This is a genomic window from Streptomyces sp. NPDC026589 (genome assembly GCF_040638385.1).
In the GTDB taxonomy this organism is placed as follows: Bacteria; Actinomycetota; Actinomycetes; order Streptomycetales; family Streptomycetaceae; genus Streptomyces.
Genome location: NZ_JBEZYG010000016.1, coordinates 1 through 213,724, shown reverse-complemented (window position 1 = coordinate 213,724; position 213,724 = coordinate 1). Strand labels below are relative to the sequence as shown.

Annotated in this window: 172 protein-coding genes, 9 tRNA genes, 1 other RNA gene, 2 pseudogenes and 1 riboswitch; of the genes and pseudogenes, 98 read left to right on the top strand and 86 right to left on the bottom strand. The window is 72.1% G+C overall.

Annotated elements, in window-relative coordinates:
* The 5 genes from AB0F29_RS26930 to AB0F29_RS26910 all read right to left on the bottom strand — a co-directional run.
* Window positions 1-2,025, bottom strand: a 2,025-nt coding sequence (locus tag AB0F29_RS26930; protein WP_361876821.1) for a DEAD/DEAH box helicase, incomplete at its 3' end; no start/stop codon positions are given.
* Between the two features lie 239 nt (window positions 2,026-2,264).
* Window positions 2,265-2,849 (bottom strand): hypothetical protein, encoded by a 585-nt coding sequence (locus AB0F29_RS26925; protein ID WP_361876818.1) that lies wholly within the window; start codon window positions 2,847-2,849, stop codon window positions 2,265-2,267.
* A 309-nt stretch (window positions 2,850-3,158) separates the two neighbouring features.
* A complete protein-coding gene (locus tag AB0F29_RS26920; RefSeq protein ID WP_361876815.1) occupies window positions 3,159-3,545 on the bottom strand; it encodes a CrcB family protein in 387 nt (128 codons plus the stop codon).
* On the bottom strand, window positions 3,542-4,060 hold the full coding sequence (locus AB0F29_RS26915) for a CrcB family protein (protein ID WP_361876812.1): 519 nt from the start codon (window positions 4,058-4,060) through the stop codon (window positions 3,542-3,544). Before AB0F29_RS26915 ends, AB0F29_RS26920 begins: the two co-directional genes overlap by 4 nt.
* Entirely contained in the window at window positions 4,057-4,407 is a 351-nt protein-coding gene (locus AB0F29_RS26910) for a metallopeptidase family protein (protein ID WP_012380216.1), read from the bottom strand. The genes AB0F29_RS26915 and AB0F29_RS26910 overlap by 4 nt, the downstream gene beginning before the upstream one ends.
* Before the next feature lie 112 nt (window positions 4,408-4,519).
* Between AB0F29_RS26910 and AB0F29_RS26905 the strand changes: the two genes are divergently transcribed.
* The 4 genes from AB0F29_RS26905 to AB0F29_RS26890 all read left to right on the top strand — a co-directional run bounded on the left by AB0F29_RS26905 (window position 4,520) and on the right by AB0F29_RS26890 (window position 6,527).
* Entirely contained in the window at window positions 4,520-6,163 is a 1,644-nt protein-coding gene (locus tag AB0F29_RS26905) for a metallophosphoesterase (RefSeq protein WP_361876809.1), read from the top strand.
* Window positions 6,164-6,243: 80 nt separating this feature from the next.
* Window positions 6,244-6,316: transfer RNA gene (locus AB0F29_RS26900), tRNA-Glu, on the top strand.
* A 38-nt stretch (window positions 6,317-6,354) separates the two neighbouring features.
* Window positions 6,355-6,429: transfer RNA gene (locus AB0F29_RS26895), tRNA-Asp, on the top strand.
* A 21-nt stretch (window positions 6,430-6,450) separates the two neighbouring features.
* Window positions 6,451-6,527: transfer RNA gene (locus AB0F29_RS26890), tRNA-Phe, on the top strand.
* 121 nt (window positions 6,528-6,648) lie between these two features.
* Here the strand turns inward: AB0F29_RS26890 and AB0F29_RS26885 are convergent.
* Window positions 6,649-7,506, bottom strand: a complete 858-nt coding sequence (locus AB0F29_RS26885; protein ID WP_361876806.1) for an NmrA family NAD(P)-binding protein — start codon at window positions 7,504-7,506, stop codon at window positions 6,649-6,651.
* A 198-nt stretch (window positions 7,507-7,704) separates the two neighbouring features.
* On the opposite strand from AB0F29_RS26885, the gene AB0F29_RS26880 reads away from it, so the two are divergent.
* On the top strand, window positions 7,705-8,292 hold the full coding sequence (locus tag AB0F29_RS26880; protein WP_361876804.1) for a TetR family transcriptional regulator: 588 nt from the start codon (window positions 7,705-7,707) through the stop codon (window positions 8,290-8,292).
* Window positions 8,293-8,420: 128 nt separating this feature from the next.
* On the opposite strand, the gene AB0F29_RS26875 is transcribed toward AB0F29_RS26880, so the two are convergent.
* The 3 genes from AB0F29_RS26875 to AB0F29_RS26865 all read right to left on the bottom strand — a co-directional run bounded on the left by AB0F29_RS26875 (window position 8,421) and on the right by AB0F29_RS26865 (window position 10,442).
* Window positions 8,421-9,311 carry a cytochrome c biogenesis CcdA family protein gene (locus tag AB0F29_RS26875; RefSeq protein ID WP_361876801.1) on the bottom strand — a complete coding sequence of 297 codons (891 nt, stop codon included), beginning with the start codon at window positions 9,309-9,311 and terminating at the stop codon, window positions 8,421-8,423.
* On the bottom strand, window positions 9,308-10,117 hold the full coding sequence (locus AB0F29_RS26870) for a thioredoxin domain-containing protein (RefSeq protein WP_361876798.1): 810 nt from the start codon (window positions 10,115-10,117) through the stop codon (window positions 9,308-9,310). Before AB0F29_RS26870 ends, AB0F29_RS26875 begins: the two co-directional genes overlap by 4 nt.
* A gap of 64 nt (window positions 10,118-10,181) precedes the next feature.
* Window positions 10,182-10,442 (bottom strand): hypothetical protein, encoded by a 261-nt coding sequence (locus tag AB0F29_RS26865; RefSeq protein WP_361876795.1) that lies wholly within the window; start codon window positions 10,440-10,442, stop codon window positions 10,182-10,184.
* 408 nt (window positions 10,443-10,850) lie between these two features.
* On the opposite strand from AB0F29_RS26865, the gene hrpA reads away from it, so the two are divergent.
* The 3 genes from hrpA to AB0F29_RS26850 all read left to right on the top strand — a co-directional run bounded on the left by hrpA (window position 10,851) and on the right by AB0F29_RS26850 (window position 15,498).
* Window positions 10,851-14,819: an ATP-dependent RNA helicase HrpA gene (gene hrpA / locus AB0F29_RS26860; protein WP_361876792.1), complete on the top strand. Its 3,969-nt coding sequence runs from the start codon at window positions 10,851-10,853 to the stop codon at window positions 14,817-14,819.
* A 127-nt stretch (window positions 14,820-14,946) separates the two neighbouring features.
* Window positions 14,947-15,021, top strand: a tRNA-Asp gene (locus tag AB0F29_RS26855).
* A gap of 174 nt (window positions 15,022-15,195) precedes the next feature.
* Window positions 15,196-15,498, top strand: coding sequence for a DUF6274 family protein (locus tag AB0F29_RS26850; protein ID WP_361876789.1), 303 nt, complete (start codon window positions 15,196-15,198; stop codon window positions 15,496-15,498).
* 564 nt (window positions 15,499-16,062) lie between these two features.
* Here the strand turns inward: AB0F29_RS26850 and bldC are convergent.
* Window positions 16,063-16,269 (bottom strand): developmental transcriptional regulator BldC, encoded by a 207-nt coding sequence (gene bldC / locus AB0F29_RS26845; protein WP_003949541.1) that lies wholly within the window; start codon window positions 16,267-16,269, stop codon window positions 16,063-16,065.
* A 677-nt stretch (window positions 16,270-16,946) separates the two neighbouring features.
* Window positions 16,947-17,792: a hypothetical protein gene (locus AB0F29_RS26840; protein ID WP_361876786.1), complete on the bottom strand. Its 846-nt coding sequence runs from the start codon at window positions 17,790-17,792 to the stop codon at window positions 16,947-16,949.
* 174 nt (window positions 17,793-17,966) lie between these two features.
* On the opposite strand from AB0F29_RS26840, the gene AB0F29_RS26835 reads away from it, so the two are divergent.
* On the top strand, window positions 17,967-19,049 hold the full coding sequence (locus AB0F29_RS26835; RefSeq protein WP_361876783.1) for a Glu/Leu/Phe/Val dehydrogenase dimerization domain-containing protein: 1,083 nt from the start codon (window positions 17,967-17,969) through the stop codon (window positions 19,047-19,049).
* A gap of 290 nt (window positions 19,050-19,339) precedes the next feature.
* Entirely contained in the window at window positions 19,340-19,597 is a 258-nt protein-coding gene (locus AB0F29_RS26830) for a DUF3073 domain-containing protein (protein ID WP_007447468.1), read from the top strand.
* A gap of 183 nt (window positions 19,598-19,780) precedes the next feature.
* On the opposite strand, the gene purM is transcribed toward AB0F29_RS26830, so the two are convergent.
* Together purM and purF are read right to left on the bottom strand one after the other, a co-directional pair.
* Window positions 19,781-20,854, bottom strand: coding sequence for a phosphoribosylformylglycinamidine cyclo-ligase (gene purM, locus AB0F29_RS26825; RefSeq protein WP_361876780.1), 1,074 nt, complete (start codon window positions 20,852-20,854; stop codon window positions 19,781-19,783).
* A gap of 60 nt (window positions 20,855-20,914) precedes the next feature.
* Entirely contained in the window at window positions 20,915-22,441 is a 1,527-nt protein-coding gene (gene purF, locus AB0F29_RS26820; RefSeq protein ID WP_361876777.1) for an amidophosphoribosyltransferase, read from the bottom strand.
* A gap of 573 nt (window positions 22,442-23,014) precedes the next feature.
* Here purF and AB0F29_RS26815 point away from each other — a divergent pair.
* Complete coding sequence (locus AB0F29_RS26815; protein ID WP_350797605.1) at window positions 23,015-23,107, top strand: putative leader peptide; 93 nt, start codon at window positions 23,015-23,017, stop codon at window positions 23,105-23,107.
* A 192-nt stretch (window positions 23,108-23,299) separates the two neighbouring features.
* Complete coding sequence (locus tag AB0F29_RS26810) at window positions 23,300-24,763, top strand: sulfatase-like hydrolase/transferase (RefSeq protein WP_361876774.1); 1,464 nt, start codon at window positions 23,300-23,302, stop codon at window positions 24,761-24,763.
* Window positions 24,764-24,987: 224 nt separating this feature from the next.
* Here AB0F29_RS26810 and AB0F29_RS26805 read toward each other — a convergent pair whose 3' ends face one another.
* The 7 genes from AB0F29_RS26805 to purS all read right to left on the bottom strand — a co-directional run bounded on the left by AB0F29_RS26805 (window position 24,988) and on the right by purS (window position 31,472).
* Window positions 24,988-25,842, bottom strand: coding sequence for an META domain-containing protein (locus tag AB0F29_RS26805; protein WP_361876771.1), 855 nt, complete (start codon window positions 25,840-25,842; stop codon window positions 24,988-24,990).
* 62 nt (window positions 25,843-25,904) lie between these two features.
* On the bottom strand, window positions 25,905-26,708 hold the full coding sequence (locus AB0F29_RS26800; protein WP_361876768.1) for a sterol carrier family protein: 804 nt from the start codon (window positions 26,706-26,708) through the stop codon (window positions 25,905-25,907).
* A 37-nt stretch (window positions 26,709-26,745) separates the two neighbouring features.
* Window positions 26,746-27,645: a M23 family metallopeptidase gene (locus AB0F29_RS26795; RefSeq protein ID WP_361876765.1), complete on the bottom strand. Its 900-nt coding sequence runs from the start codon at window positions 27,643-27,645 to the stop codon at window positions 26,746-26,748.
* A 32-nt stretch (window positions 27,646-27,677) separates the two neighbouring features.
* Complete coding sequence (locus tag AB0F29_RS26790; RefSeq protein ID WP_361876762.1) at window positions 27,678-28,184, bottom strand: helix-turn-helix domain-containing protein; 507 nt, start codon at window positions 28,182-28,184, stop codon at window positions 27,678-27,680.
* Between the two features lie 113 nt (window positions 28,185-28,297).
* Window positions 28,298-30,547, bottom strand: a complete 2,250-nt coding sequence (purL, locus tag AB0F29_RS26785) for a phosphoribosylformylglycinamidine synthase subunit PurL (protein ID WP_361876759.1) — start codon at window positions 30,545-30,547, stop codon at window positions 28,298-28,300.
* The gene (gene purQ, locus AB0F29_RS26780) at window positions 30,544-31,224 is read right to left on the bottom strand and encodes a phosphoribosylformylglycinamidine synthase subunit PurQ (RefSeq protein ID WP_361876756.1); all 681 of its coding nucleotides are present in this window, start codon (window positions 31,222-31,224) and stop codon (window positions 30,544-30,546) included. Before purQ ends, purL begins: the two co-directional genes overlap by 4 nt.
* Window positions 31,221-31,472 carry a phosphoribosylformylglycinamidine synthase subunit PurS gene (gene purS, locus AB0F29_RS26775; protein WP_003968034.1) on the bottom strand — a complete coding sequence of 84 codons (252 nt, stop codon included), beginning with the start codon at window positions 31,470-31,472 and terminating at the stop codon, window positions 31,221-31,223. Before purS ends, purQ begins: the two co-directional genes overlap by 4 nt.
* Window positions 31,473-31,892: 420 nt before the next feature.
* Here purS and AB0F29_RS26770 point away from each other — a divergent pair, with 420 nt between their 5' ends.
* The 8 genes from AB0F29_RS26770 to AB0F29_RS26735 all read left to right on the top strand — a co-directional run bounded on the left by AB0F29_RS26770 (window position 31,893) and on the right by AB0F29_RS26735 (window position 36,882).
* Window positions 31,893-32,228, top strand: a complete 336-nt coding sequence (locus AB0F29_RS26770; RefSeq protein ID WP_026290384.1) for an Lsr2 family protein — start codon at window positions 31,893-31,895, stop codon at window positions 32,226-32,228.
* 363 nt (window positions 32,229-32,591) lie between these two features.
* Window positions 32,592-32,663: transfer RNA gene (locus tag AB0F29_RS26765), tRNA-Gly, on the top strand.
* 79 nt (window positions 32,664-32,742) lie between these two features.
* Window positions 32,743-32,815, top strand: a tRNA-Gly gene (locus AB0F29_RS26760).
* Window positions 32,816-32,959: 144 nt separating this feature from the next.
* Window positions 32,960-33,985, top strand: coding sequence for an ABC transporter ATP-binding protein (locus AB0F29_RS26755; protein WP_361876751.1), 1,026 nt, complete (start codon window positions 32,960-32,962; stop codon window positions 33,983-33,985).
* Entirely contained in the window at window positions 33,982-34,803 is an 822-nt protein-coding gene (locus tag AB0F29_RS26750; RefSeq protein ID WP_361876749.1) for an ABC transporter permease, read from the top strand. Before AB0F29_RS26755 ends, AB0F29_RS26750 begins: the two co-directional genes overlap by 4 nt.
* A gap of 1 nt (window position 34,804) precedes the next feature.
* On the top strand, window positions 34,805-36,169 hold the full coding sequence (locus AB0F29_RS26745) for a histidine kinase (RefSeq protein ID WP_361876746.1): 1,365 nt from the start codon (window positions 34,805-34,807) through the stop codon (window positions 36,167-36,169).
* Window positions 36,166-36,786, top strand: coding sequence for a response regulator transcription factor (locus tag AB0F29_RS26740; RefSeq protein WP_003968028.1), 621 nt, complete (start codon window positions 36,166-36,168; stop codon window positions 36,784-36,786). The genes AB0F29_RS26745 and AB0F29_RS26740 overlap by 4 nt, the downstream gene beginning before the upstream one ends.
* A 23-nt stretch (window positions 36,787-36,809) precedes the next feature.
* Window positions 36,810-36,882, top strand: a tRNA-Gly gene (locus tag AB0F29_RS26735).
* Window positions 36,883-36,991: 109 nt separating this feature from the next.
* Here AB0F29_RS26735 and AB0F29_RS26730 read toward each other — a convergent pair.
* From AB0F29_RS26730 to ffs, 6 genes are all read right to left on the bottom strand, one after another.
* Window positions 36,992-37,906, bottom strand: a complete 915-nt coding sequence (locus AB0F29_RS26730; protein ID WP_018957152.1) for a phosphoribosylaminoimidazolesuccinocarboxamide synthase — start codon at window positions 37,904-37,906, stop codon at window positions 36,992-36,994.
* 204 nt (window positions 37,907-38,110) lie between these two features.
* Window positions 38,111-39,565: a N,N-dimethylformamidase beta subunit family domain-containing protein gene (locus AB0F29_RS26725; protein WP_361876742.1), complete on the bottom strand. Its 1,455-nt coding sequence runs from the start codon at window positions 39,563-39,565 to the stop codon at window positions 38,111-38,113.
* Between the two features lie 425 nt (window positions 39,566-39,990).
* Window positions 39,991-41,682: a hypothetical protein gene (locus AB0F29_RS26720; RefSeq protein WP_361876739.1), complete on the bottom strand. Its 1,692-nt coding sequence runs from the start codon at window positions 41,680-41,682 to the stop codon at window positions 39,991-39,993.
* A gap of 340 nt (window positions 41,683-42,022) precedes the next feature.
* Window positions 42,023-43,273 (bottom strand): phosphoribosylamine--glycine ligase, encoded by a 1,251-nt coding sequence (gene purD, locus AB0F29_RS26715; protein WP_361876736.1) that lies wholly within the window; start codon window positions 43,271-43,273, stop codon window positions 42,023-42,025.
* A gap of 185 nt (window positions 43,274-43,458) precedes the next feature.
* A complete protein-coding gene (locus AB0F29_RS26710; RefSeq protein WP_361876733.1) occupies window positions 43,459-45,690 on the bottom strand; it encodes a DNA polymerase III subunit gamma and tau in 2,232 nt (743 codons plus the stop codon).
* 134 nt (window positions 45,691-45,824) lie between these two features.
* An RNA gene (gene ffs / locus AB0F29_RS26705) (signal recognition particle sRNA small type) lies at window positions 45,825-45,919 on the bottom strand.
* 145 nt (window positions 45,920-46,064) lie between these two features.
* Here ffs and AB0F29_RS26700 point away from each other — a divergent pair.
* A tRNA-Ser gene (locus AB0F29_RS26700) sits at window positions 46,065-46,152 on the top strand.
* Between the two features lie 81 nt (window positions 46,153-46,233).
* Here the strand turns inward: AB0F29_RS26700 and AB0F29_RS26695 are convergent.
* Window positions 46,234-46,455: a hypothetical protein gene (locus AB0F29_RS26695; protein ID WP_361876730.1), complete on the bottom strand. Its 222-nt coding sequence runs from the start codon at window positions 46,453-46,455 to the stop codon at window positions 46,234-46,236.
* A gap of 466 nt (window positions 46,456-46,921) precedes the next feature.
* On the opposite strand from AB0F29_RS26695, the gene AB0F29_RS26690 reads away from it, so the two are divergent.
* From AB0F29_RS26690 to AB0F29_RS26620, 15 genes and pseudogenes are all read left to right on the top strand, one after another.
* Window positions 46,922-47,815, top strand: a complete 894-nt coding sequence (locus AB0F29_RS26690) for a phosphorothioated DNA-binding restriction endonuclease (protein ID WP_361876727.1) — start codon at window positions 46,922-46,924, stop codon at window positions 47,813-47,815.
* A gap of 143 nt (window positions 47,816-47,958) precedes the next feature.
* Entirely contained in the window at window positions 47,959-48,159 is a 201-nt protein-coding gene (locus AB0F29_RS26685) for a CopG family transcriptional regulator (RefSeq protein WP_361876724.1), read from the top strand.
* The gene (locus AB0F29_RS26680) at window positions 48,156-48,581 is read left to right on the top strand and encodes a hypothetical protein (protein ID WP_361876721.1); all 426 of its coding nucleotides are present in this window, start codon (window positions 48,156-48,158) and stop codon (window positions 48,579-48,581) included. The genes AB0F29_RS26685 and AB0F29_RS26680 overlap by 4 nt, the downstream gene beginning before the upstream one ends.
* Window positions 48,582-48,774: 193 nt before the next feature.
* A pseudogene (locus AB0F29_RS26675) lies at window positions 48,775-49,032 on the top strand (DUF2867 domain-containing protein); the annotation flags it as partial.
* Between the two features lie 349 nt (window positions 49,033-49,381).
* Complete coding sequence (locus tag AB0F29_RS26670) at window positions 49,382-51,166, top strand: lysyl oxidase family protein (protein ID WP_361876718.1); 1,785 nt, start codon at window positions 49,382-49,384, stop codon at window positions 51,164-51,166.
* Between the two features lie 417 nt (window positions 51,167-51,583).
* Window positions 51,584-52,294, top strand: a complete 711-nt coding sequence (locus tag AB0F29_RS26665) for a Crp/Fnr family transcriptional regulator (RefSeq protein WP_361876715.1) — start codon at window positions 51,584-51,586, stop codon at window positions 52,292-52,294.
* A 92-nt stretch (window positions 52,295-52,386) separates the two neighbouring features.
* The gene (locus AB0F29_RS26660) at window positions 52,387-53,277 is read left to right on the top strand and encodes a hypothetical protein (RefSeq protein ID WP_361876712.1); all 891 of its coding nucleotides are present in this window, start codon (window positions 52,387-52,389) and stop codon (window positions 53,275-53,277) included.
* 2 nt (window positions 53,278-53,279) lie between these two features.
* Window positions 53,280-56,027 (top strand): hypothetical protein, encoded by a 2,748-nt coding sequence (locus AB0F29_RS26655; protein ID WP_361876709.1) that lies wholly within the window; start codon window positions 53,280-53,282, stop codon window positions 56,025-56,027.
* Window positions 56,020-57,069, top strand: coding sequence for a hypothetical protein (locus AB0F29_RS26650; RefSeq protein WP_361876706.1), 1,050 nt, complete (start codon window positions 56,020-56,022; stop codon window positions 57,067-57,069). Before AB0F29_RS26655 ends, AB0F29_RS26650 begins: the two co-directional genes overlap by 8 nt.
* Entirely contained in the window at window positions 57,066-57,617 is a 552-nt protein-coding gene (locus AB0F29_RS26645; RefSeq protein WP_361876703.1) for a Pycsar system effector family protein, read from the top strand. Before AB0F29_RS26650 ends, AB0F29_RS26645 begins: the two co-directional genes overlap by 4 nt.
* A 152-nt stretch (window positions 57,618-57,769) precedes the next feature.
* Complete coding sequence (locus tag AB0F29_RS26640) at window positions 57,770-60,046, top strand: VWA domain-containing protein (RefSeq protein ID WP_361876700.1); 2,277 nt, start codon at window positions 57,770-57,772, stop codon at window positions 60,044-60,046.
* A gap of 132 nt (window positions 60,047-60,178) precedes the next feature.
* The gene (locus AB0F29_RS26635; RefSeq protein WP_361876697.1) at window positions 60,179-64,036 is read left to right on the top strand and encodes a tubulin-like doman-containing protein; all 3,858 of its coding nucleotides are present in this window, start codon (window positions 60,179-60,181) and stop codon (window positions 64,034-64,036) included.
* Window positions 64,033-66,711, top strand: a complete 2,679-nt coding sequence (locus AB0F29_RS26630; RefSeq protein ID WP_361876695.1) for a hypothetical protein — start codon at window positions 64,033-64,035, stop codon at window positions 66,709-66,711. The genes AB0F29_RS26635 and AB0F29_RS26630 overlap by 4 nt, the downstream gene beginning before the upstream one ends.
* A complete protein-coding gene (locus AB0F29_RS26625; RefSeq protein ID WP_361876692.1) occupies window positions 66,705-68,762 on the top strand; it encodes a hypothetical protein in 2,058 nt (685 codons plus the stop codon). The genes AB0F29_RS26630 and AB0F29_RS26625 overlap by 7 nt, the downstream gene beginning before the upstream one ends.
* Complete coding sequence (locus AB0F29_RS26620) at window positions 68,759-70,909, top strand: hypothetical protein (protein ID WP_361876689.1); 2,151 nt, start codon at window positions 68,759-68,761, stop codon at window positions 70,907-70,909. Before AB0F29_RS26625 ends, AB0F29_RS26620 begins: the two co-directional genes overlap by 4 nt.
* A 25-nt stretch (window positions 70,910-70,934) precedes the next feature.
* Here the strand turns inward: AB0F29_RS26620 and AB0F29_RS26615 are convergent, their stop codons facing one another.
* On the bottom strand, window positions 70,935-72,050 hold the full coding sequence (locus tag AB0F29_RS26615; protein ID WP_361876687.1) for a DUF4037 domain-containing protein: 1,116 nt from the start codon (window positions 72,048-72,050) through the stop codon (window positions 70,935-70,937).
* A 380-nt stretch (window positions 72,051-72,430) separates the two neighbouring features.
* On the opposite strand from AB0F29_RS26615, the gene AB0F29_RS26610 reads away from it, so the two are divergent.
* Both AB0F29_RS26610 and AB0F29_RS26605 read left to right on the top strand, forming a co-directional pair.
* Entirely contained in the window at window positions 72,431-73,630 is a 1,200-nt protein-coding gene (locus AB0F29_RS26610) for an ATP-binding protein (RefSeq protein WP_361876684.1), read from the top strand.
* Window positions 73,627-74,664: an AAA family ATPase gene (locus AB0F29_RS26605; protein ID WP_361876682.1), complete on the top strand. Its 1,038-nt coding sequence runs from the start codon at window positions 73,627-73,629 to the stop codon at window positions 74,662-74,664. The genes AB0F29_RS26610 and AB0F29_RS26605 overlap by 4 nt, the downstream gene beginning before the upstream one ends.
* A gap of 157 nt (window positions 74,665-74,821) precedes the next feature.
* Here AB0F29_RS26605 and AB0F29_RS26600 read toward each other — a convergent pair whose 3' ends face one another.
* Both AB0F29_RS26600 and cobN read right to left on the bottom strand, forming a co-directional pair.
* Window positions 74,822-75,994, bottom strand: coding sequence for a hypothetical protein (locus AB0F29_RS26600; protein ID WP_361876679.1), 1,173 nt, complete (start codon window positions 75,992-75,994; stop codon window positions 74,822-74,824).
* 63 nt (window positions 75,995-76,057) lie between these two features.
* The gene (gene cobN / locus AB0F29_RS26595; RefSeq protein ID WP_361876676.1) at window positions 76,058-79,663 is read right to left on the bottom strand and encodes a cobaltochelatase subunit CobN; all 3,606 of its coding nucleotides are present in this window, start codon (window positions 79,661-79,663) and stop codon (window positions 76,058-76,060) included.
* A gap of 117 nt (window positions 79,664-79,780) precedes the next feature.
* Window positions 79,781-79,860, bottom strand: a riboswitch (cobalamin riboswitch).
* Window positions 79,861-80,223: 363 nt separating this feature from the next.
* Here cobN and AB0F29_RS26590 point away from each other — a divergent pair.
* Genes AB0F29_RS26590 through AB0F29_RS26580 form a run of 3 tightly spaced genes read left to right on the top strand, consistent with a single transcriptional unit; the run spans window position 80,224 to window position 83,821 of the window.
* Complete coding sequence (locus AB0F29_RS26590; RefSeq protein WP_361876673.1) at window positions 80,224-81,618, top strand: cobalamin biosynthesis protein CobG; 1,395 nt, start codon at window positions 80,224-80,226, stop codon at window positions 81,616-81,618.
* A 53-nt stretch (window positions 81,619-81,671) separates the two neighbouring features.
* The gene (locus AB0F29_RS26585) at window positions 81,672-82,298 is read left to right on the top strand and encodes a precorrin-8X methylmutase (RefSeq protein WP_361876670.1); all 627 of its coding nucleotides are present in this window, start codon (window positions 81,672-81,674) and stop codon (window positions 82,296-82,298) included.
* A gap of 11 nt (window positions 82,299-82,309) precedes the next feature.
* Complete coding sequence (locus AB0F29_RS26580) at window positions 82,310-83,821, top strand: precorrin-2 C(20)-methyltransferase (protein WP_361876667.1); 1,512 nt, start codon at window positions 82,310-82,312, stop codon at window positions 83,819-83,821.
* Window positions 83,822-83,836: 15 nt separating this feature from the next.
* Here the strand turns inward: AB0F29_RS26580 and AB0F29_RS26575 are convergent, their stop codons facing one another.
* Window positions 83,837-84,598, bottom strand: coding sequence for a cobalt-precorrin-6A reductase (locus AB0F29_RS26575; protein ID WP_361876665.1), 762 nt, complete (start codon window positions 84,596-84,598; stop codon window positions 83,837-83,839).
* A 16-nt stretch (window positions 84,599-84,614) separates the two neighbouring features.
* Between AB0F29_RS26575 and AB0F29_RS26570 the strand changes: the two genes are divergently transcribed.
* Window positions 84,615-85,736, top strand: a complete 1,122-nt coding sequence (locus AB0F29_RS26570; protein ID WP_361876662.1) for a cobalt-precorrin-5B (C(1))-methyltransferase — start codon at window positions 84,615-84,617, stop codon at window positions 85,734-85,736.
* Between the two features lie 61 nt (window positions 85,737-85,797).
* Here the strand turns inward: AB0F29_RS26570 and AB0F29_RS26565 are convergent, their stop codons facing one another.
* Window positions 85,798-86,157, bottom strand: a complete 360-nt coding sequence (locus AB0F29_RS26565) for a hypothetical protein (protein ID WP_361876659.1) — start codon at window positions 86,155-86,157, stop codon at window positions 85,798-85,800.
* 188 nt (window positions 86,158-86,345) lie between these two features.
* The gene (locus tag AB0F29_RS26560) at window positions 86,346-87,428 is read right to left on the bottom strand and encodes a hypothetical protein (RefSeq protein WP_361876656.1); all 1,083 of its coding nucleotides are present in this window, start codon (window positions 87,426-87,428) and stop codon (window positions 86,346-86,348) included.
* 354 nt (window positions 87,429-87,782) lie between these two features.
* On the opposite strand from AB0F29_RS26560, the gene AB0F29_RS26555 reads away from it, so the two are divergent.
* On the top strand, window positions 87,783-88,769 hold the full coding sequence (locus AB0F29_RS26555) for a VOC family protein (protein ID WP_361876653.1): 987 nt from the start codon (window positions 87,783-87,785) through the stop codon (window positions 88,767-88,769).
* Window positions 88,770-88,925: 156 nt separating this feature from the next.
* Here AB0F29_RS26555 and AB0F29_RS26550 read toward each other — a convergent pair whose 3' ends face one another.
* Together AB0F29_RS26550 and AB0F29_RS26545 are read right to left on the bottom strand one after the other, a co-directional pair.
* Entirely contained in the window at window positions 88,926-89,465 is a 540-nt protein-coding gene (locus AB0F29_RS26550; RefSeq protein WP_361876650.1) for a hypothetical protein, read from the bottom strand.
* Between the two features lie 183 nt (window positions 89,466-89,648).
* Window positions 89,649-90,293, bottom strand: a complete 645-nt coding sequence (locus AB0F29_RS26545; RefSeq protein ID WP_361876647.1) for a dihydrofolate reductase family protein — start codon at window positions 90,291-90,293, stop codon at window positions 89,649-89,651.
* A 164-nt stretch (window positions 90,294-90,457) separates the two neighbouring features.
* Here AB0F29_RS26545 and AB0F29_RS26540 point away from each other — a divergent pair, with 164 nt between their 5' ends.
* From AB0F29_RS26540 to AB0F29_RS26515, 6 genes are all read left to right on the top strand, one after another.
* Window positions 90,458-91,012, top strand: a complete 555-nt coding sequence (locus AB0F29_RS26540; RefSeq protein WP_361876644.1) for a flavoprotein — start codon at window positions 90,458-90,460, stop codon at window positions 91,010-91,012.
* A 126-nt stretch (window positions 91,013-91,138) separates the two neighbouring features.
* Complete coding sequence (locus tag AB0F29_RS26535) at window positions 91,139-91,693, top strand: hypothetical protein (protein WP_361876641.1); 555 nt, start codon at window positions 91,139-91,141, stop codon at window positions 91,691-91,693.
* 131 nt (window positions 91,694-91,824) lie between these two features.
* Window positions 91,825-92,157, top strand: a complete 333-nt coding sequence (locus AB0F29_RS26530; protein WP_361876909.1) for a transcriptional regulator — start codon at window positions 91,825-91,827, stop codon at window positions 92,155-92,157.
* Window positions 92,158-92,375: 218 nt separating this feature from the next.
* Window positions 92,376-92,846: a TrkA C-terminal domain-containing protein gene (locus tag AB0F29_RS26525; protein ID WP_026290397.1), complete on the top strand. Its 471-nt coding sequence runs from the start codon at window positions 92,376-92,378 to the stop codon at window positions 92,844-92,846.
* Between the two features lie 2 nt (window positions 92,847-92,848).
* Window positions 92,849-94,153 (top strand): cation:proton antiporter, encoded by a 1,305-nt coding sequence (locus tag AB0F29_RS26520; RefSeq protein ID WP_361876637.1) that lies wholly within the window; start codon window positions 92,849-92,851, stop codon window positions 94,151-94,153.
* A gap of 219 nt (window positions 94,154-94,372) precedes the next feature.
* Complete coding sequence (locus tag AB0F29_RS26515; RefSeq protein ID WP_018957199.1) at window positions 94,373-94,828, top strand: TerB family tellurite resistance protein; 456 nt, start codon at window positions 94,373-94,375, stop codon at window positions 94,826-94,828.
* 148 nt (window positions 94,829-94,976) lie between these two features.
* Here AB0F29_RS26515 and AB0F29_RS26510 read toward each other — a convergent pair whose 3' ends face one another.
* Entirely contained in the window at window positions 94,977-96,050 is a 1,074-nt protein-coding gene (locus AB0F29_RS26510; protein ID WP_361876634.1) for a helix-turn-helix domain-containing protein, read from the bottom strand.
* A gap of 377 nt (window positions 96,051-96,427) precedes the next feature.
* Here AB0F29_RS26510 and AB0F29_RS26505 point away from each other — a divergent pair, with 377 nt between their 5' ends.
* From AB0F29_RS26505 to AB0F29_RS26490, 4 genes are all read left to right on the top strand, one after another.
* Entirely contained in the window at window positions 96,428-97,114 is a 687-nt protein-coding gene (locus AB0F29_RS26505) for a hypothetical protein (protein WP_361876906.1), read from the top strand.
* A gap of 186 nt (window positions 97,115-97,300) precedes the next feature.
* Window positions 97,301-99,442, top strand: a complete 2,142-nt coding sequence (locus tag AB0F29_RS26500) for a flotillin family protein (protein WP_361876631.1) — start codon at window positions 97,301-97,303, stop codon at window positions 99,440-99,442.
* 522 nt (window positions 99,443-99,964) lie between these two features.
* Entirely contained in the window at window positions 99,965-105,205 is a 5,241-nt protein-coding gene (locus AB0F29_RS26495) for a DNA repair ATPase (RefSeq protein WP_361876628.1), read from the top strand.
* 30 nt (window positions 105,206-105,235) lie between these two features.
* The gene (locus AB0F29_RS26490) at window positions 105,236-107,263 is read left to right on the top strand and encodes an NAD-binding protein (protein ID WP_361876625.1); all 2,028 of its coding nucleotides are present in this window, start codon (window positions 105,236-105,238) and stop codon (window positions 107,261-107,263) included.
* A 128-nt stretch (window positions 107,264-107,391) separates the two neighbouring features.
* Here the strand turns inward: AB0F29_RS26490 and trpS are convergent, their stop codons facing one another.
* On the bottom strand, window positions 107,392-108,462 hold the full coding sequence (trpS, locus tag AB0F29_RS26485) for a tryptophan--tRNA ligase (protein ID WP_361876622.1): 1,071 nt from the start codon (window positions 108,460-108,462) through the stop codon (window positions 107,392-107,394).
* A 410-nt stretch (window positions 108,463-108,872) separates the two neighbouring features.
* Between trpS and AB0F29_RS26480 the strand changes: the two genes are divergently transcribed.
* The 4 genes from AB0F29_RS26480 (at window position 108,873) to AB0F29_RS26465 (ending at window position 114,954) form a co-directional block, all read left to right on the top strand.
* Complete coding sequence (locus AB0F29_RS26480) at window positions 108,873-109,964, top strand: LLM class flavin-dependent oxidoreductase (RefSeq protein ID WP_361876619.1); 1,092 nt, start codon at window positions 108,873-108,875, stop codon at window positions 109,962-109,964.
* Window positions 109,965-109,969: 5 nt separating this feature from the next.
* Window positions 109,970-110,629, top strand: a complete 660-nt coding sequence (locus AB0F29_RS26475) for an FMN reductase (RefSeq protein WP_361876616.1) — start codon at window positions 109,970-109,972, stop codon at window positions 110,627-110,629.
* Window positions 110,630-110,810: 181 nt separating this feature from the next.
* Window positions 110,811-111,233, top strand: coding sequence for a universal stress protein (locus AB0F29_RS26470; RefSeq protein WP_018957208.1), 423 nt, complete (start codon window positions 110,811-110,813; stop codon window positions 111,231-111,233).
* Window positions 111,234-111,402: 169 nt separating this feature from the next.
* Window positions 111,403-114,954 (top strand): AAA family ATPase, encoded by a 3,552-nt coding sequence (locus AB0F29_RS26465; RefSeq protein ID WP_361876612.1) that lies wholly within the window; start codon window positions 111,403-111,405, stop codon window positions 114,952-114,954.
* Between the two features lie 9 nt (window positions 114,955-114,963).
* Here AB0F29_RS26465 and AB0F29_RS26460 read toward each other — a convergent pair whose 3' ends face one another.
* The 5 genes from AB0F29_RS26460 to AB0F29_RS26440 form a co-directional block, all read right to left on the bottom strand.
* Window positions 114,964-116,220, bottom strand: a complete 1,257-nt coding sequence (locus tag AB0F29_RS26460) for a MerR family DNA-binding transcriptional regulator (protein WP_361876609.1) — start codon at window positions 116,218-116,220, stop codon at window positions 114,964-114,966.
* Window positions 116,221-116,367: 147 nt separating this feature from the next.
* Window positions 116,368-117,225: an ABC transporter permease gene (locus tag AB0F29_RS26455; RefSeq protein WP_361876606.1), complete on the bottom strand. Its 858-nt coding sequence runs from the start codon at window positions 117,223-117,225 to the stop codon at window positions 116,368-116,370.
* Complete coding sequence (locus AB0F29_RS26450; protein ID WP_361876603.1) at window positions 117,222-118,193, bottom strand: ATP-binding cassette domain-containing protein; 972 nt, start codon at window positions 118,191-118,193, stop codon at window positions 117,222-117,224. The genes AB0F29_RS26455 and AB0F29_RS26450 overlap by 4 nt, the downstream gene beginning before the upstream one ends.
* Window positions 118,194-118,251: 58 nt before the next feature.
* On the bottom strand, window positions 118,252-118,878 hold the full coding sequence (locus AB0F29_RS26445; protein WP_361876600.1) for an NAD(P)H-dependent oxidoreductase: 627 nt from the start codon (window positions 118,876-118,878) through the stop codon (window positions 118,252-118,254).
* 188 nt (window positions 118,879-119,066) lie between these two features.
* The gene (locus AB0F29_RS26440) at window positions 119,067-119,474 is read right to left on the bottom strand and encodes a hypothetical protein (protein ID WP_361876597.1); all 408 of its coding nucleotides are present in this window, start codon (window positions 119,472-119,474) and stop codon (window positions 119,067-119,069) included.
* Window positions 119,475-119,605: 131 nt separating this feature from the next.
* On the opposite strand from AB0F29_RS26440, the gene AB0F29_RS26435 reads away from it, so the two are divergent.
* Complete coding sequence (locus AB0F29_RS26435; RefSeq protein ID WP_361876594.1) at window positions 119,606-120,499, top strand: hypothetical protein; 894 nt, start codon at window positions 119,606-119,608, stop codon at window positions 120,497-120,499.
* Window positions 120,500-120,601: 102 nt separating this feature from the next.
* Here AB0F29_RS26435 and AB0F29_RS26430 read toward each other — a convergent pair whose 3' ends face one another.
* Both AB0F29_RS26430 and AB0F29_RS26425 read right to left on the bottom strand, forming a co-directional pair.
* On the bottom strand, window positions 120,602-121,003 hold the full coding sequence (locus tag AB0F29_RS26430; RefSeq protein ID WP_361876591.1) for a S4 domain-containing protein: 402 nt from the start codon (window positions 121,001-121,003) through the stop codon (window positions 120,602-120,604).
* A gap of 64 nt (window positions 121,004-121,067) precedes the next feature.
* The gene (locus AB0F29_RS26425) at window positions 121,068-123,137 is read right to left on the bottom strand and encodes a PhoX family protein (RefSeq protein ID WP_361876588.1); all 2,070 of its coding nucleotides are present in this window, start codon (window positions 123,135-123,137) and stop codon (window positions 121,068-121,070) included.
* A 293-nt stretch (window positions 123,138-123,430) separates the two neighbouring features.
* Between AB0F29_RS26425 and AB0F29_RS26420 the strand changes: the two genes are divergently transcribed.
* Entirely contained in the window at window positions 123,431-125,074 is a 1,644-nt protein-coding gene (locus AB0F29_RS26420; protein ID WP_361876585.1) for a VWA domain-containing protein, read from the top strand.
* On the opposite strand, the gene AB0F29_RS26415 is transcribed toward AB0F29_RS26420, so the two are convergent.
* Window positions 125,008-126,321 carry an ATP-binding protein gene (locus AB0F29_RS26415; protein ID WP_361876583.1) on the bottom strand — a complete coding sequence of 438 codons (1,314 nt, stop codon included), beginning with the start codon at window positions 126,319-126,321 and terminating at the stop codon, window positions 125,008-125,010. The genes AB0F29_RS26420 and AB0F29_RS26415 overlap by 67 nt on opposite strands.
* The gene (locus AB0F29_RS26410) at window positions 126,318-126,971 is read right to left on the bottom strand and encodes a response regulator transcription factor (RefSeq protein WP_032752670.1); all 654 of its coding nucleotides are present in this window, start codon (window positions 126,969-126,971) and stop codon (window positions 126,318-126,320) included. Before AB0F29_RS26410 ends, AB0F29_RS26415 begins: the two co-directional genes overlap by 4 nt.
* Window positions 126,972-127,173: 202 nt before the next feature.
* Here AB0F29_RS26410 and metG point away from each other — a divergent pair, with 202 nt between their 5' ends.
* Window positions 127,174-128,787, top strand: a complete 1,614-nt coding sequence (gene metG, locus AB0F29_RS26405) for a methionine--tRNA ligase (protein ID WP_361876580.1) — start codon at window positions 127,174-127,176, stop codon at window positions 128,785-128,787.
* Window positions 128,788-128,857: 70 nt separating this feature from the next.
* Here metG and AB0F29_RS26400 read toward each other — a convergent pair whose 3' ends face one another.
* The 3 genes from AB0F29_RS26400 to aspS all read right to left on the bottom strand — a co-directional run bounded on the left by AB0F29_RS26400 (window position 128,858) and on the right by aspS (window position 132,371).
* On the bottom strand, window positions 128,858-129,433 hold the full coding sequence (locus tag AB0F29_RS26400; protein WP_361876904.1) for a Uma2 family endonuclease: 576 nt from the start codon (window positions 129,431-129,433) through the stop codon (window positions 128,858-128,860).
* Between the two features lie 97 nt (window positions 129,434-129,530).
* The gene (locus AB0F29_RS26395) at window positions 129,531-130,322 is read right to left on the bottom strand and encodes a L,D-transpeptidase family protein (protein ID WP_361876577.1); all 792 of its coding nucleotides are present in this window, start codon (window positions 130,320-130,322) and stop codon (window positions 129,531-129,533) included.
* 249 nt (window positions 130,323-130,571) lie between these two features.
* Window positions 130,572-132,371 carry an aspartate--tRNA ligase gene (gene aspS / locus AB0F29_RS26390; protein WP_361876574.1) on the bottom strand — a complete coding sequence of 600 codons (1,800 nt, stop codon included), beginning with the start codon at window positions 132,369-132,371 and terminating at the stop codon, window positions 130,572-130,574.
* A gap of 166 nt (window positions 132,372-132,537) precedes the next feature.
* Here aspS and AB0F29_RS26385 point away from each other — a divergent pair, with 166 nt between their 5' ends.
* Together AB0F29_RS26385 and AB0F29_RS26380 are read left to right on the top strand one after the other, a co-directional pair.
* On the top strand, window positions 132,538-134,652 hold the full coding sequence (locus AB0F29_RS26385) for a SpoIIE family protein phosphatase (protein WP_361876571.1): 2,115 nt from the start codon (window positions 132,538-132,540) through the stop codon (window positions 134,650-134,652).
* A gap of 175 nt (window positions 134,653-134,827) precedes the next feature.
* A complete protein-coding gene (locus tag AB0F29_RS26380; RefSeq protein WP_361876568.1) occupies window positions 134,828-135,031 on the top strand; it encodes a DUF5708 family protein in 204 nt (67 codons plus the stop codon).
* A gap of 124 nt (window positions 135,032-135,155) precedes the next feature.
* On the opposite strand, the gene AB0F29_RS26375 is transcribed toward AB0F29_RS26380, so the two are convergent.
* The 3 genes from AB0F29_RS26375 to AB0F29_RS26365 form a co-directional block, all read right to left on the bottom strand.
* Window positions 135,156-136,271, bottom strand: coding sequence for an AI-2E family transporter (locus AB0F29_RS26375; RefSeq protein ID WP_361876565.1), 1,116 nt, complete (start codon window positions 136,269-136,271; stop codon window positions 135,156-135,158).
* A gap of 91 nt (window positions 136,272-136,362) precedes the next feature.
* Window positions 136,363-137,319, bottom strand: coding sequence for a pirin family protein (locus tag AB0F29_RS26370; protein WP_361876562.1), 957 nt, complete (start codon window positions 137,317-137,319; stop codon window positions 136,363-136,365).
* 230 nt (window positions 137,320-137,549) lie between these two features.
* Entirely contained in the window at window positions 137,550-138,017 is a 468-nt protein-coding gene (locus tag AB0F29_RS26365) for an SseB family protein (RefSeq protein WP_007447855.1), read from the bottom strand.
* A gap of 167 nt (window positions 138,018-138,184) precedes the next feature.
* Here AB0F29_RS26365 and AB0F29_RS26360 point away from each other — a divergent pair, with 167 nt between their 5' ends.
* The 6 genes from AB0F29_RS26360 (at window position 138,185) to AB0F29_RS26335 (ending at window position 146,303) form a co-directional block, all read left to right on the top strand.
* Window positions 138,185-140,011: an acyl-CoA dehydrogenase gene (locus tag AB0F29_RS26360; protein WP_018957230.1), complete on the top strand. Its 1,827-nt coding sequence runs from the start codon at window positions 138,185-138,187 to the stop codon at window positions 140,009-140,011.
* 109 nt (window positions 140,012-140,120) lie between these two features.
* Entirely contained in the window at window positions 140,121-140,747 is a 627-nt protein-coding gene (locus tag AB0F29_RS26355) for a Uma2 family endonuclease (protein ID WP_361876557.1), read from the top strand.
* Between the two features lie 60 nt (window positions 140,748-140,807).
* Window positions 140,808-142,106 (top strand): M18 family aminopeptidase, encoded by a 1,299-nt coding sequence (locus tag AB0F29_RS26350; RefSeq protein WP_361876556.1) that lies wholly within the window; start codon window positions 140,808-140,810, stop codon window positions 142,104-142,106.
* Between the two features lie 101 nt (window positions 142,107-142,207).
* Window positions 142,208-142,429, top strand: coding sequence for a DUF6458 family protein (locus AB0F29_RS26345; RefSeq protein ID WP_361876553.1), 222 nt, complete (start codon window positions 142,208-142,210; stop codon window positions 142,427-142,429).
* A 206-nt stretch (window positions 142,430-142,635) separates the two neighbouring features.
* Window positions 142,636-145,389, top strand: a complete 2,754-nt coding sequence (locus tag AB0F29_RS26340; RefSeq protein ID WP_361876550.1) for a BTAD domain-containing putative transcriptional regulator — start codon at window positions 142,636-142,638, stop codon at window positions 145,387-145,389.
* A gap of 179 nt (window positions 145,390-145,568) precedes the next feature.
* A complete protein-coding gene (locus tag AB0F29_RS26335; RefSeq protein WP_361876548.1) occupies window positions 145,569-146,303 on the top strand; it encodes a DUF4232 domain-containing protein in 735 nt (244 codons plus the stop codon).
* A 64-nt stretch (window positions 146,304-146,367) separates the two neighbouring features.
* On the opposite strand, the gene AB0F29_RS26330 is transcribed toward AB0F29_RS26335, so the two are convergent.
* Complete coding sequence (locus AB0F29_RS26330; protein ID WP_361876545.1) at window positions 146,368-148,185, bottom strand: thioredoxin-like domain-containing protein; 1,818 nt, start codon at window positions 148,183-148,185, stop codon at window positions 146,368-146,370.
* A gap of 64 nt (window positions 148,186-148,249) precedes the next feature.
* On the opposite strand from AB0F29_RS26330, the gene AB0F29_RS26325 reads away from it, so the two are divergent.
* On the top strand, window positions 148,250-148,741 hold the full coding sequence (locus AB0F29_RS26325; protein WP_361876542.1) for an LURP-one-related family protein: 492 nt from the start codon (window positions 148,250-148,252) through the stop codon (window positions 148,739-148,741).
* A gap of 88 nt (window positions 148,742-148,829) precedes the next feature.
* On the opposite strand, the gene AB0F29_RS26320 is transcribed toward AB0F29_RS26325, so the two are convergent.
* Both AB0F29_RS26320 and AB0F29_RS26315 read right to left on the bottom strand, forming a co-directional pair.
* Window positions 148,830-149,216, bottom strand: coding sequence for a hypothetical protein (locus AB0F29_RS26320; protein ID WP_361876539.1), 387 nt, complete (start codon window positions 149,214-149,216; stop codon window positions 148,830-148,832).
* A gap of 104 nt (window positions 149,217-149,320) precedes the next feature.
* Window positions 149,321-150,112, bottom strand: a complete 792-nt coding sequence (locus AB0F29_RS26315; RefSeq protein ID WP_361876536.1) for a carbon-nitrogen family hydrolase — start codon at window positions 150,110-150,112, stop codon at window positions 149,321-149,323.
* Between the two features lie 219 nt (window positions 150,113-150,331).
* Here AB0F29_RS26315 and AB0F29_RS26310 point away from each other — a divergent pair, with 219 nt between their 5' ends.
* Window positions 150,332-151,156 (top strand): maleylpyruvate isomerase family mycothiol-dependent enzyme, encoded by an 825-nt coding sequence (locus AB0F29_RS26310; RefSeq protein WP_361876533.1) that lies wholly within the window; start codon window positions 150,332-150,334, stop codon window positions 151,154-151,156.
* A 140-nt stretch (window positions 151,157-151,296) separates the two neighbouring features.
* On the opposite strand, the gene AB0F29_RS26305 is transcribed toward AB0F29_RS26310, so the two are convergent.
* Both AB0F29_RS26305 and AB0F29_RS26300 read right to left on the bottom strand, forming a co-directional pair.
* Window positions 151,297-152,604 (bottom strand): MFS transporter, encoded by a 1,308-nt coding sequence (locus AB0F29_RS26305; RefSeq protein WP_361876531.1) that lies wholly within the window; start codon window positions 152,602-152,604, stop codon window positions 151,297-151,299.
* The gene (locus AB0F29_RS26300) at window positions 152,601-153,284 is read right to left on the bottom strand and encodes a GntR family transcriptional regulator (protein ID WP_361876528.1); all 684 of its coding nucleotides are present in this window, start codon (window positions 153,282-153,284) and stop codon (window positions 152,601-152,603) included. Before AB0F29_RS26300 ends, AB0F29_RS26305 begins: the two co-directional genes overlap by 4 nt.
* Before the next feature lie 101 nt (window positions 153,285-153,385).
* Here AB0F29_RS26300 and AB0F29_RS26295 point away from each other — a divergent pair, with 101 nt between their 5' ends.
* From AB0F29_RS26295 to AB0F29_RS26285, 3 genes are all read left to right on the top strand, one after another.
* Window positions 153,386-154,696, top strand: coding sequence for an AAA family ATPase (locus AB0F29_RS26295; RefSeq protein ID WP_361876526.1), 1,311 nt, complete (start codon window positions 153,386-153,388; stop codon window positions 154,694-154,696).
* A gap of 4 nt (window positions 154,697-154,700) precedes the next feature.
* A complete protein-coding gene (locus AB0F29_RS26290) occupies window positions 154,701-155,174 on the top strand; it encodes a hypothetical protein (protein ID WP_361876523.1) in 474 nt (157 codons plus the stop codon).
* Window positions 155,175-155,323: 149 nt separating this feature from the next.
* Window positions 155,324-156,223, top strand: a complete 900-nt coding sequence (locus AB0F29_RS26285) for a D-alanyl-D-alanine carboxypeptidase (RefSeq protein ID WP_018957246.1) — start codon at window positions 155,324-155,326, stop codon at window positions 156,221-156,223.
* 81 nt (window positions 156,224-156,304) lie between these two features.
* Here the strand turns inward: AB0F29_RS26285 and AB0F29_RS26280 are convergent, their stop codons facing one another.
* The gene (locus tag AB0F29_RS26280) at window positions 156,305-156,490 is read right to left on the bottom strand and encodes a DUF397 domain-containing protein (RefSeq protein ID WP_361876520.1); all 186 of its coding nucleotides are present in this window, start codon (window positions 156,488-156,490) and stop codon (window positions 156,305-156,307) included.
* Window positions 156,487-157,371 (bottom strand): helix-turn-helix transcriptional regulator, encoded by an 885-nt coding sequence (locus tag AB0F29_RS26275; protein WP_361876517.1) that lies wholly within the window; start codon window positions 157,369-157,371, stop codon window positions 156,487-156,489. Before AB0F29_RS26275 ends, AB0F29_RS26280 begins: the two co-directional genes overlap by 4 nt.
* Before the next feature lie 211 nt (window positions 157,372-157,582).
* Between AB0F29_RS26275 and AB0F29_RS26270 the strand changes: the two genes are divergently transcribed.
* On the top strand, window positions 157,583-158,026 hold the full coding sequence (locus AB0F29_RS26270; protein ID WP_361876514.1) for an ATP-binding protein: 444 nt from the start codon (window positions 157,583-157,585) through the stop codon (window positions 158,024-158,026).
* 59 nt (window positions 158,027-158,085) lie between these two features.
* Here AB0F29_RS26270 and AB0F29_RS26265 read toward each other — a convergent pair whose 3' ends face one another.
* The 3 genes from AB0F29_RS26265 to pdhA (AB0F29_RS26255) are packed head-to-tail and all read right to left on the bottom strand — an operon-like array spanning window position 158,086 to window position 161,710.
* On the bottom strand, window positions 158,086-159,555 hold the full coding sequence (locus AB0F29_RS26265) for a dihydrolipoamide acetyltransferase family protein (protein ID WP_361876511.1): 1,470 nt from the start codon (window positions 159,553-159,555) through the stop codon (window positions 158,086-158,088).
* An 11-nt stretch (window positions 159,556-159,566) separates the two neighbouring features.
* The gene (locus AB0F29_RS26260) at window positions 159,567-160,547 is read right to left on the bottom strand and encodes an alpha-ketoacid dehydrogenase subunit beta (RefSeq protein ID WP_361876509.1); all 981 of its coding nucleotides are present in this window, start codon (window positions 160,545-160,547) and stop codon (window positions 159,567-159,569) included.
* 2 nt (window positions 160,548-160,549) lie between these two features.
* Window positions 160,550-161,710: a pyruvate dehydrogenase (acetyl-transferring) E1 component subunit alpha gene (pdhA, locus tag AB0F29_RS26255; RefSeq protein ID WP_361876506.1), complete on the bottom strand. Its 1,161-nt coding sequence runs from the start codon at window positions 161,708-161,710 to the stop codon at window positions 160,550-160,552.
* 347 nt (window positions 161,711-162,057) lie between these two features.
* On the opposite strand from pdhA (AB0F29_RS26255), the gene AB0F29_RS26250 reads away from it, so the two are divergent.
* From AB0F29_RS26250 to AB0F29_RS26240, 3 genes are all read left to right on the top strand, one after another.
* Window positions 162,058-162,717, top strand: a complete 660-nt coding sequence (locus AB0F29_RS26250; RefSeq protein ID WP_007447175.1) for a response regulator transcription factor — start codon at window positions 162,058-162,060, stop codon at window positions 162,715-162,717.
* 108 nt (window positions 162,718-162,825) lie between these two features.
* Complete coding sequence (locus AB0F29_RS26245; RefSeq protein ID WP_361876503.1) at window positions 162,826-163,317, top strand: pyridoxamine 5'-phosphate oxidase family protein; 492 nt, start codon at window positions 162,826-162,828, stop codon at window positions 163,315-163,317.
* A gap of 139 nt (window positions 163,318-163,456) precedes the next feature.
* Window positions 163,457-164,488 carry a phosphotransferase gene (locus AB0F29_RS26240; RefSeq protein WP_361876901.1) on the top strand — a complete coding sequence of 344 codons (1,032 nt, stop codon included), beginning with the start codon at window positions 163,457-163,459 and terminating at the stop codon, window positions 164,486-164,488.
* A gap of 77 nt (window positions 164,489-164,565) precedes the next feature.
* On the opposite strand, the gene AB0F29_RS26235 is transcribed toward AB0F29_RS26240, so the two are convergent.
* Window positions 164,566-166,164 (bottom strand): protein kinase, encoded by a 1,599-nt coding sequence (locus AB0F29_RS26235; protein ID WP_361876500.1) that lies wholly within the window; start codon window positions 166,162-166,164, stop codon window positions 164,566-164,568.
* Between the two features lie 360 nt (window positions 166,165-166,524).
* Here AB0F29_RS26235 and AB0F29_RS26230 point away from each other — a divergent pair, with 360 nt between their 5' ends.
* From AB0F29_RS26230 to AB0F29_RS26205, 6 genes are all read left to right on the top strand, one after another.
* Window positions 166,525-168,168, top strand: coding sequence for a protein kinase (locus tag AB0F29_RS26230; RefSeq protein ID WP_361876497.1), 1,644 nt, complete (start codon window positions 166,525-166,527; stop codon window positions 168,166-168,168).
* Window positions 168,169-168,361: 193 nt separating this feature from the next.
* Window positions 168,362-169,093 carry a hypothetical protein gene (locus tag AB0F29_RS26225; protein WP_361876494.1) on the top strand — a complete coding sequence of 244 codons (732 nt, stop codon included), beginning with the start codon at window positions 168,362-168,364 and terminating at the stop codon, window positions 169,091-169,093.
* Window positions 169,094-169,175: 82 nt separating this feature from the next.
* Window positions 169,176-169,799, top strand: coding sequence for a PadR family transcriptional regulator (locus AB0F29_RS26220; RefSeq protein ID WP_361876491.1), 624 nt, complete (start codon window positions 169,176-169,178; stop codon window positions 169,797-169,799).
* 139 nt (window positions 169,800-169,938) lie between these two features.
* Window positions 169,939-170,721: an ABC transporter ATP-binding protein gene (locus tag AB0F29_RS26215; protein ID WP_359626885.1), complete on the top strand. Its 783-nt coding sequence runs from the start codon at window positions 169,939-169,941 to the stop codon at window positions 170,719-170,721.
* Window positions 170,718-173,579, top strand: coding sequence for an FtsX-like permease family protein (locus tag AB0F29_RS26210; RefSeq protein ID WP_361876487.1), 2,862 nt, complete (start codon window positions 170,718-170,720; stop codon window positions 173,577-173,579). The genes AB0F29_RS26215 and AB0F29_RS26210 overlap by 4 nt, the downstream gene beginning before the upstream one ends.
* 204 nt (window positions 173,580-173,783) lie before the next feature.
* Window positions 173,784-174,332, top strand: a complete 549-nt coding sequence (locus AB0F29_RS26205) for a bacterial proteasome activator family protein (protein ID WP_361876484.1) — start codon at window positions 173,784-173,786, stop codon at window positions 174,330-174,332.
* 247 nt (window positions 174,333-174,579) lie between these two features.
* Here AB0F29_RS26205 and AB0F29_RS26200 read toward each other — a convergent pair whose 3' ends face one another.
* The 7 genes from AB0F29_RS26200 to pdhA (AB0F29_RS26170) form a co-directional block, all read right to left on the bottom strand.
* Window positions 174,580-175,572 carry an NAD(P)H-quinone oxidoreductase gene (locus AB0F29_RS26200; protein ID WP_361876482.1) on the bottom strand — a complete coding sequence of 331 codons (993 nt, stop codon included), beginning with the start codon at window positions 175,570-175,572 and terminating at the stop codon, window positions 174,580-174,582.
* A gap of 31 nt (window positions 175,573-175,603) precedes the next feature.
* Window positions 175,604-176,740 (bottom strand): potassium channel family protein, encoded by a 1,137-nt coding sequence (locus AB0F29_RS26195; RefSeq protein WP_361876479.1) that lies wholly within the window; start codon window positions 176,738-176,740, stop codon window positions 175,604-175,606.
* Window positions 176,698-178,341 (bottom strand): molybdopterin molybdotransferase MoeA, encoded by a 1,644-nt coding sequence (locus AB0F29_RS26190; protein ID WP_361876477.1) that lies wholly within the window; start codon window positions 178,339-178,341, stop codon window positions 176,698-176,700. The genes AB0F29_RS26195 and AB0F29_RS26190 overlap by 43 nt, the downstream gene beginning before the upstream one ends.
* Complete coding sequence (locus tag AB0F29_RS26185; RefSeq protein ID WP_361876474.1) at window positions 178,338-179,270, bottom strand: DUF6457 domain-containing protein; 933 nt, start codon at window positions 179,268-179,270, stop codon at window positions 178,338-178,340. The genes AB0F29_RS26190 and AB0F29_RS26185 overlap by 4 nt, the downstream gene beginning before the upstream one ends.
* A gap of 99 nt (window positions 179,271-179,369) precedes the next feature.
* A complete protein-coding gene (locus AB0F29_RS26180) occupies window positions 179,370-180,947 on the bottom strand; it encodes a dihydrolipoamide acetyltransferase family protein (RefSeq protein ID WP_361876471.1) in 1,578 nt (525 codons plus the stop codon).
* A complete protein-coding gene (locus AB0F29_RS26175) occupies window positions 180,947-181,978 on the bottom strand; it encodes an alpha-ketoacid dehydrogenase subunit beta (protein WP_018957268.1) in 1,032 nt (343 codons plus the stop codon). The genes AB0F29_RS26180 and AB0F29_RS26175 overlap by 1 nt, the downstream gene beginning before the upstream one ends.
* Window positions 181,975-183,135, bottom strand: coding sequence for a pyruvate dehydrogenase (acetyl-transferring) E1 component subunit alpha (pdhA, locus tag AB0F29_RS26170; RefSeq protein WP_361876468.1), 1,161 nt, complete (start codon window positions 183,133-183,135; stop codon window positions 181,975-181,977). Before pdhA (AB0F29_RS26170) ends, AB0F29_RS26175 begins: the two co-directional genes overlap by 4 nt.
* 238 nt (window positions 183,136-183,373) lie before the next feature.
* On the opposite strand from pdhA (AB0F29_RS26170), the gene AB0F29_RS26165 reads away from it, so the two are divergent.
* Window positions 183,374-184,009 carry an Lrp/AsnC family transcriptional regulator gene (locus tag AB0F29_RS26165; RefSeq protein WP_361876898.1) on the top strand — a complete coding sequence of 212 codons (636 nt, stop codon included), beginning with the start codon at window positions 183,374-183,376 and terminating at the stop codon, window positions 184,007-184,009.
* A 40-nt stretch (window positions 184,010-184,049) separates the two neighbouring features.
* Here AB0F29_RS26165 and AB0F29_RS26160 read toward each other — a convergent pair whose 3' ends face one another.
* Window positions 184,050-184,646: a TetR/AcrR family transcriptional regulator gene (locus AB0F29_RS26160; protein WP_215105760.1), complete on the bottom strand. Its 597-nt coding sequence runs from the start codon at window positions 184,644-184,646 to the stop codon at window positions 184,050-184,052.
* Between the two features lie 156 nt (window positions 184,647-184,802).
* Here AB0F29_RS26160 and paaN point away from each other — a divergent pair, with 156 nt between their 5' ends.
* On the top strand, window positions 184,803-186,503 hold the full coding sequence (gene paaN, locus AB0F29_RS26155; protein WP_361876465.1) for a phenylacetic acid degradation protein PaaN: 1,701 nt from the start codon (window positions 184,803-184,805) through the stop codon (window positions 186,501-186,503).
* Here paaN and AB0F29_RS26150 read toward each other — a convergent pair whose 3' ends face one another.
* Genes AB0F29_RS26150 through AB0F29_RS26140 form a run of 3 tightly spaced genes read right to left on the bottom strand, consistent with a single transcriptional unit; the run spans window position 186,504 to window position 189,579 of the window.
* Complete coding sequence (locus AB0F29_RS26150; protein WP_361876462.1) at window positions 186,504-187,244, bottom strand: TrmH family RNA methyltransferase; 741 nt, start codon at window positions 187,242-187,244, stop codon at window positions 186,504-186,506.
* Window positions 187,241-188,695, bottom strand: a complete 1,455-nt coding sequence (locus tag AB0F29_RS26145; protein ID WP_361876459.1) for an HTTM domain-containing protein — start codon at window positions 188,693-188,695, stop codon at window positions 187,241-187,243. The genes AB0F29_RS26150 and AB0F29_RS26145 overlap by 4 nt, the downstream gene beginning before the upstream one ends.
* The gene (locus AB0F29_RS26140) at window positions 188,692-189,579 is read right to left on the bottom strand and encodes a DUF5819 family protein (protein ID WP_361876456.1); all 888 of its coding nucleotides are present in this window, start codon (window positions 189,577-189,579) and stop codon (window positions 188,692-188,694) included. Before AB0F29_RS26140 ends, AB0F29_RS26145 begins: the two co-directional genes overlap by 4 nt.
* A gap of 88 nt (window positions 189,580-189,667) precedes the next feature.
* Between AB0F29_RS26140 and paaA the strand changes: the two genes are divergently transcribed.
* From paaA to AB0F29_RS26110, 6 genes are all read left to right on the top strand, one after another.
* Entirely contained in the window at window positions 189,668-190,714 is a 1,047-nt protein-coding gene (gene paaA / locus AB0F29_RS26135) for a 1,2-phenylacetyl-CoA epoxidase subunit PaaA (protein WP_361876453.1), read from the top strand.
* A complete protein-coding gene (gene paaB / locus AB0F29_RS26130) occupies window positions 190,711-191,001 on the top strand; it encodes a 1,2-phenylacetyl-CoA epoxidase subunit PaaB (protein ID WP_007447213.1) in 291 nt (96 codons plus the stop codon). The genes paaA and paaB overlap by 4 nt, the downstream gene beginning before the upstream one ends.
* Window positions 190,998-191,714 carry a 1,2-phenylacetyl-CoA epoxidase subunit PaaC gene (paaC, locus tag AB0F29_RS26125; RefSeq protein WP_361876448.1) on the top strand — a complete coding sequence of 239 codons (717 nt, stop codon included), beginning with the start codon at window positions 190,998-191,000 and terminating at the stop codon, window positions 191,712-191,714. The genes paaB and paaC overlap by 4 nt, the downstream gene beginning before the upstream one ends.
* Window positions 191,708-192,202, top strand: coding sequence for a 1,2-phenylacetyl-CoA epoxidase subunit PaaD (gene paaD / locus AB0F29_RS26120; RefSeq protein ID WP_361876445.1), 495 nt, complete (start codon window positions 191,708-191,710; stop codon window positions 192,200-192,202). The genes paaC and paaD overlap by 7 nt, the downstream gene beginning before the upstream one ends.
* On the top strand, window positions 192,203-193,261 hold the full coding sequence (locus tag AB0F29_RS26115; protein WP_361876442.1) for a 2Fe-2S iron-sulfur cluster-binding protein: 1,059 nt from the start codon (window positions 192,203-192,205) through the stop codon (window positions 193,259-193,261). It begins immediately after the preceding gene.
* Between the two features lie 265 nt (window positions 193,262-193,526).
* A complete protein-coding gene (locus AB0F29_RS26110; RefSeq protein WP_361876439.1) occupies window positions 193,527-194,711 on the top strand; it encodes an acyl-CoA dehydrogenase family protein in 1,185 nt (394 codons plus the stop codon).
* Between the two features lie 48 nt (window positions 194,712-194,759).
* Here the strand turns inward: AB0F29_RS26110 and AB0F29_RS26105 are convergent, their stop codons facing one another.
* The 7 genes from AB0F29_RS26105 to AB0F29_RS26075 form a co-directional block, all read right to left on the bottom strand.
* Window positions 194,760-195,104: a rhodanese-like domain-containing protein gene (locus AB0F29_RS26105; RefSeq protein ID WP_215105740.1), complete on the bottom strand. Its 345-nt coding sequence runs from the start codon at window positions 195,102-195,104 to the stop codon at window positions 194,760-194,762.
* A 90-nt stretch (window positions 195,105-195,194) separates the two neighbouring features.
* Window positions 195,195-196,163, bottom strand: a complete 969-nt coding sequence (locus tag AB0F29_RS26100) for a J domain-containing protein (RefSeq protein WP_361876436.1) — start codon at window positions 196,161-196,163, stop codon at window positions 195,195-195,197.
* 145 nt (window positions 196,164-196,308) lie between these two features.
* Window positions 196,309-197,607: a DUF2252 domain-containing protein gene (locus AB0F29_RS26095; protein WP_361876895.1), complete on the bottom strand. Its 1,299-nt coding sequence runs from the start codon at window positions 197,605-197,607 to the stop codon at window positions 196,309-196,311.
* 375 nt (window positions 197,608-197,982) lie between these two features.
* Window positions 197,983-198,363 carry a helix-turn-helix domain-containing protein gene (locus AB0F29_RS26090; RefSeq protein ID WP_361876434.1) on the bottom strand — a complete coding sequence of 127 codons (381 nt, stop codon included), beginning with the start codon at window positions 198,361-198,363 and terminating at the stop codon, window positions 197,983-197,985.
* A 162-nt stretch (window positions 198,364-198,525) separates the two neighbouring features.
* A complete protein-coding gene (locus tag AB0F29_RS26085; protein ID WP_361876432.1) occupies window positions 198,526-199,356 on the bottom strand; it encodes a ScbR family autoregulator-binding transcription factor in 831 nt (276 codons plus the stop codon).
* A 1,007-nt stretch (window positions 199,357-200,363) separates the two neighbouring features.
* Window positions 200,364-200,585, bottom strand: coding sequence for a hypothetical protein (locus tag AB0F29_RS26080; RefSeq protein ID WP_361876429.1), 222 nt, complete (start codon window positions 200,583-200,585; stop codon window positions 200,364-200,366).
* An 81-nt stretch (window positions 200,586-200,666) separates the two neighbouring features.
* Entirely contained in the window at window positions 200,667-201,377 is a 711-nt protein-coding gene (locus AB0F29_RS26075; protein WP_361876892.1) for an alpha/beta fold hydrolase, read from the bottom strand.
* A gap of 630 nt (window positions 201,378-202,007) precedes the next feature.
* Between AB0F29_RS26075 and AB0F29_RS26070 the strand changes: the two genes are divergently transcribed.
* Entirely contained in the window at window positions 202,008-202,610 is a 603-nt protein-coding gene (locus tag AB0F29_RS26070; RefSeq protein WP_361876427.1) for a hypothetical protein, read from the top strand.
* A 237-nt stretch (window positions 202,611-202,847) separates the two neighbouring features.
* Here the strand turns inward: AB0F29_RS26070 and AB0F29_RS26065 are convergent, their stop codons facing one another.
* The 5 genes and pseudogenes from AB0F29_RS26065 to AB0F29_RS26045 all read right to left on the bottom strand — a co-directional run bounded on the left by AB0F29_RS26065 (window position 202,848) and on the right by AB0F29_RS26045 (window position 205,195).
* On the bottom strand, window positions 202,848-203,504 hold the full coding sequence (locus tag AB0F29_RS26065; protein WP_361876424.1) for a TetR/AcrR family transcriptional regulator: 657 nt from the start codon (window positions 203,502-203,504) through the stop codon (window positions 202,848-202,850).
* A gap of 302 nt (window positions 203,505-203,806) precedes the next feature.
* A complete protein-coding gene (locus tag AB0F29_RS26060; protein WP_361876421.1) occupies window positions 203,807-204,043 on the bottom strand; it encodes a DUF1272 domain-containing protein in 237 nt (78 codons plus the stop codon).
* A gap of 191 nt (window positions 204,044-204,234) precedes the next feature.
* The gene (locus AB0F29_RS26055) at window positions 204,235-204,435 is read right to left on the bottom strand and encodes a hypothetical protein (RefSeq protein ID WP_361876916.1); all 201 of its coding nucleotides are present in this window, start codon (window positions 204,433-204,435) and stop codon (window positions 204,235-204,237) included.
* Between the two features lie 56 nt (window positions 204,436-204,491).
* Window positions 204,492-204,731: pseudogene (locus AB0F29_RS26050) on the bottom strand (aldehyde dehydrogenase family protein); the annotation flags it as partial.
* A 381-nt stretch (window positions 204,732-205,112) separates the two neighbouring features.
* Window positions 205,113-205,195, bottom strand: a tRNA-Leu gene (locus AB0F29_RS26045).
* Between the two features lie 315 nt (window positions 205,196-205,510).
* Here AB0F29_RS26045 and AB0F29_RS26040 point away from each other — a divergent pair.
* From AB0F29_RS26040 to pknB, 6 genes are all read left to right on the top strand, one after another.
* A complete protein-coding gene (locus AB0F29_RS26040; RefSeq protein WP_361876418.1) occupies window positions 205,511-206,368 on the top strand; it encodes a DUF3662 and FHA domain-containing protein in 858 nt (285 codons plus the stop codon).
* A gap of 10 nt (window positions 206,369-206,378) precedes the next feature.
* Window positions 206,379-206,897, top strand: a complete 519-nt coding sequence (locus AB0F29_RS26035) for an FHA domain-containing protein (RefSeq protein ID WP_003967913.1) — start codon at window positions 206,379-206,381, stop codon at window positions 206,895-206,897.
* Between the two features lie 129 nt (window positions 206,898-207,026).
* Window positions 207,027-208,526: a PP2C family serine/threonine-protein phosphatase gene (locus AB0F29_RS26030; protein ID WP_361876889.1), complete on the top strand. Its 1,500-nt coding sequence runs from the start codon at window positions 207,027-207,029 to the stop codon at window positions 208,524-208,526.
* Window positions 208,527-208,548: 22 nt separating this feature from the next.
* A complete protein-coding gene (locus AB0F29_RS26025) occupies window positions 208,549-209,949 on the top strand; it encodes an FtsW/RodA/SpoVE family cell cycle protein (RefSeq protein ID WP_018957292.1) in 1,401 nt (466 codons plus the stop codon).
* Window positions 209,946-211,403 carry a penicillin-binding transpeptidase domain-containing protein gene (locus AB0F29_RS26020; protein WP_361876414.1) on the top strand — a complete coding sequence of 486 codons (1,458 nt, stop codon included), beginning with the start codon at window positions 209,946-209,948 and terminating at the stop codon, window positions 211,401-211,403. The genes AB0F29_RS26025 and AB0F29_RS26020 overlap by 4 nt, the downstream gene beginning before the upstream one ends.
* Before the next feature lie 169 nt (window positions 211,404-211,572).
* Window positions 211,573-213,582: a Stk1 family PASTA domain-containing Ser/Thr kinase gene (pknB, locus tag AB0F29_RS26015; protein WP_361876411.1), complete on the top strand. Its 2,010-nt coding sequence runs from the start codon at window positions 211,573-211,575 to the stop codon at window positions 213,580-213,582.
* Window positions 213,583-213,724: the final 142 nt, after the last annotated feature.

The following is a 213,724-nucleotide window of genomic DNA, read 5'->3' as shown; positions in this document are numbered from 1 at the left end:
ACGGTTGAACGCGGGACGGTCGTTGTCCCGACGCTCGAACGAACGGCCACCACGGTCATCACGACGGTCGCCGCCGCCACCAGAGCGGAAACCACCCGACGGACGCTCGTCACGACGGTCACGGTTGAACGCGGGACGGTCGTTGTCCCGACGCTCGAACGAACGGCCACCACGGTCATCACGACGGTCGCCGCCGCCACCAGAGCGGAAACCACCCGAGGGGCGCTCGTCACGACGGTCGTTGCCGCCGCGGTAGCCGCCACGGTCGCCACCGCGGTTGTCGCGGCGCTCGTAGTTGCCCCGATCGTCGCGGCGCTGATCGTCGCGGGCGGCCGGCTGCTCCGGCACGGAGACGGCTGCCACGAGGGCGGCCTCGGCCTCGGCGGCGACCTCGGCCACCGCGGCCTCGGGGTCGTCGCCCCGCTCGCGCGCGGCGCGGGCGACCAGGCGGTCGGCCTCCTCGCGCAGCTCGACGGCGCGGCGCTGGACGCGCTCCAGCTGCTTCGTCAGGTCGGCGGCCTCGCGCTCGGCCTGCTTGGCGGCGTTGTTCGCGGAGTCGGCCTGGACCTCGGTGAGCGAACGGGCGCCGGTGATCTCGGCGACCTCGGGCTCGAAGACACCCGCGCCCTGGACGATGTGGCGCGAGGCGTCGACGCCCGCGTCCTCCATCAGGCGGAAGATCTGGCGGCGCTGGTGCGGAAGCGCCAGCGAGACGACGACACCGGACTTGCCGGCGCGGGCGGTACGGCCCGAGCGGTGCAGGTAGTCCTTGTGGTCACCGGCCGGGTCCACGTTCAGGACCAGGTCGATGCCGTCGACGTGGATACCGCGGGCGGCGACGTCGGTCGCGACGAGCGCGTTGACGTAACCCTTCTTGAAGTCCTCCAGGACCCGCGTACGGGCGCCCTGGGTCATGCCGCCGTGCAGCGCGTCGGCCTTCACGCCGGACTCGATGAGCTGCTCGGCGATGCGGTCGGCGCCCAGCTGGGTGCGGACGAAGATGATCGTGCGGCCCTTGCGGGCGGCGATGGCGGCCGTGACCGGCGCCTTGTCCTTCGGCTTCACGACGAGGACGTGGTGCGACATGGTCGTGACGTTGCCCTGGGCGCTGTCGACCTCGTGCGTCACCGGGTTGGAGAGGTAGCGCTTGACCAGCGTGCCGATCTCGTTCTCCATGGTGGCGGAGAAGAGCATCCGCTGCCCCCCACCGGGGATCTGGTCGAGCAGCTCGGTGACCTCGGGCAGGAAGCCCAGGTCGGACATCTGGTCGGCCTCGTCGAGGACGGCCACCTGGACGCTCGCCAGGGAGCAGGCGCCGCGGTTGATGATGTCGCGCAGCCGGCCCGGGGTGGCGACGAGGACGTCGACACCGCGCTCCAGCGCGTAGATCTGGTTGCCCATCGACGTACCGCCGCAGACGACCTTCATCTTGAGGCCGAGCACGTCGCCGTACGGCTGCAGCGCGTCCGCGACCTGCATCGCGAGCTCACGGGTCGGGGTGAGGATGATGCCGCGCGGCTTCTTCTTCTCGGTGGTGCCACCGGAGAGCGAGGCCAGCAGCGGCAGACCGAAGGAGAGCGTCTTGCCGGAGCCCGTACGGCCGCGGCCGAGGATGTCCTTGCCGGCCAGGGCGTCCGGGATGGTCGCCGCCTGGATCGGGAAGGGGGCCGTCACACCGTTCTGCGCGAGCTTGCGGACGATGCCCTCGGGCAGACCCAGGGAGCCGAAGGTGATGGTCGGCTCGGCGTCGGCCTCGTCGGCGGTCTCCTCGGCGGAGTCCGCGATCTCGGCCGCGGGAGCGGCGATCTCCTCGGCGGGGGCGTCGGCCTGCTCCTTGGCGGGGGCGTCGGCCTGCGTGTCGGCAGTTACGTCGGTGATGAAGTCGGCGACGGACTTCTCGGCGACGACGGTCTTCTCCGCGACGACGGTCTTCTCGGCGGCCGGGGCGGTCGCGCCGGCCGGGGCCTCGGTCACAGCGGCCTCGACGAGCTCGATGAGCTCGGCGTTGTCGACGTTCTCGGGCATGACGGTGTGGTCAGAACTGGAAATTGACATGCGAAATGCGAAACCTTCCGGAGTCTCGGCACGCGCCCATAACTCCGTGATTCGCAATTTCGACCGCCTCAATGCGGTCCAGCCACGGCAAGGGAGAGTACGCGCCACACGGCGCTCTTCTGTGTCGGCGCCGGGCAATGGGATCAAACGATCTACTACCATACGCACTCTCACCCACATTGCGCAAACCAGCCTCCGAAGACCCCCGGCTAAACCGGCCCCACCTGCGGCGATGCCTCCGGGGTCCGCAGCGGCCGGGCGGCCTCCGGTCCGCTCATCGCATGGGCCCGCAGCTGCGCGGCGGGCGAGGCCGAGGGAGCCGGCTCCGGTGGATCGGTGGGCTCCGGCTCGGGCTCCGGGTCCGGGTCCGGCGTCGGCGAGGACGGCGGCTCCGGGGTGGTCGGCGGCGGCTCCCCCGGCCCCGGCGCCGAGGGCGTCGGCGAGGGCGGGGGGCCGCCCCGGGTGGGCACGGGCGCGGCCGGTTCGGGGCGCGGGTCCTCGGGGGTGACCGACGACACGGCACCGGAGGCGTCCGGGCTCGGGCCGCTCCCGGGAACGGCCCGGTCCGAGTGGGGATGGACGCCTCCGACGCGGCCCCCGACCCGCCCTCCGGTCCGTCCGGAGCCGGGAACCGTGTCCCCGGCCGGGTCGGCGGCGGAGCCCTTCGGGCCGGCGGACCGTGAGGGCTCCGGCGCCCCGGCACCGTCCTCGCCGACGCTCATACAGCCGGTGGACGCGGCGATCGTCAGCGCGGTGACGGCTGCCCAGCGGACAGGGGCGGACAACTGGCGCACGAGTGGCACCTCCGGGGCGAGGGGGCGGAGAGCGGGGGCGCAGGGCGGTAGCAGAGAGCCCGGCGCGGGGGCGGAGCGGGTACAGGAGCGAGGAACGGAAACAGGAGCGAGCGGTACGGCGTCGCACCGTGTCCAACTCCCCCGACCCCGCCGGAGACACGCCCGAAACTCCACCCGCCCGCGCGACGGCCGGCGAAGCGCCCCCGGAACACCACGCCCGGCACCGCCGGACGAGCGCGCTCGACGGCTGTCGAACGGCCCGGACACCAGGCCCGAGCACCCCGCCCGCCGGGAACAGCGGGACAGCCCTCAGGGCGTGTCCCGGCCCCCGAACCCACCGGTCAGTTCCGCCCCCAGGAACACCGCGCCCAGGCCCGCCAGCAGCGATGCCAGGACATGGGCCGCGGCCAGGAAGGTCCGGCCCGTCTCGGCCAGGCGGAGGGTCTCGTACGAGAACGTCGAGTACGTCGTCAGCGCCCCGCACAGGCCCGTCGCCAGCAGGGCGTGCGCCGGGGAGGACACCGCGGCGCCGGTCAGCAGCCCGAGCAGCAGACTGCCCGCCGTGTTCGCGGTGAAGGTGCCCCACGGGAAGACGTACGGGACGCCCGGCCCCTGGTGCGCCTGCACCGCACGGTCCGTCAGATAGCGCAGCGGCGCGCCCACCGCCCCGCCGATCGCCACCAGCAGCCAGTTCACGCGGCCCGCCCCTCGCCCCGGGAACCACGGGAACCACGGGAACCACGAGAGCCCCCGAAGCCACGGGGGCCCCGAGGCCCCCGGTCCAGCCAGGTCCTCGTCCCCGCGGCCGCCGCCCACACCGCCCCGAGCGCGGCCACCGCCGTCGCCGCCGCGTACGCCAGGGCGGTCAGGGCCTCCTGACGCACGAGGAGGTCCGAGACGCCGGCCGCGTACGTCGAGAAGGTCGTGAAGCCGCCGAGCACGCCGACGCCGAGGAAGGGCCGCACCAGGGGGTGGGTCACCCGGCCCCGCTCGACGGTCAGCACCATCAGCACGCCGATCAGGGCGCAGCCGCTCACGTTGACGGCGAACACCGTCCACGGGAAGCCGCCCGCGCCGGGCCACAGCACCAGGGCCCCGTAGCGGGCGAGCGCGCCGAGCGCGCCGCCGGCCGCGACCGCCGCCAGCGCGCGGCCGTGCGGGGCGGCGGGCGGGCCGGGCTCGGGCAGCTCCCGCGGGGCCCGCTCGTTCACCCGTAGCCCAGGGCGTGCAGCCGCTCGTCGTCGATGCCGAAGTGGTGGGCGATCTCGTGGACCACGGTGATCTCGGTCTCCGCGACGACGTCCTCCTGCGTCTCGCACATCCGCAGCGTCGGCCCCCGGTAGATGGTGATCCTGTCGGGCAGCACCCCGGCGTACCACTCGCCCCGGTCGGTGAGGGGGGTGCCCTCGTAGAGCCCGAGCAGATCGGGGTCGCCGGGCTCCGGTTCGTCCTCGACGAACACCGCCACGTTGTCCATCAGCCGTGTCAGCTCCGGCGGGATCCGGTCCAGAGCCTGGCTCACCAGCTCCTCGAACTGTTCGCGCGTCATCTCCAGCACCCGGCCATTGTCCCGTACGGGGGCGGGGTGCGGGCAGATGGCGACCGAACCGGACTCATGACCGGGCGGGCCGCCCGGCATGGTGGAGGCCGTACCGGGGCATACGGGCCCAATGGTCCGCGTCCCGTTCCGTGCCGCAGCCGACCGCGTCCGGCACCGCCTCAGCCAGCTCGTCGGCCCGAAGTCCCGGGGCCGCGACACCGCCGACACCCGGCCCCGTACCCCCGCCGGCACCGGCGCGGCGGCCTCCGGCGACCTGACGGGCCCCGCCCGCCACCCGTACCTCCGCGCCCTCGGCATGCTCGCCGTCGTCGTGCTGGGGGCCTGGCTGGGCCTGCTCGCCGTGGGCTCGATCCGTACTCCGGTCGGCCCCATGGACACCAACATGACGCTGCGCCCCTCCCTGACCGGCGGCAGCAAGATCAACGTGTCCCCGCTCGGCGCCCTGGAGCTGGACTCCCACACCGCGCCGCTCCGGCTCGACGTGGACGTGGACCGCCTCGACCCCGAACGCTCCCAGGCCCTGGTCGACCAGCCGGAACGGTTCGCCGGACTCCAGGACGAGGTCACCCGGGACGTCGCCGCCGGCACCCGGGAGCTGGCCGTACGCTCCTGTGTCGCCGTCGTCTCCGGCGCGACCGCGCTCGGCCTCGTCGTCTACCGCCGCCCCCGTCGCGCCCTGGCCGCCGGCGGGCTCGCCCTCACCCTGCTGGCGGCGTCCGGTGTCAGCGCGTACGCCACCTGGAACCCGAAGTCCGTCCTGGAGCCGAAGTTCTCCGGGCTGCTCTCCAGCGCCCCGTCCCTGGTCGGCGACGCCCGCTCCATCGTCACCGAGTTCGACATCTACCAGCAGGAACTGGCCCGCCTGGTCACCAACGTCACCAAGCTCTACGACGCGACCTCCACACTCCCCGTCTACCAGCCCGACCCGGGCACGATCCGGGTCCTGCACGTCTCCGACATCCACCTCAACCCGGCGGCCTGGCACATCATCGCCTCGCTGGTGGAGCAGTACGAGATCGACGTCATCGTCGACTCGGGCGACACGATGGACCACGGCTCCGCCCCCGAGAACGGCTTCCTCGACCCGATCCGCGACCTCGGCGCGCCCTACGTCTGGGTGCGCGGCAACCATGACTCCCCCATCACCCAGGCCTATCTGAAGAAGTTCAAGAACGTGAGCGTCCTCGACGACGGCAACGCCGTGAACGTCGGCGGGCTGCGGATCGCCGGCACCGGCGACGCCTCCTTCACCCCGGACCGGACCGCCCCGGTCGGCGGCAAGGAGGCGGCCCAGCTCGAAGGCGCGCGGCTGGCCTCCGCGCTGCGCGACCAGGAACGCGCGGGCACCCCGGTCGACATCGCCGTCGCCCACGACCCGAACACCGCCCGGGAGACCGACGGCACGGTCCCCCTGGTGCTCTCGGGCCACCTGCACCGCCGGATCAACGAGCAGCTGAAGCTCGGCACGCGGCTGAAGGTCGAGGGCTCCACGGGCGGCGGCGGGCTGCGCGCCGTGCAGAACGACAAGCCGGAGAAGGTGCACGCCTCGGTGCTCTACATGGACCGCTCGACCCGTCGGCTCCAGGCCTGGGACGAGATCACGCTGGGCGGTCTCGGACTGACGACCGCCGAGGTCAGCCGCCACCTTCCGGAGGAGAACCTGAAGAAGGACGCCCCCGGCTCGCCCACCCCGTCGCCGCCCTCCTCGCCCTCCGACACCCGCTCCCCGGCGCGTCCCGCCCCCTCGCCGTAAACCGTTTTGGCGATAGCTCCGCCCATCCCATATGCTTCTCACGTCCCCGACGCGCTGCGAAGCGAACAGGCGGGCCAATAGCCCTCATCGTCTAGTGGCCCAGGACGCCGCCCTTTCAAGGCGGTAGCACGGGTTCGAATCCCGTTGGGGGCACGTTTCACCGTGTGCGAGACTTGTTTCGCACACCGCTTGGTCCTGTGGAGCAGTTTGGAGTGCTCGCCACCCTGTCAAGGTGGAGGCCGCGGGTTCAAATCCCGTCAGGACCGCTGCAGCCCCAGTGGCTGCGTGGCTGGGTAGCTCAGTTGGTACGAGCGATCGCCTGAAAAGCGATAGGTCGCCGGTTCGATCCCGGCCCCAGCCACCACAGAAGCGCCTCGGACGGAAGTCTCGTCCGAGGCGCTTCTCATGTGCTGGGGAGAGTCGGGGCGTCGCCGGCGACGAGTCCCCGATCCAGGGCGCGGAGCTGATGCCCCTGCCCAGCCGCTTCATTCCGTCTCTCGTTCGAGGAGAGCGTGGAATCCACGCGGGGGCTGCCCCGTGAGGCGCTGGACGGTGTCGGTGACGCGGTCCTCCGCCCCCTCGGCGATGGCACGGTCCATGCCGGCCAGCAGCAAGGCGAACTCCAGCGGCACGTGCGCCGCGAGGCGGTCGCGCATCTGCTCGTAGGAGAGACGGCGGTGGTCCACGGGCCGGCCGGTGACCCGGGTGATGGTGGTGGCGATGTCGTCGTAGCTGAGCGCCTCCGGCCCGGTGAGGACGAGATCGGCGTTGGGGGCGTGTTCGTCGGTCAGAGCACGGACGGCGACGGCCGCGATGTCCTCGGCGTCGACGAAGCCGACCCGGCCACTCCCGGCCGCGGTCCAGATGGCGCCTTCTTCGCGGATGCTCACGGCGTGCGCGTGCGTGCCGGTGAAGTTCTGCATGAACCACGAGGGCCTCAGCACCGCCCACTGCTCGAACAGACCGGGCAGGGCCCGGTGCACGGTTCCCGCCGCCGGGCCGCCCTCGGGGATGGCCGAGGAGCTGAGGAGCACCGCACGTCGCAGGCCGGCGGCGCGGGCCCGCCGGAGAAAGGGCATCATGACCGCCCCCGGGTCGGCGTCGCCCACGGGCGGTATCAGGTAGACGCGGTCGGCTCCGTCGAGGGCGGCGGCATGCGTGGCGGGCTCGTACCAGTCGAAGGCGACGGACTGTGCGCCGGGGACGTCGGCGGCACGACGGCTGGCGGCTCTGACGCGGTGGCCGGAGGCCGACAGTCGCGCCGTGGTGCGGCTGCCGGTGGTGCCGGTGGCACCGATGACCAAGGTGGTGCCGGGGTCCGAGGTGGTGCCGGTGGTTGCCATCGGCTGCTCCTGATGAAATCGGTGCCGGGTTCGAGGACGGCGAGGGGGGAACTACGAGCTGTGGCGGTAGAGGTCCGCCGGAGAGGTCGGGGCGGACCTCGACGCGGACGTGGGTACCCTCCATCCCACGAGGATGTGGACCGCAGGTCCGCTTTTACGATACGGACCCACGGTCCGCTTTGCAATGGGAGGTACGGCATGCCCGAGCGCAAACCCCGCAAGGATGCCGCCCGTAACCGGCAGGCCGTCCTGGCGGCCGCCGACGCTCTCTTCGCCCGCTGCGAGAGCCCGGACGGTGTCACTTCGGCCGCCGTCGCAGCAGCGGCCGGCGTCGGTAAGGGCACGCTCTTCCGGGCCTTCGGCGACCGCCCCGGACTGCTGCGCGCGCTGTACGAAGCACGGCTGGAGCCAGTCAGGGAGGCCGTCGAAGCCGGACCTCCGCCCTTGGGCCCCGCGACTCCGCCGCGGCAGCGCGTACCCGCCCTGCTCGACACCCTCCTGTGCTTCAAGCTCGACAACCGCCGCCTCATGCTGGCCCTGGAGGAAGGCGGGAGCAGCAGCCCGTACCAGGCCGATCATTACGAACGCTGGCACGGCCTGCTGGCCGCCATGCTGGAGCAGATTCCCGGCCTGACCGACAGCGATTTCACCGCTCACGCCCTGCTCGCAGCCGTCCGAGCCGATCTTGTCGAGCATCTGGCCGGACATGAGTGCGGGTCACGCGAGAGGATGCGGGCGCAGTTGGCGAACTTCACTGCCAGGGTCCTGGGCTCCGCCTCTTCCTGAAGTTCCCCCAGCGGGGACCGGCGGGGACCGGCGGGGACCGGCGGGGACCGGCGGGGACCGGCGGGGACCGGCGGGGACCGGCGGGGACCGGCGGGGACCGGCGGGGACCGGCGCGGCGCATCGCCGTGTCACACCTTCTGGGTCTCCCCGGTTCCCTCGGTCTCCTCGGACTCCTCGGCCGTCTCCGTCGGTACGTCCGTACCGCGCCGGCGCAGGGCCCTGGCTCCCAGGGCCAGCAGCACCACCAGCACCACGGCGCCCAGCAGCACCCCGTCCGGCACCTGTTCGCCCAGGTTCCGCGCCCACTGCTCGACCTCGAACGACGCGTCGACCCCCAGCAGACCGGGCAGCGCGGTCGTCCCGTCGTACACGAGGAACAGCACGCCGAGTCCGATGAAGAACAGCCCCGACAGCAACGACGTGGTGTGCAGCTCGAACCGGCCGAGCCGGACGGCACGGCCGCGCAGCCAGGGCCGGCGGCCGAGGTCGAAGCGCTCCCAGAGCAGGGCGAGGAGGAAGAGCGGTACCGCCATCCCGAGTGCGTAGACCGCCAGCAGCAGCCCGCCGTAGACCGGGCTGCCGGAGACCGCCGCGACGGTCAGGACGCTGCCGAGGATCGGGCCCGCGCAGAATCCGGCAAGACCGTAGACCGCTCCCAGGGCGTAGACGGAGAACGCCGTGGTGGGGCGGATCCGGCCGCTGAGGGCCGCGATCCGCCGGGACGCGAAGCCGAGCCCGACGATCTGCGCGACGCCGAGCACGATGATCAGCCAGCCCGCGCCCGTGACGAGGGCGTCCCGGTGGCCGTAGAACAGCCGTCCCGCGTAGCTGCCCGCCGCGCCGAGCGGGACGAGGGTCGTGGCGAGCCCGGCGTAGAAGATTCCGGTGCGGGCCAGCAGCCGGGAGGTGGAGTCGATGGAGTACGCGAAGAAGGCCGGCAGCAGCAGCGCGCTGCACGGGCTGACCAGGGCGAGCAGCCCGCCGAGGAAGGCCGCGAAGTAGCCGATGTCCGCCGTCACTTGGCGGGGCCCTCGGCGTCGTTGCCCGCGTTGCCGGTGTCCTCGCCGGTGGCCTTCGCCTGCTCGGCGGCGCCCTCGATGGCCTGCTCGAACGTCTCGTCCGGCTGCGCTCCCGCGATCGGGCGGCCGTTGATCAGGAACGACGGAGTGGAGGTCGCGCCGATGCTGTACGCCTGCTCCTGGTCCTTCTTGACCGCCGCACGGGCCGCGTCACCGTCGAGGTCCTTCATGAACCGGTTCAGGTCCTTCACCCCGGCCTCCTCGGCAAGCGCCTTGACCCGGTCCTTGCCGAAGCCCTTCTCTTTCGCCCCTTCGGCGTAGGCGGCGCCGTGGAACTCCCAGAAGCGGTTCTGCTGCCCGGCGGCCCAGGCGCCGCGCGCGGCGTTCTCGGACTCCTCGCCGAAGATCGGGAAGTTGCGCCACTCGATGCGCAGCGTCCCGTCCTCCACGTACTTCTCGATCAGCTTCGGCTCGGTGTCCCGGGCGAACTTGCCGCAGTAGCCGCACTTGAAGTCGGCGTACTCGATCAGGACGACCGGGGCGTCGGCGCGGCCGACGGCCAGCTTGTCGTCGGCGTCCCGGCGGGCGAGCTTCGCCAGCTCCGGGTAGACGCCCTCGTTCGGGTCGGCGGAGACCTCGGCGGCCGGGGCGGACGAGGTGTCCGGGGCGGTGTCGTCGGGGGCGGTGGCCCGGTACGACGCGAAGCCGAGGAGACCGGCGGCCACGACGGTCACGGCGCCGTAGACCAGGGGCTTGCGGGAGGAGGACTTCCGACCCGTGGGGGCGGGCTTCTTGGGCGTGGGCATGCGGCACTCCGGGCTGTGGGTGCGGGAGGGGAAGGGAAGGGCGCGGGTCGGGCGGGTGCCCGGCCTACACCCGCAGCACGGAGAGTTCTACGGGGGTCGGGGTGTACGGCGCCGGGGCGCGGGCCCGGGTGCCGGGCGGCGGCTCGGCCGACAGCGCGCCCGTCGCGGCGGGCAGCCCCCAGGGGGCGAGGCCGGGCGCCAGGTCGTGCCCGGAGCGGGCGCGGGAGGGGACGGCGGGCTCGCCGTCATGGTCGCGGAGCTTCCCGCAGCCGGGGACCGGGGTGCCCGCGTCGGCGGCCTCGGCGGCCACCGGGGCGGACGGCATGTCCCGCGCTCCGGTGGCCCCTGGTGCGAAAGCGGAAGGCACGGAAGCCGAAGGCACCGAAGCCGAAGGCACCGAAGCGGAGGGCACGGAAGCCGAAGGCACGGAAGCGGAGGGCACGGAAGCCGAAGGCACGGAAGCGGAGAGAGCCGAAACAAAGGCGGCCGGGGCGGAGGGAGCCGGAGCCCCGAGCGCGGCCGCCGGGAGCGCCGCCGGTCCGCACAGCAGCCCCACGACGACCGCGAGCAGCGCCGTCAGGCTCCACCACTGCGTACGGGACACGGGACCGGGCCTTTCCCCCTGGAAGCGGGGCTGAGCGTTCGACTGCCCGAAATGGTACGTGCCGCGTGACGCAGCCCGCGCGAAATGAGGTCGCCACTCCGAGCGCCCGGGTGAGATCCTGGGAGCCGTATGTCTACTTCCTTCGCCGATCTCCAGTCCCAACTCGGACAGCTCTCGCTCCGTGACGCGAACCGGCTCGGCCGGCGCCTCGAAGGAGCGCGCCGCATCCGCAAGCCCGAGGCCCGCCAGTCCGTACTGGACGAGATCGCGGCCGACGCGGCCAGGGCGGCGACACGGCTCGCGGCGCGCGCGGCCCGGCTGCCGGCCCTGTCGTACCCGGAAGAGCTGCCCGTCAGCCAGAAGAAGGACGAGATCCTGGAGGCGATACGCGACCACCAGGTCGTGATCGTCGCCGGGGAGACCGGGTCCGGCAAGACCACGCAGATCCCCAAGATCTGTATGGAGCTGGGGCGTGGCGTCCGGGGCATGATCGGGCACACCCAGCCCCGGCGGATCGCCGCCCGTACGGTCGCGGAGCGGGTCGCGGACGAGCTGAAGACGCCGCTGGGCGAGACGGTCGGCTGGAAGGTCCGCTTCACCGACCAGGTGAACCCGGAGTCGACGTATCTGAAGCTGATGACGGACGGCATCCTGCTCGCCGAGATCCAGACGGACCGCGAGCTGCTGGCGTACGACACGATCATCATCGACGAAGCCCACGAGCGGTCCCTGAACATCGACTTCCTGCTCGGCTATCTGGCCCGGCTGCTCCCTAAGCGCCCTGACCTGAAGGTCGTCATCACCTCGGCGACCATCGACCCGGAGCGGTTCGCGCGCCACTTCGGCGAGGCGCCGATCGTGGAGGTCAGCGGGCGGACGTATCCGGTGGAGGTGCGGTATCGGCCACTGCTCGAAGGGGCCGACGAGGATACGGCGGACTCCGACCGCGACCAGATCACCGCGATCTGCGACGCCGTCGACGAGCTGGGCCACGAGGCCCCGGGCGATGTCCTGGTCTTCCTCTCCGGTGAGCGCGAGATCCGGGACACGGCGGACGCGCTGAACAAGCGCAACCTCAGACACACCGAGGTGCTCCCCCTCTACGCACGCCTCTCCCACGCCGAGCAGCACCGGGTCTTCCAGCGCCATACGGGTCGCCGCATCGTGCTGGCGACCAACGTGGCCGAGACCTCGCTGACGGTCCCCGGCATCAAGTACGTGATCGACCCGGGCAACGCCCGTATCTCCCGCTACAGCCACCGCACCAAGGTCCAGCGACTGCCGATCGAGCGGATCTCCCAGGCCAGCGCCAACCAGCGCAAGGGCCGCTGCGGCCGTACGTCGGACGGCATCTGCATCCGGCTGTACTCGGAGGACGACTTCGTCACCCGGCCGGAGTTCACCGACCCGGAGATCCTGCGGACCAACCTGGCCTCCGTCATCCTCCAGATGACCGCCGCCGGGCTCGGCGACATCGAGAAGTTCCCCTTCATCGACCCGCCGGACCACCGCAACATCCGCGACGGCGTGCAGCTCCTCCAGGAGCTGGGCGCGCTTGAGCAGGGCGAGAAGTCCCCCCAGGAGGGGAAGAAGGGGCAGCGTCTGACGCCGCTCGGGCGCAAGCTCTCCCAGCTGCCCGTCGACCCGCGCCTGGCCCGGATGGTCATCGAGGCCGACAAGAACGGCTGCGCCCGCGAGGTCATGGTCATCGCCGCCGCGCTCTCCATCCAGGACCCGCGCGAGCGGCCCGCGGAGAAGCAGACCCAGGCCGACCAGAACCACGCCCGGTTCAAGGACGAGACCTCCGACTTCCTGGCGTATCTCAACCTCTGGGCCTACGTCCGCGAGCAGCAGAAGGAGCGCGGCTCGTCCTCGTTCCGCCGGATGTGCAAGCAGGAGTATCTGAACTTCCTGCGCATCCGCGAATGGCAGGACATCTACGCGCAACTGCGTACGGTCGCCAAGCAGATGGGCATCACCGTCGAGGAGCCCAAGGCGGAGGGGTCCATCCCCGAGCAGGCGGTGCACACCTCGCTGCTGGCCGGGCTGCTGTCGCACATCGGGCTGAAGGACACCGAGAAGAACGAGTACCTGGGCGCGCGCAGCGCCAAGTTCGCGATCTTCCCCGGGTCGGCGCTGTTCAAGAAGCAGCCCCGGTTCGTGATGTCGGCGGAGCTGGTGGAGACCTCCCGGCTGTGGGCGCGGGTCAACGCCAGGGTCGAGCCCGAATGGATCGAGCCGCTGGCCGGGCATCTGCTGAAGCGCACCTACAGCGAGCCGCACTGGGAGAAGGACCAGGCTGCGGTGATGGCGTTCGAACGGGTCACCCTCTACGGGGTGCCTATCATCGCCCAGCGCAAGGTCAATTTCGGCCGTATCGACCAGGAGGCCTCGCGGGATCTGTTCATCCGCAACGCCCTGGTCGAGGGCGACTGGCGCACCCACCACCAGTTCTTCCATGACAATCGCAAACTCCTCGGTGAGGTCGAGGAGTTGGAGCACCGCGCCCGCCGCCGCGACATCCTCGTGGACGACGAGACGCTGTTCGACTTCTACGACCAGCGGATTCCCGAGCACATCGTGTCCGGGGCGCACTTCGACTCCTGGTGGAAGAACAAGAAGCGTGAGGAGCCGGACGCGCTCGACTTCGAGCGCTCCATGCTCATCAACGAGAAGGCCGGGGCCGTCACCAAGGACGACTATCCGGATTCCTGGCGGCAGGGGAAGCTCAAGTTCAAGGTGACGTACCAGTTCGAGCCCGGCGCGGACGCGGACGGCGTGACCGTCCACGTACCGCTCCAGGTGCTCAACCAGGTCACGTCCGAGGGCTTCGACTGGCAGATTCCGGGGCTGCGCGAGGAGGTCGTCACGGAGCTGATCCGCTCGCTGCCGAAGCCGATCCGCCGGCACTACGTCCCCGCCCCGAACTACGCGGACAAGTTCCTGGACCGGGCGGTCCCGCTCCAGGAGCCGCTGCCGTTCACCCTGGCGCGGGAGCTCCAGCGGATGGTCGGCGTGCCGGTCACGGCGGACGACTTCGACCTCTCCCGGGTCCCGGACCATCTGAAGATCACGTTCCGGATCGTCGACGAGCGGCGGCGGAAGGTCGCCGAGGACAAGGACCTGGAGGCGCTCAAGCTCCAGCTGCGGCCGAAGGCCCGGCAGGCGCTCTCCCAGGCCGCGGCGGCGACCGCAGGGCCCTCCGGAGAGTCCATCGAGCGGTCCGGGCTCACCGACTGGACGATCGGCACGCTGGACAAGGTCTTCGAGACGCGTCGTGCCGGGCAGCCGGTCAAGGCCTATCCGGCCCTCGTCGAGCAGGAGGGAGCCGCGGCGGGCACCGTGGCCGTACGCCTCTTCGACACCGAGGCCGAGCAGCAGCAGGCGATGTGGCGCGGCACCCGGCGGCTGATCATGCTGAACATCCCGGTGCACCCGGCGAAGTTCGCCTCGGACCGGCTCTCCAACCAGCAGAAGCTGGCCCTGTCCCGTAATCCGCACGGCTCGGTCCAGGCCCTCTTCGAGGACTGCGCCACCGCCGCCGCCGACCGGCTGATCGCCGCGCACGGCGGACCGGCGTGGGACGAGAAGGCCTTCCGGACGCTGTACGACAAGGTGCGCGCCGATCTGGTGGACCTGACCGTCCGCACCATCGACCAGGTCCAGCAGATCCTGGCCGCGTGGCAGGCCTGCGAGCGCCGGCTGAAGTCGACGAACAGCCTGACGCTGGTGGCCAACGTCACGGACGTGCGCGAGCAGCTGGCCCGTCTCGTACCGCCCGGTTTCGTTACGGCCACCGGACTGCGCCGGCTGCCGGACCTGATGCGCTACCTCGTGGCGGCCGACCGGCGGCTCCAGCAGATGCCGACGGCCGTCCAGCGGGACACCACGCGGATGGCGAAGGTCCACGAGATGCAGGACGAGTACGCCTGGCTGCTCGAACAGCTGCCGCAGGGCCGGCCGGTGCCGCAGGAGGTGCTGGACGTCCGCTGGATGATCGAGGAGCTGCGGGTCAGCTATTTCGCCCACGCGCTGGGCACCGCGTTCCCCGTCTCGGACAAGCGGATCGTCAAGGCGATCGATGCCCTCGCGCCCTGACGCGGGGGGCCCACGGGGGCTCGTGGGACGGTGACGGTGTCACCACCAGGAGTGAAGTCGACCTGGGCCTCCCACCTCCTGTACAGTCTGGTTTCGCAGCAAGCCGCAAGGCAAGCGGCGAAAACCTGGTCCTGTGGAGCAGTTTGGAGTGCTCGCCACCCTGTCAAGGTGGAGGCCGCGGGTTCAAATCCCGTCAGGACCGCAGTAGAAGAAAGCCCGGATCGTTTCGATCCGGGCTTTCTCGCGTCCTGCCCCACGTCTTGACGACTCCATCCGGCGGGGGTACCCCGGAGGAGCAGAGGCTGGCCCTGCCCCTCGGCGTTCCTCGGCGCCGCACACGGCGGGGGACGGCCGGGCTCACCGGGAGGTGGCTTGTATGTCCGCGTCCACGGCACGACATGAGACCCGCGCGCTGCTGCGCGCCCACCTGGCGGCCGCTTCGGCCTACCGCCACCTCACCCGGCACTGCGCGGTCTGCCATCGCCTCCTGCGGCTCGCCATGGAGCCCGGGGGCGACGGGGAGCCGCGAGCCTCCGGGAGCCCCTCGAGTGCCCCGCAGGAAGGCGTCGGGGGCCAGGCCTCCGCCGGACGGCCCGAGGGAGACGAGGCCGGGGCCGGGGCCGGGACCGAAAGGGCGGGGACCGAAAGGGCGGGGACCGAAAGACCCTCCGCGACATGACCATCGGCCGGGTGCTTCCGCGTTCGGTCAGTGGCAGTCTGGAAGTTGGCAAGCGCCGGACGGTGTGACGGTAGTCACCGAAAGAGTTTTCAGACCGGGGGATTTTACGCCTCCCCTACAACTGGTGAATTTAATATGTGCAATTGCACGGGGGTGACGGGCTGACGGGGACCGTTCCGTCCGGGGCTGTCCCCACGCGTCCGGGACGCTCACCCACACTCCCGCACAGACCCGCCCACAGACCCACGAAGGCCCCCGTCAGCGCCCTGAAGCCGACCGACCGCCCGGTTCTGATCCCCGGCCGCCCCGAGGGCCGGGAGAGGCCCGGGAGCGACCGGGGAGGGCCGTCCGGGGCACAAAAAAGATCGCGCTGGACCCGGCGGAGTCCAGCGCGATCGATACGACGGCACCCGTAGGACACAGGTATGACGCCCGTTGGGGCAGGCGTCCGTCGAGTGGAGCTATGGGTGGGCGGCTGGGGTTGGGGGACCTTGCAGCTGCCCGGATGGTGATGCTGTGCTGCTGTATTGCCGTGCTGCTGTGTTGCTGCGGGGCAGGGGTGTGTCAGGCCTCGCTGCGCTGCTGCGGAATACCCGCAAGCAGTGCGCGGACCTCGGCCTCGCGGTACCGGCGATGTCCACCGAGCGTGCGGATGGACGTGAGCTTGCCAGCCTTGGCCCAACGGGTGACCGTCTTCGGGTCCACGCGGAACATCGTGGCAACCTCAGCCGGGGTCAGCAGCGGCTCGGCATCAGGGGTGCGAGCGGTCATGAGCGGCCTCCTCGGGAGAACCGAACCTTCTCGGTTCTTTCCTCTAAATTCTGCACCTTGACCCGCGTTGCCCGAAATGGCGGACGCGGGCCGAGTCGGTTATAGGACGAACGGCTTGTCCTCGGCACTACAACTACACCATCCGTCCAGCCACGTCGGCCAAACCGATGGAATTGCCCTCCCAGGTGTTCATCAGCGACGGAAGCCGATGGACCATGCCATAGCGGACAGTCACGCCCCAGTAACGATCAGTCACAGAGCGATCAGGAGCCGTCAGACCACCCATAGAGTGCAATGTCGAGCATTCTGCCCTTACTTGGACAGAAGGAGCCCTCCCCGGACTCCTTGTCCTATTTTGGCATGAGGGGTAGGGATAGGCGCAAGGGCCCCGTTAGTGCTGTCCATCACGCTTGAGGCAAAGGCCCGGTTCAGGACGTAGGTCCTAGGCCCAGCGGAGTACGCTTCCGCCCCACACATCGCACGTGCCACACAGGACTCAGGTTCACGGCCCGTCAACTGTTTGCCGAGCCCCGCTTCGTCGCCCTCCGTCGAGGCGACCCGGCTTCCTCCTCCTTCCGTACGCTCCGGCCTCGCGGCCTGCCCGCCGGCCCCTCGGCCGTCCTGGATGAAGGATGCCCCGGTTCCATCACCTTGATGCCACTGTGGGCCTTTTCACGTCAATTGATGAACTGGAGGTCCCGGACCGCCCGCCAGCGCTCCGCGAGCCGCGCGTACGCCTCCCCCGCGCCCTCGCCGTCGCCGTCCCGCAGCGCGGCGAGCCCCTCCGCCACATCCGCCGCCGACCGGTCCCCGGCGAGCCGCTCCGCCGGCAACGCGTGCACCAGGCCTCCGTAGTCCAGCTCGATCAGGGAGCGCGGATGGAACTCCTCCAGCCAGCGCCCCACGTCCACCAGGCCCTCGGTCAGCGGGCCTTCGGGAACGTGTCCGCGCAGCGTCCGCAGCGCCCGCGCCAGCCGGCGCCGGGCCTCGACCATCGGGGTGCGGTAGCGCAGCACGGCCCCCGCCCCCTCGGCGTCCGCCGCCACGTACTCCCGCTCCTCGTCGCGGAAGAGGACGAACCAGCGCACCGGGACCTGCCACACCGTCGTGCGGATCCAGGGCCTCGCGTCCGGGTGGAGCCGCTGCCAGCGCTCGTGATCCGCCGCCGCCTGACCGCGCACCACCGCGGGCAGCACGACGTCGAGCACGTTGGCCGGAAACATGCCCTCCAGTTCCTCCAGGGCCAGCCAGCCCCGCAACCTGGTCCGCCACGGGCAGACGCACACCACCCCGTCCAGCTCCGCCACGAACGCGTCGCCGCTCTCGCGCACCGGCACCCCGACCGGCGGCGTCGACGCCAAGTCGGCCAGCGAGCGACGCAGTTCGTCCTGGGCCGTGGGAAGGTCCTCGCGCCGCGCGTAGCGCGCCCAGTGACTCCGTTCGGGCTCGGCGAACGCGGCGAGCGGCTCGTAGATCCGGAGGTAGGACGTGTAAGGGACGAGCAGCGAAGACACCACCGACATGCAGCGCATCGTGTCACGGCGGTACACCCCCAGGGGGTGATCCTCCGCACCGGGGCGGATCCGCGCCGCCGGAGGACTTACGCTCTTGCCCATCGGACCGGCCGTGCCGGTCGGTCCGGGGCCCTCCCCACCCCCAGGAGGGTCTCCGCCGCTTCGAACTTGGGAGTCACCACAGTGACCGATGTGACCGACGGCGTCCTGCACACCCTGTTCCACTCGGATCAGGGAGGTCACGAGCAAGTCGTGATCTGCCAGGACCGTGCCACCGGCCTCAAGGCCGTCATCGCCCTCCACTCCACCGCCCTGGGCCCGGCCCTCGGCGGCACCCGCTTCTACCCGTACGCCACCGAGGCGGACGCCGTCGCCGACGCGCTGAACCTGTCGCGCGGGATGTCGTACAAGAACGCCCTGGCCGGTCTCGACCACGGTGGCGGCAAGGCCGTCATCATCGGCGACCCGGAGAGGATCAAGAGCGAGGAACTCCTCCTCGCCTACGGCCGGTTCGTCGCCTCGCTCGGCGGCCGCTACGTGACCGCCTGCGATGTCGGCACCTACGTCGCCGACATGGACGTCGTCGCCCGGGAGTGCCGGTGGACCACCGGCCGCTCCCCCGAGAACGGCGGCGCGGGCGACTCCTCGGTGCTCACCGCGTTCGGCGTCTTCCAGGGCATGCGGGCCTCGGCCCAGCACCTGTGGGGCGACCCGACGCTGCGGGGCCGCAAGGTCGGCGTCGCCGGGGTCGGCAAGGTGGGCCACCACCTCGTCGAGCACCTGCTCTCCGACGGGGCCGAGGTCGTGATCACCGACGTCCGCGAGGAGTCGCTGCGCCGGGTCACGGATCTGCACCCCGAGGTGACTGTGGTGGCGGACACCGACGCGCTGATCCGCACCGAGGGCCTGGACGTCTACGCGCCGTGCGCGCTCGGCGGCGCGCTGAACGACGACACCGTGCCCGTGCTCACCGCGAAGGTGGTGTGCGGCGCGGCCAACAACCAGCTGGCGCACCCGGGCGTCGAGAAGGACCTGGCCGACCGGTCGGTTCTCTACGCGCCCGACTACGTGGTCAACGCCGGCGGCGTCATCCAGGTGGCCGACGAGCTGCACGGGTTCGACTTCGACCGGTGCAAGGCGAAGGCGACGAAGATCTTCGACACCACGCTGGAAATATTCGCACGTGCGAAGGCGGATGGGATTCCGCCGGCCGCGGCGGCCGACCGGCTCGCCGAACAGCGGATGGCGGAGGCGCGCACCCGCTGACCGTGTGGCCCTCGGCCGCCCCTACGGCCCGCCGGCCGGCGAGACAAGACTCACGCCGGTCGGCGGGTCGTACCTCCACAAGAGGTTAAAATCGCAGTTGACCAGGGAGGACGGGGCTCCTCGCTGGCCCTGTGTCGGGACCTGAACGCGGGCGGCGTACCGTATGGCCACGGAAGCAGGTACCGTTAAAGCTCTACGGGCGCGGTCTCTCTGTCGAGAGTCCGTCCCGAAACATGAACGCGTGTCAAGACTCTGGGGCCGTCGAGCCCCGTCACCGAGGGGGTCGAGCCATGGGGCGCGGCCGGGCAAAGGCCAAGCAGACCAAGGTCGCCCGCCAGCTGAAGTACAGCAGCGGCGGGACAGACCTGTCGCGTCTGGCCAATGAGCTGGGCGCATCGCCTTCGAGTCAGCCACCGAACGCAGAGCCGTTCGAGGACGACGACGAGGAAGATGACCCGTACGCACAGTACGCGGATCGCTACAACCAGGACGATGACGAGGATCAGGACGATCAGTCCGGTCCGTCGTCACAGCGCCGCGGCGCTTGACCTCGCGCTGACACATCAACCCGGTCCGGGCCTGTCCCGGGCCGGGTTCTGTGTGTCCCGGTCCGGATTCCCACGTGTCGTGCTGCCGGTGGTGCGCCGGGCGTGCTGCCGGTGGTGCGCCGGGCGTGCTGCCGGTGGTGCGCCGGGCGTGCTGTCGCCCCGCGCACCACGGCGTGACGGGGCCTAGCGGGCGTAGTCGCCGGTCAGCTCGGCGCCCGTGGTGTGCTCACCGCGGTCGGTGATCTCGCCGGCGACCCAGGAGTCGACCCCGCGGTCGGCCAGCGTCGTCAGCGCGGCGTCCACCGAGTCGGCCGGGACGATCGCGATCATGCCGACGCCCATGTTGAGCGTCTTCTCCAGCTCCAGCCGTTCGACCTGACCGGCCCTGCCGACCAGGTCGAAGACCGCGCCGGGCGTCCACGTGGAGCGGTCCACGGTGGCGTGCAGGCCGTCCGGGATCACCCGGGCCAGGTTGTTCGCCAGGCCGCCGCCGGTGACGTGGCTGAAGCCGTGCACCTCGGTCGTCCGGGTGAGGGCCAGGCAGTCCAGGGAGTAGATCCGGGTGGGCTCCAGGAGCTCCTCGCCGAGCGTGCGGCCGAACTCCTCGACCTCGCGGTCCAGAGCCCAGCCGGCCCGGTCGAAGACCACGTGGCGGACGAGCGAGTACCCGTTCGAGTGAAGACCGGACGACGCCATGGCGATCACCGCGTCACCCTTGCGGATACGGTCCGGGCCGAGCAGGCGGTCGGCCTCGACCACGCCCGTACCGGCTCCGGCGACGTCGAAGTCGTCCGGGCCGAGGAGACCCGGGTGCTCGGCCGTCTCGCCGCCGACCAGGGAGCAGCCCGCCAGGACACAGCCTTCGGCGATGCCCTTCACGATGGCCGCGACACGCTCGGGGTGCACCTTGCCGACGCAGATGTAGTCGGTCATGAACAGCGGCTCGGCGCCGCAGACGACGAGGTCGTCCACGACCATGCCGACGAGGTCGTGGCCGATGGTGTCGTACACGCCCATCCGACGCGCCAGGTCCACCTTGGTACCCACACCGTCGGTGGCGGAGGCGAGCAGCGGGCGCTCGTAGCGCTTCAGCGCGGAGGCGTCGAAGAGGCCGGCGAAACCGCCGAGACCGCCGAGGCCGGCGACCTCCGGCCGCTGCGTCTTCTTCACCCACTCCTTCATCAGCTCGACGGCACGGTCACCGGCTTCGATGTCGACGCCGGCCGCCGCGTAGGAAGCACCTGTTGTCTCAGACATGGCCTGGGATCTTTCGTGTGGAGATACGGGGCTGGTGGGGGACGCGGCGGCGCGTCCGGGTCACGGACGGCGCAGCGCGTCGGCCGCGGCGGTCGCCGCCGGGCCCGCCGCCAGCTCGGTCTCCAGCAGCTGCTTGCCGAGCAGCTCCGGGTCCGGGAGCTCCATCGGGTACTCACCGTCGAAGCAGGCGCGGCAGAGGTTCGGCTTGTCGATCGTCGTCGCCTCGATCATCGCGTCGATCGAGATGTACGAGAGGGAGTCGGCGCCCATGGAGGTGCAGATCTCGTCGACGGTCATGCCGTTGGCGATCAGCTCGGCGCGGGTCGCGAAGTCGATCCCGAAGAAGCAGGGCCACTTCACCGGCGGCGAGGAGATCCGGATGTGGATCTCGGCGGCGCCCGCCTCGCGGAGCATCCGGACGAGGGCGCGCTGGGTGTTGCCGCGGACGATCGAGTCGTCGACGACCACCAGGCGCTTGCCCTTGATGACTTCCTTGAGCGGGTTGAGCTTGAGCCGGATGCCCAGCTGCCGGATGGTCTGGGACGGCTGGATGAAGGTCCGGCCGACGTAGGCGTTCTTCACCAGTCCGACGCCGAACGGGATTCCGCTGGCTTCGGCGTAACCGACGGCCGCGGGGGTGCCGGATTCCGGGGTCGCTATGACGAGATCCGCCTCGACGGGGGCCTCGACGGCCAGCCTGCGGCCCATCTCCACCCGGGAGAGGTAGACGTTGCGCCCGGCGATGTCGGTGTCGGGGCGGGCCAGGTAGACGTACTCGAAGACACAGCCCTTGGGCTTCGCTTCTGCGAAGCGCGAGGTGCGCAGGCCGTTCTCGTCGATGGCGATGAGCTCGCCCGGCTCGATCTCGCGTACGTAGCTGGCGCCGCAGATGTCGAGCGCGGCGGACTCGGAGGCGACGACCCAGCCGCGCTCAAGACGGCCGAGCACCAGCGGGCGGATGCCCTGCGGGTCGCGGGCGGCGTAGAGCGTGTGCTCGTCCATGAAGACGAGGGAGAACGCGCCCTTGACGTCGGGGAGCACCTTGGCGGCGGCTTCCTCGATGGTGAGCGGCTTGTCGTTCTCGTCGCGCTGCCCGGCGAGGAGCGCGGTCACCAGGTCGGTGTCGTTGGTCGCGGCGACCTGGGTGGCGCGGCCGTCCTTGCGCGGGAGGTCGGCGACCATCTCCGCGAGCTGGGCGGTGTTGACCAGGTTCCCGTTGTGGCCGAGGGCGATCGAGCCGTGCGCGGTGGCACGGAACGTCGGCTGCGCGTTCTCCCACACCGAGGCGCCGGTGGTGGAGTAGCGGGCATGACCGACCGCGATATGGCCCTGGAGGGAACCCAGAGACGTTTCGTCGAAGACCTGCGAGACCAGTCCCATGTCCTTGAAGACCAGGATCTGGGACCCGTTGCTCACTGCGATGCCCGCGGATTCCTGTCCGCGGTGCTGCAGGGCATACAGTCCGAAATAGGTGAGCTTGGCGACCTCTTCACCCGGAGCCCAGACACCGAAGACGCCACAAGCGTCCTGGGGGCCTTTCTCTCCGGGGAGCAGGTCGTGGTTGAGTCGTCCATCACCACGGGGCACGGCACCGAGTGTAGGCGAGATCGACCACTGGTCCGAATTGGGGACCGGTGGGCAAACCGTCGGCGGCCCATGGGGAACAGGCCCGCCCGCCACCCGGAGCGGGCGATTCGCGGGACTTCGGCCGGTGACGCTGTGTGACCGTCGCGCGGGCGGGGTGGCCCCCGCGAGACGAGTGCGGGGCTCACTTCCGGGCCGGGAGCCCGGTTACCGGCAGGTAGGGGCGGGTGGGGGCGGATGTGCGGGCGTGGCGCTCGGTGAACCTGCCCGATCGCCGCCCCGCCCGCTGGCCGAACGCTCGTTTCGTGGTGAGCCTCACACCCGGGGGCCCGCCCGGGGAGGAGCGAGCCGCTCCCCGGGGGCCCGCCCGGGGGAGAGTGAGCCGCTCCCCGGGCGCCCGCCGGGGAAGAGTGAGCCGCTCCCCGGGCGCCGACGAACCGCGGGAACGGGGCGCCCGTGCGGCGGGAAAGCCCGTGCCGCGGGCTGGACGGCGCGGGCGGTGGAGGGTGGAGGCCGCAGTCCGCAGTTCGAGACCACCGTTGACAGGCCCGTGTCCCGTTGGCAGGCTCCCTCCCCATGCAGCCCCTCGGTGATCTCTCGATCACACTCGTGGAGCGCCGGCACGTCGATCTGGGACGTGTAGCGAGCGCCATCTGTCGCCACGCCTGAGGCAGCCGCACCTCCAGAACCCCGCAGGGCTCCGCCCCGGGCTTCGACATGCGTGCACGCGTTCATCTCCCCCCTCTTTCGCTCCCCGCGGGCGGGTGAGCCCGTCCGCGGGCCCCCACGCGCCGGGAAGTCGCGCCCACCGCCTCGCGTCCTGTCCTCCGACCGGCGCCCGAGGCCCTCCCAGGAGCCCTCATGACCTCCCGCGATGTACACGCACGTCCGGACAAGCGATCCGGGACGCCGCTGAGCCGGCGCGCCTTCACCACCGCGGTCGGCGCCACCGCCGTCACCGCGGCCGGAATACAGGCGGCCGTTCCGGCGGCCGCCGCCGGAACGGCCGCCGACGACGCGACACGGGAACGTCCGTTCCGTGCCGCCCGTGGCAGGCACGCGCGCCGTCCCAACATCCTCTTCATCCTCGGCGACGATCTCGGCTGGGCAGACCTCTCCTCGTACGGGTCTCCGCACATCCGCACGCCCCACCTGGACCGGCTGGCGCGGCAGGGCGTGCGCTTCACCGACGCGTACTCGGGGTCGGCGACCTGCTCCCCCACCCGGTTCAGCCTCTACACGGGGCGCTATCCGGGACGGACGAGAGGCGGGCTCGCCGAACCCATCGCCGACCGGTCGGTGGGTCTTGAGCCCACCCACCCGACCCTGGCGTCCCTGCTGCGCGGCGTCGGCTACTCGACCGCGCTGATCGGCAAGTGGCACTGCGGATACCTGCCGGACTACAGCCCGACCAGGTCGGGCTACGACGAGTTCTTCGGCAACTTCGGCGGAGCCCTGGAGTACTACTCCAAGCTCGGCCTGGCGGGTGAGTACGACCTGTACGAGGGCGACGCCGAGTACAAGGACCTGCGGTACTACACCCGGGTCCTCACGGAGCGCGCGAGTGAGTACGTACAGCGTGACCACGGCGACAGGCCGTGGCTGCTCAACCTGAACTTCACCACCCCGCACTGGCCCTGGATCGCCGAGGGCGACACGGAGGCGAGCGCCGAGATCGTCCGCCGGATCAAGGCCGGCGACCGGTCCGCCCTCCGGCACGGCGACGGCGGCTCGATCGAGAAGTACACGGAGATGGTCGAGGACCTGGACCGCTCGGTCGGCGAGGTGCTGAAGGCGCTGAAGCGGTCCGGGCAGGAGAAGGACACCCTGGTCTTCTTCGCCAGCGACAACGGCGGCGAGCGGTTCTCCTACAACTGGCCGCTCGCCGGCGGCAAGAGCTCGCTCCAAGAAGGCGGCATCCGCGTCCCCTCGGTGCTGCGCTGGCCCGCGCGCATCGAAGGCCGGCAGGTCAGCGACCTCCCGGTGTTCTCCCCCGACTGGACGGCCACCCTGCTGGAGCTGGGCGGGGCACGACCGGACCCCGCCCACCCGCTGGACGGCATCAGCCTCGCGGGATATCTGCTGCGGGGCGAGACGCCGAGGGAACGCGACCTGTTCTGGCGGGTGCGCGGCGAACGGGCACTGCGGCGCGGCGACTGGAAGTACTACCGGGGAAGGAGCGGGACCGACCAGCTGTTCAACCTGGCCGACGACCGGCGCGAGCAGGCCGACCGCGCGAAGGCCGACCCGGCGCGGCTGGCCGAACTGCGGGCGTCGTGGGAGAGGACGGACTCCGGCCTGCTGTCCTATCCGACGGGTTCCTGAACCGCCTCCGTGGTGCCTGGCGGCCCCGCCCCGACCGGTCGGCCCCGGCCGGCCGGGGCGGGGCCGGCCGGGGCGGGGGCGGTCGAGCCTCGGCCGGTCGAGCCTCGGCCGGTCGGGGCGGGGCCGGCGTCCCGCCGGGGCGGGGCCGACGTCCCGCCGGGGCGGGGCCGGCGTCCGCCTGCTCGGCGTGGGCCGCGGGGTCCGGGCACGTCTGCCTTCCGGGTTCAGCCGTGCTGGGAGCTGTTCGCGGCCCCGGCGGGCGCGACCGTGGCGCCGATGCCCTTGCCGTCGGCGGCGGTGAGCGTGAGGGCCTTGCCCTTGATCGTGTACGTGACCTTGCCGTCCAGGGCGGCGAGCACGGCGCGCTCCGTCCCCATCTCGGCCTCCGGGCACATCTTGCGGGTGCCGGCCACCGGTCCGAACGTGATCGTGGACCCCTTGACCGTTGCCCGGCCGCTGAAGGAGTTGCAGCCGGAGTTGCCCCGTACGGTGCCGTCGTCGGCGAAGGTCAGATGGGGCGCCCGTTCCTTCGGCAGGTCCGCCGGTACGGTCGTGGCGGTCTCGCCGCTGAGCAGCGTGGTCACGGCCCACCGGGTGCCGACCAGGTCGGCCGCCTTCTCCTCGCTGAGCTCCATGGTGTGGCCGCCTTCCTTGGTGAGGGTCAGCTTCTCGCCCGAGAGCTTCGCGGTGAGCTCGCCGCCCATCGCGTCGATGGCTGCCTTCTCGAACCTCTCGATGTCCTCGTCGCACGCCATCTGCGTGGTCACGGGCTTGCCCAGGGTGATCCGGTCACCTTCCACCCGGGCGTCCACGCCGATGTGGTTGCAGCCGAAGTCGGCCGTGGCCCGGCCCTTCGGGTCGATCTCCAGCCGGGCCCCCTCCGGAGCCTCGGTCTTCTTCCCGCCGACGGTCACGGAGTCGACGCGCCACGCGACCCCGGTGACGGGGACGTCGCTCCGCACGCTGTCGCCGCCCTCGCCGGATCCCTTGCCGGAGCCGGAACCCGACTCCGTACCGCAGGCGGCGAGGGTGAGGAGGGCCAGGACACTGACGCTGAGGGTCATCCGTTGTGTGCGCATGGCGATGTGACGGAACGGGGGGCCGATCCGGTTCCGCCCGCTCCGCTTCCCCGGTGGCCGCCTCAGCCCATCAGCGGCAGCAGCGCGGCCAGGTCGGCGCGCTCCCCACTGGCGCTGACCTCGGCGTCCGCCAGGGCCCGCGCCCACTCCGTACGCCCGGTGGCGAGCCGGACCCAGGTCAGCGGGCCGGTCTCCACGACATTCGGCGGGGTGCCCCGGGTGTGCTTGGGCCCGCCGATGCACTGGACCACCGCGAACGGCGGGATCCGCACCTCCACCGATCCGCCGGGCGCCCGGTCCGCGAGGGTGTCGGCCAGCAGCCGGGTGCAGGCGGCCAGCGCCTGGCGGTCGTAGGGGATCTCCGAGCCGAGCGCCTCGTTCAGGTCGTCCGTGTGGACGATCAGCTCGACGGTCCGGGAGACCAGGTAGTCCGTCAGCCGCATGGAGCCGACCCGGACGGACAGCAGCCGCTCCCCCGTGCCGGTGACCGGGACGGCCCCGGTGAACCCCGCTTCCGCCTCCTCGAACAGTGTGGCGAGGTCGGGGCGGGCGGCCGCCACCTCCTCGACGCCCTCGGCGATCCCGGCGGCGTGCGCGGCGGTGGCCGACGGCCACTCCAGCAGGGCGAGCTGAGGCTTGGGACCGGGCGGCTCCGGCAGGGCCAGGGCCCGGGTGACGCTGCTCAGCCCTACCGCGATGTGCACGGCGAGCTCGCGCACCGTCCAGTCGCCGAGCCGGGTCGGCCGGGCGAGCTGGTCGGGCGTCAACCCAGCGACGGCGTCACGCACATGCGCGAACTGGGCGAGGACCGCCGTCCGGGTCCTGAGGTGGTCGTAGGCGCGCGGGCGCTTCTTGGCCGGGGGCATGGAGCCGAGATTAGCGGGCCCCACTGACACCGCCCGGTCAGGTCCGTGTGGCCTGTTCCCCGGGCTGCTCGGTCCGCTCCTCGGTCTTCTCCGCCTGGTCCTCGGTCTGATCGGCCTCCTCGACGGTGAACATCTCGCCGTTCGCGGGGACGCCGACGCCCCGCCAGGTGAACGGGACACCGTGCGCGGAGTCCGGGTCGGGGCCGTCCATCAGGTGGAAGTGGAGGTGCGGTTCGGTGGTGTTGCCGGAGTTGCCCACGCGCCCGAGCCGCTGCCCGGCGCGGACCGTGTCCCCGGCCTTCACCTGGAGCGAGTCGCGCTGGACGTGGGCGTAGACGGCGTACGTGCTGTCGCCGAGGTCGAGGATCACGTGGTTGCCGATGATCCGGCTCGCACCGAGCACGTCCCGTACGCCGCCCTCGATCAGCATCAAATAGAGCAGCGCCGGCAGCGAGTTGCGGCTCAGGTGGTCGCGCTGGCCGTCGCGCGCCCGGACGACCGTGGCGTCGGCCACCGCGAGCAGCGGGGCGCCGAACGCCGGGAAGTCACGGTTGCGGCGGACGACCGGCCAGAAGAGGCGGAACGGCGGCCGGGCCGGGGACTCGCCCTCCCCTACCTCGGGCTCCGCCACGATGTCGATCGCGTACGTCTGCCCGTACACGTGTGTCCCATGGCTCGGCACCTTGTCCGCCGGGCTGTTCAGGGCGGACCAGCGGCCGGTCACCGGCGGGGCGACCTCGACGGCGGGGCGGCTCTTCGACGTCGCCCTCGGACCGGTACGGCTCATGACGAGGCCGATGAGCACAGCCGCACCCGCGGGCACGAAGGTCAGGCCGAAGGGCAACAGCGGTTCGGAGAAGACCCCGATGAGCACGAGCGCGAGAAAGACGAGCCAACTCACTCGGTAGAGCACCATCATGACTTTGCGGACAGGCATGATCACTTCCCCCTGGTCTCATGGTTCCGGTTTCAGGGCCGCGCCGCCGTCAGCACCACCAGCAGCGGTACGACCCGGGTGGGCGGCACCTCGTACCTGCCTCGCCCGGCCGCGTGCAGCCAGCCCGCGCCGGTCAGTTGGCGCAGGTGGTGGTAGATCTGGCCGGTGGTGCCCAGCTCGTCGAGCGCGGCCAGTTCGGCGGTCGTCCTCAGACCGCCGAGGATCTCGCGGAGCAGGCGCAGCCGGACCGGGTGGCCCAGCGCGGCGAACGAATCGGCGGCGTCCGCCCAGTCCCCGTCGAACAGGGCCTCGGTGAGGGCGCCGTACTGCCACTCGTAACTCTCGCCGGTGGGCAGCCGTACCGAGCCCGTGTAGAGCACTCCCCCGTCGGCCGCGGCCTCCCCGACCTCGGCGAGCTGCTGTTTCAGCCCGTCCAGCGCCCAGAAGTCGCCGTCGCCCAGGCGGGGGGACTCGGAGTCCCGCCGCTCCAGTGCCGTGAGCCGCCTCTCCAGCTCGGCGACCCGCTGCTCCAGCTCCATGACACCAACCTTACGTAATTACGTAATCTCTTACAAGAGTGTGAGGTAAACGGCCGAAGCCCCCGCCCGGAGGACCCGGGCGGGGGCTTCGGCGGCGCCGGTCGGCGCGCGGCTCAGGCGAGCAGCGCGGGGATCGTCGCCTCGTGCGCCGTACGGAGCTCGCTCAGCGGGATGCTGAACTCACCCTGGATCTCGATCTCCTCGCCGTCCACGACACCGATGCGGGTGACGGGCAGTCCGCGCGCACCGCACATGTCGTTGAAGCGGAGCTCCTCGCTGCGCGGGATCGCGACGACCGCGCGTCCCGCCGACTCGGAGAACAGGAACGTGAACGCGTCCAGGCCGTCCGGCACGACCAGCCGGGCGCCCTTCCCGCCGCGCAGGCAGGACTCGGTGACGGCCTGGATCAGGCCGCCGTCGCTCAGGTCGTGCGCGGCGTCGATCATGCCGTCGCGGGAGGCCGAGATGAGGATCTCGGCGAGCAGCTTCTCGCGGCCCAGGTCCACCTTCGGCGGCAGGCCGCCCAGGTGCTGGTGGACGACCTCGGACCAGGCCGAGCCGCCGAACTCCTCGGTCGTGTCGCCCAGCAGGTAGAGGAGCTGGCCCTCTTCCGCGAAGGCGATCGGCGTACGCCGGTTGACGTCGTCGATCACGCCGAGCACGGCGACGACCGGCGTCGGGTGGATCGCCGTCTCACCGGTCTGGTTGTACAGCGAGACGTTGCCGCCGGTGACCGGGGTGCCCAGCTCCAGGCAGCCGTCCGCGAGACCGCGGGTGGCCTCGGCGAACTGCCACATGACGTCCGGGTCCTCGGGGGAGCCGAAGTTCAGGCAGTCCGAGATGGCCAGCGGCTTGGCGCCGGAGGCGGCGACGTTGCGGTACGACTCCGCCAGCGCGAGCTGCGCGCCGGTGTACGGGTCGAGCTTGGCGTACCGGCCGTTGCCGTCGGTCGCCATGGCCACGCCCAGGTTCGACTCGGCGTCGATGCGGACCATGCCCGCGTCCTCGGGCATCGCCAGGACGGTGTTGCCCTGCACGAAGCGGTCGTACTGGTCGGTGATCCACGCCTTGGAGGCCTGGTTCGGGGAGGCGACCAGCTTGAGGACCTGCTCGCGCAGCTCGGCCGCGTTCGCCGGGCGGGCGAGCTTGCCCGCGTCGTCCGCCTGGAGCGCGTCCTGCCAGGACGGGCGGGCGAACGGGCGGTGGTAGACCGGGCCGTCGTGGGCGACCGAGCGCGGCGGTACGTCCACGATCTGCTCGCCGTGCCAGAAGATCTCCAGCTGGGAGCCCTCCGTCACCTCACCGATGACGGTGGCGATGACGTCCCACTTCTCGCAGATCTCCAGGAAGCGGTCCACGTGCTGCGGCTCGACGATCGCGCACATGCGCTCCTGCGACTCGCTCATGAGGATTTCCTCGGGCGAGAGGGAGGAGTCGCGCAGCGGAACGGTGTCCAGCTCGACGCGCATGCCGCCGGAACCGGCGGAGGCCAGCTCGCTGGTGGCGCAGGAGAGCCCGGCGCCGCCGAGGTCCTGGATGCCCGCGACGAGCTTCTCCTTGAAGATCTCCAGGGTGCACTCGATGAGGAGCTTCTCCTGGAACGGGTCGCCGACCTGGACGGCGGGGCGCTTGGCCGGCCCGGTGGACTCGAAGGTCTCGCTCGCCAGCACGGACACGCCGCCGATGCCGTCGCCGCCGGTGCGGGCGCCGTACAGGATGACCTTGTTGCCGGGACCCGACGCCTGCGCGAGGTGGATGTCCTCGTGCTTCATCACGCCGATGCAGCCGGCGTTGACCAGCGGGTTGCCCTGGTAGCAGGCGTCGAAGACGACCTCGCCGCCGATGTTGGGCAGGCCCAGGCAGTTGCCGTAGCCGCCGATGCCCGCGACGACGCCCGGCAGGACGCGCTTGGTGTCGGGGTGGTCGGCCGCACCGAAGCGCAGCGGGTCCACGACCGCGATCGGGCGGGCGCCCATCGCGAGGATGTCGCGGACGATGCCGCCGATGCCCGTGGCCGCGCCCTGGTAGGGCTCGATGTACGAGGGGTGGTTGTGCGACTCGACCTTGAAGGTGACCGCGTACCCCTGGCCGACGTCGACGACGCCGGCGTTCTCACCGATGCCGACGAGCATGGCGTCGTTGGCGGGGACCTTCTCGCCGAACTGCTTGAGGTGGACCTTGCTGCTCTTGTACGAGCAGTGCTCCGACCACATCACCGAGTACATGGCGAGCTCGGCGCCGGTGGGACGGCGGCCCAGGATCTCGCGGATCCGGGCGTACTCGTCCTCCTTGAGGCCGAGCTCCTTCCAGGGCTGCTCGGTGTCCGGGGTCTCGGCCGCGTGCTTGACCGTATCCAGGCTCATGCGTTGACCAGCTTCTTGATGATCGAGGTGAAGAAACCGAGGCCGTCGGTGCGGCCGGTGCCGATGAGCGGCTCCACGGCGTGCTCCGGGTGCGGCATCAGGCCGACGATGTTGCCCGCGGCGTTGGTGATGCCCGCGATGTCGCGGAGCGAGCCGTTGGGGTTGCCGTCCAGGTAGCGGAAGGCGACGCGGCCCTCGGCCTCCAGCTCGTCGAGCGTGTGCTCGTCGGCGGTGTACCGGCCGTCCACGTTCTTGAGCGGGACGCTGATCTCCTGGCCGGCGGTGTAGTCCGAGGTCCAGGCGGTCTCCGCGTTCTCCACCCGCAGCCTCTGGTCGCGGCAGATGAAGTGGAGGTGGTTGTTGCGCAGCATCGCGCCGGGCAGCAGGTGCGCCTCGGTCAGGATCTGGAAGCCGTTGCAGATGCCGAGGACCGGCATACCGGCCTTCGCCTGCTCGATGAGGGTTTCCATGACCGGCGAGAAGCGGGAGATCGCACCGGCGCGGAGGTAGTCCCCGTAGGAGAAACCGCCCGCCAGGACGACCGCGTCGACCTGGTGCAGGTCCTTGTCGCGGTGCCACAGGGATACGGGCTCGGCGCCCGCGATCCGGACGGCGCGCAGGGCGTCCTGATCGTCGAGGGTGCCGGGAAAAGTGACGACGCCGATACGGGTGGTCACTTCTCCTCCTCCACCTTCACGACGAAGTCCTCGATGACGGTGTTGGCGAGGAACGTCTCGGCCAGCTCGTTAATACGGGCGAGGGCGGCGTCGTCGACCGGTCCCTCGACCTCCAGCTCGAAACGCTTTCCCTGACGAACGTCCGCGATTCCCTCGAAGCCGAGACGGGGCAGTGCGCGCTGCACCGCCTGTCCCTGCGGGTCGAGGATCTCGGGCTTGAGCATGACGTCGACTACGACGCGTGCCACTGGCACTCCCGGTGTGGTGGTGTGGTGCGGCTGTCTCTCCGGGGGGTTCCCCAGACCCCCGCGGGTCCACTCAGCGTACCTGGCCAAAATTTCTACGCGGGTAGATATCGGGCGGGACGGACATCACGGGGCCCTGCGCGGATCACACCGAGATATCGGGCACGACACCGCACGGGAAAAGGTCTGGAAAAATCACGTCCGGATTGCACACGGATTGCACACGGACACGCGGATGCAATTGGCTGGGCTTCACAATGCGGTACCCACCGCTGTACAAATGATTACCGGGGAAAGCAACATTGCCCCCGGGACAACGGAACAGTCGACATCTCGTCGATCCACATCCGCCCGCCTGGCAGCCGGAAGGCAGGTGGCCGCGCACGATGGACGCGCGGGCGCCGTAGGAAAGGACCGATATCCGTGGCTCAGCGCGTAGTGGTGACGCTCTCCGACGACATCGACGGGGGAGCAGCGGCGGAAACGGTGACCTTCGCCCTGGACGGGAAGACGTACGAGATCGATCTCAATCCCGCCAATGCGAAGAAACTGCGGAAGACCCTGGCTCCTTACGTGGCCGCCGGCCGAAAGCAGACAAATGCCAGCAAGCACGGCAGGACGCCCACGACCTACCACCACACCTCCCTCGCCCCGGACCCTGCGGCCGTCCGCGCCTGGGCCCGCTCGCACCGGATGGAGGTGCCGGCCCGGGGCCGCATCCCGAAGAAGGTCTACGAGGCGTTCGACGCGGCGAGTTGAGCCGCCGCCGCGGTGACGGTCGGCCGGGCCGGACTCCGGCTGCGCGGGCCGGACGGGTGCGGTGGGCCCGGGCCGGGCGGCCCGCCGGCCGCGGTGGGTCCGGGCCCTGTGGCCCGCCGGCCGCGGTGGGTCCGGGCCCTGTGGCCCGCCGGCCGCGGTGGGTCCGGGCCCTGTGGCCCGTCGGCCGCGGCGGGTCCGGGGGCCGGACGCTCCGTCAGGCGCCCCCGGGCGCCCCGCCGGCCGGGGCCCCGGAGCCGTTCCGCAGGGTCCTGGGGGAGCCGACTTGCGCGACACCCCCGCAGGTCGGCTAGAGTCTGGAGCACGCCGAGGGGCGCGGCCGCAAAGCCGAATCCCACGCAGCGTGCGGGTGTAGTTCAGTAGTAGAACATCCCCCTTCCAGGGGGAAGGCGCAGTGTGCAATTCCTGTCACCCGCTCTGCACAACTCTTCGGACCACTTCGTTGGATCAGGTAGAGTGGTGCTCGCTCCACCGGTGAAAGCCGAGTGGCTGCACTGCGGACGTAGCTCAGTTGGTAGAGCGCAACCTTGCCAAGGTTGAGGTCGCCAGTTCGAACCTGGTCGTCCGCTCAGCATCAGAGGCCCTGACCTTCTCGGTCAGGGCCTTTGTCGTGCTCCTGCCTCTCTCCTCCCCGCCGCCCTCATGACGTTTGTCATGAGCAGTGGTGACAGCGCGCACTGCTCGCGGGCCGGTTCCGGCGGAAACCTTGAAGCATGACCAGCGACGACATTCTCAGCGACCGCGCGGACGGTCCCGTGATCGAGGCGAACGGAGTTCGGCGGCGTTACGCCGGCGGCTTCGAGGCCGTGTCCGGGATCTCCTTCTCCGTGGCCCGCGGCGAACTGTTCGCCCTGCTCGGGACGAACGGCGCGGGCAAGACCTCCACCGTGGAGCTCCTCGAAGGCCTGGCGCCACCGACCGACGGAACGGTACGGGTCCTCGGCCACGACCCGTACCGCGAACGCGCCGCCGTCCGCCCCCGTACCGGGGTGATGCTCCAGGAAGGCGGCTTCCCCTCCGACCTCACGGTCATGGAGACCGTACGCATGTGGTCGGCCTGCACCACCGGCGCACGCCCGGCCGGCGAGGCCCTGGAGATGGTCGGCCTGACCGGCCGGGGAAACGTACGGGTCAAGCAGCTGTCCGGCGGTGAGAAGCGCCGCCTCGACCTGGCCCTGGCCCTGACGTCCCGGCCCGAGGTGCTCTTCCTCGACGAGCCGACGACCGGACTGGACGCCGAGGGCCGGCAGGAGACCTGGGAACTCGTCCGGGCGCTGCGGGACAACGGCACCACCGTGCTGCTGACCACGCACTACCTGGAGGAGGCCGAGGCGCTCGCGGACCGGCTGGCGATCATGCATCAGGGGAGGATCGTGACGACCGGGACCATCGCCGAGGTGACCGCGCAACAGCCCGCCAGGATCCGGTTCGTGCTGCCCGAGGCCGTGCCGGCGGCGCGACTCCCGCTCTCCCTGCGGGCGGCGGCTGAAGGGTCCCGGGTCGAGATCCGCACCCCCGCCCTCCAGGAGTCGCTGCACGAACTCCTGGAGTGGGCCCGCGAGTCCGGCGTACGGCTGCACGGCCTCGACGCCCGCTCCGCCTCCCTGGAGGAGGCGTTCCTCGACATCGCGAAGGCCCAGCACGCGCCCCGGGACCAGGACCCGCGCCAGGTCCACGACCGCTCCACCCGATCCGGCGGCACGAAGAGCACGAAGAGCACGAAGAAGGTGACGGCATGACGACCACCACGACCCCCGTCCGTGACCGGACGTCCGCCGGCTCCCCCACGGGCGCGGCGGCCGTGGCCCGGCGGCTGACCGCCCTCGGCCGCGCCGAGCTGATCCTCCTGCTGCGCAACCGGACCGCGATCGTCGTGGCCCTGCTGCTGCCCATCACGATGATCTTCGCGATGCGGTCCTCGCTCGAACAGATCGACCTCGGCGGCACCGGGCTCACCATCGCGGGCGCCACCCTGACCGGCGGCATCGGCATGGTGCTCGTCCAGGTCGTCTACATGAACCTCGTCTCCGCGTACGTCGCCCGGCGCGAGGAGCTCGTCCTGAAGCGGCTGCGCACCGGCGAGATCTCCGACCGCGAGATCCTCATCGGCACCGCGCTGCCGTCCGTCGCGCTGGCGCTCGCCCAGTGCGTGCTGCTCGTGGTGGCCGGCGCGATCGCTTTCGACCTGAGCGCCCCGCACCGCCCCGGCCTCCTGCTGGCCGGACTGCTGCTGGCCTTCGTCCTGATGTCCGCCCTGGCGGCGGCGACCACCGCGCTCACCCGGACGGTGCAGACCTCGCAGCTCACCACGCTGCCGCTGTTCTTCGTCTCGATGTTCGGCTCCGGGCTGTTCATCCCGCTGGCGATCTTCCCGGACAAGCTGGCCTCCGTCCTTGAGCTGCTGCCGATGACGGGCGTGATGACCCTGATCCGGCACGGCTGGCTCGGCGGCGTGGAGGGCGGCGACCTGTTCACGGCCGGGGTGACCGCGCTGGCCTGGACCGCTTTCGGCGTGTTTGCTGTGCGACGGTGGTTCCGCTGGGACCCGCGCGGCTGACATGAAGGGGCTGAGGGGTGTGATCGGTCGGGTACGGGGCTGGCGGCGCGGCTGGCACGAACGCAGCAAGCTTGAGCGCATCGACCTCTACACGCGGTTGACGCTCTGCTCGATCACCTGGGGCTTCGCGGTGTCCTGGGGGCTGCTGCCGCTCGGCGAGACCCTGGACGAGGGGCCGGTGGCGATGGCCCTGGGAGGGGCTTTCCTCGCCACCAACATCGCCCAGTCCGTGCTGAGCAACCGCAATCTGTCCCCCGCCTTCGACGACTACCGGGGGACGCAGCCGTTCCCTACGGGGCGGTTGCGCCTGCCCGCCGCGCTCCAGGTGCTGATGACCGGCCTTCTGGTGGCACTCGCGGCGGTGGGCGGTGTGAAAGGCGAGGGACTCGTCCTGCTGGTGCTGGACCTGCCCGTGGCGTTCACCATCCCGTACGTCCTGCTCGTTCCCGTCCGGAAGTTCCTGCTCCACTGCGCTGCCTTCTCGGTGGCCGTCGTAGCGCTCCTGGCGGCCGTGGGTATTCCGGGTGGTCTGCTGTTCGGGGCGGTCGTCTCGCTGGTCGTCGTCACCCTGCTGGTGCTCACCTCGGCACGGCCGAGCGTCTGGAGCCTCTCCGTGATGTGGCAGGCGGAGGAGGCGCGGGACATGCAGGCCCGGCTGGCGGTGGCGGAGGAGCGGCTGCGGTTCGGCCGGGACATGCACGACGTGCTCGGCCGGAACCTGTCGGTGATCGCCCTCAAGAGTGAGCTGGCCGTGGAGCTGGCCCAGCGCGGGAACCCCGCGGCGATGGACCAGATGGTCGAGGTGCAGCGGATCGCACGCGCCTCCCAGCAGGAGGTCCGCGATGTCGTACGCGGCTACCGGGAGGCCGACCTGCCCACCGAACTCATGGGCGCGCAAGGCGTGTTGCAGGCCGCCGGGATCACCTGCACCGTCGAGGGCGCGGACGGCGCGGCCGGCATCGGGGCTCCCGCCGCCGTCCAGGCCGCGCTCGGCTGGGTGGTCCGCGAGACCGCGACGAACGTCCTGCGCCACGGCGACCCGCGCCACTGCTGGATCCGGCTCACGCGGACGCGGGACGCGGTGGTCCTGGAGGTCGAGAACGACGGGGCCGGCGCCACCCGCCCGCTCAGCGGCGCTGACGACGACGACGGCGGCGACGGCGGCGGTTCGGGCCTGGCCGGGCTGCGGGTACGGCTCGGCGCGCTCGGCGGATCGCTCACCGCCGGAGCCGCCGGGGACGACCTCTTCCGGGTGACGGCGACGGTGCCGCTCACGGCTCCCCGCCCGGACGCGAACGGCCCCCTCGCTCTGTCCTCCGAGCCCGGACCTTCCCCCGCCCCTGCCGCCCACCCGGAGGAACGATGACCACCGCGCAGCCCCTGCGGGTTCTGCTGGCCGACGACGAGCACCTGATCCGGGGCGCGCTGGCCGCACTGCTCGCCCTGGAGGAGGACCTCGTCGTGGTCGCGGAGGCGGCGAGCGGCCCCGAGGCCCTGGCGATGGCCCTGGCGCACCGGCCCGACGTCGCCGTCCTGGACCTCCAGATGCCGGGCGCGGACGGTGTGAAGGTCGCCACATCGCTGCGGACCGAGCTGCCTCACTGCCGCACCATGATCGTGACCAGCCACGGCCGCCCCGGGCACCTCAAGCGGGCCCTGGCCGCCGGCGTACGGGGCTTCGTGCCGAAGACGGTCAGCGCCCGGCGGCTGGCGGAGATCATCCGTACCGTCCACGCCGGAAACCGTTACGTGGATCCCGAGTTGGCGGCCGACGCCATCTCCGCCGGGGACTCCCCGCTGACCGCCAGGGAGGCCGAGGTGCTCGAACTGGCGGCGGACGGAGCTCCGGTCGCGGAGATCGCGGAGCGGGCCTCGCTCTCGCAGGGGACGGTCCGCAACTACCTCTCCTCGGCCGCGACCAAGATCGGCGCGGAGAACCGGCACACGGCAGTGCGTCTCGCCCGCGAGCGGGGTTGGGTATAGTAGGCATCGCGCTTCGGCGCACTGCGGACGTAGCTCAGTTGGTAGAGCGCAACCTTGCCAAGGTTGAGGTCGCCAGTTCGAACCTGGTCGTCCGCTCCGAATGAAGAAGCCCCGGTCCTCTCGGACCGGGGCTTCTCGCGTATCCGGCCGCCGTTACGGCCTTGCGTATTCAGCTGCCGTCACGGCCTTGCGTATCCGGCTGCCGTCACGACCAGTTGGTGCCGGTCAGCACCTCGTACGCCTCGATGTACTTGGCGCGGGTCGCCGCCACGATCTCCTGCGGCAGCGCCGGGGGCGGCTGCTCGCTCGCGCGGTCCCAGCCGGAGGCCGGCGAGGTGAGCCAGTCGCGCACGAACTGCTTGTCGTAGCTGGGCTGCGCCCGGCCGGGCTCCCAGGTGGCGGCGGGCCAGAAGCGGGAGGAGTCCGGGGTCAGCACCTCGTCGGCGATGATCAGCCGCTCGGTCCCGTCCTCGGTGGTCTCGAAGCCGAACTCGAACTTGGTGTCGGCCAGGATGATCCCGCGCCCGTGCGCGATGTCCCGGGCCCGGCGGTAGACGTCGAGCGTCGTGCGCCGCAGCTCGGCGGCGGTCTCCGCACCGACCTCGCGGGCTACGTTCTCGTAGCTGACGTTCTCGTCGTGGTCGCCGACGGCCGCCTTGGTGGCCGGGGTGAAGATCGGACCGGGCAGCTCGGACCCGTTGACCAGTCCCTCGGGGAGACCGATGCCGCAGACCGTACGGGTGGCGTCGTACTCGACGAGTCCGGAGCCGGTCAGATAGCCGCGGGCCACGCACTCGACCTCGACCATCCGCAACGACTTGCAGATGAGGGTGCGGCCCGCCCAGTCGGCCGGGGCGCCCGGGGGCAGCTCGGTGGAGATGACGTGGTTGGGCACCAGGTCGGCGAGCTGGTCGAACCACCAGAGCGAGAGCCGGGTGAGGACACGGCCCTTGTCGGGGATCTCGGTGGGCAGGACCCAGTCGTACGCGGAGATACGGTCGCTGGCGACCATGACGAGGTCGCCCGCCTCGTTCCGGTACAGGTCACGCACCTTGCCGGTGTGCAGGTGGGTGAGGCCCGGTACCTGTACGGGCTCGGGCTTTTCTACAAAACCGGACACGGTGCCTCCGCGTAGATTGATCCAGGAGCGGTTCCGATTGTCCCGTATCCGCGGCCGGGTCCGCGCCCGGGGCCCGGTGACCGGCCGCGTGTTTCGAGGACTCGGGTCGGTCGTGCGTTTCGGAGGGCCCGGGGCGGTCGTGCGTTTCGAGGACCCGGGCCGTCGCGTTCCTCGGGCCGGGGCCGTCGCGTTCCTCTGACCCGGTCAGTCCCGCTTGCAGATCCGGTCGAGGAGGTTGGCCGTGGCCCGCTGAATGCGGGGGTCCGTGTGCCCGGGGCGGTCCAGGGCCGGGGACCAGGCGAAGGTGCCGGAGGCGAAGACGTACGCGCCGGAGGGGGACTGGTAGAGCGAGGTCTCCTGGTGTCGGGTGGTGCCCTCGGAGTCCTCGTACGGGGAGTGGGCGAGCAGGATCCGGTTGTCGTGCTCGGGCAGGCTGGTGCGCGGGAAGTAGCGGTCGGCCTCACCGGCGACCAGGCCCGGGATCTCGTCGCCCTCGACCGCGCCCGTGGAGTCCCAGAGCCAGTGCTCGGCGTTGCGCACGACGAGCGGGCGGGGATCGGGCACCCGGCCCGCGTACTGGATGCCCAGGAGCTGCTGCTCGGGCCGGTCCACCTCGCGCCACAGGGCGGACTTGCCGGGCCCCCGGCGCTTGCGGCAGGTCAGCAGCCGGTCCGCCTCGCCGGAGGCCGACGGGGCGAGGCCCACCTGCCAGTACATGGTGTTGGCGGAGAGGAAGACGAGCGAGGTGCCGGAGTCCCGGGCGCGCTCGGCGGCCCGGCGCATCGGCAGCGTCCAGTACTCGTCGTGGCCGGGGAAGACCAGGCCCCGGTAGCGGCTGGGGTCGACGCGGCCCGCGTGCAGGTCGCGGGCGTCGGCGTAGGCGAGGTCGTAGCCGTACCGCTCGGCCCAGCGGATGAAGTCGTACGCGTGCCCCACGTGCAGCGGCAGCCCGGCCCCGGCGTACGGGCGGTCGAAGGAGATCGTGACGGCGGCGTCCTCCTCGCCGAGCAGCCGCCCCTGCTCGTCCCACGCGTGGTAGAGGCTGGCACCGGTACGGCCGTCCTCCGGATAGAGGTTGTACGCCTGCCAGGTGATGTCGGGCAGCAGGAGCAGCAGGTCGGCGGGGTGGTCGTGGCGCACGGTGAAGGGGACGTGCGAGCGGTAGCCGTCAACAGTGGTCAGGACCGCCACGTACGCGCCGACGGACCAGTAGCTCGGGATCTGGAGCCGCCAGGACATCCACCAGTGGTGGCAGGAGACGGTCCGGTCGGCGGCGAGCGGCGGGGGCTGGACGATGCCGGAGAGCCGCGGACTCGTAGTGATCTTGGCCGCGCCGTCGCCGCCGTAATGACCGATCCGGTAGACGTCGACGGAGAACTGCTGGGGCGGGTCCACGGTGATGTGGAAGTCGATGGCCTCGCCGGGGGCCGCCGCGCCGGGCGAGACGAAGCCCTTGATCTGGCGGTGCACGTCGTCCGCGGTACGGGTGCCGCCGCCGGTGGAGCGGGCGAGGTCGGCGTACCAGGGAACCACCTGGCCGGTGTCGTCGAAGTAGTTCTCACTGCCGCGCAGCCAGGGCAGCGGGCCCTGCCCGAAGGGATCGCTCACCGCGTGCGCGAGGGCACCCGACTCCCACCGGCGAATCTGCTCCGCCCCCATGCCGCGCCCCTCCCTCGGATCCCCCGGACAGCTCTGGGGATCCCCCGGACAACTCTGGTGCGCCGAAAGTCAGCGCCGATCCCCAGCACATCACATAACGCACGCGGTTCGTCACCCTTCGTCGCTAATTGACGGGACCGGGAAGCCTCCGAGCCCTGTCGGTGGGCCTGTTGCACCGGGTCGTCGTACCAGGCCGGAGCTCGTCGTCGGACCAGGCCCGAGCTCGTCGTCGGACCGGTCGGCGCTGTGGTCGGACCAGCCGGACGGGCTAGCGGCGGGATCGGACGGCCGGCTTGTACACGGACCTGTCGGACCGGCTCGTACGCGGACCAGCCTCGGCCGGCTTGTGCTCGGACCAGCCTGTCAGCTTGTGCGCAGACCACTCGGATCGGCTTGCGCTCAGACGAGCCTCGGCCGGCTTGTGCTCAGACCAGTCGGACCGGCTTGTCGGAACGCACGCCCACTTCGGCGAGCCAGGACAGCAGCGGGTCCGGATCGCCGTCCTCGACGAGGCTGAGGACCGGGGCCGCGAGGTCCGCCCGGCGCTCGCCGCCGACGAGCAGGGCGGGGCCGTCCAGCCAGTCGAGGCCGGGGGCCGCGCCCGCCGTGTCCACGGCCGCGCAGCAGACCATGGCGGCGACGTGGTCGGCGAGCAGCTCGGTGCCCGTACGCGGCGGCTGGAGCGGGAAGAGGGGCAGCGGTCCCGGCCCCCAGAGGTCGAGGGGGTCGTCGGCCGCGCCGGCCCCCATACCGCCGTGACCGGGGCCGCTGTGCTCCGGTCCGCTGTGCCCCGGAGCCTCGGCAGCCTCACGGGCGACCGCCGCGCCGATACCCGCCGCGAGCTTCTCGCCCGGACCGCCGGGTCCACCGGAACCGGACAGATGCTCCATGACCCTGGCCAGTGTGGGGACGGCCGGGTCGGCGGCGGAGGCCCGGGGAACACCCAAGGTGTCCAGGACCCGGTGCAGCCGGGCCGCTTCTGTACGCCATGTGCGGTCGACGACCTCGTCGGGATACTGCTGCCAGTCCACCGGCGCCCAGCCCGGACCGCTCTCGGCGGGTCCGCCGTGGAAGAGCCGGGCGGCGAGCAGGGACGCCGCCTCGTCGGCCACCCCGGGCTCCTCCAGCAGGTCGCAGGCGGGCCGCTCGCCGAGGCGCAGGGCGAAGCCGTCGGCCAGCCGGTCCCGGCGGGACAGCTCGGTGAGCGCGGAGACGACCCCGGCGTCCAGCCGGGAGGGCCAGCGGCCCATCCGCCAGGCGGGCAGCGCCACCCGGGTCAACAGCCGGTCCCAGCCGGCATAGGCGAGGCCGACCTGTTCCTGGGCGGCGGTCCGCAGCCCGTGGTCGACCGTCTGGGCCCGCATGGACGCGGCGGCCGCCACACAGCGCTCCATCTCGGCGGCATGGTCCCGGCAGGCCCGCAGCAGCAGCCGGGAGACCCCGCCGGCGAAGGCGAGCGGCGCCCCGCGCACCGCGCCCCGCCCAGGGGCGGCGGCATCGGCGATCGAGGCGTCCAGGCCGCGTACGAAGCGGCGGGCGGCGGCTATGTCGGGGTGCGCGGACGGGCCGGTGCCCGCCACCACGGGCGCGAGGACCGCCCGGAGCTCGGCGACCCGCATCCACCACAGGAACGGCGAGCCGATGACCAGGACAGGTGCGGTATCCCCGGCCTCCACCGCGACCCCCGCGCCCCTCCGGAGCGCCCGGTGCGTCCGGTCCTCCAGCCAGCTGTCGCAGTCCGGGGTCAGCGCTATGGCCGAGGGCGCGGGCACGTCGAGCCGGTCGGCCAGGTCCCGGACCAGGCGGTAGAGGTCGGGCGCCCCTTCCTCCGGCACGGAGACGGTCGGGCTCATGGCGGGCCGCGCGCGGGCCACCGAGACGGCGACCAGGACGGTCACCAGCAGCACGACGACCGCGACGCCGAGGACCGCCCAGCGCACGGCGTCCCAGGGCGCACCGGCCAGGTGCCCCTGCGCGCCCGCGGCGAACAGCACGACGGCGACGGCCGCGGGCAGGATCGCCACGGCCAGTGCCCTGCTGCGGATCCGCAGCAAGGAGAGCGCTCGGGCCTGTGCGGCCCGCGCCCCCAGCTCCTCACCCACATCGATACCGGACACGCCGGACGTCACCCCCTCTGCCACGCGACGGTGTTGCTCACTCCCCCACTGTGGCACCCGGCACCGACATCGCAATGTCGGTGGGCCAAGTGCCCGAACGCTTGCGCCGCACCCTAGTTGGGGCCCCGGCAGCCGTCATCCGGATGGCCCAGTCGTCACTCGATGGAATGGCTTTGGGTAAAGCTGCTGACGTGTTCGCGTCCATGGGTAAGCGGCCCGGCCGACCGCTCGCCGCCGCGCCCGGACATGCGGCAGCCCCTCGCGCCTTCCGCGTACGCCGGTGGCGTACGGGGGCGGGCGGAGGGGCCACGGTGCGCGGGGAGCCGGTGACCGGGGCGGGTCAGCCCCGGGAGGCCTTCAGGGCGATGTCCGTGCGGTGCTGGGAGCCGTCCAGCCTGATCCGGCCGAGCGCGGTGTAGGCACGCTCCCGGGCCGCCGTGAGGTCCTTGCCGGTCGCGGTCACCGAGAGGACCCGGCCGCCCGCGCTGAGCACCGCGCCGCCCTCGGCGCGGGTCCCGGCGTGCAGGACGTACGCGTCGGGGGCATCCTGCGCCGCGACGTCCGCGAGCCCGTCGATCGGGTCGCCGGTGCGCGGGGTGTCCGGGTAGTTGTGCGAGGCGATGACCACGGTGACCGCGGCGTCGTCGCGCCAGTTCAGCGGGGGCAGGACGTCGAGCGTGCCGTTGGCGGAGGCGAGCAGGACACCGGCCAGCGGAGTCTTCAGGCGGGCGAGCACGACCTGGGTCTCCGGGTCGCCGAACCGGGCGTTGAACTCGATGACCCGCACGCCGCGCGAGGTGATCGCGAGGCCCGCGTAGAGCAGCCCGGAGAAGGGCGTGCCGCGTCGGCGCAGCTCGTCGACGGTCGGCTGGAGCACCGTCTGGAGGACCTCGTCGACCAGCTTGGGGTCCGCCCACGGGAGCGGGGAGTAGGCGCCCATGCCGCCGGTGTTCGGACCCTCGTCGCCGTCGAGGGCGCGCTTGAAGTCCTGGGCGGGCTGGAGCGGCAGCACGGTCGTGCCGTCGGTGATCGCGAAGAGGCTGACCTCGGGACCGTCGAGGAACTCCTCGATGACCACACGGTCGCAGGACAGCGCGTGGGCGCGGGCGGCGGCCGGGTCGTCGGTGACGACGACGCCCTTGCCGGCCGCGAGGCCGTCGTCCTTGACGACGTACGGGGCGCCGAAGGCGTCGAGGGCCTCGTCGATCTCCTCGGGGGTGGTGCAGACGTAGCTGCGGGCGGTGGGAACGCCGGCGCCGGCCATGACGTCCTTGGCGAACGCCTTGGAGCCTTCCAGCCGCGCGGCTTCGCCGGAGGGGCCGAAGCAGGGGATGCCGGCCGCGCGCACGGCGTCGGCGACCCCGGCGACGAGCGGCGCCTCCGGGCCGACGACCACCAGCCCGGCGCCCAGCTCGGTCGCGAGGCGCGCGACGGCGTCACCGTCGAGCGCGTCCACCGGGTGCAGTTCGGCCACCTCTGCGATGCCGGCGTTGCCGGGGGCGCAGTACAGAGCGGTGACATCGGGGTCGAGGGACAGAGAGCGGCACAGGGCGTGTTCGCGGGCGCCGCCGCCGATGACGAGGACCTTCACGGGTGCAGCCTAGCCGCCGGGCGCGGGGAGCTCGGACGGCCACCAGTCCGTGGACGGGCGGCTTCCCGCTCTCGCCGTCACCGCGTCGACGCGTCCTGCGCGGCACTGCGTCCTACGCGTCACTCGTCACTGTGCGCGGCAGTGCGTCCTCCGCGTCACCGCTCATCACCGCTCATCACTGCTCGTCACTGCTCGTTGGTGAACTCCTCGACGACCGTGGCGCCCAGCTCGCGGACGATCAGCTCGTGGCCGGAGAGGGCGGAGTCGACGAGATCCGGATCGTCGGCCTCCGGGGTGTCGTCCTCGGGGGCGACGTTACGCGGCGGCTCCGCCCCGTAAGAGCTGTGGGAGGGCTCGGGAGCGGGCACGGCCTCCCGGCCCCGCGGCGGCGCGGCGGGCGGCGGCTGCTGCTGGGGCGGCGGCGCGTGCTGCCCCAGCGGCGAGGGCGGGGGCTGCTGCGGGGCGGAGTGCTGGGGCCGGGGCTCGTACGCGACCGGGGCAGCGGGGGCTGCCGGGGCGGGCTGGTACTGCGGGGCGGGGCGTCCGGCGCCCGGGCCCGGGGGCGCCACACCGCCGCCGGAGGTGTCGATGACCGCTTCGATGCGCCACTGGGCGTTGAACCGTTCGACGAGGGCCTGCTTGAGGATCTCCTCGCTGCCGCTGCTCGCGAAGTTGTCCCGGGCTCCCGCGTTGAGGAAGCCGATCCGGAGCGTCGTCCCGTCGAACCCGGCGACCTGGGCGTTCTGGCTGAGCAGGATCCAGGTGAAGCGTCGGCGGCTCTTGACCGCCTCCAGGATGTCCGGCCACATGTTCCGCACCTGGGCAGCGCCCTGGGCCATGTCCTGGCCCCCCTCGGGCGCGACCGGAACGGCGGGGGCGGCCGGAGCGGCGGCGGGCGGCGGGGAGGCGGCGGGGGCCGGACCGCTGCCGGGGGCGGACGCGGTGGGCCAGCCGCCGGGGCGACGGGCCTGGTCCCCGCCGGCCGCTGCGGGCCAGGAACCGGGCCGCTGGGCGGGCTCGGCGGCCTGCGGGGCAGCCGGGGGGGCCTCGGCGGGAGCTTGCGGGGCGGGCTGGGCGACAGGCGGCGCGTAGGCGGGAGCGACGGGCGGCGCCTCGCCCCGTACGGCTGCACGGGCCGCGTCCGGGCCCACGGCCTGCGGGGCGTGAGCCTGCGGGGCGTGGGCGTCAGGGCTTGGTGCGTACCCCATCGGCGCCGCGGCGGCGGGCGGCGCGGCGAACCCGGCGGCTGCGGCGGCCGAGGCCCCGCGCTCCAGCCGGTCGAGGCGGGCCTGCAGCGACCGCTCGTCGTCGTAGGCGGCGGGCAGCAGGACCCGGGCGCAGATCAGCTCCACCTGGAGCCGCGGCGAGGTGGCCCCGCGCATCTCCGTGAGCCCGTCGTTGACCAGATCGGCGGCGCGGCTCAGCTCGGCGGCGCCGAAGACGGAGGCCTGGGCCTGCATGCGCTCGACGACATCGGCGGGCGCGTCGATGAGCCCCTTCTCGCCGGCGTCGGGCACGGCGGCGAGGATCACCAGGTCGCGCAGCCGCTCCAGGAGGTCCGCCACGAACCGACGAGGATCGTTGCCGCCCTCGATGACCCGGTCGACGACCTCGAAGGCGGCGGCACCGTCGCCGGCGGCGAAGGCGTCGACGACCGAGTCGAGCAGGGAGCCGTCGGTGTACCCGAGGAGCGAGGTGGCCATGGCATACGTCACACCGTCGTCGCCCGCACCGGCCAGCAGCTGGTCCATGACGGACATCGAGTCACGCACGGACCCGGCCCCGGCGCGCACGACGAGCGGGAGGACGCCGTCCTCGACGGGGCTGTTCTCCCGCCCGCAGACATCGGCGAGATAGCTGCGGAGGGTCCCCGGGGGCACCAGCCGGAACGGATAGTGGTGCGTACGCGACCGGATCGTCCCGATGACCTTCTCGGGCTCGGTCGTCGCGAAGATGAACTTGAGGTGCTCCGGCGGCTCCTCGACCACCTTCAGCAGGGCGTTGAAGCCCGCCGGGGTGACCATGTGCGCCTCGTCGATGATGTAGATCTTGTAACGACTGGAGGCGGGCCCGAAGAACGCCTTCTCGCGCAGATCACGGGCGTCGTCCACACCACCGTGCGAGGCGGCGTCGATCTCGATCACATCGATGGAACCCGGCCCGTTTCGCGCGAGGTCCTGACAGGACTGGCACTCCCCGCACGGGGTCGGCGTGGGCCCCTGCTCGCAGTTCAGGCAGCGGGCGAGGATGCGCGCGCTGGTCGTCTTTCCACAGCCGCGCGGCCCGCTGAACAGGTACGCGTGATTGACCCGGTTGTTCCGCAGGGCCTGCTGGAGCGGGTCAGTGACATGCTCCTGACCGATGACCTCGGCGAACGACTCGGGGCGGTAGCGGCGGTACAGCGCAAGGGACGACACACCTACGAGGTTATCGGGGTCGACTGACAACCGGCCCCACGCCGCCCGATCCCCTCACCGCCAGGCCACGGCCCAGCCCCCACCCGGCGCCGCCCGGCCCGCCGGGGCTCCCCCGCGCCAACGCCCCCGGGACGCAAAGGGCCCCCCACGCACCCGCCAGAGCCGACCTACCCTTGCTGCCTTCCGGCCCTGGGGGAGTTCAGTCAGATAGCGCCACGTGAGGGGCTGACGCCCACCTTAGCGGATCCCCACCCCCTCCGGTCCACCCGCCCGCCCCACCGGACGACAGCAGAACCGCCCCCCGACACCCTCTCCGGACGATCTTCGGCGAACGTGTTCGCGAGCACCCTCCAACGTCTTGTATTGTTTGCGGCGGAGGATTCGCCTAGTGGCCTAGGGCGCACGCTTGGAAAGCGTGTTGGGGGCAACCCCTCACGAGTTCGAATCTCGTATCCTCCGCCATTGCTCTCACCGGGCAATACGTCGAAGGCCCCCGCAGCTCGCTGCGGGGGCCTTCGACGTTGACCAACTGCTGACCGGCGCTCAGATCCGCACCACGTGCACGTCCTGGGCATCCAGCGCCTTCAGGTAGGCGACGAGGTCCGCCGGAGCACTGGTGAAGATCACGGCGCTGCCGTGTCGGGCGGCCGTGAGAGCCACCAGGGCATCCACAGCGTCCGGCCGCTTCTTCAGGTGCAGCTCTGCCGAACCGAGTGCGCTTCCGATGCGTTGCCATTCGGTGATGTCCGGGCCGGTGGCGCACATGATGCATTCCGTCTGCCCCACGCTGGTAGAGCGCATGGCTCGGGCGGAACTACGAGCCCGAGGCACTGTGCAATCCTTCATCACCCCGGCCAGGGCGTGCACCGTGGCGGGACTGGGCCTCCGCCGCTTCTGTCTCGGCCCTGCCGGATCGCAGCGTTGACGAGATAAGCGGACACGCCCATTCCAGCCCACTCCGCGTGGGTCCGGACGCGCTCGGCCTGCCTGTTGTCCAGGCTGATTGACGCGTATTACGACTTCGCCGGGCATTCCGTCCGCGCAGGGACCGACCCCGTCGCCCCGGTCCCTGGCCGACGGCGGCGGCCCTCGCCGACGGTGACTCCGGTGACGGTCGGCCTGAGCACGCCGACCGCCGGGCTGCGGGCCGCCGCTACGGCGCTTCCCGCTCCGGGCTCGTTCGGCACCGGGGCCCCTACGTCGTGACGAACTGCCCTTACCATCGCCGACCATGGACTGGGTCGAACGCACGGCGCAATTGAGGCAGTGGACGAGGAGCGGGACGCGGGCCCCGCACAAGCCGTTGCTGCTCCTGTACGCGCTCAGCCGGTTCCAGCGGGACGCCGACGCCGAGCTGCGGTACAGCGCCGTAGAGGGGGATCTGCGAGGGCTGCTCGCCGAGTACGGTCCCGGCAACCGGACGACGCCCGCGTACCCCTTCCATCATCTGGTGAGTGACGGCGTGTGGGAGGTGCGCACCGACCGCGGGCCGGGCAGCCCCGGGACCGGAGTCGGGGAACTGCGCGCAACCGGCGCCGCGGGGCGGCTGACGCCGGAGCTACGGGCGGCGCTGCGGCGCGAGCCGTCCCTTCTCCCCCGGATGGCACGCGTGCTGCTCGATCTGAACTTCCCGCCCTCCCTCCACGGCGAGCTGTGCGAAGTCGTCGGCCTGGAGCTGGAAGAGGACGAGACCGGGCAGATCTCGGCCGCGCGCAGGCGGCGGGATCGGCGGATGCGGGAGACAGTGCTGACGGCGTACGAGTACCAATGCGCCTTCTGCGGGTACGACGGCAGGATCGGCGCGGCTCCAGTCGGGCTCGAGGCCGCCCACGTGCGCTGGTGGGCGTTCGACGGACCGGATGACGTCGAGAACGGGCTGTGCCTGTGCTCGCTGCACCACATGCTTTTCGACAAAGGCGTCCTCGGTCTCGACGAGGGCCATCGCATCCTGGTCTCACAGAGCTTCGTCGGCCGCAGCGCTGCCGCCCGCGAGCACGTCATCGCGCTCGCCGGCCGCCCGGTGATCGGCCCCCAGCCGGGCGTCCGTCCCATCGCCGCCGACCATCGTTCCTGGCACACCAGCCAGGTCTTCCATGGCAGCCCACGTCCCGCCACAACCGCCTGACCGCCGATCTGGCGGCCATGAGATCGCGCTGGTAAGGAGCGTGATACCAAGAGCTTGGTCTCCTGTATGGCGACCAAGAAGGTGACGGTGACGATTCCCGAGGAGCTCCTGGAGGAGATCCGTGCGGAGGCGGCGGAACGGGGATGTCGGCGTACGTCGCCGAAGCGCTGCGCTTCAAGCGCGACCGGGACCGACTGCGGGAACTGTCGGACTGGCTGCAGGAGGAACACGGCCCTCTCACCGGAGAAGAGCGCAGCACTGCGTTCGAAGAGTTGGAGCACCTCGGTGCCGAGCACGCATACCGGCGCACCACCGGAGCGCACGGCACCGGAAAAGCCTCGTGAAGAAGCGGTCCGGGGAGTCCGGGCAGCGACCGCTGCGCGTCTTCGTACTCGACTGCGAAGCCCTGTCCCTCGCCGTACGCGGCGACCGGACAATGATCGCGTGGCTCGACCTCGAAGCCCGGGGTGAAGCCGAGGTGGTCACGTCTCCGTTGACGCTGGTCGAGGCGTACGACGGCAGAACCACCGAGCAGCGCTGGGACTGGGTGCTTTCCCGGCTCGAAGTCGCCGACATCGGAAAGGACGAGGCCCGGCAGGCCCGCCGCCTGCTGGCAGACGCCAAACTGCACGGACACGAGTACGCGATCGACGCAATACTCGCCGTCGGCGCGCGCCGGCAGAAGGGGCAGGTCACCGTCTTCACCTCGGACGTGGACGACCTGGAGAGACTGCTCCCGGGGTCGATCGTCGTCAAGAAGGTATGACCCGGCGTGCCGGTCGGCGGTCTCCGGTCTGCTCTCGTTCACGCCCGTCCTGTGCCGTTCACCATGCGCAGGCCGTCTGACCCACGGCGGCGCGGCGCATGGCCGGAGTCGGACTACGGCCGTCAGACTTGCGCCCGTACCGGTCCCAGCGCGAGCGCCCGATGCGGCGTGTCCACCCGTCAGCCAGGGGCGGGACGAGTGGGCCGCCGAGTGCGCCAACAAGACCATGCACGGGGTGCCGCACATCGGCTGGGTCCCCGATGGGAACGGCGGCTTTCGCGGCCAGTTGGCCGTTCTGGTGACGCCCAACGGTCGGATCGGCTCCCTGTACATGCTGGGCATCAAACCCTTCCGGTACCTGGGGGTCTATCCGGCCCTGATGCGATCGATCGGCCGGGAGTGGCAGGAGGACGCGGAGCGTCGGGCGGCGGCCGGAGGCCTTGCCGCGTAGGCGGGTCGGCGCCGTACGGCTCACCCGCGTCGAGAGCGCCGTGACCCAGCGCCGTACGAAGCGAGCCGACCGGTCCGCTGCCCGCGCCCGTGGCCGAAAAGCGCATGAGGGCACCGTCCGGCAGAGTCGCTGCGCAGTAGCCGTGCCGAGGCTTCCCGCCCGACTCCGCCGCGGAGACCCGGGCGGTACTTTTCGGACAACTGTGGGCCGTCCGGGTGAGTGCAGACAACCTGCGGGGGCCACTCCGCTTCTCACAGGACGGACACAGCGTCGCCACAGGGGAGTTGGAGTTGGGGCCGTGCTGCTCGTCCACGTTCCGTCACGCACCCGGAAGCCGGAAGTACGAGGAATGATGACCAGATCCCCGCAGGGCCGCACGAACCGTCTGACCCGCCCCTCGATCGCCGTCGCCGCGGCCGTCGCCGTGACCGCGGGTGTCGTCGCCGCCGCGCCCGGCGCCGAGACGGCGGAGCCGACGCCGAAGCTCAGCCTGATCGCCGCCTCCACCTCGGTGACGCTCGACTCCTGGAAGGAGGACCCGGGCGTCTATCTGGATCTCGGGACGTACCTCACCTCCGAGAACGGCGCCTTCGAGCTCAAGGTGACCCGGAAGTCCTACAAGGACCCGGTCGTCGCCTCGCAGGTCTTCCGGAACGGGAAGAAGACCACGACCAAGGCGCTCCCCGCCGGGCTCGTGAAGGACTTCTCCGGGCTGCCGGACTTCGCGCAGATCAAGCTCACCGACGCGGCGGGCAAGACGGTGCTCAGCCAGACCGAGGCGTTCTGCCCCAACAACGCCTCCGGGCGGGTCCGGCCCGACGCGCCCGCCAAGTCGAAGTATCCGCAGAGCTGTCCGGTGAACCCCTTCACCCTCGGCTCGGTGTGGGGCGTCGAGAACGGCTGGGCGTCCAACACCTACGCCGGCTACTACTCCAAGCCGGTCCAGCTGGCCGCCGGTAAGTACACCGCCAAGATCAACGTGACCAAGAAGTACCGCGACCTCTTCGGCATCGCCAACCAGACGCGCACCGTCAAGGTCACCGTGCGCGAGCGGAGTTGGGAGGAGCCGCCTCCGGTCCCCGCCGGCAGCCGCAGCGCCGCGTCCGCACACCAGGGACACGGGGCGAACGGAGGACACGAAGGGCACGGGAAGGCCGCCGCGCCCGCCGCACCCTCCGCACACGCGCACGGCGCCCCGGCCCGCACCGAGGCCCCCGCCGCCCGGACGACCGGCGCCGGTTCCACGTTCAACGTCGGCCACGGGCCCTACCCGCCGGCCCCTGCCGCCCTGCCCTGGGCGCTGAAGAAGGAGTCGCTCCAGCGGGAGGCCTTCTCCGCGGCCAAGGCCGGCGACGGTGCCGGGCAGACCGACGGGTCGCGCCAGGCGCCGGGTGTCAAGCCCAACGCGAAGCGGCCCACCGGCAAGGCGGTCGTGCCCGACGTGCCCAAGCCCGACCTGCGCTCGCTGCCCGCGTACGGCATCACCGTCAGCGACGGCTACCAGGAGGTGCCCGGCAAGGACTACCTCGCCTTCAGCGCCAACGTGTGGAACGCGGGCCCGGCCAAGCTCGTCGTGGACGGCTTCCGCTCCCCGGGCAAGGAGCTGATGGACGCGTACCAGTACTTCTACGACGCCGCCGGAAAGCAGGTCGGCTACACCCCGACCGGCACCATGGAGTGGGACCCGCGCCCCGGCCACGAGCACTGGCACTTCACGGACTTCGCCAGCTACCGGCTGCTGAAGGCCGACCAGAAGGAGTCGGTGCGCAGCGGCAAGGAGGCGTTCTGCCTGGCCAACACCGACGCCGTCGACTACACGGTGAAGAACGCCAACTGGCACCCGGACAACACCGACCTGTCCACCGCGTGCGGCCAGGAGAACTCGATCTCCGTGCGCGAGGTGCTCGACGTCGGCTCCGGTGACACCTACACCCAGGACCTGCCCGGCCAGTCCTTCGACATCACGGACCTGCCGAACGGCACGTACTACATCCAGGTCCTCGCCAACCCGGAGAACCGGCTCAAGGAGACCAACCACAACAACAACAGCGCGCTGCGCAAGGTCGTCCTCGGAGGGAAGAAGGGCGCCCGCACCGTGAAGGTCCCCGCCCATCACCTGGTGAACGCCAACTAGCTCGTCCTCGCGGTGCGTTGAGGCGCTCCGCACCTTACGTTCCGACGGCCCCGGGAGGTGTTCCCGGGGCCGTCGGCATGCCCGGACGAAACCTGAGTTCTCGCCAACTCGCCCGTGCACCCGTAACCCCGGCCCCGCCCCACCGCGGCTCCGCGGCCGCTCCCCCGCCGCGCCACGACTCCGCCGGTCAGGGACGCGACCAGGAGCACCGCCGGCGCCCGGGGCCCGCAGACGGCTCCCCTCCGCGACGCGGCCGCGGAGAAGGCGCTTTCGTCGGACACCACAGCCGACCAGGCAACGCATCGGTTACTCATGCGTAGTGCATGTGTGGCGCGATTCGCTCCCCTCAAGGGGTGGTTCTGGAAACATCTACGCCAACGAGATCGGGCCATACATACCGCCGCGGGGGGAGTGGCCATGGGGCTGCTCGGCGATGAGCTGGCGTTCGGGCGGGCTCTGACCGCCCCGGAGTACGAAAGCGTCATGGCCCTGGGACACCGCAAGGAGTACGCGGCCGACACCCCGCTCCTGACCGAGGGCGACCGGACCGGCCATGTGGTCATCGTGCTGCGCGGCTGGGTGACCGTCTCCCAGGTCACCGACCGCGGCACCACCCGGCTCATCCTCGGGTTACGGGGGCCCGGGGAACTCCTGGGAGAAATGGCCGCGTTGGACCAGCACCCCCGCAGCGCCACCGTACGGGCCCTCGGGACCGTCGAGGCGACCGTCATCGGCGGCGACGCGTTCCGCCGGTTCCTCGCCACCCACCCCCGGGTCAGCGGACTGGTGATCCGGCAACTGACCTTCCGGCTGCGCAGCGCCGACCAGGAGCGCTCCGCCCTCGCCTCCCTGACCGTCCTCCAGCGCCTGGCGAGCCGGCTCACCGAGCTCTCCCGGACCGCTCCCACCGGCCCCTACACGCCGTCCGCGCCCGGCCCCGGGGCCACCGGCGCCATCGTCCACCTCGCCCAGGACGAACTCGCCGCCACCGTCGGGGCGACCCGTGAGGCGGTCGCCAAGGCGCTGCGGCTGCTGCGCACCCAGAAGATCGTGCGCACCGGTACGCGCATGGTGGAGATCCTCGACCCCGCGCTGCTCGCTCTCCTCGCGGAGGGACATCCGGAGTAGGACCCCCGCCGTGTGTAAACGGCTACAGACGGCCTTCGTCCCGGGCCGGAAGCTGTGGGGGACGGCAAGCGCAGAGAGAGCGGGGACACGCGGTGGAGCACGACGCGTTGGATGCCGGAGAGGCACGTTACGAGCTGGTCATCAGCGTGGACGCCAGACGTTCCGGGCAGTACGGCGACGCGGACAAGCCGCGGATGAGGGAGCGGATCTACCGGGTCCTGGAGACCGCGTTCGCCCAGGCCGGGGTGGGCCGGGACGCCGTCCACATGGAGGACCGCGGGGACGGCGTGCTGGTGTCGATCCCCGGCCGGATCGCCGTGACGCGGCTGCTCGGGCTGTGGATGGTGGAGGTCCACGAGAACCTGCGTGAGGAGAACCGCTCCCTGCTCGTGCCGCTCGGGCTGCGGGTGGCCATGCACGTCGGCCCCGTACGCCATGACAGCCGGGGCATCAGCGGGCGCGCGGTCGATCTGACCTGCCGGCTCGCCGACTCGCCCGTCGCCCGGCAGCTGCTCGACCGCGAACAGGCCGATCTGGTCCTCGCCGTCTCCGACTCCCTCTACGTCGACGTGGTCTCCGCCGGGGGCAAGTTCATCGAGCCCGCGCGTTTCTCCCGGGCGCGGCTCGCCCTGAAGGAGGGGGAGGTCTCCGCCTGGTTCCACCTGCCGGGACGGCCCGCGCCGGGCATCGGGCCGAGCGCCCCGGAGGAGCCGGGACCGACGGAATCCGGCACGACCGAATCCAGCACGGGCGCTCCGTCCGCCGCTGCTCCGTCCGCCGGGACGGACACCGCTCGGGCCGCCGCCGCTCCGGAGCGCGTACGGGACGACCGGGTCGACGAGGAGGACGAGGACGGGATCGAGGACGGAGACGCGTCCGCCCGGTACAGCGCGCAGGGCGACCTGTCCGTGCATCAGCACAACGTCTACCAGCAGCCCGTGCACATCGGCCGGGTCACCGGCGCCGGCCCCCGGAAGGACTGACCATGGCCGACGAAGCAGTGGCCGAGCGCCCCGCCGAGCCCGCCGCCCCGAAGGCGAAGGACGCCCGCTCGCCCGAGGCCCCGCCGCGCGGTGGGGCGCGGGGGGACGACCGGGCCGGGGGCGCCCCGGGCGGCGCGGACGCGCCCGGTTCCCCCGACGCCTCCGGCTCGTCCGAATCCGCCGACGACGAGGCCGCCGAGCGGGAGAAGGAGCGCGAACGCGCCGCGGACCGCTTCAAGGACCGGACCCGCGACCCGCTCGCCGAGGAGCAGGGGGAGGAGGAGCCGACCGACGCCGCCGCCGCCACGCGCGCCCGGCGGTCCGGACAGAAGCTCCTCGCCAGCGGCCGGGACCTCATCGGCTTCGACCGCTCCGACGTCGGCCGGCTCCACATCGGCGACATCAACATCGGTCTCGACGCCCGGCGTTCGGGCCTCATGACGCGCGACGGGCCGGTCCCCGAGGAGGAGTTGCTGCGCATTCGCCGGACCCACATCGAGCCGGAGGGGTACGTACGGCTGCGCCGGGCGCTGGAAGCCCGTCGGGTGCTGGTGCTCGGCGGGGCCCCCGGCACCGGCCGGGCCAGCACCGCGCTGGCGCTCCTGGAGGAGGTCACCCGCGACGGCGGGGGCGGGCAGAACAGCGAGCGGGTGCGCCGCGCCGACCCGGAGCGCGGAGTTCGCGGGCTGGCCGCACAGGTGGCGGGCGGGGAGGGCGGCCACCTGCGCGGCACCGGGTATCTGCTGGAGGCGTCCCTGGACCGGCCGGGCACCCTGCCCCCCGACGGGATGGACCTGGACCAGCTGGCCTCGGCGCTGGCCGAGCAGGGCTCGTACGCGGTGGTCGTGGTAAGCGTCGGCTCGGCGGCCAACCCGCTGCTGGCCGGGCGGTACGGGGCGATCTGCCCGCCCGCCCCCACCCACGAACTGGTCGCCGTCCGGCTGCGCCAGCGGCTGGAGGAGGAACACGGCGACCCGGCACGGGGCGGGGGCGGCGCCCGGAACGGGGGCCTGAACGGGGGCGGGCACGCCGACCCGGACCTGCCCGGCACCCGGGACCGGGACGGGCACAGCGGTACGAACGGGCACGCCGACCCGCACCCGGACCGGGACAGCAGTACGAACCGGCACGCCGACCCGGACCGGGACGGCACCCGGGACCGCAGCCCCGACCGGAACCGGAACCGGGACGGCAGCCCGGACCGGGACCGCCGCCCCGAACGGGACGGTTCGCTCTCCCTGCTGTTGGAGCGTGCTGCGGAGCTCCGCGAGGACCCCGAGGTCACCGAGGCGGTGGGCCTCGACGACCTGCGGCCCGCCGAGGCCGAGCTGTTCGCCTCGCTGCTGGCCGGGCACCTCCTGGGCTCCGTCGGCCGTGCGGAGCTGCTGTCCGGCTGTCGCGGCCTCGCGGCCGTCCAGGCGTACGAGTGGTTCGCCGGGGTGGACCGGGCCCTGGCCGCCCCGGCGCCCGGCGACGGCCGGACGCCCGTGCGCTCCGGAACCGCCGCCCTGTTCCACCCGGTGGCGTTCCGGATCGCGCTCGCGGTCCTCGGTGGCGCGTCGCACAGCGCGGTGTCCGCCGCCGCCCACCTGCTGACCTGGGAACTGTCCGTACAGAGCGATCCGGACAGCACTCCGGCCCGCCCCCTGTTCTGCGACGACCCGGAATCCGACCTGGCGCTCTCGCGCGCCCGGCCCGCCGACGGGGCCGTCGACGTGGCGGGCGCCGAGGTGACAGGGCGGCTGATCTTCTACCGGGGGTCCGCGCTGCCCGCCGCCGTGCTGGCCGAGGTCTGGGACCGGCACTTTCCCGTCCGCGCCCCGGTCGTCCGCTGGCTGCGGCTGCTCGCCGACGACCCCCGGCCCCAGGTGTCGATGCGCGCCGCGGTGGCCGCCGGGGAGCTGTCCGTACGCGACTTCGAGCACGGGTACGCGGAGCTGATCCGGCCGCTCGCCGAAGCGCCCACGCCCCGCCGCAGGGTCTTCGCCGCCACCGCGCTGGACCAGGCCGCCGGCCACGCCTCGCACCGCCGCGCGGTGCGCAAGGTGGTCGACAACTGGTCGCGGCACGGCACACCGGCCCTGCGCTGGACGGCGGCCATGGCGCTGGGCTACGGCCGGTCGGCCGACTCGATGGACGACACCCTGGACGCACTGGCCGGGATCGGGGTCCGCGACGACGGAGAGCAGCTGGCCGTGGCCTCGCTGAACGTGGTCCGGCTGCTGACGCTCCCGGAGTGCGCCACCGTGCTGCGGCGGCTGGCCGACTGGACCGGGCACCGCGGCGAGGAGTACCAGGACCTCGCGCTGGTGAGCATCGTCCGGCTGGCGCTGACCGATGTGGACGAGGTCCTCGACGACGAGCCCGGCACCCCGCTGGGCGACCGGGGCGACTGGCCGCTGCTGCTCGCGCTGGCCGCGACCCGGCCCGAACTGACCGGGAAGCTGGCCGACCTGTTCTGGACGGCCATCAACACCGCGCGGTCCCGGGACGTCGCGCTCGACGCCCTGGAGACCCTGTTGCGCTCCGCCTCGCGCAAGGACGGCCGCGAATGGACGCGGGAGGGGCTGGCCGCGCTGCTGCCCGCCCTGACCGCCGAGGAGCAGGACCGGCGGCGGCTGGACTGGCTGCTGCGCCGAATGATGAGGGATCAGGACCGTCCGCTCACCGAGGAACGGGCGCGCGCCCTGTGGAGGCTCGCCGTGCCCGCGCGGCAGCGGCGGTCCGAAGAGGAGGAGAGTCATGGCTGAGGAGAACGGCGCGGCGGAGAACGGGGCGGTGGACCCCTCGCGGCCGGCGGGCCCGTTCCTGCGGGAGTACACGCCGACGGGCGCCTTCCGGCAGCGCGGCGCCCGCACCACGTCGGTGCTGTTCTACCGGCGGGGCTACAGCGTTGCCGGTGTCTCCGGCATCGAGCACTACGACAAGCCGCCGCTGGCGAGGCCGCACACCATCTGCGAGATCGCCACCGGCACCTTCGTCACCACCCTGCGGATGGAGCTGCCCGCGTCCGGCGGCGCGACGTTCTTCAAGGCGGAGGTGGACATCCACTGGACCGTCGAGGACCCGCACCTGGTGGCGGTGCAGGTGGTCACCGACATCGCCCAGCGGCTCACCGCGCCGACCCTGGAGCGGCTGCGGGAGATCTCCGCACAGTTCCCGGTGCACCGTGCGGAGCAGGCCAACACCGCCATCACCGACTCGTGCGTCTCCGGCCGGTGGAACGACCTCGGCACCGACCTCGGGCTGCGGGTGCGTCTGTACGTACGGCTGCGGGTCGACGACCGGACGATCGGCCACGAGGACAGCGTCCGCAGCCAGCGGAGCGCCGACGAGCTGGCGGGGATGCGGCAGCAGAACTACCTCAGGATGCTGCGCGGCGGTGAGCTGGAGCAGCTCAGCCACATGCTGGCAGCAGACCCCCAGGCGGCCAACAGCTTCCTGGAGAAGATCCGCCAGGAGGGCCGGCAGGACGAGAAGGAGTGGGTCGACCGGCTCTTCGCCATGGTCGCCGACGGCCAGATCCAGTCCACCGAGATCGAGACCCAGGCGCTCTCCTACCTCAACAAGCAGCGCCTCGGCATCCAGGGCCCCATCGGCACCCGGCCCGCCCATCGGCCCCCTCGGGAGCTGACGCCCGCCCGCGAGGAGCCGTTCATCCCCGACTGGGTGGCGGACGAGCCTCCCGTGCGGCAGCCCCGCCCGCCCGTCCGGGACGCCGAACCGGAACCGCCCGCGCCGCGTGACCGCAACCGCGACGACGGCTGGGGCTGGGTGGAGGGCGACGGATGAGCGCCGACGGAACCACACGGACTTCCCCCGCCCCGACCGCGCCGGTGCCGGACGGGGGTCAGCACGGGCCGGACAGGGCGGGGGAACGCATCGCGGAACGACTTCTGGTCACCGTCCGGGAGGACCTCGGCAGGGCCGACTCCAAGGCGGCCGTGCTGCTCTCGGGGGCGCTGGCCCTGCCCGCCTTCCTCATCGGGCGGCACGGCTCGCCCGACTGGCGGGGCCCCGGCGACCTCGCGCTGGTGGCCGCGGGCGTGCTGTGGGTGGTCGCGGTGGCCGCCCTGGTCCGCGCGCTCCTGCCACGTACGGGCACGGTCCGCGACCAGGAGGGGGTGACCTACTTCGGGGACCTGCTGGCCCCGTTCGACTACGACGTGCTGACCGCCCGCGTCAACGAGGCCGGCCGCGACCCGGTCGGCTGGCTGCTCGTCCAGGCCGTGGACGTCAGCGCCATCCTGTCCGCCAAGTACCGGGCGATCCGCTGGGCGGTCGCCACGCTCGCCCCGGCGGCCGCGCTGGCTCTCGCCTGGAGCCTGGCCGGACGCTGACCGCCCCGCACGGGTGTGCCGCGTCCAGGGGCACACCACCGACGGCCGCGCGGAGCAGCCGGACAAGCGCTTCGCGACACCGAAACCGACAGCGACACCGACACCACGCAGACACCACGCAGACACGGCAACGACAGTAAAAGGGGACGGCCGTGCGAAATGACCGAAGAAGAGGCCCGGCCGGCACCGGCCGGACCGGGCGGACGGCGCTGGCCGTCCTGGCCGGTGCGGCCCTGCTCACCTCCCTGACGGCACCGGCCGCCGCCGATCCGGAGCCCGCCGCGGCCACCGCGCCCGCCTTCGCCTCCGTCAACTACGCGGTGGCCGTCGACCAGTCCGCGAGCCTCGCGCCCGCGGACATCAAGGCGGAGAAGGCGGCTGCCGCCCGGATCGCGCTCGGCGACGTCTCGGCGACCTCCCACATCAGCGTGTTCGGCTTCGCCGCCGCCGAGTCCGCCGACCAGCGGGCGGTGGACCCCGTGTGCCCCCGTACCCGACTGGACGCGGCGGGACGGGAGTCGGTCGGCGGCTGCGTGGAGAAGCTGCGCGGCCGCAAGAAGAGCGAGGGCACCGGGACGGACTTCCCGAGCGCGATCCGCCAGGGCGTACACGAACTGAGCTCGGGCACCGACCCGTCGGTCCCCCGGGTGCTGTTCCTGCTCACCGACGGGGAGATGGACGTCACCGGCAGTCCCCAGTACGGCGACCCGGCGCACCGCGAGGCCGAGGGGAAGCGGCAGCTGGAGCTGGAGCTGAAGAACGCCGCCGCCAAGAACGTACAGATCTGGCCGCTCGGCTTCGGTCCCGACCCGGACAAGGAGCAGCTCGACACGATCGCCGCCAGCGGCTTCCAGAAGGGCTGCGTCGACCTGCCGTCCGCCCGCCCCACCGCCCGCCAGGTCTCCGGGGCCAAGGACGTCGGGCGGGCGCTGGAGAAGATCTTCGCCGCAGCGCACTGCCTGCGCTACGCGTCAGGTCCGAGCAAACGCCCGCCCGCCACCCTGCCCATCACCATCTCGCCGCTGGCGACCGTGGGCAGCATCGTCGTCGACAAGGGCTCCCCCGAGGTGACCGTCACCTACACCGACCCGCTCGGCAACAAGGTGCCGACCGCCGGGAAGTTCAAGGACTCCACCTTCGAACTCGCGGGCGGCGGCGGCACCGTGGAGGCGCTGAAGATCGTCGACCCGGTGCCCGGCCGGTGGAAGGTCGACGTGAAGGCCCCCGAGGGCCACCGTTCGCTGCCCGTCGGCGTCAGCGTCCTGTGGCAGGGGGAGCTGCGCGGCTCCATCACGATGGACCCGCCGTCCCCGCAGGCCGGGGAGAAGGCGACCGTCACCATGCGGCTCCAGACCCGCGAGGGCTACGAGATCAAGGACCCGGCCGACTACGCCGGGCTGAAGGTCAGCAGCCGGCTCACCGGCGACGGCTTCGCCCCGCTGCCGCTGCGGCTCACCGACGACGGCAAGGGGCCGGACCCCACCGGGAGCGACGGCTCCTTCAGCGGTACGGTCACCGTCCCGAAGAGCGCCGACGGCGCCCTGAAGGTCAGCGGCACCCTCACCGCCTCCGGGCTCAGCGCCGACACCCGCAGCGAGGGCGGCCAGGTCGCCCCCGGGGCCCTGCCCGTCACCACGGCGCTCGGCCCGGTCCGCGGCGACGGCCACCCCGGCGACACGGTCACCGCGAACCTCTCCGTCACCAACACCACGGACGCCCCGCACACCCTGAAGCTGTCCCTCGCGGACGTCCGGGCCGGGCTCCTCACCGTGAGCCCCGCCGAGATCGTGGTGAAGCCCGGCGCGTCCTCCACCCATGAGATCAGGCTCGGGATCGGCCCGGAGAAGTCCTTCGACGGGCGGCTCGACGACGGCCCCCTCGGCATCGGCGGCACCGTCACCGTCCAGGACGCCACCGACGGCGACCGCACCCTGGTGCGCACCCCGCTGTCCGTCCAGGTCACCCCCGAACCCAGCCTGCTGGACCGGTACTGGTGGGTGCTGGTCGGCGCCGTCGCGCTGGTCGTCGTCGGCGTCCTGGCGGCGCTGGCCTGGCTCCGGCAGCGGCGGGGCCGCCGCGACCCGCACGGGCTGACGCTCCACCTGCTCTCCGAGAACGGTGACGTGCTCGGCGTCCACACCGCCGGACACGGCCAGAAGCAGTGGTACGCGTTCGACATCGCCGAGGCGCACAGCAACCCGCGCATCGAACGGCGCACCAACGGCCGGTACGCCGTGCAGCGCAGCCCCGAGGGCGGCGCGGTGCTCCGCAGGAACGGCGGCCGCACCCGGGAGCGGCTCACGGCGACCGGGCGGGTCGATCTCACCGACCGGCTGAGCCTCGCCCTCGGCGAGGACTCCGTACACACCACGGCCCCCGGGCGGCCCGACCCGGTGCCCACGACCGGTGGGAGCGACGACTACCTGTGAGGCGCGCGCCGCCCGCCACCCGGCGGGCGGCGCCGCAGGACCCGGCGTCACCGCACGGCCGCGACTCTCGCGGCCGTGCGGTGACGCCCATGGACGAACCGGCCCCACCCCGGCCGGAAGCGGGAGGAACCCATGAAGATCTTCCAGCCGATGCTCTTCGTCGGCCTGGGCGGCACCGGCGGCCTCGTCGGCGCCGAGCTGGAGCGCAAGCTGCGCGTGGACCTGTGCGGCCCCGACGGCACCGCCCTCCAGCACATCGGCGGCCTCGCCCCCTACCAACTGCCCGACTGCCTGCAGTTCGTGTACGCGGACTTCAGCGAGTCCGACCTCCAGCGGCTGCCCCAGTTCAATGTGGACTCCTCGCTGCGCGCGGCGTACGCCCGCACCTCACGGGCCACCCACAACCTTCTGCCGAACTTCGACAGTTCGCCGGAGGTGACGCAGATGCTGCGGGCCAGCCTGCGCGACGAGGTCGCGGGCTGGCTGCCCCCGCGCGACGGCGAACCGCGCGTCACCCCGCTGCACAACGGCGCGGGCCAGCTCCCCACGGTGGGCCGCGCCGCGCTCTTCGCCACGCTGCGGCACTCCCTCCAGCCGGTCCTGGAACCCCTCCTCCAGGCCATCGACGCCATCGCCAAGTCGGCGGGCGAGCTGAGCGAGCTGGGCGGCGGCCGGGTCACCGGCTGCGACGTGTTCGTCGCGTTCTCCGTCGCCGGCGGCACCGGGGCCGGGATCTTCCTGGACTATCTGCACCTGATCAACCAGGCGTTCAAGATGCGCCGCTTCAACGGGGTGAAGATCTACCCGCTGGTCGTCATGCCGTCCTCGTTCCCCGCCTCCACCGGCGGCGGACGCGAGGCGGAGCTGAACGCCGCCCGCTCACTCGTCGACCTGTTCCGGCTGGTCGACGGGCAGAACGCGCCGACCGCCGGGGCGGAGATCGGCGACCTCGACCAGGAGACCGGCCTCGGCATCCGCTACCCGGGCATCACCCCGGTCCGGCTGCGCACCGGGATCCTGCCGACCGCGTTCCTCTTCAGCCCGACCGCGGGCATCCGCCAGGACGACCTGCGCCGCTCCATCGTCTCGCTGGTCATGTCGCTGATCGGCACCGAACTGGGCGACAGCCGGGCCCAGGGCCGGTCGATGGCCGGCGACGACGACTTCCAGACCTTCGCCGCGAGCTTCATCAACCGGGGTGTGCAGCGCAGCGCCCCGTCCCCCACCGGCATCGGCCGCCAGGGGGTGTCCACCAGCCTGGTCGCCTCGATGACCGCCCCCATGGACCAGCTGGCCGACCTGGTGGCCGGGCGGCTGCTGCGGGTCGCGGTCACCGAACTGGTGGAGCGGCCGCGCAACCCGGTGAAGGACGACACCGTGCCGCTGGTCCGGCAGCTGTTCGCGGACTCCCAGCTCGAAGAGCTGTGGGAGCGCAAGCAGTTGCCCGTCGAGGACCCGCAGCCGTTGCCGCGCGGCGGCAAGGCGATCGAGGAGGCGCTCAACAACCGGATCGGGGACATGCAGCGCCAGCTGTCCGAGCTCCAGTCCGTCGCCGACCGGCAGGCCGCCGCGATGGCCGCCCGGTTCAGCCCGCGCCCGGCGATCGAGAAACTCCTCCAGAGCGTCGACCCGTTCCTCGCCGAACGTCTCGTCCGGGGGGTCCCGGACAGCGAGGACGAGATCACCCGGCTCGGGTTCCTCGGCATGCTCACCGCCCGCTCCCGCTCCCCGAAGCGGCCCCCGGGCGTCACCGACCAGCCGCCGAAGACCCCCCGGATCAAGGGCCGCATCGCCGGGATGTCCCCGGCCCGGTGGGGCGACGACGACGTACGGGTCGTCCTCCAGGCCCAGGACAGCTGGTACCGCTGGCGCAGCCGGGCCGTGTGGCACGAGGCCTGGCGGGAGCAGCAGCAGCGCTGGCAGTCGCAGGCGGACACGGCGGGCACCGACCTGGCGCGGCTGGTGAACGCCTTCCGCAAACACGCCGACCAGGAGCCCAAGTCCGCCCAGCAGAAGGGCCTGGAGCTGTACGCGGAGCGCACCGGCATCTCCTACCTCCTGCCGCCGCAGCGCAGCCTCAACCACTTCTACGAGGACGTCGTGGCCCGGCTCGTCCGCGGCGAGGGCCTCCGCGAGAGCGACGACGAGGCGTCGCTGCTGCTGCGGCTCGTCGACGGGGACACCTGGCGGGAGGTGCACGCCCGGAGCCACCGCAACCCCGACGGGGCGGTCGGGGCCGTCAAGGCGCGGCTGGAGGGGCGGATCACCCGGCTCTTCGCCGAGAGCGGCGCGCAGTTGGAGGAGCGGCCCCTGCTGCCCTCGATGAGCACGCTGCTGGCGGCCGCCGCCGGTGACGCGGACGCCACCGAGCAGGTCAGCAAGGAAGCGCTCGACCTGTTCAGCCGCAAGCTCACCGGTCTGCTGCCGGTCGGTTTCACCCCGGAGGGCACCGGGCCGCTGCGGGTCCTGGTCACCCATCCGCGGGTCCAGGCGGCGGAGGAGGTGCAGGAGTACCTCTCCAAGGCGCTGCGGCTGCCGTCCGACGCGAAGAACTCCGTCGAGTACCGGGGCGTGGAGAGCGACTCGATCACCGTGGTCCTCTTCCGCAGCGAGATGAGCCTCACCCAGGTGCCCGAGGCCCGCAAGGTGCTGCGCCAGTGGGCCAGGGCCAAGGACGACGAGCAGGCCCACGACGTGCTGCGCTGGCGGCAGCGCCTCGGGTTCGAGGACGACTGGATGGTCAGCAGCGAGGAGGACCGGCGCACGATCCTGCACCGCCTGCTGTGCTGCATGTGGAACGGCCAGGTCGACGTCCTGGACGGCGACACCGCCTCGCCCTCCCGGGTGCGGCTGCGGCTGTTCCCGGAGAAGGGGGCGAGCGTCCCGGGCGTACGGCTGCGGCTCGGGGACTTCCCCGGCGGTATCTCCAGCTGGTCGGAGCTGCTGCGCTCCTACGAACGCTGGACGGTGCTGGACGACGAGCGGACCGTGGAGGACTACTGCCGCAAGCTGATGAGCGCCCAGCCCCTCGGGGTCGGGCGGGCGGGCACCGAACCGCACCCGATGTTCGTCGAGCTCGTCGAGCGCATCGCCCCGCGCCAGCTGGAGCTCCTGGAGGAGCGCCGGGAACTCGGCGGCCGGCGCGTGGACGGCTGGATCCGGCCGCTGTGGGAGTTCTGGGCGGAGACCCTGCCCGCGGCCCTGGACATGGAGTTCGGCGACAAGAAGGCGATCCAGCCCACGTTGCGCACGCTGCTGGAGTACGCACGCGGCGGCGTCCCGAAGACGCCCCCCGCCCGGCCCGCGCCGGAGCGCCGGCGCGTCGTGGAGGACGACGAGGACTGGGGCACCTCGGCCCCGAGCACCGACGAACGGCTCGGCGACGACACCCTGCCCGGTCCGCGCTCGGCTCCCCTTGCGGCCCCGCACGACGCGGAGGAGCGGTACGCCGGCGCGGACCGGCACTCGGATGCCCGGCACACGGACACCCGGCACACAGGCGCCCGGTACGGGGAGGAGCGGTACGGGCCGGACGCCTCGCGCGAGGACCGGCCGCCCCGGGGCGAAGGACGCCGGGACGAGCGGTTCGCGGAGGAGCGGCCCCGCGACGCCCGGTTCGGCGACTCGTACCCGGAGTCGCGGGCGGGTGACGCCCGGTTCACCGACTCCCCCGGCGACGCCCGGTTCGACGACGACCGGTACACCGGCTCCCGGCCGGGCGACGACCGGTACCCCGATTCCCGGCCCGGCGACGACCGGTTCGGCGGGGGCGGGCCCGCCGACCCCCGGGACGTCGGTGGCAGGGACATCGGTGGAGGGCGTGACGGTGCCAGGGGCGGCATCGACGGCAGAGATGACGGCGCCGCCGACGGGTTCGGCGAACAGGACAGGCCGCCGGCCCGCCGTCCGGCCGCGGGCGGCTGGGACGACGACGGCTGGGGCACGGACGACGAGGGCGACGCCGGGCGCCGGAACGGGGGCCCGCAGTGACCACTCCCGAGGACACCACCGCCGTGGTCCGTCTCGACCTGCGCGCCGGGGCCGCGGCCCTGGCGACCCCGCAGGCCGTGCGCGACCGGGTGGCCGAGCAGCTGGGCCAGGCCGGACTGCCGGAACCGGACTACCCGTTGTTCCTGGTCACGGACACCCCTGCCGGACTGACCGACCACCAGCTCCAGTACGAACTGCTCTCCGGCTACCGGGCGGTGGGCGAGACCCGGATCCTGGTGCTGCTGGTGGGCAGCTCCCCCGGTTCGTACGCCGGCGGGGAGGAGGCGTACCTCCCCGACCGCCTGCTGGTGCGGCCCACGACCCTGCGGGCCGCCACGACCGGCCTGGTGTGGGCCGGTGATCTGCGTTCGGCCCGTACCGCCCTGGACCGGGTGGAGCCGGACGACCCCGCGGCGCTGGCCGTCCTGGTGGACCTCCTGTCGGTCCCGGACGTCTTCGTCCGGGTCCTGGAGGGGCTGCGGAAGCTGCCCGACTCCGTCGCCACCCCCGGGGTACGGCTGCTGGAGCAGGACCTCCCGACGGAGGTCAGGGACCGGGCCTGGCGGGACGCGCTGACCCGGTTCGCGGGTGAGGACAGCGGGGCCGGCGACCTGGTCGACATCGTCCCGGACTCCCAGCTGCCCGAACCGCTGCGCGCACTCGTGACGGGCCGGGACGGCCGGGGCCACGGGCACCGGCGGCCGGACGGCCGGGCGAACCTCGCGCACCGCACGTGCGCGGAGTCCCTGGGCCGCGCCGATGAGGACCTCGTCGCACTGCGGTCCTTCCCCGGCCTGCTGCACCCGGCCCGGCGCGATGCCCTGGAGGCGGATCTCCACCAGGCCCGCGAGGATCTGGGCGGGTTCCGCGCCCTGGTGGAACGGGCCCTCCAGGGCGGCGGCGGAGCGGCGGCGCCCACCGCGGAGGCCGCCGCCCGGCTCGGGGCGCTCGGACTGCGGGTGCCGGCGGCCGACAGTGCGGGGGAACGCGTCGGCGAGGGGCTCCGCGAACTGGCGGGCACGCTCCTCGGCCGCGGGCTCGCGCTGCGGTCGGTGGCCCAGCACTTCACCGAGCTGGCCGGGCGGGTCGAGCCGGTGCCGGGCACCGCCCTGCTGCACCGGCTCGCCGACCACTCCGAGGAGTCGGTGACCCGCGGCTCCGCCACCGAGTACGCCGCGCCGCCCCGCACCCCGGGCGCGGTGCTGCTCATGGCGGGCGCGGCGGGGCTGCTGGGCGGCCTGTGGCAGTGGCCCGCCGTCCTGGCGGCGCTGGTGGTGCCGGTGCTGTTCGTGGTCGTCGCGCTGCTGGGCGCGAACCGGCTGCGCACGGGCCGGCGCGCCGCCCGGTGGCCGATGGGCCCCCGGCTCGCCGCCGTCGCCGGCGCGGTGGCCGGGGCGGCGGTCGCGTACGCCGCCGACCCGCCGCTCTGGCTCGGCGGGACCGGGCTGCTGGTCGGTCTCGGTCTCACCGCCGAGGCGGTCCGCAGGCTCTGGCGGGACGCCGCCGACTCCTGGGCGGCCGGGCGCGGCACGACGGCGCTGCGCACCGCGCTGGACGGGCTCGACACCCTGCTGGCGGAGCTGGTGCGCGAGCACTGGGCGGCGGAGGAGCGGCTGTACTGCGCGGACGCCGCGCGTTCGGTCGCCGGGATGCTGCGGGCGACCGCTGCCGCCGCCGACGCCCAGGCCGCACCGGAACCACCCGCCCCGGCCGGGGCGGGTGGCACCGACCCCTACGAGGACGACGACTGGCTCTCCGCGCCCTCCGCGCTGGAGACCCCGGAGTCCGACGCCGGCGACGGGGGCGCGGACGACGGCGACTGGGCCGCCGCCTACGCCTGGGACAACACCCCGGACCGGCACGGCGATCCGGAGGCCGACCGAGCCGGCGACCGGGAGAGCAGCCCGTACGGCGACCGGCACGGCGGGGACCCCGGACCGTACGGCACGCCTTCCCCGGCCGCGTATCCGGCCGGCTCTGACGACGCCCCGTGGGCGAGCGGCGAGGGCGACCGCGCACCGCGCTGGCTGGAGCGGGAGATCGGTGAGGGCGGGCCGGAGCTGGTCGCCACCCTCGCCGGGGACCTCCGCAACACCGCGATGGCCGCCATGGCCCCCTACTGGGGGGCGGTCGAACGCGGACAGGCAGGGGCACTCGCGCTCGCGCGGACCGAGGAAAGGGTCCGTGAACTGCTGTCCGCCGCCCGCCACCACCTGTGGCGCTACGGGGTACTTGCCCCGCCGCCGTACCCGGCCGACCACCGCGCCCGCACCACGGCCGCGGGGCTGCTGGGCACCGATTCGCTGCGGGTCGCCGAGCTGATGGGCCGGGAGACGGACCGGGGAGCCGTCGTCCAGCTGTCCTCGCCCGAACAGGGGGCCCTCCTCAGCCGCGACCCGGAGGCCGCCCTGTGGATCCGCTTCGCCCCGGCCACCCTCCAGGGCGAGATCGAGGCCGCCTGGCGAAAGAGCGGTTCGCCGCCGGCCGAGGAGGCGCTGTGGACCTCCTCCGGGCGGTACGCGGGGCTGATCCGGCTCACCCCGCTGCGGATGGGCGTCGTCGACACGGTCCTGCCCCGGCAGAGCACCGGCGGCAGCGCCCGCACCGACGCTGACCCCGCCGACCACGCCGAGCCCTCCGTCCACGCCGAGTTCAGGGAGGACGACCGGTGGTGACCACCACCCCGCCGGGCCGGGCCGGGGCGCCGGGGGCCCCGCGCCCCCACCTGGTCCTCACCGACCCCACCGGGCGGCGACGCACCGCCCCGGCCCGCTTCGGCCCGGCCTCGCGGCGGGATCCGGCGCTGCCCCAGCGCATCCGCAACGGGCTGCTCGACGACCGGGGACAGCAGTGCGTCCAGGTGTTCCTGTCGACGGCCGACGCCGCCAACCCGGCGGCCCGCACCCTGCTGGACACCGAGGCGGGCACCGCCCTGCGCCTCGACCGGACCCTGGTGAACACCCCGTACGCCCACCTGTTCCCCACCGTCATCGGCTACGAGCTGGACACCGCCGAGCCGTTCCTGCTGTACGCCGCCCCGCGCGGGGCGCCCGTCGGACGCACCCATGTGATGTCCGCGTCCGACCAGCGGGTGTTCGCCCGGGATCTGACGCTGGCCCTGTGTCTGCTGGACAGCCAGGGTCTCGTGGCGCGCGGGATCTCCCCCGCGACGGTGTTCTGGGACGGTACGTCGGTGCAGCTCTGGGGCCTTGAGGGCGTCACCCGCGCCGGGCGGCCCCGGACGCCGTGGGGCCGGGCCCCGTTCGCCTCGCCCGAGCAGCACCGGGGCGAGGGCCACGCCGACCCCCGGGACGCGGTGTGGAGCGCCGCCCAGGTGCTCTACCAGCTCGTGACCGGCCGGCCCGGCCCGGCCGACCGCGCCCCCGCCGACCTCGACCGGCACCGGGTGCTCGCCGGGACGCTGCCGCGCGCTTTCGCCCCCACGGCGGCCGGACGCCCCACGCCCGGGGCCCTGTTGGAGCTGCTGGCCCCCGAGGAGGCGCGGCGGCTGGGGCCCTCGACCCCGACGGACGGCTCCCGCCCGCACCAGGAGGCGTTCGACCGGGCGCTGGACGCCAAACGGCGGACACCCGCTCCCCCGGAGGATCCGGCGGACGGCACACCCGAGGACCGGCCCCCCGGGGAGGTGCTCTGCCCCTACTGCCTGGAAGGCATCCAACTCGACCTGAACAACTTGTTCGTGACGGACGACCAGATGCAGTACCGGCCGCTGGACCTCTCCCGTATCGGCAACCCGGTGCGGCGCGAGGACGTGATGCGGGGCGCGGTCCAGCAGTGCACGGCCGACCCGGACTTCCCGGAGCACCACATCCCGGTGCCCTACCTCACCCACGGCCGCCCGCTGACGGTCGCCATGATCGGCCAGTCCAGCACCGGGAAGAGCCATCTGCTGACCCAGATGATCGCCGAGATCACCGACGGCGGCCTGGAGCGGTACGGGGTGGGCTGGCAGTCCGTCAACCCGGAACAGCACGCCCGCTTCGTCCGTGAGCGGGTGCAGCCGCTGCGCAGCGGCAAGGTGCTCGACCACACGAGCGGGGTCGGCCTGGACGGCTTCGCCCGGTTCGTCGAGTCGCTGCTGCTCACCGACGCGCGCGGGCGGGTGCGCCCGGTCGCCTTCTTCGACCTCGGCGGCGAGGACCTCGTCCGCACCGACGGGGCGCTGCGCTTCCTGCTCGGCATCGACGCCCTGGTCTTCGTCGTCGACCCGGCGCTCGCGCTGCCGCTGCCGCAGCTCGACGGCGTACGCGAGCGCTGGGGCACCGAGGTGGACCGGGACGGCGACGCGGCGTTCGGCACGGTCCTGGACCGGCTGCCGCGCCGGGGCCCCTATCTGGAGACCCCGGCGGCGATGGTGCTCGGCAAGTCCGACCTGCTCCGGTTCCAGCCGCCGGTGGACCGCTGGCTGGGCGAGCCGCCGCCCGCCGCGATCGGCCCGGACCAGTTCCGGGAGGAGAGCCGGGACGCCTACGCGCTGCTGCGGCAGCACGCCGGGCAGGCCTGGCTGCGTCCCTTCGACGCGTTCCGCCGCTGCACCCTGCACATCGCGTCCGCGACCGGGGGCCAGGAGAGCCAGGGCCGCTACCCGGCGGGGGCGGGGCCGCGCCGGGTGCTGGAACCCCTGGTGTCGCTGCTGGCGATGCACGGGATCATCGAGGCGCCCGGGGGCGCCGCATCATTCGGCGTGGGAAGGGAAACCCAGTGAACGACGCCCTCGATCGGCGCGAGGAGAGCGGCCCGGGCGGCCGGCTCGACCAGGTGGTCTTCCGCTGGGACGGGAACCAGGGCCGCTCCAGTGCGGGGATGGCAGCGGTGGCGCACTCCTGCTCCGCCGAACGCGCGGAGTCCCTCCGCCGCGAGCTGGGCCCGCTGCTCTGGGTGCCCGGCCCCGCCCCGGCGTCCCGCCCGAGCAGCGTCCGGGTCTCCTCCCGGGCCGTCGGGACCGTGCTCCTCCAGCGGTGGCCCACCCTGGACCGGGGCGGCCGGCCCAGCACGGCCTGCCACGCGGTGTTCGGCGACGCGGACGCCCTGACACCGCTGCGCTGCCTGGCTCTGGGCGGCACCGCCTGGAGCGACAGCGCCGTCGCGGAGACCGCCGCCGGGGGCCTGCCGACGCTGGACGGTGCCCGGCTGCGGGCCACGGCGGCCGAGCGGCTGCCCGACATGCTCGACAAACTCCCCACGGTGAAGAAGCCGTTGATGGTGGTGACCGCCGAGTGGCTGCGCGACCCCTCCCGTCGGCTCTCGCTCCTCGCCAGGGAACACGAACTGCCCGGTTGGCCGCGCCAGAACAAGGCCTCCCTGCTGTACCTGGGGCTGCTGTCGGTGTTCGGCGACTGGTTCGGCACGGAGTGGAGCTACGCCACGTTCGACACCGTGGACACCCACTCGTTGCGCCTGACCTGTGTGCCCGAGTGGTCCTCCCAGGCGACGGGGGCCCGGTCGCTGGCCCGCATCCGGCTGCGGCTGCCCGCCGAGGGGGACGTCGAGATGGCAGCGGCGAAGGAGATGGTCGAGTACGTGCTCGACCGCCCCGACGCACCTCCGGGCGTGCCCCATCTGACCGGTGAACTCCTCTCCGGGGCCCATCTGCCCCGGAGGGAACGGCGCGAGGCCCTGCGCCGCATGCTGGACGCCCGGCACGCCCCGTCCCTCGCACCGGCACCGGAGGAGGAGGGCCGCCACCGCCGCGTACGGGAGGAGGACCGGCACGGGCGCGGGGACCGGCAGGAGGACCGGTACGCGATCGAACCCCGGCGCGAGGACCGGTACGCGACCGAACCGAGGCGCGAAGACCCGTACGCGACCGAACCGAGGCGCGAAGACCCGTACGCGACCGAACCCCGGCGCGAAGACCCGTACGCGACCGAACCCCGGCGCGAAGACCCGTACGCGACCGAACCCCGGCGCGAAGACCCGTACGCGACCGAACCCCGGGAGAAGGACCCGTACGCACGCCAGGAACCGCAGGAGGACCGTTACGCGCGCCAGGACCGGGAGGCGCGTCACGAGCTGGAACTCCAGCGCCTGCACCAGGAATTGCTGGTCCACCAGCGCGCCGATACCGCCCAGTCCGCACGGCTGTCGGCCCGGCTCCGGCACCTCCTGGACACCGCGCTGCTGACCCTCCTGTCCGCCGACGGGATGCCGTGGGCCTCCCGCGATCTCGTCCTGGCCGAACTGGCCGACGAGGGGCGACAGCGGTCCCGCGACGAAGCGACCGCACACGCGCTCTGCACCGAAGTGCTGCGGCACAACCTGTACTTCCGGCCCGCCCGGTCCGGGGCGGACGGTCCGTCCGCCCCGGAGATGCGGGAGCGGGCGGCCGATCTCTTCTCCTGGGCCGTCGCCCCGCTCGTACGGGATCCTCTCCGGGCCCCCGATCTCCGGCCGCTGTTCAACATCGTCCTCAAGGACGGTCGCGACACGGGTATGGAGTGGCTGCGGCGCCTCCTGGTCACGCCCCCGGGCGGCCGGGCCCCCGACCTGCCCCCGCAGCTGTGGCAGCAGGTCGTCTGGGACCTCCTCGACCGCCCCGCGTCCGTGCCGGCACCGGCACCGGCACGGACGGAGGAACCCGTGCGGCCCGCCGTTGTGCCGGCCCCCACCAGGCCGACGGTGCCCCTCCCGCCCTCGTTCGCATCGGCGTCGTCCACCACACCGTCGCCGAAGGTGGCGCCGATGCCGACGGCGCGGCCGGCCACACCCGCGCCGAAGGCGGCTCAGCCGCCCCCCTCGGAGAAGGACGGAACATCCCAACGGTCGGATCGCGTGGAGAAGTTGTTCGTAGCCGCCCTCGTCGGGGTCGGGGTGGTCGTCATCGGCTTCCTCCTGCTGATCGTTCTCACCTGACCGCCGTCCGGTGGTGCGGGCCCCGTCAGCCGCCGAGCGCGTCGACCGCTGCCCGCACGGGCCCCTGCCGCCCGGTGAAGTCCGTGCTGTCCGCCCACTGGTCCACGCTCCCCGTCAGCGGCAGGGCCCGCAGTTCCGGGTCGGTGATGCTCCGGGCCAGGGCGTGGGCGAAGCGCTCGGCGTGCAGCACCTGGAACGGGCGGCCATGGTACGGGCGCCGCCCGGGGTCCACCGCCTCCGCGAGGCCCGAGCCGTTCTGGAGCGCGGCCACGGCCTCGTACGCGTCGCCGAGGTGCCGTTCGCGTGCCGGGTGGTCCGTGGCCGTGACGGCCCCCCGCAGGGCGGGCAGCAGCTCGTCGGCCCCGGGCAGCCGGGCGAAGGCGCTGCCGAGCCACTTGCCGTACGGCGCGTACTCCCGGGCGAGGAGCAGGCACAGGCGCATCAGGTCCCGCACGAGCCGCCCCGCGACCACGGCGGACCCCAGCTCGTCCCCCACCTCGGCGCAGCGTCCGACGAACGCCTCCTCCTGGGAGATCCGCTGCCACTGGCAGGCCAGCAGATAGCGCCACACCTCGTCCGGGTACCAGTCCAGCGCCTGCCGCGCCCGGGTCAGCGTGCCGACCCCGTCGTGGAACACCGCGCCGCCCGTGGTCTCCGCCAGCCTCTGCTGCGGCATGGCCAGCCAGTCGCGGGTCTCCGGGGACGGAGGCTCCCCGCCGGGGCCGGGGCGGAGGCCGAGCCGATCGTGCAGCCACCCGCCGACGTCGGCGACGAGGACGCGGTGGTGGACCGGGCCGTCCGTCAGCTCCATGTGCCCGACCGGGTCGTCCGGGTCGGCGTGCCGGAAGTGCGTCGGCCAGCCGCGCACCTGCTTGGGCAGCCGCTCGGCGAACAGGCGGTGCAGCCGCTCCCCGTGCGCGGCGGCATCGGCAGGTTGTAGGAACAGGTCCAGGCGCGGGCCCCAATCATGGTCCACCGACCGGGCGGTGTCGAAGCCGAGCACCTCGGAGCCGGAGCCGATCCGGGCGGCGGCGTACCGCAGGCCGGGGTACTCCGCGTCGAGGATCGGCCGCACGGCCTCCTCGTAGAGGATCCGGGACAGGGCGAGTCCGGGCAGGAACGCGCGGGCGGGGGTCGTCATCCGCCCACTCTGCCCGGCCGGGGCGTCTCTTTCCAGGCGATTTCCGGGTCGCGGAACAACGGCTCACGTCGGCTCGGGGAGCCGGTCGGGAGCGAGAGGAGCGAGCACTGCACCAGGTGGTCGGCCTTCCCTGCCTCGGTGTCCCGGAGGAGGGTGCTCAGCGCCTCCCGGGTGCCCGTCAGGTAGGCCCTCGCCTGCCGGCGACCGCTGTGCAGGCGTTGCCGTCGGCGTCGGTACCCAGGCGGAAGCAGGTGGAGCTCTCCGCGCAGAAGGGCTCCTCCTTCCGGCGGCCCGTCGCGCGCTTCGCCCGCTGTCCCCAGTCCGGGGCCTCCCGGCGGGCACCCGCGCTTCCACTGTCCGGCCCGCCGGGAACTGAGAGGATGCGCACTGTGAGCAACGACGATCTGGCCGAAGTTCTGGGCACCCGCGAGAGCACGACGCTGGAGTTCAAGCGCACGGCGAAGCGGGAAGGCAAGCGCGGTGACGCCATCGCCACAGCCGTGTGCGCCATGGCCAACGACCTCTGTGGCCATGGGGGCGGTGACATCCTTGTGGGCGTGAACGACGCCGGAGATCCGGTGGACGATGTCGACACGAGCGATCGCGCGCTGCTGGCCCTGACCGACCTCCGGGACGACGGCCGCATTCTCGACCGGCCGTCGCTCACCGTCCGCGTAGCCCGCTACAAGGGCAAGCCGGTCGTGCACCTGCGCGTGGAAGCCTCGGCCGCGCCGCCCGTACGGTGCGACGGCGTGGTCTGGGTCCGGCCGGGACCCACCACCCGACGGGCCGGGCGGGAGGACGAACGCGTGCTGTCCGAGCGCCGCCGGTCGGGGGACGGGCCGTTCGACGTCCGGCCCGTGGCCCGCGCGACGCACGACGATCTGGACCTCGATCTGTTCCAGCGTTCCTATCTGCCTTCCATGGTCGATCCCGAGGTGATCGAGGAGAACGGCCGCCCGCTCGATGTCCAGCTGGCCTCTTGCCATCTCGCCACGCCGGACGGCACCCCCACCGCACTCGGCCTGCTGGCCCTCGGGCTCGACCCGTCCAGCAGCATCCCGGGGGCGTACGTCCAGTTCGTGCGGTACGAAGGGGTCGACCTCGACGCGCCCGTCGCCGACGAGCAGGAGTTGCGGCAGAACCTGATCGGCACGGCTGCCCGACTCGAACCTCTCCTGCGCAGCAATCTGAGGACCCGGATCGTCGGAGACGGCTTTCGGGAGACCCCGCAACCGGACTACCCGTTGGAAGCACTGCGGGAGATCTGCATGAACGCCCTGATGCACCGGAACTACGAGACCTCCTACGCCCCGACCCGCATCGTCTGGTTCGACGACCGCATCGAGGTCACCAATCCGGGCGGGCCGTTCGGCCAGGTACGGGACGACAACTTCGATCTGGTGACGGACTACCGCAACCCGTCGCTCGCAGCCGCCTTGAAGGGGCTCGGTTACGTCAACCGCTTCGGCCGGGGCATCGGCAGGGTGCGGGCGGCGCTGGAGCGCAACGGAAATCCGCCCGCCGAGTTCCAGGTGGACGACTCGTCCTGGGCCGTGACCCTCAGGAGGGTCGTATGACCGCGACGTCGATCGCGCTTTTCAACAACAAGGGGGGCGTCGGCAAGACCACCCTCGCCTATCACCTGGCGCACATGATGGGCCGCCTCGGCCGGAACGTCCTGGCCGTGGACCTCGATCCGCAGGCCAACCTGACGTCCGTGTGTCTGGACGAGAGCGAGATCGAAGACCTGTGGTCGAACCCTTCGGAACTGATCGCCCAGGGCCTCGTACCGGCGAAACTGAACGGCACGGGACGTATCCGTGAGGGCCGGACCGTCGCCGACGCGGTACGACCCATCCTGGAGGGCACGGGCGACGTCGCCCTGGTGGAGCCGGTCCTGCTGAAGCCCGGGCTGTGGCTGCTTCCCGGGAGCCTGGACCTGAGCCGGTTCGAGGACAAGCTCTCGAACGAGTGGTTCAAGTCGTTCGCCGGGGATATCGCCGCGATCCGGACCACCACCGCGTTCCACCGCATGATCGAGCACGCCGCCGCGTCCGTGGAGGCCGATATCGTGCTCATCGACGTCGGCCCCAACCTCGGTGCCATCAACCGCGCGGCGTTGATCGCCGCCGACAGCGTGCTGATGCCGCTCGCCGCCGATCTGTTCTCCCTCAAGGGACTCAGCAACCTGGGGCCGACGCTCCGGGAGTGGCGGCACAACTGGCGTCAGGTCGTCCTGCCCCAGGTCCCGGCGGGGATCTCGGCGCCCCCGGCGGAGATGACACCGCTGGGATACGTGATCATGCAGCCGGAAATGCGTCTGGACCGCCCCGTGAAAGCCTACGAGCGCTGGCTCGGGCGCATTCCGCACGTCTACTCCTCCGCCGTGCTGAACACGAAGGACCCTTCGTCCGGAGACGCTCTCCATCACATCGCGACACTGCGCAACTACCGCAGCCTGATGCCTCTCGCACACGACGCGAGGAAGCCGATGTTCGAACTCAAAGCCGCGGACGGCGCGCTCGGCAGCACCCAGAAGTACGTACAGACCTGCTACAGGGAGTTCAAGGGGCTGGCCGAGAACGTCCTGGACCGCGTGGCCGACCGGTAGCGAGGCCAGGGCCACGGCCTGGTGCGGGAGAAGGTCAGCGGCAGGGCCCGCAGTTCCGGGTCGGTGCCGCTCCCGCCGGGTGGCGGCGGACGTCCTGAAATGTGGAGACGGGTCGAGCAGGAAACGTGGAGATGGGCCGCCCCCGCCGGCACCCGCGTCAGCCGCCCTTCTTCGCCTCTCCCACCGGACGCCGGTCCACGACCCGGGCCGTCGCGTCCGCGTCCAGGTGGGCGGTGCCCTCCTCGCCGGTCACCGTGACCCGGACCCGGGGGCCCTCTCCCAGGTCGGCCCCCGGCGTCACGTCGATGCGCCAGCTCTTCGGTTCGCGTACGCCCAGGGTCGTGCGGGCCTCGTGGACCAGCGCGGGGAACAGCTCGTACGGGAGCATCTGGACGTGCATCGTCTCGCCGGCCGGGCGGGCGGCGTCGCCGCGGATCCTCATGCGGCGTTCCTCGATGGTGATCGCGGTGACCTCCGAGGTGCCCACGCGAGCCTCCAGCTCCGCGGCCGTCTCCCGCATCCGTCCGAGGACCAGCATCGAGGAGGAGGGCCCGGAGACGGTGGTGGTCGAGGTGAACGTCCGGGAGGAGGAGGCGGACGACGTGACGGAGGGCTGCTTCGACGAGGGCCCCGTGTCGTCCTCGGACGTGAACAGCTCGCCCCGGAAGAGGAACACCACCAGCGCCGCACCCGCCAGGAACATGATGAGCATCAGCCCGCACCAGGAGCTCTCGCTGGGCCCCGGCTTCTCCACCAGCGTGGACTCGGGCGCGGAGTCGATCTCCGCCTCATCGGCCCGGCGGCTCCACTCCGGGGTCGGGCGGGTGACGATCCGCACCTCCCAGGGCTCGTCCGGGCGGTACTCCACGACGGCGATGGAGCGCGGCCGGTAGACGGGGAGGTCAGCCAGGTTGATGCGCTCGTCGATGTTCACGCGGTACGCCGGCCTGCCGTCCTCCGGCTCCGGCGCCACGGTCAGCCGGAAGTCCACCGGTACGTCGGCGGATTCGCCGCCCGTGGCCCGCAGGTCCTCGATCCGGGCGAGGGCGGTCCGGGTCACCGGCGGCGTGCCGGGGCCCGGCGCCCACCGCCCGACGACGGCGGCGATCAGGACGACGAGGACCAGGCCCCCGACCCCGGTGAGGACGACGGGCAGCTCCTCCAGGATCGCGCCGACCACGACGGCCGCGATCGCCGCGCCGATCACTCCCGACACGACCGTCAGGCGCAGGGCTTCGAGAATCCTGCGCATCACCGAACTCCCGCGTACCGAACGCTCGTTGACATCAAGCGCGTCCTGTCCGGCCGGCCCCTGCCCCATGGTCCCCATGACCGTGATTGTGCCGGTCGGGGGCGATCCGGGGCAGGGGGCGGCGGAAGAAATACGCCAGGGTCAGTCCTCGCCCTCCAGGTTCCCTTCCGTCTCCAGGTACACCTGGCGCAGCGCGTCCAGCACCGCCGGGTCGGGCTTGGCCCACATACCGCGCGACTCGGCCTCCAGAAGGCGTTCCGCGATGCCGTGCAGGGCCCAGGGGTTGGCCTCCTGGAGGAACTGCCGGTTCTCCGGGTCCAGGACGTACGTCTCGGTGAGCTTGTCGTACATCCAGTCGGCGACGACGCCGGTCGTGGCGTCGTACCCGAAGAGGTAGTCGACGGTGGCCGCCAGCTCGAACGCGCCCTTGTAGCCGTGGCGGCGCATCGCCTCGATCCACTTCGGGTTGACGACCCGGGCGCGGAAGACACGGGACGTCTCCTCGACGAGCGTCCGCGTGCGGACGGTCTCGGGACGGGTGGAGTCCCCGATGTAGGCCTCCGGGGCCTTGCCCTTGAGCGCGCGCACGGCGGCCACCATGCCGCCGTGGTACTGGAAGTAGTCGTCGGAGTCCGCGATGTCGTGCTCGCGGGTGTCAGTGTTCTTCGCGGCGACCTCGATGCGCCGGTAGGCGCTCTCCATCTCCTCGCGGGCCGGACGGCCGTCCAGCTCACGGCCGTAGGCGTAACCGCCCCAGACCGTGTAGACCTCGGCGAGGTCGGCGTCGGTGCGCCAGTCGCGGGAGTCGATGAGCTGGAGGAGACCCGCGCCGTAGGTGCCGGGGCGGGAGCCGAAGATCCGGGTGGTGGCCCGGCGTTCGTCGCCGTGCTCGGCCAGGTCGGCCTGGGTGTGCGCCCGTACGTGGTTCTGCTCGGCGGGCTCGTCCAGCGAGGCGGCCAGCCGTACGGCGTCGTCCAGCAGCCCGACCGTGTGCGGGAACGCGTCGCGGAAGAAGCCCGAGATGCGCAGCGTCACGTCGATACGGGGACGGCCCAGCTCCTCGTACGGGATGGGCTCCAGGCCGGTCACCCGGCGCGAGGCGTCGTCCCAGACGGGGCGGATGCCGAGCAGCGCGAACGCCTCCGCGATGTCGTCGCCCGCCGTGCGCATCGCGCTGGTGCCCCAGAGGGAGAGGCCGACCGAGGTGGGCCAGTCGCCGTTGTCGGTGCGGTAGCGGGTCAGGAGCGAGTCCGCCAGGGCCTGGCCGGTCTCCCAGGCGAGCTTGGAGGGGACGGCCTTCGGGTCGACCGAGTAGAAGTTGCGGCCGGTGGGGAGGACGTTGACCAGGCCGCGCAGCGGGGAGCCGGACGGGCCCGCGGGGACGAACCCGCCGTTCAAGGCGTGTACGGCGTGCGTGAGTTCATCGGTCGTGGCCGCCATGCGCGGGACGACCTCGGTGGCCGCGAAGGTGAGGATGTCGGCGACCGCGTCCGGCAGCCCGGCGGCGACGGACGCCACGGCGGCCGGGTCCCAGTCGGCGTCGTCCATCGCCTGGACGAGCGCGCGGGCCTGCTCCTCGATGGTGTCGGCGGCGGTGCGGGTGGCGGCCGACTCGTCGAGGCCGAGCGCCTCGCGCAGCCCCGGCAGCGAGGCCGTGCCGCCCCAGATCTGGCGGGCGCGGAGCACGGCGAGCACCAGGTTGACCCGGTCGTTCCCGGCGGGCGGGTTGCCCAGCACATGGAGGCCGTCGCGGATCTGGACGTCCTTGATCTCGCAGAGCCAGCCGTCGAGATGCATGATGAAGTCGTCGAAGCCCTCGTCCTCCGGCCGGTCCTCCAGGCCGAGGTCGTGGTCGAGCTTCGCGGCCTGGATCAGCGTCCAGATCTGCGCGCGGATCGCGGGCAGCTTCGCCGGGTCCATCGCGGCGATCTGGGCGTGCTCGTCGAGGAGTTGCTCAAGGCGGGCGATGTCGCCGTAGCTGTCGGCGCGGGCCATCGGCGGCACGAGGTGGTCGATCAGCGTGGCGTGGACGCGCCGCTTGGCCTGCGTGCCCTCGCCCGGGTCGTTGACGAGGAACGGGTAGATCAGCGGCAGGTCGCCGAGGGCCGCGTCCGGACCGCAGGCGGCGGAGAGCCCCGCGTTCTTGCCGGGCAGCCACTCCAGGTTCCCGTGCTTGCCGAGGTGGATCATGGCGTCCGCGCCGAAGCCGTTGTCGTCGGCGGAGGCAGCGATCCAGCGGTAGGCGGCCAGGTAGTGGTGCGAGGGCGGCAGATCGGGGTCGTGGTAGATCGCGATCGGGTTCTCGCCGAAGCCGCGCGGCGGCTGGATGAGGATGAGGAGGTTGCCGCGCCGCAGGGCCGCGAGGACGATGTCGCCCTCCGGGTTGGCCGACCGGTCGACGAACATCTCGCCGGGAGCCGGGCCCCAGTGCCGCTCCACGGCGAGCCGCAGCTCCTCGGGGAGGGTGGCGAACCAGCGGCGGTAATCGGCGGCCGGGATACGGACCGGGTTCTTGGCCAACTGCTCGTCGGTCAGCCACTCCTGGTCGTGGCCGCCCGCCTCGATCAGCGCGTAGATCAGCTCGTCGCCGTCGCCGGAGACCAGCCCCGGGATGTCGGCCTCCGGGCCGAAGTCGTACCCCTCGGCGCGCAGCCGCCGCAGCAGGGCGACGGCGCTGGCGGGGGTGTCGAGCCCGACCGCGTTACCGATCCGGGAGTGCTTGGTCGGGTAGGCGGAGAGCACGAGCGCGATGCGCTTCTCCGCGTTCGGGATGTGCCGCAGCTTCGCGTGCCGTACGGCGATCCCGGCGACCCGGGCCGCGCGCTCGCCGTCGGCGACGTACGCCGGGAGCCCGTCCTCGTCGATCTCCTTGAAGGAGAAGGGGACGGTGATCAGCCGGCCGTCGAACTCCGGCACCGCGATCTGGGTGGCCGCGTCCAGCGGGGAGACGCCCTCGTCGTTCTCTTCCCAGGCGCTGCGCGGGCTGGTGAGGCAGAGCGCCTGGAGGATCGGCACGTCGAGCCCGGTGAGCGCGCCCGCGTCCCACGACTCGTCGTCGCCGCCGGCCGACGCCTCGGCGGGCTTGGTGCCGCCCGCCGCGAGGACGGTGGTCACGATGGCGTCGGCGGCGCGGAGCGCGTCGATCAGCTCGGCCTCCGGCGTACGGAGGGAGGCGACGTACAGCGGGAGCGGCCGGGCGCCGGCGTCCTCCACCGCCGTGCACAGGGCGTCGATGAACGCGGTGTTCCCGCTCATGTGGTGGGCGCGGTAGTAGAGGACGGCGACCGTCGGCGCGCCCTCGGCCACCTCACGGGCCTCCCGCTCCAGCGGCCCCCACGCGGGGGCCGGGGCGGGCGGCTCGAAGCCGTGGCCGGTCAGCAGCACGGTGTCGGAGAGGAACCGGGCCAGCTGCTCCAGGTTGGCGGGCCCGCCGTGCGCGAGGTAGGCGTGCGCCTCGGCGGCGATGCCGATCGGCACGGTGGAGGCGGCCATCAACTGGGCGTCGGGGGCCTGCTCACCGGTCAGCACGACGACGGGGCGGCCGGTGGCCAGCACCGCGTCGAGCCCTTCCTGCCAGGCCCGGACGCCGCCGAGGAGGCGTACGACGACGAGGTCGACGCCGTCCAGGAGGTCCGGCAGTCCGTCGAGGGAGACGCGGGAGGGGTTGGCGTACCGGTAGCTGACGGGTCCCTCGGAAGCGCGGGCGCTCAGGAGGTCGGTGTCGGACGTCGACAGGAGCAGGATCATGCTGCGTCAGGCCTTCCTCGGGGTGTCCACGCCCCGGGCGGTGTCGGAGGGTCTCCCCACGTCCGGCTCGGAAGCCGGGCGCTGCGTCCGGCTCGGGAACCGGGCGCTCGGGGAAGGGAGTTCCTGACTCGCACGGCCGGTGGTGGCGGCCGTGCTCACAGTGGCGGGACCGCGCCGGAATCTCACCGGGCTTCCTCCCCTGTCGCCGTCTGGCGATGGCGGCCTGAACGGACCACCGCCTGCATCCTAAGCGGCGGAGCGGGACAGGGGCAGGGGGCGGGGGTGCGGTGGTGATCACCGCGTACGGGCACGGCGGCTGTCCGTACCCCGCTGACCAGCGGGTCGAGCCTGCCTGTGTCCGTCCCGCAGGTCTGTCGCGCAGGTCTGCCCCGCTGGCCGGTTCCGCAGGTCTGTCCCCCCCCCTGCCCCCGGTCTGTCCCGCAGGCCGGTCCCGCATGTCTGCCCCGCAGGCCGGTCCCACCCCGTTCCCACGGTTCGGCCTCACCCGCTGTCCCGGAGGTCACAGGAGCGGGCCCGTCTACGGGACCGGCCCGGTCGGTATGCTCGCCGCCATGCCCGATTCCGCCCCCTCGCCCCTCTCCGTGGGCGGCGCATCCCCTCGCGACGGCGGCGACGCCTGCCCGGGGACGCTGCGGCTGCACCGGGCCGACGACGGTGCGCTGGCCCGGGTACGCGTCCCCGGCGGGGTGCTGAGCGCGGACCGGGCGGACGCGCTGCTCGCGGTGGCCGGCCGGTTCGGGGACGGTGAGCTGCATCTCACCTCGCGGGGCAACGTACAGCTGCGCGGCCTGGACGCGGAGTGCGGCGGCGGGCCGGCCGAACTGCTCGGCGCCGCCGGGCTGCTGCCGTCCGCCGCGCACGAGCGGGCCCGCAACATCGTGGCCTCGCCGCTCGCCGGACTCGACGGATCACCCGCGCTCGGCGGCTGGTTGTCCGAGCTGGACGGCCTGGTGTGCGGGTCGGCCGCCGCCGCCGCGCTCTCCGGCCGCTTCCTCTTCGCCCTCGACGCGGGCCGCGGTGACGTGGACGCGCTGGGCGCGGACGTGACGCTGATCGCGGAGGGCGGCGACTGCCTCCTGCGGGTCGGGGCCGCCGACGAGGTGTTCCGGCTGCCGGCGGCGGACGGCCCGCGCGCCGCGCTCCTGGCCGCCGAGGCGTTCCTCCGCGCCGCCCGGGGCTCCGGCGCGTGGCGCGTGAAGGACCTGCCCGAGGACGTACGCGCCGCGCTGGTCCGCACCATCGGGGCGACGGCGGGCCCAGCTGTTCACCGCCCCGGCCCGGGGGCGCCGAAGGTTCCGGCCCCGGGCCCGGTCACCGCACCGGACGCCAGCACGCCCACGACAACGACAGCGCCCCCGTCAGCGACAGCGACCCCGGAAGCGACCGTGACCGCGATCAGCGTCGGCGTACCGCTGGGCCGCCTCGCCCCCGCCCAGTGGCGGCTGCTCACCGAGACGGCCCGGCGGTACGGGACCGAGCGGTCCGGGTACGAGCTGCGGCTCACTCCGTGGCGCGGGATCATCATCCCCGGCTTCTTCGGGGAGTCCGGCTCCTTCGGGGAGTCCGGGCCCTCCGGGCAGTCCGGGCCCGCGGCCGAGGCGCTGGACACGCTGGCGGCGGCCGGGCTGATCACCGGCCCGGACTCCCCGTGGACCGGCGTCGGCGCCTGCATCGGCCACCCCGGCTGCGGGAAGTCGCTGTCCGACGTGCGGGCCGAAGCGGGGGCCGCTGTCGGACCGGTCGGGCGGCTCCCTGTGTACTGGTCCGGGTGCGAACGCCGCTGCGGCCACCCCCACGGGGAGTGGATCGACGTGGTCGTCACGCCCGACGGACACCGGATCTCGCACGTACGGGGCGAACACCGTGCCCCCCGGGCGGCGGTCCGGAACGACCCGGCGGCACTCGCCGCGGCGGTGGCCGCGGCCCGCGCCTGAGCACTCTCCCCCTCCCCATACCGGCTACACCGGCAGAAGAAAGCGACAGCACTGTGCACCAGTACGAGAAGGACGGACCGGCGATCTACCGCCAGTCCTTCGCCACCATCCGCGCGGAGGCGGATCTGGCCGGGCTGCCCGCCGACGTGAGCCAGGTCGCCGTCCGGATGATCCACGCCTGCGGCATGGTCGACCTCGTAACGGACCTCGCCTTCTCGCCGAACGCCGTGGCCGACGCCCGCGCGGCCCTGCGGTCCGGCGCGCCGATCCTCTGCGACGTGGCGATGGTGGCCAGCGGGGTCACCCGCAAGCGGCTGCCCGCGGACAACGACGTGGTGTGCACGCTGTCGGACCCGTCCGTGCCGGAGCTGGCCGCGAAGATGGGGACCACGCGCAGCGCGGCGGCCCTGGAACTGTGGCGGGACCGGATGGAGGGGGCCGTGGTCGCGGTCGGCAACGCCCCGACCGCCCTGTTCCGGCTGCTGGAGATGATCGAGGAGGGCGCCCCGCGCCCGGCCGCCGTCATCGGCGTCCCGGTCGGCTTCGTCGGCGCGATGGAGTCCAAGGAGGCCCTGGCCGACCACCCGTCGGGCCTGGAGCACCTGATCGTGCGCGGCCGGCGCGGCGGCAGCGCGATAGCGGCGGCGGCGATCAACGCCATCGCGAGCGAGGAGGAGTAGTGACTTCTCCGGTGAAAGACACCACTACCGGCAGGCTCTACGGTGTCGGGCTCGGCCCCGGCGACCCGAACCTGATGACGCTGCGGGCCGTCCAGGCCATCGGTGAGGCCGACGTCGTCGCGTACCACAGCGCCCGGCACGGCCGCTCGATCGCCCGGTCCATCGCGGCGGCGCACCTGCGGCCCGACCACATCGAGGAGGCCCTGGTCTACCCCGTCACGACGGAGACCACGGACCACCCGGGCGGCTACCGGGGCGCGCTGGAGGAGTTCTACGAGAAGGCCGCGGCCCGTCTCGCGGCGCACCTGGACGCGGGTCTGACCGTCGCGGTGCTCGCCGAGGGCGACCCGATGTTCTACGGCTCGTACATGCACATGCACAAGCGCCTGGCCGACCGTTACACCACCGAGGTCATCCCGGGCGTCACATCCGTCAGCGCGGCGGCGGCTCGTCTCGGCACCCCCCTGGTCGAGGGCGAGGAGATCCTCACGATCCTCCCCGGCACCCTCCCGGAGGAGGAGCTGACGGCCCGTCTCGCCGCCACGGACACGGCCGTGGTGATGAAGCTGGGGCGTACGTTCCCGGCGGTGCGCGGGGCGTTCGAGGCGTCGGGGAGGCTGGCGGAGGCCCGGTACGTGGAGCGGGCCACGATGGCCGGGGAGCGTACGGGCGACCTGGCGGACATCGACCCGGCGTCCGTCCCGTACTTCTCGGTGGCGGTGCTGCCGAGCCGCGTCGACGCGCCGCGCCCGTCCGGAGAGGCCGACGGCGAGGTCGTGGTCGTGGGCACAGGACCGGCGGGCCCGCTGTGGCTGACACCGGAGACGCGGGGAGCGCTCGCCGCCGCCGACGCCGTGGTCGGCTACACGACCTATCTGGACCGGGTGCCGGCCCGTCCCGGTCAGGCGCGGCACGGCTCGGACAACAAGGTGGAGTCGGAGCGCGCCGAGTTCGCCCTGGACCTGGCCCGGCGGGGCCACCGTGTCGCGGTGGTCTCCGGCGGCGACCCCGGGGTCTTCGCGATGGCGACGGCGGTGCTGGAGGTGGCCTCGCAGGACGCGTACGCGGACATCCCCGTACGGGTCCTCCCCGGGGTCACCGCGGCCAACGCGGCGGCGGCCCGCGCGGGTGCGCCCCTGGGCCACGACTACGCCACGATCTCCCTCTCGGACCGGCTCAAGCCGTGGGAGGTCATCGCGGAGCGCCTGCGCGCGGCGGCCTCGGCGGACCTGGTGCTGGCCCTGTACAACCCGGGCTCCAAGTCCCGTACGTGGCAGGTCGGCAAGGCCCGCGACCTGCTCCTGGAGCACCGCTCGCCGGACACCCCGGTGGTGCTGGCGCGCGATGTGGGCGGCCCGGCGGAGAGCGTACGGACGGTGCGGCTGGCCGACGTCGTCCCGGCGGAGGTGGACATGCGGACGCTGCTGATCGTGGGCTCGTCGCAGACCCGGTGGGTGCGGAGGGGCGGCGCCGGCGCGGACCGGTCCATCGTGTGGACGCCGCGCCGCTACCCGGAGGCGTAGAGCCTCCGGCGGGTCTCAGAGCCGGCGCACCCACTCCACGGCCTCATCGGGCGTACGGGCCACCGGCACCCCTTCCGGCACCGGTGGCCGCCGGACGACGACGACGGGAATCCCGGCTTCGCGGGCGGCGGTGAGTTTGGGGGCGGTGGCGTCCCCGCCGCTGTCCTTGGTGACGAGCACATCGATCCGATGGCGGCGGATGAGATCGAGCTCCCCCTGGAGTCCGAACGGCCCCCGGTCGAGCAGGACCTCCATCCGGGCCGGACAGGGCGGTTCCGGCGCGTCGACGGACCGCACGAGGAACCACAACGCGTCGAGGCCGGCTCCCGCGAAGGCGGCGAGCCCCATCCGCCCGGTGGTGAGGAAGACCCGCTCGCCGAGTGCGGGCAGCAGCCCGGCGGCCTCGGCGAGCGTTCCGGCGGTGTGCCAGCGGTCGCCGTCCTGGGCGACCCAGCCGGGCCGGCGGAGGGCGAGGAGAGGAACATGGGCCTGTGCGGCGGCCTCGGCCGCGTTCCGGCTCATGGTCGCGGCGAAGGGGTGGGTGGCATCGACGACGGCGTCCACACCGTGCTCGCGCACCCAGGCGGCGAGCCCCTCGGGCCCCCCGAACCCGCCGACGCGCACGTCACCCGGCGGCAGCCGGGGAGCGGAGACCCGCCCGGCGAGCGAGGTGGTGACCCGGACACCCGGGTCATGGGCGACCAGGTGCTCGGCCAGCCGGCGCGCCTCGGTAGTACCCCCCAGAACAAGCACATGCACAGGCAGAACAGGCAGCATCGGAACGGACTCTCTCATGAACGCTGAGGCGCGGGGCGGTCGCAGTGCCCAACTCAAACACACGGGCCTGCGCCCCGGCTGGACGACCGGGGCCTGTGCGACGGCGGCGACGACGGCCGCGTACACGGCGCTGCTGACCGGCGACTTCCCGGACCCGGTGACCATCACCCTGCCGAAGGGCCAGACACCGGCGTTCGCGCTGGCGCTGGAGGAGCTGACGGCCGGGCCGGGTGAGGCGGTGGCGACGGCCGGAGTGGTGAAGGACGCGGGCGACGACCCGGACGTGACGCACGGGGCGCTGGTCCGGTCGACCGTACGGAGACTGCCGCCCGGTTCCGGCGTGGTGTTCCGGGCGGGCCCGGGCGTGGGCACGGTCACCCTCCCGGGCCTGCCCCTCGATGTCGGTGAGCCCGCGGTGAACCCGGTCCCGCGCCGGCTGATGCGCGAGCACGTGGAGCGGGTGGCGGCGGAGCACGGCGGGACGGGGGACGTGGAGATCACGGTCTCGGTCGACCACGGCGAGGAGATCGCCCGCTCGACGTGGAACGGTCGGCTCGGCATCCTGGGCGGCCTGTCGATCCTGGGCACCACGGGAGTCGTCGTCCCCTACTCCTGCTCGGCGTGGATCGACTCGATCCGCCGGGGCGTGGACGTGGCGCGGGCGGCGGGCCTGACCCATGTGGCGGGCTGCACGGGCTCGACGTCGGAGAAGACGGTGGTGTCGGAGTACGGCCTGCCGGACATCGCGCTGCTGGACATGGGCGACTTCGCGGGCGCGGTGCTCAAGTACGTACGCCGCCACCCCGTCGCCCGCCTCACGATCTGCGGCGGCTTCGCGAAGCTCTCCAAACTGGCCGCGGGCCACCTGGACCTCCACTCGGCCCGCTCCCAGGTCGACAAGCCCTTCCTGGCCGACCTGGCCCGGACGGGCGGGGCGAACGAGGAGCTGGCTTCCCGGATCACCACCGCCAACACGGGCCTGGAGGCCCTGCGCCTCTGCGAAGCGGCGGGCGTCCCCCTCGGCGACCTGGTCGCCGCCCGAGCCCGCGACGAGGCCCTGGCGGTGCTACGGGGTGCGCCGGTCGCGGTCGACGTGATCTGCATCGACCGGGCGGGGGTGGTGGTGGGGCGGGGGTAGGGGCCCGGTACAAAGCGCTGGACTTTCGGTCCCCCCGAGTCCCCCGCCCCGGCGGCGGTAGCTACCCCTTCTCGATGGCGTCGAAAATGTCGGCGTCGGTTTCCTGCTGCCAGGTCGGGAGGTCGGGCCAGTCCGCGACGTAGCCCGGCTTGGGATCACCGAAGTGCTTGAACATCTGGGCCGTCCAGCAAGTCGCGACGAAGCGCCCGCGCTGTTCACGCGAGAGCCGGGAAACATGCCCGCCGCTGATCTCGACGAACTGGCGCACCTGCTCGTACACAGCCCCGGCCGCCTCTCGCTCCCACTGCGGGGTGTCCTCCCACGGGGTGACGTAACCGGCCTTCGGCTCACCGGGGAAATGGCGACGCACTCCCGCGATCCAGGCTTCCCGGAACAGTCGTGCACCCTCGGTCTGCGACATGCCATTCCCTCTCGTCACGGTGTACCCAGCGCGGCGATGTCCGCCCCCAGCTCCGCCACGCGGTGGTCACGGCTCAGGGGACCGAACTCGCCGTACAGCTTTCGGAGTCTACGGACGACGTATCCGGATCCGGAGGATCGCGCCCTGATCAGCCCTCGACGAGCTCCTGCCGGTTGCGGCAGCACCCGCTACAGAGCCCCGGGCCCCCCGGGCACTCCCGCAGCACCCGCCGCAGCGGCGAGCCGTCCCCGCCACCCGTCCGGGTCACGCCCGGCCTCCACGGCGGCCGCCGCGTCGTCGGCGAGGTCGACGCCGAGGTCCGCGGCCCGGCGCTCGGCCCAGCGTGCCCAGGCGGCGGCCTGCTGGCAGTCGGGGCACTCGGTCTCCTCGGCCATGGCCCGGAAGACGTGCTCGGTCCCAGGCCCCGCGCAGGTGACGAGGGGCGCGACGTACGGGGGAACGGCAGGCGGGGACGGGGGCGGCGGGTCCGAGGGCGGAGGCACCGGCTCGGCGTCGGGTACGGAGACGACGGCCTCGGGCATCTTCTGCTCCAGCCGGTGCCGCAGGAACCCCACGGCGCACCGGACCCCGCCCTGCGGCAGATTGCTGCTCAGCACACGGCGCAACTCACCCCCGGAGACCCCGCGCCGCAGCCACTCCACCGCCTGCGCAAGGAGCGAACGAGCCTCGGCGACACCGAGACGGAGCCCGTGGCTCGCATGCCGCAGCGACAACAACACCCGTTCGGCTTCGACTTCTTCGGCGGTCAGCGGCTCCAACACCTTTGCCGTGTCGGTGTCCGGGGCTTCGGTGGGTGGGTGGGAAGAGTTCTTCTCCCGTTCTTCGTCCACCGGTAGTTGATGACCGACGGTCCGACCCCTCGGCTGACCGACGGTCGGAAACCGCGCACTCGGAGACGGAGCGGCGCCGGCACCGATACCCGCGTCGCACCACAGCCCGAGGACCTCGGCCTCGGCCAACGGCACGTTGGCGAACAATTGCTGCGTCGCCCAACGCCCCCGCTCTCCGCAGACCCGCCGCTCATGCACGAACCCGCACATGACCAACTGCTCCTTGACCCGCTGGAACGCCCGCCCCTTGATGCCCAGCTTCCGGGCGTGCTCGGACAACGCCAGATCCGTGCCGCCGTCCGGCAACCCCTGAACGTAGAGAATCAGAACCTTCGCGTCACTGCACAGACGCGGATGACGCACGACGTCGTGCGAAGCCTTCGTGTAGCGCCGAGACGGCGCGATAGCATGCCAAAGCATCCCGGTGGACCTCTTGCTTCCACTAGTTGGGTGAAGGCCCTCGGCTCGGTGCTACGAACACCACCGGGGGCCGCCCTATGTGCGGGTACACACAGAGCGTGATGACGCGATCACGGTACCGCAGCCGCGAAGGCACGAGGACCAAAAGGCGGAACACCCCACCCGACCAGGTGACTTACTGGTCCCGGGTAGCCGGAATCCCGCGCGGCATGAACGCTGTTGGTGGCCACGGATCCGGCGCGGGGGCTGACGGAGGAGACGACGAGAACGCTGCTGAGCTGGCGAGAGAGACGTCGGGGACCCCGCCAGTCCGCCCCAACTCCGTTTTACTGCGGACCCGTTACGGTGAACGTCATGCCACACGACACAACGCGTCTCCACCACGTGGGCCACATCGTCGAGGACTTGGCAGAGGCCAGCGTCCTGTACGGGCGGCTCGGCTTTTCCGTGCCGCCGCCGAGTTGCCCGGGCATGCCCCGAAGCGCCGGCGGAGCGCCCGAGCCTTTCGGGGCGGCCAATACGCACGCGGACTTCGCGGACTCCTTCCTCGAACTCGCGACCTGCCTGAAAGCAGGCGAGACCGGACGTCTGCCCGCCGATACGCGCCTCGTACCCCTGGAGGCACCGGCGGAGGTGCGGCAGCGGCTGGTGGAGCGGATCGGGGAGACGAGCGCCGACCTGGCCGCTTACCTCGATCGTTTCCAGGGCCTGCACATCCTCATGTTCTCGTCGCCCGCCATCGACGATGCGGCCGCGCGTCTGACGTCGGCGGGCGTACGGCACGGCGGGGTCAACACCGTACGGCGGGCGGCGCCTTCGGGAGCCGAGTCCCCCATCGAGACGATCCGCTACCTGGAGATCGACGCGCAGGAGCCGGACACGGGCACGGGTGCCGGAACCGTCCCGGAGGGCAGGGTGGGCATCGTCGCCGATCTCGACCCGGGCATCCAGTCCGCACGACACCTGGATCACCCCAACGGGGCGACGGGTCTGGCCGAGGCGACGCTGTGCGTGGCGGACGAGGAGCTGACCGCCACGTACCACCGGTACGCGGCCTACCTGGGCCGCCGCCCTCGTCAGGAGGGCGAGGGGCTGATCTTCGATCTTGACGGGGCAGCGCTGAAGATCATCCCGAAGTCAGCCCTGGCCGCAACCCTGCCGGGCGAGGAACTGCCCGCGCTTCCGGCTCTGGTGGCGTACACCGTAACGGTGCGCGACCTCCCCCTGGCCCGGGACCTGCTCCACCGCAACGGCATCCCGCTGCGGGAAACACCGACCGGCGACTTCTTCGTACCGGCGAAGGCGGCACTCGGCACGGCGGTCGTCTTCCGCGCGGGGTGAGGCGGCCCGCTCGACCACCGCTGAGGGGCGAGCCCCGGGCGGAGTCGTGGACGGCCCGCCGCTCCGGCTGGTGTCGGTATGCGCGACGGTCGGGGCTGCGAAGCCCGGGCTGTCTTCCTCCAGGGCCCCGCAGCGGCCATTCCTCGCCCACCCCTCCTACTCCGCCCCCGACTCCACCTGCGTCAGCGCCTCCGTGATCATGCAGGTCGCGAAGTTCTGGTCGCCCGTCATGCGGTTGATGTGTTCGGCGAGCAGGAACGCCGTCGCCTCCAGCGGGGTCAGTTCTGCTTCCGTCCAGTCGCCGTACTGCTTGCGCCAGAGGGTGGGGCTCAGGCCGGTGGCAGCCGCGATGGCCAGGCCCGCCATCGTGGGTACGGCCTCGGGCGGGACGCTCTTCGGCAGCATCTTCAGGGAGGTGACGAGAGTCGGCACCACGTATTCGACGACATCCTTCTCGTGCGCCTCGTGGGCCTCCCGGAGCCACTTCATGTACAGGTAGATGAGCGTGCATGTTCCGTCCCGCACGTCGTCGATGCCCTCCGGGCCGAGTGACGAGAGCAGTTGCTGGATCAGCTGCTCCTGTTCGGGGTCGGTCCCGCTCTTGCCCGAGTGGACAGTCCTGAGCCGGGAGTCGATCAGCATGAGCGCCGCGCCCACATCGCCGGCGGGAGCGTGTCGAGGTTCGAAGGGCGACATGGCAGAAGTCCTTTTCGGGGGGCTGCGGGTGGGCAGCGCACGGTGTCCGGGCACTGCGGGTGGGCAGCGCGCGGTGTCCGGGTGCACTCCGTACCTCTGCGCACTCGGACGACTACGCAAGTGACTCTCCACGATCCCCGGCGGCCCCGCCCCGCACTTCGTGGATTCGGCCACCCCTCGCCGTCACTTCCGCCAGAACAGGTGATGTGTCATGCCACTCGGGCTCGGGACGACGTCCAGGTGGTAGCGGTCGCGCAGGTCGTCCGGTGAGTCCCACAGGCGCAGGCCGGTACCCAGTTTCACCGGGGCGACCGCCACGTGCAGGGTGTCGATCAGGTCGGCGTCGAGGAACTCACGGATCGTGGTGACGCCGCCGCCGAGCCGGACGTCCTTGCCGCCCGCCGCTTCCCGCGCCCGGTCGAGGACCGATGCCGGGTCTCCGTCCACGAAGTGGAACGTGGTGTCCGACAGCGTGAGCGACGGACGCTCGTGGTGGGTCATCACGAACACCGGGGTGTGGAACGGGGGTTCCTCGCCCCACCAGCCCTGCCACTCGTGGTTCTCCCAAGGTCCGCGCTGGGGGCCGAACTTGTTGCGACCCATGATCTCGGCGCCGACGTTGTGGGCGAAGTCCCGGGTGAGGTAGTCGTCCAGGCCCCGACTGCCGCCGGGGTCCGTGCGGTTCGGCCAGCTCGCCGTGGCCCCGGCCCAGGAGAAGAGCCGCTCGGGGTCGACGTGACCGAACGGCCGCTCCAGTGTCTGGTCCTCACCGGCCGCGATGCCGTCGCTGGAGACGGTGAAGTTCTGGACTTTCAGCAGCTGAGTCACGCGATTCTCCTGCTTCTGTGCGGTCAACGACGGTGGTGAGACCACGCGGAGAGGGGAAACTCATCGGTCGGGGAGGGCAGAGATCACTTCACGTCGCCTCGCCTCGCGTCACCTCACCTCACCACATCACACCGCACGCGCATCAGCGATCCAGGGGAGTCCTCATGAGCGATCAGTCCGGCCGGCCGGCCCGCAAGCCGTTCCTGTACGTCGTCGTCTGCGCGGCCGGGGTCGCCCGTGACGCCGACCAGCTGCTCGCCGCCGCGCAGGACGCCGGGTGGGAGGTGGGCGTCATCGCCACCCCACAGGGGCTCGGGTTCCTCGACGTGGCGGCCGTCGAGGCGCGGACCGGGTACCCGGTCCGCTCCGCCTGGCGCTCCCCCGGAGATCCACGCCCGCTGCCGGACCCGGACGCGATCGCCGTCGCGCCCGCCACGTTCAACACGATCAACAAATGGGCGGCCGGGATCTCGGACACCCTGGCCATCGGCATCCTCTGCGAGGCGTACGGGCTCGGCGTCCCCACCGCCGTCCTCCCGGCCGTGAACTCCTCCCTCGCCGCGCACCCCGCGTACGTCGAGAGCCTGCGGAGGCTGCGCGGCATGGGCGTCCTCGTCAGCCCCCGCACCCCGCACACGCCCAAGTCCGGCGAGGCGGCCCCTTTCCCCTGGGAGGACGCCCTGGAGCTGCTCGCGCCCGTGCTCTCGGCGCGGACCTGAGCGGCTGCTGCGGCCGGGCGGCCCCGGCGGGAGCGCTGCGTCACGGAAGAAAGTACTTTCCTTGGTGGAAAGTGGATGTCATCATGAACGCCCGCAGGTCACCCGCGCCCCCGAAAGGTCCCCCGTATGTCCATGTCCACGCCCTCCTCGCCGAGGCCCTCGCCGCCGTCACCGTCGCCGTCGCCGGAGAACGAGGGCGAGCACCTCGACGCCTCGGCCGAGTACGCGGCCGGTGCGCTGAGCGACGTACGGCTGGCGCAGGAGCGGGCCGGGCTCCGGGCGGGGCTGACGCCTGCCTGGTACGGGCCGGCCGCCGCGGTCGCCCTGGTGGGGCCGAGCGTGGTGCGGGCCTGGAGCGACGGGCGGGGCGGAGTCGCGACGGTGATCGCGCTGCTCGTGTCGGTGCTCGGGCTCGGCGTCGTCGTCGCACTCGCGCGGGCCGCCCGACGAGGAGCCGGGGTTCTGGTGGCGCGGTCCTGGCCCCAGCGCCTGCGGCGGAGCCGGGTCGTGCTGCCCGCCGTCTTCGCGGCCGGAGCGATCGCGGGGCTCGTCTGCTGGGCGGCCGGCGTAAGCCAGTCCGCCACCCAGATCGGCGTGTTCAGCGTATGGGGCATCGGCGTCTGGGGCGCTTGCCTCGCCCGTAACGCCGCCGTCCGGCGGGCCCTGCGGACGCTCGCGTGAGCGACAGAGCCGACCGGGTCGGCCGGGGCGACCGTCCCGTACGCGGAGACGGTCCGGCCCTCGGCGACAGACCCGCCCCGGGCGAGAGCCCCCCGCGAGACGACAGGGCCGCACAGGACGAGGCCCCAGCGCTGGACGAGGCCCCCGCACTGGACGGCGTCATCCACCATCCGACCCGGCTGACCCTCGTCGCCTTCCTCTCCGCCTGCGACGAGGCCGAGTTCGCCGCCGTACGCGACGGGTGCCGGGTCTCCGACTCGGTCCTCAGCAAGAACGCCTCCGCGCTGGAGGCCGCGGGCTACCTCCACGTGCGCAAGGGGCACGTCGGCAAGCGCCCCCGGACCTGGCTGTCCCTCACCCCCGCCGGGCGGCAGGCGCTGGCCCGGCACCTGGCGGCGCTCCAGGATCTTGTGGACACCGCCCGCCGGGCGGCGGGCTCGGGCTCGGGTTCGGTCGGCACGTAGCCCCCACCCCCTCCCGCGTACGCGAACCGGACGACCAGGGCGATTTTCGGCCACGCGGCGAGGTCGGCCACGGCGGTGGATCGTGGGATCACCCCGTCGTATCTGCCCGCACGGTTTCCGGCCTCGGCCCCCCGGCGGATTTTCGCCGCCCGATAAGGTCATGGCCGGATAAAGAGATCGCCAAGTGCGCGCACCGCCGCACGTCTCGGGAGGAAGTCATGGGAACCCGCCGCACGTCACTGCCCGGAGTGGGCGCTCAGTACGACTTCACGACCGAGACGGGCCAGCACATTTCGGTCGTCGTCCACCACGACGGCCGCCGGTTCATCGGGTTCTACGAACAGGACGACCCTGATTCGTGCCAACTCTCCGTCCCCCTGACGACGTCCGAGGCCACCGCGCTCGCGCACCTCATCGATCCGGCGCCCATCGACGCCGTACGGACCGATGGCATCGACCTCGTCACCGAGCACATCCCGCTCGGGTCCCGCTCCCCGTACGGCGGGCGGCTGCTGGGGGAGACGCGGGCACGGACACGGACCGGGGCGTCCATCGTGGCGGTGCTGCGCACCCACAGCGCGCACCCGTCGCCGGAACCGGATTTTCGACTGGCCATCGGGGACACACTCGTCGCCGTCGGTACGCGTGAGGGCGTCGACGCGCTCACCGACATCATTGCGGAGGGCTGACCGTGCATGACACGACTGCGTTGCTGGTGGAGCTGGGAGCCGTCATCCTCGGGCTGGGGCTCGTGGGACGGTTCGCCGGGCGGATAGGCCTCTCCCCGATCCCGCTCTACCTCCTCGCCGGGCTGGCGTTCGGACACGGCGGGCTGATTCCGCTCAAGGCCAGCGAAGAGTTCACCATGGTGGGCGCCGAGATCGGCGTCATCCTGCTGCTTCTCCTGCTGGGGCTCGAGTACAGCGCGTCCGAGCTGGTCACCAGTCTCAAGACCCAGTACCCGTCCGGCGCCGTGGACTTCGTGCTCAACGCGACGCCCGGCGCCGTCGCGGCCCTGATCCTCGGCTGGGGCCCCGTGGGCGCGGTCGCGCTCGCCGGTGTCACCTGGATCTCGTCGTCCGGGGTGATCGCCAAGGTCATGACCGATCTCGGCCGGCTCGGCAACCGCGAGACACCCGTCATCCTCGGCGTCCTCGTCATGGAGGACCTGGCGATGGCGGTGTACCTGCCGCTGCTCACCGCCATGCTCGCCGGGGTCAGCCTGGCCGGCGGCAGCCTCGCGCTCGTGATCGCGCTCGGCGCCGTCGGGTTCGTCCTCTACCTGGCGCTCCGCCACGGCCGCCTGATCAGCCGCGCGGTCTCCTCCGACAACCCGGAGATGCTGCTCCTGGTCGTCCTCGGTCTCACCGTCCTCGTCGCGGGTGTCGCCCAGCAGCTCCAGGTGTCCGCGGCCGTCGGCGCGTTCCTCGTCGGCATCGCGCTCTCCGGCGAGGTCGCCGAGGGCGCCCGCAAGCTGCTCACCCCGCTGCGGGACCTGTTCGCCGCCGTGTTCTTCGTCTTCTTCGGGCTCTCCACGAACCCGGCCGACATCCCGCCGGTGCTGCTGCCCGCGGCCCTGCTGGCCATCGTCACCATCTTCACCAAGATCGCCACCGGCTACTACGCGGCCCGGCGCGCCGGGATCGGCTCGCGCGGCCGCTGGCGGGCGGGCGGCACCCTCGTGGCGCGCGGTGAGTTCTCCATCGTCATCGCCGGCCTGGCCGTGGCCACCGAGCCGCGCATCGGCCCCATCGCCACCGCGTACGTCCTGATCCTCGTCATCGTCGGCCCGCTCACCGCCCGGTGGACGCAGCCCCTCGCGGCGAAGATCGCGGCCCGTCGCGGCGGCGACGGCGCCGCCGACCGCGTCGGCGGCGGGAAGAGCAAGGGCGCGAGCGGCGCGGAGAAGGAGCCCGTCGCGAAGTCCGCTCCCGAGCGCCGGCTGCCGTCGCACGACGACCTCACCCCCGAACCGGCGGGCGAGACGCGCGAGTAGCCGCCTCGCGGCCCTGCCGCTCGCACCCCTCGCCGAAGCCCCCGGACACCCGCCGCACCGTGTCCGGGGGCTTCGGCGTGCCCGGGGGGTTCGCCGTGCCCGGGGGGTTCGCCGTGCCCGGGGGGTCGTGATGAAGGCACCCCGCGCCCCATCGTCGACATCTACACGCCTGTAGAGTTGCATCGGTTCCGGATTCGCACCGCAACGTAGGGAGACGTCATGGCTCTGTGGGATCGCATCAAGGAATCCGCGTCGTCGATGCAGACGCAGCTGGAGGCGAAGAAGAACGACCTGAAGTCGGGGTCGTTCCGGGACGCGAGCATGGCCATGTGCGCCCTCGTCGCCGCCGCCGACGGTTCCATCGACCCGTCGGAGCGTCAGCGCGTCGCGACACTCATCTCGACCAACGACGTCCTGCGGAACTTCCCCGCGGACGACCTCCAGCGCCGTTTCAACGGCTACGTCGACCAGCTCACCGCCGACTTCGCGTTCGGCAAGGTCAGCGTTCTCCAGGAGATCGCCAAGGCGAAGAAGAAGCCGACCGAGGCCCGTGCCGTGGTCCAGATCGGCATCGTCATCGGCGGCGCCGACGGTGATTTCGACCCGTCCGAGCAGGCCGTCGTGCGGGAGGCGTGCTTCGCGCTCGACCTGCCGCCGCACGAGTTCGACCTGTAGGCCCCCCAAGGACCGCCGGTGCGGTCGCGCGGGCCGGCAGACCACCGGTCCACGTCCCCTCCCCACCGGCAGGCCGGGGGTGCGTCACCCCCCTGAGCACCCCCGGCCACGTTTTCCGTCCCCCCGGTATGCGGCCGCACGCCGTCCGTCACAGCTCCTTGGCCGGCCAGTCCAGCAGTCGGGCCCCGATGACCGCCGTCTGCAGGCTGTAACGGTGCACCGGGTCCGAGGGATCGGACCCGGTCAACTGGTGGATACGCTCCAGGCGGTACGTCAGCGCCCGTACGCTCAGCGCCAGTCGGCGAGCGGTCTCGGCGGCCACACAACCCGCGTCGAAGTAGACCGCCAGGGTGTTCAGCAGCGGTTCCGCGCCGCCCCGCGCCTTCTGGAGCGGGCCCAGCTCGCTGCGCACCAGATCGGCCATCGCCTGCCGGTCCCGGGTCAGCACCGGGTAGACCATGAGGTCCGCGGCGTACAGCACGGGGTCGTCCATCCCCATCCGGTCCGCCAGGTCGAGGGCTTCGAGCGCCTCGTCGTACGAGTGGACCACCCCGCCGGGGCCCTTGTGCGGGCGGCCCACCGCGACCTGGCCGCCGTCCGTCGCCGCGTGCGCCTGCTTGGCGAAGTAGCGCAGGACGTCGGGCTGACTGCCCGGTGCGATGCAGACGATCCGGCCGTCCTTCGTCGTCAGCAGGATCTTGCGGCCACCGAACCGCGCCAGCAGCGCCGCCTCCACACTGCGCGGCACCGCGTCCGTCTCCGTGTACGCCTCCGGGCCGGACGCCACCGCCACCGCGTGCGCCCGGGAAAGCCGCAGGCCGAAGCGGGTCGCCCGCTCCGCGAGGCGCACCAGATCGCTGCGCCCGTAGAGCAGGTCGTCGATGAACTCCCGGCGCGCCGCCTCCTCCCGTCGCACGGTGAGCCGCTGGGCACGCTCGAAGCCCTCGGCGAACGCGTCGACCGCCTGCTCCACGGCGGCCAGGACGGCGTCGGTCGCGGCAGGTGAGTTTCCGGCAGCTCCACGCGGCCAGGCCTCTCGGGTCTGCGCCAGATGCATCGTCACCAGAGCGCGGAGCTGATGTCCCGCGTCCGCCGCAGCACGGCCGAGCGCACGACGAGCTTCCAGTTCGTCACGGGTCAAGCGACGTCCGGTGAGGGCGACTTCGCCCAGAATGTGGGCATAATTGCCCAGCATTTCCTCGGGAATCCTCAGCTCGGCCACGCGCTCTCCTTCAGCCTTGCAACAGTCTTGTCATTTCCCCAACGCACACGGGGCGGTGCCGGTGCCCGGCATTAGTGAAGCGTAAAGATTGCCGGGTTCCGGCAATGCACTGTGCCGGTCCCGGATGACACGATCAGGTCAGCAACAACACGGGGGAAGCACGGGGGAGCAGGGGAAACGGGGGGACGGAAGCCCCTCCCGGATCCGGCCGGAGGAGTCCCGAGGGGGCGCCCCGGCCGCCGCGGCAGGCTCGGACAACGCCGCGGCGCCGGGCCCCGTCACCCGCCCGCCGAGCGACCGCTCGCCGCCCCCGTACCGAATGACACGGACGCGCACCGCCTCAGGGCCCGTGCGCAGAACCGCAGGGGGTGGGACCGATCGGCGAGTTCCTGAGCGCGACACTCGGATTCCCCGCCGTCGTCTTCGGCGCCGCACTGGTGGTCGTCGTCTGCTTCTGGCTGCTGGTGCTCGCCGGGGCCGCGGGCCACGACTCCTTCGACGCGGACCTCGACACCGGCCCGGCCGGTCTCGGCGGCGTCCCTGTCTCCGTCTCCGTCTCCCTGCTGGTCGTCTTCGCCTGGTTCGGCAGCGTGACCGGCACGGTCCTGCTGCACCGGAGCGACACCGGCAGCACCACCCGCGCCGTGCTCGCCGTCGCCGTACTCGCCGGCTCGCTGTTCCTCGCCTGGGCGGCCGTCCGCCTCCTCGTCCACCGCTTCCGCCGGTACTTCCCGGCGGAACCTCCGCCATCGCGGCTGGACTTCGTCGGGAGCGTCTGCACGGTCCGCACCGGCTCCGTCACCGCGACGTTCGGCCAGGCCGAGGTCGTGTCGCACGACGGATCGACGGCCATCGTGCAGGTCCGCACGGCCGGACCGTTCCCGTCCGCCTCCCGGCTCCCCGGGCCGGCCGCCGACGAAGCACCGCTCGTCATGGGCGGCTCCGCACTCCTCTACGCGTACGACGAGGACGGCGAGTTCTTCTGGGTCTCGCCCTACGACGCGGCGCTCGATCCGGGTCCGAACACCAGGCCGCACGAGCTGCCGGGCGGGGCGGCCGGCTGACCCGGAAACGGGCCACCGGACCTCCTGGCCACCGGGCCTCCCGGCCACCGGGACTTCAAGCCTCCCGCCGGTCACCACCGTCGTCGTCGCCCACCGGCCGCCCTCCCCCGTGGCGGGCAGGCCGCCTCTGCCTCGCGTACCTCGCTTGTGCCTCTTCCATACCGACAAGCCGCCAAGGACTCTTCAATGGATGCCATCTCCTGGGGCATCGGCGTGCTCATCGCCGTTGTCCTGCTCATCGTCATCGCCATCGCCTTCGTCATCACCCGGCTGTTCCGCAAGGTCGAGCAGGGCAAGGCGCTGATCATCTCCAAGACCAAGAAGGTCGACGTCACCTTCACCGGAGCCGTCGTCCTGCCCGTGCTCCACAAGGCCGAGACGATGGACATCTCGGTGAAGACGATCGAGATCCGCCGCGCCGGGCGCGAGGGTCTGATCTGCCAGGACAACATCCGCGCCGACATCCAGATCACCTTCTTCGTCCGGGTCAACAAGACCGTCGAGGACGTCATCAAGGTCGCGCAGTCCATCGGCACGGCACGGGCCAGCGACAAGGTCGCCATCCAGGAGTTCTTCGCCGCGAAGTTCTCCGAGGCACTCAAGACCGTCGGCAAGCAGCTCGACTTCGTCGACCTGTACACCAAGCGCGAGGAGTTCCGGGACCGGATCATCCAGGTCATCGGCACCGACCTGAACGGCTACCACCTCGACGACGCCGCGATCGACTTCCTTGAGCAGACCCCGATGGCCCAGCTCGACGGGGCCAACATCCTGGACGCCCAGGGCATCCGGAAGATCACCGAGCTGACCGCGATCGAGCACGTGCGGACCAACGAGTTCCAGCGCACCGAGCAGAAGGAGATCACCCGGCAGGACGTCGACGCCCGCGAGACGATCCTGGAGCTGGAGCGCCGGCAGGCCGAGGCGGAGATCAAGCAGCGCCGCGAGGTCGAGGTCCTGCGGGCCCGCGAGGAGGCGGCCACCGCCCGGGTGCAGGAGGAGGAGCGGCTCGGTTCGCAGACCGCGTTCATCAAGACCGAGGAGCAGCTCGGCATCCAGCGCGAGAACCAGGCGCGGGAGATCGCCGTCGCGCAGAAGAACCGCGAGCGCGTCATCGCCGTCGAGAGCGAGCGCATCGAGAAGGACCGGATGCTGGAGGTCATCGGGCGCGAGCGCGAGACCGAGCTGAACCGGATCGCCGCCATGAAGGAGGTCGAGGCCGAGCGCCGCGAGGTCGCCGACGTCATCCGGGAGCGGATCGCCGTGGACCGCACGGTCGCCGAGCAGGAGGAGTCGATCCTCACCCTGCGCGCCGTCGAGGACGCCGAGCGGTCCCGCAGGTCGGTCATCATCGCGGCCGAGGCGGAGGCCCAGGAGAAGCTGGTCAAGGACATCAAGGCGGCCGAGGCGGCGGAAGCGGCCTCCACCCACCTGGCGGCCGAGCAGCTCACGCTCGCCGAGGCCCGGCTCAAGACCGCGGACCTCGACGCGCAGGCCAAGCTGCGGCTCGCCGAGGGCATCCAGGCCGAGACGGCCGCTCCCGGGCTCGCCGCCGTACAGGTGGCGGACGCGGAGGCGAACGTCACCGAGAAGGCCGGTCTCGCGGAGGCCGGGGCGACGGCGGCCCGGCTCAAGGCCGAGGCGGAGGGCTCGCGGCTCAAGGCGCTCGCCACGGCGGAGGGCACCGCGGCCCAGGCGACCGCCGACGCGGCGGTCATCGGCGAGAAGCTGAAGGCGGAGGCCGCGGGGCTCACGGAGAAGGCGGCCGCGATGGCGGCGCTGGACGAGGCGTCGCGCGGGCACGAGGAGTACCGGCTGCGGCTCGACGCGGAGAAGGAGATCCGGCTGGCCGGTCTCGACGTGCAGCGGCAGGTCGCCGAGGCACAGGCGACGATCCTGGCGACGGGCCTGGAGAACGCCGACATCGACATCGTCGGCGGCGACTCGGTCTTCTTCGACCGGCTCGTCTCGTCGATCTCGCTCGGCAAGGCGGTGGACGGGTTCGTCGACAACTCGCAGACCGCGCAAGCCTTGGCGGGGCCGTGGCTGAACGGTTCGTCGTCCTTCACCGACGACATCAGCCGGGTGCTGGGCTCGTTCTCCACGGGCGATGTGCAGAACCTGACGGTGTCGGCGCTGCTGATGCGGCTGATGGGGCCGGGGTCGTCGGGGGCGGCGTCCGGGCAGGTGCAGCAGTTGCTGGCGGCGGCGAAGGAGCTGGGGCTGGCGGATCTGCCGGTGTCGTCGCTGACGAACGGTACGCCGGTGGTTCCGCCGACTCCGACCGCCGCGTCCCGGAACGGGGCGGGGGCCGGGGCGCTCGGGTAGCGCGCTCCACCCGGCCCGGCGCTTGAGGACGAACCCCCGGCCACTCCCACCCGACCCGCCACCTGAAGACGAACCCCCGGCCACGCTCAGCCTGTCCGGCGCTTGAGGACGGAACCCTAGGACCGGGGGGCCAGGACTGGACGAGAGCGGCCACTCTCAGCCCGTCCGGCGCTTGAGGACGGAACCCTCGGACCGGGGGGCCGGCGGTCGACGTGCGCGTCCCGCTGGGCGGGCCGGCACCAGGCGCCGGCCTGCCCGTGAGGACCGGTCCACCAAGCCCAGGGTTCCGTCCTCAAGCGCCGGACAGGCTGGATTTCGGGCCGGCCCCCGCACGCCAGGAGGCGGGCCTACCAGGCCCGGGGTTCCGTCCTCAAACGCCGGACAGGCTGGGTGAAGCCGGACCGACCGGGTGGAGACGAACGACCAGCTGGCTGGAGCCGGACGGGCCAGGAGAAGCCGGACGGGCCAGGTGGAACCGGACGGGCCGGGCGAAGACGATGCACTACGTAGGGAGCCGTACGCATGGACAGCGACACCACCGCCACCGCCACCGCGCCACAGGACACCCCGAGCGCCGCAGGCGACGTGGACGCCGGCGCCTACGAGGTGCTGCGGCGGCGGCTCTCGGCGCAGGCCGGCGAGCTGGTGCGGCGGGCCGAGGCACTCAACGTACGACGGACCGAGGAGTTCGGCTCGACCGGCCTGCGGCTGCTGGCCACCGAGCAGGTGCGCACCGAGCGGCCCTCCGTGCCGCGTGACCTCGTCGTGGTGGGCGGCCGCCTGCTCTTCGGTTTCCAGCGCGGGCCGGGCGCGCGCGGCGAGGCCGAGGTCGAGGACGTCCTCCTCGTACGGGACTCCGCGCCGGCGGACGACGACGCCCCGGCAGCGGAGTCCACTGCGGGGCCCGCAGCAGAGTCCGCTGCGGAGTCCGCTGCGGAGTCCGCTGCGGGGCCCGCTGCGGGGCCCACCCTCCTCGACGACGACGGATTCCGGCGCGAGTTCTCCTCCCTCCACCGCTACTTCCGCGACGCCCGCCTGCTGCGGCTGCGCCGCGTCGACGGCAGGCTCCTCGCCGTCTTCCGGACCGGCGAGAACGCCGAGGACATCCGGGTGCTGCGCTGGGCGCTGGGCCCGGACGGGTCGCCGGGGGCGTTCCTCGACGCCCAGGGCGAGCGCGACCACGTCTTCCCGCCCTCCCACGACTTCGCGTGGACCGTGGCGGGGCGCGAGGCCCACGTCCCCGGACGCCATCCGCACATCGCCGTCGGCAAGGGCGGCGGGCTCTTCGTCGACACGCTCGGCGGCACCCTCACCGTCAAGGTCACCGACGACACCGAATCCCCGGACGGGATCTACGAGGAACCCGTCGACGAGCCGTTGCAGTCGCTGGCCGACGCCGATGTCGAGTACGCGGAGGTCGGGCCGCTGGTGCTGCTGCGCGTCCGCCCGTACAAGGAGGACGCCTGGCGGCACCTGGTCTTCAACTCGCTGCTCGCCACCGTCCAGCGGCTCGACGGCATCGGCCCGTCCTGCCACCGGCTCCCCGAGGACCAGGGCATCATCTTCCCCGGCGGCTACTACCTCACCACCGGCACCGCGAAGACCTTCGACACCGCCGAGGAGCTGACCGAGCCGGTCTTCGAGGGCGCGGTCCGCTCGCCCAACGGCGAGGACGTGCTCTACGTCTTCCGCTCCCGCGACGGGCTCCGCAGCCTCCTGCTCCCCTACAACCTGATCCGTCAGGAGGTCGCCACCCCGCTCACCGGACGGGGGCACGCCCTGCTGGACGACGGGACGCTGATCCTGCTCCGGGACGCCCCGGACGGCCCCGCGCGCGTGCACCCCTTGCAGCGCTGGGAGACCCCGTACGTCTCCGACACCTACGCCGCCGGCCGCCCCGCCGGGACCGGCCCGCTCGCCCGGACCGGCAACGCCGACCTGGTACGCGGTATCTCCGACTGTCTCGCCCTCGCCCACGGCGTACGGGACATGACGCCGACGACCGCCGTCTACGGGCAGCTCGCCGCCGACTGCGCCCGTGCCCAGGACCGCTACCACTGGCTGTCCGACCCCGAGCTGGGCGCGCTCGACGAGCCGTTGCGCGAGCTGGGGGCCACCGCGCGGCAGGTGCTGGCCGAGTTCACCGCCGTGCAGGAGCTGACCCGGCGGGCGGCCGACGCGCTGGAGGAGACCGCCGCCCGCATCACCGCGCTGGTGCGCCGGGTGCGCGGAGAGGTTCCCGGGTCGGCGTCCGCCTGGGTCGAGCGGCTGACCGAACTCCGCCGGGCACACGGCCACTTGTCGACGGTCGGCGACATGCGGTACGCCGACGTCGAGCGCGTCGCGGAGCTGTCGGACAGGACCGAGGGCGACATCGCCTCGGCCGCCCAGAGGGCCGTGTCGTTCCTGGCCCGCGAGGACGCGTTCGACGGGTATCACGCGGACATCGCGGGGCTCGTGGCCGACGCGGGAGCGCTGGAGACCGTCCGGGACGCGTCCGCCGTGACCGACCGGCTGTCCGCGATGACGGAGGGGCTGGCCACCGTCACGGACGTCGTAGCCGGTCTCGACATCGGCGACGCCACCGTGCGTACGTCGATCCTGGAGCGGATCGCGGAGGTGCTGGGCGGCGCGAACCGGGCCCGCGCCACGCTCGACGCGCGCCGCCGTGAGCTGCTGTCGAAGGAGGGGCGGGCCGAGTTCGCCGCCGAGTTCGCGCTGCTCGGGCAGGCCGTCACGGGGGCGCTGGCCGCCGCCCGTACCCCGGAGACGTGCGACGACCAACTGGCCCGGCTACTGCTCCAATTGGAGAACCTGGAGTCGCGGTTCGCGGAGTTCGACGACTTCCTCGCCGAGCTGGCCGAGCGCCGCACCGAGGTGTACGAGGCGTTCTCGGCGCGCAAGCAGACGCTCCAGGACGAGCGGGCGCGCCGCGCGGAGCGGCTGGCCGGGTCCGCGGGCCGGGTGCTGGAGACCATCGCCCGGCGGGTGGCCTCGCTGGAGGATCTCGACGCCGTCCACACCTACTTCGCCTCCGATCCGATGGTCGCCAAGATCCGCCGGACCGCCGACGAACTGCGCGAACTGGGCGATCCCGTAAGGGCGGAGGAGCTGGACGGCCGGCTGAAGGCGGCCCGCCAGGAGGCAGGCCGCGCCCTGCGCGACCGTACCGAGCTGTACGCGGACGGCGGGTCCGTGATCAGGCTGGGCCGCCACCGGTTCGCCGTGAACACCCAGCCGTTCGACCTGACGCTCGTGCCGGCAGGGGACCGGAACGGTCAGGGGCAGGGGCAGGGGCAGGGGCAGGGGCAGGGCCTCGCCTTCGCGCTGACCGGGACGGACTACCGGGCCCCGGTCACCGACCCGGCGTTCGCGGCAGCCCGGCCGTACTGGGAGCAGCTGCTCCCCTCCGAGAACGCCTCCGTCTACCGCGCCGAGCACCTCGCCGCCCGCCTCCTCGACGAGCACGGGGCCCGGCATCTCGCCGCCCTCGACGATGCCGAACTGGCTCGGCTGGTGCGGGCGTCGGCCGCCGAGGCGTACGACGAGGGGTACACGCGGGGTGTCCACGACGAGGACGCCACCGCGATCCTGGCCGCCCTGCTGCGTCTGCACGCGGACGCGGGGCTGCTGCGCCACGGGCCCGCCGTCCGCGCGGCGGCCCAGCTCTTCTGGGCGTACGGCTCCGATGAAGCGCTGCGCACGTCCTGGACCAGGCGTGCGGTCTCCCTGGCGCGCGCCCGCGACACCTTCGGACTGGCCCCGGCCATCGCCGTGCTCCAGGAGGAGTGGGCGGCGGCGGTCAGCTCCGCGTCCCCGGCCGCGCCGGGTCACGCCGTCGCCGCGTACCTCTTCGAGGAGCTGACCACCCGGCCCGCCGGATTCGTCGTGGGCTCCTCGGTACGCGCCTTCCTGGAGGCCTTCCACCGGGCGGTCGGCCCCGACGCGTACACCGAGGACCTGGCGGCCCTGGGCGACGACCTGGCCGCCCGCCGGCAGCTCGTGGAGGGCTGGCTCGCCCCGTACGCCGAGACGGCGGGGGCGCGCGGCGGAGCCGGCCTCGACGACGGGGACCTGGCGGAGGCGGTGGCGGTGGAGCTCTGCCCGGAGCTGGAGCGGTACGCGTGCGACGCCCCGCTCACCGAGCGGCTGGAGGGCCTCCTCGGCGACCACCCGCGCATCTCGGGCGGCGGGTCCCTCACCGTACGTATCGACGAACTCCTCGCTCGTACCGCCGAGTTCCGCGCGCACACCGTGCCCGGCTTCCGCGCCTACCAGCGGCTGCGGACCTCGCTGGTGACTGCGGAGCGCGGGCGGCTGCGGCTGGACGACCACCGGCCGCGCGTGATGTCGGCGTTCGTCCGCAACCGGCTGCTCGACGAGGTGTATCTGCCGCTGATCGGCGACAGCCTGGCCAAGCAGCTCGGCACCGCCGATGCCGACCGGCGCACCGACTCGCAGGGGCTGCTGCTGCTCGTCTCGCCGCCCGGCTACGGCAAGACGACGCTGATGGAGTACGTCGCGGACCGGCTAGGCATGGTGCTCGTCAAGATCAGCGGGCCGAACCTGGGCCACGACGTGACCTCGCTCGACCCGGACCGGGCCCCGAGCGCCACCGCCCGGCAGGAGATCGAGAAGATCAACTTCGCGCTGGAGGCGGGCAACAACACCCTGCTCCACCTCGACGACATCCAGCACACCTCGCCCGAACTGCTCCAGAAGTTCATTCCGTTGTGCGATGCCACGCGCCGTGTCGAGGGCGTGCGGGACGGCGAGCCGCGCAGCTACGACCTGCGCGGCAAGCGGTTCGCGGTGTGCATGGCGGGCAACCCGTACACCGAGTCCGGCGAGCGGTTCCGGATCCCCGACATGCTCGCCAACCGGGCCGACGTCTGGAACCTCGGCGAGGTCCTCAGCGGCCGGGACGACGTCTTCGCGCTGAGCTTCGTGGAGAACGCCCTGACCGCCAACCCGGTCCTCGCCCCGCTGGCCGCCCGGTCCCGGGACGACCTGGCGCTGCTGGTACGCCTGGCGGGCGGCAGCGACCCGGCCGCCCGTGCCGAGCACCTGGAACACGCTTACAGTGCTGCCGAGTTGGGCCCCATCCTGGCCGTGCTGCGCCACCTGCTCACCGCCCGGGACACCGTGCTCGCGGTGAACGCGGCGTACATCGCCTCGGCCGCGCGGACGGACGCCACGCGCACCGAGCCCCCGTTCCGGCTCCAGGGCTCCTACCGCAACATGAACAAGATCGCCGAGCGGATCGTGCCCGTCATGAACGACGACGAGCTGTCCGCCGTCGTCGACGACCACTACGCCGGCGAGGCCCAGACGCTCACCACGGGGGCCGAGGCGAACCTCCTCAAGCTGGCCGCCCTGCGCGGGACGCTCACCCCCGAACAGGCCGAGCGGTGGGCGGCGATCACCGCTTCCTATGTCCGCACGCAGGCGCTCGGCGGCCCGGACGGCGACCCCATGACGAGGGCGGTGGCCGCGCTCGGGCTGCTCGCGGACCGGATCGCGGCGGTCGAGACGGCGATCCAGTGCGCGGCGGACCCCCGCCACCTGCTGGCGGGCGGGCCGCAGGGTGCGGTGGGTGGACCGCAGCGTCCTGCGGGCGGCCCTCGGGGCCAAGCGGGCGGACCCCAGGGCCAAGCAGGCGAACACCAGGGCCCGTCGGGCCGCCCCCAGGGCCCGTCGGGCGCGCTCAACGACCGGGCGGTTCCGAACCACCATGCGAAGATCGCCAACACTCCACACTGAACGGGAAGACCGAGCCGGAAGGATCACGGCATGCTGGGTTTCGTGCCTCCACTTCCTCAGCAGCCGGGACGCCCGCCGTCGGCCGGCCACATGATCGTCTGCGGTGACGACGCCCTGGCGCGCCGCCTCGCCGTGGAGCTGCGCTACGTCTACGGGGAGAGGGTCACCCTGCTCCTGCCCCCGGGCCGGGACGCGAACAGCCCGGAGACGCCGTTGACCCAACGGGGCCGCGCGGCAGCCCTGTTCGGCCGGATGTCGGCGGCGATGAACCGCGCGGGCAACGGCAACGGGACGGCCGGCGACGGCAGCGGGACGGCCGGGAACGCCGGCGGCGACACCAACGCCGGGGTCGAGGCCGTCCGCATCATGGAGGCCCCCGAACCGTCCGACGACGTACTGGAGGAGGCGGGCGTCGACCGGGCCGCCGCCCTCGCGCTCGTCTACGACGACGACGAGCGCAACATCCGCGCCGCCCTGACCGCCCGCCGCCTCAACCCCCGTCTGCGGCTGGTGATCCGGCTCTACAACCGCAAGCTCGGGCTCCACCTGGAGGAGCTGCTCGACCAGGCGGCGGCCGTCGCCATGCCCGGCATCGACCCGGCGCTGCTGGACGCCTCCACCACCGTCCTGTCCGACGCCGACACCGCCGCCCCGGCCCTCGCCGCCACCGCCCTCACCGGCAGCAGCAAGATCATCCAGGCCGAGGGGCTGCTCCTGCGCGCCGCCGAACGCCCGCCGCCGCGCCCCGGCGAGACGGCCGACCCCGGCCTGTGCACCCTTGCCCTGCTCTCCTCCACCACCAACGACCCGGCGGGCGCGGAGGGTTCGGACAGCAGCGGCGACGAAGCCCCGCAACTGCTGCCCGACGAGAGCGCCGTCGCCGCCGCGACCGGCCGGGGCACGGTGGTCCTCGAAGCGGTCAGCCGGGCCGACCCGGCCCGTCCGGCCACCCGGATGGGCGGCAGGGGCGCCCCGCTTTCGCAGGTCTTCTCCCGCAGGCTGCGCTGGTCGGCCCTCGGTGTCGCGGCCTCCGTGGTCGCCCTGGTGGTCGCCTCGGTCGTGACCACCGAGGACAGCGTGGTGCACTCCACCCACCTGACCCTGCTCGACCTGCTGGCGATGGGCGACCCGGCCGAGGGCGAAAGGGACGCCCGGCAGATCATCCAGCTCCTCTCCGGCGTCGCCGGCCTCCTCCTGCTCCCCCTGCTGGTCGCCGCCGTACTGGAGGCGTTCGGCACCCTGCGCACCGCCTCCTCGCTGCGCCGCCCACCGCGCGGTCTGTCGGGGCACGTGGTGCTGCTGGGGCTCGGCAAGATCGGCACGCGCGTCCTCGTACAGCTCCGCGAACTCGACGTCCCCGTGGTCGTCGTCGAGGAGGACCCCGACGCGCGCGGCATCCCGCTGGCGCGCTCCTTGCACGTGCCGACCGTCATCGGCGACGTCACTCAGGAAGGCGTCCTGGAGGCGGCCAAGATCCGCCGTGCCCGCGCCCTGCTCGCCCTCACCAGCATCGATACCACGAACCTGGAAGCGGCGCTGTACGCCCGCTCGGTGAAGCCGGAACTCAGGGTCGCGCTGCGGCTGTACGACGACGAGTTCGCCACCGCCGTCTACCGCACCCTGCGCACCGCGCACCCCGGGGCCCTGACCCGCTCCCGCTCCGTCTCCCACCTGGCCGCCCCGGCCTTCGCCGGCGCCATGATGGGCCGCCAGATCCTCGGCGCGATACCGGTCGAGCGCAAGGTCATGCTGTTCGCGGCCCTGGAGGTGGCGGGGCACCCGCAGCTGGCGGGCCACACGGTCGAGCAGGCCTTCCGCGCGGGCGCCTGGCGGGTCCTGGCCATCGACGCCACCCCGCCGGCCGACCGGACCCCGGACCTCGCCGCGATCCCCCCGTACGACCCGGACGGCGACGCGGAGCCGCCGCCGTCCGGACTGGTCTGGGACCTGCACCCCGGCTACGTCCTGCGCGCCACGGACCGGGTGGTGATCGCCGCCACCCGCCGGGGGCTCGCGGAGCTGCTGCGGCGGCAGCGGCCGGTGGCGCCGAGACGGTAGGGGGCCGGGGCGGCAGGGGGCGCCGGACCGGCAGGGGGCCCGAGCCAGCAGGGGCCCGACGGCACCCGGCTGAGGAAACCTGGCACCGGCTACCGGCTACCGGCACCCGGCACCGGTACCCGCACCCGCTACCGGAACGCGCCCATCGCCTCCCGTACCTCGTCCAGCGTGGCCTCCGCCAGTGCGTTCGCCCGCTCGTTGCCCGCGCGGAGCACCGACCGTACGTACGTCAGGTCCTTCGCGTACTCCGCCCGCCGGGCCCGGAAGGGGGCCAGGTGGCTGTTGACCGCGTCGGTCACCGTCCGCTTGAGAGCGGCGGCCCCGCCGTCGCCGATTCCCGCCGCGACCTCGTGCGGGTCCCGCTCCAGGCAGAGGGCGGCCAGCAGCACCAGGGACGAGACGTTGGGGCGGGCGTCGGGGTCGTAGGTGATGTGCCGGTCGGCGTCCGTGGTCGCGCCCTTGATGAGGCGGGCCGTCTCGTCGGCGGTGGCGCCGAGCGGTACGGAGTTGGCCCGGCTCTTGCTCATCTTCGTGCCGTCCGTGCCGAGCAGCAGGGGCGCGGCGGAGAGCATGATGTCCGGCTCCTGGAAGACGGCGCCGTACCGCTCGTTGAAGCGGCGGGCGATCGTCCGGGTGACTTCCAGGTGGGGCGCCTGGTCCCGGCCGACCGGAACCAGGTTTCCCTTGCAGGACAGGATGTCGGCGGCCTGGTGGACCGGGTAGGTGAGCATCAGCCCGCTGACCGTGGACTGCCGTGAGTGCGTGATCTCGTCCTTGACCGTGGGGTTGCGGTTCAGCTCCGCGACGGAGACGAGGCTGAGGAAGGGCAGCATGAGCTGGTTGAGCGCGGGGACGGCGCTGTGGCAGAAGACGGTGGACCGGGCGGGGTCGATACCGAGGGCCAGGTAGTCCAGGAGCAGCCCGTCGGTGTACTCCCCCAGCCGCTCGGCCGTGTCCCGGTCGGTGATCACCTGGTAGTCGGGGATGAGGACCATGACGTCCACGCCGAGGTTCTGGAGGCGGACCCGGTTGAGCAGGGAGCCGAAGTAGTGGCCGAGGTGGAGAGGGCCGGTGGGGCGATCCCCGGTGAGGACCCGGAAGCTGCCGGGGTCCTGGGCGATGCGGCGCTCCAGCTCGGCGGTGTGGACGTCGGCGCTGTGGGGCTCGGTGCTGTGGAGCTCGGCGGTGGTCGTGGTCATGGTGGGTGTCTCTCCTCGCGTGAGTGATACGTGAGGGACGGCCCCGCCGACGAGCACCGCTGCGCTCCGTCTCCGTGTCCGCGCCGTGCGAGAACGCTTTACGGGGGCAGCGAAAAGGGCCGTCCATGTCGAACGGCCCTGGTTCCGTGCAGATGCGGTGGCCGCTCCTAAGAGGAGCGCCACCAGTTTCGGCACAGGACGGAGGTCATGGGCCGAGTGTAGCGGCCACAGGGCGCCGGGCCGCAGGGAAACAGGCAGGAATAGGCAGGAGGGGGGTCCCGTTATAGGGTGTAGTTCAACGTTCAACCAAATCGGCCAGGACTTCGAACATCGCTTCGGAACGGAGCTTCGGAACGGAGCTTCGAAACGGAGCTTCGGGACCACGGCCGGCACTCAGGAAGGCGGACGCCATGCAGTTCGGGATCTTCACCGTCGGGGACGTCACGACCGACCCGACCACCGGCCGGACCCCCACCGAGAACGAGCGGATCAAGGCGACCCTGGCCATCGCGCAGAAGGCCGAGGAGGTCGGCCTGGACGTCTTCGCGACCGGCGAGCACCACAACCCGCCGTTCGTCCCGTCCTCTCCGACGACCACCCTCGGCTACATCGCCGCCCGCACCGAGAACCTGATCCTGTCCACGTCCACCACGCTGATCACCACCAACGACCCGGTGAAGATCGCCGAGGACTACGCCACCCTCCAGCACCTCGCGGACGGCCGCGTCGACCTGATGATGGGCCGGGGCAACACCGGGCCGGTCTACCCCTGGTTCGGCAAGGACATCCGCCAGGGCGTCCCGATGGCGATCGAGAACTACGCCCTGCTGCACAAGCTGTGGCGCGAGGACGTCGTGGACTGGGAGGGCAAGTTCCGTACGCCGCTCCAGTCCTTCACCGCCACCCCGCGCCCGCTGGACGGCGTCCCGCCGTTCGTCTGGCACGGCTCCATCCGCTCCCCCGAGATCGCCGAGCAGGCCGCGTACTACGGCGACGGCTTCTTCCACAACAACATCTTCTGGCCCATGGAGCACACGAGGAAGATGGTCGACCTCTACCGGCGCCGCTACGCCCACTACGGGCACGGCACCGCCGACCAGGCGATCGTCGGACTCGGCGGCCAGGTGTTCATGCGCAAGAACTCGCAGGACGCGGTACGGGAGTTCCGCCCGTACTTCGACAACGCGCCGGTCTACGGCCACGGCCCGTCCCTGGAGGACTTCACCCGCGAGACCCCGCTGACCGTGGGCTCCCCGCAGGAGGTCATCGAGCGGACGCTGGGGTTCCGGGACGCGGTCGGCGACTACCAGCGCCAGCTGTTCCTGATGGACCACGCGGGGCTCCCGCTGAAGACGGTCCTGGAGCAGCTCGACATCCTCGGCGAGGAGGTCGTGCCGGTGCTGCGCAAGGAGTTCGCCAACCTGCGGCCGGCCGGAGTGCCGGAGTCCGCGCCCGTCCACCCGGCGGTCGCCGCCGCCCGAGCCTCTGGAAAGGAGGCCTGACCCCGATGTTCGCCACCACCCCCCTGCGCATCGTCGCCGTCTCGGCCGGGCTCAGCCAGCCGTCCTCCACCCGGCTGCTGGCCGACCGGCTGGCCGCCGCCGCCCGCGAGCGCCTCGCGGCCGAGCAGGACCGGAACGTCGAGGTCCGGGTCATCGAGGTCCGCGACCTCGCCGTGGACATCGCCCACCACCTGCTCAGCGGCTTCCCCTCGGCCACGCTGCGGGAAGCGATCGACACGGTGACGGAGGCCGACGGGCTGATCGCCGTGACGCCGGTGTTCACCGCCTCGTACAGCGGTCTGTTCAAGTCGTTCTTCGACCTGATCGACAACACCGCGCTGACCGGCAAGCCCGTGGTGATCGCCGCGACGGGCGGAACGGCCCGGCACTCGCTGGTCCTGGAGCACGCGCTGCGCCCGCTCTTCGCCTACCTGCGGGCCGTCACCGTGCCCACCTCCGTCTACGCGGCCTCGGAGGACTGGGGCTCCTCGGGCGACGAGTACACCGAGGGCCTGCCGTCCCGGATCCGGCGCGCCGGCGGCGAGCTGGCCTCCGCGGTCCTGGGCCGTACGGTCTCCGGCGCCTCGCGGGCCCCGGGCCTGGACGACGGGGAGGACGCGGTCGTCCCGTTCGAGCAGCAGCTCGCGGACCTGCGGCTGGACTGATGCCGTGCGGCTGGACCGATGCCGTGGAGGGACCGATGCCGTGGGGGTGGTTCACCCGAACCGCCCCCACTTGTCCGATGTGACTACAGTGAGATCGGACGCTGTACAAGCGGGACAGAACAGACCGCGCTGTACGGAACTACCGGGCTGTACCGCGAGCTGTACCGAGCTGGAGGCAGATATGGGCAGGATCGTTGTGGGCGTCGACGGCTCCGACTCCTCGATCAAGGCGCTGCACTGGGCGGTGCGTCAGGCCGAGCTGACCGGCGCCTCGGTGGAGGCCGTGAACAGCTGGGAGTACCCCGCCACCAGCTGGGCGTCGATGATGCCGGGCATGCCGGAGGACTTCGACCCGCAGGCCCTGGCCACCGTCTCCCTCACCGAGGCGCTGGAGGAGGCCCTCGGCGCCGAGGGGGCCGCCGCGGTCACCAAGGTCGTGGTCATCGGCAATCCGGCCCAGGCCCTGCTCGACCGCGCCCAGGGCGCCGAGCTGCTCGTCGTGGGAGCCCGCGGCCACACCGGCCTGAAGGCCACCCTGCTCGGCTCGGTCAGCCTCCACGTCACCCAGCACGCGCCGTGCCCGGTGACGGTCGTACGCGACTGAGCCGTCTGTCCAGTCGTACGCGACCGCGCCGCACCTCCGGCCGCACACGACCGATCCGCACCTCCGCCCGTACGCGTCCGAGCCGTCCCAGCGGTCGCACGCGTCCGAGCCGTCTCCCCGGTCGGGAAACGGAGGGGCCGTTGTCAGTGGCTACTCCTATCGTGTGGTCATGACCCCTGCTCTCTTCGGGCGCGACCACCCCGCAGGCGTTCTCCGCTCGGAGATCGCCCGGGCCACGGACAGCCACGGCGGTCTCGTGCTGGTCACCGGCGAGGCCGGAATCGGCAAGAGCACGCTCGTCACCGACGCCGCCCACGAGGCACGGCGGCGCGGAGCGCTGGTGGTCGGAGGTTCCTGCTGGGACTCGGACAACACCCCCGGCTACTGGCCCTGGGTCCAGATCCTGCGCGGCCTGCGCCGGTCCGCCACCGCGGCCGAGTGGGCGGCGGCCCAGGAGGCGTCGGACGGCCGGCTCGCCGCGCTCCTGGGCGACCCGGTCAGGGTCGCCATGGGCGGTGCGGACGGCCCCAGCATGCCTTCGGCTCCGGGACCGGGACCGGGACCGGGACCGGCTCCGGGCGCGGCCGGTGGTCCGGGCCCCGACGGGGCGCACGGCGGCGGGCCCGGCACGGAAACGGGCACGAGCCCGCCGGGCGACGGTTCGCCGGAGGGGGCCGAGGCCTTCGGACTCTTCGACGCGGTGACCACGGCCCTCGTCACGGTCTCCCAGAGCCGGCCGCTGGTGGTCGTCCTCGACGATCTGCACAGCGCCGACCCGGCCTCCCTGCGCCTGCTCGAATTCGCCGCCCAGCACGCCTGGTTCGAGCGGCTGCTGCTGATCGGCACCTACCGGGACGTCGAGGTGGAGGCCTCCGGGCACCCGCTCCAGCAGCTGATCCTGCCGCTGGTCTCCCGCGCCGCCGCGACCCTCACCCTGACCGGCCTCGGCCGGGACGAGGTGGGGGCGCTGATGACGGTGACGACGGGCCGCGAGCCCACACCGCGGCTGGTCGACGAGGTCCACCGGCGCACCGGCGGCAACCCCTTCTTCGTCGAGCAGACCGCCCGGCTCTGGCACAGCGGGAGCCCGGTCTCCACCATTCCGCCCGGCGTGCGGGAAGCGGTCCGCCGACGGCTCGCCCTGCTGCCCGAGCCCGTCGTCTCCCTGCTGGCCAGCGCCGCCCTGCTCGGCCGGGAATTCGGCCGTCAGGTCCTGGCCGTGGTGCACGGCGCGCCGGTCCCCCACGTGGACCGGCTGCTGGAGCCCGCCGTCGTCGCCCGTGTCGTCGTCCCCCGCCCCTCCGGGCAGTACGCCTTCGCCCACGATCTGCTGCGCGAGACGCTGTACGCCTCGCTGGACGACGCCGAGGCCCGTGAACGCCACGCCGCAGCCGTACGGTCCCTGGACGCGCACGGCGGCCTCGGCGACGCGGTACGGCCCGGCGACCTCGCCCGGCACGCCCACCTGGCCGGCGAGGCCCTGGACCGCGACCGCCGGATCGACCTCCTGCTGGCGGCCGCCCGGGACGCCTCGGGACGCCTGGCCGACGAGGAGGCCCTCGGCCACTACCGGCGGGCCCTCGCGGTGGCCGGGGCGGGCCCGGCGGGTGCGGAGGGCCGGGGTCCGGACCTCCGGCGTGCCGCCCTGATCGGTCTCGACCTCGCCGGACAGCTCCGGCACGCCGGGGAGACGGCCGAGGCGGAGCGGCTGCTGGACCGGTCGGTCGCCCAGGCCCGGGAGCTGGACGAACCGGAGCTGCTGGCCCGGGTGGCGATCACCATCCACCGGGACAGGTCCTTCGGCGGCCACGGCGGGGCCACGATGGGCCTCCTCGCCGAGGCGCACCGCAGGATCACCGGCAAGGAGGGCCAGGAGGGGATCTCCGACGACCGGCTCGCCCAGGAACTGGCCATCCACATCATGGCGCTGGCCCGGAGCGGCTCGGACGACGAGGCGCTCGCCTTCTCGCTCTGGGCGCGCCACGACTCCGTGTGGGGCCTTGGCTCGGCGGTGGAGCGGCTCGGGCTGACCGACGAGATGACCGTCGTCGGCCGGCGCACCCAGCACCAGGACATGGAACTGAACGCGACGTCCATGCGCTGGGTGACGCTGCTGGAGCTGGGCGACCCGGCCTTCCTCGACCAGTTCCGGGCGTTCGTCCGGCTCGCCGAGGTGACCGAGCTGCCCCGGTTCGCCCTGGGGGTCGCCGTCGACACCAGCCTGATCGCCTCCCTTCAGGGCCGGTTCGCCGAGGCGTCCACCGCGCTGGAGGACGACGCACTCGGCCAGGAGAACGGCGACCACGACTCCTTCGGCTTCATGGGGTACCACCTGCGCTGGGCGATGCACCTGCTCCGGGGCCACTTCGCCGAGGCCGAGGAGACCCTCGGCGAGCTTCCGGGCTCCGGGTATCCCTATCCCGGGCTGCTGGAAGCGGTCACCGCGGCCGAGCAGGGAGACGCCGCTCCCGCGCTGCGCCTGATCGCCGAGCACGCGGACCGCGCCGCGCCCTATCCGCGGGCGTTCATGCCGCTGTGGCTCCGGCTGCTGGCCCAGACGGCCGCGATCACGCGCGACCCGCGGCTCATCACCCGTGCGGAGGACGAGCTGACGCCCTACACGGGCCAGTGGGTCGTCTCGCTGTACGGGTGCGACATCGCCGGCCCCGTCGACCTCTGGCTCGGGATGCTCGCCGCCGCGCGCGACGACCAGGACGCGGCGGTGGCGGCGCTCACCGAGGCCGCCGCCTCCTCGGACCGCCTCGGCGCCCGCCCCTGGGCCGTACGCGCCCGGCTGTGCCTGGCCCGCTCCCTGCTCGCCCGGGCCGAAGCGGCCGGGGCCGGGACAGCCGGTGACAGGGCAGCCAGTGACAGGGCAACCGGTGACGCCGGGCAGGCCCGTCGGCTCCTCGGTGAAGTGGAGCGGGAGGCGGGTGAGTTGGCCTTGGCCCACATGGAGGCCGAGGCCGCGGCCCTCCGCACGGCCCCGCCCACCACGGCCCCCACTGCTGCCACCGCTACCGCGATCGACGCCTCCACCGGCCCCCGCCCAGCCACCGCGTCCGGTCCCGCTGTACCGCAGGACCAGGACCAGGACCAGGACCAAGGCCCGGACGCGGCCCCGGGCCGGGACCGGGGCACGGCCGGCTCGTCGGCGGGGGCCCGGGCCGTGCCCTCCGCCGAGTTCCGGCGGAACGGGCCGGTGTGGCAGCTGCGTTGGGCCGGGGTGACCGTGCACGTCCCGGACGCCAAGGGCCTGCGGGACCTCCACAGCCTGCTGGGGCTGCCCGGCGCCGACGTCCCGGCCGTCCGGCTCCTCGCGCCCGAGGGCGGGGACCTCGTGATCGCCGCCGGGCAGCTCGGCGGCGATCCGGTGCTCGACGAGGAGGCCAAGCGCCGCTACAAGGAACACCTGGCCCGGCTGGACGCCGAGATAGACCGAGCCGCCGCCCGGGACGACGCCCGGGGGGTCGAGAAATACGACCGGGAGCGGCAGGCCCTCCTCGACGAGCTCCGCACCGCGGCCGGGCTCGGCGGCCGGACCCGCCGACTGGGCGACCAGACCGAGCGGGCCCGCAAGACGGTCACCGCCCGGATCCGCGACACCCTGCGGAAGCTGGACACCCTGCACCCCGCGCTGGCAGCCCATCTGAAGGCCTCCGTGACGACCGGAACCACCTGCGCCTACCGTCCCGAGCACACCCCCGACTGGCGACTCTGACCCGAGCCGCTACGCGTCTTCGCGGCTACTCCTCCGCTCCTCGACGACGTCGGCGACGACGCACGCCACGTTGTCGGGCCCGCCCGCCTCGCGGGCCAGGCCGACCAGCCGGCGTACGGCCTCCTCCGGGTCCTCCGCCGCGATGACCGCGGCCCTCAGCTCCGCCACGTCCACCACTGCGGACAGCCCGTCCGAACAGAGCAGATAGCGGTCCCCTGCCATCACCTCCCGCAAACTGACGTCGGGGCGGCTCGCCACGGCCACCGCAGCGGACCGCGCCTCCCCGACCAGCGCCTTCAACAGCAGTGCGGGCCCCGGGTGGGAAGCGGCCTCCTCCCTGCTCAGCGAACCGTCGTCGATCATCGACTGGACCAGGCTGTGGTCATGCGTGATCCGGAACAGCTCCCCGCCCCGCAGCAGATAGGCCCGCGAGTCCCCGATGTGCACGAGGCCGAGCCGCGATCCGGTCCACAGCATCGCGGTGAGCGTGGTACCCGAACCGTCCGGGGCCGCACAGGACGCGACCGCGTCCCGGACCGCCCGCGAAGCGGAATCCGCCGTGTCCTCCAGCGCGTTCAGCAGATCCGCCGCGGACAGCGCACCCTCCCGGACGCCCCACGCGGAGGGCTTGAGCGCCTCGATCGCCGCCGCACTCGCCTCGGCCCCGCGCTCCCCGAAGCCGTCGGCGACCGCCAGCAGCCGTGGCCCCGCGAACGCCGCGTCCTGGTTCGCCGTACGCACCGCCCCGGTGTCGGTCAGCGCCGCACACCGGATCACGAGCGGCACCGCCCCCACACCGCTACCTGTGTCTCCTGTGTTGCCCGTACTCCCCCTACTCCCCGTACTCCACGTGTTGCCCGTATTGCCCGTTTTACCCGGTATCCGCGACATGACCCTGCCCTCCGCTGACAGATGGTCGACGAGGTACATCGCCAGATCGCGCCGGGCCGCCGTCTCGGCCTCCACCCGCGCCCAGTAGGCCCGGATCTCCACGGCCGCGGCGCCCGCGTCGAGCGCCACAACACGGCCGATCCGGCTCAGGGGCATGCCGATCCTGCGCAGCCACGCCACGAGCCGGGCCCCCTCCGCCTGCACCGGGTCGTAGTACCGGTAACCGTTCACCGGGTCGACCAGGGCGGGCCGGAGCAGCCCCAGCTCGTCGTAGCGCCGGAGCGCCTTGGCGGAGAGCCGGGACAACCGGGCGAACTCCCCGATCGTCACCAGCTCTCCGCTCGCGGCGCCCACCGCGCGGCCTTCGCGTTCCACCCCGTACCTCCTCGTACCGGGCGCCTTCCGCCCGGCCCCACCGATCCTGGGGCTTCCCCTGCGGGGAAGGTCAAGGGCGCACGCGGCGGAGGATCCGCGGCTCACGGGCGGGCGCGCGGCCGGGCGAACCTGCCCGTGCGCCGCGGGTCACTTCCGGTTGTAGAGCCGCATCGTCACCGCGCCGAAGACCACCAGAAGCACCCCGGACCAGCCCAGCGTCCAGGCGATGTCGGAGGCCGGCCAATTGCCCTGCATCAGCTCACGCACCGCCGTGCCGAGGTGGGTGACCGGGCTGTTGTTCACGAAGACCTGGAGCCAGCCCGGCATCGTCTTCGGGTCGACGAAGACATTGCTGAGGAACGTCAGCGGGAAGATCACCATCATGCTGACGCCCATCACCGACTTCTCGGAGCGCAGCAGCAGCCCGAACATGGTCCAGATCCAGGAGAAGGAGAACGAGAACACGACCAGCAGAACGACACCGGCCAGTACACCGAGCACACCGCCGTCCGGACGGAACCCGATGATCATGCCGACAGCGAGCATCACCGCCGACGCCAGCAGATAGCGCAGGACGTCGCCGAGCAGATAGCCGACCATCGGAGCGGGCCGCCAGATCGGCAGCGTGCGGAACCGGTCGAAGACGCCCTTGGCGATGTCCGTGTTCACCGCGATACCCGTGTACATCGTGATCATCACGACGCTCATCACCATGATGCCGGGCAGCAGGAACTGGATGTACTCCTCCGTGGAGCCGGCCAGCGCCCCTCCGAAGAGGTACGTGTACATCAGGACCAGCATGATCGGGAAAGCCGTCACGTCGAAGAGCTGTTCCGGCACGTGCTTGATCTTCAGCATGGCGCGCCAGCCGAAGGTCATCGATGCCGACAGGGCGCTGGGCCTCGGTGGGCGCTCCTGGCCCACCAGGAGCGCCGAGAGGCGTTCCTGGTCCGGCGCGGCGAGCTCGACGCCCTCCAGCTCCGTCTTGGCGGTCGCGGTGCTCATGCCGCCACTCCCTTCTTGTCCGTGAGTGCGAGGAAGACCTCGTCGAGGCTGGGCTGTCCCAGCGAGAAGTTGTCGACCGTGATGCCGCGACGGGCCAGCTCGGCCAGGGCACGCCCGGCCTGCTCCGCGGCCCCCTGCTCGGTGCTCTGCCCGTCGACCCGGGCGGTCAGCGCCACCGGGTCCGCGTCCAGCTGGACCTCCGCGTTCAGCGCGAGCGCCAACACCTGCTGCGCCTCGGCCCGCTGGTCGGCGTCCCGCAGCCGCAGATGGACGGTGCCGGCGCCGACGGACGCCTTGAGCTCGCCCTTCGTTCCCTCGGCGATGACCTTGCCGTGGTCGATCACCGCGATCCGGGAGGCCAGTTGGTCGGCCTCGTCCAGATACTGGGTGGTCAGCAGGACCGTGGTGCCGTGGGCGACGACCGCCCGCACGATGTCCCACACCTGGTTGCGGCTGCGGGGGTCGAGTCCGGTGGTCGGCTCGTCCAGGAACAGCACGTCCGGGGTGTTCAGGATGGACGCGGCGATGTCGATGCGCCGCCGCATGCCTCCCGAGTAGTTCTTCACCTGCTTGCCCGCCGCCTCGCTCAGCCCGAATCCTTCGAGCAGCTGGGCCGCCCGGTCGCGGGCCGCCGGCTTGGAGTGGCCGAGCAGCCGGGCGAGCAGGACGAGGTTCTCCGCCCCGGTCAGGTCCTCGTCCACCGAGGCGTACTGCCCGGTCAGGCTGACCCGGCTGCGGACCGCGTCGGCTTCCTTCACGACGTCCTTGCCGAACACCCGGGCCGTGCCGCCGTCGGGGCGCAGCAGGGTCGCGAGCATGCGGACGGCGGTGGTCTTCCCGGCGCCGTTGGGTCCGAGGACGCCGTAGACGGTGCCGGTGGGGACGGCGAGGTCGATGCCGTCCACCGCACGGTTGTCGCCGAAGACCTTCACCAGCCCCGTGGTCTCGATGGCCAGTTCAGTGCTCATGATCCATTCCTTGTGGGTCGTCGGAGGAGGTCGGTGATCCGCGTCTGGTTCCGGGAGCTCATGAGACGTACGGGCGGACGGCGCGCGCCTCGCGCAGGGCCCAGCCCCACCAGCCGAGCTGGTCGAGCATCAGCCCCACGGACCGGTCCCGGCCGGTGTCACCGGGGTGCCCCTCCAGCGGCTGCCGGAGGAAGTCGAGCGCGACCCCGTTCCTCAGGGTCACCGTGTGCAGCTCGGTGAAGACCGTCCTCAGCTGCTCCACGGCGTACAGCCCGGCGGAACCGTGTCCGTAGCTCACGAAGGCGACCGGCTTGGTCTGCCACTCCTCGTACGCGAAGTCGATGGCCTGCTTCAGGGAGGCGGGGAACGAGCGGTTGTACTCGGGGGTGACCACGACGAAGGCCTCGGCCCTGGCGATCTCCTCGGTGAAATCCGTCATCTGCTCGGTCGCCCGCCCGGGATAGTGCACGGGGAAGTCGTAATCGGCGAGATCCAGCACGGCGAGGTCCAGCTCGCTCCGGTCCTGGGCCCGCTCCATGAACCAGCGGCCGACCGCGTCGCCGACGCGGCCCTCGCGGGTGCTGCCGATGATCACCGCCACGCGCAGGGGGAGGCCGCTCCCCGCGTCCCGGCGCCCGTCGACGCTCTCGTCCGCGCTCGCACCGGTGCTCCCGTCCGTCGTCATCACTCGCTCCTCCTCCCGCGACTTCCGCCGCCGCCTCGCGGACCTCCGGGGCCTCCCGTCCGGCCCGGCCCGTTCCGCTCCCTCACCTCTTGGGCGCCAGACGCGGGGGCGCGGCCGCCAGATTGAATCTGGCGGCCGCGCACGCGGTCGGAAAGGACCGGAACCCGGTCCCGGACGGCGGACGGGATTCACGTCTCCCGCGTGTAGAAGACGTAGAACGAGACGCAGAGGACGCCCGCCCCGACCACCAGACCCAGAACGGTCGACCTCAGCACGCTGGTGTCGGTGAGGCTCACCAGGAAGCCGATGGCGCACGCGGTCAGCGCGCCGTACGCGGCTGCCCGCAGTTCGCGCGGCAGCGAGCGCTGGATCCGGCCCAGCGCGAAGCAGAGGGACGCGAGAGCGACACCGGAGACGAGCCCCAGCAGGGCCTGCCCGCCGGTGCTGGGACCGCCGTCTCGACGGATGAACGCCGCGTAGAAGCCGTAGGCCACGCCGAGCGCCAGGGGCAGCGCCCAGGCGAGCGGGGTGTGGTGGCGGGGCCGCGCATGGGCGCGGGAACCGCTTCGGCCGGGCATGGCTGCGTGTGTGGCCATCGCGGACAGCTCCTTCCGTCGCCCCCGTCGCACGCCCCCGTTCCTCCAGAGCACACCCGACCGCGCCGCCCGGCAACTCGAATGGCGTACGGCTGGGAGCGGCCCGGCCCCGTACGGGATTCCCTGGAGGGGTGCGGACCTCTCCCTCGGCGATCCCGGCGTCCACCGCGGCCTTCTCGGCGCTCCTGCTCGTTCTGCTCGCCGTCCTCGTGCCGCTGAGCGCGCTCTCCGCCTGGGTCGACCTGGAGATCGACGACACCGACCGGTACGTCGCCGCCGTGTCACCGCTCTCCTCCGACCCAGCGGTGCGAAGCACCGTCGCGGACCTGGTCACCGAGGAGGCGATGCGGCAGATCGACCTCGGCCCGCTCCAGGACACGGTCCGGGAGTTCCTGCACGAGACCGTGCGGTCGTTCACCACCACCGAGGCCTTCGGGAACGCCTGGGACACCGCGAACCGGACCGCCCACAAGGCCGTGGCAGCCGCCCTGGACGGCGACAGCGGGGAGGCCGTGACGATCGATCTGGCTCCGGTGATCGATCAGGTCAAACAGGATCTGGTCCGTGACGGCGTGCCGTTCGCCGACCGGATCCCGGTCGAGCGGACGGAGATCACCGTGCTCGGCCCCGGTCAGGCCGACGACCTCAGGAGCTCGTTCCGCTGGCTCCGCTACTGCAGCATCTGGCCGGCCGTCGCCACACTGGTGTTCCTCGTCCTGGTGGTGGGCATCGCCACCGTACGGCGTGGGCCGCGGGCCGGGCTGTGGGCCACCGCGACCGTGGGCGCCGGGTTCGTGCTCGGTGCGATCGTGCTCCGGGTGCTGGTCGCGGTCGGCCGGAGCCGGGTGCTGGACGAGGTGCCGGCCAGCGACCGGGACGCGGCCGCCGCCGTAATCGACGCTCTGACCGCCTCCCTGCGGACCACGGTGTGGGCGGTGCTGGCGGTCGGTGCGGCCCTGCTGGTGGGTGCGGTGCTGGCCCGGTGGCTCCTGCGGAGCAAGCGGTCCGCGGCCGATGTGCGATGAGACGCGTGGGCAGAGGTCCCGGGGTGCGCGGGGGCAGAGGTCCCCCGGCATGCGGGTGGGGCGACCGGCCCGGTGTTTCACGTGAAACACCCGGCGGCGTCCTCAGCGCTCCGGCGGCTGTCCTTGAAGGCGTTCCATCTCCCGGCGGTCGCGCTTGGTCGGACGGCCCGCGCCCCGGTCCCGTACGGGGACCTGGATCGCGATCTCGCGGGGCGGCGGGGGCGGACTGTTGTCGACGAAGCACTCCACGGCCGCCGGCGGGCCGACCCGCTTCTTCACGATCTTCGAGACAACGACCACCCGGTCCCGCCCCGCGTGCCGGAGCCGCACCTCGTCGCCGACGCGTACGGCCTGGGCGGGCTTGGCCCGCTCGCCGCCGACCTTCACATGTCCCGCCCGGCAGGCGGCGGCCGCCTGGGCACGGGTCTTCGTCAGCCGGACCGACCAGATCCACACGTCGACCCGGACGCTTCCCTCCGCCTGCGGCGCGTCACCGGAAACCATGGGTCCGACTGTAATGCGGACCGGTGGTGGGCGGGCGGCAATAAGGCCGCCCGCCCACCGGACCTCACACGCCGATGTCGCGCCCGTCCCTGCGCCAGACGGCGACGACCGAGGGGCGGACGATCTTGCCCGGGCCGTCGGGCCAGACGCTCGCCGGCTTCTCGACGGAAGCCCCGTCGATCTCGCCCGGGTGCTGGACCGCGACCAGGACCCGGCGGTCCTGGATGACCGGGCCGCAGGTCTCGGCCCCGGCCGGGACGGTCAGGAACTGCTTCAGCTCGCCACGCCGGTCACCCTGGGTCGCCACGCCGAACAGGCCGTCGTGCGAGTCCAGCTTGTTGCCGTCCGTGGAGATCCACAGGTTGCCGTGGTCGTCGAACGCCACGTTGTCCGGGCAGGAGATGGGGCTGACGTTCTCCTTGGGGAAGCCGGCGAAGTACGTCGACGGGTCGTCCGGGTCGCCCGCCACGAGGAACAGCCGCCAGGCGAATCCGTCACCCGCCGGGTCGTCCCAGTTCTCCGCGAGCTCCAGGATCTGCCCGTGCTTGTTGTTGTTGCGCGGGTTGGCCTCGTCCGCACCGGCCTTGCCCGCCTTGCCGCGGTCCGTGTTGTTGGTGAGCGCCACGTACACCCGGCCGGTGCGCGGCGAGGGCTCGACGTCCTCGGGGCGGTCCATCTTGGTCGCGCCGACCTTGTCACCGGCGAGGCGCGTGTAGACGTACACCTCGTCGGCGGTCATGCCGGGCACATGCGACGTGGTGCCGGTGGCCAGCGGGATCCAGACGCCGCTGCCGTCGAACTCCCCGTCGCTGGGGAGCTTTCCGGTGCCGTCGATCTCGGTGACCGGCGAGTCGCCGCTCAGCTTGGCGACGTACAGGGTGCCCTCGTCCAGCAGCGTCAGGTTGTGCTCGCGGGCCGCCCGCGAGTTGCCCTTCTTCATCCGCTTGCTGGAGACGAACTTGTAGAGGTAGTCGAACTTCTCGTCATCGCCCATGTAGACGACCGGACGGCCGTCGGAGGTGAGCCGGGGCTCTGCCGCCTCGTGCTTGAACCGGCCCAGCGCGGTCCGCTTGCGCGGGGTGGAGTCCGGGTCGTACGGGTCGAGTTCGACGACCCAGCCGAAGCGGTTGGCCTCGTTGGGCTCCTTCGCCAGGTCGAACCGGCGGTCGAACCGCTCCCACTTGCGCTCGGTGGCGCTCGTGCCGATCCCGTACCGCTTGTGCATGTCGGTGTTGCCGTTGGCGAAGTACTGGTTGAAGTTCTCCTCGCCGTGCAGCGTGGTGCCCCACGGAGTGGTGCCGCCCGCGCAGTTGTTGAGGGTCCCGAGCACCTTGCGGCCGGACCGGTCCGCCGAGGTGCGCAGCAGGGTGCTGCCCGCGGCCGGGCCCGTCATGCGGAACTCGCTGGTCGCGGTCAGACGGCGGTTCAACGGGTGCCGGTTGACCGGCCCCAGCCTGCCGGTGCGGTGCTCCTCCTGGACGACGACCACGGAGAGTCCGTGCGCCGCCCAGGCGATCTCCACCTGCTCCCGGGTCGGGTTGGCCGGATCGTAACCGCGGAACATGAGGATCTCGTCCGTGTACTCATGGTTCGCGACCATGACCTGCCGGCCGCGCTCGCCGCGCAGCGGGAGCAGGGAGAGGAAGTCGTTGTTGTAGCCGAACTGGCCGGCCTGGGCCTTCGCCGTCTGCTTGTCCGGGTTGAAGGCGGGCGCGCCGCGCAGGATCGGCTCGCCCCAGCGGATCACCACGTTCTGGGCGTATCCGTCGGGGATGGTGACCTTGTCGTCCTTGTTGGGCGCGACCGGCGAGAACCGCAGGCCACGCGCACCGGACGGGGCCGGTTTGTGGGGGTGGCCCGGTTTGTGCCCGTGTCCGGCGAGCGCGGCGGCCTCGGCCTGCGGGGCGCTCGGGCCGGTCAGGACCGCGGTGCCGGCGGCGGTGGCGACGGTGACCACGGCGGCGGCGCGCATCATCGAGCGGCGCGACACGGCACCGGCGATGATGTCGCCGGCGTACTCGTTGTCGCTGTTGTTGGGCGTCTCCTTGAAGCAGGCGTCCCCGCAGCGGAAGCGGCAGGTCAGCGCGGAACGCCCACCGGGATGCGAGCTGATGAACGGCAGCAGGTTGCGCACGTGGATTCCCTCCGTCTGGTGTCGTGCGTGACGGTATGTGTGCCCCCACGCGGTCCGAGGGACTCCCGGTGAACGGCGGGTGAAGTCCGGGCCACCGCTGTTCCCTTGGGGGCCGGTGGTGGACACCGTCGTGGACTCGGTCCGGGAACGGTTTCGGCTCGGTTGACGCAGGGGTGGGCCGCACCGACGAACGGCCGGATCCGGCCGCTAACCTTACGTATCCGTCCTGGCCAGGGATGAATTCACCCAGGTCGGACATTCACCGCACCCAACTCATGCGAAAGGCCTCGCCCATGGGCATTCGGAGCTTGCTGCGTAAGGTGTTCGGCCGCACGGAGCAGGACGAGCCGACCACGGCCACCGTCCCGCCCCAGGCCGAGCGCGTTCAGCCCAAGGAGTCGGAGCCGGAGACCACTTCGGCGGCCGAGCCCGCGGCGGAGCCGAAGGCGTCGATCCCGGCCCCGGCCTCGCCCTCGTCCCCCACCTCGTCCTCCACGCCCTCCGCGTCCGCCACGGAGACGCCGTCCACAACGTCCCCGGCTTCCCCCGCCGCCGATGCCACGGAGCGTGACGGCTCGCTGGCCGCCGACCTGGTGGCGGAGGCCTTCGACAAGGCGGCAGCCGCACCGAAGTCGCCGACCGTCCCCGCGCAGAAGTCGGCCCCGGAAGACGCTCCGAAGGCGGAGAAGCCCGAGGCACCCGTGGCCGCCGAGGAAGCCGTCAAGGCCGAGGAGCCGGTGGCCGCCGAGGAGCCCGTCAAGGCCGAGGAGCCCGAGTCGACGCCGGAGCCGATCACGATCGACCTCGACCTCGACGAAACCCCGGTGCCCGCACCGGAGCCGCAGGCCAAGCCGGAAGCGGCAGCGGAGGCGGAGGCGGAGGCGGAGGCAGAAGCGGAAGCCACCCCCGAAGCAGCGGAGGCAAAGGCCCCTGAGACCGCCCCCGAGGCGCCTCAGGCCGCCCCTGAGGCACCCGAGGCCCCCCAGGCCCCCGAGACCTCAGTGGCACCGGCAGCCGCAGAGGCCCCTGAGACCGCAGAGACGCCGGCCGTCGCAGAGACCCCGGCGCCCCCTGCCGCACCGCAGCCCGTCGCCCCCGCATCCGAACCCGTCGTCGCCACCCCGGAGCCGGCCGCCACCACTCCGGAACCCGTCGTCGCCACCCCGGAACCGGTCGCCACCACCCCCGAGCCCGTCGTCGCCACCCCGGAACCCGTCGTCGCCACCGCGCCGGAAGCCGCCCCCGGCAAGCCCGCCACCACGCTCGCGCGGGTCAAGTCGCGTGCTCCGCAGCTCGTCGCCCCGTACAAGGCGGCGCAGACGGCGCTCAAGGCGCACGGGCTGACCGGGCTCCGCGCCCGCGTCTATCTGGTGCTCGACCGCTCCGGCTCGATGCGGCCGTTCTACAAGGACGGCAGCGCCCAGCACCTGGGCGACCGGACGCTCGCGCTCGCCGCGCACCTGGACGAGGACCCCACCGTGCCGGTCGTCTTCTTCTCGACGGACATCGACGGCACCGGGTCCATCGAGCTCTCCGGCCACGAGGGCCGCGTCGACGAGCTGCACGCGGGCCTCGGCCGCCTGGGCCGGACGCACTACCACCGTGCGGTCGAGGAGATCGTCGCGCACTACGAGAAGACCGAGGCCACCGGCCCGGCTCTCGTGATCTTCCAGACGGACGGCCCGCCGGACGCCAAGCAGGCCGCCCGGCAGGCCCTCACGGAGGCGGCGCGGCTGCCGCTGTTCTTCCAGTTCGTCGCCTTCGGCGAGCAGGACGCGAAGGGCTTCGACTTCCTGCGGAAGCTCGACGCCCCGAACACCGGCTTCTTCCACGCGGGCCCCGCGCCCCGCGAGGTCGCGGACGCCGAGCTCTACCGCGAGATCCTCGCCGGGCTGCCGGCCTGGACCGCCGCGCGCGCGGGCGGCTCCGACGCCTGATCGACCGGCAGCCGTACGGTCACGGCGAGACCACCGCCCTCCGGGCCCGGTATCGCCGTGACCGTACCGCCGTGGGCCACCGCGATCGACCGGACGATCGACAGACCGAGGCCCGACCCCGGGCCCATCCGGTCCCGGCCCTCGCCCCGTCGGAACGGCTCGAAGAACCCCGCGATATCGGCCTCCGCGACCACCGGCCCGGTATTGCGCACCAGCAGGGCCCCCTTCCCGGTCAGCGAGACCTCCACCGAGCCGCCCGGCACGTTGTACGTGACCGCGTTGGCGAGCAGATTCGCCACCAGCTGGGCGAGCAGCAGCCGGTTGCCGCGCACGGAGCAGGCGGCCACCACGACGTCCACGGCCGGCCCGCCGCCCCGCACCGGGTCCTCCGGTCCTCCGCCCGCCGCTCCCCGCCCCTCCGGGCCGCCGCTCGCGCCCCGTACCGCCGGACGGCGGGCCGCCTCCTCCCTGACCACGTGGTCGAGACGGACCGCCTCGCGCTCGTCCGCGGCCAGTCCCCGTTCGCTGCGAGCCAGCACCAGCAGCCCTTCGATGAGCCGCTCGCTGCGCCGGTTGGTGTCCAGCAGGGTCTGCCGGGTGCGTACGAGGTCCTCGGGGGACGGATCGTCCAGGCCGATCTGGATCGCGGCGCGCTGGGTGGCCAGCGGGGTCCTCAGCTCGTGCGAGGCGTTCGCGATGAATCTCTGCTGGCTGTCGAACGCCTTCTCCAGCCGGGCCAGCAGGGCGTCCAGCGTCTCGCCCAGCTCCTTGAGCTCGTCGTCGGGCCCGGTGGGCGCCATGCGCTCGTGCAGGGTGTGCGCGGAGAGCCGGCGAGCCTTCTCGGTCATGTCGTGGACGGGTCGCAGCACCCGCCCGGCGGTCCACCAGCCCACCGCGACCGCGCAGCCCGTCATCACGAGCAGGGCGGCGATCGACCAGTACAGGAGCTGTTGCCCCGCCGCGTTGCTGACGTTGTCGGTGAGGTCGTAGACGGTGGGCGGCCCCAGGTGCCGACGGGAGATCAGCGGACCGTTCACCGCGTAGCCGGGCTGGGCGACGGCGGCGGACGAGGCGATGGAGCGCGCCTCGGTCTCCGTGCCGGCGCGGGAGGCCAGGTTTACGGTGGCCAGCAGGGCGGTGCCGAGCACCAGGAAGACGCCGCCGTACACGAGGGCGATCCGGGTCCGGATCGTCGAGTGCGGCAGCTTCGAGGCGTCCACCAGCCGCCGCGGGGACGGCCGCTTCACAGGGCGTACCCGACGCCCTGCACGGTACGGATCAGCGCGGGCTCGCCGAGCTTGGCGCGGAGCTTGCTCATACAGACGCGCACGGCGCCCGTGAACGGGTCGGCGTTGGCGTCCCAGGCCCGCTCCAGCAGCTCTTCCGCGCTGACCGTGCCGCCGTCGGCCTCCAGGAGCAGTTGCAGCACGGTGAACTCCTTCGGCGAGAGGTCCAGATCCCGGCCGTCGCGGAGCGCGGAGCGCCGTACGGTGTCGAGCCGGATGCCGTGGCGCTCCAGCTGGGGCGGTACGGGTCTGGCGCTGCGGCGGCGCAGAGCGCGCACCCGGGAGACCAGCTCGGGGAACTCGAACGGCTTGGCCACGTAGTCGTCGGCCCCCAGATCGAGCCCGGCGACCCGGTCCTCCATGGTGCCCGAGGCGGTGAGCATCAGGATCCGGGTGCGGGAGCCGGAGGCGACCAGCCGGCGGGCCACGTCGTCGCCGTGCACCCGGGGGAGGTCGCGGTCGAGCACGACGACGTCGTAGTCGTGCAGGCCGAGGTAGGCGAGGGCCGCGTCCCCGCTGTACACCGTGTCGACCGCGAAGCCGGCCCGGCGCAGTCCGGTGGCGACCAGCTCCGCGAGGATCTCCTCGTCCTCGGCGACCAGTACCCGCATGGTGATGTCCCCTGCCTCGTGCACGCTTGTCCGCTCCCTCCCAGGATGCGACTTTCCTACGGGAACCATTACGGGAACGGATGTTTCGCAAAGCTCTCCACCGCATGCGCCGGGCTCTCCACCGGAGGCCGCCGCTCCGCCCGCACGGGGTTCCCGTTTATCGATGTGAGTGGATCTTGATCTGGCCGTTAGGATTTCGACCATGGCGGCCACTGGATCCGAGAAGCAGGGGGCGACGGCGTACTACGTCTCGACCCCCATCTACTACGTCAACGACGCTCCTCACCTGGGCCACGCCTACACGACCGTCGCAGGCGACGTGCTCACGCGCTGGCATCGCCAGCGCGGCGAGAAGGTGTGGTACCTCACCGGCACGGACGAGCACGGTCAGAAGATCATGCGCACGGCCGAGGCGAACGACGTCACGCCCCAGGCCTGGTGCGACAAGCTCGTCGAGGAGGCGTGGAAGCCCCTCTGGGAGCATCTGAACATCGCGAACGACGACTTCATCCGGACGACGGAGAAGCGGCACACCGACCGTGTGCAGGAGTTCGTGCAGGACCTGTACGACAAGGACGAGATCTACAAGGGCGGTTACGAGGGCCCGTACTGCGTGGGTTGCGAGGAGTACAAGCTCCCCGGCGATCTGATCGACGGCGAGGGCGAGTTCGCCGGGCAGAAGCTCTGTCCGATCCACAAGAAGCCGGTGGAGCTCCTCAAGGAGGAGAACTACTTCTTCAAGCTGAGCGAGTACGGCCCGAAGCTGCTGGAGTTCTACGCGGCGAACCCCGGCTTCATCCAGCCCGAGTCGGCGCGCAACGAGGTCGTGAACTTCGTCGAGCAGGGGCTCCAGGATCTGTCGATCTCGCGCTCGACGTTCGACTGGGGCGTCCCGGTGCCGTGGGACGACAAGCACGTCATCTACGTGTGGATCGACGCGCTGCTCAACTACGCGACGGCCGTGGGCTACGGCGCGAACCAGGAGAAGTTCGACGGTACGTTCCCGGCGAACGTGCACCTGATCGGCAAGGACATCCTCCGCTTCCACTCGGTGATCTGGCCCGCGATGCTGATGGCGCAGGGCCTGCCGCTGCCCGGCAAGGTCGTCGCCAACGGCTGGCTGATGGTCGGCGGCGAGAAGATGTCCAAGTCCAACCTGACCGGCATCAAGCCGCAGGACCTGACCTCGCACTTCGGCGTGGACGCGTACCGCTGGTACTTCCTGCGGGCCATCGCGTACGGCAGCGACGGGTCGTTCTCCTGGGAGGACTTCACCGCCCGCTACACCTCCGAGCTGGCCAACGACTACGGCAACCTCGCCTCGCGGGTCGCGGCGATGGTCGGCAAGTACTTCGGCGGTGCGCTGCCGGAGGCGACGGCCGCCGGTGACGCCGAGCGGGCCGTGCGGGAGGGCCTGGCGAAGGCCGTGGCGACCGCTGACCGGAACATCGGTGAGGAGCTGGACTTCCAGTCCGGCATCCTGGCGGTGTTCGACTTCGTGAAGCAGGTCAACGGCTACATCACGGAGCAGGAGCCGTGGAAGGTGGCCAAGGACACCAGCCCGGAGGGCCAGGCTCGCCTGGCGACCATTCTGTACACGGCCGCCGAGTCCCTGCGCGGGGTCGCGGTCCTGCTCAACCCGGTGATGCCCGAGACCTCGCAGAGGCTCTGGGAGTCCCTGGGCGCCGAGGAGTCCCTGGGCGCGCTGGCCGACCAGAGGGTCCAGGACGCGGGCACGTGGGGCGTACTGCCCGTGGGCGCGACGGTGACGAAGGGCGCGGTGCTGTTCCCGCGCCTGGAGGAGAAGCCCGCGTAGCGCGTTCGTACGCACGAGGAGCCCGGGATCGTGAACAACGGTCCCGGGCTCCTCGCGTTCCGGCTTCGGGTCAGCGCGTCCAGTTCTTGAGCGGCTCGGTGTCCAGCTCGATCCCGACCGGGTCGGGGAGGGTGACGGTCTTGCCGTACGGAACCGTCACGACCTGCTCGTAACGCACGCCGTCGGGCTCCGAGTGGACCTTCACCTCACAGCTGTCCCGGTCGATCAGCAGGTAGACGGGGATGCCGGTCTCAGCGTACGCGCGCGGCTTCTCGACGCGGTCGCGGCGGTCGGTGTCCTCGTCGTACGAGGTGACCTCGACGACCATGAGGACGTCGTCGGGGCTGGCCCATTCGCCCTGGCCGACGAACGTGTCGATGGGGGCGAGCACAGCGTCGGGGCGGGCGTTGCCCTCGCCGTCGGTCTCGGTCCGTAGCCCCTGGTACGCGTGGAGCCATCGGTCCGGATACGCCTGCAGGCACAAGCGCGTCAACCAAGCGATGATCTGCCCGCGGTTCCCGTCGGGCCGGGCCTTGACCTCCAGTTTCCCGTGCACGAACTCCAGCCACGGCGCCTCCTCGACCCGCCTGGCATGACGGGCCAGGTCCTCGAAGACGTCCTGTGTCAGGACGCGGCTCTCGATCACGTTCGCTACGACCTCTTCCTGTGCGGGATCACCGAGTCGCCAGGCCACCTGGAAACACCGCCAGCGTACGGATGCGCTCCCCACCCGTACGCCCGAGTCACCGCCCCAGCCTCGCCGCGTCCCCCATCACGATCACCGGGTTCATCGCCGGGTCCAGCGTGCGCAGCAGCTCCTCCATACGCTCTTCCGGGATGGAGACACAGCCCTGGGTGGGACCGCCGTGGTCGACGTGGATCCAGATGCCGCCGCCGCGTTCGAGGCCGAGCGGGCGGGTGCGGTCCAGGGGGCTGACGCCCGCCGTGCGGTTGTAGTTGATCGCGACGACGTAGTCGAAGGAGCCCTCCAGCGGTTCTCCGAAGAACCCCTCGCCGTCCACCGCGAACCGGGGGTGCTCGTCGTACGGCAGCAGCGCTCCCGGGTCGGGGAGCCGCCCGCCCGCGTCGGTGAGCGCGTAGACGCCCGTGGGGGACCTCCGGTCGCCCGCAACGTGGTGGTCCGTCCAGCCCTCCATGCCGTTGTGCGCCGGCCAGGGCCCCAGGACCGGCTGCCAGCTCTTCGCCGGGCCCTCTCGGCTGTACAGGACCGCGCCCGCCTGGTGGGAGTCGGCCGACTCGCCGGACACGACGAACACCTGCCGTGCCTCGGCGGGGACCTGGGCCAGCGTCTCCGGTCCCAGACCGGGGATCTCGGCGGGGCTCGGCGCGGGCTCCGGGCTGGGCGATGCCCGGCGTACGGAGGCGGCGTCGGACTCCGGGCCTGCGGCGCCCTGCCCCGGAGCTCCTACGGGAGCCTTCGCGGGAGCGGCGCCGGAGGCACAGCCGGCGAGCAGCAGGGCCAGGACGAGGAGCGGTGCGGCAAACAGGGCGGGCGGGCGGCGTGGGACGGACACGGTGGCGGGCTCCTCGGGTGGCGGCGGACGGCGCGACGCGGCAAGGGGGTGTGAGAGGGGTGTCTCGGTGCCAGTCTTTGCCCGGCCCGGCCCGGCCGAACCCGAACCGGGGCCATCCGGCTGTACCGCGTCGCCCTGACCGCGCAGCCCTGCCGTCACCGGCACTCCGCCGCTTGCGACGAAACAGCCCCCGATCAGGTGATCGGGGGCTGTTTCACGTGAAACATCCGTGGAGCGGAGCCGTGCGGGCTACTTCTCCGTGGGCTTCTCCGACGCGCCCGCGCCCTTCGCCGCGACCGGCTTGCGCGGCTGGATGTTCAGCTCGCGCAGGCGGGTCTCGTCCAGCTCGCTCGGGGCGCCCATCATGAGGTCCTGGGCGTTGCCGTTGAGCGGGAAGGCGATCGTCTCGCGAATGTTGGGCTCGTCGGCGAGCAGCATCACGATGCGGTCGATGCCCGGGGCGATGCCGCCGTGCGGCGGGGCGCCGAGACGGAACGCACGGAGCACGCCCGCGAACTCGCGCTCGACGGTCTCGCGGTCGTAACCGGCGATCTCGAAGGCCTTGAGCATCAGCTCGGGCTCGTGGTTACGGATGGCTCCCGAGGACAACTCGATGCCGTTGCAGACGATGTCGTACTGCCAAGCGAGGATGGAGAGCGGGTCCTTCTCCTCCAGGTCGGCGAGGCCGCCCTGGGGCATCGAGAAGGGGTTGTGCGAGAAGTCGATCTTCCCGGTCTCCTCGTCCTTCTCGTACATCGGGAAGTCGACGACCCAGCAGAACCGGAAGACGCCCTCCTCGAAGTGGCCGGCGCGCTTGGCGGCCTCGACCCGGACCGCCGACATGATCTTGGAGACCTCGTCGAACTCGCCGGCGCCGAAGAAGACGGCGTGGCCCGGGACCAGCGAGAGGCGCTCGGTGAGCGTCTTGACGTCGGTCTCGGTGAGGAACTTGGCGATCGGTCCGGCCAGCGTCCCGTCCTCGCCCACGCGCACCCAGGCCAGGCCCTTGGCGCCGTGCTCGACGGCGTACTCACCGAGGCCGTCGAAGAACTTCCGGGACTGGCCCGCGGTGTCCGGGACCGGCAGCGCGCGGACGTGCTTGCCGGCGAACGCCTTGAACCCGGAGTCGGCGAAGACGTCCGAGATGTCGACGAGCTCCAGCTTGGCGCGCAGGTCCGGCTTGTCGTTGCCGTACTTCAGCATCGACTCGCGGAACGGGATGCGCGGGAACGGCGAGGTGACCTCGCGGCCGTTGCCGAACTCGGTGAAGAGCTCGGTCATCAGCTTCTCGATCGGCTGGAAGACGTCCTCCTGCTCGACGAAGGACATCTCGACGTCGAGCTGGTAGAACTCGCCCGGGGAGCGGTCCGCGCGGGCGTCCTCGTCGCGGAAGCAGGGCGCGATCTGGAAGTAGCGGTCGAAGCCCGAGATCATCAGCAGCTGCTTGAACTGCTGCGGGGCCTGCGGCAGCGCGTAGAACTTGCCGGGGTTCAGCCGGGACGGGACGACGAAGTCACGGGCGCCCTCGGGGGAGGTCGCGGTGAGGATCGGGGTCGCCATCTCGTTGAAGCCGAGGGCCACCATCTTGGAGCGGATGGAGGCGATCACGGCCGAGCGCAGCATGATGTTGCGGTGCATGCGCTCGCGGCGCAGGTCGAGGAAGCGGTACTCCAGGCGCCGCTCCTCGTTGACGCCGTCCTCGGCGTTGATCGTGAAGGGCAGCGGGCCGGCCTCGCCGAGCACCTCGACCTCGGTGACCTCGATCTCGATCTCGCCGGTCGGCAGCTCCGGGTTGACGTTGTCGGCTCCGCGCGCGGAGACCTTGCCGTCGATCCGGACGACGGTCTCCTTGGTGAGCTTCGCCAGGGCCTCGTTGCCGGGGGTGCCGGGGCGGGCGACGAGCTGCACCAGACCGTAGTGGTCGCGCAGATCGATGAAGAGGATGCCACCCAGGTCTCGGCGATTGTGCAGCCAGCCGCTCAGCCGGACGTCGGTGCCGACGTCAGAGGCGCGGAGCTCGCCGCAGGTGTGGGACCTGTACCGATGCATCGTCGTTCATCCAGTCTTCGCGGTTGGGGGTGGATTGAGCTTCCCCAGGCTACCGCCCGGGGACGGGACGCTTCATTTCCCTTTACGTCGCCGTATCCGTCGGCCCCGGGGGCAGGTGGCGGCCCCTCGGTGGCGTCCGCCGAGCACATCTTCCTAAAGTGGGGCAATGCGCACCGAGGAAGTCCTGGCCGCGATCGCGACGGGCCTGTGGCGCTGGGACAACGCAGCCGGCACGGTCACGCTCGACGCGGAGGCGGCCCGGCTGCTCGGGCTGCCCGCCGAGCCAGGCAGCTACCGGGAGTCCACGGTGCGCTCCCGCTTCCACCCGGTCGACTGGAACGAGATCTACGCGGTGGTGAACCTCGCGGTCGCCGAGGGCACTCTCGCCGAGGCGCGGCTGCGGATCGTGGACGAGCGCGGCCGGGTGCTCCGTATCGTGCGCAGCCGGTCCAAACCGGTCGTGCCGCCGGACCGGGACGCCGACAGCTACGTCCTCTTCGGCACGCTCCAGGAGGTCGCCGAGGCGCAGCCCGGCTCCACCGACGCCGCCCACACGCCGATCACCGGGGACTGGCGCCGGTCCCGGGAGGCGTTCCTGCTGGACGCCGGGCGGGCGCTGGCCGAGGCCCGGTCCACCGCGGAGGTGCTGCGGGTCGCCGGTTCGCTCTCCATGCCCGGCTTCACCCCGGACGGCCTCGCGGTCTTCGGCTCCGCCGGGGAGCGGCTGACGATCATCGGGCACCACGGGCACAGCTCGGAGGACGAGGAGCCCTTCACCGACATGCCCCTGGAGACGGACTATCCGGCCGCCGAGGTCGTCCGCACGGGCCGGGCGATCTATCTCCCCTCCCCCGACGAGTACCGCCGCCGCTACCCGGCCACCTGGCCGCTCGCCCGGCGCTTCGGACGGCAGTCCTGGGCCTTTCTGCCCCTGGTCTCCTCCGGCCGCACGATGGGCGCCTGGATGGCGGGGTTCCGGCATCCGGTGGCGTTCTCCCCGGACGAGCGCGCGGTGCTCTCGACGGTCGCCCGCATGCTCGCCCAGGCCCTGGCCCGCGCCGGGGTGGCCGAGACGGAACGCGAGCTGTCACTCGGGCTCCAGCGCTCGATGATGCCGACCCTGGGCCCGCAGATCCCCGGCATGACGGTGGCCGCGCGGTACGTGCCGACCGGCGGCGGGCTCCAGGTGGGCGGCGACTGGTACGACATGATCCCGCTGCCCAACGGCCGCATCGCCCTGGTCATCGGCGACGTCCAGGGCCATGACGTGCGGGCCGCCGGGCTGATGGGCCAGCTCCGCATCGCGCTGCGCGCCTACGCCTCCGAGGGGCACCGCCCGGACGCGGTGCTCGCCCGGGCCTCGCGCTTCCTGTCCGGGCTCACCGACGCGTACGAGAGCGTCGAGGAGCCGACGACGCCGCGCTTCGCGACCTGCCTGTACGCGGAGGTGGACCCGGAGGCCGGGACCCTGGACATCGCCCGCGCGGGCCACCCCGACCCGGTGGTGATCAGCGCCGACGGGACCGCGGTGATCCGGCAGACGGCCGGCGGGCTGCCGCTCGGGATCGAGACGGACTCCGACTACCCCACGACCCGGGTCGTCCTGGAGCCCGGCGAGACGATCATGCTCTGCACTGACGGTCTCATCGAGACCGGCGGGCACGACATGGCCACCGGCTGGGACCGGCTGCGCCCGGTCCTGGAGGAGCCCGTCGAGGACCTGGAAGAGCTGGCCGACGCCCTGGTCCAGGCCGTGCACGGGCCGACCTCGCACTACACGACGGGGCCGCTCGCGGACCGGCGGGAGGACGACATCGCGGTCCTGGTGCTGCGGCGCGAGAGCATCTCCGCCCGGGAGACGCCGCCGCGCCGCAGCGTCATGACCATCGCGCAGGCCGAGCCCGAGCGGGTCTCGGTCGGCCGGCAGCTCGTGCGCGAACTGCTCCACGACTGGCACGACCCCGAGCAGGTCGACTCGGCGGTCCTGATGGTCTCCGAGATGGCCACCAACGTGCTCGTCCACACCGACGGGGACGCGCTGATGGTGGCGGAGATCTCCGGCGAGCACGGGAAGCGGCGGCTGCGCGTCGAGGTCGCCGACGCCAGCGACGAACTGCCGCACAAGCGGCGACCGGGCGAGATGGCGTCCAGCGGGCGGGGGCTGGTGCTGATGGAGATGCTGGCGGACGCGTGGGGGGTGGATCCGCGCGGGGAGGGGAAGTCGATCTGGTTCGAGCTGTACGAGTCGCCGGCGGAGAACGCGCGGCGGCCCGGCGCATAGGGCGCCCCGCACAGCCCGGCGACGCGCGTCGGCCCGCCCTCCGGGGAATCCGGTCCGTCGAACGGTGTACCCCTGTTTCGTCCTGCGGGGCGAGGACGGGCGCACGCTCCGTTCCTACGCTGGTCAAGACCCGTCAACGGCGCCCCGGCGCACGTTCGAAGGAGAGTGGCCACGCATGAAGAAGGCGTCGAAGAATCTGCTGGAAGGTGTCATCACCTTCGCTGTGGGTCTGGCCCTACGGCTGTTCACGGAGGGCGTGGAGACCCCCGTGATCACCCTGACGAAGGTGGGCGTCGTCCTGATGGTCGTCGGCGGGGTGTTCATCGTGCTGGGCCTGTTCCAGTCGATGCGCGGGGCGAACGCCGTCAAGCGCCACTAGGGCGTGTCGGCGTAGGGTCTCCGGCCGACGAGGGATCGCTCGCCGGGGCCGGGCCCGGATCGGGACGGGCCCCGTGCCCCCGGCCCGCAGAGCACGCGGGCCCACCTCCGTAGCGGTTCCGTCCTCAGACGCCGGACGGGCTGGGATCGCCGGGGTCACTGCCGGACGAACCCGAAGTGCTTCCGGGCGGCCCGGAAGAAGGCCCGAAGCCGTTGCGCAGCTCCCCCAGGACGCCGAAGGCCGCCGCGCACAGCGGCACGGCCAGCAGCATGCCGAGCAGGCCCGCCACGCTCGCGCCCGCCGTCAGCGCGATCATGATCATGGCGGGGTGCATCTGGACCGTACGGCTCTGGATCATCGGCTGGAGCACATGGCCCTCCAGCACCTGGACCGCGAGGACCACCCCCAGGACCCACAGGGCGATCACGAACCCCCGGTCGGCCAGCGCGACCAGCACCGCCACCGCGCCGGAGAGGAACGCCCCGAGGTACGGGATGTACGCGCCGACGAACACCAGCGCGCCGAGCCCCACCGCCCCGGGAACGTCCAGGACCAGCAGGCCCACCGTGATGCACACGGCGTCGATCAGGGCGATGAACGTGGTGCCGCGCATGAAGCCCTCGACGGCCTCGAACGCCCGGCGCCCCATGGCCTCGACCAGGTCCCCGGTGCCGCGCGGGGCCACCGAGTGGGCCAGATCGACCGCCCGGTCCGAATCGCGCAGGAAGAAGAAGGTCAGCAGCAGGGCCAGCACACTGGTCGCCACCAGCGAACCCACCAGGCTGATGCCGCTGAGCAGACCGCCCGCCGCGCTCGCCCCGAACTTCTCGACCAGGTTCTTCGCGTTGTCGGCCAGGTCGTCGAGGTCCGTGGCCCCCGCGATGTCCAGATGGTCCACGACCCACTGGCCGGCGTCCTTCAGCGAGTCGACGATCTGGGCGCCGGAGTCGACGAGAGCGGTGACGACGATGTACCCGGCGCCCCCGACCACCGCGATCAGGGCCGCGCAGGTCACCCCCGCGGCCAGCGACCGGTTGAGCCTGCGGGCGATGAGCCACCGGTGGACGGGGCCGAGCAGCGCGGTGCCGAGCAGGGCGAGCAGCACCGGGGTGACCGCGGTCTTGAGGACGACGACCAGCCAGATCGCGACGGCGGCGACGCCCAGGACGAGCAGGACGACACCGCACCAGGCGGCCGCGCGGCGGGCGCTCTCGGGAAGGAGGGGCTTGGGTGCGGGCACCCTCCCACCCGATCACGGGGCACGGTGGTCGGCCCGTCCGCCGCCCCCGTACGGGTGACGGGGAGTCACCTGACGGGAGCGGCGGGAGGTGTCACATGCCGTGGACCGCGGGGACCGTGCCCAGGCGGCCGGCCTGGAAGTCCTCGAAGGCCTGCTTCAGCTCGGCCTGACTGTTCATCACGAACGGTCCGTAGTGCGCCATCGGCTCACGGATCGGGCGGCCGCCGAGGAGGACGACCTCCAGGTCCGGGGTGTTGCCGTCCTGCCGCTCGTCCGCGCGGACGGTCAGCGAGCCGCCGGCGCCGAACACCGCGGTCTGGCCCATCGCGACGGGGCGGCGCTCCGCGCCGGCCGTGCCGCGCCCGGCCAGGACGTAGGCGAGGCCGTTGAAGTCCTCGCGCCACGGCAGGGTCACCTCGGCGCCGGGCCGGACGGTGGCGTGGATCATCGTGATCGGGGTGTGGGTGATGCCGGGGCCCTCGTGGCCGTCGAGCTCACCGGCGATGACCCGGAGCAGCGCACCGCCGTCGGGGGAGGCGAGGAGCTGGACCTCGCCGCCGCGGATGTCCTGGTAGCGCGGGGCCATCATCTTGTCGGCCTTGGGCAGGTTCACCCAGAGCTGGAGGCCGTGGAAGAGCCCGCCGGACATGACGAGCGACTCCGGCGGGGCCTCGATGTGCAGCAGGCCGGACCCGGCGGTCATCCACTGGGTGTCGCCGTTCCCGATGGTGCCGCCGCCACCGTTGGAGTCCTGGTGGATGAAGGTCCCGTCGATCAGGTACGTGACCGTCTCGAAACCGCGGTGCGGGTGCCAGGGGGTGCCCTTCGGCTCGCCCGCGGCGTACTCCACCTCACCCATCTGGTCCATCATGATGAACGGGTCGAGGTGCCGGTAGTTGATCCCCGCGAACGCGCGGCGGACGGGGAAGCCCTCGCCCTCGAAGCCGCTCGGCGCGGTCGTGACGGTGAGCACGGGACGGGCCGCGGCGTCACCCGAAGCGGTCACCTTGGGCAGGGTCAGCGGGTTGTCGACGGTCACTGCGGGCATGGAAGCCACCTCCGGGCGAGTGTTCTGCGATCAATTTAGTTGAATGGTGAACATCCCGCAAGGCGTCATCCATTCCCGGGCGGCCACACCGGTGGGCCCGCCCGTGACCCCGACAGCGAAAAGGGCCCGCGCCGCTTTCGGCACGGACCCACGCCCGAACAACGAAACAGCAGGTCAGCGACCCACTTGAAGGTCACCCCGCCACGAAGGTCACCCCGCCACGTAGGCGCCTACCCGTACATACGGCGCATCGCGAAGTCGACCATCTGCTCGACGGCCTTGGCGTCGAAGACCATCCGGTGATCACCCTCCATGTCCAGGACGAAGCCGTACCCCGTCGGCAGCAGGTCGATCACCTCGGCCCCGGTGATCACGAAGTACTTGGACTCCTTGCCCGCGTACAGCCGCAGCTCCTTCAGCGTGGTGAACATCGGGATCACCGGCTGCTGCGTGTTGTGCAGCGCGAGGAAGCCCGGGTTGTCGCCGCGCGGGCAGTAGACCTTCGACGTGGCGAAGATCTGCTGGAAGTCCTCGGCGGAGAGGGAGCCGGTGGTGAAGGCCCGTACCGCGTCGGCCAGGGAGGGCGGCGACGGTTCGGGATACAGCGGCTGCTCCCCGTAGCCGCCGCCCATCTGACCCATCTGGCCCATCTGACCCATCTGCTGCTGAGCACCAGGGTTCTGGTCGTAGCCGTACATGCTGCAAAGAGTAATCGGACACATCTACGGCTTGAGGGGTTGCGCCTTATTACTGACGGGTAGCATCATCGTAGAGGTCAGCTGATGGACCTACGCCTGCCTGTCGCCCGACCCGCATCACTCCCCGGGGCGCTGTGCGCCACTGCTATTGATTACGGAGCCTTCCCATGGGGCACTACAAGTCGAATCTCCGCGACATCGAGTTCAACCTCTTCGAGGTCCTCGGGCGCGACAAGGTGTACGGCACCGGTCCGTTCGGTGAGATGGACGTCGACACCGCGAAGAGCATCCTGGACGAGGTCGCGCGCCTCGCGGAGAACGAGCTCGCCGAGTCCTACGCGGACGCCGACCGCAACCCGCCGGTCTTCGACCCGGAGACGAAGACCGCCCCGGTCCCGGCGAGCTTCAAGAAGTCGTACCAGGCCTTCATGGACTCCGAGTACTGGCGCCTGGGCCTCCCCGAGGAGATCGGCGGCACCACCTCGCCCCGCTCCCTGATCTGGGGCTACGCGGAGCTGCTGCTCGGCTCGAACCCGGCCGTGTGGATGTACTCCTCCGGCCCGGCGTTCGCCGGCATCCTCTTCGACGAGGGCAACGACGAGCAGAAGAAGATCGCGGAGATCGCCGTCGAGAAGCAGTGGGGCTCGACGATGGTGCTGACCGAGCCGGACGCCGGCTCCGACGTCGGCGCCGGCCGGACGAAGGCCGTGCGGCAGGAGGACGGCTCCTGGCACATCGAGGGTGTGAAGCGCTTCATCACCTCGGGCGAGCACGACATGTCCGAGAACATCATCCACTACGTGCTGGCCCGCCCCGAGGGCGCCGGACCCGGCACCAAGGGCCTCTCGCTCTTCATGGTCCCGAAGTTCCACTTCGACTGGACCACCGGCGAGCTGGGCGAGCGCAACGGCGTCTACGCGACGAACGTCGAGCACAAGATGGGCCTCAAGGCCTCCAACACCTGCGAGATGACCTTCGGCGACCAGCACCCCGCCAAGGGCTGGCTGATCGGCGACAAGCACGACGGCATCCGCCAGATGTTCCGCATCATCGAGTTCGCCCGCATGATGGTCGGCACGAAGGCCATCGCCGCCCTCTCCGCGGGCTACCTGAACGCGCTGGAGTACGCCAAGGAGCGCGTCCAGGGTCCCGACCTGGCGAACTTCATGGACAAGACGGCGCCCAAGGTCACCATCACGCACCACCCCGACGTGCGCCGCTCGCTCATGACGCAGAAGGCGTACGCCGAGGGCATGCGCTCCCTCGTGCTGTACACCGCCTCCGTCCAGGACGCGATCCAGGAGCAGGAGGCCGCGGGCGAGGACGCCAAGGCGCTCAACGGCCTCAACGACCTGCTGCTGCCGATCGTGAAGGGCTACGGCTCCGAGAAGTCCTACGAGCAGCTCGCGCAGTCGCTCCAGACCTTCGGCGGCTCCGGCTACCTCCAGGAGTACCCGGTCGAGCAGTACATCCGGGACGCCAAGATCGACACCCTCTACGAGGGCACCACGGCGATCCAGGGCCAGGACTTCTTCTTCCGGAAGATCGTCCGCGACCAGGGCGCCTCGCTCAACACGCTCTCCGAGGAGATCAAGAAGTTCCTGGCGGGCGCCCACGGCAACGAGGAGCTGGCCCCGGCGCTGGACTCGCTCGCCAAGGCCGCCGTGGACCTGGAGGCGATCGTCGGCACGATGATCACCGACCTCACCGCGACCGGCGAGGACGTCAAGAACATCTACAAGGTGGGCCTCAACACGACCCGCCTGCTGATGGCCTCCGGCGATGTCGTCGTCGGCTACCTGCTGCTCAAGGGCGCGGCCGTGGCGGCCGAGAAGCTGCCGACCGCCTCCGCCAAGGACGTCCCCTTCTACCAGGGCAAGATCGCCGCCGCGAAGTTCTTCGCCGCGAACGTCCTGCCGGGCGTCTCGACCGAGCGCGCGCTCGCCGAGTCGATCGACAACTCCCTGATGGAGCTGGACGAGGCCGCGTTCTAGGGAATCGCTCGCCTGTTTCGTCAACACGCGCCGCCATCCGGAATTCGTTCGGGTGGCGGCGCTGTCGTATCAGCTGGGTACGCTGAGTGCACGGGCCAGGATCCCTTCCATGGGAGGAACCATGACCGCCGAGGCACAGTCCGAAGCGTCGCAGCAGCGGCGCACCAACACCGGGTGGCCGGTCCCGCCACCGGACGGCTACACCGTGGACGATTTCTTCACGCTTGACGACCTCCCGCCGCACACAGAGCTGATCGACGGGAGCCTGGTTTTCGTGAGTCCGCAGCGGAAGTTCCACACGCTGGCGATGTATCTGCTGGAGCAGGGGCTGCGCGTCCATGTCCCCGGCCACCTGCGCGTGCGCCGGGAGATGGCGGTCGTCCTGGGCAAGCGGAGTGTGCCCGAGCCGGATCTGGTGGTGGTGTCGGCGGAGGCGGACGGCGACCAGCTCCAGACGCGCTACCGGGCCGCAGACGTCCTGCTCGCCGTCGAGGTCGTCTCGCCCGATTCCGAGGACCGTGACCGGGACACCAAGCCGCACAAGTACGCGGCGGCGGGCATCAAGCACTTCTGGCTGGTGGAAATGATCGGCGACGGCCACCGTCCCATGGTCATCACCTACGAGCTCGACCCGGTCAACAAGACGTACGTCTCCACCGGCGTCCACCACGACCGGCTCAAGCTCTCCGCCCCGTACGACATCGACATCGACCTGACCACGATCGACGAGCTGTAGGGCCACCGATCTCCCCGGTCACCGGATACCGGACCCCGAGTCCTCGTTACAGTGAAGAACATGAGTTCCCCTCTCCGGTTCGACCGCGCGCACACCGATGACCTGATGTCCTTCCTGGCGGCCAGTCCGTCCCCGTACCACGCCGTGGCGAACGCCGCCTCGCGGCTGGAGGAGGCCGGCTTCCGGCAGGTCGAGGAGACCGCCGCCTGGGACGCGTCGGCCGGCGGGAAGTACGTGCTGCGCGGCGGGGCGATCGTCGCCTGGTACGTGCCGGAGGGCGCCGAGGCGCACACCCCGTTCCGGATCGCCGGGGCGCACACCGACTCCCCGAACCTGCGGGTGAAGCCGCTGCCCGACACCGGGGCGCACGGCTGGCGCCAGATCGCCGTCGAGGTCTACGGCGGCACCCTGCTGAACACCTGGCTCGACCGGGACCTCGGCCTGGCCGGGCGGATCTCGCTGCGGGACGGCACCCACCGGCTGGTCAACATCGACCGGGCGCTGCTGCGGGTGCCGCAGCTGGCCGTGCACCTGGACCGGTCGGCCAACACCGAGGGGCTCAAGCTCGACCGGCAGAAGCACATGCAGCCGATCTGGGGGCTCGGCGAGGTCGAGGAGGGCGACCTGATCCGTTTCGTCGCCGAGGAGGCGGGCGTCGACGCGGAGGACGTCACCGGCTGGGACCTGATGCCGCACGCCATCGAGCCGCCCTCGTACCTGGGCCGGGACCGGGAGCTGGTGGCCGGGCCCCGGATGGACAACCTCCTCTCGGTGCACGCGGCGACCGCCGCCCTGGCCGCCGTCGCCGGGCAGAACGACGCCGACATCCCGTACATCCCGGTGCTCGCCGCCTTCGACCACGAGGAGAACGGCTCCCAGTCGGACACCGGGGCCGACGGGCCGCTGCTGGGCTCGGTGCTGGAGCGCTCGGTGTTCGCGCGCGGCGGCACGTACGAGGACCGCGCCCGCGCCTTCGCCGGCACGGTCTGCCTCTCCTCCGACACCGGCCACGCCGTGCACCCCAACTACGCGGAGCGGCACGACCCGACGCACCACCCGGTCGCCAACGGCGGGCCGATCCTCAAGGTCAACGTCAACATGCGGTACGCCACCGACGGCAGCGGCCGTGCGGTGTTCGCCGCGGCCTGCGAGAAGGCGGGCGTGCCGTGGCAGAGCTTCGTGTCCAACAACGCGATGCCCTGCGGCACCACGATCGGACCGATCACCGCGGCCCGGCACGGCATCCAGACCGTGGACATCGGCGTGGCGATCCTCTCGATGCACAGCGCACGTGAGCTGTGCGGCGCCGACGACCCGTATCTGCTGGCGAACGCGCTCGCCTCGTTCCTCGCGGGCTGACCCGCCCGCCGAACCGCCCTCGCACACATGGTTGTTGCCGGGCCGGGTACGCGACCCGTACACCGGCCCGGACTGACCGGGCGGTCGAGGAGGCGTGATTCATGGGACTCGGAGGATGCATTCTGCTGATCGGCGCGGGCGCGATCCTGGCGTTCGCCACCGACTGGCAGATGGACACCGTCAACGTCGACCTGGTCGGCTGGATCATGATGCTCGTCGGCCTCGTGGGGGTCTTCGTCTACATGAGCATCGCGCGGCGCCGCCGTATGGTCGTGCCGCCCACCACCACCGTCGTATCGGACGACGAACAGCGCTACCGCTGACGGCCCGCACGACGGCGGGCCCGCACCACCGCTGAGGGCCCGCCCCCACCACCGCTGACGGCCCGTGCGACAGTCGGCCCGCGGAGACGGCCGAAAGCCGTCACCGGCTCGGTCGGCTCTGCGCGGGACCTGCGGAATCCCCGATATTCTGGTTCGGATCCCGCGCCCCCACCGTGGGCGCGACGCGCCGGGAAGGGGAGCCGCCCGTGGAGTTCCGGCTGCTCGGCACGGTCTCCGTCGAAACGCTCACCGGGCCCCTGCCACTGGGGCCGGCCAAACGGCGCAGTCTGCTCGCCGCTCTGCTGCTGTCCGCCAACACGCCCGTCTCCATCGGGCGGTTGACGGAATGCCTGTGGGACGACGAGCCGCCGTCCCAGGCCCGTGGCGTCATCCAGGGGCACGTCTCCCGGCTGCGCGCCCTGCTGGCGGGCGCGGACGCGGAGGCCTACGGAGTGGAGCTGGCCACCCTCGGCGACGCGTACGTGCTGCGGGCACCGGAGACGCTGCTGGACTCGCAGCGGTTCGAGGAACTGCTGACGCTGGCACGGGAGCAGCGCGGCCCCGCCGACGCCGCGCTGATGCTCAAGGAGGCCCTGTCCCTGTGGCAGGGCCCCGCGCTCAGCGGGGCGTTCGCCGGCCCGCCGCTCCGGGTGGCCGCGCACTCCCTGGAGGAATCGCGGCTGGCGACGGTCGAACAGCTGTCCCGCGCTTACGGGGCGCTCGGGGAGCACCACCGGGCCGCCGCCCTGCTGACGGCGGAGGCGGCGGCGCATCCGCTGCGCGAGTCGCTGGCCGCGGAGCTGATGCTGGCGCTGTTCCGGGCGGGGCGTCAGTCGGATGCGCTGGACCGTTTCCACCGTACGAGGCGGCTCCTCGCCGACGAGCTGGGCATCGACCCGGGGCACGAGCTCGCCGACGCCTACGCGCTGATCCTGCGCGGCGCTCCCGGGCCGCCCACCGCCACCGCTCCCTCGGAGGCCGCCGTTCCCTCGCCCGGTGACGGGGGCCGGACCGGCGGCGGGGGGCCGCCCGGCGGCGAACCGCACCCCGTCGATCTGCTGCCGCGCGCGCCCCGCGGCTTCCACGGGCGCGCCGCCGAACTGGCCGCGCTCAGCCGGTCGGCGGCGGGCGAGGCGCCCGTCTGTCTGGTCACCGGTCCTGCCGGGGTCGGCAAGACCGCGCTGGCCCTCCAGTGGGCGCACCGCAACCCCGCGCTCTTCCCGGACGGGCGGCTCTTCGCCGATCTGCGCGGGTTCAGCACGGCCGGGGAGCCCGCGCTCATCGATGTCCTGCGGGAGTTCCTGCTCGCGCTCGGCGTCTCCCCGCGCCGCGTTCCGGAGTCCGTGCCGGCCGCCGCCGCCCTGTTCCGGTCGCTGGCCGCCCGGCGGGGGCTGCTGGTGGTCCTGGACAACGCGCGCGACTCCGCCACCGTCAGGACCCTGCTGCCGGGCGGTGCCGACTGCGTCACGCTGGTCACCAGCCGCCACCGGCTGGAGGGGCTGATCGCCTCGGACGCCGCCCGGCCGGTCCCGCTCGACACCCTGGAGACCGACGACGGCACGGCGCTGCTCGCCGGCGTACTGGGGGAGGAGCGGGTCCTCGCCGAACCGGTGGCGGCCCGTCGGCTCTCCGAGCTGTGCGGCGGACTGCCCCTCGCCCTGCGCGTCACCGCGGCCCGCCTGGCGGGACGGCCCGGCTGGACGCTGGCCACGCTCGCCGGGGAACTGGCCGACGAGCGCGGCCGGCTGGCGTATCTCGACGTGGACGACACCGGGGTCGCCGCCGCGCTGCGGCTCACCGTCCAGCAGCTGCCGCCCGGGGCCGTCCACCAGCTCGCGCGGCTCGGACACCATCCGGGCGGCCATTACGACCCGTACGCGGCGGCCGCGCTCGCGGGGACGGACCCGGTCACCGCGCGGGCGGCGCTGGAGCGACTGGCCGCCGCCCACCTCGTCACCGAGACCGCCCCCGGGCGCTGGGTCCTGCACGACCTGGTGCGCCTCTACGCCCGGAGCCTGGACCCGGCGTCCGCGCGCGAGGCCCTGATCGGGGTGCTCGACCACTGCATCGCCACCGCCCTGGCCGCCGCCGACACGGCGGAGCCCGGCGGCGAACCCTGTTTCGTGCTCCCGGAGGACTACCGCCGGCCCAGCGCCGTACAGGACTTCGCCGACCGTGCGGAGGCGATGCGCTGGCTGGCCACCGAGCGCGAGGACCTGGCGCTGACGGCCCTCGCGGCCCGGGAGGCGGGGCTCGACGACCGGGCCTGGCGGATCATTCTGCTCCAGTGGCCGCAGATGGTGTGGCGGGCGCGGGACGGCTGGTCCCCGCTGCTGGAACTGGCCCTGGAGTCGGCACGCGCGGAGAAGGACGCGTACGCGGAGTCGAGGGTGCGCACCCTGCTGGGCTGGGTGCTGACGGAGGAGGGCCGCACCGCCGAGGCCGCCGCGCTGCTGGAGCGCTCGCCCGCGCTCGCCCGGGAGGCCGACGACCCGCTGGGCGAGGCGACGGCGCTGATCAACCTGGCGGTCGTCCAGGCCGAACTGGGCGAACTGCCCACCGCGCTGGAGAACTGCGCGCGCGCCGCCGAACTGGCCCGCCGGGAGGGCGACCGGCACACGGAGACGCTCGCGCTCCAGCACCTCGCCCGGATGCACCTCACCGCGCACCGCCCCGAGGAGGCCCTCTCCTGTGCCCGGGCCGCGCTCGATCTGGGACCCGAGCACGAGGAGGCGGCGCGCCGCTCCCTGCTGCTGGCCGTCTGCGGCGAGGCCCGGCTGGCGCTGGGCGACGAGGAGGACGGCGTACGGCTGCTGGACCGGGCCGCACAGGAGGCGGAGCGGGACGGCTACGACGAGGGGGCCGTACGGGCCCTGGAGGCGCTGCTGCGGGTGTCCGCGCGGGCGGAGTTCCGGCGGCGGCACGACGAGGCGCTGCGACGGCTCGCCGAGGAGAGCTGAGCGGAATCCCGGCCCTGGGGGCCCGAGCGGAGTTCCGGCCCTGGGGCCCGACGTCAGCAGGACGTCAGTGGGACAGCAGCGCTACGTGAGCGGCGGCGGGCAGAGTCGTTCCCGTAAGCCGCTCACGGGCGAGCGTCTTGACCGGGCGTCCGCCTCACCGTCACCTCGGGGGAACCTCCATGCGCACCTTCCGCGACCGCACCACCGTCCTGGCCGCCGCGACCACGGCCGCTCTCGCTCTCACGCTCACCGCCTGCGGTGACGACGGCACCGGCACCCGGTCGGAGGGCCCGGCGACCGTCGGCTCCGCGACCGTCGCCGCGTCGGCCGCCGAGGCCGGGAAGACCGGCGACGACGCGGCGGAGTCAGGCACCACGGGCTCCACCGGCGGGGGCACCGGTACCGCGCAGGCCGCGGGCACCACCCAGAGCTCCGACGGCTCCGGAACCACCGGCGGCACGTCCGCCAAGGACTCCGCCCCCAAGGCCTCCACCCCCCTGTGCACGGCGAAGGGGCTGACGATCACCGCCGAGCGCCAGGACGGCCCGCCGTACACCCACCTCACACTGAGCGCGAAGAACACCTCCGGCGCCGGCTGCGAGATGAAGGAGTACCCGCACATCCACTTCCTGGACAACGCGCGGGGCATCGTCCCGCCCGTCGCCAAGAGCAAGCCGGAGGCCCCGGTGATCCTGGAGCCCGGTCAGTCGGCCCATGTCGCGGTGCGTATGTCCGAGGGCGGCCGGAAGGAGAGCACCGAGACGGTGAAGGAGTTCACGGTCACGCTGAAGGCCAACGGCGGCGGCATGGCGGTCGTGCGGTCCCCCGCCCCCGAGGGCCTCTCCGTCAACCCGCAGAAGTGGGCCACGGGCTACTGGACCACCGAGCTGCGCAACGGCGCCGACGACTTCTAGGCGGCCCGGGCGGGCCACCCGGACCCCAGAGGCGGCCGGAATGGCGGCCGTCTGGGGGACTGCCTCAGCCCTGCTCGTCCATGCCCGCCAGCACCAGCGGCAGCCGGGGCGTTCCCTCGGCGGTCACGCGGACGGGGACGCCCCAGTCCTGTTGGTGCACATGGCAGGCCGGGTACTCGTTGGCCGGGTCGTCGTCGCAGGACGCCGCCATGGCGGAGACGTGCAGCACGCCCTCGGTGACCCCGTCCGCGAGGACCAGGTCGCGCCCGAGGTCCGTCCCCGCGCCGGAGCCCTCCGCCAGCAGCTCGGGCGGGGTCGCGGAGACCAGCAGCCGGGTCGAGGGGCCGTAGCGGGTGTCCAGCTTCTGGCCCGCGGGCGCCTGGAAGACGACGTCGAGGCGGAGGGTGCCCGGGGCGATCTCGGTCGCGGCCCGCTGGGTGCGGTGCGCCTGGTCGGTGACCCGGACCGCCTCCTCCGGCAGCCGGAGCCGGGTCAGCCGGTGGCGGGCCGACTCGACGACGACCAGATCGCCGTCGACCAGCACCGCGTCGCTGGGCTCGCGGACGTCGGTGGCCAGGGTGGTGACCTCGCCGGAGGCCGGGTCGTACCGGCGCAGGGCGTGGTTGTACGTGTCGCTGATCGCGACGGACCCGTCGGGCAGCGCGGTCACGCCGAGCGGGTGCTGGAGGAGCGCCTGGTCGGCGGCCCCGTCGCGGTGGCCGAAGTCGAAGAGGCCGGTGCCGACGGCGGTGCGGACGTGCTGGTCACGGTCGACCCAGCGCAGCGAGGAGGTCTCCGAGTCGGCGACCCAGAGCCGCTCCCCGTCGGCGGAGACGGCGAGTCCGGACGGCTGGGCGAACCAGGCCTCGGCGGCCGGCCCGTCGACCAGGCCCTCGTTGGTGGTCCCGGCGGCGACGCGTACGGTCGCGCTCTCCGGGTCGTACGTCCACAGCTGGTGCACGCCCGCCATGGCGATCCACAGCCGGTCGCCGAACCAGGCGACGTCCCACGGCGAGGAGAGGTCCACCTCGCGCGCCGGACCGCTGGTCGCCGTCCCCTGCCACCACTGGCGGCCGGTCCCGGCGAGGGTGCTGGTCACGCCGGTCGCGAGGTCCAGGGCGCGGAGGGCGTGGTTGACCGTGTCCGCGACGGCGACCCGGCCGTCGGGGAGCACGGCGAGCCCCTGCGGTTCGCTGAACCGGGCCTCGTCCGGGCCGCCGTCGCGCAGACTGCGTTCGCCCGTGCCGAAGTGGCGGCGCACGGTCTCGCCGTCGGCGTCCAGCTCGACGAGGCGGTGCCGGGTGGTGTCGGAGACCAGGAAGCCCCCGTCCGGCAGGAGCAGCGCCTTGCCGGGGAAGCGCAGATGCGTGGCGACGGGCTCGGGCGCCACGTAGGGGCCGTCACCGCGGCGGAGCGTGCCCTTGGCCCCGTGCTCGGCCTCCAGCTCCTCGACGAGCTTCTCGATGGCGTGCGCGTGGCCCTCGCCCGCGTGCTGGGCGACGACGTAGCCCTCGGGGTCGATCACGACGAGCGTCGGCCAGGCGCGTACGGCGTACTGCTTCCAGGTGGCCAGCTCGGGGTCGTCGAGGACGGGGTGGTGGACCTCGTAGCGCTCGACGGCGTCGACGACGGCCTGATGCTCGGCCTCGTGGACGAACTTCGGCGAGTGGACGCCGATGATCACCACGGTGTCGCGGTGCTTCTCCTCCAGCTCGCGCAGCTCGTCCAGGACGTGCAGACAGTTCACACAGCAGAACGTCCAGAAGTCGAGGATGACGATGCGTCCCCGCAGGTCAGCGAGGGTGTACTGCCGGTCGCCTGTATTGAGCCAGCCGCCCTTGCCGATGAGTTCGGGGGCGCGGACGCGTGCACGTGATGCCATGCCACCAGTCAACACCGTGACCGCCTGCACGCATTCCGCAGGACCCCGGGGGAACCTGTGACGCATGAGACTTCTCGTACGTGAGCGGCTGTTCGCCATCGGCGACGACTACTGGATCGAGGACGACGGAGGCCGCAAGGTCTTCCTGGTCGACGGCAAGGCGATGCGGCTGCGCGACACCTTCGAGCTGAAGGACGCCGACGGCCGGATCCTGGTCGAGCTGCGGCAGAAGCTGGTCAGCCTGCGCGACACGATGCTCATCGAGCGGGGCGGCGAGGAGCTGGCCAAGGTCAGGCGCAAGCGGCTGTCGCTGCTCCGCAACCACTACCGGGTGACGTTGGTGGACGGCACGGAGCTGGACGTCAGCGGCAGGATCCTGGACCGCGAGTTCGCCATCGAGTACGACGGCGAGCTGCTGGCCCAGATCTCGCGCCGCTGGCTGACCCTCCGGGACACGTACGGCATCGACGTCGTCCGGGACGACGCCGACACCGCGCTGCTCATCGCGGTGGCGATGTGCGTGATCGTGCTGTCGGACAAGGAGAACGAGGACTGAGCGCCTGTCCTGCGCGCGGGAGTTCGTTGTTTCACGTGAAACAACGGGCACGGGCCGTAAGGACTCCGAGGGCCGGGGGCGGGGGTGCTCATCCCGCCTGTCGCGCGGCGGCCCGCCGGTCCGCCTGGACGAAGGCGGCCGCCGTGAGGGCGACGGTGGCCGCGAAGGAAACCGCGAGCGTGGGGTTGAGCCAGGAGGGGACGACCCGACTGGTGAACTCCCCGCCGTCGGTGGTGCGGCACAGGATGTGCACCGGGAGGTAGCTCACCTCGTGCGTCTCCACGTGAGCGCCTTCCGGCACGTTGGGCGCGTACACGCACTGGTGCATGGGCGTCGAGTTCGTTCCCGACCCGACCTCGCTGACCGTGAAGCCCACGAGGAGGAGGCCGAAGAGGTAGAGGACGACCGTGACCGAGGCGGCGAAGACCGCCGTGCCACGGAGCAACGTCGATGCGGCGACGCCCTGTTCAGCCATGGCGCTCACTGTAGACAGGGCGTCCCGGCCGCCCGCGCCGGGCACCCGCGTCGAGCACCCGCGTCGAGCACCCGCGTCGGCCACCCGCGCGCGCCGGGCAGCCCTCAGAACGGCGGCGCGAGCCCCAGTCGGCGGTCCTTCAGCGCCGGGAACTGCTCCCGGGTCTCGTGCACCTTCGCCGGGTCCAGCTCGACGGTCAGGACCTCCTCGTCCGCGCCCGCCTGGGCCAGCACCTCCCCCCACGGGTCGACGACGATGCTGTGCCCGGCCTGCTGGATGTCGCCGTGGGTGCCGGCCGTCCCGACGGCGAGCACGTACGCCTGGTTCTCCACGGCACGGGCCTGCGCCAGGAGCGTCCAGTGGGAGCGGCGGCGCTCGGGCCAGCCCGCCGCGACGACCAGCGTCTCGGCGCCCGCGTCGACGAGCCCCCGGAACTGCTCGGGGAAGCGCAGGTCGTAACAGGTGGCGAGGCCCAGGGTGGTGTCGGGCAGGGCGACGGTCACCAGCTCCTCGCCCGCGCCCATCATCACCGCCTCGCCCTTGTCGAAGCCGAAGCGGTGGATCTTGCGGTAGACGGCCGTGCGCTCGCCCTGGGGCGAGAAGACCAGGCTGGTGTTGTAAAGGGTGCCGTCGTCCGCCCGTTCGACGAAGGAGCCGGCGTGCAGCCAGGTCCCGGCCTCGACGGCGGCCTTCACCATCACCTCGTGCGTGGGGCCCTCCAGCGGCTCGGCCTCCGCCTCGAAGGCGGTGTAGGCGAACGCCCCGACCGGCCACAGCTCAGGAAGAACCACCAGGTCAGCGCCGCGCTGGGCGACTACCAACGAGGCCGCTCGCGCCCTTCGGGCATCGACGGATTCGTCCGGGTCCACTGCGATCTGGATGAGAGAGGCGCGCACACTACCACCGTCCTGGCATTCGAGCCGTCAACACGGGCCTACGATCGTCACACGAAAGCACTGCCGGGGTGCCTGCTTGCAGCGTAACTTGGACCCATCGTCGGTGGGTCCGGCGGTCGAACCTCCCACGCAGCTCGCCGACAGCGCCGTCAGTGCCAGCCCGCCCGCCAGCACTCCTGCTCTCCAGCCCATGCACCGCAGAACCGCACGAGGGGTCCCGTGACCGTCCATCCCAGCCTCCAGCCCTACACCGACGCCGCGACCCACTCCATCGAGGCGATAGCCGAGCTGGTGAAGCCCCTCCCCGAGGGCGAGTGGAACCGCCGAACGCCCTGCCCGGGATGGTCGGTGCGCGACATCGTGTCGCACGTCATCGGCATGGAGTGCGAGATGCTCGGCGATCCCCGGCCGATCCACACCCTGCCGCGCGACCTCTACCACGTGCAGAGCGACTTCGCCCGCTACATGGAGATGCAGGTCGACGTCCGGCGGCACCACACCTCCCCGGAGATCACCTCCGAGCTGGAGTACGTCCTCATCCGCCGGGCCCGCCAGATCCGCAACGAGTCGCGCAGCCCCGAGACCAAGGTCCGCGCGCCGCTGGGCGCCGAGCAGACCCTCGAAACAGCGCTGAACCTGCGGGCCTTCGACGTCTGGGTGCACGAACAGGACCTGCGCGCCACGCTCGGGCAGCCCGGCAACCTGGACTCCCCCGGCGCACTGATCACCCGCGACATGCTGCTCGCCGGGCTGCCGAAGGTGGTGGCCAAGAAGGCCGGCGCCCCCGCGAACTCGGCGGTCGTCTTCGACGTGCACGGGCCGGTGGAGTTCCTGCGGACGGTACGGGTCGACGCGGAGGGCCGCGGTTCCGTGGACGGCGCGCCCTCGCTCGGCCCCGCCGTGACCCTGTCGGTGGACTGGGAGACGTACGTCCGGCTCGCCTGCGGCCGGGTCCGCCACACGGCCGTCGCCGACCGGATCAAGGTCGAGGGCGACCAGGAGCTGGGCACCGCGATCCTGGACAACTTCGCCGTGACCCCGTGACCCTGTGATCTCGTGATCTCGTGATCTCGTGATCTCGTGATCTCGTGATCTCGTGATCTCGTAGCACCGCCCCTGGCGCCCCGGCGGCGCCCGTCCCGGACCATGGGCGACGGGCGCGCCGCCGAGCGCGAAGGAGACGGCTAAGCCGGTACGTGCACGGCCTCGACGCGGCTCACCACGTGGTGCTCGCGTTCCCTGAGCGCCGCCCGGCGGCGCAGCCGCAGGATCTGGGTGACGCCGAGCGCCTCCAGGACGAAGACCGAGGCGAACGCGGCGCGGTAGTTGTCGCCCGTGGCGTCCAGCAGGACCCCGACGGCGAACAGGGTGGTCATCGAGGCGATGAACCCGCCCATATTGACGATTCCGGAGGCGGTGCCCTGACGCTCGGGCGGATTGGCCGGCCGGGCGAAGTCGAAGCCGACCATCGAGGCCGGTCCGCAGGCGCCGAGCACCACGCACAGGACGACCAGCAGCCACATCGGCGTGTGGTCGGCCGGGTAGAAGATCGCGGACGCCCAGAGCAGGGCCGTCGTGGCCACCGTGCCCAGCGCGATGGGCACCCGTGCCTCGTGGTGGCGGGCGATGATCTGCCCGTAGACGAGCCCCACCACCATGTTGGACAGCACCACCAGGGTGAGCAGTGTGCCCGCCGTGGCCCGGCTCAGCCCCTGCGCCTCGACCAGGAACGGCATCCCCCACAGCAGCAGGAACACCATCGCCGGGAACTGGGTGGTGAAGTGCACCCACATCCCGAGCCGGGTCCCCGGCTCCCGCCAGGCGGCGGCGATCTGCCGGCGGACGTACGCGGCCCCGGCGTGCTCGGCGGGCGGCGGCTCGTGGCCCTCGGGGTGGTCCTTGAGGAACAGCAGGAGCGGCACCAGCACCAGGACACCGGCCAGCGAGCTGCCGACGAACGTCGCGGTCCAGCCGTAGCTGTGCAGCGCCCGCGCGATGAACAGCGTCGAGACGAGGTTGCCCGCCATCCCGAACAGCGCCGCGACCTGACCGATCAGCGGTCCGCGCCGGGCCGGGAACCAGCGGCTGCCGAGCCGCAGCACGCTGATGAACGTCATCGCGTCACCGCAGCCGAGCAGCGCGCGGGCCGCCAGCGCCATGCCGTACGACGGGGAGAGCGCGAAGCCGATCTGCCCGACGGTGAAGAGAACGGCCCCGATGGTAAGGACCTTCTTGGTGCCGAGCCGGTCGACCATCAGGCCGACGGGTATCTGCATGCCCGCGTAGACGAGGAGCTGGAGGATCGAGAACGTGGACAGCGCCGAGGCGTTGACGTCGAACCGGTCGGCGGCGTCGAGTCCGGCGACGCCCAGGCTCGTACGGAAGATGATCGCGACGAAGTAGACGGCGACACCGATGCCCCAGATCCAGCCGGCACGCCGGCCGCCGGGCGGGTCACCGGGCAGCGAGAGCGTGGGGGCGGCCGAACTCACCGGTCCTCACCCCGCACCAGCACCCGCACCCGGCCGACATGACGGCGCACGACCAGGGCCGCCCCTTCGGCGTCCCCGGCGCGGATCGCGTCCAGCAGCTCACCGTGCTCGGTGATGTTGGCCTCGATCCTGCCCGGGTGGGCCTCCATCACCGCGACGCCCATCCGCAGCTGACGGTCGCGCAGCTGGTCGTAGAGGCGGGAGAGGATCTCGTTGCCGGCGTTCTTCACGATCTCGGCGTGGAAACAGCGGTCCTTGACCGCCACGGCGGCCAGGTCCCCGGCCTCCGCCAACTGCCGCTGCTCCTCCAGGAGCTGTTCCAGCCGGGCGATCAACTGCGGAGACGCGGGCACCGCCTTGCGCGCGGCGAACTCCTCGACCAGCAGCCGGGTCTCCACCACGTCCTTGATCTCCTGCGCGGAGACGGCCAGGACGAGCGCGCCCTTCTTCGGGTAGAGCTTGATCAGCCCCTCCACCTCCAGCCGCAGCAGCGCCTCGCGCACCGGCGTCCGCGAGACGCCGACCGCGTCCGCGAGATCCCCTTCGGTGAGCAGGGTCCCGCCCTCGTAGCGGCGGTCGAGGACGGCTTCCTTGATGTGGGTGTAGACGCGCTCGGCGGCGGGCGGGCGCTTGAGGGAGGCGGTCGGCGGCTGTACGGGGGCGGAGGGTGCGGCAGGCATGCGCACAGCATAGATACAACATGCACGCATGTCGGCCCCCGTCCGGATTCTGGACCGGCGTGCGGCTGCCCGCGCCGCGCCCCTTGCGTTACGTTGAGCGGGTGACAGGTCACGCCATCGAAGAGGTACGTCTCACCGCTTTCAAGAGCTTCCACGGCGCGGTGCTTCCGCTGGCGCCCCTCACCGTCCTCATCGGGCGCAACAGCAGCGGCAAGTCGAACGCGCTGGACGGGCTGGAGGTCCTCTCCCGGCTGGCGCGCGGCGACGACATCACCGAGGCCCTGGAGAGCCGGTACAGCGGGTCGGGTCCGGTGCGGGGCGGACTGGGCGGGTGCGTGCCGCACGGCTCGGACCGGTTCGTGCTGGGTTGCACCGTCGGCACGGAGTACGGGCCCATCACGCTCGATGTGACGATTCAGGTGGACCCAGAGGTCCAGATCATCGAGGAACGGCTCACCGGTCCGACCGCGAGCGGCACACGCCCTCTCCTCGTGAGCGGAGAACCGATCCCGCACCGCGCGGACATCGACGCCTCCTGGCACAACGGGAAGCGGGGCCGGAACCCGAGCGCCTCATTCCGGAGCACCCGGCTGTTGACTTCGCAGCTGCCCCTGCGCGTTCCTGGTGACAGCGATGGCGAGATCGACACCCTGCTGGCGGCCGATACCCTGCTGGACGCACTCAGCGGAGCCTTCCACCTCGATCCCGTACCCCACCTGATGCGGCAGTACGTACCGGCCCGCGACTTTCGCCTCCGCAGAACGGCAGAGAACCTCTCCGCTGCGATCGGCAACATCAAACGGCACGACGAGGAGACTTTCGAGAGCCTCGTCGGCCTCCTCCGAGGCTTGGCCGATCACGATATCGAGCGGCTGGCCGTCACCAGGTCGGAGCTCGGTGACGTCATGCTCGCGCTCGACGAGGGGCCGCTGGGGCTCACTCCCGCCCGCGAGATGAGTGACGGCATGCTCAGGTTTCTCGCGGTCACGACTTCGCTGCTGACCGGTGGGGACGGGCTGGATCTGGGACCCGCGCCGGAGGGCGACTATCTACGGTCACTCACTCTGGTCATCGAGGAGCTGGAGAACGGGCTGCACCCCTCCCAAGCGGCGGAAGTCCTGCGGCTCGTCCGTGGAGCGGCGGCCGAGAGCACGACGCGTGTCCTCATCACCACGCACAGTCCGGCCCTGCTCTCCGCCCTCAGTGGCGACGATCACCAAGGCGTCATCGTCTGCTCTCGGGACCGGAAGACGGGTGCCAGCCTCCTGACGAGGCTCACCGAGCTGGACGGCTACGCCACGGCGATGGGAGCGGGCCCGCTGGGTGACGTGGTGACCCGCGGCCGGCTGGTGCGGGAAGAACGCGGCAAACAGGACTACGCCGAGTTCGACCGACTCCTCGGGATCGGGTGAGCCCGTGGCTCGGGGGGTGGAGTTCGTCGACACGTCGATCCTGTGCAATCTCCTGGAGGTCCCCGGCAAGTGTCAGGACCGCAAGCGGGTCATCGACGAGCTGAAGAGGAAACGTGATCGCCGGGACACGGACCTCCTGCTGCCGGTGACCGCGATCATCGAGACGGGCAACCACATCGCCCAGGTCTCCGATGGCCGTGCGCGTCGCTCCTGCGCGGAGCGGCTCAGCGCGGTCCTGACCACCGTCATCGAGGGCACAGCGCCCTGGGCGCTCAACGAGGTCGAGTGGGACGCTGCCCATCTCCGGGCCCTGGTGGACGGCGGCAGCACCGGAAGCAGCCTGATCGAGCACGCCTGCAACAAGCTCGGCTGCGGCGACCTCAACATCCTCATCGAGCGGGACCGGTATCTCGCCCGTACGTCCGGGGTACGGGCCACGATCTGGACGCTCGACGAACTCCTCTCCTCCTACGCCTGACCCAGCGCCTACGGCAACGCCCTGAGGCCCATGGTCAAGCCTGCGCAAATTCACCCGATCAGTAACACATCCATTGCCCGCTCTCAGGAGTCTCACCTCCGAGCGGCACCCTTATGTGGCCGCATATCAGGGGCATTTGGAGCGTTCAGTTGAATATCGGCATCAAGCGCATCAATCGCGTCACCGTCACGGCCACCGTGACGCTCACCGCCGGTGCGGTGCTCGCGGGCAGCGCCTTCGCCTCCACGGCGCACGCCGCCACGCCGCCGACTCCGAAGATCGTCGCCAAGGGCGGCTTCGTGATGAACAACGGCACCGGCAAGACCCTCTTCACCAAGTCCGCGGACACCCGGCGTGCCACGGGCTCCACCACCAAGATCATGACGGCGCTGGTGGTCCTGTCGCAGAAGAACGTGAACCTGAAATCCAAGGTCACGGTCCAGAAGGCGTACAGCGACTACATCGTCAAGAAGAACGCCTCGTCCGCCCGGCTCATCGTCGGCGACAAGCCCACCGTGGGCCAGCTCCTCTACGGCCTGATGCTCCCCTCCGGCTGCGACGCCGCGTACGCCCTGGCCGACAAGTTCGGCTCCGGCAAGACCCGTGCGGCCCGCGTGAAGTCGTTCATCGGCAAGATGAACGCCACGGCGAAGAGCCTCAAGCTGAAGAACACCCGCTTCGACTCGTTCGACGGCATAGGGGGCGGCAACAACTACTCGACCCCGCGTGACCTGACGAAGATCGCCAGCAAGGCGATGAAGAACTCCACGTTCCGCTCGATCGTCAAGACCAAGTCGACAAAGCAGAAGGTGACCACGAAGAGCGGTGGCTACCGCTACATGTCGTGGAGCAACACCAACAAGCTGCTCAGCAGCTACAGCGGTGCCGTCGGCGTCAAGACCGGCTCCGGCCCGACCGCCAAGTACTGCCTGGTCTTCGCCGCGACCCGCAAGGGCAAGACGGTCATCGGCACAGTGCTCACGTCGTCCTCCGAGGCGAACCGCACCGCCGACGCGAAGAAGCTGATGGACTACGGGTTCAAGAAGTAGCCCGCACGTACGCGTTGTACGGCGAAGGGGCCCGGCCCGCACGGTGTGTGCGGGCCGGGCCCCTTCGCCCGTTCCTACGGCTTACGGCTGCCGGCGGCGCAGGTCGGCCGTGAAGGCGTCCCAGGCTGCGGGAGCGAGGGTGAGGACCGGGCCGCCGAGGCGCTTGGAGTCGCGGACGGCGACGGTACGGGGGATGTTGCGGGCGACCTCGACGCACTCGCCGTTCGGCTCGCTGTAGCTGGACTTCTCGAAGCGGAACTCGCTCACTCGTTCATCCCCTTGGCGATGCTTTCCATGAATCGCGATGAGTCGTACGGCGACAGACTCGTAGTGCACGTTCGCGCGAACAGATCAGTGTAGGCCGCGCTCTCTTCAGCACCCTCGACCCAATTGGTCGAGCGCAGACCATCCATGTGCACCACGTCGAGCGCGCCCGACTCGGCAAACGAGAGGATGTTGAAGGGCCCGCCACCGCACGAGTGCACTCCCGCCCGAAACGGCAGGACCTGCACGTCGATGTTGGGCTGCTCTGCCAACTCCCGCAAGTGCTCCAGCTGCTGGCGCATGACCTGCGGGCCACCGATCATCTGGCGCAAAGCGCCCTCCCAGATCACAGCGTGAATGTTCAGAGGCTCGTCTCCCTGCACCCGCCGCTGGCGCTGTAGTCGTACGTCCACCAGTTTCTCGATTTCGGAGATCCGGTCAGGCGAGACGGCGGCGACCGACAGTGCACGCATGTAATCGGGCGTCTGGAAAAGGCCTGGAATCAGAGCAAGCTGCCAGGTCCGCAGCCTCAGGGCCACATCTTCCATGGCGATGTACTCGCGCAGACTCCCTTGCGTCAGCGAGGTGACCCACCAGCCTTTCGCCTTGCGGCGCTCCCGGTCCAACCGGGCGACTTCCAGCAGCCGCCCGACCTGGTCCGGGTCCTCCAAGCCGTAGAAGTCGCAGAGGGCCCGGATGTCCGGATCCCTCATGGGAACCCAGCCCTGTTCCATCTTCACGATCTTCGAGTTGGTCGCGCTGATGACCTGGGCGGCCTGCTGCTGCGTCTTCCCGGACCCGTCCCGCAGGCGCAGCAGCTCGCTACCGAGTCTGCGCCCCAGGACAGTTGACGAACGGTTTCCTTGCGGTGTCGCTGGATTCACGGCTCCAGTGTCCCGCCTCCCGGGGCGAGCCGTCGACCGCCGCCACTCGTTGGAGACAATTGTCTCCGTTTCACTTGCATCGCCTCCTGAAGGGCCAATACTTTCGGTACTCCGCCACTTGCACAGCGGAACCGATACGGCGGAAGAGCACCGCCCTGCCCACCGCAGCAGCGACATCGCCACCGCCCACCCCACCCGGAGGCACGCACTCATGTCCGCAGCCCAGGAGACCCCCGTACCTGCAATCACCCCCACCCCCCTCCTCCGCGAGGACCGCGTCGACTACACGCCCACCGCGCACAGCGTCGTCCGCAGCCGGCACCGCGCAGCCCGGCTCGTCCTCCAGTGGGGGCACCCCGCGCTCGCCGGTGACGCGGCGCTCCTGGTGAGTGAGTTGGCCACCAACGCGTTGCTGCACGGGGCGATCCGGGGGCGGCTCTTCCGGGTCCACCTCGCCCTCACCGCGAGCGCACTCCGTATCGCCGTCAGCGATCCGCGCGGGGAACGGCTGCCCAGCGTCCGGCGGCCCGACGCCGACGACTGCTACGGGCGCGGGCTCCTCATCGTCGCGCAGCTCGCCGACGACTGGGGCGTCGAGCCGCGCACGGTGGGGAAGACCGTGTACGCCGAACTCGCCGTGCGAGCCGTGCGGTGAGGGCCGGGCATGCCGGTGGGCCCGTACGGAGAAACGTACGGGCCCACCGGGAAAAGCAGTTACGCCCAGGTGATCAGGCGCTTCGGCTGCTCCAGGATCGCCGCCACATCGGCCAGCACCTTGGAGCCCAGCTCGCCGTCGACCAGGCGGTGGTCGAACGACAGGGCCAGCGTGGTGACCTGACGCGGCTTCACCTTGCCCTTGTGGACCCAGGGCTGGAGCTTGATCGCGCCGACCGCCAGGATCGCGGACTCGCCCGGGTTGAGGATCGGCGTACCGGTGTCGACGCCGAAGACGCCGACGTTGGTGATGGTCACCGTGCCGCCCGCCATCGCCGCCGGGGACGTCTTGCCGTCCCGGGCCGTGGTGACCAGATCGCCCAGGGCCGCCGCGAGCTGCGGCAGCGTCTTGTCGTGCGCGTCCTTGATGTTCGGCACGATCAGACCGCGCGGGGTGGCCGCCGCGATGCCCAGGTTGACGTAGTGCTTCTGCACGATCTCCTGGTTGGCCTCGTCCCAGGCGGCGTTGACCTCGGGGTTCCGCTTGATCGCGACGAGGAGGGCCTTGGCGATGATCAGGAGCGGGTTGACCCGCACCCCCGCCATGTCCTTGTCCTCCTTCAGCTCGGCCACGAGCTTCATCGTGCGCGTCACGTCGACCGTGACGAACTCGGTGACGTGGGGCGCGGTGAACGCGCTGCCCACCATCGCCTGCGCGATGGCCTTGCGGACGCCCTTGACCGGGATACGGGTCTCCCGGGCGGAGGCGGAGGCCACGGCGGCTGCCGGGGCCTCGGAGGCCGCCTGCGAGGGGGCCGGGGCAGCCACCACCGGAGGCGTCGCGGCCGGGGCCGCCGCCGCGTGGACGTCCTCGCGGGTGATGACGCCGTCCTTGCCGGTCGGCACCACCGTCGCCAGGTCGATGCCGAGGTCCTTGGCGAGCTTGCGGACCGGGGGCTTGGCGAGCGGACGGCCGCCGCCCGGAGCATCGGCCACAGGCGCGGGAGCGGGCGCAGGCGCAGTGGCAGCGGGAGCAGCGGCCGGCGCCGCGTGCCCGTTCAGCTCGGCCTGCACCGCCGCCGCGACGGCGGCGGCCTCCGGAGTGGCCGTCGCCCCCTTGCGCGGGCGGCGCTTGGTGGAGGACTCGGCGACTCCGTAGCCCACCAGGACCGGCGTACGGCCCTTCGGCTCGGCTTCCGCCTCGGGCTCCTCCACGGGCTCCTGGGCCGGGGCGGCGGCCGGGGCGGGCGCGTCGCCGCTGCCCGGGGCCACGTCGATCGCGATGATCACCTGGCCGACGTCGACGGTCGTGCCCTCGGGGAAGCGCAGCTCGTGCACCACCCCGTCGAACGGGATCGGCAGCTCGACGGCCGCCTTCGCGGTCTCGACCTCGCACACGACCTGGCCGTCGGTGACGGTGTCGCCGGGCTGGACGAACCACTTGAGGATCTCGGCCTCGGTCAGTCCCTCGCCCACGTCGGGCATCTTGAACTCACGGAAACGAGCAGACGTTTCGGTCATCGTCGTCACGAACCCTCTCCTCAGAACGCCAGCGAGCGGTCGACGGCGTCGAGCACCCGGTCCAGGCCGGGCAGATACTCGTCCTCCAGCCGGGCCGGCGGGTAGGGGACGTGGTAGCCGCCGACCCGCAGCACGGGCGCTTCGAGGTGGTAGAAGCAGCGCTCGGTGATCCGGGCGGCGATCTCCGCGCCGGAGCCGTAGAAGACGGGCGCCTCGTGGACGACCACGACCCGGCCGGTCTTCTCCGCCGACCTCTGGATGGCGTCGAAGTCGATCGGGGACATCGAGCGCAGGTCCAGGACCTCGATCGACTTGCCCTCCTCCTGGGCGGCCGCGGCCGCTTCCAGGCAGACCTTCACCATCGGCCCGTACGCGACGAGCGTGAGGTCACTGCCCTCGCGGACGGTCACGGCCTTGTGCAGCGGGCCGGGGATGGACTCGGTGTCGACCTCGCCCTTGTCCCAGTAACGCCGCTTGGGCTCGAAGAAGATGATCGGGTCGTCGCTCTGGACGGCCTGCTGCATCATCCAGTAGGCGTCGCTCGCGTTGGACGGCGAGACCACCTTCAGCCCCGCGACGTGCGCGAAGAGCGCCTCGGGGGACTCGCTGTGGTGCTCGACCGCGCCGATGCCGCCGCCGTACGGAATGCGCACGACGACCGGCAGCTTGATCTTGCCGAGCGCGCGGGCGTGCATCTTGGCGAGCTGCGTGACGATCTGGTCGTACGCGGGGAAGACGAAGCCGTCGAACTGGATCTCGACGATCGGGCGGTAGCCGCGCAGGGCCAGGCCGATCGCCGTGCCGACGATGCCGGACTCGGCGAGCGGGGTGTCGATCACCCGGTCCTCGCCGAAGTCCTTCTGGAGTCCGTCGGTGATACGGAAGACGCCGCCGAGCTTGCCGACGTCCTCACCCATGATGAGGACCTTGGGGTCGTTGTCGAGGGCGAGGCGGAGCGACTCGTTGAGCGCTTTCGCGATGGACATCTTTTCCACGGCCATGGCTACTTGCCCTCCTCGGCGGAATCGGCGAACGATGCCTGGTAGGCGGCGAACTGGGCCCGCTCCTCGTCCACGAGGGAGTTGCCGTCGGCGTAGCCGTGCTCGAACAGGGCCATCGGGTCCGGGTCGGGCATCGCGCGCACCGCTTCCCGTACCCGCTTGCCGAGGGTCTCGCTCTCCTCGTCCAGCGCGGTGAAGAAGGCCTCGTCCGCGAGCTTCTCCTTCTCCAGGTACGCGCGCAGCCGCAGGATCGGGTCCTTGGCCTCCCACGCGGCCCGCTCCTCGTCGGCCCGGTACTTCGTCGGGTCGTCGGAGGTGGTGTGGGCGCCCATGCGGTAGGTGAACGCCTCGACGAGGGTCGGGCCCTCGCCCCGGCGCGCGCGCTCCAGCGCGGAGCGGGTGACGGCCAGGCAGGCGAGGACGTCGTTGCCGTCGACCCGGACGCCGGGGAAGCCGTAGCCCTGGGCGCGCTGGTAGAGCGGCACGCGGGTCTGGCGCTCGGTGGGCTCGGAGATGGCCCACTGGTTGTTCTGGCAGAAGAAGACGACCGGGGCGTTGTAGACCGCGGAGAAGGTGAACGATTCGGCGACGTCGCCCTGGCTGGAGGCCCCGTCACCGAAGTACGCGATCACGGCGGAGTCCGCGCCGTCCTTGGCGACGCCCATGGCGTAGCCGGTGGCGTGCAGCGTCTGCGAGCCGATGACGATCGTGTACAGGTGGAAGTTGTTGCTGTTCGGGTCCCAGCCGCCGTGGTTCACCCCGCGGAACATGCCGAGCAGGTTGGTCGGGTCGACGCCGCGACACCAGGCGACCCCGTGCTCCCGGTAGGTCGGGAAGACGTAGTCGTCGTCGCGCAGGGCCCGGCCGCTGCCGATCTGGGCGGCCTCCTGGCCGAGCAGCGAGGCCCACAGGCCCAGCTCGCCCTGGCGCTGGAGGGCGGTCGCCTCGGCGTCGAAGCGGCGGGTGAGGACCATGTCCCGGTACAGGCCGCGCAGCTCGTCGGCGCTCAGGTCGATGCTGTAGTCCGGGTGCTCGACGCGCTCGCCCTCGGGCGTCAGCAGCTGTACGAGCTGGGGCTCGGCACTCTGCGGCTTCTTCGCGGCGCTGGTCCGCTTACTGGCGCGTCGCGGTTTACGCGCGGCGGCAGTGCTCTCCACGGTCACGTGCGTGCTCCTCCGTCGGTCCGGCCCCCGGGGTCTGCCGGGGACCAGTGCGGCTCGCCTGGATCCGGAGCCGTGCACGGGGTGGGTGCCGGTGGGCCGGAGTCAGGCGTGACAGGTGCCCCGGCGAGTGCCCTGTCATAGGCACGTTACCCACAGCGTCGCAGAACTGCGAAACCCTATCTGACCTGCGATTTTGCTTGGATTTCCAAGTAAATCGAAAAAATCGCGAACCTCTGCTGGTCAGGGCACTGAAAGCAGCCTTGCGGGCCGCCGGAACAACGGCACGTTATCCCGCGGATCAGCGCCAGGGAAGAGCGGAGGGGAGGCGAGTGTGTGAGACTGCGATCGTGCGCGAAGATGGAAAAATCACGGTATTTCTGCTCGATGATCACGAGGTCGTCCGGCGCGGCGTCCATGAGCTCCTCTCCGTCGAGGCGGACATCGAGGTCGTCGGCGAGGCCGGTACGGCCGCGGACGCCCTGGTGCGGATCCCGGCGACGCGTCCCGATGTGGCGGTGCTCGACGTGCGGCTGCCGGACGGCAGCGGCGTGGAGGTGTGCCGGGAAGTCCGTTCCCAGGACGAGAACATCAAATGCCTGATGCTCACCTCGTACGCCGATGACGAGGCGCTTTTCGACGCGATCATGGCGGGCGCCTCGGGATATGTGCTGAAGGCGATCCGCGGCAATGAACTGCTGAATGCCGTACGGGATGTGGCGGCCGGAAAATCCCTGCTGGACCCGGTGGCCACCGCCCGGGTGCTGGAGCGGCTGCGCGACGGCGGCAGCGGCAAGGGCGACGACAAGCTCGCCGGCCTCACCGAACAGGAACGCAAGATCCTGGACCTGATCGGCGAGGGCCTGACCAACCGGGTCATCGGGGAGCGCCTGCACCTCGCCGAGAAGACCATCAAGAACTACGTCTCCAGCCTGCTGTCCAAGCTGGGCATGGAGCGCCGCTCGCAGGCCGCCGCGTACGTCGCGCGGCTCCAGGCCGAGCGCCGCTGAGTCTGCCGAGCGCCGCTGAGTCTCCCCGCTCCGCAGGGACTTTGGTCCCGGACCACCGGGGGCAGGCGACTCTTACGCGGCCCCTACGGCCGGGGGACAGTGGAATCCATGTCCTTCGACGAACTCCCCGCGACCGGGACGGTCCGGCGGGCCCCGGCCGGCACGCTCTGCTCTCCCGCGACCGGCACGATCGGGCGGGCCGAGCCGATCCGGAGGGCGGAGCCCATCGAACTGCTCCGCCGCGTCCCGTACGGCCGCCTCGCGACCAGCATGCGGGCCCTGCCGTTCCTGACGGTGGCCCGGCACATCGTGTGCGACGGCCGCATCCTGCTGCGGATGCACAGCGGCTTCGGCCACCACGAGGCGTGCGACGGGAGCGTCGTCGCGTACGGCGCGGACAACTACAACGACACGGCCTCCGGCGACGGCGGCGACCTGTGGTCGGTGCAGTTCACCGGCCCCGCCGAGATCGTGCACCCCTGCCCCGAGCAGGAGCGGCTGTTCGGGGCCGCGCCCGTCTCCGTCAACGGGGAGCCCTTCGCGCCGGCCTATCTCCGGGTCGATCCGCACTTCGTCACGGAGCACACGCTGAAGTTCTGAGGCAGCCAGGCTTCCAGACGGCCTTAGCGCACCTCCGGGCGTGACCGCAACTCCGCCGAGCGGCCACGCAGAGTGATCTAACATCTGGTAAGTGCCGCGCTCATATGTCATTCGCCCACCTGTTCCCCCGGTCGGCGAGGTGCTGCGCCGTTACCCGAACGTGGGCGAGCCCCTCGCCTGCGAACCGATCACCAAGGGCCTGCTGAACCACGGATACCGTGTCTCCACCACGAGCGGGTCCTACTTCCTCAAGCACCATCTCGACAAGAAGCACCTGGGCGACCCCAGCGGCGAACGCGCCGCGATCGTGCGCCAGCACCGCGCCACCCAGCGCCTGAAGTCGCTCGGCGTGCCCGTCGTCCCGCCCCTGACGGACACCCGGGGCGACACCGTCACCGTGATCGGCGAACGGTGCTACGCCCTGCACCCCTGGGTCGACGGTCTCCACCGGGTCGGCTCCGAGCTGACCCTCTCCCAGTCGCGTCGGCTCGGTGCGCTCCTGGGGACCGTGCACACCGGCCTGGAACAGGTGATGGCGCCGCGCGACGGCCCGCATCCGGCGAGCCCGCCCGCCCTGCCGGTCCACCGCAGTCCGGACGCCGCCGACACCTTCGCGCTGATCGACGACCTGCTGGCCGCCGCGCGCGGGCAGGACGGCCGGGACGCCCCCCGCGACGCCTTCGACGAACTCGCCGTGCACCGGCTCGTGGAACGCCGCGCCCTGCTCGAACAGCACTCCCACCGCCGGCCGCCCACTCCGGACGGGCCCGCCACCGGCTGGGTGCACGGGGACTTCCACCCGCTGAACCTGCTCTACCGGGGCGCCGACCCGGTCGCGATCGTGGACTGGGACCGGCTGGCCGTACAGCCGCGCGCCGAGGAGGCGGTACGGGCGGCGGCGATCTTCTTCGTCCGCCCGGCCGGGGAGCTGGACCTCGCCAAGGTACGGGCGTACGCCCGCGCGTACCGGCGGGCCGCGGGGGCGGGGGCCGCCGAGCTGGCGGCCGCCGTGCACCGGGTGTGGTGGGAGCGGCTCAACGACTTCTGGATACTCCGCTGGCGCTACCGCCTCCACGACCGCAGGGCCGACCCGCAGTTCCCCGCGGTGTCGGCCCTGGCGGTGTGGTGGACGCGGGAGTACGAGGCAGTGTGCGCGGCCTTCACGGAATGACGCGGTTGCACCATCGCGTGAGCCCGGCGCGCGCCACGAGGGCGCACGCCGGGCTCAGAGGGTGGTGCGGTGGTGCGTTATCCCGTCGTGGTGGCGCCGAGCGCCGTCTCGCCGGGCGTCGTGCCCGTACCGCCGTCGCCGCCGGCCCCGCCGTCGTCGTCGCCGCCGGGTCCGCCCGGGGTTCCGGGGTCGGTGGTCGGCTCGGTCGGCTCACCTGTGGGCTCACCGGTGCTGCCCTCGTTGGTGTTGCCGTCCGAGGTCCCGGGGTCCGTGCCGGTCGGGTCGGGGGACGGGGTGAACGAGGGCTCGCTCGGGGTCGGGTCCGGGTTGTACGGCGGCGGATTCGGCTGCGTCTGACCGCCGCCGGTGGAGGTGTCCGGGTCCTCCGGCTCGTCGCTCTCCTCCTCCTCGGACGGCGACTGGGAGGGCTTCTCCTTCTCGGACTGGCTGACCGAGGGGGACGGCGTGACCGGGTCCTTCTTCCCGTCGTCGTCCTTCGCGGCGTTGACGGCGAAGGCGACCCCCGCGCCGATCGCGATCAGCGCGAGGAGGACGAAGAGCCACATCTTGCCGCGCCCGCCGGAGCGACGGCCGCCGCCGTCGTAGCCACCGTCGTCCGGGTTGTACGGCGGCAGGATCGGACCCTGCGAGGTGTCCCCGTGCGTCGGGTGGCCCATCGCGCGGGTGGAGCCGGACATCCCGTGCGGCGGGGTCTGGCCCCCCTCGTGCAGCGCGACCGGGCCGGTGTTCCACGTGCCCGTGTGGCCGCCCTGCACCTGGAGCATCTGGAGGCTGTACTGGACGAGCCCGCGCATCTCCTCGGCGCTCTGGAACCGGTCGTCCGGGTCCTTCGCCAGCGCGCGCATCGCCATCCCGTCCAGCTCCGGCGGCACCACGTCCGAGACCTCGGACGGCGGCACCGGGATGTCCTGGACGTGCTGGTAGACCACGGAGAGCGGGGTCTCGCCGGTGAACGGGGGCCGCAGCGCCAGCAGTTCGTAGAGCAGACAGCCGGTGGCGTACAGGTCGGACCGGTGGTCGACGGCCTTGCCGAGCGCCTGCTCGGGGGAGAGGTACTGCGGGGTGCCCATGACCATGCCGGTCTGGGTCATCGTCGACTGCGCGCCGTGCAGCGCGCGGGCGATGCCGAAGTCCATCACCTTGACCGCGCCCGATTCCGTGATGATCACGTTGGCGGGCTTGATGTCGCGGTGCACGATGCCGTGCTGGTGGGAGTACGCGAGGGCTTCGAGCACCCCCGAGACGATGATCAGCGCCTGCTCGGGCGGCGGGGCCTCCGCCGTCAGGAGCAGGTCGCGGATGGTGCGGCCCTCGACCAGCTCCATCACGATGTAAGGGACGGTCTGGCCGCCCACGACGTCCTCGCCGGAGTCGTAGACGGCGACGATCGCGTGGTGGTTGAGACCCGCGACGGACTGTGCCTCGCGGGTGAAGCGCGCCTTGGAGACCGGGTCCTCGGCCAGGTCGGAACGGAGCAGCTTCACCGCGACCGTACGTCCGAGCCGGACGTCCTCCGCCGCGTAGACCTCTGCCATGCCGCCCCGGCCGAGCCGGTAGGTCATCCGGTAACGTCCGTCACCGACCACGCCGCCGATACCCCAGGCGTCGGTACCATCCGAAACTCCGCCGCCGTTTGCTTCGGAATCGGGTGCCATCAGTCCTCGCCGTCGTATCTGTCCGCGCGTCCGCGGGTTCTCACGGTGCCTTGCTGCATTGCAGCGTCACGCTACAGCCTCCACCGGACACCACGGTTCCGCTGCGGCAGGATCATCGGACCGCCCGGCGCGTCGTACACAGGGATTTGATGCGTTTCCTGTAACGCTTCCGAGACGCTTCTTGTGCGTAGGGTCACGGAACGGGCACCCGGCTTGACGTGTCGTACCCCTGCGGCAGACTTGGCGCGTAATCGCGTTGTACGGAACACGGAACCGCGTCGCACGCAACCACGTCGGACAGAAACGACGTCAGACAGATACACCGCGTGCGACCGCGCGCCGCCGAGGGGGAAGCAAGTCATGAGCCAGGACGGCGCACAGGGCCGCTACGCGGGCGGGGCGGTCGCGGGCGGCCGCTACCAGCTGCGCGACCTGCTCGGCGAGGGTGGGATGGCGTCCGTGTACCTGGCCTACGACTCCGCCCTCGACCGCCAGGTCGCGATCAAGACCCTGCACACGGAGCTCGGCCGCGAGCAGTCCTTCCGCGAGCGCTTCCGGCGTGAGGCGCAGGCCGTCGCCAAGCTCCAGCACACCAACATCGTCTCCGTCTTCGACACCGGCGAGGACGAGCTCGGCGGTGCGCTGATGCCGTACATCGTCATGGAGTACGTCGAGGGGCAGCCGCTCGGCTCGGTGCTGGCCGCCGACATCCGCAGTCATGGCGCGATGCCCGCCGACAAGGCGCTCAAGGTGACGGCGGACGTGCTCGCCGCGCTGGAGACCAGCCACGAGATGGGCCTGGTCCACCGGGACATCAAGCCCGGCAACGTGATGATGACCAAGCGCGGCATCGTCAAGGTCATGGACTTCGGCATCGCCCGTGCCATGCAGTCCGGTGTCACCTCGATGACGCAGACCGGCATGGTCGTCGGCACCCCGCAGTACCTCTCCCCCGAGCAGGCCCTCGGCCGCGGCGTCGACGCCCGGTCCGACCTGTATTCGGTGGGCATCATGCTCTTCCAGCTGCTCACCGGCCGGATCCCGTTCGACGCGGACTCGCCGCTGGCCATCGCGTACGCGCATGTGCAGGAGGAGCCGGTCGCGCCGTCCAGCATCAACCGGTCGGTCACCCCGGCGATGGACGCCCTCGTCGCCCGCGCGCTCAAGAAGAACCCGAACGAGCGCTTCCCCAGCGCAGCCGCGATGCGCGACGAGATCGCCCGCGTGCTGAACGCCTCCGGCGGCCAGACCGGCGCCCCGGTGATCGTGGCCGGCGGCGGGCCCGCCAACAGCGGCTCCGGTGTCGGCTCGGCGGTGTTCCCGCCGGTCGACCAGAGCACCCCGGCACCCCAGAGCGTCCAGACGCCGTACCAGCCGCATCCGCAGCAGCCCCACCATCAGCCGGGCCCGTACAGCCAGCCGACCCCGGCGCCCACGCCGAGCTACGGCTACCCGCAGGCGGCCCAGGGCTATCAGGCCCCCGGACCGCTGGCCCACCAGACCCCGCCGCCGTACTCGATCAGCCCGCAGCACTCGACGGCCGTGGGCACCACCGCCGCCGGCGGCTCCAAGCGGAACATGCCGGTCGTCGTCGGTTCCATCGTCGTCGCGCTGCTGGCCATCGGCGGCCTGATCACCGCGATCGCCCTCCAGGACGGCAACAAGGACGACGAGGCGGGCAAGGACGGCGACCCGGGCACCGCCGAGGTGGAGGGATACCGCCCGCCGGAACGCAACCGGACGATGAAGAGCACGGAGTGCTCGGACGCCTCCGAGGACTCCAACGACCCGGCGAAGGTCCAGGCGCCGAACTTCGTCTACAAGGACATCCTGTCCGCGAAGGCGTGTGCGGCCGCCGCGGGATGGACCATCAAGGAGATCGAGGAGAAGGGCAACACCTACGCCGAGGGCCAGGTCGTCGGCCAGTTCCCGTCCTCCGGCGCGGCCGTCTCCGAGCGCGGCGCCCACTTCGAGCTCCAGGTCTCCACCGGCAAGCCCTCCTGATCCGCCGGTCATCCGTGGACACCGTCCGGCCGCCCAGCCGGGCGGTGTCGATGTGTCGACAGATGACCGTTACGCGCCCACGGATCTCCGTCCTGGACCGCTATCAGGGCACCATCAGGGCACTATCAGGGCCCGTATTTCCGGATACCGCGTCCGGGATGCCGGATGAGGGGGACCGTGTGACGCTGATCTCATGGCTCCAGGACTTCCGGCCGCGTGGTCGTCGAGGTGCGCGGTCTGTCTGATGGCGGCGGCCGGAGCGGCGCTGGGGCCGCTGGGCGGCTCCGCCCACGGTTCACCGGCGCCCGAGGGCCCGTCCCGCGCCGCCGCGACCTCCGCCCCGGGGACGCCGAGCCCCGTCGCCACCGCTTCCGCGGCCCCTGCCCGTCCGGCCGCGCCACGGCCCGTACGGTCGGGCTCGGCGTCCCCCTCGGCGCTCCCCTCCGCCCTGCCCCTGTCGTCCGGCGTCCCGGTCCCCGGAGCGCCGGGAGCCGGCCTGGCCCCGCCGTCCCCGGCAGCGACCGGGCAGGGCGCGCAGGCCCCCGCCGGGCCCGGAGCCGACTCGCCGGACTCCGCCTCCTCCCCTTCCGCTTCCCCCGACGTATCCGGGTCGACCGCCCCGCTGGCCGGGCGCGAGGCCGGGGCCGGCAAGGCGCGTCCGGGGCGTTCGCTGTCGCCGCTGGAGCTGGCGCGGGCCGAGGAGCCGGTGCCTGAGGAGGAGCCCGATACGGACCTCGTGGACCCGGTCGACCTGCCCGTTTCCACCCCGCCGCCCAGCGCCTTCACCGATCCGGGGCCCCGGTCGGGACAGGCTCTGGGCGCCGCGTCCGTACGCCGGGTGCAGCAGGTCTCGCTCGGTACGGGCATCGCGCTGGTCGGGCTGGGACTCGGCTTCCTCGCCTTCCGTATGCGCCGGGTGAACTGAGCGTCGCGGCCGCTGGTCGCGCTGTCCCGGACCGCACCTGCGGGACTTGCCAGGACGAACATACTCGGTATACATACTCAGTATGTCCATTCGCCACGGCCTCCTGGCCCTGCTGGAGCGGGGCCCTCGTTACGGGTCCCAGCTCCGCACCGAGTTCGAGTCACGCACCGGCTCCACCTGGCCCCTGAACGTCGGGCAGGTCTACACGACGCTCAGCCGGCTGGAGCGCGACGGCATGATCGTCCAGGAGGGCTCGGACGACGCCGGGCACGACCTCTACGCGATCACCGACGACGGCCGCACAGAGCTGCGCACCTGGTTCGAGACGCCCGTGGACCGCACCAGTCCGCCCCGCGACGAACTGGCCATCAAGCTCGCCATGGCCGTGGGCGCGCCCGGCGTCGACATCCGGGACGTCATCCAGGCCCAGCGCCACCACACGCTCAAGGCCATGCAGGACTACACCCGCCTCAAGGCCCAGGCCCTGGCCGACGTCCCGGCCAACCGGGACGAGGTCGCCTGGCTCCTCGTCGTGGAGCAGCTGATCTTCCAGGCGGAGGCCGAGGCCCGCTGGCTCGACCACTGCGAGTCCCGGCTCGTCCGCCTCGCCGAGGCCGCCGCGACCGAACCCTCCGCCGAGCCCGGCCCCGCGGCCACCCGCGGTCCGGCCCGCTCGCTGGCCGGCCGGACCCGGTCCCGGCGCTGACGCCGACTCCCGCGGGTACCGGCGGGCGCCCTTCCCGGCACCGCCGCCCCCATCCCGGGCCCACCACCACCGCCCACGCCGCCGGCCCCACCGCCGCCCACACCTGACCCCGTCCGTTCCCAGGGGGGAACCACCCGCCATGCCTTCGTCCGCCACACCCCCGCCCCCGCCGTCCTCCGGGACGCCCGGCGGCAGCCCCGTACTCGAACTGCGGGCGCTGACCCGTACCCATGGCTCCGGCATCGCCGAGGTGCACGCCCTGCGCGGGATCCAGCTCGCCGTGCACCCGGGCGAACTGGTCGCCGTGATGGGCCCCTCCGGCTCCGGCAAGTCCACCCTGCTGACCCTGGCCGGCGGCCTCGACACCGCCACCAGCGGCCAAGTGGTCATCGAGGGCCAGGACATCGCCGCCCTCGGCCCCAAGGGGATGGCCGCCCTGCGCCGCCGCAGCGTCGGTTACGTCTTCCAGGACTACAACCTCATCCCCGCCCTCACCGCCGCCGAGAACATCGCGCTGCCCCGCGAACTCGACGGCGTCTCCGTGCGCAAGGCCCGTAAGGAGGCCCTCGCCGCGCTGGCCGAGCTGAAACTGGAGGAGATCGCCGACCGCTTCCCCGACGAGATGTCCGGCGGCCAGCAGCAGCGCGTCGCCATCGCGCGCGCCCTCGTCGGCGACCGGCGCCTCGTCCTCGCCGACGAGCCGACCGGAGCGCTCGACTCCGAGACCGGCGAAGCCGTCCTCGCCCTGCTGCGCACCCGCTGCGACCAGGGCGCGGCCGGCGTCATGGTGACCCATGAGCCCCGGTACGCGGCCTGGGCCGACCGGGTCGTGTTCCTCCGCGACGGCTCGATCGTCGACCAGACGCTGACCACCGGGGCCGACTCCCTGCTCTCCGCCGGAACCGCCGAGGCCGCCACGTGAACCCGCTCCCCGGCTGGCGCGCCGCCTTCCGCATAGCCCGGCGCGACGCCGTACGGGCCAAGGGCCGCAGCGCCCTGGTCGTCGCGATGATCGCCCTGCCGGTCCTCGGCGTGACCGCCGCCGACCTCACCTACCGCAGCGCGCTGCCCACCAGGGCCGAGGAGCTGACCGGTGAACTGGGGGCGGCCGACGCCCGGTTCTCCGCCACGAGCATGGGGCCGGTGAAGCTCCAGCAGATGCCCGACGGCGTCAACTGGAACCCGCCCGAGGGCGCCCCGGACCCGACTCCCGAGGAGCAGGCGAAGCCGGTCGACGTGCCCGCCACCTTCCCCGAGGGATCGCGGCACCTCACCGAGCGGAGCGTTCCCGCGTCGGTGACCACCCGGCACGGCATCGCGGACACCCAGATCACCGAACTGTCCATCGCCGACCCGATGCTGCGCGGCCGGATCGAGCTGACCGACGGCGCCTACCCCCGGGCCGAGAACGAGATCGCGGCGACCGACAAGTTCATCGAGGCGTCCGGCCTGTCCATCGGCGACCGCGTCACCGTGCGCGGACCCGACCGGACCTACACCCTCACCGGGGCGGTCGAACTCCCCGCCGACCTGCGGGCGGACTCCCTGTACGCGGTCCCCGGCTCGGTCATCGCCCCGTGGCAGAAGACGGCCGATCGAGACAAGAACATCCTGCCGCCCCAGGCGAGCGACCCGAAGTGGCTGGTCCAGGGGCCGGCCGGAGCCGGCGTGACCTGGCAGGACATCCTCGCCGCCAACGAGAAGGGCGTGGTGGTCAAGTCCCGCCAGGTCGCCCTGAACCCGCCGCCGGACTCCGAGGTCCCGATGGCGGCGACGACCGGCGCATACGACACGGACACGGAGCTGACCGCGGCGGTGCTCACGGTGGCCGCCATGGCGGTCCTGGAGATCGTGCTGCTGGCCGGCCCCGCGTTCGCCGTGGGCGCCCGTCGTTCACGCCGTCAGCTCGGCCTGGTCGGCTCGTGCGGCGGCAGCCGGGGCCAGGTCCGCGCCGTGGTGCTCGCCGGAGGCGCGGTGCTCGGAGCGGTCGGCGCGGTGGCCGGCGTCGCCGCCGGATTCGGCCTGACCGCCCTGTTCCGCCCGATGATCGAGGACTACACGGGCAGCCGCTTCGGCGAACTGACCGTACGTCCCTGGGAGATCCTCGGCATCGCCCTGCTCGGTCTGGTCACCGGCGTACTCGCCGCGCTCGCCCCGGCGATCGTCGCGGGCCGCCAGTCCGTCCTGGAGTCGCTCACCGGCCGGCGCGGTACCCGCCGCAGCTCCCGCGTCCTGCCCGTCGTCGGTGTCGTCGCGCTCACGACCGGCGTCGCGGTCGCGGTCTACGGCGGGGTGGCCGGCGACACCGCCCTCGTCGCCGGGGGATCCGTCCTCGCCGAACTGGGCGTCCTCGGCTGCATCCCGGTGATCGTCGGCTTCCTCGGCCGGCTCGGCCGGCGGCTCCCGCTGACACCCCGCATCGCCCTGCGCGACGCGGCCCGCAACCGGGGCCGTACCGCACCCGCCGTCGCCGCCGTGATGGCGGCCGTGGCGGGCAGCGTGGCCATCGCCACGTACACCAGCAGCAACGCCGCCGAGCAGGCGTACGACTACGAGCCCAATCTGACCCCGGGCACCGTCGCGCTGGTGGCCGCCGACACCGGCGACAGCGCCGACCTGCCCCGCTCCCGGGCCGCCGTCGAGCAGAGTTTCCCGGTCAGCGGCGCGCGCGCCGACATCAGCCGGGTCTGGGCCGGCAGCGACTGCATGGTCTATTACGACGAGGAGAACGGCTGCGGCACCCTCGAACTCGTCAAGCCCACCGGCGAGGGCCACTCCTGCCCGTTGAAGGGCAAGGGCGCCAAGGAGCTCGCCCTGCGGATCTCGGCCGACGAGCACAAGCGGCTGATGAACTCCCCGGCCTGCATGGACGAGCACTACACGATGGTCGCCTTCGGCACCGGCAGCGACAAGATCGTCGTCGGGGGCGCGGACGTGCTCGACTCGTACGTGAAACTGGAGGACCCGGCGGCGGCGAAAGCCCTGGCGGAAGGCACGCCCGTCCTGCTCAACTCGGCGTACGCGAAGAACGGCGAGGTCGCCCTGAAGGCCACCCACGCCTACAACGACCGCGACAAGAAGAACCGGGCCCTGCACCCCGGCAAGACCCGCGTCACCACCGACCGGCTGAAGGTCTACGTCGCACCGGACCGCTACGCGGCGACGCCGGGCATCCGGATGGTCATGCCGGAGAAGACCGCACAACGGCTCGGTCTGCACGTCGAGGAGCACGGCAGTTTCTACACGCTCGACCGCGATGCCACGGACGCCGAGAGCCAGGCGACCCACGCCGCGCTCGACCAGGCCGGGAACCGCGCGTACCTGATGACGTCGAACGAGACGTTCCGCAGGAACGACGACACCGACACGGTCCTGCTGCTCCTCGCCCTCTTCGCCGGAGTGGTGACCCTGGGCGCGGCGGCCATCACGACCGGCTTGTCCAAGGCCGACGCGGAGGCCGACCTCACCACGCTCAGCGCGGTGGGCGCGCCCCCGGGGGTACGGCGTTCGCTGTCCGGCTTCCAGTGCCTGGTCGTCGCCCTGACCGGGGTGCTCCTGGGGACGGCGGCGGGGCTCGTGCCCGCGGTGGCCCTGCGGCTGACCGACCTGCGCGCGGCGCTGGCGGACATGCGGGAGGATCCGATGGAGTCTGCCTACACGCCGATCGTGATGCCGTGGGAGACCGTCGGGCTGCTGGCCCTGGTCGTCCCGGTGCTCGCCGGACTCCTGGCCGCCGGCCTCACCAGCTCCCGGCTGACCCTGGCCCGGCGCGCGGGCTGAGCGGCGGCTCCGGTGCTGGTGGCGCTGCCGGTGCTGGCGGTGCTGGCGGTGCTGGCGGTGCTGGCGGTGCGCCGGAAGGCTTTCGGTGCTGCCGGAGGCTTTCGGTGGGCTTTCGGTGGGCTTTCGGTGCCCCCGAAGACGGTGGATCTTCCGTTTTCGGGGGCACCAACGTGGGGTACGGCGCGTGTGGGAGACAATGACGGCATGGAAATGCCGAGGAATGACCGGTCGCAGGAGCACCCGCAGGTCCTTGTCGTGGGCCAGGACGGAATGGCTATCGGCGGCGGTGCCAGTGACGACGAGTCGCGCGAGGTCCCGGTGACGGAAATGGTGGAACAGCCCGCGAAGGTCATGCGCATCGGCAGCATGATCAAGCAGCTCCTGGAGGAGGTCAGGGCGGCCCCTCTCGACGAGGCGAGCCGGGTCAGGCTCAAGGAGATCCACGCCAGCTCCGTGAAGGAGCTGGAGGACGGCCTGGCGCCGGAGCTGGTCGAGGAGCTGGAGCGGCTCTCTCTGCCGTTCACCGAGGAGTCGGTGCCCTCCGAGGCCGAGCTGCGGATCGCCCAGGCACAGCTCGTGGGCTGGCTGGAGGGCCTGTTCCACGGCATCCAGACGGCGCTGTTCGCGCAGCAGATGGCGGCCCGCGCCCAGCTGGAGCAGATGCGCCGCGCCCTGCCGCCCGGCACGGGACACGAGGACGACGAAGGCGGCGCGGACCCGCACGGCCCGATCCGTTCGGGTCCGTATCTGTAGACCCCGTCTCCCGCCCTATCCGCCTTGTCCGCCTCCTGAAGTCCGAGGACCGACCACGAGGGGCCCGGCGCGCACATCACGGTGTGCGCCGGGCTCCTCGTCGTGTGTGCGGCCCGTTCACGGAGTCAGGAGTCAGGTATCCGCTTTACGGGGCAGGGTCAGGCGTCGGCCGACGGCCGCTTTACGGGGCAGGCGTCGGCAGACGGCTTGTCCGCTCAACCGGTTGACCGGTCAACCGGTCAGGCGGTCAGGCGTCGGCCGACGGCGCGACCAGGAGCACCTTCCCGATGTGCGCGCTGGACTCCAGCACCCGGTGCGCCTCGGCGGCGTCCGCCATCGGCAGCGTCCGGTCCACCACCGGCCGGACCACCCCGTCCGCGATCAGCGGCCACACGTGCTCGCGTACGGCGGCGACGATGGCGGCCTTCTCGTGGAGCGGGCGGCCCCGCAGGGAGGTCGCGGTGACGGCGGCCCGCTTGGTGAGCAGGGCGCCGAGATTCAGCTCGCCCTTGGCCCCGCCCTGGAGCCCGATGATCGCGAGGCGGCCGTTGACGGCGAGCGCGGCGATGTTCCGGTCCAGGTACTTGGCGCCGATGAGGTCCAGGATGACGTCGGCCCCCGACCCAGCGGTGTTCTCCCGCAGCTCCTCGACGAAGTCCTGCTCGCGGTAGTTGATGAGGATGTCCGCCCCCAGCTCGGCGCACCGGGCGAGCTTCTCCGGGCTGCCCGCCGTGACCGCGACCCGGGCCCCGACCGCCTTCGCCAGCTGGATCGCCATCGTGCCGATGCCGCTGGAGCCGCCGTGCACCAGGAAGGTCTCGCCGGGGCGGAGGTGGGCCACCATGAAGACGTTGGACCACACCGTCGCGGTGACCTCGGGGAGCGCCGCGGCCTCCACCAGGTCGACGCCCTCCGGTACGGGGAGGAGCTGGCCCGCCGGCACGGCGACCTTCTCCGCGTAGCCGCCGCCCGCCAGCAGCGCGCACACGGCGTCGCCGACCGCCCAGCCGGTCACCCCGGGACCGAGCGCCAGAATCCGGCCCGCGCACTCCAGGCCGGGGTAGGGGGACGCGCCGGGCGGCGGGTTGTAGAAGCCCTGCCGCTGGAGCACGTCCGCACGGTTCACGGCGGAGGCGACGACCTCGACGAGGACCTCGCCGTCGCCGGGTACGGGATCGGGCACCTCGGCCCACACGAGCGCCTCGGGGCCGCCTGGTTCGGGAATCGTGATCGCATGCATGGCCGCGAGGCTACTCCGGCACGGCGTACGTTCAGGGGCGCGGCGGCATCGAGTTGTTCGGCGCGGAGGCGGAGCTGGGGCTCTTCCGCACGATGGTGATGACGCGGTCCGTCAGCTGCAACGGGCTGGCCGCCGGGTCGTCGTAACCGAGCAGCCGGTGCCCGCGCAGGACGCTGACGACCAGGTCGTCCGTCTCCCGTACGTTCTTGCCCACCTCGGCCTTTATGACCGGCCGCTCCACCAGGTCGAGGCCGCTGCCCTGCTGGATCAGGTCCTCCATCACCGTGCCCGCGCTGGGGCTGAGGACGGAGAGGCCGAGCAGCCGCCCGGCGGCACTGGCGCTGGTGATGACGGCGTCGGCGCCGGACTGCCGCAGCAGGGGAGCGTTCTCCTCCTCGCGCACCGCCGCCACGATCTTCGCCCCACGGTTCAGTTGACGTGCGGTCAGGGCCACCAGGACGGCGGTGTCGTCGCGCTGGGTGGCGATGATGATCTGCCGGGCCTTCTGGAGCTCCGCGCGCAGCAGGACATCGCTGCGGGTGGCGTCGCCGAGCACGCCGGTGAATCCCTCGGCGTTGGCGGCCTCGATCACCTTGGAAGCCGGGTCGACGACGACGATCTGGTCCTTCCGCAGGCCGGTGGTGCAGAGAGTCAGGATCGCCGAGCGGCCCTTCGTGCCGAAGCCGACGACGACGGTGTGGTCACGCAAGTTGGATCTCCAACGCTTCAGCCGGAAGTCCTCGCGGGTCCGTTCCGTGAGGACTTCGAGAGTGGTGCCGACCAGGATGATCAGGAAGAGCACGCGCAGCGGTGTCACGAGCACCACGTTGATCAGCCTGGCCCCGTCGCTGTACGGGGTGATGTCCCCGTACCCGGTGGTGGAGAGGGTGACCGTCGCGTAGTAGACCGCGTCGAGCAGATCGACCTTGCCGTCGGCGTTGTCGTTGTAGCCGCCGCGGTCGAGCCAGACGATCAGCACGGTCGCGGTCAGGACGAGCAGCGCCATCAGCAGGCGCTTGCCGACCTGGCGGGCCGGGCCGTCGACGACCCGGCGGGGCAGCATCACCCGGGTCGGCACGACCACTTCTTCGGCTCGCCTGGCCATCGCGTCGTGGCCGGGAAGTTTCACGTGAAACACCCTTCCGTCCACGGCGTCGCCGGGGCCCATGGGAGATCCAGAATCTCCACCTCGGTGCCGGACCGTACCCCGCCCGGCACCACCACGGCCAGCCCGTCCGCCGCGGCGATTCCCCGCAGCATCGCGGGCCCGTTGTAGCGCAGCGGCGCGACATGGTCCCGGCCACCCGCCCGGCCCGCGCGGTGGACCACGGGGACGAGGCGGGTGTCGTGCGGATGCCCGTGCACCTCGGCATGGACGAGAGCCCGGTACGCGTCCTGGGCGGGGCGGCCCGCGATCCCCGCGAGCAGCGGCTCCACGAGCGTCAGGAGGCCTGATACGGCCGCGAGCGGATTGCCGGGCAGCCCGACCAGATAGGGCCCGTCCGGCGGGCCCTGCGGCTGTCCTTTCGGCGTTCGCCTCGGCTGTCCCTGCGGTTGTCCGTTCGATGCTTCCGGCGGCGGTCGCTTCGGCTGTGCCGAAGCCGGCAGCCGTGCCAGCAGCATGGGGTGGCCGGGGCGGACCGCGACCCCGTCCACCAGGAGTTCGGCCCCGAGGGAGTCGAGGACCGGGTGCACATGGTCGACCGGACCGGAGGCGGTGCCGCCGGTGGTGACGATCAGGTCGGCGTCGGAGGCGGTGAGGGCGTCGCGCAGCGCTTCCGCGTCGTCGCCGAGGCGGCGGGGCCCGGAGACCTCGGCGCCCAGGGCCCGCAGCCAGGGGCCGAGCATGGGGCCGAGGGCGTCCCGGATGAGCCCGTCGTGCGGCAGGCCGGAGGCGAGCAGCTCGTCGCCGAGGACGAGGATGTCGACGCGCGGACGGGGCACGGCGGGCAGCGCGTCGTACCCGGCGGCCGCGGCGAGACCGAGCACGGCCGGGGTCACGACCGTCCCGGCCGGGACGAGCTGCTCGCCCGAGCGGCACTCCTGGCCCCGGGGTCTGATGTCCTGCCCGGCGACCACCGGCCGCCTGGCGTGCAGCAGCCCCTTGGCCTCGTCGGCGTGCGCGTGCTCGCTGCGGATGACCGCCGTGGTGTCGGGCGGAACGGGGGCGCCGGTGGCGATCCGTACGGCGGTGCCGTCGGGCAGCGCGGTGCCGGGGCCGCGCCCGGCGAGGAGCCCCGCCCCGGCCCCGAACGCCCAGGGCCCCGGCCCGGCGACCGCCCAGCCGTCCATGGCCGAGGTGTCGAAGGACGGCAGATCGGTGAGCGCGCCGAGCGGCTCGGCCAGCACATGCCCGAGCGCGCGGTCGAGCGGCAAACGGATCGCCGCGAGCGGAGCCGCCCGCCCGGCCCGCGCCGCGACCGCCCGCGCCCGGTCCCAGGAGAGGGGCGGGCGTGAGAGCGGAGGCGGGGCGCCGGTCGGGGTGGGGCCGCCCGGGGCGGCGCTGTTGGCACTGTTGGTGCTGTTGGCGCTGTTGGCGCTGTTCAGGGTGGAGTGGGGGCTGCCGGTGGGGGCGTCGTTCGCGTCACCGTGCGGGCCGCCGACGGAGGCGTTCCGTCGGCGGTCGGGGTCCCGGCCCGGGCCGGATCGCGCCCCGCCGACCAGGGCCAGCGCCTGCTCGACGGCCCGCTCCGCCTCCGCCTCCGCATGTGCGAGTTCGTCCGGGTCAGGGCGGGAGCGACCGGGTCCGACCGGGTCGGGGCCGGTCATGGGGTCCCGGTCCCTTCGCGCCCCGCGTCGGGCTTCGTCTCCGCGTCCGCTTCCGCGTTCGTCTCAGCTTTCGTCTCCGCGTTCGCTTCTGCTTCCCAGCGCAGGGCCAGGGCGGTGGCCTTGCGAGCGGCCTCCGTGACCGCTGCCGCGGCCTCGTCGGGACCCGCGCCCGCGCTCGCCCTGGCCGCCGCGTACCCGACCAGGAAGGTCGTGAGCGGTGCGGCGGGGCGGGCCACTCCGTGCGCGGCGTCACGGGCGAGGTCGAGCAGGACACCGGTGTCGACGTCGAGTTCGATTCCCAGTTCGTTCTTGACCGAGGTGATCCATTCGTCCAGCACGGCCCCATGCTCCCTGATCCGGGCTCTGGCGGCCGCGATGTCGCCCCAAGTGTCGCAATCGAACGCGGCGTCGGGGCCCGCGTCGACCCGGGCGAGATCGAGCTCCGCCGTCAGGAGCCGGAGCGGCAGCCCGGCGAGCCCCCCGTACTCGGTGGCGAGCAGGGCCAGCTCCCGGCGGAGCGGCTCGGCGCGGTAGGCGGCCACCAGCGGCTGGTCACGCCCGCCGGGGTCGGTGCACAGGGCCCCTTCCCGGCCGGGCTGTCCGGCCGCGGCGAGCAGCGCGTCGACCGTCCCCGCGCCGAGGAACGGAAGGTCGGCGGAGAGGACGAGAACGCGCTCCGCCGTCGTCAGCCGCAGCCCCGCCCCCAGCGCCGCCAACGGGCCGCCGCCCCCGGGCACTTCCCGGGTCCAGAGCACCGGTCTGGCGGTGGCGCGACGACCGCCCACCACGACGGTGAGCGCCGCGCCGGCGCAGGCCGCGAGCACCCGGTCGAGCAGCGCCCGGCCGCCCACCCGGACTCCTGGCTTGTCGGCGCCGCCGAGCCGCTTCGCGGCCCCGCCGGCAAGGACGATCACGTCATAGGCGGTCATACGTCGAGTATGGGCGGCGGCCCGGAGCGACACCCCCGCCGGGGTGGCCGGAAGGCCCGGCCCCGGAAGGGTGCGTCCGGCGGGGCGCCGGCCGGCCGGCTACAGGGTGCGCAGCAGCACCGCCGGCTGCTCCACGCAGTCCGCCACATACCGGAGGAAGCCGCCCGCGGTTCCGCCGTCGCACACCCGGTGGTCGAAGGTGAGGGACAGCTGGACGACCTGACGTACGGCCAGTTCGCCCTGGTGCACCCACGGCTTGGGCATGATCCGGCCGACGCCGAGCATCGCCGCTTCCGGGTGGTTGATGATCGGCGTCGAACCGTCGACCCCGAACACCCCGTAGTTGTTCAGCGTGAACGTGCCTCCGGTCAGCTGGGCCGGGCTCAGCTTCCCGGTCCGCGCCAGCTCGGTCAGCCGGGCGATCTCGGCCCCGATCGACTCGACGTCGCGGGTGTGCGCGTCCCGGACGACCGGAACGACGAGGCCCCGCTCGGTCTGGGCCGCGAACCCGAGGTGCACGCCGGGCAGCCGGACGATCTCCCGGGCCTCCGTGTCCACGGTGGAGTTGAGCTCGGGGAACCGGGCCAGCGCCGCCGTGCAGATCCTCGCCAGCAGGGCCAGGACCGACACCTTCGGCCCGGCGGACGGGCCCGTGGCGGCGTTCATCGCGGCCCTGACCGCCATCAGTTCGGTGGCGTCCGCGTCGACCCAGCAGGTGGCGTCCGGGATCTCGGTCCGGCTCCGCGACAGCTTGTCGGCGACCGCTCCGCGCACCCCGCGCAGCGGGATCCGTTCGGCGGCCGGAGCAGCCGGGGGAGGGGGAGCCGCAGGCGCCTGGGCCGGTGCCTGTGTCGGTGCCTTGGTCGGTGCCTTGGTCGGCGCCTGGGCCACACGTGCCGTCGCCGCCGCGGTCTCCTCCGCCTGCCGGATCGCACCGTCGACGTCGGCACGCAGGATGAGCCCCTCGGGACCCGAACCCGCCAGCCGCCGCAGATCGATGTCGTGCTGCCGGGCCAGCCGGCGTACCAGCGGAGAGACCACCGGCACGGGCTCCTGCCCGTTCATCACAGCGACAGCCGCGGCCACGGGAGCGGTCTCGGTGGCACCGGTCGCGGGAGCCGTGGCGGACGCCGCCGGGGCGAGCGCGAGCTCGTCGGCCCCCGGGGCGTCGGGCACCGGGGCGTCGGGCACCGGGGCGTCGGGCACCGGGGTCCGGGCGACCGTCCGGTCGAGTCGGTCCGGCCGGATGCGCCGACGCCGCGCGGCGGGAGCGCCCGTCCCGTACCCCACGAGCACGTTCCCCGAGCCGCCCGAGGACGCCGTGCCGGAGGCGGTGGAGGCGGTGGAGCCGGTGGAGGTGGTGGGGCGGGTGGAGGCGGTGGAGGACGGGGCGGAGGACAGGGACGCCCCGGAGAGATCCAGCCCCTCCGGCGCTCCGACGGCGACCGTCAGCAGCGGTGCGCCGACAGGAAGTTCCGTGCCCTCCTCGCCGAACCGCGCCGTCACCACGCCCTCGTAGGGGCAGGGCACCTCCACCATGGCCTTGGCCGTCTCGACCTCGACGACGGGCTGGTCGATGGCGACGACGTCGCCGACCTCCACCAGCCAGCGGACGATCTCCGCCTCGGTCAGTCCCTCACCGAGGTCCGGCAGCTTGAATTCGAGCACCTTGGCCATCAGCTGTCCGCCTCCCACTGCAACCGGGCCACCGCGTCGAGCACCCGGTCCACTCCCGGCAGATGGTGCCGCTCCAGCATGGGCGGCGGGTAGGGGATGTCGAACCCGGCCACCCGCAGCACCGGAGCCTCCAGATGGTGGAAGCACCGCTCGGTGATCCGGGCCGCGATCTCACCGCCGGGCCCGCCGAATCCGGGGGACTCATGGACGACGACCGCTCGCCCGGTGCGCCGTACCGACGCGGCCACCGTCTCGTCGTCGAACGGCACCAGCGAGCGCAGGTCCACCACTTCGAGGTCCCAGCCCTCGGCGACCGCCGCCTCGGCGGCCTCCATGCAGACCGGCAGGGAGGGCCCGTACGTGATCAGCGTGGCGCTGCGCCCGGGACGGCGCACCACGGCCTTGCCGATCGGCTCGACCGCGGCGGGAGCCTCGGGCGACCAGTCGGCCTTGGACCAGTAGAGCCGCTTGGGCTCCAGGAAGATCACCGGGTCGTCCGAGGCGATCGACTCGCGCAGCAGCCCGTACGCGTCGTCGACCGTGGCCGGTGTGACGACGTGCAGGCCGGGGGTGGCCATGTAGTACGCCTCGGACGAGTCGCTGTGGTGCTCGACCCCGCCGATCCCGCCCCCGTACGGCACCCGCACGGTGATGGGCAGCGGCATGGCCCCGCCGGTGCGGTTGCGCATCTTCGCGACATGGCTCATCAACTGCTCGAACGCGGGGTAGGCGAACGCGTCGAACTGCATCTCCACCACGGGCCGCAGCCCGTACATCGCCATGCCGACAGCCGCGCCGAGGATGCCCGCCTCGGCCAGCGGGGTGTCGGTGCAACGGTCGTCGCCGAACTCCTTCGCCAGCCCGTCGGTGATCCGGAAGACCCCGCCGAGCGTGCCCACGTCCTCACCGAGCACATGAACGGTGGGGTCTTCTGCCATCGAGTCGCGGAGCGCGCGCCCGAGGGCCTGCGCCATCGTGGCCGGTTTCGCCTTCGTCCGACGTCCGTCGGCCGTCACTGCCGCGGTCGTCATCGTCCCGCCTCCGCGTCGTGCTCGTCGTGGTCCTGCTCGGCGTCCAGCTCGGCACGCAGGGCGGCGGCCTGCTCCCGGAGCTGGCTGGTCTGCTCGGCGTAGACATGGGTGAACAGGTCCATCGGGGCCAGCTCCGGATCCGCGTTCATCCGGTCGCGCAGGGCGGCGGCCATGCGTTCCGCGGCCTCCGTCGCCTGCGCGATGCCCTCGTCGTCCAGCAGCCCGCGCCCCGTCAGCTCACGCTCCAGCAGCCGCACCGGGTCGTGCGCCTTCCATGCCTCGACCTCGCTGTCGCCCCGGTAGCGGGTGGCGTCGTCGGCGTTCGTGTGGGCTTCCATGCGGTAGGTGACGGCCTCGACGAGGGTCGGGCCCTCGCCGCGCCGGGCCCGTGCCACGGCCTCGCCGAGGACCTGGTGCACCGCGGCGGCGTCGTTGCCGTCGACGAGGCGCCCCGGCATCCCGTAGCCGACGGCCTTGTGGGCGAGGGAGGGGGCAGCGGTCTGCTTGGCCAGCGGAACGGAGATCGCGAAGCCGTTGTTCTGGACGAAGAAGACGACCGGGGCCTTCCAGACGGCCGCGAAATTCAGCGCCTCGTGGAAGTCGCCCTCGCTGGTGCCGCCGTCGCCGACCATGGCGAGCGCCACCACGTCGTCGCCCTTGAGCCGGGCGGCGTGCGCCAGCCCCACGGCGTGCGGGAGCTGCGTGGCCAGGGGCGTGCACAGCGGGGCGATGCGGTGCTCGCGGGGGTCGTAGCCGGTGTGCCGGTCTCCCCGCAGCAGGGTCAGCGCCTCCACCGGGTCAAGGCCGCGCGCGACAGCGGCCAGCGTGTCGCGGTAGCTGGGGAAGAGCCAGTCGCGCTCCTCCAGGACCAGGGCCGCGGCGATCTCGCACGCCTCCTGGCCGGTGCTCGACGGATAGACCGCCAGCCGGCCCTGTTTCGTCAGCGCGGTGGCCTGGGCGTTGTAGCGGCGCCCGCGGACCAGCTCGGCGTGGAGCCGGAGCAACAGCTCGGGGTCGACGTCGGCGACCGCGTCCGTACCGAGCACCCGGTAGGGCTCCGGGTCCGGGAGCAGCGGGGCGGGGTCGGTGATCGGCTTCCAGGCCGGGGGCGGCGTGGGCCGGTAGGCGGCCGCGCCGGGCAGCTCTTGGACCGTCATGAGAAGCACCTCCTGGCATCGAGGGAGATCGGGGGGTGGTCGATCGGGGGTCGACAAGGAGCGAGATGTCGAGGGGTGGGCGGGGCACGGATGTGGTGTGCCTCACCTACCGATTGTTCGGTCGCGAGGGCATTTTGGCTACAGGCGCCGCCAGCCTGTGGACAAACGGTTCTCCACAGCCTGGGATAGGAACAGGTCGTCCACAACAGGGAGGCGCGGGCCGATGGCAGCTGAACAAATGGCCGACAGGGGCGAGGAGCCGCGCCAGGCGGCGCCCGCGGCCGCACCGCCGACCGCACCCTCCGCCACGCCGCCGACCGCATCCGCGGCCGTACCGGGGGCCTCGTCCGCGGTCGTCCCGTCGACCGCGTCTGCCGGCCCGGTGGCGGAGCCCCCGGTTCCGCCCGCGCGGCCGCTGGACGCCATCGACCGCGACATCCTGCGCATCCTCCAGACGGACGGACGCGCGTCGATACGTTCCGTGGCCGAACGGGTCCACGTCTCGCGCGCCAACGCCTACGCCCGGATCAACCGGCTCGTCGAGGACGGCGTGATCCGCGGGTTCGGCGCCCGGGTCGACCACGAGCGGGCGGGCCAGGGGGCGTCCGCGTACATCACGCTCAAGATCGTGCAGAACTCCTGGCGCACCGTGCGCGAGCAGCTTCAGGCGCTGCCGGGGGCCACGCACATCGCCCTGGTCAGCGGCGACTTCGACGTACTGCTCCTGGTGCACACGCCGGACAACCGGGCGCTGCGGGAGCTGGTCCTCACCCGGATCCAGTCCATCCCCGAGGTGCTCTCGACGCGCACCCTGCTGGTGTTCGAGGAGACGGACCTCGGACCGCGCCCGGACCGGCCGGCCGAGCTCGCCTGACCGCGAAGCCGGCCCACTCGCCTGACCGCGAAGGGCGGGCTCAGCGTCCGTTCGCCCGCAGCCCCTCGAAGGCCAGCTGGACGATGGTGTCCGCGAGCTGCTCCTCCCCCGGGAAACCGCCCGGCTGCGGGCGGTACCACTCGACCAGCGAGTTCACCATGCCGAACAGCAGCCGGGTCGCCAGCCGTATGTCCACGTCCGCCCGGAGGTCGCCCTCGGCGACCGCCGCCTGGAGCAGCTCCGACACCCGCTGGTCGAACTCGCGGCGCCGCTCCAGCGCCCAGCGCTCCGTCTTCGTGTTGCCGCGCACGCGCAGCAGCAGGGTGACGTAGGGGACCTCGGCCATCAGCAGGTCGACCGTCCGGCGCGTGACGTACTCGACCCGCTCGACCGCGCGCCCGCGCTGCGCCCCCGGCTCGTCGAGAATGGCGAAAAGCCCGTCGAGCGCCCGGCTCACGGCCCGGCGCAGCAGTTCCTCCTTACCCGCCACATGGTGGTAGATGGAGGATTTCGAGATGCCCGCCGCCCGGGAGAGGTGCTCCATGGAGGTGCCGTCGTAGCCGCGCTCGTTGAAGACACGGACGGCGACGGTGAGCAGGGTCTCCGGTGTGTACGTGTCCCGCTTGGCCGTGGTCATGTCCGCGATCCTCCCCCATGAGGGATCGTCCCCGCACAGTCGGGGACCGTCGAAGTTGTCCACAGGTTCCCCAGGACCTCTTGTCCCGACCGATCGTTCGGTTACTCTGACTCCGTCCGTACGTCCCCGCCCGGCTCGATGAGGAGTTGGTCCGCCATGGCCGCCGTGCTCACCCCCCAGCAGCTGTCCGAGACCCACCGGCCCACGCTCGACCAGTCCCTCGACACGATCGGTACCCGCGCGTACTGGTCGCCGCACCCCGAGCACCCGAAGGCCTACGGGGAGGGCGGCGCCCCGGGCAGTCTCGGCGCGGCCGAGGGCAAGGCCGCTTTCGACGCCGTCCTGAACACCCGTCTCGACCTGGGGCAGCCCGGCACCGACGGCTGGACCGGCGGCGAGGTCTCGCCGTACGGGCCGGAGCTCGGCGTCGAGTATCCGCACGCCGACCTGGACGTCCTGCTTCCGGCGATGAAGGCCGGCACGGCCGCCTGGCGGGCGGCCGGACCGGAGAACCGGGCCCTGGTCTGTCTGGAGATCCTTTCGCGGATCAGCGCCCGCACCCACGAGCTGGCCCACGCCGTGATGCACACGAGCGGCCAGGCCTTCATGATGGCGTTCCAGGCGGGCGGCCCGCACGCCCAGGACCGTGGCCTGGAGGCCGTGGCGTACGCCTACCGGGAGCAGGTCCGCACCCCGGAGACCGCCGACTGGTCCAAGCCGCAGGGCAAGCGCGATCCGCTGAAGCTGCACAAGTCGTTCATCACATCCGGCCGCGGCATCGCGCTGCTCGTCGGCTGCAACACGTTCCCCACGTGGAACGGCTATCCCGGCCTCTTCGCCTCCCTCGCCACCGGCAACCCGGTGCTGGTCAAGCCGCACCCGCGCGCCGTGCTTCCGCTGGCCCTCACGGTGTCCATCGCCCGCGAGGTGCTGAGCGAGGCGGGCTTCGACCCGAATCTGGTCGCGCTGGCCGCCGAGCGGCCCGGCGAGGGCATCGCCAAGACCCTCGCGGTCCGCCCCGAGATCCGGATCATCGACTACACCGGCTCCACCGCCTTCGGCGACTGGCTGGAGGAGAACGCCCGCCAGGCCCAGGTCTACACGGAGAAGGCCGGCGTCAACACGATCGTCGTCGACTCCACCGACGACTACCGGGGCATGCTCGCCAACCTGGCTTTCTCCCTCTCGCTGTACAGCGGCCAGATGTGCACCACCCCGCAGAACCTGCTGATCCCCCGGGACGGCATCGCCACCGACGACGGCGCCAAGTCCTACGACGACGTGGTCGCCGACATCGCGGCCGCCGTCACCGGACTGCTCGGAGACGACGCGCGCGCGTCCGCCCTGCTCGGCGCGCTGGTCAACCCGGACGTCAGGGCCCGGGTGGAGGCCGCCGGTGAGCTGGGCGAGGTGGCCCTCCCCTCGCGTACGGTCGCGAACGCCGAATTCCCCGACGCGGTCGTCCGTACGCCGGTCGTCGTGAAGTTCGACGGCACCAAGACCGACGACGGCGCGGCCTACCTCTCGGAGTGCTTCGGGCCGGTCTCCTTCGCCGTCGCCGTCGAGTCGACGACCGCCGCCCTGGACCTGCTCCGCCGGACGATCCGCGACAAGGGGGCGATGACGGTCGGCGCCTACACCACGTCCCCCGAGGTGGAGCGTGCCATCGAGGAGGTCTGCCTCGACGAGTCGGCCCAGCTCTCGCTGAACCTGACCGGCGGGGTCTACGTCAACCAGACCGCGGCCTTCTCCGACTTCCACGGCTCCGGTGGCAACCCCGCAGCGAACGCGGCGCTGTGCGACGGAGCCTTCGTCGCCAACCGCTTCCGCGTGGTGGAGGTGCGCCGCCAGGCGTGACTAGAGGTTCCCTCGCGGGTCCGGAACGTCGGCGTGGCGCTGCACCCACGCGTGCATCGCGATGGCCGCGGCGGCGCCCGCGTTGATGGACCGGGTCGAGCCGAACTGCGCGATCGAGCACACCATGGAGGCGTGCTCACGCGCTTCCTCGGTCAGACCCGGCCCCTCCTGACCGAAGAGCAGGACGCAGCGGCGCGGCAGCTCGGTGCGCTCCAGCGGTACGGCGCCGGGGAGGTTGTCGATCCCGATGATCGGCAGCCTCTCGGCCGCCGCCCACGCGGTCAGGTCCGCCGTGTCGGGGTGGTGGCGCACATGCTGGTAGCGGTCGGTGACCATGGCCCCGCGCCGGTTCCAGCGCCGACGGCCCACGATGTGGATCTCCTTGGCCAGGAAGGCGTTGGCGGTCCGCACCACGGAGCCGATGTTGAAGTCGTGGCCCCAGTTCTCCACGGCGACGTGGAAGTCGTGCCGCCGCAGATCGAGATCGGCGACGATCGCCTCCCGCGTCCAGTAGCGGTACGCGTCACCGACGTTGCGCCGGTCGCCCTGGGCCAGCAGCTCGGGGTCGTAGCGCTCGCCCTCGGGCCAGGGCAGCGGGTGCGGCCCGACACCGACCGGCTGGCCGTAGCCGTCGTCGTACTGGAGGGGTTCCTCCTGAGGAGGCCCCGCCGGGGAGTCTCCCGCCGGGCGGGGTTCCGCCGCTGTCGGGGTCTGCTGGGTTCTGCCGGTCTCACTGCTCACCCGACGAGCGTATGGCCCCCGCCGCCACCCTGGAGCCGAGGCTCCTCCGTACCGCCCCGGCCGTCCTCCACCGGCCCGGCCTCCGCCGGGCCCGCGGGGTCGTGCGCCGCGTCGACGGTTCCGGGCTTCCCCGGTGTGCGCGACCGGCCGGGCAGCCCGGAGAGCAGCCGCCGCCCGCCGATCGTGGCGCGCGCTCCCAGCCACATGAGGAAGGCCGTCGGCAGGAACACGGCGTCGGCCGCGATCATCGCCATGGAGAAGAACGGCAGCCCCAGGAGCAGGGCGATGCCCGCGTGCTCGCAGATCATCACGACCAGCAGGACGTTCTTGACGCGCCGGTTGAACAGCGTGAACGGAAAGGCGACCTGCACGATGACCGTGCCGTACGTCAGCACCATCACCATCAGCCCGCTGGCGCCCAGGATGTCCGAGAGGGCGGGCCACGGGGTGAAGTAGTCGAGGTTGAGCGGGTAGTAGAGCGCCGTGCCGTCCTGCCAGCGCGATCCCTGGATCTTGTACCAGCCGGCGGTCGCGTAGATCAGGCAGACCTCGGCCATGATCACGGTGAGCGTGGCGTTGTGCACGAGGTTGGCCAGCACATCGAGCAGGGTGCGCGGCTCGCCGTGCGGCAGGTAGCGGTTCACGGCCCACCAGGCGGCGGCGGAGAGCCAGATCGTCCACAGCAGGGTGGGGAGCCACCAGGTGCCGCCGAGACCGCCCATCAGCGTGGCCGCCACGAGGACGGGGCCGAGGAGCACCCAGAGCACCGGGCCCACGATGTCCCGCAGGGGCGGCAGCCCCGCCGCCGCACGCTGCGCGGCGCGCGCCGCGCGCCGCGCGTCCAGCGACCAGACCTGAGCACAGCGCGTCAGCACCAGGTAGATCGCCATGAGGTGGACGACGTTGTCGCCGCCGTCGCCCATGAAGATGCTGCGGTTCTGCACGGAGAGCACGCCGACCATGAAGAGGACGGACATGGTCCGCGTCCGCCACCCGAGCAGCAGCGCCGCAGCGGACAGCAGAGTGAGGGCGTACACGGCCTCGAACCAGACCGTGCTGTCCGTCCACATCAGGACGGAGAAGGCCTCGTTGCCGTTGGTGAGCTGGCGGGCCAGGTCCCAGTGCCACGGGCTGTCCGGGCCGTACAGCTCATGGCGGTTCGGCAGCTCGCGCAGCAGGAAGAAGAGGTAGGTGGCGGCGAAGCCGATCCGGACGACGGCGCTCTGGTACGGACCGAGGGCCGAGGCGGTGACGCGCTGGAGGGCACGGGCGGGGCCACCGCTGGGGCCGCTGGGGCCGCCGGCGCCGGCGGCCCCAGCGGTGGCCCCGGGAGGGGGGGCGGCCGGGCGGGGAGCCGGGGGCTGTGCGCCCGCGTTCTGGGGGCCGACGTTCAGCGTGCCGGCGTTCTGTGGGCCCGCGTTCTGGGGGCCGGCGGGCGAGGGGACGGTCACCGGTTCTCCTCCACGCCGCGCGCCTCGTCCCGGTCCTGGTCCGCGTCACGCTCGGGAAGATCGTCCGGCGTCACGGTCCACCAGGGGAGTACCCGGTAGACGGGCCGGGTGCTGATCTTCTCGTTGCTCCACGGGGGCGGGGCGATGGAGCTGGTGGCGGAACGGAGCTGGATGCGCTCGATCGTGCCGCCGTAGTCACGCTCGCTCAGCCGCAGCATCGTGATGCGCCGCACGTAGCGCTCGGAGAGATCCCCGCGCAGACCGTTGGGGCGGTTCTCGCTGTCGTGGGAATTGACGTAAAAGTCCCAGCCCCGGCGGAGCTCGTTCTGGTCCACGTGGCTGGGGAAGAGGTTGCCGCGTATCTGTTCGCCGTCCTCGTGCGTCAGGTTCATCCACCTGGTCGTACGGCGGCCGTCGGCCCCGGCCCCCACCACTTCGGCGCGCACGTGGACGGCGACGTTCTGCTGGAGCGGGTTGGGAGCGAAGAGCTTCCAGTTCTGCTCGAACTCCGGGTAGATCCAGCGGTCGATCGTCTTCCCGTGCTGTTTGGACAGCGTGTTGGACGGGGCGACGTGCAGGAACACCATGGCCACCTGTGTGCAGGCGAGCAGCCCGATCAAGGACAGCGCCAGAGCCGCGACCACCTGGTAGGGGAAGGAGAGCCCGGCTATGCCCCGGCCGGTGGCCGAGGGATCCGCGGGATCCGGTACAGGCACCGGGACCGGCGCCAGGGGCGTCGGCGGGGGCGTCGGCGGTATGGCTTCGGGGGTGTCCCGCGCTTCCGCCGGCCGGTTCAACGCCTGCGGCCAGACGTCCTTCCCCCCGCCCGCAGAGCTCCTGTCGTGGTCCGAATCCATCCCGCCCCGATCGCCGTCGATCACCACTCAGTTATCCACAGGGTTGACACCCTACGGGCCTCCGACTCACCATTGAAGTCAAGGAACCGAACGATCGGTCGGTAGGGAGCCCGGGATGGCGGCAGTGACTGCGGACCAGACGACGCAGAAGACGCTCGGCATGGAGGACGCGGTGGACGCGGACCGCATCGCGGCTTTCGACGCGGCCGTGGCGGCGGACGAGCGGATCGAGCCGCGCGACTGGATGCCCGACGCCTACCGGGCGACGCTGGTGCGCCAGATGGCCCAGCACGCCCACTCGGAGATCATCGGCATGCAGCCCGAGGCCAACTGGATCACCCGGGCGCCCTCGCTGCGCCGCAAGGCGATCCTCATGGCCAAGGTGCAGGACGAGGCGGGCCACGGCCTGTATCTCTACAGCGCCGCCGAGACCCTGGGCACCAGCCGCGAGGAGCTGCTCGACAAGCTCCACGCGGGCCGCCAGCGCTATTCGTCGATCTTCAACTACCCCACGCTGACGTGGGCCGACGTCGGCGCCATCGGCTGGCTGGTGGACGGGGCGGCGATCACCAACCAGGTGCCGCTCTGCCGCTGCTCCTACGGCCCCTACGCCCGCGCGATGGTCCGCATCTGCAAGGAGGAGTCCTTCCACCAGCGCCAGGGGTACGAGCTGCTGCTCGCCCTCAGCCGCGGCACCGAGGCCCAGCACGCCATGGCCCAGGACGCGGTGAATCGCTGGTGGTGGCCCTCTCTGATGATGTTCGGCCCGCCCGACGACGCCTCGTCGCACTCCGAGCAGTCCATGGCCTGGAAGATCAAGCGGCACTCCAACGACGAGCTGCGCCGACGCTTCGTGGACATCTGCGTTCCCCAGGCCGAAGCGCTGGGCCTGGAGCTCCCCGACCCCGACATCCGGTGGAACGAGGAGCTCGGTCGGCACGAGTTCGGTGCGATCGACTGGGCCGAGTTCCAGGCGGTCCTCAAGGGCAACGGCCCCTGCAACGAACAGCGGATCACCCAGCGACGCAGGGCCCACGAGGAGGGCGCCTGGGTCCGCGACGCGGCAGCGGCGTACGCCGCCAAGCACGCCCCGGCGCAGCCATCACCCCGGACATCGGCACAACACAGCGCGCCCGCGCACCACGTGGAGGAGACGGCATGAGCAGCTCGACCGACTGGCCTCTGTGGGAGGTCTTCGTGCGCTCGCGCCGCGGACTGTCCCACACCCATGCGGGCAGTCTGCACGCGCCGGACGCCGAGATGGCCCTGCGCAACGCCCGCGACCTCTACACCCGCCGCTCGGAAGGCGTCTCGATCTGGGTGGTCCCGTCCACCGGGATCACCGCCTCCTCCCCCGACGAGAAGGACTCCTTCTTCGAGCCGGCCGGCGACAAGCCCTACCGCCACCCGACCTTCTACGAGATCCCGGACGGGGTGAAGCACCTGTGAGCGCCGCCCTCGCCCTCGGCGACGACGCGCTGGTGCTCTCGCACCGGCTGGGAGAGTGGGCAGGCCACGCCCCCGTGCTGGAGGAGGAGGTGGCCCTCGCCAACATCGCCCTCGATCTGCTGGGACAGGCCCGGGTGCTGCTCTCGCTCGTCGGCGACGAGGACGAGCTCGCCTACCTCCGCGAGGAACGGGCCTTCCGCAACCTCCAGCTGGTCGAGCAGCCGAACGGGGACTTCGCGCACACCATCGCCCGGCAGCTCTACTTCTCGGTCTACCAGCACTTGCTGTACGAGCGACTGGCGGCCGGGGACAGCGAGTTCACCGGACTCGCGGCCAAGGCCGTCAAGGAGGTGGCCTACCACCGCGACCACGCCGAGCAGTGGGTCCTGAGGCTCGGCGACGGCACCGAGGAGAGCCACGACCGGATGCGGAGCGGCCTGGACGCGCTGTGGCGGTTCACCGGGGAGATGTTCCAGCCGGTCGAGGGGCTCGACTCCCCGGGCTCCGGTGTCGACTGGCAGACGCTGGAGGCCGGTTGGCTCGCCGCCGTCACCGATGTCATCGAACGGGCGGGTCTGACCCTCCCGGCGGGCCCGCGGTCCGGTGGCTGGGCGGTCGGAGCGGGCCGGCAGGGCCTGCACACCGAGCCGTTCGGCCGCATGATCGCCGAGATGCAGCACCTGCACCGCAGCCATCCGGGGGCGTCATGGTGACCGACACCCGGCTGGAGGCGGAGCTGCGCGACCTCGCCGGCTCCGTGCCCGACCCCGAACTGCCGGTGCTGACCCTGGCGGAGCTCGGCGTCCTGCGGGACGTACGCCTGGACGGACCGGGCCGGGTGACCGTACAGCTCACTCCGACCTACACCGGCTGCCCGGCGATCGAGTCGATGTCCGCCGATATCGAGCGGGTGCTCCACGACCACGGCGTACCGGACGTCTCCGTGGTCACCGTCCTGGCGCCGGCCTGGTCGACGGACGACATCAGCGCCGAAGGACGCCGCAAGCTGGCCGAGTTCGGCATCGCCCCGCCGCGCGCCCAGGGCCCCGACGGCCCCGTGCCGCTGACGCTCTCGGTGCGCTGCCCGCACTGCGGTTCCACGGACACGGAACTGCTCAGCCGGTTCTCCTCCACGGCGTGCAAGGCCCTGCGCCGCTGCGTCGACTGCCGTGAACCGTTCGACCACTTCAAGGAGTTGTAGATGTTTCATCCGCTCCGGGTCAGCGCGATCGAACGGATCACGGACGACGCGGTGGCCGTGACGCTCGCCGTGCCGGCCGAGCTGCGCGAGACCTTCCGCCACACCCCCGGCCAGCATCTGAACGTGCGCTACACCGTGGACGGCCAGGAGATCCGCCGTTCGTACTCGATCTGCGCACCGGCCACCGAACAGCCCGGCGAACCGGTCCTGCGGGTGGGCATCCGCCGGGTCGACGGCGGGGCGTTCTCCACGTACGCCCTGAAGGAGCTGGCCGTCGGGGACCGGGTGGAGGCCATGCCTCCGATGGGCCGCTTCGTCCTGAAGCCACGTCCCGGTCTGTTCGCGGCGGTGGTCGGCGGCAGCGGCATCACCCCGGTGCTGTCCATGGCGGCCACCCTGCTCGACCGGGAACCGACGGCCCGGTTCTGCCTGATCCGCAGCGACCGCACAGCGGCCTCGACGATGTTCCTCGACGAGGTGGCCGACCTCAAGGACCGGTATCCGGACCGCTTCCAGCTGGTCACCGCGCTCTCCCGGGAGGAGCAGTCGGCCGGGCTCCCCTCCGGGCGGCTGGACGCCGAACGGCTCACCGGCCTGCTGCCCGCCGTGCTTCCGGTGACGGAGGTGGACGGCTGGTTCCTGTGCGGGCCGCTCGGTCTCGTACGGGGCACGGAGAAGGCCCTGAAAGCCCTCGGCGTCGACCGCTCCCGGATCCACCAGGAGATCTTCCACGTCGACGAGGGCCCCACCGACGTGGCGGTCGTCAAGGTCGCCGCCCCGTCCGACGCCGTGCTGACGGCCACCCTCCACGGCCGCTCGGGCAGCTGGCCCGTACAGGACACCGAATCCCTGCTGGAGACGGTGCTGCGAAGCCGCTCGGACGCTCCGTACGCCTGCAAGGGAGGGGTGTGCGGGACCTGCCGGGCCTTCCTCGTCTCGGGCGAGGTCCGGATGGACCGCAACTTCGCGCTGGAACCGGAGGAGACCGGGGCGGGCTTCGTGCTGGCCTGTCAGTCGCATCCGCTCACCCCGGAGGTGGAGTTGGACTTCGACCGCTGAGGTCGCTGGGGCCACTGGGTCGCTGGGGTTGTGAGGTTGTTGAGGCGACTGAGGCCACTGAGGCGACCGGGATCGCTGAGGCCACCGGGATCGCTGAGGCCACCGGGATCGCTGAGGCCACCGGCATCGCCGACGCCGCTGACGCCGCCGAGGCCCTCCGGTGCCGTGGGGGCGCTGACGCGCCCCCGCACTGTTCCCTTCCTCTAGAACCTGTTCTATCTTGACGATCCGTCAGGTCGTGCACGGTTAGCGGGAGGCCGGGACAGTGGACTTCACCTTCACCGAGGAACAGCAGGCGGCCGTCGAGGCGGCCAGGGCGGTCTTCTCGGACGTCGCACCCGACCGCGCTCCCAGCCCCGCCCTGACCCCGGGCGCCGTGGCGGAGGACATCGACCGACAGCTGTGGAACGAGCTGGCGCGCACGGATCTGCTCGGTCTCACCCTGTCGCCGGACCACGGAGGCGCGGGCCTCGACCCGATCGCGCTCTGCCTGGTCCTGCGGGAGTCGGCGAAGGTGCTGGCCAGGGTCCCGCTGCTGGAGAGCTGTGCGGTGGCCATGGCGGTCCAGCGGTACGGCGGGAGCGCCCTCGCGGCGGAGCTGCTGCCACCGGCAGGCCGGGGTGAACTGATCCTGACCGTCGGCGCCAACGGGCGCAGCGGTCACGATCCCGCCGAACTCGCCGTCGCCGCACGGCCGTACGGGGAAAACGGCGAGAACGAAGAAATCCGCGGGGGGTCGGCGTCGGCAAGCGGCTCCGGCTGGGTGCTCGACGGGGTGCAGTCCGCGGTTCCCTGGGCCCAGGTGGCCGACTGGATCGCCATCCCCGCGCACACCGCGGCCGGCCGGCCGGTCCTGGCCCTCGTGCCCCGTACCCGCGACGGCGTCACCCTGGCGGACCAGGTCTCCACCAACGGTGAGCGGCTGGCCGAGGTCCGGCTCGACTCCGTGCGGGTGACGGACCGCGAGCTGATCGACGTCCCGGGCTGCTGGGAGTGGCTGCGGTCCCTGCTCACCACGGGAACCTGCGCGCTCGCGCTCGGGCTGGGCGAGCGGGTGCTCGCGATGACCGCCGCATACACCGGCGAGCGCGAGCAGTTCGGATTCCCGGTCGCCACGTTCCAGGCGGTGGCCGTCCAGACAGCCGATCGGTACATCGATCTGCGGGCGATGGAGGCGACGCTCTGGCAGGCCGCCTGGCGGATCTCGGCCGACGCCGGGGGGCCGCTGCCCACAGTGGGCGATGTCGCCGTGGCGAAGATCTGGGCCTCCGACGGCGTCCGCCGCGTCGTGCAGACCGCACAGCACCTGCACGGCGGCTTCGGCGCGGACACCGACTACCCACTGCACCGCTTCCACGCCTGGGCGAAACAGATCGAGCTCTCCCTGGGCCCGGCCGCGGCCCATGAGGAGGCCTTGGGTGACCTGTTGGCCGCCCACCCGCTCGGCTGACCGACAGCACCGACAGCACCGACCAAGCCCGCCCAGGCCCGCCCGGATTCAGAGGACGAAGGCGGGCGTCCCGTTGTCCGTGACCATCGGGCGTCCGGCGCCGTCCCAGGCCTGCATGCCGCCGTCGATGTTCACGGCGTCGATGCCCTGCTGGACCAGGTACTGGGTGACCTGGGCCGACCGGCCGCCGACCCGGCACATCACATGGACGCGCCGGCCGTCCTCGGCGGACTCGGTCAGCTCGCCGAACCGGCCCACGAAGTCGCTCATCGGGATGTGCAGCGCGCCCTCGACGTGACCGGCCGCCCACTCGTCGTTCTCACGGACATCCAGGACGAAGCCGTCCGACGGCACCGCCGCGGCGTCCACCGAGGGCAGCGGGGCGAAGTTCATGGGTCATGCCTTCTCTCGTGCGGTCTTGGACCTCGTACACGCGGCCTCGTACTGGGGCCTCGTCCGTACGCGGCAGAGTCACCCGGAACGCTACTGCACCATCTCCGCGAGCTCGGCCTCGCGCCGGGACACCTCGCCCAGCAGTTGCTCCGCGATGTCCTCCAGCAGCTGATCCGGGTCGTCCGGGGCCATCCGGAGCATCGAGCCGATCGCGCCGTCCTCCAGCTCCTTGGCGAGCACCGTCAGCAGCTCCTTGCGCCGGCTGAGCCACTCCAGCCGGGCGTAGAGCTCCTCGCTCTCGCTCAGCGGGGCCAGGGGCTGCACCGGGCCTGCCGCCCACTCCGCCACGAGTTCCTTGAGGAGGTCGACGTCGCCGCGCCCGTAGGCGGCGTTCACCCGGGCGATGAACTCGTCCCGGCGCTGCCGTTCCGGCTCGTCCTGGGCGAGGTCCGGGTGCGCCTTGCGGGCCAGCTCCCGGTAGAGCTTGCGGGCCTCCTCGCTCGGCCTGACCCGCTTCGGCGGCCGGACCGCTTGTTCGGTGAGCATCGCCGCGGCCTCGGGGGAGAGCCCGTCGGTGTCCATCCAGTCGTGGAACAGCTCGTCGACCCCGGGCATCGGCATGACGACCGCCCGCGCCTCCCGCGCCTTGCGCTCGTCCTCCGGATCCCCTGTCCGGGCGGCCCGCGCCTCGGCGATCAGCGCGTCCAGCTCGTCGAGGCGGGTGTACATCGGACCGAGCTTCTGGTGGTGCAGCCGGGAGAAGTTCTCGACCTCCACCCGGAAGGTCTCCACCGCGATCTCGAACTCGATCAACGCCTGCTCGGCGACCTGTACCGCCCTGGCCAGCCGCGCCTCGGGGCGCGGCGCGGCGTCCTCGGGGCCGGTGGACTCCCCGGCAGCGGCGTCCGCGGGCCCGGAAGCGTCCGGCGCCCCCGGAGCGTCCTGCGCCCCTGGGGCATCCTCCGTTTCGGGGACGGGTCGGGGCGCGTCCGGCCGGTCGTTGTCCTGCCGGTCTTCATCGTTCCGGGTGGTCGGCACCCCGGCGGCTTCGTGGGTCACCCGTCCAGCGTATGGCCACGGCCCGGCGGCGCGGCACACACGGGGGCCCGGGCCTGGGCCCCACCCCGTCACGGGCAGAGCCCCACCGCTTCACGGACAGGGCACCGGCGCCTCGCGGGCCCGTCCCCATCGCGCCACCAACCCGTCATATACCGAACTCGGCGGCCAGCCTGCCCGCCTTGATCGCCCGCACCAGCTCGGCGTGATCCGCTTCCGTACGGTCGGCGTAGGTCACCGCGAAGGCGGCCACGGCCCCGTCGAGCTCGTCGTTCTTGCCGCAGTAGCCCGCCAGCAGGCGGGGGTCGGCGCTGTGCGCGTGCGCCCGCGCGAGCAGCGCGCCGGTCATCCGCCCGTAGTCGTCCACCTGGTCGGCGGCGAGCGCGGCGGGGTCCACGCTGCCCTTGCGGTTCCGGAACTGCCGGACCTGGAACTGCCTGCCGTCGACGTCCGCCCAGCCGAGCAGGATGTCGCTGACGACCTGCATCCGCTTCTGCCCGAGCACTACCCGGCGGCCCTCGTGCGCCACCTCCGGCACGTCGAAACCGACCGCGGGCAGATAGGGGGCGAGCACCGAGGGGCGCGCCTCCTTCACCTGGAGGACCAGCGGCTCGCCCCGGTGATCGAGCAGCAGCACCACGTACGACCGGGTCCCCACGCTGCCGGTGCCGACCACCCGGAACGCGACGTCGTGGATCGTGTACCGGGCCAGCAGCGGCACCCGGTCCTCGGAGACGGTGGAGAGATAGCCGCCGAGCCCGGCGGCCACGACAGCGGCCTCGGCGTCCGGGACCCGGCGCAGCACGGGCCGGGCGTCGACGAAGCGCCGGCCGCCGTCGGGGCACTCCTCGGTGGCGCGGGCGGCGAAGCGGGCGCTGGTGTTGTTGCGGGCCTTCTCCGAGACCCGCTCCAGGGTGCCGACCAGGTCACGCGCGTCCGTGTGCGAGACGAGCTCCTCGTCCGCGATCGCGTTCCAGGCGTCGAGGGCGGGCAGCCGGGCCAGCAGCCGCATCGTGCGCCGGTAGGCGCCGACGGCGTCGTGCGCGCCCCGGCGGCAGGTGTCCTCGTCGGCCCCGGCGGCCCGGCCGGCCAGCACCAGGGAGGTGGCGAGCCGCTTGAGGTCCCACTCCCACGGCCCGAAGACGGTCTCGTCGAAGTCGTTCAGGTCGATGACCAGGTTGCCGCGGGCATCGCCGTAGAGGCCGAAGTTGGCCGCGTGCGCGTCGCCGCAGAGCTGGGCGCCCACCCCGGTGACCGGGGTGCCCGTCAGATCGTGGGCCATCAGCCCGGCCGCGCCGCGCAGGAAGGCGAACGGCGTCGCCGCCATCCGGCCCACCCGTATCGGCGTCAGGCCCGGCACCCGGCCCCGGTTCGACTCCTCGACCGCCCGCACGGCGTCCGGCCGTCCCGGCGGCAGGACCAGCGAGGCGTGCGAGCTCCGCGGCACCCGGTCGCGGAGGGCCTTGCCGGCCGCCTTCGGTGAACTCCCGGCACCACGCCGGGCGAACCCGGGCACGACCGGAATGCGCGGGTCCTCGCCCGCGGTCGCCGCGACTTCCGCAGTCGCGTCGGTCCCCGTCGTTCCGGCAGTCCGCCGCTCAGGCCTCGTCGTCCCGGTTCCGCTCATGGAGCGTCGCCTCCCCCACCCTCGTACCGCTTCCGGCTGCCGGCCGTCGGACCGGTCAGCGGTCCTGTCCGCCAGCGACCGAGCACGACGGTACCGCCGGATGCCCGACGACACCCGCCGGGCCGGTGGACGGGCACCACGCGGGGAGGGCGGCCCGGTGGCCGGCAGTGGTGCGCCCGGGGCAGCCGGGTGAGGTCAGCAGCCGGTCCCGGAGCCGGCCACGTCGTCCCGCGTCGGATAGTCGTCCCGCGTCAGATAGGTGTCCGCCCACCGCCCCAGTTCCTTGAGCGCGGGCTCCATCGCGGCGCCCGCCTCGGTGAGCCGATACGCGACGCGCAGCGGCGGCCCCGCGTCAACCTCGCGGATCACCAGGCCGGCCGTGCCGAGTTCGGTCAACCGGTCCGAGAGCATGCGCTCGCTGATTCCGGGAATCGCCCGTCGCAGCTCGGCGAAGTGCACCGGTCGCTGGAGCAGCACCGAGACAATCTGGCCGGTCCAGCGCTTGCCGAACAACGCGAAGACGCGGCTGATCCCCCGGTCGACCCGCCGACAGGGCTGCTCGCCGTGATCCGCCATTCCCCCAGAATACTGGGCCACTCTTAGCGGCTTACCAAAGGTAAGTAGCCGCTCCGTGAACTCCGGCAGGGTCGGGGAGGCTCCAGGAGCACCGCGACCCTGTCGTATGATGATCATGAACAACCGGACGTTTCACGTGAAACACAGCACGCCCGGAGTCCATCAGGCGACGGCCCCTCCGGCCGCCACCCCCGCACCCGCGGGCTCCTCGTCGCCCTCGTCGCCGGCCCCCCCGGCCCGCGGGCCACGGCCGGCTCCACCACCCCGCAGACCTGGCCCGCCGGATCGGGAGCCCGTGTCGCTCGCGGGATCGGAACCCGCACCCTTGGCCTCCGCGGCGATCCTGGCCTCCTGCTCCTCACGCTCCGCCTTCTCGCGGGCCTGGGCCGCCAGATCCACCCGGCCCTCCGGCTTGATGTGGGCGATGACACCGGGGTGAGCGATCGACGGCAGGATGTGGCGCCACATCTCGGCCACCTGCTCGCGCAGATCGGCCCGGCCCGAGTCGGCCTCCGAGACCAGCTGAATACCGGTGAACGAAGCGACGATGATTTTGGCTGACACCATCGGGTCGATCTGCGGGAACACCTCGCCGCGCTCCTGGCCCAGCTCCAGCATCCGGGCCGTCGCGTCGATCCAGTCGCTCCATGGATGCGGCCCGCCGAGGAAGACTCCCTCGATGGAGAGCCTGGTACCGGCCCTGGCCATCGAGTTGTGGCGCAGAGCGAAAGCGAACTGCTGGCCACCGTCCACCAGGGACTGAAGCGGCGATCCCTCCTGCTCGAACTCGACCGTGGAGGTCTGCTCGTCCATGATCGCCTGCGCGATGGCCTCCTTGGAGGCGAAGTGGAAGTACAAGGCCCCCTTGGTGACCTTGGCGCGGCGGAGAATCTCCGAGATGGCGGCACGCTCGTAGCCGTAGTCGTCGAAGACACTCGCCGCGGCATCCACGATCGACCGCCACGTCTGGACTGCGCGAGCCTGCTTCGCCATTTCCTGCCTCCGGGACGTTCTGTGCGCTCAGCCCTTCACCGCCGAGTCGCCGTCGATCCAACCTCTGCGGCCAGCGTATGCAAGTGCGCCGTTGCACCGGCCATCGGTCTGTCCGGAAACCGTGCCCACACCTGATGGATCACCGCCCGCGGACACCCGCTGCCGCCTCCTCCTCACCCGCCTGTCCGTACCCCGCCCGCTCGCCGAAAACACGGCCCGGCGAGAACGTGGTGAAGGAGGAACACCACGGATATCAGGGTTCGGGCCACGGAACAACGAAGAACCCCCGCTCCGGATCTCTTCGAAGCGGGGGTTCTGCCGAACCAAACCCGACAGTCGCGAGCGACTGAGAATATGCGAGGGAACTCAGCTGTCCGCATACGGCTGAGCTTTCTCAGGCTACACGGAAGCGACCCGCCGCCCGGATCGACCTGCCTCAGCGGTGACGCTCGGGCAGGCCAGGGCCTGGAGAATCCGGCGGGTGCTCCGGACGGCCGCACGGGGGTGCGGCCCCAGCGGTAGCAGATTGCCCAGCGAGACCCGCGCCGACGGTGGGAAGAGAAATGAGGAGAGAGGCGAGGGGGAGGGGAAGCAGAGGCGGCAGCCGCTTCCGCGAGGAAGCGGTCAGCGGGAGGGACGTGTACGCGGAGGACCGGGGAGGACCGCAGCGGACCGCGGGGGACCGGCGCAGAGGTCGGGCCCCGGGACCGAGGGGTGGGCCCCGACGCGCAGGACGACCGAAATACGCCGCTGCCGCCGACGGCGACCAACGAGAATCGTTCGCGTCCCTGCGCACGCGTGGTCACGACCTGCGACACTCGTCGCGCGGCAGGCCGCCCCGGTGTCTCTCACCCCCGGCTACCCCCAGGGCGTGTTCCGGTCAGCCGACGGCCTCGCCGAGCAGCATGTACTCCAGCCGGTGGTCCTGCGTCTCGCGCGACCACTACTGGTCGGCCGCCTGCATCCGCTCCTCGATGCCGGTGTCCACACCGCTCGTCGCGTTCCGGTTACGCGCCGCGGGTGAGGACCGGCCCGAGGACGTCCCTGGCGAGGGCGAACCCCGCCAGCGCACGCTCCATCTGTTCGTCGGTCTGCACGGCCGTGCCGCTGCTGCGCAGCCGCGGGGAGGCGGCCGGGGGCAGTACCGCGTTGACGTAGACACCCGCGTCCATCAGCCGTCGCCGGCCGATCAGGGTGTGCGGTCCGTCCTGGGTGTCCAGGGACGCCACGGGGGTGCCGGGAGTACCACGCCGCCGATGGAGCCGAAGGCCTTGGAGAAGGTGCAGTACGGCACCGCCGCGGCCCGCACCTCAGCCGACCAGTTCCCGGTAGGCCCTGCGCAGCACTTCGGTGAAGCCGTCCGGATCGGTCAGGGCCAGCAGGTGGGAGCCCGGCAGATGCTCGAGCCGGGCCCGCGGGTCGGCCGTTCGGGCAGCGGCCAGGAACGCGTTCTCGTCGGAGCGGAACAGCCAGTCGCTCCGCCCGTTGGAAATCAGCAGTGGCAGGGTCAGCTTCCCGGCCATCGCCAGGTAGTCGTGCCGGGGCACGTCCTGGGCCGCGTCGAAGAAGCCGGGCATCGACAGCCCGCCGGCGATCGCCGCCTCGGCGCTCTCCGCCGGCAGCGCCTTGCGCAGCGCCGCGGCACCGATCCGGTCCGCCCACTCCTTCCCCGCCCACCGGCCCAGACGCCCAGCCGCCCGGTACAGGACGACCGCGGCGCCGCGCGGTTGGGCGGTGCAGTTGTTCAGCAGCAACCCGCCGAGAGTCCGGGGGTGTTGGGCGGCGTACGCGAGTGAGGGGAAGCCACCGAGAGACATCCCCGCGAGAACGACGGGCCGACCGCCCGACGCCGCGTGCGCGACCGCGGCACCGATCTGGTCGACCGCGCCGGCCAGAGTGAAGCGCCGTTCGCTCAGGGAGCCGTGCCCCGGCAGGTCGCAGGCGACGATCCGGTAGCCCGGCCCGATACGGCGGGCGTGCGGCCGCCACATGCTGGCGGAGAGCCGGATTCCGTGTACCAGGACCAGAGGTTTTCCGTCCTCTTCCCCGGAAGTCCAAATTCCGCGACCTTCGACCGACCCGAGTTCACGTAATTCTCCGGAACCGAGTCTCGCACCCTCTCCTCCCTTGCCTTTCAATCCATCTTCACGACGGTCACCGCCAGGCTCTTCCATGGCCCACCATCCCCAATTGTCTAATTCCCTGCGATTACCGGTACGACACGGATGAATTTCTCGACAGCTATCACACCGCACTCTACTCTGAACGAGTCGCCTCGTTCTACACCTCCCCCAGCTGCGACGTTACCGGCAGCGAGACCTCGGGGGATGAGATGACCAAGATCATCACCATGTTCCTCGACGTCGTGAGCGACCTTGTCGGATCTGCCGGGCGCTGTGGAACTCCTGGGACCTCCGGTAACCCCCACCCCACCACCTTCCACGCATCTCCCAGCACCTCGCGCGACCGTTCTCACCCACTCGAAAAAGCTGGAATGCCGTGACGCCAAAAATCTTCACGTCGCATGCAGAAGAAACCTACGAAGACGTCGAACTCCGGGCACTGGGCGTCGCGGCGGAACTTCACCGACGCGGCCTGGTCACCGGGGCCGGGTCACGTTCGAAGCGGCCGACTCGGCCGGCTACGTCACCGTGCTGCTCGCACTCACGCCCGCCGGCGCCTCGATCGTGCTCCTCGACCACCAGCAGCAGGAGTCGGTGAGTCGGCGCATCGCCGGCCGGTGCCGCTCCCGCCTGGAAATCACCGACGCCGCGACCACGGGCTCCGCCGGCACGCGGGAACTCGGCAGCGTCACCATCGAGGAGCTGACCGCAGCGGCGGAGATCGCCGCGACCACCGAAGAGGCTCTGTCCTTCACCGCCTGGCGCGCACTGCCGGACGCCCTGATCACGTGGTCCTCCGGGTCGACCGGAGACCGGAGAGCCCAAGGGCATAGCGAAGTCCGGCGAGGCCATGCTGCGCAACCTGGACCGTTCCATCGAGCGGATGGGACTCCGTCCCGAGGACGCGCTGCTCCCGCTTCTGCCCTGCCCCTCTTCGGCGACATCGGGCCGGAGGCCGGCCCGGCGTTCGCGGAGATCGAGAAGACCATGCGCGACGTCACCGGCGAGATCTTCGACAAGGTACGGTCCACCGGCGTCACGCCGCGGGTCGCCGGTACCGAGATCTCCCAGCAGAAGCTCGCCCTTGCGCTGAGCCATCAGGAGGAATCGCCCGCGCCCACGCCCCGCTGACTTCCGGGCGGGCGGGCGGTCGACGGTCTTTCGTCCCGGTCGTTCGTCCGGTCGTTCGTACCGGTCTTCCGTACGGGCGGGCCGAGTGCGGTCGGCCGGCTTCCGTCTGCGGGCGGCCGTACGTCCCGCTGTGCCGACGGTGCTGTCGGTGCTGTCGGCGGCCGCGGTCGCTCCTCCCGAGCGGAACGGCCCCCGTGAGCCGCTTCCACCGCCGGGTCCCGCGGGCGGGCCCCTCCGTCAGGAGAGGCCCGCCCGCCGTGCGTCGCCGTCCGTCACCTCGGCCGGCCTGCGCGGCGGGGAGGCGATCGTGGCGTCGACCAGCCGCACCACGTCCTCCTCGGACACCGCATCGGCGCCGAACAGACTCCGGAACAGCATCGTCCCGGCCCACATGTCCAGCACCAGCGAGACGTCGGTGTCCTCGGGCAGCACCCCGCGGGCCACCGCCCGCTCCAGCACCACGGTGGACTGCCGCTTACGGGTCTCCAGGATCTCCACCCGCATCACCTCGCGCAGCGTCTCGTCGTCGAACAGGTCCCCGACCAGCGACGGCAGCACGGCACGCAGCCGCCCCGAGCCGTAGAACCGGAGCATCGCCTCGTTCGCCAGCGTGAGCATCTCCTGCCGACTGTCGCCGAGGTCGTCCGTGGGCACGTCGTGCAGCTGGCTGCGGATCACGTCCAGCACCAGCGCGGCCTTGTTGGGCCAGGACCGATAGAGCGTGGCCTTTCCCACCCCCGCGTCGGCGGCCACGCCGCCCACGGTGAGCTTCGAGTAGCCCAGTTCGGCAAGGTTCTTCCAAGCTGCTTCCAGAATGCGCTCACGAGCGTCCAGATCCCGCCGGTGCACCCCGGTGGAGTCCTCGACCACTCCGAGAGTTCGCTTCTGTCCCATGTCTTTCCTCCTCGTACCCAGGTCAGGTCGGACGGCTCCGCTCATCCACGCGAGTTCGGAACGATACGACTCGTTTAGTCCTGTCTCAAGTTGCGGCGTTCTCGCTGGCCCTGGCCCTGGCGCCGGCTGTTGCGGCAAGGCCCGGCCCAGCACACTGCCGAGGACCGCGATGCCCAGGGCTCCGCCCAGTTCGTACGCGGTCTCGGCGACCGCGGAGGCCGCTCCCCCTACGGGCAGGAACCGGCCACACGGCTGGCCCGGTGGTTCGCCGGACCGGCCGTGGACGCCGAACCGCCGCGGGTTCAGGCCCGCCCGGAGGCCCGCCGGACGAAACGCTTCAGCAGGGCGGGGCCCCGGGAGGCGATGGCCGCCGCCCCGGTGGTGCGGCGCGGTCTGCGCACCAGTTCCCCGCGGCAGTTGGGGCACCCGTCGGCGAAGCCCTCCCGGCAGGACGGGCACCAGGTGCACTCGTAACTGCAGATGTACGCCTCGGCGGCGGGGCCTGTCGCGGACGAGCACTTCATGCGCTGGGGACGCATCCTCAGCATGGTCCAACCACCCTCACCCTTCGTCCCGCCCGCGCACCGGCGCACCGGCGCACCGGCAGACGTTGCGATCCGTAGAAAATCCTTCCGATCAGGAACTGAATGCGGGACGGACACGAAAGGGCGGCTCCGCACGAACGGCCACGCGGGCGCCTCCCCCGCACTCTCGCGCCCCGGCCTCGTCATCAAAGGCCGGTCCGCTTCCTGATCAGGCTCTCCAGCCCCGGGACGTCCCGGAGCCCTCTCGCGTACGTCTGGATGGCCAGCGGCGCCTTGAACAGGCGGCGGGCCACAACCTGCGGCACGGCGAACTCCCGCAGCCCGTCGGCGCCGTGGATGCGCCCGGAGCCGGACTTCCCGCGCCCGCCGAAAGGCAGCGCGCCCACGGCCGGGAAGGGCGACCACCGGGGCGACCTTGCCGACGCCCGCCCGCCCGGCACAGCGCGGCACCGGTCTCGCCCCGGCCGACGGCGAGTTGCAGCACCGGTGGGCCGGAAACCGCCTCGGCAAAGGTGTCAACCAGCCATTTCCCGCAGGCGGGGGTGGACTCGCCGGGCCTGAACACCACGGTGTTCCCCGCGGCCAGTCGACCACGGCGTCCGCCCGGACCTTGCCGTTCTCCCGCTGGAGCAGATCGATCACCTCGTCGAGGCGACGCGCCACAACTCGCCCGTCGGCGCATGGGGCGGCCCCTCGGGGCGGCGCTTCGGGGGCGGGCCGGGGGCCGCCCGTGGGGCCTGACATGGACTCCCCCTGATCTGCGACCGGACATGTCCGGCACCAGGTATCCATGCGTTGACCAGTTCATCCCAACCCTACAGAGGAACGAAACGACTCGTCCTGCAAAGTCCCTACGAGCTACCCCGGCCAAGGGGGCTGTCCGGCGCCCAGCCGATCCGCACCGGCGCCCAAGCCGGTGAACAGGCCGGTGAACAAGCCGGTGACCAGGTCGGCGCCCAAGCCGGTGATCTGTGAACAGGCCGGATACAGCGAAAAGGTCGACCCCGTGATCACGGGGCCGACCTCTTCTTCGGTACTGCCGGGCACTTTCGTGCCCTCGTTGTGCGCGAGGGGGGATTTGAACCCCCACGTCCCTAAGGACACTGGCACCTGAAGCCAGCGCGTCTGCCGTTCCGCCACTCGCGCATAAGTGGTGTTCCAGACCCTCTCACCGTGTGGTGCGAGCTCCTGGCGACATCCGGAAGATTAGCACGGTGAACAGGGTGGAATCACATCCGTTGTTTCGTCGCCTCCGGCAGGGGAAGCGGGGAACCCGGAACCATCTCCCCCACTCCTCCAGAGTGCGTCCCGGGTGCGGGACACTGTGAGGAGGGCACCTCTACGATCCGTGTGAGGGGTGACACTCATCCACAGGCCAGACAAGGGGAACCAGCCGATTTCCCGACGCGTGGATACGATCAGTAAGCAGTACAGGGACGATGACAACGGAGGAGGTGCCCCATGGGGGTCATGAAGCGTTTCGAGCAGCGCCTCGAGGGGATGGTCAACGGCACCTTCGCCAAGGTCTTCAAGTCCGAGGTGCAGCCCGTCGAGATCGCCGGCGCCCTCCAGCGGGAGTGCGACAACAACGCGACGATCTGGAACCGTGAGCGGACCGTCGTCCCCAACGACTTCATCGTCGAGCTCAGCACACCCGACTACGAGCGGCTCAGCCCGTACTCCGGTCAACTGGGCGACGAGCTCTCCGGCCTGGTGCGCGACTACGCCAAGCAGCAGCGCTACACCTTCATGGGGCCGATCAAGGTCCACCTGGAGAAGGCCGACGACCTCGACACCGGGCTCTACCGGGTCCGCAGCCGCACCCTGGCATCGAGTTCGTCACAGCAGGACCCGGCGGCCCAGCCCCAGCAGCCCGCGGCCGGGCGGCCCGCCGCCCCGCAGGCTCCCGGCGGCTACGGCTACCCCCCGAGCGCCGCTCCGCCGATGCCCGCGGCCCCGCCGCCCGGCGCCGGACGGACCTCGGCCCCCACGAACGACCGGCGCCCGCCGGCCGCGTCCGGCCCCCTGCCGGACGCCCGGACACGGCGCTGGATCGAGATCAACGGCACCCGCCATCAGATCTCCCGCCCGACGTTGGTGATGGGACGATCCACCGACGCCGACGTGCGGATCGACGACCCCGGCGTATCGCGCCGGCACTGTGAGATCCGGACCGGAACGCCCTCGACGATCCAGGATCTCGGGTCTACCAACGGCATCGTGGTAGACGGGCAGCACACCACCCGCGCTACGCTCCGCGACGGCTCGCGGATCGTCGTGGGCAGCACCACCATCGTTTACCGGCAAGCCGAAGGGTGAAGCGGGGGCAATGTCAGAGCTGACCCTGACGGTCATGCGGCTAGGTTTCCTGGCTGTTCTGTGGCTGTTCGTCATCGTGGCCGTACAGGTCATCCGCAGCGACCTGTTCGGAACGCGCGTCACGCAGCGCGGCTCACGCCGCACTGCCGCCGACGCGCGCCCCCAACAGGGCCGCCAACAACAACAAGCGGCGCCGCCCCAGCAGCGCCAGCAGCCCGGGCGGCAGCGCCGCGGGGCACCCACCAAACTGGTCGTGTCCGAAGGCACGCTCACGGGCACGACGGTCGCGCTCCAGGGGCAGACCATCACCCTGGGCCGGGCCCACGATTCAACGATCGTGCTGGACGACGACTACGCGTCCAGCAGGCATGCCAGGATCTACCCGGACCGTGACGGTCAGTGGATCGTCGAGGATCTCGGGTCCACCAACGGCACGTATCTGGAACGGACCCGGCTCACCACCCCGACACCAGTTCCGCTGGGCGCGCCGATCCGTATCGGCAAGACCGTCATCGAGCTGCGGAAGTAGTACGACAATGAGCGAGCGGAGCGAGCGAGCCGCGGCGGTCCCGACGGCGGACGCTGCCCGGTTCCCGACCGGAGGGTGGGCAGTGTGGCTCGAGACAGGCTGTACCCCGAGCCGACGGGCGAGGTGCGCATGAGTCTGTCGCTGCGCTTCGCCGCCGGGTCGCACAAGGGCATGATCCGGGAGGGCAACGAGGACTCCGGCTACGCCGGTCCCCGGCTCCTCGCCATCGCCGACGGCATGGGCGGTCAGGCGGCCGGAGAGGTCGCCAGCTCCGAGGTGATCTCCACGCTCGTCCCGCTCGACGACGACGTACCGGGATCCGACCTCCTGACCTCGCTCGGCACGGCCGTCCAGCAGGCCAACGACCAGTTGCGCGTCATGGTCGAGGAGGACCCCCAGCTGGAGGGCATGGGCACCACGCTCACCGCCCTGCTCTGGACCGGTCAGCGCCTCGGCCTGGTGCACGTCGGCGACTCCCGCGCGTATCTGCTGCGGGACGGCGTCCTGACGCAGATCACCCAGGACCACACCTGGGTGCAACGCCTCGTCGACGAGGGCCGGATCACCGAGGAAGAGGCCACCACCCACCCACAGCGCTCCCTGCTGATGCGGGCGCTGGGCAGCGGCGACCATGTCGAACCGGACCTCTCCATCCGCGAGGTCCGCGCCGGCGACCGCTATCTGATCTGCTCGGACGGCCTCTCCGGCGTCGTCTCGCACCAGACGATGGAAGAGACCCTCGCCAGCTATCAGGGCCCGCAGGAGACCATCCAGGAGCTGATCCAGCTCGCTCTGCGCGGCGGCGGCCCGGACAACATCACCTGCATCGTGGCCGACGTCCTGGACGTCGACAGCAACGACACCCTGGCCGGGCAGCTCAACGACACCCCGGTCGTCGTCGGCGCGGTCGCGGAGAACCAGGCCCAGCTCGGCGACGGCGGGGCCATGCAGACGCCCGCCGGCCGCGCCGCCGGCCTCGGCCGCCCCGTGCCCCCGCCCGCCGGCGGCTTCGGCCCGCCCGGCAGCGGCGACGTCGGCTACGGGGGCATGCCGGACGGCTCCTACGACGCCTACACGGACGAGGACTTCGTCAAGCCGGGCGGCGGCCGCAAGTGGCTGAAGCGTTCCGTCTACATCGTGCTGGCCCTGGCCGTGATCGGCGGCGGTCTGTACGGCGGCTACCGCTGGACGCAGACGCAGTACTACGTCGGCGCCAAGGACGAGAACGTCGCACTGTTCCAGGGCATCAGCCAGGACCTCGCCTGGGTCTCGCTCTCGAAGGTCGCGAAGAACCACCCCGAGATCGAGCTCAAGTACCTGCCGCCGTACCAGCGCAAGCAGGTGGAGGCGACGATCGCCGAGGGCAACATCACCGACGCCCGCGAGAAGGTCGACGAGCTCGCCGCCCAGGCCTCCGCCTGCAAGAAGGACGCGCAGCGCCGCGCGGCCGACGCCGAGAACCGGGCCCGTACGGACGAGGGCGAGGCCGGCGGCACCGCCGGAGCCCCCGCCACCAGGACTTCCGCCACGTCCTCCGCCAAGGGGACCAAGCCGACCACCGCTCCCACTCCCGGCCCCAGCCTCTCGGAGGAAGAGAAGAAGCTGGTACCGCAGTGCGGTAAGCAGTAAGCCGTAGGGGGCCTTCAGCACCATGAGCGTTGTCACCAACACGACCACCATCGGCGCGATCGACGCACCGAGCCGCCGCAACACCGAGCTGGCACTCGTCGTCTTCGCCGTCGCCATCTCGGTGTTCGCCTACGCCAACGTGGGCCTCGCCCTCAACGGCGAACTGCCCACCGGCATGCTCGGCTACGGAGCGGGGCTCGCCCTGCTCGGCGGCGTCGCCCACCTCGTGGTGCGCCGATTCGCCAAGTACGCCGATCCGCTGCTGCTGCCCCTGGCCACCCTGCTGAACGGCCTGGGCCTGGCACTGATCTGGCGCCTCGACCAGTCGGAGCGGCTGCTCGCCCACCCCAGCTTCGCGCCCGCCGCCTCCAAGCAGCTGATCTTCTCGGCGATGGGCGTGGCCCTGTTCATCGGTGTGCTGCTCCTGCTCAAGGACCACCGCATCCTCCAGCGCTACACCTACATCTCCATGGTGGTCGCGCTCATCCTGCTGATCCTGCCGATGTTCTTCCCGCCCCAGTTCGGCGCGAGGATCTGGATCACCATCCCCGGCATCGGCTCCATCCAGCCCGGCGAGTTCGCGAAGATCGTCATCACGATCTTCTTCTCCGGCTACCTGATGGTGAAGCGCGACGCCCTGGCCCTCGCCAGCCGCCGGTTCATGGGCATGTACCTGCCCCGCGGGAGGGACCTCGGTCCGATCCTCGCCATCTGGGCGATGTCGATCCTGATCCTCGTCTTCGAGACCGACCTCGGCACCTCGCTCCTCTTCTTCGGCATGTTCGTCGTCATGCTCTACGTGGCGACCGAGCGCACCAGCTGGATCGTCTTCGGCCTCACCATGTCGGCCGCGGGCGCGGTCGGCGTGGCCTCCTTCGAGAAGCACGTGCAGGACCGGGTCACCGCCTGGCTCGACCCCTTCGCCGGCTGGGGCACCCATGCCGCCAGTGAGCAGATGGCCCAGGTACTGATGGCCTTCGGCTCCGGCGGCACGCTCGGGACCGGTCTCGGCCAGGGCAACTCCGACCTCATCCTCTTCGCCGCCAACACCGACTTCATCCTCGCCACCGTGGGCGAGGAGCTCGGGCTCGCCGGAATGATGGCGTTCCTCCTGCTGTACGGGCTGATCGTCGAGCGCGGTGTGCGCACCGCGCTCGCCGCCCGCGACCCGTTCGGCAAGCTGCTGGCCATCGGGCTCTCCGGAGCCTTCGCCATCCAGGTCTTCGTCGTCGCCGGCGGTGTCATGGGCCTCATCCCGCTCACCGGTATGACGATGCCGTTCCTCGCGGCCGGCGGGTCGTCGGTCATCGCCAACTGGGCCCTGATCGGCATTCTGATCCGCATCAGCGACACCGCCCGCCGTCCCGCCCCGGCACCCGCACCCTCCACCGACGCCGAGATGACGCAGGTGGTCCGCCCGTGAACAAGCCCCTGCGCCGGGTGGCGGTCTTCTGCGGTCTCCTGATGCTCGCCCTGCTCATCCGGGACAACTGGCTCCAGTACGTCCGCGCCGACGAGCTGACCAGCCACAAGTACAACCGCCGTGTCGAGATCGAGCGGTACGCCCACGAGCGCGGCGACATCATCGTCGACGGCAAGGCGATCACCGGCTCCGCCGAGACCGAGGACGGCGACTTCAGGTACAAGCGGGTCTGGAAGGACGGCCCCCTGTGGGCCCCCGTGACCGGCTACTCCTCGCAGGCCTTCGACTCCTCGCAGCTGGAGAACCTGGAAGACGGCATCCTCACCGGCAACGACGACCAGCTGTTCTTCGACCGGACGCTGTCGATGTTCACCGGCGACAAGAAGCGCGGCGGCAACGTCGTCACCACACTGAACGGCGACGCCCAGAAGGCCGCCTTCAAGGGGCTCGGCGAGAAGAAGGGCGCTGTGGTCGCCCTCGACCCGAAGAGCGGCGCCATCCTCGCCCTCGCCAGCACCCCGTCCTACGACCCCTCGGTCTTCGCCGGTAACTCGCTCAAGGACTCGGACAACCGGCAGAAGCTCCTGAAGGACGAGGACAAGCCGATGCTCAACCGGGCCTTGCGCGAGACCTACCCCCCGGGCTCCACCTTCAAGGTCGTCACCGCCGCCGCCGCCCTGGAGAACGGGCTCTACGACGACATCGACGCCAAGACGGACTCCCCGCTGCCCTGGACGCTGCCGCAGTCCACCACGCAGCTCCGGAACGAGGGCGACATCCCCTGCGAGAACGCCACGCTGCGTGAGGCCCTGCGGGTGTCGTGCAACACCGTCTTCGGGAAGATGAGCGACGACCTCGGCAACAAGAAGATGATCGAGCAGACGGACAAGTTCGGCTTCAACAAGGAAGTCTTCACGCCCGTCCGCGCCGACGCGAGCATCTACCCCGAGGACAACAGGCCGCAGAACGCGATGGCCGGCATCGGCCAGGCGTCCAACCGCACCACCCCGCTCCAGATGGCCATGGTGGCCTCCGCGATCGCCAACGACGGCAAGCTGATGCAGCCGTACATGGTCGCCGAGCGGCAGGCGCCCAACCTGGACCCGGTCTACACCCACGAGCCCGAAGAGCTCAGCCGCGCGCTCTCGGGTGAGAACGCCCAGAAGGTCCAGCAGATGATGGAGACCGTCGTCAAGGACGGCACGGGAACCAACGCGCGGATCCCCGGCGTCACAGTGGGCGGCAAGACCGGAACGGCACAGCACGGTCTGAACAACAGCGAGAAGCCGTACGCCTGGTTCATCTCGTACGCGAAGACCGACAGCGGCTCACCGGTCGCCGTCGCCGTCGTGGTCGAGGACGGCAACGCCAACCGGGACGACATCTCCGGCGGCGGGCTGGCCGCCCCCATCGCGCGCGACGTGATGAAAGCGGTCATCGACAGCAGGAAGTGAGACCTGTCACGGCGGCCGCCCGTCATACCGGACATCGGATACCGGTCGGATATCGGCTGCCGGGTGCGGGCTGATCACGTCACCCGTGCCCGGTAGCGTATGCGCGAACAGCGCACCGCCGCGGACCACACACGGGTGCGGTCGGGACTGACGGAGAGGGCTGGAACAGATGGAAGAGCCGCGTCGCCTCGGCGGCCGGTACGAGCTGGGCTCGGTGCTCGGCCGTGGTGGCATGGCCGAGGTCTACCTCGCGCACGACACCCGGCTCGGCCGCACCGTAGCTGTGAAGACGCTCCGGGCCGATCTGGCCCGCGACCCGTCCTTCCAGGCCCGGTTCCGCCGAGAGGCCCAGTCGGCCGCCTCGCTCAACCACCCCGCGATCGTCGCCGTGTACGACACCGGCGAGGACTACGTCGACGGGGTCTCCATCCCGTACATCGTGATGGAGTATGTCGACGGGTCGACGCTGAGGGAACTCCTGCACTCCGGTCGCAGACTGCTCCCCGAGCGCACGCTGGAGATGACGGTCGGGATCCTCCAGGCCCTGGAGTACTCGCACCGCGCCCAGATCGTCCACCGCGACATCAAACCGGCGAACGTCATGCTGACGCGCACCGGCCAGGTCAAGGTCATGGACTTCGGCATCGCCCGCGCCATGGGCGACTCCGGGATGACGATGACGCAGACCGCCGCGGTCATCGGCACCGCCCAGTACCTCTCCCCGGAGCAGGCCAAGGGCGAGCAGGTCGACGCGCGCTCCGACCTGTACTCCACCGGCTGCCTGCTGTACGAGCTGCTCGCCGTGCGGCCCCCGTTCGTCGGGGACTCGCCCGTCGCGGTGGCCTACCAGCACGTCCGGGAGGAGCCGCAGCCGCCGAGCAACTTCGACCCCGAGATCACGCCCGAGATGGACGCGATCGTGTTGAAGGCGCTCACCAAGGACCCGGACTACCGCTACCAGTCCGCCGACGAGATGCGCGCCGACATCGAGGCCTGCCTCGACGGCCAGCCGGTCGCGGCCACGGCGGCGATGGGCGCCGCGGGGTACGGGGGCTACGACGGTTACCACCCCGACCAGCCCACCGCCGCCCTGCGCCCGGCCGACCCGAACAACGCGCAGACCTCGATGCTGCCCCCGGTCAACCCGGACGACGGCGGTTACGGCTACGACGACCGCCAGGGCCGCCGGCGCCAGCAGAAGAAGAGCAACACCTCGACGATCCTGCTGATCGTCGCGGGCATCCTGGTGCTGATCGGCGCGATCCTGATCGGCCGGGTGGTCTTCTCCCCGACCAGCGACGACGGCCAGATCAACGCCCCGAACCTGGTGGGCTCCACGGTGCAGGAAGCGGAGAAACTCGCGGCCAGAACCGACGTCACCGTGAAGGTCGGCGCCGAGGAGCCGTGCGAGGAGCAGGAGAAGGGCGAGATCTGCTCGCAGGACCCGGCGGCGGACGCGCTGATGGACAAGGACGGCACCGTCACGGTCGTCGTCTCCGCCGGAGCGCCGAAGATCGAGGTCCCCAACGTCCTGGAGAAGTCCGAGGACGGCGCCCGCGAGGTCCTGGAGGGCAAGGGCTTCACGGTCAACGTCACCACGGAGGAGTCCGAGAAGACCGAGGGCACCGTGATCGAGCAGGACCCCAAGGGCGGCGCGAAGGCCGCGGACGGGGCCGAGATCACCATCACCGTGGCGACCCAGGCGTCTCTCGACCTGCCGGACATGCGGACCCGCACGTACGAGGCTGCGGAGCAGCAGTTGCGGGGCATCGGCTTCACCAACATCTCGCGCACCGACGTGGACTCGGAGAAGCCGGCCGGAGAGGTGATCGAGCAGACGCCGACGGGCCCGAGCAAGCAGGCCAAGGACGCGCAGATCGTCCTGAAGGTCTCCAAGGGCCCGGCGCAGCCGGAGCAGGTCGCGGTCCCCGGTGACATCGGCAACAGGCCGTACCAGGACGTGAAGGCTCAGCTCGAAGGGCTCGGCTTCGTGGTCGCACTCGCCCAGGGTTCGGTCGACAAGCCGAACGCCCGGGTGATCACCAGCAGCCCGGCGCCGACCACTCCGGCGGACAAGGGCAGCACCGTCACCCTCGTGACCATCGAGGGCGGCGGGAACGGCGGAAACGGGAACGGCGGGAACGGCGGGGGCTTCATCGGAGGCCTGGGCGACGACTGACCCACCGCACACCCCGCCCGGCACGGAAAGGGCCCCGGTCACCATGACTTGAGTTCTAGTGGTTGTCGCAACACCCCAGTTCAGGGGATGCGATGGACTTCAAGATCCGGGACCGGTCCGTTATCCAGGGGCGCCGTCCCTT

Bases quoted from the DNA above. Each gene is read 5' to 3' on its own strand.
- AB0F29_RS26060 (WP_361876421.1), bottom strand. From the start codon at position 204,043: ATGCGTCCCCAGCGCATGAAGTGCTCGTCCGCGACAGGCCCCGCCGCC.
- purM (WP_361876780.1), bottom strand. From the start codon at position 20,854: ATGTCTGAGACAACAGGTGCTTCCTACGCGGCGGCCGGCGTCGACATC.
- AB0F29_RS26560 (WP_361876656.1), bottom strand. From the start codon at position 87,428: ATGCTTTGGCATGCTATCGCGCCGTCTCGGCGCTACACGAAGGCTTCG.
- AB0F29_RS26410 (WP_032752670.1), bottom strand. From the start codon at position 126,971: ATGCGGGTACTGGTCGCCGAGGACGAGGAGATCCTCGCGGAGCTGGTC.
- AB0F29_RS26185 (WP_361876474.1), bottom strand. From the start codon at position 179,270: ATGACCGCCTATGACGTGATCGTCCTTGCCGGCGGGGCCGCGAAGCGG.
- AB0F29_RS26440 (WP_361876597.1), bottom strand. From the start codon at position 119,474: ATGGCCACACACGCAGCCATGCCCGGCCGAAGCGGTTCCCGCGCCCAT.
- AB0F29_RS26270 (WP_361876514.1), top strand. From the start codon at position 157,583: ATGTCCGCAGCCCAGGAGACCCCCGTACCTGCAATCACCCCCACCCCC.
- paaD (WP_361876445.1), top strand. From the start codon at position 191,708: ATGGTGACCGACACCCGGCTGGAGGCGGAGCTGCGCGACCTCGCCGGC.
- AB0F29_RS26570 (WP_361876662.1), top strand. From the start codon at position 84,615: ATGAACGCTGAGGCGCGGGGCGGTCGCAGTGCCCAACTCAAACACACG.
- AB0F29_RS26360 (WP_018957230.1), top strand. From the start codon at position 138,185: ATGGGGCACTACAAGTCGAATCTCCGCGACATCGAGTTCAACCTCTTC.
- AB0F29_RS26870 (WP_361876798.1), bottom strand. From the start codon at position 10,117: ATGCCCACGCCCAAGAAGCCCGCCCCCACGGGTCGGAAGTCCTCCTCC.
- AB0F29_RS26035 (WP_003967913.1), top strand. From the start codon at position 206,379: ATGTCAGAGCTGACCCTGACGGTCATGCGGCTAGGTTTCCTGGCTGTT.
- paaA (WP_361876453.1), top strand. From the start codon at position 189,668: ATGGCGGCAGTGACTGCGGACCAGACGACGCAGAAGACGCTCGGCATG.
- AB0F29_RS26685 (WP_361876724.1), top strand. From the start codon at position 47,959: ATGTCGGCGTACGTCGCCGAAGCGCTGCGCTTCAAGCGCGACCGGGAC.
- AB0F29_RS26635 (WP_361876697.1), top strand. From the start codon at position 60,179: ATGAAGATCTTCCAGCCGATGCTCTTCGTCGGCCTGGGCGGCACCGGC.
- AB0F29_RS26525 (WP_026290397.1), top strand. From the start codon at position 92,376: ATGGGAACCCGCCGCACGTCACTGCCCGGAGTGGGCGCTCAGTACGAC.
- bldC (WP_003949541.1), bottom strand. From the start codon at position 16,269: ATGACCGCTCGCACCCCTGATGCCGAGCCGCTGCTGACCCCGGCTGAG.
- AB0F29_RS26745 (WP_361876746.1), top strand. From the start codon at position 34,805: ATGAAGGGGCTGAGGGGTGTGATCGGTCGGGTACGGGGCTGGCGGCGC.
- AB0F29_RS26370 (WP_361876562.1), bottom strand. From the start codon at position 137,319: ATGCCCGCAGTGACCGTCGACAACCCGCTGACCCTGCCCAAGGTGACC.
- AB0F29_RS26540 (WP_361876644.1), top strand. From the start codon at position 90,458: ATGAGCGATCAGTCCGGCCGGCCGGCCCGCAAGCCGTTCCTGTACGTC.
- AB0F29_RS26500 (WP_361876631.1), top strand. From the start codon at position 97,301: ATGGATGCCATCTCCTGGGGCATCGGCGTGCTCATCGCCGTTGTCCTG.
- AB0F29_RS26195 (WP_361876479.1), bottom strand. From the start codon at position 176,740: ATGGGCCCCGGCGACGCCGTGGACGGAAGGGTGTTTCACGTGAAACTT.
- AB0F29_RS26300 (WP_361876528.1), bottom strand. From the start codon at position 153,284: ATGCCTGCCGCACCCTCCGCCCCCGTACAGCCGCCGACCGCCTCCCTC.
- AB0F29_RS26090 (WP_361876434.1), bottom strand. From the start codon at position 198,363: ATGGCGGATCACGGCGAGCAGCCCTGTCGGCGGGTCGACCGGGGGATC.
- AB0F29_RS26380 (WP_361876568.1), top strand. From the start codon at position 134,828: ATGAAGAAGGCGTCGAAGAATCTGCTGGAAGGTGTCATCACCTTCGCT.
- AB0F29_RS26605 (WP_361876682.1), top strand. From the start codon at position 73,627: ATGACCGCGACGTCGATCGCGCTTTTCAACAACAAGGGGGGCGTCGGC.
- AB0F29_RS26105 (WP_215105740.1), bottom strand. From the start codon at position 195,104: ATGAACTTCGCCCCGCTGCCCTCGGTGGACGCCGCGGCGGTGCCGTCG.
- AB0F29_RS26365 (WP_007447855.1), bottom strand. From the start codon at position 138,017: ATGTACGGCTACGACCAGAACCCTGGTGCTCAGCAGCAGATGGGTCAG.
- AB0F29_RS26420 (WP_361876585.1), top strand. From the start codon at position 123,431: ATGGGCATTCGGAGCTTGCTGCGTAAGGTGTTCGGCCGCACGGAGCAG.
- AB0F29_RS26350 (WP_361876556.1), top strand. From the start codon at position 140,808: ATGAGTTCCCCTCTCCGGTTCGACCGCGCGCACACCGATGACCTGATG.
- AB0F29_RS26740 (WP_003968028.1), top strand. From the start codon at position 36,166: ATGACCACCGCGCAGCCCCTGCGGGTTCTGCTGGCCGACGACGAGCAC.
- AB0F29_RS26615 (WP_361876687.1), bottom strand. From the start codon at position 72,050: ATGACGACCCCCGCCCGCGCGTTCCTGCCCGGACTCGCCCTGTCCCGG.
- metG (WP_361876580.1), top strand. From the start codon at position 127,174: ATGGCGGCCACTGGATCCGAGAAGCAGGGGGCGACGGCGTACTACGTC.
- AB0F29_RS26670 (WP_361876718.1), top strand. From the start codon at position 49,382: ATGATGACCAGATCCCCGCAGGGCCGCACGAACCGTCTGACCCGCCCC.
- AB0F29_RS26260 (WP_361876509.1), bottom strand. From the start codon at position 160,547: ATGGCCGTGGAAAAGATGTCCATCGCGAAAGCGCTCAACGAGTCGCTC.
- AB0F29_RS26880 (WP_361876804.1), top strand. From the start codon at position 7,705: ATGCCCGAGCGCAAACCCCGCAAGGATGCCGCCCGTAACCGGCAGGCC.
- AB0F29_RS26445 (WP_361876600.1), bottom strand. From the start codon at position 118,878: ATGACGACGGACGGGAGCACCGGTGCGAGCGCGGACGAGAGCGTCGAC.
- AB0F29_RS26180 (WP_361876471.1), bottom strand. From the start codon at position 180,947: ATGGCCAAGGTGCTCGAATTCAAGCTGCCGGACCTCGGTGAGGGACTG.
- AB0F29_RS26220 (WP_361876491.1), top strand. From the start codon at position 169,176: ATGTCCATTCGCCACGGCCTCCTGGCCCTGCTGGAGCGGGGCCCTCGT.
- AB0F29_RS26655 (WP_361876709.1), top strand. From the start codon at position 53,280: ATGGCCGACGAAGCAGTGGCCGAGCGCCCCGCCGAGCCCGCCGCCCCG.
- AB0F29_RS26330 (WP_361876545.1), bottom strand. From the start codon at position 148,185: ATGGCATCACGTGCACGCGTCCGCGCCCCCGAACTCATCGGCAAGGGC.
- AB0F29_RS26025 (WP_018957292.1), top strand. From the start codon at position 208,549: ATGAGCGTTGTCACCAACACGACCACCATCGGCGCGATCGACGCACCG.
- AB0F29_RS26205 (WP_361876484.1), top strand. From the start codon at position 173,784: ATGGAAATGCCGAGGAATGACCGGTCGCAGGAGCACCCGCAGGTCCTT.
- AB0F29_RS26475 (WP_361876616.1), top strand. From the start codon at position 109,970: ATGTTCGCCACCACCCCCCTGCGCATCGTCGCCGTCTCGGCCGGGCTC.
- AB0F29_RS26190 (WP_361876477.1), bottom strand. From the start codon at position 178,341: ATGACCGGCCCCGACCCGGTCGGACCCGGTCGCTCCCGCCCTGACCCG.
- pdhA (WP_361876468.1), bottom strand. From the start codon at position 183,135: ATGACGGTCCAAGAGCTGCCCGGCGCGGCCGCCTACCGGCCCACGCCG.
- AB0F29_RS26495 (WP_361876628.1), top strand. From the start codon at position 99,965: ATGGACAGCGACACCACCGCCACCGCCACCGCGCCACAGGACACCCCG.
- AB0F29_RS26905 (WP_361876809.1), top strand. From the start codon at position 4,520: ATGGTCCGCGTCCCGTTCCGTGCCGCAGCCGACCGCGTCCGGCACCGC.
- AB0F29_RS26800 (WP_361876768.1), bottom strand. From the start codon at position 26,708: ATGCCCCCGGCCAAGAAGCGCCCGCGCGCCTACGACCACCTCAGGACC.
- AB0F29_RS26030 (WP_361876889.1), top strand. From the start codon at position 207,027: ATGAGTCTGTCGCTGCGCTTCGCCGCCGGGTCGCACAAGGGCATGATC.
- AB0F29_RS26865 (WP_361876795.1), bottom strand. From the start codon at position 10,442: ATGCCGTCCGCCCCGGTGGCCGCCGAGGCCGCCGACGCGGGCACCCCG.
- purL (WP_361876759.1), bottom strand. From the start codon at position 30,547: ATGAGCCTGGATACGGTCAAGCACGCGGCCGAGACCCCGGACACCGAG.
- AB0F29_RS26480 (WP_361876619.1), top strand. From the start codon at position 108,873: ATGCAGTTCGGGATCTTCACCGTCGGGGACGTCACGACCGACCCGACC.
- AB0F29_RS26575 (WP_361876665.1), bottom strand. From the start codon at position 84,598: ATGCTGCCTGTTCTGCCTGTGCATGTGCTTGTTCTGGGGGGTACTACC.
- AB0F29_RS26235 (WP_361876500.1), bottom strand. From the start codon at position 166,164: ATGGCACCCGATTCCGAAGCAAACGGCGGCGGAGTTTCGGATGGTACC.
- AB0F29_RS26695 (WP_361876730.1), bottom strand. From the start codon at position 46,455: ATGTGCGCCACCGGCCCGGACATCACCGAATGGCAACGCATCGGAAGC.
- AB0F29_RS26065 (WP_361876424.1), bottom strand. From the start codon at position 203,504: ATGGGACAGAAGCGAACTCTCGGAGTGGTCGAGGACTCCACCGGGGTG.
- AB0F29_RS26470 (WP_018957208.1), top strand. From the start codon at position 110,811: ATGGGCAGGATCGTTGTGGGCGTCGACGGCTCCGACTCCTCGATCAAG.
- AB0F29_RS26645 (WP_361876703.1), top strand. From the start codon at position 57,066: ATGAGCGCCGACGGAACCACACGGACTTCCCCCGCCCCGACCGCGCCG.
- cobN (WP_361876676.1), bottom strand. From the start codon at position 79,663: ATGATCCTGCTCCTGTCGACGTCCGACACCGACCTCCTGAGCGCCCGC.
- AB0F29_RS26535 (WP_361876641.1), top strand. From the start codon at position 91,139: ATGTCCATGTCCACGCCCTCCTCGCCGAGGCCCTCGCCGCCGTCACCG.
- AB0F29_RS26215 (WP_359626885.1), top strand. From the start codon at position 169,939: ATGCCTTCGTCCGCCACACCCCCGCCCCCGCCGTCCTCCGGGACGCCC.
- AB0F29_RS26555 (WP_361876653.1), top strand. From the start codon at position 87,783: ATGCCACACGACACAACGCGTCTCCACCACGTGGGCCACATCGTCGAG.
- AB0F29_RS26200 (WP_361876482.1), bottom strand. From the start codon at position 175,572: ATGCATGCGATCACGATTCCCGAACCAGGCGGCCCCGAGGCGCTCGTG.
- AB0F29_RS26115 (WP_361876442.1), top strand. From the start codon at position 192,203: ATGTTTCATCCGCTCCGGGTCAGCGCGATCGAACGGATCACGGACGAC.
- AB0F29_RS26355 (WP_361876557.1), top strand. From the start codon at position 140,121: ATGGGAGGAACCATGACCGCCGAGGCACAGTCCGAAGCGTCGCAGCAG.
- AB0F29_RS26165 (WP_361876898.1), top strand. From the start codon at position 183,374: ATGGCCGACAGGGGCGAGGAGCCGCGCCAGGCGGCGCCCGCGGCCGCA.
- AB0F29_RS26650 (WP_361876706.1), top strand. From the start codon at position 56,020: ATGGCTGAGGAGAACGGCGCGGCGGAGAACGGGGCGGTGGACCCCTCG.
- AB0F29_RS26490 (WP_361876625.1), top strand. From the start codon at position 105,236: ATGCTGGGTTTCGTGCCTCCACTTCCTCAGCAGCCGGGACGCCCGCCG.
- AB0F29_RS26455 (WP_361876606.1), bottom strand. From the start codon at position 117,225: ATGAGCACCGCGACCGCCAAGACGGAGCTGGAGGGCGTCGAGCTCGCC.
- AB0F29_RS26325 (WP_361876542.1), top strand. From the start codon at position 148,250: ATGAGACTTCTCGTACGTGAGCGGCTGTTCGCCATCGGCGACGACTAC.
- AB0F29_RS26430 (WP_361876591.1), bottom strand. From the start codon at position 121,003: ATGGTTTCCGGTGACGCGCCGCAGGCGGAGGGAAGCGTCCGGGTCGAC.
- AB0F29_RS26830 (WP_007447468.1), top strand. From the start codon at position 19,340: ATGGGGCGCGGCCGGGCAAAGGCCAAGCAGACCAAGGTCGCCCGCCAG.
- AB0F29_RS26515 (WP_018957199.1), top strand. From the start codon at position 94,373: ATGGCTCTGTGGGATCGCATCAAGGAATCCGCGTCGTCGATGCAGACG.
- AB0F29_RS26610 (WP_361876684.1), top strand. From the start codon at position 72,431: ATGCGCACTGTGAGCAACGACGATCTGGCCGAAGTTCTGGGCACCCGC.
- AB0F29_RS26795 (WP_361876765.1), bottom strand. From the start codon at position 27,645: ATGCCTGTCCGCAAAGTCATGATGGTGCTCTACCGAGTGAGTTGGCTC.
- AB0F29_RS26230 (WP_361876497.1), top strand. From the start codon at position 166,525: ATGAGCCAGGACGGCGCACAGGGCCGCTACGCGGGCGGGGCGGTCGCG.
- AB0F29_RS26175 (WP_018957268.1), bottom strand. From the start codon at position 181,978: ATGACGACCGCGGCAGTGACGGCCGACGGACGTCGGACGAAGGCGAAA.
- hrpA (WP_361876792.1), top strand. From the start codon at position 10,851: ATGTCTACTTCCTTCGCCGATCTCCAGTCCCAACTCGGACAGCTCTCG.
- AB0F29_RS26345 (WP_361876553.1), top strand. From the start codon at position 142,208: ATGGGACTCGGAGGATGCATTCTGCTGATCGGCGCGGGCGCGATCCTG.
- trpS (WP_361876622.1), bottom strand. From the start codon at position 108,462: ATGACCACGACCACCGCCGAGCTCCACAGCACCGAGCCCCACAGCGCC.
- AB0F29_RS26725 (WP_361876742.1), bottom strand. From the start codon at position 39,565: ATGGGGGCGGAGCAGATTCGCCGGTGGGAGTCGGGTGCCCTCGCGCAC.
- aspS (WP_361876574.1), bottom strand. From the start codon at position 132,371: ATGCATCGGTACAGGTCCCACACCTGCGGCGAGCTCCGCGCCTCTGAC.
- AB0F29_RS26320 (WP_361876539.1), bottom strand. From the start codon at position 149,216: ATGGCTGAACAGGGCGTCGCCGCATCGACGTTGCTCCGTGGCACGGCG.
- AB0F29_RS26160 (WP_215105760.1), bottom strand. From the start codon at position 184,646: ATGACCACGGCCAAGCGGGACACGTACACACCGGAGACCCTGCTCACC.
- AB0F29_RS26550 (WP_361876650.1), bottom strand. From the start codon at position 89,465: ATGTCGCCCTTCGAACCTCGACACGCTCCCGCCGGCGATGTGGGCGCG.
- AB0F29_RS26750 (WP_361876749.1), top strand. From the start codon at position 33,982: ATGACGACCACCACGACCCCCGTCCGTGACCGGACGTCCGCCGGCTCC.
- AB0F29_RS26225 (WP_361876494.1), top strand. From the start codon at position 168,362: ATGGCTCCAGGACTTCCGGCCGCGTGGTCGTCGAGGTGCGCGGTCTGT.
- AB0F29_RS26450 (WP_361876603.1), bottom strand. From the start codon at position 118,193: ATGAGCACTGAACTGGCCATCGAGACCACGGGGCTGGTGAAGGTCTTC.
- AB0F29_RS26810 (WP_361876774.1), top strand. From the start codon at position 23,300: ATGACCTCCCGCGATGTACACGCACGTCCGGACAAGCGATCCGGGACG.
- AB0F29_RS26600 (WP_361876679.1), bottom strand. From the start codon at position 75,994: ATGGGGACCATGGGGCAGGGGCCGGCCGGACAGGACGCGCTTGATGTC.
- AB0F29_RS26805 (WP_361876771.1), bottom strand. From the start codon at position 25,842: ATGCGCACACAACGGATGACCCTCAGCGTCAGTGTCCTGGCCCTCCTC.
- pknB (WP_361876411.1), top strand. From the start codon at position 211,573: ATGGAAGAGCCGCGTCGCCTCGGCGGCCGGTACGAGCTGGGCTCGGTG.
- AB0F29_RS26885 (WP_361876806.1), bottom strand. From the start codon at position 7,506: ATGGCAACCACCGGCACCACCTCGGACCCCGGCACCACCTTGGTCATC.
- AB0F29_RS26040 (WP_361876418.1), top strand. From the start codon at position 205,511: ATGGGGGTCATGAAGCGTTTCGAGCAGCGCCTCGAGGGGATGGTCAAC.
- paaB (WP_007447213.1), top strand. From the start codon at position 190,711: ATGAGCAGCTCGACCGACTGGCCTCTGTGGGAGGTCTTCGTGCGCTCG.
- paaN (WP_361876465.1), top strand. From the start codon at position 184,803: ATGGCCGCCGTGCTCACCCCCCAGCAGCTGTCCGAGACCCACCGGCCC.
- AB0F29_RS26590 (WP_361876673.1), top strand. From the start codon at position 80,224: ATGCTCGCCGCCATGCCCGATTCCGCCCCCTCGCCCCTCTCCGTGGGC.
- AB0F29_RS26665 (WP_361876715.1), top strand. From the start codon at position 51,584: ATGGGGCTGCTCGGCGATGAGCTGGCGTTCGGGCGGGCTCTGACCGCC.
- AB0F29_RS26755 (WP_361876751.1), top strand. From the start codon at position 32,960: ATGACCAGCGACGACATTCTCAGCGACCGCGCGGACGGTCCCGTGATC.
- AB0F29_RS26335 (WP_361876548.1), top strand. From the start codon at position 145,569: ATGCGCACCTTCCGCGACCGCACCACCGTCCTGGCCGCCGCGACCACG.
- AB0F29_RS26850 (WP_361876789.1), top strand. From the start codon at position 15,196: ATGTCCGCGTCCACGGCACGACATGAGACCCGCGCGCTGCTGCGCGCC.
- AB0F29_RS26690 (WP_361876727.1), top strand. From the start codon at position 46,922: ATGGACTGGGTCGAACGCACGGCGCAATTGAGGCAGTGGACGAGGAGC.
- AB0F29_RS26245 (WP_361876503.1), top strand. From the start codon at position 162,826: ATGTCCTTCGACGAACTCCCCGCGACCGGGACGGTCCGGCGGGCCCCG.
- AB0F29_RS26790 (WP_361876762.1), bottom strand. From the start codon at position 28,184: ATGGAGCTGGAGCAGCGGGTCGCCGAGCTGGAGAGGCGGCTCACGGCA.
- AB0F29_RS26465 (WP_361876612.1), top strand. From the start codon at position 111,403: ATGACCCCTGCTCTCTTCGGGCGCGACCACCCCGCAGGCGTTCTCCGC.
- AB0F29_RS26840 (WP_361876786.1), bottom strand. From the start codon at position 17,792: ATGTCGGTGGTGTCTTCGCTGCTCGTCCCTTACACGTCCTACCTCCGG.
- AB0F29_RS26085 (WP_361876432.1), bottom strand. From the start codon at position 199,356: ATGGCGAAGCAGGCTCGCGCAGTCCAGACGTGGCGGTCGATCGTGGAT.
- AB0F29_RS26815 (WP_350797605.1), top strand. From the start codon at position 23,015: ATGCAGCCCCTCGGTGATCTCTCGATCACACTCGTGGAGCGCCGGCAC.
- AB0F29_RS26385 (WP_361876571.1), top strand. From the start codon at position 132,538: ATGCGCACCGAGGAAGTCCTGGCCGCGATCGCGACGGGCCTGTGGCGC.
- AB0F29_RS26565 (WP_361876659.1), bottom strand. From the start codon at position 86,157: ATGTCGCAGACCGAGGGTGCACGACTGTTCCGGGAAGCCTGGATCGCG.